At 60.7% G+C, this 166,309-nt stretch carries 149 protein-coding genes, 1 tRNA gene and 1 pseudogene (1 of these 151 running past the window's edge); 83 read left to right on the forward strand and 68 right to left on the reverse strand.

From position 1 onward, the window contains the following. From VES88_16830 to VES88_16855, 6 genes are all read left to right on the forward strand, one after another. Window positions 1-877, forward strand: the 3' portion of a protein-coding gene (locus VES88_16830; protein HYN83146.1) for a pitrilysin family protein. The gene continues 539 nt to the left of window position 1, outside the view; the window shows 877 of its 1,416 coding nt (coding positions 540-1,416); the start codon falls outside the window, past its left edge; the stop codon is at window positions 875-877. Next, window positions 877-2,139 (forward strand): pitrilysin family protein, encoded by a 1,263-nt coding sequence (locus VES88_16835; protein HYN83147.1) that lies wholly within the window; start codon window positions 877-879, stop codon window positions 2,137-2,139. Before VES88_16830 ends, VES88_16835 begins: the two co-directional genes overlap by 1 nt. Before the next feature lie 257 nt (window positions 2,140-2,396). Further along, entirely contained in the window at window positions 2,397-2,927 is a 531-nt protein-coding gene (locus VES88_16840) for a plastocyanin/azurin family copper-binding protein (protein ID HYN83148.1), read from the forward strand. Between the two features lie 186 nt (window positions 2,928-3,113). Beyond that, window positions 3,114-4,817 carry a hypothetical protein gene (locus VES88_16845; protein ID HYN83149.1) on the forward strand — a complete coding sequence of 568 codons (1,704 nt, stop codon included), beginning with the start codon at window positions 3,114-3,116 and terminating at the stop codon, window positions 4,815-4,817. A gap of 8 nt (window positions 4,818-4,825) precedes the next feature. Beyond that, window positions 4,826-5,317: a GAF domain-containing protein gene (locus VES88_16850; protein HYN83150.1), complete on the forward strand. Its 492-nt coding sequence runs from the start codon at window positions 4,826-4,828 to the stop codon at window positions 5,315-5,317. Further along, window positions 5,296-5,922 (forward strand): HD domain-containing protein, encoded by a 627-nt coding sequence (locus VES88_16855; protein ID HYN83151.1) that lies wholly within the window; start codon window positions 5,296-5,298, stop codon window positions 5,920-5,922. The genes VES88_16850 and VES88_16855 overlap by 22 nt, the downstream gene beginning before the upstream one ends. A gap of 11 nt (window positions 5,923-5,933) precedes the next feature. On the opposite strand, the gene ispG is transcribed toward VES88_16855, so the two are convergent. Next, on the reverse strand, window positions 5,934-7,172 hold the full coding sequence (gene ispG / locus VES88_16860; protein ID HYN83152.1) for a flavodoxin-dependent (E)-4-hydroxy-3-methylbut-2-enyl-diphosphate synthase: 1,239 nt from the start codon (window positions 7,170-7,172) through the stop codon (window positions 5,934-5,936). 147 nt (window positions 7,173-7,319) lie between these two features. On the opposite strand from ispG, the gene VES88_16865 reads away from it, so the two are divergent. Both VES88_16865 and VES88_16870 read left to right on the forward strand, forming a co-directional pair. Further along, the gene (locus tag VES88_16865) at window positions 7,320-7,946 is read left to right on the forward strand and encodes a hypothetical protein (protein ID HYN83153.1); all 627 of its coding nucleotides are present in this window, start codon (window positions 7,320-7,322) and stop codon (window positions 7,944-7,946) included. A 183-nt stretch (window positions 7,947-8,129) separates the two neighbouring features. Next, window positions 8,130-8,339 (forward strand): cold shock domain-containing protein, encoded by a 210-nt coding sequence (locus tag VES88_16870; GenBank protein HYN83154.1) that lies wholly within the window; start codon window positions 8,130-8,132, stop codon window positions 8,337-8,339. Between the two features lie 65 nt (window positions 8,340-8,404). Here VES88_16870 and VES88_16875 read toward each other — a convergent pair whose 3' ends face one another. Next, the gene (locus tag VES88_16875; protein HYN83155.1) at window positions 8,405-8,650 is read right to left on the reverse strand and encodes a hypothetical protein; all 246 of its coding nucleotides are present in this window, start codon (window positions 8,648-8,650) and stop codon (window positions 8,405-8,407) included. A gap of 304 nt (window positions 8,651-8,954) precedes the next feature. Here VES88_16875 and VES88_16880 point away from each other — a divergent pair, with 304 nt between their 5' ends. Further along, entirely contained in the window at window positions 8,955-9,494 is a 540-nt protein-coding gene (locus tag VES88_16880) for a hypothetical protein (protein HYN83156.1), read from the forward strand. Window positions 9,495-9,560: 66 nt separating this feature from the next. Here the strand turns inward: VES88_16880 and argH are convergent, their stop codons facing one another. Both argH and VES88_16890 read right to left on the reverse strand, forming a co-directional pair. Next, window positions 9,561-11,012 carry an argininosuccinate lyase gene (gene argH / locus VES88_16885; protein ID HYN83157.1) on the reverse strand — a complete coding sequence of 484 codons (1,452 nt, stop codon included), beginning with the start codon at window positions 11,010-11,012 and terminating at the stop codon, window positions 9,561-9,563. After that, entirely contained in the window at window positions 11,000-12,268 is a 1,269-nt protein-coding gene (locus VES88_16890; GenBank protein HYN83158.1) for an argininosuccinate synthase, read from the reverse strand. Before VES88_16890 ends, argH begins: the two co-directional genes overlap by 13 nt. Before the next feature lie 130 nt (window positions 12,269-12,398). Here VES88_16890 and argR point away from each other — a divergent pair, with 130 nt between their 5' ends. The 8 genes from argR to VES88_16930 all read left to right on the forward strand — a co-directional run bounded on the left by argR (window position 12,399) and on the right by VES88_16930 (window position 18,718). After that, window positions 12,399-12,857: an arginine repressor gene (gene argR / locus VES88_16895; protein ID HYN83159.1), complete on the forward strand. Its 459-nt coding sequence runs from the start codon at window positions 12,399-12,401 to the stop codon at window positions 12,855-12,857. A gap of 89 nt (window positions 12,858-12,946) precedes the next feature. Further along, entirely contained in the window at window positions 12,947-13,909 is a 963-nt protein-coding gene (gene argC / locus VES88_16900) for an N-acetyl-gamma-glutamyl-phosphate reductase (GenBank protein HYN83160.1), read from the forward strand. Beyond that, window positions 13,906-14,670 carry an acetylglutamate kinase gene (gene argB / locus VES88_16905; protein HYN83161.1) on the forward strand — a complete coding sequence of 255 codons (765 nt, stop codon included), beginning with the start codon at window positions 13,906-13,908 and terminating at the stop codon, window positions 14,668-14,670. Before argC ends, argB begins: the two co-directional genes overlap by 4 nt. Continuing rightward, window positions 14,667-15,878 (forward strand): acetylornithine transaminase, encoded by a 1,212-nt coding sequence (locus VES88_16910; GenBank protein HYN83162.1) that lies wholly within the window; start codon window positions 14,667-14,669, stop codon window positions 15,876-15,878. Before argB ends, VES88_16910 begins: the two co-directional genes overlap by 4 nt. Before the next feature lie 82 nt (window positions 15,879-15,960). Further along, entirely contained in the window at window positions 15,961-16,440 is a 480-nt protein-coding gene (locus VES88_16915) for a hypothetical protein (GenBank protein ID HYN83163.1), read from the forward strand. Window positions 16,441-16,468: 28 nt separating this feature from the next. Further along, on the forward strand, window positions 16,469-17,098 hold the full coding sequence (locus VES88_16920; protein HYN83164.1) for a hypothetical protein: 630 nt from the start codon (window positions 16,469-16,471) through the stop codon (window positions 17,096-17,098). A 120-nt stretch (window positions 17,099-17,218) separates the two neighbouring features. Then, window positions 17,219-17,929 (forward strand): Crp/Fnr family transcriptional regulator, encoded by a 711-nt coding sequence (locus tag VES88_16925; GenBank protein HYN83165.1) that lies wholly within the window; start codon window positions 17,219-17,221, stop codon window positions 17,927-17,929. A 3-nt stretch (window positions 17,930-17,932) separates the two neighbouring features. Further along, entirely contained in the window at window positions 17,933-18,718 is a 786-nt protein-coding gene (locus VES88_16930) for an alpha/beta fold hydrolase (GenBank protein HYN83166.1), read from the forward strand. 633 nt (window positions 18,719-19,351) lie between these two features. Here the strand turns inward: VES88_16930 and VES88_16935 are convergent. Together VES88_16935 and VES88_16940 are read right to left on the reverse strand one after the other, a co-directional pair. Continuing rightward, a complete protein-coding gene (locus VES88_16935; GenBank protein ID HYN83167.1) occupies window positions 19,352-20,248 on the reverse strand; it encodes an MBL fold metallo-hydrolase in 897 nt (298 codons plus the stop codon). Window positions 20,249-20,409: 161 nt separating this feature from the next. After that, window positions 20,410-21,555 (reverse strand): aldo/keto reductase, encoded by a 1,146-nt coding sequence (locus tag VES88_16940; protein HYN83168.1) that lies wholly within the window; start codon window positions 21,553-21,555, stop codon window positions 20,410-20,412. Window positions 21,556-21,583: 28 nt separating this feature from the next. Between VES88_16940 and VES88_16945 the strand changes: the two genes are divergently transcribed. The 7 genes from VES88_16945 to VES88_16975 all read left to right on the forward strand — a co-directional run bounded on the left by VES88_16945 (window position 21,584) and on the right by VES88_16975 (window position 26,904). Then, window positions 21,584-22,396, forward strand: coding sequence for a hypothetical protein (locus tag VES88_16945; GenBank protein HYN83169.1), 813 nt, complete (start codon window positions 21,584-21,586; stop codon window positions 22,394-22,396). A 32-nt stretch (window positions 22,397-22,428) separates the two neighbouring features. After that, entirely contained in the window at window positions 22,429-22,566 is a 138-nt protein-coding gene (locus tag VES88_16950) for a hypothetical protein (GenBank protein ID HYN83170.1), read from the forward strand. A 225-nt stretch (window positions 22,567-22,791) separates the two neighbouring features. Beyond that, entirely contained in the window at window positions 22,792-23,541 is a 750-nt protein-coding gene (locus VES88_16955) for a fatty acid desaturase (protein ID HYN83171.1), read from the forward strand. 6 nt (window positions 23,542-23,547) lie between these two features. Beyond that, window positions 23,548-23,826, forward strand: coding sequence for an oxidative damage protection protein (locus tag VES88_16960; protein HYN83172.1), 279 nt, complete (start codon window positions 23,548-23,550; stop codon window positions 23,824-23,826). A gap of 129 nt (window positions 23,827-23,955) precedes the next feature. Then, window positions 23,956-25,680 carry a glycoside hydrolase family 3 protein gene (locus tag VES88_16965; protein HYN83173.1) on the forward strand — a complete coding sequence of 575 codons (1,725 nt, stop codon included), beginning with the start codon at window positions 23,956-23,958 and terminating at the stop codon, window positions 25,678-25,680. A gap of 135 nt (window positions 25,681-25,815) precedes the next feature. After that, complete coding sequence (locus VES88_16970; protein HYN83174.1) at window positions 25,816-26,490, forward strand: NUDIX domain-containing protein; 675 nt, start codon at window positions 25,816-25,818, stop codon at window positions 26,488-26,490. 186 nt (window positions 26,491-26,676) lie between these two features. Further along, window positions 26,677-26,904 (forward strand): hypothetical protein, encoded by a 228-nt coding sequence (locus VES88_16975; protein HYN83175.1) that lies wholly within the window; start codon window positions 26,677-26,679, stop codon window positions 26,902-26,904. Here the strand turns inward: VES88_16975 and VES88_16980 are convergent. From VES88_16980 to VES88_16990, 3 genes are all read right to left on the reverse strand, one after another. Then, window positions 26,901-27,824: a hypothetical protein gene (locus VES88_16980; GenBank protein HYN83176.1), complete on the reverse strand. Its 924-nt coding sequence runs from the start codon at window positions 27,822-27,824 to the stop codon at window positions 26,901-26,903. The genes VES88_16975 and VES88_16980 overlap by 4 nt on opposite strands. Next, complete coding sequence (locus VES88_16985) at window positions 27,821-28,000, reverse strand: hypothetical protein (GenBank protein HYN83177.1); 180 nt, start codon at window positions 27,998-28,000, stop codon at window positions 27,821-27,823. Before VES88_16985 ends, VES88_16980 begins: the two co-directional genes overlap by 4 nt. A gap of 153 nt (window positions 28,001-28,153) precedes the next feature. Next, complete coding sequence (locus tag VES88_16990; protein HYN83178.1) at window positions 28,154-28,363, reverse strand: cold-shock protein; 210 nt, start codon at window positions 28,361-28,363, stop codon at window positions 28,154-28,156. Window positions 28,364-28,820: 457 nt separating this feature from the next. On the opposite strand from VES88_16990, the gene VES88_16995 reads away from it, so the two are divergent. Next, window positions 28,821-29,579 (forward strand): hypothetical protein, encoded by a 759-nt coding sequence (locus tag VES88_16995; protein HYN83179.1) that lies wholly within the window; start codon window positions 28,821-28,823, stop codon window positions 29,577-29,579. Between the two features lie 94 nt (window positions 29,580-29,673). On the opposite strand, the gene VES88_17000 is transcribed toward VES88_16995, so the two are convergent. The 4 genes from VES88_17000 to VES88_17015 all read right to left on the reverse strand — a co-directional run bounded on the left by VES88_17000 (window position 29,674) and on the right by VES88_17015 (window position 33,632). Beyond that, entirely contained in the window at window positions 29,674-29,805 is a 132-nt protein-coding gene (locus VES88_17000) for a hypothetical protein (GenBank protein ID HYN83180.1), read from the reverse strand. Between the two features lie 95 nt (window positions 29,806-29,900). Further along, window positions 29,901-30,947, reverse strand: coding sequence for an SPFH domain-containing protein (locus tag VES88_17005; GenBank protein HYN83181.1), 1,047 nt, complete (start codon window positions 30,945-30,947; stop codon window positions 29,901-29,903). Window positions 30,948-31,043: 96 nt separating this feature from the next. Next, window positions 31,044-32,636 carry a S41 family peptidase gene (locus tag VES88_17010; protein HYN83182.1) on the reverse strand — a complete coding sequence of 531 codons (1,593 nt, stop codon included), beginning with the start codon at window positions 32,634-32,636 and terminating at the stop codon, window positions 31,044-31,046. 144 nt (window positions 32,637-32,780) lie between these two features. Beyond that, window positions 32,781-33,632 carry a replication initiator protein A gene (locus VES88_17015; GenBank protein HYN83183.1) on the reverse strand — a complete coding sequence of 284 codons (852 nt, stop codon included), beginning with the start codon at window positions 33,630-33,632 and terminating at the stop codon, window positions 32,781-32,783. A 100-nt stretch (window positions 33,633-33,732) separates the two neighbouring features. On the opposite strand from VES88_17015, the gene VES88_17020 reads away from it, so the two are divergent. After that, window positions 33,733-35,031, forward strand: a complete 1,299-nt coding sequence (locus VES88_17020; protein ID HYN83184.1) for a phospholipase D-like domain-containing protein — start codon at window positions 33,733-33,735, stop codon at window positions 35,029-35,031. Between the two features lie 20 nt (window positions 35,032-35,051). Continuing rightward, on the forward strand, window positions 35,052-35,732 hold the full coding sequence (locus VES88_17025) for a hypothetical protein (GenBank protein HYN83185.1): 681 nt from the start codon (window positions 35,052-35,054) through the stop codon (window positions 35,730-35,732). 115 nt (window positions 35,733-35,847) lie between these two features. Here the strand turns inward: VES88_17025 and VES88_17030 are convergent, their stop codons facing one another. The 5 genes from VES88_17030 to VES88_17050 form a co-directional block, all read right to left on the reverse strand. Then, the gene (locus VES88_17030; protein ID HYN83186.1) at window positions 35,848-36,393 is read right to left on the reverse strand and encodes a MerR family transcriptional regulator; all 546 of its coding nucleotides are present in this window, start codon (window positions 36,391-36,393) and stop codon (window positions 35,848-35,850) included. After that, entirely contained in the window at window positions 36,300-37,331 is a 1,032-nt protein-coding gene (locus VES88_17035; GenBank protein ID HYN83187.1) for an alpha/beta fold hydrolase, read from the reverse strand. The genes VES88_17030 and VES88_17035 overlap by 94 nt, the downstream gene beginning before the upstream one ends. Before the next feature lie 1,225 nt (window positions 37,332-38,556). Beyond that, a complete protein-coding gene (locus VES88_17040) occupies window positions 38,557-39,402 on the reverse strand; it encodes an MqnA/MqnD/SBP family protein (GenBank protein HYN83188.1) in 846 nt (281 codons plus the stop codon). Further along, entirely contained in the window at window positions 39,399-39,989 is a 591-nt protein-coding gene (locus tag VES88_17045; protein HYN83189.1) for a hypothetical protein, read from the reverse strand. The genes VES88_17040 and VES88_17045 overlap by 4 nt, the downstream gene beginning before the upstream one ends. A gap of 313 nt (window positions 39,990-40,302) precedes the next feature. Further along, window positions 40,303-40,743: a CBS domain-containing protein gene (locus VES88_17050; protein ID HYN83190.1), complete on the reverse strand. Its 441-nt coding sequence runs from the start codon at window positions 40,741-40,743 to the stop codon at window positions 40,303-40,305. Window positions 40,744-41,125: 382 nt separating this feature from the next. Between VES88_17050 and glnA the strand changes: the two genes are divergently transcribed. The 3 genes from glnA (at window position 41,126) to VES88_17065 (ending at window position 44,117) form a co-directional block, all read left to right on the forward strand. After that, window positions 41,126-42,469 carry a type I glutamate--ammonia ligase gene (gene glnA, locus VES88_17055; GenBank protein HYN83191.1) on the forward strand — a complete coding sequence of 448 codons (1,344 nt, stop codon included), beginning with the start codon at window positions 41,126-41,128 and terminating at the stop codon, window positions 42,467-42,469. 110 nt (window positions 42,470-42,579) lie between these two features. After that, on the forward strand, window positions 42,580-43,194 hold the full coding sequence (locus tag VES88_17060; protein HYN83192.1) for a sigma-70 family RNA polymerase sigma factor: 615 nt from the start codon (window positions 42,580-42,582) through the stop codon (window positions 43,192-43,194). Window positions 43,195-43,199: 5 nt separating this feature from the next. After that, complete coding sequence (locus VES88_17065) at window positions 43,200-44,117, forward strand: anti-sigma factor (GenBank protein HYN83193.1); 918 nt, start codon at window positions 43,200-43,202, stop codon at window positions 44,115-44,117. Window positions 44,118-44,203: 86 nt separating this feature from the next. Here VES88_17065 and VES88_17070 read toward each other — a convergent pair whose 3' ends face one another. Then, window positions 44,204-45,148: an iron-containing redox enzyme family protein gene (locus VES88_17070; GenBank protein ID HYN83194.1), complete on the reverse strand. Its 945-nt coding sequence runs from the start codon at window positions 45,146-45,148 to the stop codon at window positions 44,204-44,206. A gap of 300 nt (window positions 45,149-45,448) precedes the next feature. Between VES88_17070 and VES88_17075 the strand changes: the two genes are divergently transcribed. From VES88_17075 to VES88_17085, 3 genes are read left to right on the forward strand one after another with little or no spacing between them, the layout of a single operon-like run. Then, entirely contained in the window at window positions 45,449-46,471 is a 1,023-nt protein-coding gene (locus VES88_17075) for a methyltransferase (GenBank protein ID HYN83195.1), read from the forward strand. Beyond that, entirely contained in the window at window positions 46,468-47,772 is a 1,305-nt protein-coding gene (locus VES88_17080; GenBank protein ID HYN83196.1) for a phosphoribosylglycinamide synthetase C domain-containing protein, read from the forward strand. The genes VES88_17075 and VES88_17080 overlap by 4 nt, the downstream gene beginning before the upstream one ends. Then, the gene (locus tag VES88_17085; protein ID HYN83197.1) at window positions 47,769-48,074 is read left to right on the forward strand and encodes a hypothetical protein; all 306 of its coding nucleotides are present in this window, start codon (window positions 47,769-47,771) and stop codon (window positions 48,072-48,074) included. Before VES88_17080 ends, VES88_17085 begins: the two co-directional genes overlap by 4 nt. Before the next feature lie 14 nt (window positions 48,075-48,088). Here the strand turns inward: VES88_17085 and VES88_17090 are convergent, their stop codons facing one another. From VES88_17090 to VES88_17100, 3 genes are read right to left on the reverse strand one after another with little or no spacing between them, the layout of a single operon-like run. Beyond that, window positions 48,089-48,859: a phosphatase PAP2 family protein gene (locus tag VES88_17090; GenBank protein HYN83198.1), complete on the reverse strand. Its 771-nt coding sequence runs from the start codon at window positions 48,857-48,859 to the stop codon at window positions 48,089-48,091. Further along, window positions 48,856-49,110 carry a hypothetical protein gene (locus VES88_17095; GenBank protein HYN83199.1) on the reverse strand — a complete coding sequence of 85 codons (255 nt, stop codon included), beginning with the start codon at window positions 49,108-49,110 and terminating at the stop codon, window positions 48,856-48,858. Before VES88_17095 ends, VES88_17090 begins: the two co-directional genes overlap by 4 nt. After that, window positions 49,110-49,631, reverse strand: coding sequence for a GNAT family N-acetyltransferase (locus VES88_17100; protein HYN83200.1), 522 nt, complete (start codon window positions 49,629-49,631; stop codon window positions 49,110-49,112). Before VES88_17100 ends, VES88_17095 begins: the two co-directional genes overlap by 1 nt. 163 nt (window positions 49,632-49,794) lie before the next feature. On the opposite strand from VES88_17100, the gene VES88_17105 reads away from it, so the two are divergent. Continuing rightward, window positions 49,795-49,866, forward strand: a tRNA-Cys gene (locus VES88_17105). A 28-nt stretch (window positions 49,867-49,894) separates the two neighbouring features. Here VES88_17105 and VES88_17110 read toward each other — a convergent pair. Continuing rightward, the gene (locus VES88_17110; GenBank protein ID HYN83201.1) at window positions 49,895-50,782 is read right to left on the reverse strand and encodes a hypothetical protein; all 888 of its coding nucleotides are present in this window, start codon (window positions 50,780-50,782) and stop codon (window positions 49,895-49,897) included. A 121-nt stretch (window positions 50,783-50,903) separates the two neighbouring features. After that, on the reverse strand, window positions 50,904-51,299 hold the full coding sequence (gene msrB / locus VES88_17115) for a peptide-methionine (R)-S-oxide reductase MsrB (GenBank protein HYN83202.1): 396 nt from the start codon (window positions 51,297-51,299) through the stop codon (window positions 50,904-50,906). A gap of 116 nt (window positions 51,300-51,415) precedes the next feature. On the opposite strand from msrB, the gene VES88_17120 reads away from it, so the two are divergent. Beyond that, complete coding sequence (locus VES88_17120) at window positions 51,416-52,825, forward strand: retropepsin-like aspartic protease (protein ID HYN83203.1); 1,410 nt, start codon at window positions 51,416-51,418, stop codon at window positions 52,823-52,825. Between the two features lie 15 nt (window positions 52,826-52,840). Here VES88_17120 and VES88_17125 read toward each other — a convergent pair whose 3' ends face one another. Continuing rightward, complete coding sequence (locus VES88_17125; GenBank protein HYN83204.1) at window positions 52,841-54,178, reverse strand: PQQ-dependent sugar dehydrogenase; 1,338 nt, start codon at window positions 54,176-54,178, stop codon at window positions 52,841-52,843. 114 nt (window positions 54,179-54,292) lie between these two features. Between VES88_17125 and VES88_17130 the strand changes: the two genes are divergently transcribed. The 3 genes from VES88_17130 (at window position 54,293) to VES88_17140 (ending at window position 57,680) form a co-directional block, all read left to right on the forward strand. After that, the gene (locus VES88_17130; protein HYN83205.1) at window positions 54,293-55,300 is read left to right on the forward strand and encodes a lipid A deacylase LpxR family protein; all 1,008 of its coding nucleotides are present in this window, start codon (window positions 54,293-54,295) and stop codon (window positions 55,298-55,300) included. Window positions 55,301-55,615: 315 nt separating this feature from the next. Beyond that, the gene (locus VES88_17135; protein HYN83206.1) at window positions 55,616-56,785 is read left to right on the forward strand and encodes a winged helix-turn-helix domain-containing protein; all 1,170 of its coding nucleotides are present in this window, start codon (window positions 55,616-55,618) and stop codon (window positions 56,783-56,785) included. A 79-nt stretch (window positions 56,786-56,864) separates the two neighbouring features. Further along, the gene (locus VES88_17140; GenBank protein ID HYN83207.1) at window positions 56,865-57,680 is read left to right on the forward strand and encodes an SDR family oxidoreductase; all 816 of its coding nucleotides are present in this window, start codon (window positions 56,865-56,867) and stop codon (window positions 57,678-57,680) included. Here VES88_17140 and VES88_17145 read toward each other — a convergent pair. The 3 genes from VES88_17145 to VES88_17155 form a co-directional block, all read right to left on the reverse strand. Next, window positions 57,674-58,558, reverse strand: a complete 885-nt coding sequence (locus VES88_17145) for a DNA-formamidopyrimidine glycosylase family protein (GenBank protein ID HYN83208.1) — start codon at window positions 58,556-58,558, stop codon at window positions 57,674-57,676. The genes VES88_17140 and VES88_17145 overlap by 7 nt on opposite strands. A 6-nt stretch (window positions 58,559-58,564) precedes the next feature. Next, complete coding sequence (locus VES88_17150) at window positions 58,565-60,346, reverse strand: glycoside hydrolase family 9 protein (protein ID HYN83209.1); 1,782 nt, start codon at window positions 60,344-60,346, stop codon at window positions 58,565-58,567. A 77-nt stretch (window positions 60,347-60,423) separates the two neighbouring features. After that, window positions 60,424-61,605, reverse strand: a complete 1,182-nt coding sequence (locus tag VES88_17155; GenBank protein ID HYN83210.1) for a glycosyltransferase — start codon at window positions 61,603-61,605, stop codon at window positions 60,424-60,426. Between the two features lie 111 nt (window positions 61,606-61,716). On the opposite strand from VES88_17155, the gene VES88_17160 reads away from it, so the two are divergent. After that, on the forward strand, window positions 61,717-62,721 hold the full coding sequence (locus tag VES88_17160) for a glycosyltransferase family 9 protein (protein ID HYN83211.1): 1,005 nt from the start codon (window positions 61,717-61,719) through the stop codon (window positions 62,719-62,721). 26 nt (window positions 62,722-62,747) lie between these two features. Here VES88_17160 and VES88_17165 read toward each other — a convergent pair whose 3' ends face one another. Further along, window positions 62,748-63,734, reverse strand: a complete 987-nt coding sequence (locus VES88_17165) for an aldo/keto reductase family protein (protein ID HYN83212.1) — start codon at window positions 63,732-63,734, stop codon at window positions 62,748-62,750. Window positions 63,735-64,096: 362 nt separating this feature from the next. Here VES88_17165 and VES88_17170 point away from each other — a divergent pair. Further along, a pseudogene (locus tag VES88_17170) lies at window positions 64,097-64,318 on the forward strand (hypothetical protein). Here VES88_17170 and VES88_17175 read toward each other — a convergent pair. Continuing rightward, window positions 64,318-65,634 carry a cation:proton antiporter gene (locus VES88_17175; GenBank protein ID HYN83213.1) on the reverse strand — a complete coding sequence of 439 codons (1,317 nt, stop codon included), beginning with the start codon at window positions 65,632-65,634 and terminating at the stop codon, window positions 64,318-64,320. The pseudogene VES88_17170 and the gene VES88_17175 sit on opposite strands and share 1 nt — an antisense overlap. Before the next feature lie 138 nt (window positions 65,635-65,772). Here VES88_17175 and VES88_17180 point away from each other — a divergent pair, with 138 nt between their 5' ends. From VES88_17180 to VES88_17190, 3 genes are all read left to right on the forward strand, one after another. Next, entirely contained in the window at window positions 65,773-66,249 is a 477-nt protein-coding gene (locus VES88_17180; GenBank protein HYN83214.1) for a putative metal-dependent hydrolase, read from the forward strand. Window positions 66,250-66,267: 18 nt separating this feature from the next. After that, entirely contained in the window at window positions 66,268-67,998 is a 1,731-nt protein-coding gene (locus tag VES88_17185; GenBank protein ID HYN83215.1) for a HAMP domain-containing sensor histidine kinase, read from the forward strand. 73 nt (window positions 67,999-68,071) lie between these two features. Continuing rightward, a complete protein-coding gene (locus VES88_17190) occupies window positions 68,072-69,562 on the forward strand; it encodes a M20/M25/M40 family metallo-hydrolase (GenBank protein HYN83216.1) in 1,491 nt (496 codons plus the stop codon). On the opposite strand, the gene VES88_17195 is transcribed toward VES88_17190, so the two are convergent. Together VES88_17195 and VES88_17200 are read right to left on the reverse strand one after the other, a co-directional pair. Continuing rightward, on the reverse strand, window positions 69,486-70,256 hold the full coding sequence (locus tag VES88_17195) for a histidine phosphatase family protein (GenBank protein HYN83217.1): 771 nt from the start codon (window positions 70,254-70,256) through the stop codon (window positions 69,486-69,488). The genes VES88_17190 and VES88_17195 overlap by 77 nt on opposite strands. An 87-nt stretch (window positions 70,257-70,343) precedes the next feature. Then, window positions 70,344-71,885 (reverse strand): hypothetical protein, encoded by a 1,542-nt coding sequence (locus VES88_17200; GenBank protein HYN83218.1) that lies wholly within the window; start codon window positions 71,883-71,885, stop codon window positions 70,344-70,346. Between the two features lie 204 nt (window positions 71,886-72,089). Here VES88_17200 and VES88_17205 point away from each other — a divergent pair, with 204 nt between their 5' ends. The 4 genes from VES88_17205 (at window position 72,090) to VES88_17220 (ending at window position 73,938) form a co-directional block, all read left to right on the forward strand. After that, the gene (locus VES88_17205) at window positions 72,090-72,317 is read left to right on the forward strand and encodes a hypothetical protein (GenBank protein HYN83219.1); all 228 of its coding nucleotides are present in this window, start codon (window positions 72,090-72,092) and stop codon (window positions 72,315-72,317) included. Between the two features lie 72 nt (window positions 72,318-72,389). Further along, window positions 72,390-72,998: a hypothetical protein gene (locus tag VES88_17210; GenBank protein ID HYN83220.1), complete on the forward strand. Its 609-nt coding sequence runs from the start codon at window positions 72,390-72,392 to the stop codon at window positions 72,996-72,998. Window positions 72,999-73,013: 15 nt separating this feature from the next. Next, window positions 73,014-73,514, forward strand: a complete 501-nt coding sequence (locus tag VES88_17215; GenBank protein ID HYN83221.1) for a hypothetical protein — start codon at window positions 73,014-73,016, stop codon at window positions 73,512-73,514. A gap of 1 nt (window position 73,515) precedes the next feature. Beyond that, window positions 73,516-73,938 carry a secondary thiamine-phosphate synthase enzyme YjbQ gene (locus tag VES88_17220; protein ID HYN83222.1) on the forward strand — a complete coding sequence of 141 codons (423 nt, stop codon included), beginning with the start codon at window positions 73,516-73,518 and terminating at the stop codon, window positions 73,936-73,938. Between the two features lie 38 nt (window positions 73,939-73,976). Here VES88_17220 and VES88_17225 read toward each other — a convergent pair whose 3' ends face one another. Then, complete coding sequence (locus VES88_17225) at window positions 73,977-74,441, reverse strand: SufE family protein (protein ID HYN83223.1); 465 nt, start codon at window positions 74,439-74,441, stop codon at window positions 73,977-73,979. Window positions 74,442-74,458: 17 nt separating this feature from the next. Between VES88_17225 and VES88_17230 the strand changes: the two genes are divergently transcribed. The 4 genes from VES88_17230 to VES88_17245 all read left to right on the forward strand — a co-directional run bounded on the left by VES88_17230 (window position 74,459) and on the right by VES88_17245 (window position 77,790). Beyond that, window positions 74,459-75,424 (forward strand): efflux RND transporter periplasmic adaptor subunit, encoded by a 966-nt coding sequence (locus VES88_17230; protein ID HYN83224.1) that lies wholly within the window; start codon window positions 74,459-74,461, stop codon window positions 75,422-75,424. Beyond that, on the forward strand, window positions 75,421-76,167 hold the full coding sequence (locus VES88_17235) for an ABC transporter ATP-binding protein (GenBank protein HYN83225.1): 747 nt from the start codon (window positions 75,421-75,423) through the stop codon (window positions 76,165-76,167). Before VES88_17230 ends, VES88_17235 begins: the two co-directional genes overlap by 4 nt. A 71-nt stretch (window positions 76,168-76,238) precedes the next feature. Further along, on the forward strand, window positions 76,239-77,327 hold the full coding sequence (locus tag VES88_17240) for an ABC transporter permease (GenBank protein ID HYN83226.1): 1,089 nt from the start codon (window positions 76,239-76,241) through the stop codon (window positions 77,325-77,327). A gap of 34 nt (window positions 77,328-77,361) precedes the next feature. Continuing rightward, entirely contained in the window at window positions 77,362-77,790 is a 429-nt protein-coding gene (locus VES88_17245) for an OsmC family peroxiredoxin (protein HYN83227.1), read from the forward strand. On the opposite strand, the gene VES88_17250 is transcribed toward VES88_17245, so the two are convergent. After that, window positions 77,791-79,263 carry an ATP-dependent DNA helicase RecQ gene (locus VES88_17250; GenBank protein ID HYN83228.1) on the reverse strand — a complete coding sequence of 491 codons (1,473 nt, stop codon included), beginning with the start codon at window positions 79,261-79,263 and terminating at the stop codon, window positions 77,791-77,793. It abuts the gene before it with no gap. 255 nt (window positions 79,264-79,518) lie between these two features. Between VES88_17250 and VES88_17255 the strand changes: the two genes are divergently transcribed. From VES88_17255 to VES88_17315, 13 genes are all read left to right on the forward strand, one after another. Further along, complete coding sequence (locus VES88_17255; protein HYN83229.1) at window positions 79,519-80,565, forward strand: hypothetical protein; 1,047 nt, start codon at window positions 79,519-79,521, stop codon at window positions 80,563-80,565. 262 nt (window positions 80,566-80,827) lie between these two features. Further along, entirely contained in the window at window positions 80,828-86,848 is a 6,021-nt protein-coding gene (locus tag VES88_17260) for a HAMP domain-containing protein (GenBank protein ID HYN83230.1), read from the forward strand. Next, entirely contained in the window at window positions 86,833-87,708 is an 876-nt protein-coding gene (locus VES88_17265; protein HYN83231.1) for a protein-glutamate O-methyltransferase CheR, read from the forward strand. Before VES88_17260 ends, VES88_17265 begins: the two co-directional genes overlap by 16 nt. Beyond that, window positions 87,705-88,307, forward strand: a complete 603-nt coding sequence (locus VES88_17270; GenBank protein ID HYN83232.1) for a chemotaxis protein CheB — start codon at window positions 87,705-87,707, stop codon at window positions 88,305-88,307. Before VES88_17265 ends, VES88_17270 begins: the two co-directional genes overlap by 4 nt. Next, window positions 88,304-89,587, forward strand: a complete 1,284-nt coding sequence (locus tag VES88_17275; protein ID HYN83233.1) for a hybrid sensor histidine kinase/response regulator — start codon at window positions 88,304-88,306, stop codon at window positions 89,585-89,587. The genes VES88_17270 and VES88_17275 overlap by 4 nt, the downstream gene beginning before the upstream one ends. 115 nt (window positions 89,588-89,702) lie before the next feature. Continuing rightward, complete coding sequence (locus tag VES88_17280; protein ID HYN83234.1) at window positions 89,703-90,191, forward strand: YMGG-like glycine zipper-containing protein; 489 nt, start codon at window positions 89,703-89,705, stop codon at window positions 90,189-90,191. Window positions 90,192-90,617: 426 nt separating this feature from the next. Further along, a complete protein-coding gene (locus VES88_17285) occupies window positions 90,618-93,416 on the forward strand; it encodes a 2-oxoglutarate dehydrogenase E1 component (protein ID HYN83235.1) in 2,799 nt (932 codons plus the stop codon). Window positions 93,417-93,447: 31 nt separating this feature from the next. Further along, window positions 93,448-95,778 carry a PIG-L family deacetylase gene (locus tag VES88_17290; GenBank protein ID HYN83236.1) on the forward strand — a complete coding sequence of 777 codons (2,331 nt, stop codon included), beginning with the start codon at window positions 93,448-93,450 and terminating at the stop codon, window positions 95,776-95,778. Continuing rightward, window positions 95,775-96,806 (forward strand): extracellular solute-binding protein, encoded by a 1,032-nt coding sequence (locus VES88_17295; protein ID HYN83237.1) that lies wholly within the window; start codon window positions 95,775-95,777, stop codon window positions 96,804-96,806. Before VES88_17290 ends, VES88_17295 begins: the two co-directional genes overlap by 4 nt. Beyond that, window positions 96,755-97,876 carry an ABC transporter ATP-binding protein gene (locus tag VES88_17300; protein HYN83238.1) on the forward strand — a complete coding sequence of 374 codons (1,122 nt, stop codon included), beginning with the start codon at window positions 96,755-96,757 and terminating at the stop codon, window positions 97,874-97,876. Before VES88_17295 ends, VES88_17300 begins: the two co-directional genes overlap by 52 nt. Continuing rightward, window positions 97,876-99,546, forward strand: a complete 1,671-nt coding sequence (locus VES88_17305) for an iron ABC transporter permease (protein ID HYN83239.1) — start codon at window positions 97,876-97,878, stop codon at window positions 99,544-99,546. The genes VES88_17300 and VES88_17305 overlap by 1 nt, the downstream gene beginning before the upstream one ends. Beyond that, window positions 99,543-100,808 carry an NAD(P)/FAD-dependent oxidoreductase gene (locus tag VES88_17310; GenBank protein ID HYN83240.1) on the forward strand — a complete coding sequence of 422 codons (1,266 nt, stop codon included), beginning with the start codon at window positions 99,543-99,545 and terminating at the stop codon, window positions 100,806-100,808. The genes VES88_17305 and VES88_17310 overlap by 4 nt, the downstream gene beginning before the upstream one ends. Before the next feature lie 221 nt (window positions 100,809-101,029). After that, window positions 101,030-101,818 (forward strand): hypothetical protein, encoded by a 789-nt coding sequence (locus VES88_17315; GenBank protein ID HYN83241.1) that lies wholly within the window; start codon window positions 101,030-101,032, stop codon window positions 101,816-101,818. Here VES88_17315 and VES88_17320 read toward each other — a convergent pair. Continuing rightward, window positions 101,815-102,684, reverse strand: coding sequence for a site-specific DNA-methyltransferase (locus VES88_17320; protein ID HYN83242.1), 870 nt, complete (start codon window positions 102,682-102,684; stop codon window positions 101,815-101,817). The two genes, VES88_17315 and VES88_17320, sit on opposite strands and share 4 nt — an antisense overlap. A 292-nt stretch (window positions 102,685-102,976) precedes the next feature. On the opposite strand from VES88_17320, the gene VES88_17325 reads away from it, so the two are divergent. Together VES88_17325 and VES88_17330 are read left to right on the forward strand one after the other, a co-directional pair. Further along, window positions 102,977-103,177, forward strand: a complete 201-nt coding sequence (locus VES88_17325) for a hypothetical protein (GenBank protein ID HYN83243.1) — start codon at window positions 102,977-102,979, stop codon at window positions 103,175-103,177. Between the two features lie 421 nt (window positions 103,178-103,598). Further along, window positions 103,599-103,982 carry a hypothetical protein gene (locus VES88_17330; protein ID HYN83244.1) on the forward strand — a complete coding sequence of 128 codons (384 nt, stop codon included), beginning with the start codon at window positions 103,599-103,601 and terminating at the stop codon, window positions 103,980-103,982. Between the two features lie 180 nt (window positions 103,983-104,162). Here VES88_17330 and VES88_17335 read toward each other — a convergent pair whose 3' ends face one another. From VES88_17335 to VES88_17350, 4 genes are all read right to left on the reverse strand, one after another. After that, a complete protein-coding gene (locus tag VES88_17335; GenBank protein ID HYN83245.1) occupies window positions 104,163-104,918 on the reverse strand; it encodes a hypothetical protein in 756 nt (251 codons plus the stop codon). A 448-nt stretch (window positions 104,919-105,366) separates the two neighbouring features. Then, on the reverse strand, window positions 105,367-105,939 hold the full coding sequence (locus VES88_17340; protein ID HYN83246.1) for a hypothetical protein: 573 nt from the start codon (window positions 105,937-105,939) through the stop codon (window positions 105,367-105,369). A 5-nt stretch (window positions 105,940-105,944) separates the two neighbouring features. Next, the gene (locus VES88_17345) at window positions 105,945-107,066 is read right to left on the reverse strand and encodes a HigA family addiction module antitoxin (GenBank protein HYN83247.1); all 1,122 of its coding nucleotides are present in this window, start codon (window positions 107,064-107,066) and stop codon (window positions 105,945-105,947) included. Continuing rightward, a complete protein-coding gene (locus VES88_17350; GenBank protein ID HYN83248.1) occupies window positions 107,059-107,406 on the reverse strand; it encodes a type II toxin-antitoxin system RelE/ParE family toxin in 348 nt (115 codons plus the stop codon). The genes VES88_17345 and VES88_17350 overlap by 8 nt, the downstream gene beginning before the upstream one ends. Window positions 107,407-107,681: 275 nt before the next feature. Here VES88_17350 and VES88_17355 point away from each other — a divergent pair, with 275 nt between their 5' ends. After that, window positions 107,682-108,848 (forward strand): hypothetical protein, encoded by a 1,167-nt coding sequence (locus tag VES88_17355; protein HYN83249.1) that lies wholly within the window; start codon window positions 107,682-107,684, stop codon window positions 108,846-108,848. A 548-nt stretch (window positions 108,849-109,396) separates the two neighbouring features. Beyond that, entirely contained in the window at window positions 109,397-109,738 is a 342-nt protein-coding gene (locus VES88_17360; GenBank protein ID HYN83250.1) for a hypothetical protein, read from the forward strand. Window positions 109,739-110,125: 387 nt separating this feature from the next. Here VES88_17360 and VES88_17365 read toward each other — a convergent pair whose 3' ends face one another. The 5 genes from VES88_17365 to VES88_17385 are packed head-to-tail and all read right to left on the reverse strand — an operon-like array spanning window position 110,126 to window position 115,908. After that, on the reverse strand, window positions 110,126-111,334 hold the full coding sequence (locus VES88_17365; protein HYN83251.1) for an MFS transporter: 1,209 nt from the start codon (window positions 111,332-111,334) through the stop codon (window positions 110,126-110,128). Window positions 111,335-111,336: 2 nt separating this feature from the next. After that, on the reverse strand, window positions 111,337-112,206 hold the full coding sequence (locus VES88_17370; protein HYN83252.1) for an ABC transporter permease: 870 nt from the start codon (window positions 112,204-112,206) through the stop codon (window positions 111,337-111,339). Next, window positions 112,203-113,267 carry an ABC transporter permease gene (locus VES88_17375; protein HYN83253.1) on the reverse strand — a complete coding sequence of 355 codons (1,065 nt, stop codon included), beginning with the start codon at window positions 113,265-113,267 and terminating at the stop codon, window positions 112,203-112,205. Before VES88_17375 ends, VES88_17370 begins: the two co-directional genes overlap by 4 nt. Further along, window positions 113,264-114,874 (reverse strand): ABC transporter ATP-binding protein, encoded by a 1,611-nt coding sequence (locus tag VES88_17380; protein ID HYN83254.1) that lies wholly within the window; start codon window positions 114,872-114,874, stop codon window positions 113,264-113,266. The genes VES88_17375 and VES88_17380 overlap by 4 nt, the downstream gene beginning before the upstream one ends. Continuing rightward, window positions 114,871-115,908 (reverse strand): BMP family ABC transporter substrate-binding protein, encoded by a 1,038-nt coding sequence (locus tag VES88_17385; GenBank protein HYN83255.1) that lies wholly within the window; start codon window positions 115,906-115,908, stop codon window positions 114,871-114,873. The genes VES88_17380 and VES88_17385 overlap by 4 nt, the downstream gene beginning before the upstream one ends. An 89-nt stretch (window positions 115,909-115,997) precedes the next feature. Here VES88_17385 and VES88_17390 point away from each other — a divergent pair, with 89 nt between their 5' ends. Genes VES88_17390 through nadC form a run of 3 tightly spaced genes read left to right on the forward strand, consistent with a single transcriptional unit; the run spans window position 115,998 to window position 119,472 of the window. Then, on the forward strand, window positions 115,998-117,509 hold the full coding sequence (locus tag VES88_17390) for an L-aspartate oxidase (protein HYN83256.1): 1,512 nt from the start codon (window positions 115,998-116,000) through the stop codon (window positions 117,507-117,509). A 1-nt stretch (window position 117,510) separates the two neighbouring features. Continuing rightward, on the forward strand, window positions 117,511-118,551 hold the full coding sequence (gene nadA, locus VES88_17395) for a quinolinate synthase NadA (protein ID HYN83257.1): 1,041 nt from the start codon (window positions 117,511-117,513) through the stop codon (window positions 118,549-118,551). Window positions 118,552-118,593: 42 nt separating this feature from the next. After that, window positions 118,594-119,472, forward strand: a complete 879-nt coding sequence (nadC, locus tag VES88_17400) for a carboxylating nicotinate-nucleotide diphosphorylase (GenBank protein ID HYN83258.1) — start codon at window positions 118,594-118,596, stop codon at window positions 119,470-119,472. Between the two features lie 120 nt (window positions 119,473-119,592). Here nadC and VES88_17405 read toward each other — a convergent pair whose 3' ends face one another. The 4 genes from VES88_17405 to VES88_17420 form a co-directional block, all read right to left on the reverse strand. Next, on the reverse strand, window positions 119,593-121,392 hold the full coding sequence (locus VES88_17405; GenBank protein ID HYN83259.1) for an acyl-CoA dehydrogenase family protein: 1,800 nt from the start codon (window positions 121,390-121,392) through the stop codon (window positions 119,593-119,595). Continuing rightward, the gene (locus VES88_17410; GenBank protein ID HYN83260.1) at window positions 121,362-121,787 is read right to left on the reverse strand and encodes a hypothetical protein; all 426 of its coding nucleotides are present in this window, start codon (window positions 121,785-121,787) and stop codon (window positions 121,362-121,364) included. The genes VES88_17405 and VES88_17410 overlap by 31 nt, the downstream gene beginning before the upstream one ends. Beyond that, entirely contained in the window at window positions 121,788-123,857 is a 2,070-nt protein-coding gene (locus VES88_17415; protein ID HYN83261.1) for a thioredoxin domain-containing protein, read from the reverse strand. A gap of 87 nt (window positions 123,858-123,944) precedes the next feature. After that, entirely contained in the window at window positions 123,945-124,406 is a 462-nt protein-coding gene (locus tag VES88_17420) for an NUDIX domain-containing protein (GenBank protein HYN83262.1), read from the reverse strand. A gap of 120 nt (window positions 124,407-124,526) precedes the next feature. Between VES88_17420 and VES88_17425 the strand changes: the two genes are divergently transcribed. Further along, window positions 124,527-125,915: a dipeptidase gene (locus VES88_17425; GenBank protein ID HYN83263.1), complete on the forward strand. Its 1,389-nt coding sequence runs from the start codon at window positions 124,527-124,529 to the stop codon at window positions 125,913-125,915. On the opposite strand, the gene VES88_17430 is transcribed toward VES88_17425, so the two are convergent. From VES88_17430 to rho, 4 genes are all read right to left on the reverse strand, one after another. Further along, window positions 125,912-127,399, reverse strand: coding sequence for a DUF4173 domain-containing protein (locus VES88_17430; protein HYN83264.1), 1,488 nt, complete (start codon window positions 127,397-127,399; stop codon window positions 125,912-125,914). The genes VES88_17425 and VES88_17430 overlap by 4 nt on opposite strands. A 118-nt stretch (window positions 127,400-127,517) precedes the next feature. After that, a complete protein-coding gene (locus VES88_17435) occupies window positions 127,518-132,089 on the reverse strand; it encodes a translocation/assembly module TamB domain-containing protein (GenBank protein ID HYN83265.1) in 4,572 nt (1,523 codons plus the stop codon). Beyond that, on the reverse strand, window positions 132,089-134,281 hold the full coding sequence (locus tag VES88_17440; protein HYN83266.1) for a BamA/TamA family outer membrane protein: 2,193 nt from the start codon (window positions 134,279-134,281) through the stop codon (window positions 132,089-132,091). Before VES88_17440 ends, VES88_17435 begins: the two co-directional genes overlap by 1 nt. An 81-nt stretch (window positions 134,282-134,362) precedes the next feature. Continuing rightward, window positions 134,363-135,895, reverse strand: a complete 1,533-nt coding sequence (gene rho / locus VES88_17445; protein ID HYN83267.1) for a transcription termination factor Rho — start codon at window positions 135,893-135,895, stop codon at window positions 134,363-134,365. Window positions 135,896-136,164: 269 nt separating this feature from the next. On the opposite strand from rho, the gene VES88_17450 reads away from it, so the two are divergent. Beyond that, the gene (locus VES88_17450) at window positions 136,165-136,605 is read left to right on the forward strand and encodes a hypothetical protein (GenBank protein HYN83268.1); all 441 of its coding nucleotides are present in this window, start codon (window positions 136,165-136,167) and stop codon (window positions 136,603-136,605) included. A gap of 1 nt (window position 136,606) precedes the next feature. Here VES88_17450 and VES88_17455 read toward each other — a convergent pair whose 3' ends face one another. Then, the gene (locus VES88_17455; protein ID HYN83269.1) at window positions 136,607-137,077 is read right to left on the reverse strand and encodes a hypothetical protein; all 471 of its coding nucleotides are present in this window, start codon (window positions 137,075-137,077) and stop codon (window positions 136,607-136,609) included. Window positions 137,078-137,090: 13 nt separating this feature from the next. Next, complete coding sequence (locus tag VES88_17460) at window positions 137,091-137,825, reverse strand: polysaccharide deacetylase family protein (protein ID HYN83270.1); 735 nt, start codon at window positions 137,823-137,825, stop codon at window positions 137,091-137,093. Between the two features lie 304 nt (window positions 137,826-138,129). On the opposite strand from VES88_17460, the gene VES88_17465 reads away from it, so the two are divergent. After that, window positions 138,130-140,301 carry a PBP1A family penicillin-binding protein gene (locus tag VES88_17465; protein HYN83271.1) on the forward strand — a complete coding sequence of 724 codons (2,172 nt, stop codon included), beginning with the start codon at window positions 138,130-138,132 and terminating at the stop codon, window positions 140,299-140,301. On the opposite strand, the gene VES88_17470 is transcribed toward VES88_17465, so the two are convergent. The 5 genes from VES88_17470 to odhB all read right to left on the reverse strand — a co-directional run bounded on the left by VES88_17470 (window position 140,298) and on the right by odhB (window position 147,162). Beyond that, the gene (locus tag VES88_17470; GenBank protein ID HYN83272.1) at window positions 140,298-141,563 is read right to left on the reverse strand and encodes a DUF1501 domain-containing protein; all 1,266 of its coding nucleotides are present in this window, start codon (window positions 141,561-141,563) and stop codon (window positions 140,298-140,300) included. The two genes, VES88_17465 and VES88_17470, sit on opposite strands and share 4 nt — an antisense overlap. A 14-nt stretch (window positions 141,564-141,577) precedes the next feature. Next, the gene (locus tag VES88_17475; GenBank protein ID HYN83273.1) at window positions 141,578-143,365 is read right to left on the reverse strand and encodes a DUF1800 domain-containing protein; all 1,788 of its coding nucleotides are present in this window, start codon (window positions 143,363-143,365) and stop codon (window positions 141,578-141,580) included. A 99-nt stretch (window positions 143,366-143,464) separates the two neighbouring features. Further along, on the reverse strand, window positions 143,465-144,271 hold the full coding sequence (locus VES88_17480; GenBank protein ID HYN83274.1) for a PPK2 family polyphosphate kinase: 807 nt from the start codon (window positions 144,269-144,271) through the stop codon (window positions 143,465-143,467). Between the two features lie 14 nt (window positions 144,272-144,285). Next, window positions 144,286-145,692, reverse strand: coding sequence for a dihydrolipoyl dehydrogenase (lpdA, locus tag VES88_17485; GenBank protein HYN83275.1), 1,407 nt, complete (start codon window positions 145,690-145,692; stop codon window positions 144,286-144,288). A gap of 66 nt (window positions 145,693-145,758) precedes the next feature. Further along, window positions 145,759-147,162 carry a 2-oxoglutarate dehydrogenase complex dihydrolipoyllysine-residue succinyltransferase gene (gene odhB, locus VES88_17490; protein ID HYN83276.1) on the reverse strand — a complete coding sequence of 468 codons (1,404 nt, stop codon included), beginning with the start codon at window positions 147,160-147,162 and terminating at the stop codon, window positions 145,759-145,761. A gap of 95 nt (window positions 147,163-147,257) precedes the next feature. On the opposite strand from odhB, the gene VES88_17495 reads away from it, so the two are divergent. The 3 genes from VES88_17495 to VES88_17505 all read left to right on the forward strand — a co-directional run bounded on the left by VES88_17495 (window position 147,258) and on the right by VES88_17505 (window position 149,331). After that, the gene (locus tag VES88_17495) at window positions 147,258-148,295 is read left to right on the forward strand and encodes a zinc-binding dehydrogenase (protein ID HYN83277.1); all 1,038 of its coding nucleotides are present in this window, start codon (window positions 147,258-147,260) and stop codon (window positions 148,293-148,295) included. Beyond that, window positions 148,292-148,516, forward strand: a complete 225-nt coding sequence (locus VES88_17500) for a hypothetical protein (protein HYN83278.1) — start codon at window positions 148,292-148,294, stop codon at window positions 148,514-148,516. The genes VES88_17495 and VES88_17500 overlap by 4 nt, the downstream gene beginning before the upstream one ends. Window positions 148,517-148,578: 62 nt before the next feature. Next, entirely contained in the window at window positions 148,579-149,331 is a 753-nt protein-coding gene (locus tag VES88_17505) for a mechanosensitive ion channel (GenBank protein HYN83279.1), read from the forward strand. A gap of 16 nt (window positions 149,332-149,347) precedes the next feature. Here VES88_17505 and VES88_17510 read toward each other — a convergent pair whose 3' ends face one another. Continuing rightward, a complete protein-coding gene (locus VES88_17510) occupies window positions 149,348-149,653 on the reverse strand; it encodes a hypothetical protein (GenBank protein ID HYN83280.1) in 306 nt (101 codons plus the stop codon). A gap of 79 nt (window positions 149,654-149,732) precedes the next feature. Between VES88_17510 and VES88_17515 the strand changes: the two genes are divergently transcribed. After that, the gene (locus VES88_17515; protein HYN83281.1) at window positions 149,733-150,941 is read left to right on the forward strand and encodes an RtcB family protein; all 1,209 of its coding nucleotides are present in this window, start codon (window positions 149,733-149,735) and stop codon (window positions 150,939-150,941) included. Between the two features lie 835 nt (window positions 150,942-151,776). Here the strand turns inward: VES88_17515 and VES88_17520 are convergent. Then, window positions 151,777-152,118 (reverse strand): hypothetical protein, encoded by a 342-nt coding sequence (locus tag VES88_17520; protein HYN83282.1) that lies wholly within the window; start codon window positions 152,116-152,118, stop codon window positions 151,777-151,779. A gap of 499 nt (window positions 152,119-152,617) precedes the next feature. Between VES88_17520 and gyrA the strand changes: the two genes are divergently transcribed. Genes gyrA through VES88_17535 form a run of 3 tightly spaced genes read left to right on the forward strand, consistent with a single transcriptional unit; the run spans window position 152,618 to window position 157,352 of the window. Next, a complete protein-coding gene (gene gyrA / locus VES88_17525) occupies window positions 152,618-155,140 on the forward strand; it encodes a DNA gyrase subunit A (GenBank protein HYN83283.1) in 2,523 nt (840 codons plus the stop codon). A gap of 22 nt (window positions 155,141-155,162) precedes the next feature. Then, complete coding sequence (locus VES88_17530) at window positions 155,163-156,281, forward strand: sensor domain-containing diguanylate cyclase (GenBank protein ID HYN83284.1); 1,119 nt, start codon at window positions 155,163-155,165, stop codon at window positions 156,279-156,281. 30 nt (window positions 156,282-156,311) lie between these two features. Continuing rightward, window positions 156,312-157,352, forward strand: coding sequence for a hypothetical protein (locus VES88_17535; GenBank protein HYN83285.1), 1,041 nt, complete (start codon window positions 156,312-156,314; stop codon window positions 157,350-157,352). 237 nt (window positions 157,353-157,589) lie between these two features. On the opposite strand, the gene VES88_17540 is transcribed toward VES88_17535, so the two are convergent. Then, the gene (locus VES88_17540; protein ID HYN83286.1) at window positions 157,590-158,045 is read right to left on the reverse strand and encodes a CoA-binding protein; all 456 of its coding nucleotides are present in this window, start codon (window positions 158,043-158,045) and stop codon (window positions 157,590-157,592) included. A gap of 103 nt (window positions 158,046-158,148) precedes the next feature. Between VES88_17540 and VES88_17545 the strand changes: the two genes are divergently transcribed. Further along, the gene (locus tag VES88_17545) at window positions 158,149-159,297 is read left to right on the forward strand and encodes a saccharopine dehydrogenase C-terminal domain-containing protein (protein ID HYN83287.1); all 1,149 of its coding nucleotides are present in this window, start codon (window positions 158,149-158,151) and stop codon (window positions 159,295-159,297) included. Window positions 159,298-159,492: 195 nt separating this feature from the next. On the opposite strand, the gene dacB is transcribed toward VES88_17545, so the two are convergent. Then, the gene (gene dacB, locus VES88_17550; protein HYN83288.1) at window positions 159,493-161,070 is read right to left on the reverse strand and encodes a D-alanyl-D-alanine carboxypeptidase/D-alanyl-D-alanine-endopeptidase; all 1,578 of its coding nucleotides are present in this window, start codon (window positions 161,068-161,070) and stop codon (window positions 159,493-159,495) included. Between the two features lie 152 nt (window positions 161,071-161,222). Here dacB and VES88_17555 point away from each other — a divergent pair, with 152 nt between their 5' ends. After that, complete coding sequence (locus VES88_17555; GenBank protein HYN83289.1) at window positions 161,223-161,786, forward strand: hypothetical protein; 564 nt, start codon at window positions 161,223-161,225, stop codon at window positions 161,784-161,786. Between the two features lie 186 nt (window positions 161,787-161,972). Here the strand turns inward: VES88_17555 and VES88_17560 are convergent, their stop codons facing one another. From VES88_17560 to VES88_17580, 5 genes are all read right to left on the reverse strand, one after another. Further along, window positions 161,973-162,815, reverse strand: a complete 843-nt coding sequence (locus tag VES88_17560) for a cytochrome c oxidase assembly protein (GenBank protein ID HYN83290.1) — start codon at window positions 162,813-162,815, stop codon at window positions 161,973-161,975. Window positions 162,816-162,817: 2 nt separating this feature from the next. Further along, window positions 162,818-163,174 carry a cytochrome C oxidase subunit IV family protein gene (locus VES88_17565; GenBank protein ID HYN83291.1) on the reverse strand — a complete coding sequence of 119 codons (357 nt, stop codon included), beginning with the start codon at window positions 163,172-163,174 and terminating at the stop codon, window positions 162,818-162,820. 6 nt (window positions 163,175-163,180) lie between these two features. Beyond that, window positions 163,181-163,834: a cytochrome c oxidase subunit 3 gene (locus tag VES88_17570; GenBank protein ID HYN83292.1), complete on the reverse strand. Its 654-nt coding sequence runs from the start codon at window positions 163,832-163,834 to the stop codon at window positions 163,181-163,183. A gap of 4 nt (window positions 163,835-163,838) precedes the next feature. Then, window positions 163,839-165,695 carry a cytochrome c oxidase subunit I gene (ctaD, locus tag VES88_17575; GenBank protein HYN83293.1) on the reverse strand — a complete coding sequence of 619 codons (1,857 nt, stop codon included), beginning with the start codon at window positions 165,693-165,695 and terminating at the stop codon, window positions 163,839-163,841. An 11-nt stretch (window positions 165,696-165,706) separates the two neighbouring features. Further along, window positions 165,707-166,309 (reverse strand): c-type cytochrome (locus VES88_17580; GenBank protein HYN83294.1); only part of this gene is annotated, 603 nt, incomplete at its 5' end.

Raw genomic sequence — 166,309 nt, forward strand, 5'->3', positions numbered from 1 at the left:
CCGTGAGATGGACCGGCGACTCTATCCCGGAAACTTCAGCCGCAAAAACATCATCGGGGACCGGCAGGTGATTCTGACGACGACACCCGAGAAAATGAGAACGATTCAGCGAAGGTATTACGTTCCGAACAACTCAGTGATGATAATCGCCGGGGACGTCAATCCGGCAACCGTGTTTGCGGCCGCTGAACGGGAGCTTGGGAACTGGCAAAAGGGCGCGGACCCGTTCGTGGTGGATCCGATTCCCCCTATTCCGGCTCTGACGCGAAATGAAGGTGTAGTAGTAGAGGCCGGCGTCGGGGCAGTCACCGTCTTCGTTCAATGGCAGGGACCGAGCGTCGGAAACGACCCGCAGTCGACGTACGCAGCTGACGTCTTCTCCGATGTCCTGAATGACCCCGGATCGAATTTTCAGCAGCGCCTCGTCGACAGTGGACTCTGGAACTCGTTGGGAGTGAATTACTACACACTCAACCACGTAGGCCCGATCTCGATCACCGGCCAGACTTCGCGGGAAAATCTTCGGAAGGCACTTGCCGCCCTGGAGGCCGAGATCCGGAAGTTCGACGACCCGAGCTACTTCGACCCGGTGGAGCTGGAAGCGGTGAAAGCACATCGCGCCGTCACATCTGCCTTCGACCGTGAGCGCTCGTCCGGCTTCGCGCATACGCTCGGCTTCTGGTGGAGCGTTGCCAGTCTCGAATACTACATGGGGTACGTTGACAACATGGCGCAGCAGAAAACGAGCGACCTTCGTGCTTATGCACGCAAGTATATAGTAGCGAAGCCTCACATCACCGGAGTGCTCATCTCGCCGGCTGATCGCGCGGCACTGAACCTCACGCCCGAGGAGCTGGCTCGGGGAGGGCAGAGCTGATGCTGCTCGCCGTAGCTCTCGCGCTCACGACAGTCACCAACAGCTTCGATGTGTCGGGAGTTCGGGTCATTCTCAGACAAAGCAACGCCAACAATGTCGTTGCTGCCAACCTCTACCTGCTCGGCGGCACAAGTCAGGTAACGGCCGCGAATGCAGGCATTGAACCGCTGCTCCTCGAAGTGTCCGATCGCGGGACGAAGAAGTACCCGCGGGCCGTGCTGCGCCGGAAAATGTCGGCGCTGGGGAGCGAAATCGTCACGTCGGCAACCGACGACTGGACGATGTTCGGAATCAAAGTGACGACGGAAGTACTCGACTCGACGTGGGCTATCTTTGCCAGCAGGCTCACGGAGCCTACTCTCGACCCCGCCGACGTCGCGCTGATTCGAACTCAGTTTCTTTCGGGGATCAGGCAACGTCGTGACGACCCTGATGCACTAGCCGAATTTCTCGCGGACAGCATTGCATTCAGCGGACATCCCTATGGAATTCCTGTCACGGGCACGGAAGCATCGATCTCGGCAATCGATGCCGCTGCGCTGAGAGCATATCACAGCAGTCAAATTGTAAAGTCACGGATGCTGCTCGTCGTCGTGGGCAACGTCGATCGGGCACATCTCGAAAAGTTGGTGAAGGGATCACTTGGGCTACTGCCCGCCGGCAATTACAAATGGACTTCGCCGGCTCGGCTGCCTGAGCGGCCGGCAGCTGTGGTAGTGGAATCGCGCCCGCTTCCGACCAACTACATCCTCGGGTATTACAGCGGACCGCTGGCCAACAGCGATGACTATCAGGCTCTGCGAATCGCGACCTCGGTTCTGACAGGCCGGCTGTTTGCGGAGATTCGCACGCGCCAGAACCTGACATACGATGTGCATGCGCCATTCGTTGATCGTGCGGCAAGTGCCGGCGGCCTGTACGTGTCGACTGCATCGCCCGACACGACGCTGAAGCTGATGCGTGCTGCCGTAACCGAACTGCAGGAGGGGCTGCTCGATCGGGAAGGACTCAAACGGCTCGAGCAGCAGTTTCTCACCGAATACTTTCTCGACAATGAGACGAACGGGGCACAGGCCGACTTCCTCGCGAGATCTCAGCTCTATCGTGGAGATTATCGAGAGGCTGACAAATTTGTTCAGGAGCTGAGAAACGTGACTCCCGAGGCAGTGCGACGCGTCGCGCAGAAGTATATGAAGGGCATTCGCTTCGCGTATGTCGGCGACCCGACAAAGCTGAGGCGCGAGCTGATCGCGCGATTCTGATCAGCCGCCGGAGTGTCGATCGGCCTGCTCCCGAGGTCTGAAGGTCTTACTCCGGCGCTTAACCGCCGAGCAGATCGTCGCCGAGCGCGATTTCGAGGCGTAATTGGCACCCTCGCATGAAGATTGCCAATTTCAGGGCCCGAACCAGGTGGGGGCCTTTGATTCCGCGGCCTTTGTGAATAAATTCACAAGACTTCGTGAGGACTCTCACGAACGACTATTCAACCAAAGATGGAACACGTCCGGAGGCTTTTAGAATGCGGTTTTACGGATTGACGCTCGTTGCCAGTGCTGCCTTCCTCGGCGCATGCGCCGGCGGGGACCAGAGCAACACCGATACAGTAGGTGTAGCAACAGATACTGCCGCGGTCGCCGCCGCACCCGCCCCTGCTGCAGCTCCGGCCGGAACTGCACCTGCGGCAAGTACGGGGACCATGGCACCCATCACCGGCACCACGCACGAAGTCAAAATGGTAGGCGACGCGAAGGGCTATCGCTTCGAGCCGGCAAACATCACGGTCAAGTCGGGAGACGGGATCAAGTTCATCACGGTCAGCGGAGGCCCGCACAACGTTGCCTTCGATCCGGCGACCGTCCCGGCTGATGTAAAGGGACAGCTGAACGCCAACCTGGGCCCCGACAAGATGGCTGAGCTCTCGAGTGTAATGAAGATGAACCCCGGAGAGTCGATCACTGTCTCTTTCGGCAACATCAAGGCTGGCACGTACCCGTACAATTGCACCCCGCACCTCGCGATGGGCATGAAGGGAGTGATTACGGTTCAGTAGGAAGCCGTTTGCCGTTGAAGTCCCGAGGGCGGGAGTATCACGTCGATGCTCCCGCTCTTTTTTCTTCATCAGCAAAAGCAGGACGCATGAAAGCAGCGTCGGGTGCCGGCCTTGCATTCGGAGTGCTCCGGTAGACAGTCTTCGCTTGTCATGGGAAGTGGCCGGGCAATCGGGAGAAAGGTGTGAATGGCTAGGAGTACAACGAGCTCGAGCTATCTCTGGATGTCAGCCCGCGCGCTGAATGCCTCGCGGCGGGCGGCAATTATGGGAATAGTGGGAGGTCTCGTATTCGTCAGCGCCCTGATCGCATTCGTTCTGGTGCCGCGTCAGGCATCAAAGGCAGCGATCGAAGTCGCCGCCTCGCTCGAGGAGAAGGTCGATTCGAGCGGAACCGTAAGCATCCGTAACGGCGCGCTGGCTCGGATCGCGGCCGCAGATTCGATGCTGGATGTTGCACGGCGTACCGTAGCTCCGGCGCCCGCACCTGTTGTTGATACCTTTCCGCCGTATCTGGTCGCGCAGCGTGAATCGCTTGCGGTGGTCGTTTCCGGATTGAATCGCTTGATCGAGCGGGCAGACAACGCTCCTCTTCCATCATCCTACCGCGCGCTTGCTTCGTCTCCAGCCATTGCAGCCGACGAGCAGGTGAGAATTCTCCTGGACTCGCTCTCGGAGATCGAGAGTGAGCGCGACGCTTTCGGCGCTGTCGGGGGCGTCGACCCGGTCTACGTTGCCCTCACCGCGAGAGCTACGGCCATCGGGAGACAGATACAGGCAATCGCCGAGGGGAAGCGGTCCATCGCGCGAAGCCAGCTGGCCGCACTTCGACCTTCGACGCCACCGCTGGCGCCACGGGTGCGCGTGGACACGACGAAATTCCTCGCCGACAAACTGCAGGCACAGCGAACTTATGCTGGTGCATCGCAAGCCCTTGCTCAGGCACGCGCAACGAATGAAAGAATCGATCGGCAGTCGGAGAAAGCGCGCGATCTCGCTAACGTAGGAGCGCCGCCGCTGGCGATGCTCGGAGCTGCACTTGTGCTGGCTCTTACAGTCGGGTTCGCCGCATCCCTCACGTTGGAGCTGCGAAGGCCGCACGTTGCCGACCCTCGTGAAGCCGAGCAGGTCACGGGAGCGAGAGTTCTCTCGGTGATCCGGCCGGGTGAAGTAATGGCTGAGAGAAGCCGGCGTCAGGCCGATGAGGAAGCGCCGCCATTGATCGACATCGTTTCCGAGAGCTATCGACGCCTCTATCTCCATCTCGCCGCAACCGAAGCGAATGTTCCGATGGTCACGGTTACCGGCGATGATGCTGCGATTGTCGGAACCGTCGCGTCGAATCTCGCCGCGATGGCAGCCTACGAAGCGAGAAGCACTCTGGTAGTGGATGTGGATCCTGTCACTTGCACGGTTGCCGGTGTACTGCGCGTGCGTCCGAATCCCGGCTTTGCCGGCATCGTCAGCGGCTCGTCTGAGTGGGCGGATTCCATTGTCACGACCACTATCGGCCGCGACCGCCCGCTGGATGTGCTGCCCAGCGGAACCAGACGCGTGGGAATTCCGTCGCCCGAAGTCGCAGAGAGGATTCGGGAGGATCTCGCCAGGATGGAACGGCGCTATGACCTGATCGTCATAGCCGCGCCAACCGAATATGTTCTACATCATTCGACGACAGTCATGCCGAACCCGGATGTGGTGTTGTGTGCGCGGGTCGGCCACACGAGCATTGCCGATCTGAAAAAATCAGTGGACGGGTTCAGGCAGCGTGACCTTCGGGTGCATGGGCTCGTGCTGTGGGATGACGACGTTCCCCAGATCGACTCGCGAGAGGAAGTACTGGAATCAATACAACGCCGCGAAACCGGCAGCTCGGCGCTCGTGAGCACATAGAGCACTGAATGGCCGAAACGATCATGGACCTTCGTGAGCTGCCGCGCCCGGCGGCCTACGCGGAGATCAAAGAGCAGATGCGGCTGGTGCTGGCTGGAATCGACGACCCGATCGCCGGAATGGCTACTCTCGCCGCACTTCTGCATGGGGCGTTCGGGTTCTTGTGGGTCGGCTTTTACCGTGTCGTCAAATCCGATGAGCTTCTGCGAATCGGCCCTTATCAGGGGAGTCTTGGCTGTCTCGAGATTCCGTTCGGTAAGGGGGTGTGCGGGGTTGCAGCGGCGGAGCGTCGAGCCGTGATCGTCGATGACGTGAACCTCTTTCCCGGCCACATCACCTGTGATCCGAGAGCGAGATCCGAGATTGTGGTGCCCGTTTTCGGCCCGTCCGGTGAACTGACGGCAGTGCTCGACGTCGATTCCGACGAGAAAGGCTCCTTTACCGACGATGATCGAGAAGGTCTCGAGGAGATCATCCAATGGTTCCGCTCGGCGGCCTGACGATGCGGCCAGGATATTCGGACAAGATCAATCATGCTTTCGCCTTTGCAGCAAAGCATCACGACCGACAGGTCAGAAAAGGGACGAAGCTTCCCTACCTCACGCACCCCGCCAACGTCGCCGTGATTCTGACTCGCTACGACCGCGACGAAGACAGCATTGTAGCAGGGATTCTACACGACGTTGTAGAAGACTGTGTCCGGGAAGGCTACACGTGGCAGGCCCTCGAACAGAGGATTGGAGAGAAATTCGGCGAATCGGTGCTGCAAATCGTTCTTCAGGTAACTCAAAGGAAGCTCGACGACGATGGCGCGGAGCTCTCGTCAGCCCAAAGGAAAGAGGATTACCTCGAGCGGTTATCGGAAGCCGAGGAATCCGCGCTGTGGATTTGCGCGGCCGATAAGGTCCACAACGCCCGATCAGTTCTTGCCGATCTTCGCCGGACTGTCGAGCCGAATGCTGTCTGGTCGCGGTTCAGTGGTGCGCGTGCAGGGACGGTCAAATGGTACCGCGATGTCTACGAACGACTGAAGTCTCTGGGTTTCGATCAGCCGATCATGGAAGAGCTGAGGCTGACCGTCGAGGCGCTCGAGCAGCAGCCATAGGGCAATCGGCGCTAGGAGACGAGCGCAGCTCCCGGCTCGGCGTAACGCCGCTCGACATAATCGTCGAGGATTCGGAGAAATTCAGGGACGATGTTCTCTCCCTTGAGCGTGACGAGCAGCTTGCCGTCGACATACACCGGAGCCTTCGGCTCCTCGAAGGTTCCGGGCAGTGAGATCCCGATGTTGGCGTGCTTCGACTCTCCCGGTCCGTTGACCACGCAGCCCATCACGGCAACCTTGAGATCGACGACGTCAGGATAACGCTCATGCCACACGGGCATCTGCTCCCGGAGGTAGAGCTCGATGTCCTGCGCCATCTGCTGAAAGAATGTTGAAGTTGTTCGTCCGCACCCGGGACACGCCGTCACCTGTGGATTGAAATGTCGGAGTCCGAGGGACTGCAGAATCTGCTGCGCGACCTGAACCTCCTCCGTCCGATCGCCTCCCGGTTTCGGGGTAAGCGAAACGCGGATCGTATCTCCAATTCCTTCGGAAAGCAGGATTGAAAGTGCGGCGGTGCTCGAGATAATTCCCTTCGAGCCCATGCCTGCTTCGGTCAGACCAAGGTGCAACGGATAATCGCACCGGGCGGCGAGCCGGCGGTAAACCTCGACCAGCTGCTGAACTCCTGAGACTTTGGCGGAGAGGATGATCTGGTCGTGGGCGACGCCTGCATCCTCAGCGAGAGTTGCGGAACGCAGTGCACTTTCGAGCATCGCGTCGATGTAGACCTGTTCGGCATCGCGCGGGTCGTCGAGCGCGCCGTTTGCCTCCATCAGCTGTGTAAGGAGGTCCTGGTCGAGGGAGCCCCAGTTCACACCGATGCGAATGGTTTTTCTGTTGTCGGCGGCGATGCCGGCGATCGTCCGGAAATTCTCGTCCCGCCGCTTGCTTCCGACATTGCCGGGATTGATTCGATACTTCGCGAGGAGCCTGGCGCATTCAGCGTATTTCGCGAGCAGCAGATGACCGTTGTAGTGAAAGTCCCCGATCAGCGGAACGCTCACGCCAAGATCGGCAAGCCGAGAGGCAATCTCGGGGACTGCAGCAGCCGCGTGTTCGTTATTGACTGTAATGCGGACGAGCTGAGAGCCGGCGGCAGCGAGATCTGCGACCTGGGCTGCAGTTGCGGCAGCATCGGCGGTATCGGTATTGGTCATGGACTGCACGACCACCGGATGCCCCGACCCAACGGGGACGTTGCCGACTCGAACTGTTACAGTCTTTCTACGGTTTCCGATTTCCAGCATTGGACCTTGCCCGGTTCAGACGCTAAAGCTAATTCGATAGAGCAGCACACGGGACGATAGCGCGCACCCAGCGGCGCAGGAGATGCCTGCTGAAGCCGTGAGTAATTCCCTGCCCTTTTGCCAGCATTCCAGCAAGGACCGAATCCGATGTCCGATGACGAGAAGCGCGTAACTGACGGCGACCCTGCGGACGACATGCCTCCAAGGCATGATATGTCTCCGGGCGATGATATGTCTCCGGGCGATGACATGCCTCCGGGCGCTGCCGAAGCTCGAGCAGATGAGGAGTCTCGAGCAGATGACAAGTCTCGAGTAGGCGACGAGTCTCAAGACGATAAGCCTCTGGTTGGTAAGAGCTCTGCACCGAGCGCAAAGCCTGATCGGGCAACGGTGCAAACCCACCGCGTGCGTCGTTGGGGGCTGACCATTCTTGTGCTGATCCTTATAGTGCCTGCGGTGATCTTTGGCGCGTGGGCGGGTGTCACGCTCAACTACTCCTATTCGAAGGGAGACAGAGCGGGATATATCCAGAAGCTCTCGCGCAAAGGCTGGCTTTGCAAAACCTGGGAAGGCGAGCTGGCGATGGTGAATCTTCCGGGTGCGATGCCCGAGATCTTTCACTTCAGCGTACGCAATGACTCGATTGCCCGTGTACTGCAGAGGAATATCGGAAAACGCGTTTTGCTCGCTTATGAAGAGCACCGGGGTGTACCGACGTCGTGCTTCGCGGAAACGCCCTACTATATCACAAATATGCGTTTGGCCGGTGAATGAACAATTTTCTATTGTCCCCTATGACAGAGGGTGATATAATTTCCGCCAGCAACCCGCGTCCGTGGGTCTTTTCTGAGAGCTGCGAGCGCGTTTCATTCGGTGGGTCCGCCCTAGTCCGGACTCGCCATCGGCTGTGTCCGGTGTGGAGCAATCTGTGGCGGACATTCATTACCAGGAGCAGGAATGCGTACGACCGGCAAAGTAAAATGGTTCAACGATGCGAAGGGCTTCGGCTTCATCACCCCCGATAACGGGCAGAAGGACTGCTTCGTTCACTACAGCGCAATCACGGGGAACGGCTTCAAATCCCTCGCTGAGGGCGACGCTGTAGAGTTCGACATCGTCGAAGGACAGAAAGGTCCTGCGGCGGAGAACGTCACAAAGAGCAGCTAAGGCGCGGCGTCATTCCCGCATCTTTGCCGGCAATGGGAGCGGAGCGTCCATAGGCGTTCCGCTCCCTATTTGCGTCGAGGCCGGCCACGGCGAGGAATCGGGCTGATCTCAACCGCGCGCTCGAGTCTGACATTCAGGTCGTTGGTGAGAGTCCTGATGTCCGCCTTGATCTCAATCGACAGCGCTCCCGCGAGCGTGATTCCACCTCCTCCCGCGTCAATGAGACGCTGAGCAGTTTCGAGCGCCTGGGGGAGAGGCAAGCCCAGGGCGCGCACAAGTCGCAGCGCAATATCAAGGTTAAGAAGCGCCATCGGTGTCACCCTTCGGGCAATCCCCTGCCTCGCTTGATGGACACCGGGGACCCGATGATGCGACAGCGTGTTGTCAACCCACTTGGAATTGACCCCTAGCGTAACAGCTGTAGTCGCAACGGTATACGCGCGCAGTTAAATAACCTTTTCAAAAAGGATTTTAAAATCTGGGGTCGGAGCACGGCTTGTGCAACCTTAGCGCGAATTCCGAGGTACTTCACGCAGGGCGCACTTCCCGTAAAACCCCGCACACACCTGAGACTCCTCGGCGATACTGAATCAGCACTCAACAGGAGCAGGAATCATGAGAAGGATCTGGATAGGATTAGTGCTCACGGCCGTGAGCTTGACCGGCGGGCAGCTTTCGGCACAATCACCCAAGCCGTTCTCGATCGGACTTGCCGGCGGTGCAGCCATCCCGGTTGGCGATCTGGCCGATTTCTACAACACCGGCTACAACGGTACGGCCTTCCTCGGTCTCTCATCTCTGGGGACGCCGATTGGTATCCGCATCGAGGGGATGTACAACAAGTTTTTCGGCCGCGATGACAACGGGTCATTCAATGAGCCGGATGCGCGAATTGCCGCGGGCACCGCAAACCTCGTTTACGGGTTGCCGGGAGTGGGAATCCGCCCGTATCTCATTGGCGGGGCAGGGTATTACTCGCTAAAACCGGGCGTCCCCAACGTCGAGTCGGAAAACGAGCTCGGCCTGAATGGTGGTATCGGCGCGATGTTTCCGCTCAGTGGCTTCAACACGTTCATCGAAGCGCGACTTCATCACGTGTTCACTGAAGTGAGCTCGACACAGTTCGTCCCGGTGACTTTCGGGATACTGTTCTAAAGGCAGGAGCCATCAAACAGAGGCGCCAGGGCAGCACGCTGGCCCCTTTTGATTGTTCGATTGTAATCAAACTGTCTGAAGGCTGAGCTCGTTTCCTCTGGGGGTATCCCGAACGGGCCGAATGGCTGCCCGTGCTGCCTCCAGCTGTGCCCGCACGGCCTCCGGTCCCGTCCCACCCGGAATATTTCGCCTCGCCACGGAGCTCACCGGGTCGAGCCACCGATATACGTCTTCCCCGAACAGCGAATGCGCAGCGGCGAATGAATCGATGGTCAGATCGTAAAGCTCGCAGGCTTCAGCCTCGGCCTGCCGGACGAGGGAGCCGACAGCCGAGTGAGCTTCCCGGAACGTTACTCCTTTAGTCACGAGGTAATCGGCGAGATCAGTCGCCATCATCGTGCTCGCCAGCGCCTGATGCATGCGGCGTTGATCGAAGGAGATTTCCGCAAGAGTTCCAGCGACGGCCGGCAGCACCAACGCCATGAGATCGACGGCATCGAACAAGGCACGTTTGTCGTCCTGTAAATCCTTGTTGTATCCGCTCGGAAGACCTTTGAGCATTCCGAGCATCGCGACAAGATCGCCGAGGGCGCGAGCGCCCGAGCCTCGAGCGAGCTCGAGAGCGTCGGGATTGCGTTTCTGCGGCATCATGCTCGAGCCTGTCGTAAACGTCTCGCCAAACCTCACAAAACCAAACTCACTCGATCCGTAGAGGATCAGATCTTCGGCCAGCCGCGAGAGATGCGCGGCAGTCAACGCCAGGGCAAAAAGCATCTCCGCGATGAAATCACGGTCCCCGACAGCGTCGATACTGTTCTGGGACAGCGATGTAAAGCCGAGGCTTCCCTGAAGGAGAACGCGCGAAATCGGGTATGCGGAGCCTGCGACCGCTCCTGAGCCGAGGGGAAGCACTGCAGTGCTTCGCGCGACAGCGGCGAGCCGGATGCGGTCCCGCTCCAGCGGCCAGAAGTGTGACAGCATCCAGTGTGCGGTTGAAACAGGCTGTGCCCGCTGAAGGTGCGTGTACGCCGGCATGTAAACCTGCTCGAGGTCCTCAGCGTGGCTGACCATTACCTGTTGGAGCGCACGAATTGACGAATCGAGTCGGGTGCAGGCTTCCATTGTCCACAGTCGCGTGGCGGTCGCCACCTGATCGTTGCGGCTGCGGCCAGTGTGCAGTTTGGATGCAACGTCCCCGACTTCCTCGTGGAGCATCCGGTCGATCATCGTGTGAACATCTTCGTCGGATGAATGAGCCTGCTCGCCGGCGGCAAGCCGGCTTCCGACGACGGCGAGCCCACGCTCGATATGCTTGCTTTCTTCGAGTGTCAGTACGCCCGCTCCCCAGAGAGCCATCGCCCAGGCCTGTGATAAGCGGATGTCTGCCGGCCAAAGGCGGAAATCAACACCGATCGAGCGATTGAGCGCGTTGAGCGCGTCAGCGGTTGGTGCAGAGAAGCGACCGCCCCAGAGCTTATGAGATCGCTCCTCATCCGGCATCAGCTCTAGTCTTGCCACGACGCCGCGAGAACCGGCGTCTCCTCGTGCGTGGAAACGGGAGCGACGGCACGTGCGGCGAGCTCCTGATCGCGCAGCGCGCGGACGCGGCTGGGCAGGGAATAGAGTCGTATGAATCCACCGGCATCGCTCTGTTTGTAGACGTCATCCTCGCCGAAGGTCACGAAGCGCTCATCGTAAAGCGCGTACTCGCTGGCTCGGCTGATGACAGTCACTGTGCCCTTGTACAAGCGGAGTGTGACGCCGCCGGTCACTCGTTCCTGCGTGACGTTCACGAATGCGTCGTAGGCTTCGCGCTCGGTTGTCCACCACCGGCCTTCGTAGACGAGATCGGCGTAGCGTGGAGCGATTGAATCCTTGGCGGAGAGAGTGCGTCGATCGAGGATGAGCTGCTCGAGCTCGCTGTGTGCCACATAGAGAAGTGTGCCCCCCGGCGTTTCATAAACGCCGCGGGATTTCATCCCAACCAGTCTGTCCTCGACGAGATCGATCCGTCCGACCCCGTGTCGTCCGCCAATTTCGTTCAGCGCAGTGAGGATGGCAACAGGGTCGAGGAAGGTTCCGTCGACTGCAACCGGAGTACCTTCACTGAAGCCGATTGTGACATCCTCGGGCTCGTCGGGCGCGAGCTCCGGCGCAGTGGTGAGCATGAAAAGGTCAGGCGGCGGCGGCTGACCCGGATCCTCCAGCACTCCGCCTTCGTGCGAGATGTGCCAGATGTTGCGATCTCGCGAGTATATCTTCTCGCGCGATGCCGTAACCGGGACCTTGTGCTTCTTGGCATACGCGAGTGCGTCCTCGCGGCTGCGGATATCCCACTCGCGCCAGGGGGCAATAACCGGCAGGTCCGGAGCAAAGGCGGCGTACGTGAGCTCGAACCGAACCTGATCGTTGCCCTTGCCGGTGCAGCCATGGGCGAGTGCATCGGCACCGATGCGCCGAGCGACCTCGACCTGGCGTTTCGCGAGCAAAGGACGCCCCATCGATGTACCCAGCAGGTATTTGCGCCCATAGACGGCGCCCGCCCGCAGGGTCGGCCAGATGAATTCCGAGACGAACTCGTGCCGCAGGTCCTCGATGTAGCACTCGTCGGCTCCGGAAGCGATGGCCTTGTCACGAACTCCTTCGAGCTCGTCGCCCTGGCCGATGTCACCGGCGACGCAGATGATCCGCGCGTCGTAATTCTCCCTGAGCCAGGGGACGATGATGGACGTGTCCAGGCCGCCCGAATACGCGAGTACGATTGTCTGAGTCATAGTCTCTAATAACTATTCAAGGATACCGTATATTTAATCAACACGCTCCTGAGCGTCAATGCAGAGCGGTGCGTTGGGCTCGCCGCCGGGCCGCCAGTGTGGTATCGTCCTCTAACGCGGCAAGGGGAGCATGGCGAACAAACGAGAACGACAGTCGGCGATACTCGAGATAGTCAACTCACGATTCGTGAGCAGCCAGGAGGATCTGCGAAAGCTCCTTCTGCACCGCGGCTGGGATGTAACTCAGGCAACTCTATCCCGCGACTTGCGTGAATTGAGGCTGGCTCGCGTTCCGACGCCGGAAGGGGCACGCTACGCGGTGACGGACGGGACAATCGAGGAGAGCCGGGTTGCGCTCGAAACCCTGCTGCCGCAGCTGTTTCTCCGGATCGATGGAGTGAGTGACATGATCGTGCTGCGAACCGTGCCGGGCGGTGCTCAACCGATTGCCGCGGCGCTCGACGGCGAAGGCTGGCCGGACGTGCTCGGTACCATCGGAGGCGACGACACCATTCTGATAGTCTGTCGTTCTGGAGTCGCGCGTGACCGCGTTCTGCGGCGCTTGAAATCCCTGGCCGGCGAGCCCTGAGTAGCAGAGTAGTCTGAAGCCGCGGCGGGATCGATTCCCGCGGACAGTTCCGCATTGACGCCATCGTACTGCAATGTTATGCATTAAAAGTGCATAAATTTCCGGTCGGCGTCCTTGGCGCCAGCGGCTACGCTGGGCGCGAGCTCTGCAGCCTCGTGCTGAATCACCCGCAGCTCGAGCTTGCCTTCGCGTCAGCGAACTCCCAGGCAGGGCAGAAGGCGCACATCGCTGGACGAGAGATCGATTTCATTCACAACGATGAGTCGGTACTGCCCGACGCGGCTCTCGTATTCAGCGCATTGCCGCATGGTGCGTCGTCGGAATGGGTGGATCGCGCCAGCGCGAGCGGAGCGAAGGTAGTCGACCTGTCGTCCGACTTGAGGCCGGGAAACGGCCATGCCAACGGAGTGCCTTACGGGTTGACCGAGCTTGCGAGAGAAACGGTGGGACCCGCGCCGGTCGTGTCCAACCCCGGCTGTTATCCGACAGCGATCCTCCTCGCCTTAGCCCCACTGATCAGGAAGGGGTACACGCTGCCGGGCGCGACGATTTCCGTTTCAGCCGCGAGCGGCGTCACAGGAGCCGGCTACACAGCACGGCCCGAACTGATGTTCGCCGAAGTTGCCGAGGATTTCCGGGCGTACTCGGTGGCAAACGAGCACCGTCACCTCCTGGAGATGCGAGCAGTGCTCGCCCGCCTCGGTGCTGACAATGACCTGCTGTTCGTTCCTCACCTGCTGCCCGTTGCGCGCGGCATCCTTGCCACGATCACGGTTCCGGTGACAGAGCAAATCGATAAGCCTCTCGAGATCTGGCAGGACGCTTATTCGAGCGAGCCATTCATCGAGATAACGCGTGAGACGCCTGCGCTTCGCGATGTAGTTCGGCGGAACGTCGTTCGCATCAGCTGCGCGGTTGCGAAAGGAATTCGACAGCCCACACTCATCGTCATTGCAGCGATCGACAATCTCGTGAAGGGTGCCGCAGGCCAGGCAGTCCAGAATGCGAACATCATGCTTGGCATCGATGAGACAATGGGCTTGCCGGCATGAAGACTGTCATCAAGATCGGAGGCAGGGCGCAGGCGTCGGCCCGCCTTCCCGAGCGAATTTCCGCCGCATGGAGCGAGCATCCGGCGTCGTTCTGTATCGTGCACGGCGGCGGGGACGAGATAAGTGCTTTTCAGCGGCGTGTCGGCTTGAACCCGTCATTCGTGAACGGACGCCGGGTCACAACCAGTGAGGATATGACGGTCGTTCGAATGGTTCTGTCCGGACTCGTCAACAAGAAGCTCGTCTCGCACCTCGTTGTGGCAGGCGCTCCAGCCGTGGGAATTTCCGGTGAGGATGCGGCGATGTTCACCGCGAGCCGCATCGATTCGCTCGGGTACGCTGGTATTCCGGCGGCGGTGAACATCGAGCTGATACAGACTCTGCTCGCCGCGGGCTACCTTCCGGTGATCTCGCCGCTGGCGAGCGAAGAGGGCGGGGAAACGGGCGAAGCGCTCAATGTGAACGGCGACGACGCGGCTGCCGCCATCGCAATCGCGATGGGTGCATCGGAGCTTCTTTTCGTCGCGGATGTCGAAGGTGTCCTGGATGAAAGCGGCCGCCCGATGACGTGTCTCGACAAAAACGGAGCGACGGACCTCGCCGGCAAGGGAGTGATCAACAGTGGAATGCGCGCGAAGCTCGAAGCCGGTTTTGCAGCGCTGGCCGCCGGGGTAGAACGCGTGCGCATTTCCACGATGGATGGACTCAGCGATCCCGGCACAGGCACGCTGCTCTCGCTCGAGCAGAGCGCAGTACGATGACTTCTGTGACGAGCAGAGATTTGTCGAACGGTGTCCCGGCTGTGGGGCCGACCGAGTCGGTTCTGGGAACCTACAAGCGCTCGCCGATGCAGCTCGTGCGCGGGGCCGGCGTCGAGCTGTTCGATTCGAACGGGAAGGCGTATCTCGATTTTGCGAGCGGCATTGCGGTGAACGCGCTGGGTTACGGAGACGAAGCCATCCGGAAGGCGATTATCGCGAGTCTCGATACCGGTCTGGTGCACGTCTCGAATCTCTATCGCACGGAGCCAGGTGAAGAGCTCGCGCGATTCCTCGTGAATGAGTCATTCGCCGAGAAGGTGTTTTTCTGCAACTCAGGCGCGGAGGCAAACGAAGGTGCCTTCAAGTTCGCACGACGCTGGGGCAGAAGTGCGGGCTCGGACGCAAAGACGGGAATAATCGCGTTGCGGGGGAGCTTTCATGGCCGGTTGTTCGGGTCACTCGCCGCAACCGACCGTCCAACGTATCGTGCCCCGTTTCGACCTCTGGCCGGAGGGATCAGCATCTGTGAGCGCGACCTCCGGATCCTCGATTCAGCTCTCGATGGAGAGACTGTAGCAGCCCTGATCCTGGAGCCGGTTCAGGGCGAGGGCGGCGTGCGAGTGCTGGAGATGTCATTTCTGCACGAGCTGCGGCGGCTCACGGCCGACCGTGGGATCGCGCTGATCTTCGACGAGATACAATGCGGACTAGGGCGTCTCGGGACTTTCTTTGCGCACCAGAGCTTCGATGTCGTTCCAGACATGGTGACGCTGGCGAAGCCGCTCGCCGGAGGATTGCCGATGGGGGCGACTCTCGTCTCTGGTGAAATCGCATCGACCATCAAGTCCGGCGATCATGGCACGACATTCGGCGGCGGCCCTCTTGTGTCGAGCGTTGCGTTGGAAGTTGTACGTCGTCTCTCAGACCCGATGCTGCTCGCATCGGTGCGTGACAACGGCGTCTGGCTGGGCGAGACTCTCCGCGCAATCGCTCGACGCACCGGGAAGGTTCGCGCGATCCGTGGAATGGGATTCATGTGGGGCCTCGATGTCGTAGAGCAGGCGAGTGCGGTGATAGAGCGCGGCTGGGATGCAGGGTTGCTCGTCATCAGCGCCGGAGATCACACCATTCGACTGCTTCCGCCGCTCGTCATGACACGCGAAGAGCTGGGCAAGGGAGCCGGCCTGCTGGAACAGATTCTGACCTGACGCCGATCGCGCTCGCAAAACGGTGTTCGCACCACAGGCAGGCAAGCGCTAACATAGAACGTTCACTTACCGGACAGCTCCAATGCTCCGTCGTCTTTGTGTCCTTGTGTCGATCGTCGTCCTGGTTGGGAGCTGCGCGAGTCAGTCGCCGCCGGCAATGACACCCGATGCCCCCGTGTCCTCCGACACGGTCGAAGCCCGGCGCCTGTTCGAGGAAAACATCGACGCTATTCACAAGCGCGACCGGGCCCGCTACCTCGCGACCTATATTCACTCGCCAGCTCTGGCGCGAAACGGATCTGCCGGGTTGGAGCTCGGATACGCGGACTGGAGTGCAACGCGAGACACGACCTGGCCCGACACACTCGTTGCCGAGAGAATGCGGGTCGTGCCGGTGGCGCGTGGGGTTGTCTTCGGTACGTACTGCTATCGCGTTACGCAAAACCGTGTCACGACAAGCGGAGTTTCCGAGCGCGTCTTCATCAAGACGCTTACCGGCTGGAAGATCGCGGTCACGACTGCCTTCGGACTGCCTGTCGGTGCACCGGCGCAATGCAAGTAACATCAGATCAAACCGGGCGAACGTTGTAATGCGACAGAGTCGACCGACTCTCAAGGGGCTGTGGCACGCGTTTGATGAAGCGGCATTCGGACAGGATCGCACTCTCAATCTTCGAGAGTCGCTTCCATCGGGGGCCGATGCCCGTGCACGCGCAGAATCGTGGCTGCGCATGCGGCAGGTGATGAAATCCGGAGAGGTTCTGGTGATCACGGGCCGGGGGAACCAGAGCGCAAACGGGATTGCCGTCGTGAGGGATGCTGTGCTTGCCCTCATGCCTTCGCTTCGCCGCCGGGGAGTCGTGAAGAGCTGGCGTGAGCATACCCAGGGTTCGATCGTAGTTACTCTGGCACCCGTTGCGGACCTGCTTGGCGCACCGAAACGGAACGGCGATCGCGTCACGACGGGCGTTAGTCATCCCGATCAAACCGTCCCCGCGCCGTTGGCCGCGCTCGAGCCGGAAACTCTGGCGCTTCTACATCGCCTGGCGGTCGAGACAATCGAATCGCTTGGAGTCAGACATCAGGAATCCTTCGTCGCAGACGAGATGCAGGCGATTTTCGCGAAGCTTTCGGTGACGCTTCCGGTCAGTGCTGACAGGGAAGGGACGCTCCGGCGCGCGATAAGCCGCGCGATCGAGGATATCGAGGGCTCTCACTGACTCGAGGTTGCCGGGTGATATAAGGGCTCCAATAAATTCCGGCGGTCACGGCGGCCCGGACATTGCGAGACTACCGCTCTGCTCATGTCGATTTCAATGAGAGCGCAAGGTCGCAAGAGATTGCAGAACGGGTCAAGCCTGACGGCCGCTGACCTGGCGGCCCTCGGGGCATACGGGGCGAAAACCTCCTGGCCCGCGAATTTTCAGATCTATCAATGCAACGCGAAGGCCGAGGGCTTCTCGGTGGTTTTGCGCGGGCACGTCATTCTGCGCAACAGAATGCGCTCCGGCCGTGGATTCGTTCCGGCAGTCGTCACTGCGGGAGAGACATTCGGCATCGAAGGTTTGACGCCAAAGATGACATATGTCACGGATGCGCTCGCCGCAGAGGATACCGAGACACTGTTCCTCTCGACGGAGAAATTTCGCGAGTTCGTCCGCGAGAACCCGAGCGAGGCGCTGACCCTCGTCGCCCAGCTGCTTGCCGAGCGTGCCCAGTTTCTCGAGCGGCTGCACGAGATGGCATCGCAAAATGTGGAGCAACGTCTCCTTGCCGCGTTGAATCGACTGTCACGGGATGATTCGTTCCTTGCGCGCGACGGCAGCCTGAAGCTCGAGGTTCGACATCATCGTCTGCTTTGCGAGATGGTTGGTGCAACGCGTGAGTCTATCGCGCTCGCTCTCGGCCGACTCGTCGGCTCTGGTACGGCCACCCGGAACGGTGCGGCTTTTCTCGTACCTTTGTCGGCGCTGGGCGGTCATCTTTCCGACAGTGCCATAAGAGACGGCGCGATCCCCGTTGCGGATGAGCGTTGGAGGCCATCACCATAGGGAATGTCTGAAAGCGGAGATTCCGCCTACAAGATCATCCCTGGTGCCGACGCGATAGACCTTCCGGGGTCAGGATCGCGCGGAGTGCTTCTCCTGCACGGCTTTGGCGATACACCCCAAACGTTCGGACTCATCGCGAAAGACCTTCACGCCGCGGGCTTCGGGGTTCGCGCTCCGCTCCTGCCGGGTCACGGACGCTCGATCGAGGCGTTTGTCGTATCGCGCCGCAGCCAGTGGCTCGAGTTCGCGCGGGCAGAGCTCGCGGCTTTCCGTAAGCGATACGCGGTTGTAAGTGTCGTTGGTCTGTCCATGGGAGCTGCGCTCGCCGCTGTGCTGGCGGCTGAAAATCCTGATCTACGCGCTCTCGTGTTGATTGCCCCGTACTTCGGCATGAGACTGAACTACCGAGCTGCTTCGGTATCACACTGGATCTGGGGGCCAATCGCCGGGACCGTCAAGTCGAAGAGCCCGGGCTCCATCAGGGATCCGGTGGAGCGTGAAAAGAACCTCGGATATGGTGTGTATACCGGGCGGCTATTGTATGAGCTGTGGCGGCTTGCCCGGCTGGCGCGTCTGTCGCTGCCGAAGATTCAGGTACCCACTCTCCTGATTCAGTCCCGGGAGGATCCTCGGGTCGCGCCGTCGATAGCAGAGCGCACTCTTGTCTCTCTGGCAGCAAATGACAAGCGACTCGTGTGGACCGAAGGGGCGGGCCACATAATCACAGTCGATTATGGTCGTGACCGCGTTTTCGAAGAAGTGCGCGCGTGGCTGCGCGTTCACATGTGAAACGAGCGGGCGACCGCGTAACTCCGCGCGGTCGCCAGCCCCGGTCTCAGGTGTGTTCCTGGACGAACTCCTTGGTTGCGTCGACAGCAGATGTAACGCCCTCGCGGGCCTGCTCCACAACGCCGGTTGCAACGCGCTGCACACGCTCGGCGATCGATTTCGCCTGAGTCGTTACGCGTTTCGCTACGCTCTTTTTACGCGTCGCGCGTCGCCGGCGCGTGGTTTTCCGCGCAGTCGCCTTACGTGCTGCTCCAGCGCTCTTCCGTGATGACCGAGAACTCTTGCGCGACGAACCTGCTTTGCGTGCGGTAGTACGTGTGCGTGAGCGAGTCGATCCCTTTGCACTCGAGCTCTTACGCCGCGTGGCTGACCGTTTTCGAGCGCCGCCCCGTCCTGCCGACGACTTCTTGCTGGCACTCTTGCGACCGCTTGTCTTTCGGGCGGAAGTCTTACGCTTCCTGCCACCTTTTGAACCACCGCGCGATGATTTCTTGGCTGCAGCCATGATCCGAGCTCCGAGTTAGAAATGTTTCCATCTCCCAAACGTCAAAGGCTATAGCAACTTCCGCGCACAAAACTTTGGTGTTGGCGGAAACACCGCCTGAGACCGCTGGAATTGACGACTCCTTGGCGCTATGAGAGCGCTAGAGTCTCTCCAGGACTCAGCTGCCGAAGCCGGGAGGTGGGTAATCTGGCCGCCGTCCATGCATGGAGCAGATGTCGGGGCGGCTCGTCGAGGGGCTCATCCGTAAGGCGAAACGTGCCCCAGTGTGAAGGCACGAAGACGCATTCGGCGGAGCCGTCCGTTTCCGAAATCCGAACATAAGCCTCGGTTGCGTCCTCGGGATTCATGTGCACAGGCCGCATAAACCAGCGCGGCTCGTAGGCGCCAATAGGCAGGATCGCCACGTGAAGAGGACCGAAACGACGCGCAATATTGCCGAATTCCGGATGCAAACCCGTATCCCCGGCAAAGAGCACCTGTTTGCCGGCCAGGCCGATGACCCATCCTGCCCAGAGCGTGGAATTGCGGTTCCAGGGGTAGCGTCCTGAAAAATGCTGGGCAGGAGTACAATCGACTGAGATGCGGCCAAGTGTCCTGCTGTGCCACCAGTCCATCTCAGCGACATTGGCCGCGCCACGCTTGCGGAGAAAAGCACCGACCCCAATAGGCGCAATCCACTGCGCGCCCGGATAACGCGCGGTAAGGCGTCGTACGGTCGCGCTATCGAGGTGATCGTAGTGGTCATGTGACAGAAACACAGCGTCGATTGCGGGCAACGCATCGAAGCGCAGCCCCGGTGCCGAATGTCGGCGCGGTCCCGCAAACTGGACCGGAGATGCCCGGTCACTCCAGATTGGATCTGTAAGGACGCTCAATCCGGCCGATTGAATGAGGAAGGTGCTATGACCTATCCAGGTAATGGAGAGCCTGGCGTCTTCGGCGGGTGTCGTTGCGCCGGGTGTCGTTGCGGCGGGTACCGATGAAGGGATGTCATCCGAAGCGGACTGGCGCCGACGAGAGACCATCCATTTCAGGAGGCCTCGTGCGCCCTGCGGCTGCGACTCGGGCCATGGATTGCGAAAGCTACCTTCCGCGTGGTGATGCGATGGTAGTGAAACGCCAGGTAGTTGATCCCAATTCATGATTCAACCCCAACACAGAAACAGCAGCGGAGAATTGCACGAGCTCAGGATACGATGACTTCTTTCGCCGCTCCCAGATTCTCCGACAAATGATCGAGCCTCCGCATACCAACAAGAGCCGCGCAGAGCGGCAACGGCATCGTTCTGACGAAGGCCAGCGCACGCTGGGCGTCCGTTGTCAGGGAGGGAAAAGCCACAGCGAGCTCGGACGGCAATCCGCGTGTCAGCTGTGATTGCATGAGGGACGCGCTGGCCACCACGGATACGCCGAGAGCAGCCGCAGCCTCGAGCAATGACACACGCTGTCCGTCGACGGTTTGAGTCGGGAGTCGAACCGCTTCCGTCATCGCGAGATTGAGCGGCAGCTGGACGACGCGAAAATGGTGATCGTCGCCGCCTGTCTCGCGCGCTACTTCGACGAGCTCCTCGAGATTCAGGTGCCCGGGTGAGGCGGGGTCTAGACGAAAGCCGTGCCACGTCGCGCACCCGTAACACTGAATCGTCCCTCGGCGCACCTGGGATTCGAGCTCGGCGAATGCGCTCGTGATGACACTTCGGAAGCGCGGGCGATCGAGAGCCACGCGTTGCTGCTCGGGGTTGTGGAGATAATAGATGTCAATGGTAGCGAGGCCGAGATTCATGAGACTGCGCTGGATCTGGTTCGCGAGGAATGCGGGGTTGAGCGAATGGCCACCGCTGACGACATCCTCCGCGGTCATGATCCCCTTGTCGAAGTATTCGCTCGCGAGATAAACGTCGTACAGGTGGCGCGATTCAGGCGGTGACCCCTCCAGCGGGATGTATCCACCTTTTGTTGCGACGACGATCTCATCACGCTGCGCGAGACCAACGTCTACAGCTTTTCGAATCGCTTCGCCGACAGCACGCTCGGATCGCTGGCAGCGATAGTTGATGGCGGTGTCCAGGAGATTGAGACCGTGCTCCAGACCGGCTGCCAGGACGGTCACGTATCTTGCATCCTCGACATCGTCACAGTCGCCGAGATATGTACCCATGCCAATCGATGAAACCGACACGTTGCTGCTCAATCCACGGTAGAACTCGGGGGAATAATCGGCAGAAAACCGCTGGACGAATCGCTTCGTTCCAGCGGCGGTGGCGTGTCCGGCAATTGCACTCCCGCGAGCTCTTTGGTGCTTCGATCGCGTTTCAGCCTGGGAGTTCGGCATGTGACCGACACGCTACCGGCAAAGGCTGATGACCGCAAGAGCAGCACTTCTTCTGATCGGTCTCTCGGCGTGCGCGTCCGGCGGGACATCGAACACTGATCCGGTAGCGGTCGCCACCGCGGTCCGCATGGATACTCTCCCGACTGTAGTAATGACGTTCCCGAGAGAAACGCGGAGCCAGGCGACAAATCCGTTCCATCCGCTGTCGGGCCGTGAAGTCCCCGGACCAAACGACACGATGATGCAGCTCTCGCTGCCCGCGCCGCTCAGGCCGAAAGGCGGCACGACGACGATCACGATGGACTTCAGCTTCCGAGTGCCCGAGCATGGCTCGGACAGACTGGGTCGTGACGGTGCACTTTACGAGATAGCCCAATGGTATCCGAGGATGGCGGTTTACGATGACGTGACAGGCTGGAACACCGACCCGTACCTCGGTCAGGGAGAGTTCTATCTGGAGTACGGTGACATCGATTTCGCGATTACCGTGCCCGCGGGCTACACCGTTGCAGCAAGTGGAACCCTGCAGAATCCGCGAGAAGTTCTGATTGCTCTCCAGCGTGAGCGACTCGCCAGAGCAGCGAGCACGCAGGAAGTAGTCGCAATAACTCCACAGGCCGAAGCCAGGGCGCGACCGGCGCTTTTCGACTTCGCCTTCCGCGAGTACATCCGCAGCTGGGCTTTCAAACATCCAACGCCTGGTGATTTCTTCAGGACCATCGAAAACGCTGCCGGTGGTGACCTGTCGTGGTACTGGCGCCAGTTCTGGTACACTACTGAGTTGCTCGACGTCGCCATCGACAGCGTGACTCAGCGACCGCAGGAAGGGAGCATGTCGTAACCGTCGCACTGCGCCGAACGACCGCGGTGCTGTTGCCAGTTCGCATTCGGCTGAAATACGCGAGTGGCAGCACCGGTGACTTCATTCTTCCGGTCAACATCTGGGCGAACGGCGATCGTTTTGACGCGACTCTCACGGCGCCGGCCAGAGTGGTAGGTGCGAGGCTTTAGCCGGATCGATCGGTGCCGGACTGGAACCCTGACAACGACGCTTGGGGAGATGCGCCGCCGAACGAGCCGCAGCGCGCGGTTACGCGACCTTAGCGGCGCGTATCAGCGGGTCTCAAATCAAACTGTACCAGCATTCTGCGGCATGGTTTGGTTGGCAGCCCTCTGAGCGATCCGGTAGATTGCGATTCGAACAAGCTGTCGAACACACATCGGAGCGTGGATAGAATGCCGGATTTTGGAAGCTGGGCAGCAGATTGGTGGAAGCCGATTCTGTTCATTGTCATCGCGGGACACATCACGAACGTTTGCGTCACGATCTTCCTGCACCGCTCGCAAACACACAGAAGCGTCAAGCTGCATTATCTCGCCGCTCTTCCAATGCGCCTGTGGCTCTGGCTGTCGACGGCGATCGTCACGAAGGAATGGGTCGCCTGTCATCGCAAGCACCACGCATTTGCCGACCGGGATGGCGATCCGCACAGCCCGTTGATGGAGGGACTGCGCAACGTCGTCCTCAAGGGCGCCTTCTACTATAGAAAGGCAGTACGCCAGCCGGGGGTTCTCGAGAAGTATGGGAAGGGAACGCCAAACGACTGGCTGGAGCGATATATCCTGTCGCGGCTCAACTGGGTTGGGATTGTCGTCATGCTGCTTGCGGACGTCTATCTCTTCGGCTTCTTCGTGGGCCCACTCGTGTGGGGGATTCAGATGATATGGATCCCGTTCTGGGCAGCCGGCATCATCAACGGCGTTGGTCACGCCGTTGGCTATCGGAACTTCAACGTCAAGGACGCAAGCCGCAACATCTCGCCTATCGCGATCTGGCTTGGCGGCGAAGAGCTTCACAACAACCACCACCACGATCCACATTCGGCAAAGTTCAAGGCAAAGTGGTACGAGCTGGACATCGGGTGGGTGTACCTGCGGCTGCTCTCGTTCTTCGGTCTGGCGAAGATCGAGTACGCCGGCTCATAACTTTTCGTGCCGACCGTTACCTGCGCGCGGTGCGGGCATGCGCGCGAAGGATTCGAAAAGGCCCCCTTTCCGGGCGCTATCGGCGCCCGGATTGTGGCCGAGATCTGCCGGCAGTGCTGGGCAGACTGGGGTAAACAGCAGACGATGCTGATCAATCATTACGGGCTCGACGTGATGGATCCGCAGGCCCGCACGTTTCTGACACGCAACATGTCGGCGTTTCTCTTCAAGACCGGCGAGAACGCCGACATCGACACGAGCAAACAGGGAACGATCTCCCACTGAAGCATGTCGAGCCGTAGCGCCTTAGCGCTGGCTGCCGTACTGGCCTCGGGCTGTGCGCCCGCAACAGCTGGCGGCCCTGGCGGTCCGGCCGGACGGGGTGCTCCAGCTGCGCCGCCTGCGGCACTCAGTGTGACACCCGTCTCTGCAGCCGAGGCGGCCGCATGGGCGGATTCTGTCCTGAGGACCCTCACGCTCCGGGAAAAGGCCGCGCAGATCGTCTGGCCCAGCGTGTATGGCGATTACACTTCCGGCAATTCGCCACAGTGGCAGCGTCTCACGACGTATGTGACCGGCGAAAAGGTTGGGGGCTTCACAATTTCGGTCGGGTCACCCACCGAGGTAGCAGCCAAGCTCAACGCCCTTCAGGCCATGAGCCGAATTCCTCTCCTTTTTGGCGCGGACCTGGAGGCTGGGGCGGGCTTTCGTGCCCGGGGCGGGTACTTCATCCCGAACGCGATCGACCTTGGCGGCGCGGTGGTCGCTCCGCCGGAGATGGCGATTGGGGCGACGGGCGATACGGTCCTGGCGTTCGAGGAAGGGAAGCTGACCGCGCGTGAAGGCCGGGCGCTCGGAATCCACATCGCTTACGCCCCGGTACTGGACGTCAACAACAATCCCGCCAATCCGGTCATCAACACCCGCTCCTACGGTGAGGATCCACAAACGGTGGCCAGGCTCGGGGCTGCCTTCATCCGTGGCCTTCAGGCCAACGGGATGATAGCAACCGCAAAGCATTTCCCCGGTCACGGCGATACGGAAGTGAACTCGCACCTCGCCCTCCCTGTCGTAACGGTGAGTCGAAGTAGGCTTGATAGTGTCGAGTTGATACCATTTAAGGCTGCCGTCCAGATCGGCGTAGGCGCCATAATGACGTTCCATGGCGCAATGCCGGCTCTCGATTCGAGTGGAGTTCCGGGCACACTGTCGGCGAAGGTTCTAACCGGTCTGCTGCGGAACGAGCTGCAGTTTCAGGGGATCATCATTTCAGATGCGATGGACATGCGAGGGGTGCTCGACAAGTACGGTGCCGTGGACGCTGTAAAGCGAGCGATCGAGGCCGGGTGCGACGTCCTGATACAGCCACTCAACATTTCGCAGACGATCGACGCGGTTGTGGCAGGAGTGACAGAAGGGCGGTATACCGAGGCGCGGCTCGACCAGTCGGTCCGGCGAATCCTGATGGCGAAGGCCGGCCTGGGCCTTCACCGGGCGAAGCTGGTGGATCTGAACGCGCTGAGATTCGTCGTTGGCGACAGTGTGCATGTGAACATGGCCAACCGCATAGCGGAAAAATCGATAACCCTCGTCAAGGATTCGGTCGGGCTTGTTCCTCTCAGCCTGCCTCCAACGACTCGCGTTCTCTCGGTAACGGTGGGCAGAAGGGCGGATTTGTCGGCTGGCGTAGCCTTCAACGCCGAGCTGCGAGCCCGCTTCACGGGACTGCGCACGGAGTTTCTGACAGCCGAGAACGTGACTGCCGATTATGCACGAGTTGAACGGGCCGCCGACTCCGCGGATGTAGTGATCGTCAGCTCATACGTCGGACAGGTCTGGGATGCTGTTTCGGCAGCCGCGCCACAAACTTTCACAAACTTCGTAGAGCGACTTGCAAAAGGCCGGCGAAAGCTGATCGTCGTTTCTTTCGGAAACCCGTATCTGCTTCAGCAGATTCCTGTTGCTCCGACGTATGTCGTTGCGTGGGGCGGCTTCCCGGGCTCGCAAACTGCGGCGGCACGCGCACTTCTCGGTCTAGCGCCAATAACGGGAAAGCTGCCGATCTCGATTCCGCTTCCCGGAGGGTTGCGGACTATTCCGCGCGGCGCCGGAATCCAGCGTGCCGCGGCGTCGAGATAATCAATAGTATTCTGTTGACGCTCCGCTCATGCGGCCGTATATAGCGCTGCTCAGCGACCCTTTATTATTGTCAACTAGATAATAATCGCTTCGCCCCTTGACATTAGTCCTATTTAGTGACTAATTCTGGGTACCATGCCCGAGCGTCGCGGCAGGAAGTCCTCCTACACAATCGATCTCGTTCTCTTTACCGCGCTGAAGGATCAGCTCGCGGTCCTCTTGTGGCGAACGCCCGAAGAAAAGGAGAAGTGGTCGCTTCCGTGGGAGATGCCCACCTCGGACGGCACGCTCGAGGACGCCGCCGGAAGGATCGCCGCAAATGCGCTGGGCGTAACGCCGAGCTGGCTGGAGCAGGTCTGCGCCTTCGGAGACGAGAAGCGGCACCCGTCCGAAACTGAAATTTCAGTTGCTTTTGCGGGTCTGGTGCCAGCCGGAACCCCGCCGCCCGTTGGAGGCGCCTACGCATGGTTCCCGATTGGCGAGCTCCCCACGCTCGCCCCCAGGCATCGCGAAATGCTCGACTCGGCTGCTGCCACCATCCGACTTCGAATGGATCACTCCCCGGTCGCATTCAGACTTCTCCCGGCGACCTTTACGCTGGGCGAGCTGCAGCACATGTACGAGCTGCTTCTGGGCAAACGTTTGCACAAGGCCAGTTTTCGCAGGGCGCTTCAGGCTGCCTGGCTGGTTGAGCCTACGGATGAGTGGCGGACCGAAGGGCGCGGCCGTCCGGCACAGCTTTTCCGTTATGCTCCGAGGAAACGACGACCCACTCAGCGGGGTATAAGATTGGACCTGCTCACCTCCTAGAAAAAGGATGAGCCATGCAATGGAAAGACTGGAAGCTATTGCCTTTTGAGTGTATTAGTTGCAATGTGTACCTAAGGGTTAGGTAGCTTTTCCCGGGGCCTATCGATGCTCGCGTATCTGGACAGCCTCTGTGCTGCACTATTAGCGCGAAATACCGAAGAGATCCGACGCCTACTTGCACACCCCATGGCGCAGGACCTCCCTCGGCGCGTACGCGAAGAAGCAGTGGCTATCTCGCGTGCGGGCCGCCGCAGTTTCATGGCCCCGGTGAACGCCCTTCACCTCTATTACAAGCTGACGCACATGGTGGACGAGAACAGCGACTCGACGTCTACCGAACCCGAGAAAACGTCTCCGCCAGCCGCTGACACAGGCCAGATCGAGCTTCCGCTCCGAAAGGTGGGCAGCCGCTAGCTCAACGCCTTGAGGGAGTTGGGCTTTTTCATCGCCGCAGCCCAGACGTCTCCGACTTCGGCGAAGCGCGCCGGCGCTGTCTCGATCGTAAAGTCCCGCGGGTCCAGATCATCCGTCAGCTCGTCCCACGCGAGCGGCGTCGAAACCATAGCGTCGGGGTTTGCGCGCGCCGAATAGGCACCTGCTACAGTCTTGCCGATGATGTTCTGGAGATAGTCGACGTAAACAGTCGTCGCTCCTCTCGCCTTAACCGAGCGTTCGATGGTTGCAACCTTCGAATACGCCTCGGCAACTCTGGTGGCAATTATTTGCGCGACAAGGGTCGCCGCCTCATTCGGAGTTTTGGGAGGCAGAGGTAGATAAACATGAAGCCCCGATGATCCGGAAGTCTTCAGGGCCGCGTGAAGACCAAGCTTGTCGAGCGCCTCCTTCACCCAGCGGGCGACCTGGATAACCCGGCTGAAGGTTGCCCGCGGTCCCGGATCGAGATCGATGATTGCGTAATCCGCGAAGTCGAGCGGCTGGAGACGTGAATGCCACGGGTCGACCGAGACGGCACCGAGCTGCACGGTATAGAGGAGCGTGTACAGGTCGCCGCCAACGATCCGGAGATTGGTGGATCCACCCTGAGTCTCGATGGTCTCGACCCGGACGCCTTCAGGGGTCTCTCCGGCATTCTGCTGGAAGAAAGCCTGTCCGTCGACGCCGTTCGGAAACCGCTTGAGCACGAGCGGCCGGTCTTTCATTACGGGCAGCACGAGCGGGGCGACCGTCGCGTAATAGCGCATCAGGTCACCCTTTGTCAGCTTCCTTTTGGGGAAGAAGACTTTCTTCAGGTTGGTAACAGCCAGGCTCTGCCCCTCGACCTCAACCGTACCACTCCCGGGGCCATCCTCAATTTCCTGTAAGCTCCGGGTCAGTCCCGTGAGCGCGGCCGAGCGAGGCTTTCGGGTGGTCGTCTTGCGGCTGAGCGAGTCGAGAGGTCGTCCTTGTGAAGCATCCGAAAGCTGATGTGATCGGCTCGGACGGAGGTGCGCAGCTCGACCGGGATGTTCACGAGGCCAAATGCGACTGATCCCTTCCAGATTGCGGCCATGCGCGCCCCTCGAAAAAGTTTCTTTGGACGCTGTGAGAGAAAGCAAATCGAATGCCGCTGTGGAAGATCATTTTTGTGACAACGGATCCATCGAATCCGTTCAACAAAAAGCCCCGGCGTTTGCCGGGGCCTTAGAGCGGAGCGGATCATGCGCTACGCGACCTTTGTCACGTCGGCTGCCTGCGGACCTTTCTGACCTTGAACGACCTCGAACTCAACGCGATCGCCCTCGGCGAGAGACTTGAAACCACTGCCTGATATTGCGCTGAAGTGTACGAACACGTCAGGCCCTCCTTCTCGCGAGATGAACCCGAATCCCTTCGCGTCGTTGAACCACTTCACCGTTCCCGTGATGCGTGCCATGACCGATCCCTTTCCCTGATGGGAGAGCTAACTGTACGTGCTCTCCGACAATGCTGAGGAGAGCGGCGGGCCCCGAGGCCGCAATCCGCTTCCTCCGGTGCCCTCGAAAGCGCTTGAACGCGCTCTCGGCTGACTATCGTATCAGCGCGGCAAATTCTGTGCAATTGTTTAAGAAATTCAGCTTACGGGCTGGAGTTGGGTCAGGCAGCGCCGGCAACGTAGCGGGCGGTGCGTCCACAATTACTGCACCGGAGCGTCACGTGGGTCATCGGCCTTGGCGGATGTTGTCCCGGATCGCGCTCGATGGTTCCGGAACACGAGGGACAGCTGAGCGGCGTTCCGGACCGGTCTCTGCTGACCAGATGAAGGACTTGCGCGGGATTGTACGTATTTGGACGCGGCTTACGCATCGGCACTCCGATGACCTGAGCTTCTCTGCCACTATCAGAGGCTCCGGGTGAACAGTTTTTGTGTCGCTGAACCAACTCAGGGGAAGATCGAATCAACCCGGCTTGCAGCCTGGATTGGACTTCTTCTGACTGTTCTATCGGGGTGCGGGCCAAGGGCCAACATCCCGCTGCGACCTGCTGGTTTGCCCGGGCTCCTGTCAGCATCCGATAGTGGCGCGGTGCTGGCGCGAAGCCTGGCACCGGTGTTGTACCTCCAGCGTGATGAAACGTTCCCGCTCGTCCGGTCTGTGGCAGTTATCCATCCCCAGAAGCGGATAATTGCCTATCACCTGCTGTGGCGGGATGACATCAATGGGTCGTGGATACCGCTGACCGTGCCTACCGACCAGGAAATTGTGTGGGTCGGCTATGACTCGACCAATGTGCCCACTGAAGTGTGGACGTACTGGCACGGGACAATTCTGCACACTGTGTGGCTGAGGAGTCAGGTCGCGATCAACGTGCAGTGGGGAAAGCATGGATCGCTGCCGCGAGGCATCGATGAGTCAGATCTGCCGGCATTTCGGACGCTCAACTTCTTCTACGCCTCAACGATGTTCCTTCTGCCCGATATCCTCCTCAGCAATACCATGCGCAAGGGACCGCTGGGCTTCTTTCACAGCTACAAGCGGTATCGGGATTTCAGCAGGCCAATGCTGCTGGCGACCCGGCTCGACGCTGTTGTCCGGACAACCGATCCCGACCGGGTGCTGCGGGCGCTTTTTGGAAAGTATTCGCGGAAGCCAGCCTGGCCGCCGGGTATCTGACAGCACCGCGGACTGCGGTACCACACTACGGGCTGCGGTACGACACTGCGGACTGCGGAATAAACTTCGGACTGCGGAATAACGACATAGGCCGTCAGGCGCTGTAGACTATGTCGCCCTCGGCGTCTATTCCGATCTCGTGGTGCATGCTGCACACTCCGCAGATCTTTGTGACGTGCCACACCTCGCCGAGCGCTTTGTAGTTGCTCTCGGTGGCGGCTTTCACTTTCAGTTTCTTGAAGCTGTATTCACCGCAGTTCTCGCACGGATGAGATCGTGCAATGCGTTCCGCTCGTGCGAGCGAGATTGGCTTCGAGGCCACTACGGTGAATCTTTTCGAGAGCTGTCGGCGTCCGGGCGTGGACCGAGCCGCGCAGGTGCATCGGACGGTGAATTCAGGGACGACGTGGCGGCCCTCGAAACGAGCTCTCTCAAGCCACCGATTGCGCCCATCACTCCTGCGGCTTCAGCCGGAAGGAAGATCGTGGCGTTCTTGCCCTGGGCCAGAGTCGGGAGCGCCTCCAGGTACTTCATTCCCAGGAGATACATCGCCGCCTGACCTTCGGGCAGAGCGGATGCGATTTTCTGAATTGCTTCAGCCTCGGCGTTTGCCATGGCAAGGCGGGCTTCAGCAAGACCCTGGGCTCGGAGAATGGCAGCGTCTTTCTCGCCCTCTGCTCGACGAACCTGTGACTCGCGAACACCCTCAGCCTCGAGGATCGCTGCTCTCTTGCCCGCCTCCGCGTTGGTAACCGCAGCCCGGCGCTCGCGTTCGGCCCGCATCTGCAGCTCCATCGACTGCTGGATGTCCCGCGGGGGCTCGATCGCCTGGAGTTCCACGCGTGTGACGTCGACGCCCCAGCCAATGGATGCCTCCTCGATCACTTCGCGCATCCGCCGGTTGATGACGTCGCGGCTGCCAAGTGTCGAGTCGAGCTCCATCTCGCCGACGATGTTTCGAAGGGTCGTGCGTGTCAGGGTCTCCAGAGCGTAGGGCAGATTCTGAACGGAGTACGTCGCTTTCTGCGGGTCGGCGACCCGGTAGTAGATGACGGCGTCGATGTCGATAGTGACGTTGTCCTTGGTGATCACAGGCTGGCTCGGGAAGTTGAGCACCTGCTCACGGAGGTCGATTCGTGTCGTGTGCCCCGCGGTTACGCGCTTCATTCCGCTGACGTCGGTATCGAAGTAGCGGACGTCGATCGCGCGTGGCACCTCGATGAACGGAAGAAGGATGTTCAACCCTGAGCGGGCAACGCGGTGGAAGCGACCGAGGCGCTCGATGACCATTACCTCGGCCTGACCGACGACCTTGAATGACTTGGTAATGACGAGCAGTCCGAAAACGGCCAGGATCCCAAGAATCACCAGACCTGCCATACGAATCCCCGAATGTAAAGGCGGAGTGAATATGCAAAAAAAAGCGCCGCCGTGGTATTCCACGGCGGCGCTTTTGAATCAATGCTACTCCTGCTTCATCGCCATGCTCTGACGCTGCGCCACGGCGAAGACTTCGCGCTGTGATGGACTCTGCCGCAGGATCTCGAAGGCGCGGCGGAGCTGCGCGTCGTCGCGCACCTCACGGCGCTTCTCGGTGGAATCACCGAATGCAATGCGGGCGATGCTCGAGCCGAGAAGGCGATCGACCTCGGCGCCACCGGCGTCGAACTGGGGCTTGTCGACCTTCACGCCCTGAGCGACGAGTCTGTTGTAGAACTCATCGCGCCACGCCTTTGTGACAACGAAGCCCGGCTGCACCTTGTTCTTGTGCTCGACGGCATAGTTGACGAGCGTGGCCCGGACTACCTGCGCTTTCGGCGCCAGAAGATTGAGAAGCTTCTGCTCCGGAGTTGACAGCGTGTCAGGCTGGACGATGATATCGGGCGTCACGGCGCCGCCGCCGTACACAATGCGTCCGGCGTCGGACTTGTACTTCGGCCGGGACTTGCGGACCGAGTCGGTCTCCATCGAATCAGGAAGGACTTCGACGAATGAACCGTCGGGCAGGAGCTTTCTCTCTTTCTGGATGGACCGACCGCTCGGCGTGAACCATTTGGCAGTCGTCATCTTCAGCGCATAGCCGCCGTCCAGGGGGTAGACCGTCTGGACGAGTCCCTTGCCGAACGATGTCGTACCCAGAATGAGCGCGCGATCGTGATCCTGAAGAGCGCCGGCGACAATCTCCGAAGCCGAGGCAGTGCGTCCGTCGGTTAGAATGATGAGCGGAACATTCGGCACGGCGGGCTGGTCAGTGGCGTAGAAGATCTGCTGATCTCCGCCTCGACCACGGACGCTCGAGATCTCCTGCCCCTTGTTGAGAAAGAGATTGGCGACGCTCGCCGATTGATCCAGATAGCCGCCGCCATTTCCTCGAAGGTCGAGGACGAGGCCTTTCGCACCTTCGCCGATCAAGCGCTTGGACGACGCTTCGAGCTCATCCGTCGCCGTCTCATTGAACTGTTGCAGCGGGATGTAGCCGATGTTGCCATCGAGCATGATGGCATATGGAACCGCTGGAATCCGCACGCTGGCGCGAGTGAAAGTGACCGGAATAGGCTCGGGAACACCGGCGCGGAGGAACTTCACCGACACCTTGGTGCCCGGTGTTCCTTTCAACGCATCGGATGCCTGGGCCGTGGTCCAGCCACGCGCGTTCGCTGTATCGACGGCGATAATGCGGTCGCCTTCCATCACACCTGCCTGTTCTGCCGGGGTGTGCGGGAAAACACGCTGCACGGTGACAAAGCCCTGAACTTCACCGATCTCCATGCCAACACCGCCGTAGCGGCCGCCCGTCTGGGCGTTGAAGGTGGCGAGCTCTTTCGGCGAGAGCAGGATCGAATACGGATCGTTAAGCTCGCGAACGAGTCCACGCGCCGCCTTCTCATAGAGTGTCGCAGCACTGACGCTGTCGACGAACCTTCCGGATACGATCTGAAGCACCTGGTCGAGCAGACGAGCCCCGTCACGAGCTTCCTTCTGCTGTACGACGAATCCACCGGCGAGTACCGGAAGGAGGACGAACCCAATGAGGGCGACTTTTCGTGGAGTGACCATTCTGTGAAGTAGGGAGGTGATTCTTCTCAAGGTAGTAGATACGCTGCTAATTCGTGAGAGTTCCGGATGTGGGCAAAGGTTGTCTCACACTGTGGACGCTCGCAGCAGAGCGGCAATCATGCAAGAGAGATGCAGGTAGCGTGCTTAAACAACCCGGCTGGCGAGAACGTAATCCACTAGCCATTCACGGTTTACCTGTCGCAAGGTCGCGCTGCGCACGAGGCCGGCACCAAGGAGCATCTCGTGAGCCGGCTGGAGAACACGCTGCAGGTGCGACGGATATCGCTGTGCGAGAGGAAGCTGCTGCGCGAGCTGCTCGAGTGTAACACGCCACGTAACAGTTCCGGACTCGCGGGCGACCTCGAGAAGCCGATACAGCCGGCGAGCGACCGGACTGCTCAGTGACTGGTACTGCGGGGAGGAAAGTGCGACGGTGCAACCCGCAGCAATATTCTCTCGTAGAACGGGAGAGACGACAATTCGCGCGTCACCAGGCTCGGAGGCGGTGAGAACCGGGAAAAGGGTGAACTGCTCACGGTCCGCCAGTCTGCGCCGCTCGATCGCCACAGAGCTGAGGATTGTAAAGCGGCCTTCGAGTGTGGTGTTCGCGCGTGCCGCAAAGTAGACTCCACTCGATTCGAGGATGGTTTTCTCCAGGCGGTTGAAAGCCGAGCGGAGCTGCTCGTAGGTTCGGCCATCCACACGGCGGCCGATGGAGCGCAGAAACGCGTGGAGGGTGAAGCTCACCATTCCGTCGGACGGGAATCCTGCTTCGCTGTACCGGCGCAGGATCTCGACGTACACATCCTGATCGAAAGTTCCGGGAAGGCGATCGCCGGGATTCGGAAGGACGCGCCAGCGGCCCCCCGAAGGCGGAGAGTAGCTTATCGCGGATTCGTCGGCCGAGTCGCTGAGACGGAAGACGGGCAGCGCCTCGAGCGACTTGTCCAGAATTATCGCTCGATGAGCCGAGCGGCGGCGGGCCGCGAAAGTCATTGTTCGAGGAAAGTGTTGTAACTCCAGGGGCGCGGCAAGGAGTGCTGATACTCGGCCGCATGGACAGCTGATGCAGGATTCGCACTAGATCCGGGAAAGCATGCGCATCTTCAAATACGCCGCAATTGTGCTGGCAGCAGGACTGGCGCTGGTATTGTTGCTTATCGGTGTCCTGTCGGTGACCCGCCGCTCACCGGTCGAACAGGTGATAGCAGAGGGTGATCGCGGAGGGCCGCCACGCATCGCCGACCCTCTTTTCCCCCGAACCATCGAGCTTTTTACCGGGACGCACATCGAGCCTGGAAACAGCGTGCAGCTTCTTCTCAACGGCGACGGTACATATCCGCCGCTATGGAAGGACATTGCGTCCGCGAAGCGCACTGTGACGGTGCAGCTGTATTACTCACAGCCCGGGGCGGTTGCCGATACGATGGCCCGCTATCTCCAGGAGCGCGCACGCGCACGCGTGCGTGTGCTGGTGCTGCTCGATGCGTTCGGATCGCAGCCATTGTCGAAGGAATGGGTTGCGGGGCTGAAGAGCGCCGGAGTCGAGTTCGCATGGCTGCGCCCGCTCAACTGGTACACGCTTCACAAGGCGGCAGAACGCTCGCATGTCCGATCGATTGTTGTAGACGGACGCGTGGGTTACACGGGAGGATTCGGGCTCGCTGACTACTGGCTTGGCGACGGGCACCACGATGGCCAGTGGCGTGAGACGAATGTCCGTTTCGAGGGGCCAACGGTGGCGGCACTTCAGGCCACGTTTGCGTCGGGCTGGGCAGAGGCAACCGGAGAGCTGATCACGGGAGACATGTTCTTCCCACCGATGGCCTTCGCGGACGGCGGGAACGTCAACGCCGGACTGATGCACAGCCTCCCGACAATCGGCAGCACGCCGGCAGAGCGCTTCCTGGCTCTTTCGATCGCCGGAGCCGCAAAAACGCTTTACATCAGCAACTCGTACTTCGTGCCGAACGACGATTTCTGCGACCTCTTGATCAGAGCCGTGAGGCACGGCGTCGATGTGCGCGTCCTTACGGTAAGCTCGAAGACGGATATCAAGACAACCTGGTACGCGGGGCGCGCGCTGTACGAAAAGCTGCTTCAGGGTGGCGTGCGGATCTATGAATACCAGCCGTCGATGATGCACGCGAAGACGCTCGTCGTGGACGGGCTGTTTTCCGCGATCGGATCGATGAACTTCGACAACCGCTCCCTCACGTTCAATAACGAATCCCAGATACTCGCGCTCGATGCGTCCCTGGGACAGCGGATGGATTCAGTCTTTATGGACGATCTGAAGTACTCGCAGGAGATCAAGCTCGAGACCTTCGGAAAGAGACCCTGGACGGACAAGGTGCTGGAATGGGGGGCGCAGAGAGTGCAGCGCCTGCTGTAGCTCCGTGTATTGCGACGGTCATGCGGCAGCTGTACGGGCTCGCCCGTCCTGCAGTTGGATGGGAGCGCGACTATCTGAGATCGAGAATCCCGGATTATGACCCACTCTGGCTTTCTCAGCTCGCCGCGAGCGGAGCGATGGTATGGATGGCGGAAACCACGGAGAGCGTGACCGGGCAGGGCTCACGATTGCTCTCGCGTGTGCGTTTTTTCGAGCGAGGCACCGGCTCGTTATGGGTCACGCCCGACGACGATGATGACACGATAGCCGCGAGGTTGTCGCGACTCAGCGCCGAGTCGCGGAAGATTCTGGAGTTCATCCAGAAAGAAGGCGCCTCGTTCATCGGCGACATAGAGCAGGGCACGGGCCTGACGGCGCAGGCGGTCAGGCGCGGCTTGCGCGAGCTTGCTTCGGCGAGCTTCGTGACGAACGACACAATCGAAGCGCTGAGGGAAGTCATTCGCTGGCGAGCGTTACCGACTCCCGGTCAAGCTGATCCGACGCGCTGGCTGCCTGCGGACTACAGCCCTTCCCCAAATCGGCGGGTGGTACAGCGCCGGCCGAACCTTCGACGTCTGCCCAAGTGGAAGAGGCCCGATCGTCCGGGCGGGATGACCGGGTCCTGGAGACGATCTCGCGAGGCCGCGCGGGTCGGGCGCGCTAATTGTGACACGGGCCGGAAAAGTTGCACTTTCGGTTGAAGGCCGCGGCCGTCGCATTTCGATCGCCAGCTGGATGCAGCGAGAGGAGATCGACGAGGCGAAGGAGCTGCTCTCGCGGCACCTTCGGGGAGAAAAAGGCGCCCGCTACCTCATGCTACCGGATATCCGCTCGTCCTAACGCTGCGCGAACCGCTTCGCGCATGGCGATCACTGCTTCTTCGCGTGCCGCCGGCAAATCGTCACGAATGTGAAGCTCGATTCCATCGGCAATTGCTGCTCTTCGCCAGCTGTGCGACTCGTCGCCGTCGTGCGCTACTGCGACGTCTGCTCCTGCGTTCAGTGCAGGTTCCAGTGAGCCGGCAATACGACGCTCGAGCGCGTCGCCGGTGAGATCGCGCATCTCGTGCCTGATGGTATCGAGACTCTGTCCTTCACGCTGCCTGATCTTGATGGCAAGCAGCTGAAGCAGGTGGCGATAGTTGTAGGTCGCCGCGGTACCTGTCCCTTCGGGCCGGTCGAGTAATCCGCTCGCAACATAGAAGCGCACTGAGCGTGCGCTCGGTGCTGCGCGTGCAGATGCGTTCGTAGGACGCATCCCGGCGGCGTCTACGAGAGCCGTGACGTGACTGGCGAGGCCGCGGGCGTTCCAGGGAGCGTGTTGAGCGTGTGCGCGGAGGAGAGCGACAGCCGATTCAGCCATGAGGATAGGATAACATTAAAATCATCGGGCCGCTCATCGTGCGGAACGTCACCCGCGGGCGAGACAATGGCCGTTTCGAGGTCGGGCTTCAGTGTTCTGAATCCGCGCGATTCCTCCAGCGCGGGGGTGCTTCCCTCTTCACCCCAGATCAGCAGCGAAGGCTGAGTCAAACGTCGTAGCGCCTGACGCACATCGATGTTCAGATGTCCTGAGAGAAACGCGGCCGGTGCATGACGAGCGCCGCGCTGATGAGAGGTCCAATAGTAGATCTCGACCAGCTCGTCGGTCACGATCGAATCGTCAGCGTACGCTTTCTCGAGAAAATTTCGGATGCTTCGCCGGGATACGAGCGCATTGAACATCGCAGTCCCGACAATCGGCGTATCCACAGCGAGCTGACCCGCTTCTCCTGCAATGCTCGCCGCCCGGTTCAGGCGAACGAGTCCAGCCGGTGCTACGAGAACGACGGCGGGGAAACGCTGCGGATCGCGCGCGCCGAGAACAACGGCGTAGGCGCCGGAGAGAGAAGCCGCTACGAGCACACAAGGATCTCCGATCACCTGGTCGGCGAAATCCGAGATCAACGAGATATAAAGTCGAGCCGAATAACGAATGGCAGGGCGATCAGAGCGTCCAAAGCCGAGAAGATCCAGAGTGTAAACTGTGTTCGTGAGAGCGAGGTGATCCACGTTGTCGTGCCACTCGTACGACCAGGCGGCAGGGTGTATTCCGTGGATCAGAAGAAGCGCAGGACCCTTTCCTCTGCGGGTGAATGAGATTCGGCGGCCACGCCAGTCGAATCCTCCCTCTTCTCCGCCGATGAGATTGGTGAGCTCGTCAACACCTTTTCTGGCGAACGCATTGTACGCAGCGGCGACGCCGAGTATGGCACCGCCCGACATGACGATCCTGCGCCAGCGATTATCGTTTTCGTCCATCGGTCCCCTGAGCGACGCGCTGCAGCGCTGAAATGTGCAGCGCTCCCGCCACAATCATGTGGCGGGAGCGCTACGTCGGCCAGAGGCTGCGAAGTCTTGTTGCCCGGACTTACCGGCGCCGACCCCTCGACGAGCCGCGAGTCGAGCGTGCCCGCGCGCCTCGACCGGCGGAGCCCCTCGTTGCACTTTTCTTTGCGCTCCGTCCCGGGGCGGATTTTCTCGAGGAGCTTCCCGCTTTTCGAGCGCTCGACGCCGCGCCTCGCGCTCCGCTTCGCCCTCCACTTCGTGCTCCCCGAGCGCCAGCTGAGGATGCGGTCTTTTTCCTGGCTCCTTTGCGTGCAGCGCCTGCTCGGGACCCGGCACTCTTCCGCGAGCTTCGTCCTCCGGTCGTTCCACCTGTCCGCTTGGCAGCGCTCTTCCGCGACGACCCGCGAGCTCCCGCGCTTTTCGCGCTCGACTTCCCGGCTGTCGATTTCCCGCTACCACTCCGCGCGGAAGTTTTTCGTGTCGCGGTAGTCGCTCCGCGGGAAGACGCGCCGGCTGTTCTCCCGGCCGGCCGGGCTTCCGAGCCGCGGGACGTGGATGTGCTGCGTTTCCCCGGAGACTCAGCCATGCCGCCGGCGGCTGTGTCGGTGCGAGCGCCGGCACCTGACGTATCGGCGGAAGGCTTGGCGTCCTGGTCCTCGAATAGACTTCTGCCGGTTGCGCCGAAGGCTGATCCGGAATCGCGCGAGGTCGACGCACCCATGAGCGCACGATCGCGATTCGCATTCGTAGAGCCTTTTGGTCTACCGCGTCTGCCACGCGGGGCACCACCACCGAAAAGATCAGCCTCCTCTTCCTCTTCCTCTTCGACATCATCGGTGTCGGCGGTTTCAGCGGTTTCTTCGTCGTCATCATCGACTTCGTCGGCACTGTCCCAAAGGCGATCGCTGTGATCCTCGTTTATCGCCCAGCCGCCGTTTTCTTCATCCTCATCATCCTCGAACGGCCGCTTAGCACGTCCGAAACCTCCGAGATCATCCGAATCATCGTCCTCGGCAAATCTGAAGGGCTCTCTTAACTCCTCACCGCCTGGCATACGTCCCCCTGTTGCGTTTCAATTTACCGAGTCGAAATGCATGATCGTCGGCCCCGCCAAGCTGCACGTCGCGTGCCTTATGTTACTGCTCCAGCAAGTGCGTGGCGCCGGTCTCACTCCGAATACAACGGCGCCCATACGTCGTCAAGTAGGGCGGTCATCGACAAACTCGACCGTGACAGGGTGCGGAATGATCCCTGCCTCCACGCCCCGGGCGAGGAAGAGACGAATAGCTTCCCGCCCGCGGTCTCCATAGTCGAGTGTCCAGTCGTTTACATACATGCCGACGAAGGTGTCAGCGTCCGAGCGTGCCAGGTCTCTGGCATAGCGCATAGCGTGGTCGAGCGCATCAGCGCGGTGGCTGAGCCCGTAAGCAATGCTTTCACGGAGGTGCCTCGAAACCCTTCGCTTGAGGCCTTCATCGAGGTCTTTCCGAATGACGTTCCCGCCGAGCGGCAAGGGGAGACCTGTCTCGTTGAACCACCACTCTCCCATGTCGGCAACCAGGTGAAGGCCCTGCGTGGCGTAAGTGAGCTGCCCTTCGTGAATCAGAAGCCCTGCGTCGATCTCACCGTCGAGCACGGCGTCGTCGATCTTGTCGAACGGCATGAATACCGGCTCGAAGTCAGGCTGGTAGAGACGCAATGCCAGATACGCGCTCGTCAATGGGCCGGGTACCCCGATTCTTCGCCCGCGCAGATCGTCCTTTGTCATTACCGAGCGTGTGACGAGTCGAGGTCCGTACCGATCCCCCATGGATGCGCCGTGGGACAGCAACGCATAGCGCTCCGAGAGGTAGGCGTAGGCATGAATTGAAACGGCGGTGACCTCGAGCTCGCCCTTCAATGCCCGCTGGTTCAAAGTCTCGATATCCTGCAGCTCGTGGACGTACTCGACGCCATCGACATCGATCTTCCCGGTAGCGAGCGCATAAAACATGAACGCGTCGTCCGAATCCGGGCTGTGGGCGAGATGTATTACCTCCGTCATCCCTTGGTTCCAAGCGAGCGGCGTGCATTGGCAACGGCGTTCACGATATCGTCGCGATGCCGATCGTATTCCGGCAGTTTTTTCGATGCCTCGGTCTTCTCTACGGCGAGTATCCTGGATTCGTACCGACGGCGTGCTGCCGTGTCTTCGGACAGCGAAGCAATGCGGGCACCGAGTATGAGTCCGAGAAGGTGGTTTGGATTCTCGAGAAGAATCGTGTCCGCCTGTGCCTTGGCGAGCGGAATGGCACCTGCCACTTCAGCGATGCGCCCCATGTCGTAGCGGTGGTCGAGTGTCATCGGCGTGATGAGCCGGTACGCCTCGATTGCCATGGGCGCGAAAAAAAGAACGCTATCAGTCTTTCCCGCGCTGGCGAGCAGCATCACTCTGTTGAAAAGCCGCTCGGCGCGCTCCTCGGGTGACATCCTGGAAATGTCCGGTCCCCGACTGCCCGGCATCGCTCCCGTGGCGGGGTCGTCCGGAAGGGGGCTCGCTTCGCCGAGTGCTGCCTGAGGTAACGCGTTCAGCGGAGCATCGAGGCTGCTGCCGCGGCTGGCGTTGAAAAACTTTCCGGCAGACATCGCCAACAGAGCTAGAAGAGTTATGGCAGCGATAGCCCAGGGAAGGGAAGACGTGATCCCTCCGCGTACGGCAGGCGGCGATGCGAGTGGCACGGACGAGGGAATCGCGGTGCCCACTGGCTTGCCGCAGCGGTGACAGAAGCGCGCGCCGGGAGACAGGGAAGCCTGGCAGCCCGCGCACGCCGATGCAGAAAGTGTAGCGCCGCATTCGGCGCAAAAGCGGCCATGGCCTGCCGCGCCGCAGGCCGCACAGACGAGTTCTGGAGAAGACGGGGACGTCATGGCCTAGAACCTAAACAGGCCATGACGCCAGCGCTCGTCAATCCGCGTGCTTGCCGTAGGGGCGAGAGATCTGTTCGACCGTCTTTTCCGCTTTCAGACTGTCCCCTGCCTCGAGAACGATGTCCGCCTGGGATACGATGCCGACCAGGTCACCGCGCTCGTCGACGATTGGAATTCGGCGCACCTGTTCTTCGGCCATCAGGCTCATGACGCGATCGATATTTTCGTCGGGCCGACACGTTGAGACGTTATCGGTCATCGCCTCTCTCACCGGACAATCGCTGGTGTGGCCCTCAGCGACGTGACGCATGGCGATGTCACGATCGGTGACCACTCCCACAAGCCGGCGTGAGCCTTCGCTTTCGACGACGGGGAGCATTCCGACGTTGTGGTCCTTCATTATTCTCGCGGCTTCAGTGATTGGCGTGTCCGGCGTCACCGTGCTGGGATCGGCGGACATGATGTCCTGGATCTTCATCGTTGAATGCTCCTGGGTCGGCGGGTTTTTGGGCTCGGCGGCAGCGTGAGTATGGGAATGGGTCGCGCAAGGTTCATGCGAGGTTCATGCGAGGTACCGTTGGTCGAATCACACTCCAGTTTGGTCGGATCGTGCCGGTTTACAGGCTGATGGAGAGGGCACCGAGCAAACCGCGTCGCCCCACCGAAATTACCAACTTGCAGCGACTTGAGTGCATTTATGAGATTTTGGAGCGCAAAACCACGAGAAATCCGCGAAATGGTGCATGTCGTGCACGTTTCGTTTGACACTCCGCACGAATTGCCGTAGCTTCCCGCCTTCCAAAAAAACCTTCCGCTACCGCCACCTAGAGGCAGCCTTGCCACCCAAATCCCGTTCGACCGTGCCGGATACTTCCGGCGCGAGCAAGAAGGATATTCTCGACCTTGCCGCAAAGAACAACGTTCGATTTCTGCGCCTGCAATTCACGGACATCCTCGGCATCAACAAGAACGTCGAGATTCCGCAGACGCAGTTTCAGAAGGCGCTCGAAGGCGACATCATGTTCGACGGCTCTTCGATCGAAGGCTTCGTCCGAATCGAAGAATCCGACATGCTGCTCGCCCCTGACCTCGCGACTTTTCAGGTATTCCCGTGGGGCGATCCGGACAACCGAGTCGGACGACTGATCTGCGACATCACGACGCCGGATGGTGAGCCGTTCGACGGTGACTGTCGAGCTGTGCTGCGCCGCCAGCTGGACAGAGCGCGACAGATGGGATTCAGCACGATGAACGCGGGCATGGAAGCCGAGTTCTTCATGTTCAAGCTTGGCCCGGATGGTGAAGCGACTACGGTGACGCACGACGTTGGAGCTTACTTCGATCTCGCGCCCGTGGACCTTGGTGAAGACGCGCGCCGGGCGGTGGTGGATGTTCTGGAGCAGATGGGATTCGAGGTTGAAGCCGCGCACCACGAGGTCGCGCACGGCCAGCACGAAATCGACTTTCGCTACGCGGATGCGCTGAAGACCGCCGACAACATTGCGACTTTCAGGTTCGTCGTGCGGCATGTGGCGCAGCAGTTCGGCCTCATGGCGTCGTTCATGCCCAAGCCGGTCTACGGGCAGAACGGCAGCGGCATGCACACGCATCAGTCGCTGTTCAAGGGGAAGGAGAACGCATTCTGGGACAAGGATGCGAAATGGCAGCTGTCACAGACCGCGCTGCACTACATCGGCGGGCTTCTCAATCACGCTCGCGGGTTCTGCGCGATCACCAATCCTCTCGTGAACTCATACAAGCGCCTCGTTCCGGGGTTCGAGGCGCCGGTGAACGTCGCATGGTCGATGCGGAACAGAACACCGATGATTCGCATTCCGGACCGCCGGGGACTCGGCACACGGTGCGAGCTGCGAATTCCCGATCCCTCGGCGAATCCCTATCTGGCTCTTGCAGTGCAGCTCGCGGCGGGCCTGGATGGAATCGAAAAGAAGGCTGATGCGCGGGAACCGGTGAACACGAATATCTGGGAGATGTCGCATCGCGAGAAGCGCAGACTGAAGATCGACGACCTCCCTCACAATCTCGAGGAGGCGTGCAATGAGCTCGAGCGAGACCAGGTGATCAAGGACGCCCTCGGTGAGCACATCACATCGAATTTCCTGGAAGCCAAGAGGCTCGAATGGGAGGAATACATCACCCAGGTCTCACAATGGGAGCTCGATAATTATCTGGCGAAGTACTGAGCCGACGGCGGCACCAGGTACACCGTGATTACAAGCCAGCAGCGGATTCAGCGCTGCTGGCTTTTTTGTCACTTGGCGGCTGAAAACGCGCCACTGTAGATTCGCGGCAGATGAATCCATCCGAGCAGGAGCTGCCGTATACTCGTGACATCCGATCAAACGCGGAGGACGTTGCGTTGATCCGGAGAATGTGCGACGCCGATGAAACGGCGCTCGGTGCTCTGTACGATCGCTGGATGCGGTCACTGCATTCTCTTGTGGTTCATCTGCTCAAGGATCCGGATGAAGCTGAAGACGTGGTCGAAGAAACATTCTGGCAGGCATGGCGAAAGGCGTCGTCTTACGAGCCTTCACGTGGAGCTGTTTCCACCTGGCTTCTCACCATTGGGCGTCGCCGGGCGCTCGACAGATTGCGTGCGAAAGCGCGTCGTCGCGAAGATTCACTGACCCGAGAGGGATGGGTGCTGGCCGAGATGCCGTCGAATGCGCCTGATCCATTGCAGACAACAGAAGGTGCCGAGCGCCGAAGGCATGTTCTCGCTGCGCTGCGCGAGCTGCCGGAGGAGCAGCGCGAAGTACTGGAGCTCGGATATTTCAAGGGGCTTACTCAGCCGGAGATCGCCGAGGCGACGGGCCAGCCGCTCGGAACCGTGAAGACGCGGATGCGTTTGGCGATGCAGAAGCTCCGGGAGCCATTGTCGATGTATCGCGAGAGCGCGCCGTGACGGACATGAGCCACGAGGAAGCGTACTCCGAGCTGGCTGCGATTGCTCTCGGCGCAGCGTCGACCGAGGTGAGCGCCGCGGTGCGGGAGCATGCGGCAGCCTGCCCGGAGTGCGGCCCGGAGCTGGTGGCGATGGAAGAAGCTGTCGCCCAGCTCGGGCAGCTGGTACCGTCCGCAGTGGTGAATCGTGGGCGCGCCGCCGGGATTCGCTCACGCCTGGTGATGCGCGCGCGCGGAGAGCGTGAAACGCGGTCTTCGGCAGCTCCAAGGGCGCGTCCGGACCTTGCACGAGGAGTTGCAAGCCTTACGGGATTGGGGCACAAGCTCACGCCTGAGTCTCAGCGAGCAGTCGAAGCAGAAATAAGGAAGGTCGCGCCACAGGAGAAGCGGCGGACGTTCGTGAGCGGGCCTGTTCTCCTGGCTCTTGCGGCCTCCATTGCCTTCGTGGTCGTAGCGGTTCAGCTGGGGCGCGTGATGGCTGAACGTGACGCGTTGCGTGCCGAGGTTGCCTCGGGCGCGGATACCGCCAACGCACCTGGCACCACGGGAGGGCGGCGCGCGGAGAACGAAGCGCTGGTCGCCGCAATGGCGAGCCCCGATGTGAAGATCGTTCCGCTCGCGAGCGGAAATGCGACACGAATGGGTCGTATGTTCTGGAATCCATCGTCGAACGACTGGACGTTCGTGGTTTACACGATGCCTCCACCGAAGCCGGGAATGACGTATCAGATCTGGCTGGTAACCGACAGTACGAAGATCTCAGCAGGCACATTCAACCCGGATCAGCGTGGACACGCGTTCATGCAGGCGAAGTACGCTCTCGACAGAGATGCGTTGAAGGCAGTCGCTGTAACGGAAGAGCCGGCCGGAGGAATGCCTGCTCCGACTGGCCCGATAGTGATCTCGGGGTCAGCGACTCCCTAGGACGATTTGCGTCTCGAGGATTTCCGTCCGGATGATTTTTTTCGCGCTGCCATGAAAGCCCTTCCCAGCGAGATGTGAATAGCGGCTCATGCCGCAAGTGTTCTGGCGTGAGCCAGGCAATAGTCGAAATAGTCGAGACTGGCGTCGGCGCGCACGATCAATCCTTCGGCGATACCGGTGCGCGACCGAGGTATCGAGCGCACCTGCGGCTCGATTACGTGTGAGAGCCAGCCTTCCGCATGGCCGATATCGATGATCGCGTGTGCGCCGTAGTAGACAACGGTCTTCTTGCGAATGCCGACGCGCAACGCGCCGTGGACGAGCCGTGTGCAACGCTGCGGCGCAAGGAGCTCGACTGCGCCGAGCGCACCCTGTGCGCGAAAGGCATTTCGTCGAGCGATGCTGCACCATAGCATGACATTGACGCCGGCAAGAATCTGCCACGGCAGCTCCGAGGCCCGCGGTGCTTCCAGGGCAAGGTCCGTAATGAGCCTGTGGAATAAGTGCGTGTGCACAGCGTGACTCCGGCCGCGACCCATCTCATCCCAGTAGTTCGAAGCCATCTCTATCTTCACTTCACCGCGTGTCCCTACCTGCGCCAGGGCAACGAGGTCGTCGAAGGCAGCCTCTCCCGCACACTCCATCCGGAAGAACCACTCGAGTTGGCGCCTGTCGGCTTCGCACGCCACAAAGGTGTAGAGGTCGTGCTCGTACAGCGGATGCGCAAACGCCGCATTGCGATACCATGCAGCAAAATCCTCGGGCGCAGCGGGCAAGCCGTCCGGAGAAAGGTCATACACGGAGTGAGCGCGGCGGAGCATGTCACGCTCCCAGGGCGCTTCGAGCTCGAGCATCAGCCTGCAGGACAGCGGGTGAAACTGATAATCAGCTGCGTTCTCCTGTGGCAGCTTCATGTGCTGCTGGTAAATCAAGAGAAGCGCACGATGCAGCTCGTCGCGTGCAGAATGATCTATCCAGCCCGCGCTCTGTCGGTCCGTCGTGCGGTCTTCCGGATACGCTTTTTGGGCCAATCGTCCAGCTTCTGACACGATTTCTGACTCGAACGCTGGATTGCGTTTCAGAAACTCGTCAAGCGACAGCTCGGTCAGGATCCTGTTCAGGCGCTGCGAAAAACTCTCTTTGCGGTGACGTGACAACTCGCTCTTCGGAAGCAGTAGAACTTCCGGGAGCTCAATGGTTTCCAACATCGAACCAACTGTTCATGCGGAGTCCGGCATCTATAGACGGTGCGTTGCTTGCATCCAGCGAGTAACCACCGTCCTCTTTTGCAAGAGGCGAGCCTTTTACCGCATCCGACATACAGGTAGCCAGTGCCATATCGGTACGGACGGCCAACGCCATCTTCGTCCGCGCTGCTATCACTGCTCAGTGAAGCGGGCCGCCTCCGCGCGTTCGTTCCCCCGTTCCGGTTCACGTCCTTCTTTTCACCGGAGGACACTCTGCTGTGCATGATTGCAGCCGAAGCTTCACTCTCTCATGCGCGACAGCCGGGAATGTCTATGCCGGGTCGAGAGCCGTTGCGCATCGCCGAGCTGACATCGGGAAGTGGGCTGATTGGATTGCATCTTCTGAGGATCGAGCGCAACAGCACGCTGCTGGGCCTCGATCTGGATCCATCCGCTGCAGCAGTAGCGGCTGACAATGCAGAAATGCTTGCCCTTACTCGTCGAACCCGATTCACGCGAGCAGACCTTGGGTCGCGAAATACGGAGAATCTGCTGGTCCGGCAGAAAGCACAGCTGATCGTATGCAATCCTCCATATGTGCCCGAGCCTTCGAGCGGCAATCTGCCGGTCGAGGCGGGCGCCGGCCCGGATGGCACAGCTCACCTGATGCGGGCCCTCGAGCTTGCACGGATTGTAAGGCCGCGTGCGCTTGCGCTCTCATGGTGCAGCCTGTCCGATCCCGAGCAGGTGGTCAAGGAAGCCGAAAAGAGCGGCTATCGGCTCAATTCACTCTTTGTCGCACTGATTGCCGATGGAGAATACTCCGGCGCTGTGGGCGGGTACCTGCGCTCTCTCCGCACGGCGTTTCTCAATGATTCGCCGGAGACACTCGGGGCTATCGCCCCCGACGGCTCGGCGTCTTTTGGGTACCTGTTGATGTCGGGGGAGTTTTCGCGCGCGTCTTCCGGCCCGCAGCGCCGGGAAGCAACAGCCAGCGAGCAGATACGTACGATTTGCTCGCGCTTCGCGCGTCGCGGACTCGCGTCACTCGATTCGCTGCAGACGTCGTTCCCCTCGAGAGTCTGGCTGATGGATCGGTGGGACGAGGTCAGGCTGCGTGCGTTTCTACACGGCGATGTGCCGCGGATGTCGGTTGCCCCTGCGTGAGATTTCTGGGCGTAGGTGAAACGAACGACCTCGGCGACATGTACCTTCGACTGCTCGCGCGCGGGCACGCAGTGCGTGTCTACATGTCGGACGCGGCGTCGCAGGGCGTAATGGAGGGGATGCTTTCCTTCACGAGCGACTGGCGCGGCGAGCTGGACTGGATCCGCACCGCCGGTGACGACGGGGTAATCCTCTTCGAAAACGTGTCGGAGGGAGAAACCCAGGACGAGCTTCGAGCTGCCGGCTACAATGTGATCGGCGGCAGCGCGCTGGGCGACCGTCTGGAGACGGATCGCGCTTACGGCCAGGAGGTTCTGCGCCAGGCGCATGTCGGGACCATCCCGACGCACGAGTTCAGCGACTTCGACTCCGCTTCGAGATTCGTGCGCGAGGCCCCTCGAAAATACGTGCTGAAGCTCAACGGTACCGGATGGCAGTCGAACACCACATACCTGGGCGAGATGGAGAGCGGTGCGGACATGCTCGCAGTGCTCGAAGTAACGAGGAAGCGCTGGCCTCGTGATCACGATGTCAGCTTTGTCCTGATGGACCGTGTGTCGGGCGTCGAAGTTGGAGTTGGAAGCTTCTTCAACGGCAGGGAGTTTCTCAAGCCGGCAAATCTCGACTGGGAGCACAAGCGATTTTTTCCCGGCGACATCGGCGAGCTGACGGGTGAGATGGGAACCGTTGTCACCTACCGCCGAGCGGAAAAGATCTTCGACTCAACGCTTGGACGGCTGGAAGCACTGCTGAGGTCGTCCGGATACTGCGGATACATCAACCTGAACACAATCGTCAACGACCAGGGCATCTGGCCGCTCGAGTTCACGTGCCGCTTCGGCTATCCCGGATTTTCGATACTCGATGCACTTCACGCCAATGGCTGGGACGAGATATTCTCGCGCATGATCTCTCGAACCGAATCGAGCTTCCGGACCCATGATGGCTACTCGGTCGGCGTAGTAATGACCGTTCCACCATTCCCGTATGCCGAGGGTTACGAGAAGCTCGGCAAGAACATGCCGATAAACTTCAGGGACGGGCTCACGAGCGAGGATCTCGATGGAATTCATTTCGGCGAAGTCGCGATGCACGACGGCCAGCTCGTAACCGCGGGAATGATCGGCTACATCGCGGTTGTCACCGGTCGGGGAGCTACCGTCGAGGGCGCCCGCGAAAATGCCTATCGCGTTGTGAACAAGATCGTCATTCCCAGCGCGCGATATCGCAACGATATCGGCGAGCGAGTGATGTCCGAGAGTCTCGAGGAGCTCGAAAGACTGGGCTGGCTGGCCGAATGAGGCGGCGAGCCGGACAGGAATCGGAAGCGGTGAAGCGTCTCGTGCATGGACTCGATGACGACGCGGTCAGAGACATTCTCGTTCATTGTCTCGAAGGCAGCATCTCTTCCTCAGTCGCGCTGATGCAGCTGCTCGTCGAGACCGGGGATCCAGCAGTGGTGCGTGCCGCGGTGGATGATGTGACACGTCGTGCGGCAACGCTGTCACGATCCGGTGACAGCCTTCTGCGCGATCGGGTTGATGATCTGACTCAGCTCGTGGTGGCGAAGCTCCCTGCGAATCACGGAGATGCCTCGGTCTGAAGATTGGAGGGCGGTCAGCTCTTTTCTGGTGATGGTGCCGGTATCTCGTCCTTCTTGATCTCCGGAGCCTGACGCTGCCCGAATCGCTGAATAGCCTCGAGCGTGGCCATGCAGAACGCGGCCCATGAAAGGCCTACGATCGTGCCCGCGAGGATGTCCGACGGGTAATGCACGCCGAGATACATCCGGCTAATCGATATCAGGGCAATGATCACCGCGGCGAGGAACAGTGTTGCCCAGCGTGCCCATCGACGCTTCTGAAGCCTCGCGGCAAGATAAGCGACTGTGCTGTAAACGATCGCGGCACTCATCGCGTGTCCTGACGGAAACGAGGACGTTGCCACCTCCGTTCCCCAGGTGAAGACATTCGGACGCGGTCTGTCGAACCGCAGCTTGAGCACGTTGTTGAGGAGTATTCCTCCGACGGTAGCAACGACCAGCAGGAGTGCCGAGTATTTGTGGCGGGTAAGCGTCAGAAACAGTCCCGAGATGCACACGATCGTGATCACTACTACGCCGGTGCCGAGCGCAGTGATCTCGAGCATCGCTTCATTCAGAACGGGGCTGTGATATCTCTCGATCCACTTGAGCGTCGCTTCGTCGAATGCCTGGGTGCCTCCAGCCATGACGTGGCTTGCGAGCTCGGAGAATATGAAGGTGCCCGCCGCTGCGACGACCAATCCACCGACCAGGAAAAAGCCAAGCGCCCCGAGGAGAGACCCGGCTCGCTTGACCAGAGCCCGGAGCGTGTCGAACAGCGGGTGCGCAGGCAGCTTGAGGCTCACCGGTGCCGCCGATCTCCCAGCCTGCGATCATTCTGCCGTCTGTCGCCCTTCCCTCGCGTTCGAATCCACCTCCACGTGGCAAGCATTATCAGCGCACCGATAATCCAGTACAGCGGAATCATCACGTCGTGCAGCGCGGGCATGGACCTCTCGATCCAATAGAGTAGCCCTGCGACAATGAGCGCGAGCACCCACGCCGCGATCAGTGGAGCAAACCGACGGCGAAAAAATGGCTGTGTGGAGCTGGCCATCACACGCGGCCAGCCAGTCGCCGCAACGGCTCACCCATCAAACGGTACGTCCGCCAGTCATCGAGTGGCATCGCGCCGAGTCGGAGATAGAAATCGATCGCGAGCTGGTTCCAGGCCAGCACCGACCATTCCAACCGGCCGCAATCCCGGGACAGCGCGATTTCCGCGAGTGCTGAGAGCAGTGCGTAGCCGGCCCCCTGCCCACGCGCCTCGGGAATGACAAAGAGATCCTCGAGGTAGAGACCACGTGCCGCCAGGAACGTCGAGTAGTTATGGAAGAAGAGTGCGAAGCCTACGGGCTTTTCGCCCGAGAATGCCAGGAGAACCTCAGCATCCGGCTTCTCCCCGAAAAGTGAGCGTCGGAGACGACCCTCCGTCGCGACGCACGAGTCGGCAAGCCGCTCGTACTCGGCAAGACCCTGAATGAACGAAAGGATCAGAGGTGTGTCCTGTTCCGTTGCCGGCAAGACTCGAATCGCAGCGGAATCCAGGTTCACGGCGGGAGCATCGATCTGGCGCACAACACTGTCAATGACATCTTCGTTCCTCCGTGCAGAGTATCGTTCGACGAGAACAGCCGCGCGTCGGGATCGACGCTGTCGAGTACCGGAGGTAGCAATGGGCGTGGGGCCCGGCTAAGATAAATCAAGTGCCCGTGCGTACCACGCACAGGCATTTTCTTTCGGCGCCGTGGCCAAGTGGTAAGGCGGCAGACTGCAAATCTGCTATTCGTCGGTTCGATTCCGACCGGCGCCTTTTTCGTTTCAGACTGAGACCGTGCGAATCAGGTGATCTTGAGCGCCTGAACCATGCCGTGGACGAAGTGCGGCTGCTGATCCTTGGCATCCGGGAAGAAGCAGACGAGAACATAGTCGCCAGCATCGAGATTCGCGGTGAAGAACGCATGCTGTCCCTTCACAAGGCCGACGACACCGCCCGACGGCATTCCCGGTGGGTTGTGGTCCTTGTCCGAGACGGGCAGCCACTTCTGGAAGTCTGCCATCGTCTTGCCCGGAGCGAGCTTGAAAAGGACGACCTCGTGCGGCTGGCCGGCTGCGTTCTCAACACGGATCACATTTTCGCCGCTCTTCAATGGCGTCGAGAACTCGAACTTGTAGTCGGATAGCGTCAGTGTCGTAGTCGGTGCCGGCTCCGGAGCGGGAGTCGTGGTTGCAGCGGTGACGACGAGGCCACGCGTCATTCCCTTCATTGCGTGAGGAACGCCATCTGTCGAAGGGATGAAGCAGACGAGCGCATAATTACCGGGGTCGAGCGTCGAAGTCGCCGCGGCTGTTCCACCAGGAGGCGCCGCGTTCGGGCCGCCTGCGAGTACCACCCAGGACGGAGGGGGGGCACCCGGTTTCGACGCCTTCATGGCCGCAGTGAAATCATCGAAAGTCTTTCCTTCGGTAAGCCTGATGATCTGCACCTGATGGACCTCTTTTCCCTCATTCATGAGGTGCATTGTCGTCAATCCCGCCGGAATCTGAGCGGGGGCCTCGAACGAGAAGTCCTTACCGACAACGTGAACGACGTTCGCGCCTGCTGCGGGGGTCGCGGTAACAGCTGCTGTATCAGTCGCCGCGCTGTCCGGCGCTTCCTTCACCGTGCACGACACAAGAGCCACTACAGCCAAAATCGGGGCTGCGCCGAAGATCCTGGGGTGATGCATCACTCCTCCATACTGCGGGGCAAGTTCTGCTGGGAAAGCGGAAATTTCAGCCTCCTGACGTGATCGTCAAGCGACCTGGCTCTCTACTGAGCGGATCGGCCGGGCTCACGCGAATAACGTGTTACTTCCCTGTCTTTTCAAGGGACGCCGAGTTGATGCAATAGCGGAGACCTGTCGGGTCAGGCCCGTCATCAAAGACGTGGCCGAGGTGGGCGTCACACTTGCTGCACATCACTTCAGTGCGGGTCATGAAGAGGCTTCTGTCTGTCTCGGTGGAAACGCTGTCGGCGGCGGCGGGCTCATAAAAACTCGGCCAACCCGTTCCTGAATCGAACTTCGCCTCGGAATCAAAGAGAACATTTCCGCAGCAGATGCACCTGTAGACTCCGGGCTCCTTCGACGAATTGTACTTGCCGGTGAAAGCCGGCTCAGTGCCTTTCTGTCGCGTGACGCGAAATTGCTCGGGTGTCAGCTGCTGCCGCCACTCGTCATCGGTTTTGTGAATTTTGTCGGCCACTACGGGGACTCCTGTTCAGGGCGCCAAGTCCGTGGCGCAGCGCGGTTCTTACCTCGCTTGTACGTTCGCCGCACTTCGGCGGATGCACGAGCAAACAGCTTGCAGTATCCGTCCTCGTGCACAGTGACATATTAGTCCCTTCTCCCGAAGATCAGGAGCCAGCAATAGGAATTCTCGCGAGTGGCTCGATCAAGAGAGCAGTCGCCGGTGCACTGGTCGCGGTGAGTGCTGCCTGCGCTTCCGGCCCGATTCAGGTGGAAACGGCCGCGATCGTCATGCCCGACACAGCGAGCAGGCCCGTGCTGCGCATGCGAAAGCCTGCGCCGGCGAGGAATTTCTGGACGGCGATGGTCAACCTCGATCCGGACTACCCAAAGGCCCATCCGACAACCGTAGACGAACGCCGTTTCGCGGATGCCCTGAGGATGGCGATGGCGGGGGACGCCGACAATGCGGAACTGCTGCTCGACAGTCTCCAACGACAGACCACCGACGCGCTCGTGCAGTCGTCGTCGCGCATTCTATTGACCGCGATGCTGCAATATCAGAACAAGTGGAAAGATCTGGGTGAGCTCGCAATCGCGAGAACGACTCAACTGGATTCGCTGGACGGGGACCGGGCCGGTGTGGAGTTCTGGGCCTCGGCGTTCAAGGGTGTTCCAGATCGTCAGATCGTATTTCCGGCTGAGCCTGTAGTTCTACGTTTGACGCTCTCGGCAGCCGCGACGCCGGTAATTCCGATTCAAATCAACGGCAAGCCAAAGCTGTTCTGGCTCGATACAGGCTCGAGCATGTCGATCATAGCCTCCGACGTCGCTCTGGAATGCGGCGTGGAGCCCCTGGTCAGGGATACGCTCGAGGTGGCGACGACCACGGGGCGAGTGCCGGCGCGCCCGGCAGCGATAAAGCGCCTCGATCTGGGCGGAATCTCGATCACGAACTCGACTGCGATGATCGTCTCGAGCGAGCTGATGCAAGTAGGTATCGCCGACCCCGGGAACCCTGCCGCAACGAAAAAGATCGATGGCGTCGTAGGATTCGACATCATCAGCCGGCTCAACGTACAGATCGATTATGTCAACGGGACCGTCAGGCTGACCAAGTCGGTAAGGAAGTCGGCCGACGCATCGCGCAGAAATCTTTTCTGGGTGGGAACGCCGATCGTGCGACTCATCGGACCGGGCGGGATACCGGTTCATCTCGGTCTGGATACCGGGGCGCAGGAGACGTACGCAACCGAGCGCATGCTCGGAAAATTCCGCGTGAGAACGTTTCTTGGCGAGCGACAGCAGGTTGGAGGCTTAGCCGGAACGAAGACATTTCGCGGGCGCTTCGTTCGCAACCTCCGGCTCGCGCTTGGAGACCGGAACTTCCTGTTTCAGAAGCTGCTCATATTCGCACCCGCGGCTGCTTCGGTCGTGAACCTCGATGGCGTGCTGGGCAGCGACATCGGGCGAACCGAAATTGTGCAGATAGATGCGACGAACGGAATCTTCAGTGTCGAGGCACCGGCGCAGCGCCGGTGAGTGCGCGCGACCGGATCACCCACCGGTCCACGTCACGCGCCAGATTCTGCCTCCAGCGTCGTCACTGATGTAAAGCGATCCATCAGGGCCTTGCGCCAGCCCCACCGGCCGATGAGCCGCGCCGTTCGGTGGCGGATTCTCCACTGAAAACCCGTCGGCAAATACTTCGAAGTTTGATACCGCCGCGTTGTCTGCGATCGGAAGGAAGACGACCTTGAAGCCGGCCTGCGGAAGCGGCGCGCGATTCCATGATCCGTGAAACGCGACGAAAATACCGTTGCGATACTTCGGCGGAAATCCGGATCCCGAATAAAACAGTGCGCCGTTCGGCGCCCAGTGCGCGGGGAATGGGTAAATCGGCGTCTTCACCCGCTCGCAGCGACCAACCGTCGTCCTGTTTCCGCCGTACTCGGGTGCGAGCCGATACTGGCGAGCGCTTCCATCGTAATAGCAGAACGGCCAGCCGAAGTCGTCGCCACCATTCACCTCGACGAACATTTCCGCCGGCAGCTCGGCGTTCTGCTCCGGTGTGACGAGAGCCGGCCAGTTCTGCGACAGCTGATCGCGACCATGAGGTATGGTGAAGAGTCGCTCGCCCGCGGGATCCAGCGTCAACGCAACCGCGTTGCGAATTCCGGTTGCGTGACGCAACGACGTTGATGGTGTTTGTCCTGAACCTTTCGCGTCGAATTTCCAGATGCCAGCGCGCGTGAGGAGCTCAGGGCAATCCGGCACTCCGAGCGAGCCCGCGACGCGATCACGCTCCTGACACGCGTTGGTCGCCGATCCAAAGTTGACGTACAGCGCTCCATCTGAGGCAATAACGAAGTTGCGAGCGTCGTGTCCGGGCTGGCCCGGCATATTCGATACGACAATCTGCGGTGCACCACTGGGCTTGAGCTGTCCCGCCGAAAGTGGATACCGGACTATCGAAGTACCGTGGTCGGCGTAGAGAAAGCCATTGTAGAGACCGATGCCGGTCCCGCCGGCGGTGCCGAACCTCTCGACGACGTCCGCTCGACCGTCGCCGTTGGTGTCTCGAAGTCCAACCTGACCGGCCGCGATTGAAGCCACGCGTCCTCGTCGCGCGGACCTCAGGTTGACGAAGACATCACCGTTCGGCGCCACAACAAGGTGCCTTGCGGCCCCAATGCTGTCGGCGAAGATCGTCGCGCAGAATCCAGCGGGCAGCCGAAGGCCTCCCTGGCCCTGACTGCATGCCACGCCGGTGCGCGCCTGGGACGTTGCGCCGTCACTGCCCGGGCTCGGGCTCGCGCAGGCAGCCATCACGAAGCCGCATAGAGTAGCGGTCAGGGCAACGACAAACGATCGATATCGCACGCGCAGATTCATGATGTCATCTCGTATCAGGGTGTTGGCGGGACCAGGAGATGCCGCAAACCCGCATTCCATATGCCGCAGGCTTCAGCTTGCCCGCTTGCCCACGCGGTGCTAGCGTAGCCGGCAATGAAGCCGAGCCGGGCAGGAGTGCACGCCACAGGACTGTGCCGTATCACATTGCTGGCGGTCTTTTTCGCCATGGCAACGCCGACAAGCGCGCAAACTCTGTCCGGCGTGACCTTTCAGGTCGACAACGACTATTTCGATTTCTGGATGCCGGGAAACGAGCGGCCCGACGACAACTACACGCACGGCCAGCTTCTGCGAACGGTGTTCAACGTGGCACCCGCGTGGATGCGCCGAGGTGTTCCGAGCTGTGGCGAATCACTCGCTTCACCCACATCCCCGAACCGCTGCGCACAGAGTTTTCTGACGATTTCGCAGGAGATATTCACGCCGACCCATGATACGCCGATGCCGGTGGTGGGCGAGCGACCGTATGCGGGCCTCCTTTACGTTGACTTTGGAAGATCCATAGTCGACAGAAGACAGTCACGATCTCTTGCCATTCGTCTCGGAACTACCGGGCATCCATCCGGCGCAGAAGCAGCCCAGACGCTGTTTCATAGGCTGCTCGATCAACGGCATCCCAAGGGATGGGATTACCAGATAGGCGCAGAGCCCGTGATCGGCATTACCTATGGGCGGCAGTATCTGATGACGCCGGATCTTGCCACAAGGCGGGGCGCGTTACAGGTGATTGGCGCGGGACGCACTACGGCGTCACACGTCCAGGCGAACCTGAGCGCGGGTGTGGAGGTGAAAGCCGGCTACAGAGTTCCTCATCCGTGGACTCCGGCTGCCGAAACTGACCGTCGCGGGGTCAGATTCTTCGTGCTCCTTGGCGGCTCCGAGAAATGGGTTGCGCGCGACCTGCTGCTCGAAGGAAATACGAAATGGACAAACGAGCTCGTGACTAAGCGGCCGTTCGTTTTCGAATTGATCTGGGGCCTTGGAGCCGGCATCGGCAGCTACGCCGTCGAATACCGCGCCGTGAGCCGCAGCCGTGATTACCTGACGGGCCCAAGCTGGCATCGCTGGGGGAGCATCTCTCTCATCCACGGGAATCTTTAACGTACATCATCGCCCACAACGCGTCGTCAATCATGGGCGGAGGCGAGATATGGCTTGCGCGCCTCCTCGCTGGCCTCGAGCGACGCGGCCATCGCGTGCTTCTATTGTGTCGGAACGCTACGGTCGCAACGGAGGCAGGCGAATACGGCATCCCCACGCGAGTTCACGTCCTCGGCGGCGATCTGATACTTCCTCACGCATCGGCGCGTGAATGAGGCTTTCAGCTTCGACCGGATGCTCGATGATTGGGAGGCACTCTGCCGTGGAACCGGTGACACCTTGCCGAACTTGCGTTAGACTGTTATCTAACCTACCATGGCTCGAGCAGTTACAATCCGGTCGCGGCTGAGTATTTCCGTCACTCCACGCTTCGAGCTTTTCTACGCTCTCCGAGCCCTCGACGCGGGTGCTACAGCAACTGCCGGCTGGAGGCAGCGCAGCCGCCGATTCCTGCCCGAAGATTTCAGCGCAACAGTAGCCAGAATTGCTCCGCATCCGTTGATGTGGCCGCTCCTCGCTGATGCGCTCCGAGATGCGAAGCCGGACCCAGACTTCTCTGAAATTGTCGGGACAATCCAGTCGGCGGACGATCGCGTGTTTCAGGAGTCAGTGCTGGGCGGAATTTTTCGCGACAGGGAAGCTGTCGCGGAGCTGATCGCAGGAGCCCGCTCGCTCGAGCATGCAGTACGTGTTGAAGCAGAAGCAGACCGCTCGCTTGTGGCGCTCCTGGGACTTCACCCGTTCGATGGATCGAATGCGGTCGCGATTGCACTGGGGAGAGTCACCGACGATCCCGTAGGATACCGCGCTGATCTGGCCGCTGCGCTCGATACGTTCTGGACGCTCGTTTTCCACGAGACGTGGAGAGATCTCGGCCCGGCGATGGACCAGGCGAAAAAGACATTGCAGTCCTCCCTCGCTGGCGGCTCCCCATCCGAATTCGCGCGAGACGTTGGGCTTCCCGTCGCGTTGGATGACCGAAACAGGGTTGTGGCGAGTCTTCGTGGACGCACGCTCTATCCTTATGCCTCCGTCCGTGAGATTCACGTGATTCCATCGGCGTTCAATGACGCTCGGCTCTGGGCTGCGTATGCTGATGGCGCGGGCTCAGTCCGGCTGTTCTTCCCCGTGTACCGTCCGGAGCTATTGCGCGAAGATGTCAGAAGCGTCGACCCCGCCACGGCTTTCCGCGCGCTGGGGGATACAACCCGGTACGCAATTGCTTCTGTGCTTGCCCACGAGCCTCAGACTTCGGTGGAGCTCGCAAAGGCATTCGGGGTGTCAAAAGCGACGATATCACATCACGTTCAGCTCATGCGCGCAGCAGGTCTCCTCGAGGAGAGCCCTGCCGACAATGGAGTAATGCTTGCCCTCAATCGAGAAACTGTCGAAGGAATCTCAGCTGCTGCAGTGCGCGAATTGTATGGCGGAGGCAACGATCCGGTGATCAGGCGAAGTCGGCGTCAACGCACGCCACACCCGTAACGCGCACCGCGCTCATACGCACGCGCTCACAACGCACACACCCTCATAAACGCACACGCGCTCAACGCGACGAGGTCGCATGGCATCCGTATTTCAACCAGGGCAGCTCAGGGACAAAGTCGCGCTGGTCACCGGCGGTGGAAGCGGGATCAACCTCGCAATCGCGGAGCGTTTCGCCGAGCATGGGGCGAAGCTGGCGCTGATCGGCCGGACGCAGGCGAAGCTCGACGCTGCGGCTGCGGGCATTGCGGAGACTGGAGGAACGGCCGCTGGATTCGCGGCTGACGTGCGAGACTATGCTGCGCTCGCAGCGGCAATCGGCGCCGCCCGCCAGCAGCTCGGGAAGATCGATATCGTGGTGTGTGGAGCCGCCGGAAACTTTCCGGCTCCGGCACTTGGAATGTCGGCGAATGGATTCAAGTCAGTTGTCGACATAGACCTTCTCGGGACGTTCAATACCTGCCGGGCGATCTTCGAGCACCTCGAGCGTCCTGGTGCGTCGATTGTCAACATATCGGCGACGCAGGCATTCACTCCGATGCCGATGCAGGCTCATGTCTGTGCTGCAAAGGCCGGAGTGGATATGCTGACTCGAACGCTGTCACTGGAATGGGGACGGGAAGGCGTGAGAGTGAACTCCATCGCCCCGGGCGCGGTGGAGGATACGGAGGGTATGCGGCGCCTCGCTCCGACCAAACAGGCGCATGACTATCTCACTCGCATGATCCCCCTGGGGCGATTTGCGAAGAAAACCGAAATAGCAGACCTGGCGCTCTTTCTCTGCTCGGATGCGGCGCAATTCATCACCGGCACCGTGATGGTGTGTGACGGTGGACAATCGCTGGTCACTCTGCGCTTCGAGCTTCCCGGCGCGAACCCGGCGAAAGCTCAGTAGAGCTCGTCTATCGACCGGGGCCAGTCCTTCTTTAGAAGACGGGACAGCGCACGGTCGGCAAGCAGTCTTCCTTCCGTCTGACAGCGCGGACAATAGTTCGTCTCGTTGCTCGCATAGCGGATCCGTTGAACCGAACTCGAGCAAACAGGACATGGTTGTCCGTAGCGTCCGTGAACGGCCATCCCCTCACGAAAAGCAGTAACCTTTCCTGGAAAGCCGTCCCCCGTGCTCTCACGGAGACGGGCGATCCACTCGAGGAGCGTTTGACGAGTTGCGTGAAAAAGTGTCGACACCTCGTCATTAGTCAATCGGCTCGTCAACCGCAGCGGAGAAAGGCGAGCGCGGTGAAGGATTTCGTCGGAATACGCATTTCCGATTCCACTGAACAGGGTCGGATCGGTGAGCGCGCGCTTGAGAGTGTGGTTCTCGCTCAGCAGACGCGACGAGAAGTCGTCCAGCGAGCATTCGAGGGGCTCCAATCCGCCACGATCGATCTCGCGGAGATTTTCCTCACCTCTGACTACGTAGAGTGATGCGCGCCGTGTAGTCCCGGCCTCAGTGAGAATCAGTGAGCCGTTGTCGAAGTCGAAGGCCGCCAGGCCGACCTTCCCCGGGATCTTTGCTCCGGCCGCGAGCCACTTGAAGCGTCCAGCGATCATCAGATGAATCACAATCCAGAGATCTGTTTCGAACCCCATCGCGATGCGCTTCCCGATTCGCTGAACACCCGTGACTCGCTTGCCTTCCGTTTCCACGATCGATGGCTCGACTGACCGAACGAGGAACAGGTTGGCGATCCGCACGCGCTCGAGAACGTGGCCAACCAAGTGTCGCTCGAGTGCTTCGATGTAAACGGTTATGTCCGGCAGCTCGGGCACGTGAGCCTATGGGCGGGTCATTGCCGCGAACAGGTACGTGAGGTTCGCAGTACCGTCCATTATCGGCTCATTCGTGGAGTAATCGCCGACATCGTCGTGGTAGACGATGAAGCCGGTGTTGAATTGTGCATACTCGTCGGGCTCGTGAAGCCTGATGCCGAGGAGATTCTGGTAGATCGAGCGGTAAACCGGTCCGTCGAGCAAACCGCCCGTGAGCTGCACCTTCAGGTCCTTGGCAATCACCGAATGGGGATCACGGGCGAAGTTCCCGGATTGCGGGAGCCCGATGATCATCGACACTCCCCACGGATTAGCGCCGAGCAGCCAGTCCAACGCGGCGGCCTCGTATTCGCGAAAGCGGTTGTCACCGGTCATTCGCCGGTAGAGGTAAGCCTGGGTGGCGAAGCTTGCGATCAGGTTGTTGGAGCACCAGATGAAGGGAACTCCCATTCGGAATCCATTGTTCGCACGGCCGGTTACAGCCGCCAGGCCGCGCCTGTAAAAGCTCGCCAACTGCGCGCGCTCGCCGGCAGACCCATGTCGCCAGCTCTCGTAGTGACCGTTGTTGTGCCAGGGATACCACTGGTAGTGTCGGGCGGTATCCTTGCCCATCCAGGCCGTGACGGGCTCCTGCCGTGCGTACACGAGTGCGTCGCCGAGGAAGTGCAGCTCTCTCGTTGCATCGACGAGCGAAGCAGCGCCGAGCTCCATGTCGTCGCGCCAGTCGTCTTCCTCGTAAAAGTAAGGCGACCTGCCGGGCGCAGTCTGACACGCACCCTCGTGAAGTCGTCCAAGGCGATACGCCGCGCGTGCTCTCTGTCGCAGCCTCTCGGCGAACGCGTGATCGCGCTTCCTGAAGACAGCGGCGCCCAGTGCGAACGCAGCCGTGTATTTGCCCGCGGTGGAAGCGTACCCGGTGGACCTGTTCTTCGCCTTTATCAATCCCTGCGGCTTTCCGGTGCACGGGTACACCGGCCTCTCCTTTCCGCGGCCCCAGCCGTAATCGGAAGAGTCGGTCCATGGGAGGTCCCAGAAGCTGTGGTCGCGATCGTCGCCGAGCTGGTTGAACATGTCATCACCGCCGGGATACATCCGGAGAAGCCAGTCCAGTCCATGTCGCGCTTCGTCCAGGATATCCGCAACACCATTCGATCCGGGAAGGCCGTTGGCGGCAAATCTGTCGGCAAACGCGCGAGGGTTATCGCGGTACGCCATGAGCATCACGAACGTCGCGTTGGCTGATGTCGTCACGTACTGCAGATAGTCCGACGCATCCGCCCACCCGCCCGAAACGTTGATGAACTGGCCGTTGCGAACAGGGTGATCGACGATGATGCCGTCGCGCTTGTGAACCGAATCCCTGACGATCGGATTGAAACCCGACCGTTGCTGTCTCATGTAGTAGAGCAGCGTGTCGGCGGCACCGGTATACACGTTCGCGTCGATGCGAACGGGTGGAGAGACGGCCCCGCCCGCCACGACCTGGTATCGGCCGCGCACCCGGAGAGCCGAGAAATCGAGCCGATGCGTCGAAGCGCAGGGACCAAAACCGCCGCTGCTCTTTGTTGCCCGGGGGCCGAGAACGATGCGTCCGGACAGATCCTGCACCGAAAAGGATCGTATCGAGACGGAATCGAGCGAGCAGGCGACCGCGACCTTCGGCGCTGACAGCAAATACCCAAGCTGATTGATGCGGATGAACGTGCGCTGTGGTGCACTCTGAGCATGTCCGATCGATGCCACAGTCCCGATTGCCAGCAGCATCCACCATCGCCGGGACCGCCTCATGGATTCACTGTCTGGCATGTCTGGCTCGCGTGGGTATCGAATCGCATCGCGAGTGAAAGTTATGCGGCCGAACCGGCTCAAGCCCCGTTTGCCGTCACTTTCTGGTAGACCAGTGCAGTTCGCGTCGCAGTTCGCTCGACGGAAAATGCAGCGGCCCGCGCGCGGCCCGCAGACGCAAAGCGCGTGCGAAGCGCGCTGTCGCCAATCAGACGTGCGATTGCGGCGCCGAGCGCCGCTGAATTACCAGGAGGCGACAGAAGCCCGGACCGCTCATGCTGCACGATCTCAGGAATTCCTCCGGCGCTCGTAGCCGCAACAGCTTTGCCCATCCACAATGCATCGATGAGAACAGTGCCAAGTCCCTCGTTTGCCGAGCTCAGCGCAACCACATCGGCCGCGGCCATCAGAGATTCCGCGTCACGGCGATAGCCCGCAAGGTGGACATTGCTCTCGAGGCCGAGGCGTTTTATAGCACTCTCCACCGTGTGTCGCAGCGGCCCGTCACCAATGAGCAGTGCATGCGTGGCCGGCGCCCTCTCGAGCACATTTCTCATAGCGAGCACAAACGTGAGTGGATCCTTGTGACGGGCGAGGGCAGCAACCATGACTACCAGTGGCGCGCCTTCTGGAATTCCCAGCAGGTGCAGGGAGTGACTGTCGGACCGCGTGATGCAGCGGCTCAGGTCCACGCCACTCGGGATTATCTGGATCTGCGCCCGGTCTATGCCGCTTGCTACGAGCGATTCGGCGACAGCCCCTGATATCGCGATAATTGCCGTTGCGCGCCGGTATTTCAGCCTCGAGATCCAGTGGCGATGTACTCGAAAATCGACGCGACGGGTAATGACGACCTTCGCATCACGCGCGCAGAGCAGTGCAATCGAGGCCGCGTGTGCCGTATGCGCGTGGACGATCTCGATTTGCTCGCGCCGGATGAATCGCGCGAGAGCAATAGCTGCAACCGGGTCGAATTCCCAGCGTGGTGCGCAGGGCAGAACTCTCAGCCCACACGCCAGAGCGCGCTGTGCCAGAGGCTCGCCCGGGCGCGCCGCGATGACGCACCGATTTCCCGACCTGACCAGTGAGTCCGCGAGCCAGAGCACCTGACGCTCGCCGCCACGCCAGCCGCGCTCCGTGTCGATGTGCACGACCGACACTGGTCGTAGCGGAACAGCGTGCGCCGGCGCAGGCGCAAACCTCTTCGTCAGCGCTGGCTCGGCGATGGCCGATATCTGGTCAGGTGATACGGCGGTGTGCACTGCTCTCGTCGGGTGGTTCCCGCAGGGGTAAGTTCCGGGCTGCGCGACCCTGGACGACCGAGCCGTGCTGGAGCTCGACGCAGGCACACGTCGGCGGAGGAAGAAAGTACGGTGGCAGAGGAAGCCGGGCAACGACGAAAACCGGAGCGCATCCTGGTGGTCAGCCTGGACAATCTCGGCGACCTCGTCTTCGCCTCCGCACTGGTGCCGCCAATTCGAGAGCGGTTCCCGTCGGCACACATTGCGGTGTGGTGCAAGGAATACACGGCGGGGCTCGGCCCCCTGCTGCCGGCGGTTGATTCAGTCTACCATGCTGACCCGTTCTGGGACCGCGCCCCGGGCTCCGGTAAAGGGTCGTTTCGCCAGTTCCTCGAGGTCGCTGCTTCGTTGCGTCGTGCACGGTTCGACACCGCGGTCCTCTGCTTTGCACCCTGGCGGACCGCAGCGGCGGTTGCGGCGGTCGGCATACCTGTACGGATCGGGCTGGAACGACGGCGAAACCGAAGGTGGCTCACACACGCCCTTGCTTTCGAGGACCGCAGCAAGCGCGTGCTGGTGGAGGCGGCGCGATTGCTCGGTCCACTTGGCATCAAGGCCAGCGAGCTCAAATACAGGCTCGATTCGCGCCACTCGGACGTCGAGCTGAATGAGGTGCGGGCATCGCTTGGCGAGGGGGATTACGTCGCGCTCCACGCGTTCGCCGGAAGTGACGCGCGGTGTGTTGCGTTGAATCAATGGGTGGAGATTGCCGGGGAGCTCTCGCGACGCGGGATGTCTGTACTGTGGATAGGCACCACCGTCGAGCTCGAGCGCATTCGACAGATGGGTCCACCGGGAGTCAACTGGCGCTTCTCCGACGATTTGCCCGGAGCGTCACTGACGAAAACGGCCCTCGCGCTCTCCCTCTCGAAACTCTTCATCGGCCATGATTCCGGCCCGCTTCACATTGCCTCCGCGTTCGGAGTTCCGGCGATCGGCGTGTTTGCACCAGGGCAGCCGCAACGCACGTGTCCGCAGGGAACCGGACGCTCCCGAATTATTGGGCGTCGATCACCGCGCGACATAAGCGCCTCGGACATCCTTGCCGAAGTCGGGGCACTCGGCGTGATACAGTAAGACGCGTGAAGCCTGTGCTACGAGCGTCAGCGCTTGATCGCGTACATCTCCTGAGTTCCCCGAAACGTGCCCAGCAGGGGAAGCGTGACGCGGTCGATCGCATCGAGCGTCTCCTGACTCAGCCTCACTCCGGAAGTGGCAAGATTCTCATCTACCTGACTCGGCTTGCTCGCGCCGGTGATCACCGATGAAACGCGCGAGTCCCGCAGAACCCACGCGAGCGAGAGCTGAGGGAGTGTGAGGCCCGCCTCTTCGGCAATTGGCCGCAGCTGCTGAACCACCTCGAGAGTGCGATCGCTCCTCAAATCGGTTCCGAAAGAGGTGTTCATGTGCTCGCTTACTGCGCGTGAATCAGCCGGTGGCGGCTTACCCGGCAGGTATTTTCCACTTAGTACTCCCTGCGCCATCGGCGACCAGACGATCTGACCGATCTCGTTCGCAGCGCAAAGCGGGAATACTTCGTCTTCAGGTAACCGCCAGAGGATGGAGTACTCGGGCTGGCTGGAAACGAACTTCTCGACGTCGGGCATTGCGAGCGCCTCCGCAATCTGCTCCGCGGTCCATTCGCTGAACCCGATGTAACGCGCTTTTCCCTGTCGGACTACTTCACTCAGCGCGTGCATCGTCTCTTCGAGCGGCGTTTTAGTGTCGTAGCGGTGACACTGATAGAGATCGACATAGTCAGTCCGAAGCCGGGTAAGCGACGCGTCGATCTGCTTGCGCACCTGCGCCGCGGAAAGGCCTCGATCCGTTTTGGACATTGGAAAGAACAGCTTCGTCGCGAGGATGTACGACGACCTGTCGCGCCGGCTCAGTGCCTTGCCAAGAAAGGACTCGGCCGCTCCGTACCCGTAGATGTTGGCGGTATCGATGAAGTTGACGCCGAGGTCGAATGCCCGTTCGATACAAGCGAGCGCGTTGGCGTCGTCTACACCGACGCCGTAAGTGAGCCAGGAGCCGAGGGAGAGATCAGATACGTGAAGGTCGCTGCTTCCAAGGCGGCGATACTGCATTCAGGAATCCGGGTGAGCGCGGTGGGCATGAATCTCGAACGAGAGCGCATGACGCACAAGCCGAGCTAGACCAACCAGCCAGGGGTTCGGAGCTTTTGGGCCGCGCTGAAACTCTGACATCCGGCGGCGTCCGCAGCAACGGCAAGCCACTGATCTTCATGCCCTCGCAGGCATTCTATCACTTCAACGATTCCGACCTTGGCGCGATCATCGCGTATTTGAAGAGCGTGCCGCCGGTTGATCAGGTGACTCCACCGCCGAGCATCGGACCGATTGCACGGACGCTTTCGGTGATGACGCCGTTTCCGCTCGCGCCGGGGCGGATGATCAACCGTAATGCGCCGCGGCCGGCCCCGGTCCCGATGGGAGTAACGAAGGAGTACGGCGCTTATCTGCTGAAGACCGGTGGATGCACGGGCTGCCACAATCCGAATCTTTCAGGGGGTTCAGCCATCCAGGGGGTCAAGGTGCCGAACCTTACACGAGCCGGCATCGGTAGCTGGAGCGAAGCCGATTTCACCAAGGCCCTTCGCACTGGCGTTCGTCCGGATGGGAGAATTCTCAGCGCGGTGATGCCGTGGCCCTACACCAGATACCTCACGGACGACGAAATCAAGGCGATGTGGATGTACCTGCAGACCGTGCCAGGCACGTCCGACGGGAGAATAGCCCTCGTTTCCGCAGTTCCGGCGACGAGATCGTCGATACCGCCCAGGCCGGGCCGGTCACGGTCGTCCGGCGTGTAGGGTTCCGAGCGTATCATGTACGCAAGTAGCGGAGGGGTGAGAAGCGTCGTGGCCAGCACCATCATCGTGATGGCGCTGAAGAGCTCGGACGTCAGCACACCTGTAGCGAGGCCCATCTTGGCGAAGATCAGTCCGACCTCGCCCCGCGGTATCATCGCTACGCCAATGAGAAGTTTTCGCGCTTTGACCCAGAATGGAGCGTAGCCGGCAGCAACCTTGCCGACGAGTGCCACGACGAGAAGCGCTGACCCTACCGCCAGAACACTCAAATCCGCGAAGGCTCCGAGTGCTACTTCTGCTCCCACTGCGGCGAAGAAAATCGGGACGAAGAACAGGCCAAGCGTCGTAGTGGAACTCTCGATGCGAGTGCGCTGAGGAGTGTTATGCAGGACGAGTCCAGCCGCAAATGCGCCGATTATCGTCGCTGAGCCGGCGAGCGATGCGAGCCAGGCGAGAAGAAAAGCAAACGCAAGTCCTGCCACGCCCAGTGTCCCCGACGCTTCGAGGCGGTCGATGAAACGGAACACCGGAGGGACAACCAGACTTCCGAGAATCAAAGCAGCGGCGATGAATCCAACCGCGATCGAAGTCGTTCCCGCGATTCCCCAGAAACTCAACGTTACACCACCGACAATCCCGCCAACCACGGAGAGAATTACGAGCCCAATGACATCGTCTATCACAGCGGCGCCGAGCACTATCTGACCTTCGGCGCTTCGGAGCTGCCCGAGGTCGGAAAGCGTCCGCGCCGAAATGCCGATCGAGGTTGCGGTCAGCGCTGCTCCGGCGACTATCGAAGGAAGCGTCGGCAATCCGAGCAAGGCGCAGACGCCGTATCCGAGCGCAAATGGAAGGACGACTCCCACGACTGCGACCGCCATCGCTTCGCCGCCAACCTTGAGCAGCGAGCGGATGTCGGTGTGAAGCCCGATCTCGAAAAGCAGCACGACCACACCCAGCTCGGCGAGCGTATGAATGACCGGGTCCGCCGGATCGAGAATTCCGAGGAGCGATCTGCCGAGAACGATCCCCGCAACGAGCTCTCCGACGACGGACGGCTGGCCAAACCGCTGCGCCACGAGACCGAGCACTTTCGTGGCCGCCAGAAGCGCGACGAGAACGGCGAGAAGGTGTGGCACGTCGTGCTGGCTCATAAACTCTGGTATGATGGTTCCGCTCGTCGGACAAGCTGCATTACTCTATTGAGTAACGATTTCGACGAGTAGTTTTCGAGACTCGTCTATTGCTGCGATCGAATCACAGATGCAAGTGGGACCTCCGGGCCTTCCTCAATGTTCAATCGCGAAGAACGGAACAGCAAGATTGCCGAAATCCGGGATGTCCCGCTAATCGTAAGAGCCGCCGTGCAGGGACTGAAAGACGAACAGCTCGATACCCCCTATCGCGACGGCGGCTGGACGGTGAGGCAGGTAGTGCACCACCTTGCCGATTCGCACGCGAATGCGTACCTGCGCTTCAGATGGCTCGCAACCGAAGATCATCCGACGATCAAGACGTACGACCAGGATGTATGGGCGGCGCTGCCCGATTCCCGGCTGGCGGTGGACTCCTCGCTCAAGCTGCTGGAGGGACTTCACGAGCGATGGGTCGCGTTTCTCGAGCTGCTGCCGGACGACGCCTGGTCACGCCGGGGATTTCATCCCGAGCGCGGAGAAGTCAGTATCGACGATCTGCTGGAGATCTACGCCGATCACGGCGCGCATCACGCGGGACAGATCACCGATCTGAGGGCCAGAAAAGGCTGGTGAGGTAAGCGTTGCATGCCGGTGTCTGAGCCTATTGCCGAAGAGTGGCACCGCTTCACGGGGTTCTTCGAACAGCTGCCGCGCTTCGCCGGCGCAACAACGATTATCATCGGTGCGGCAATGCTTGCGGCGTGGTGGCTTGGAATGCCCGCACTCCGCGGTTTCGATCCCGCGCCGCCGATGCCGCCCCTCACTGCGCTGACTTTCGTTCTGGCGGGCGCATCGCTGTTTCTCTCCTACCCGAAGTATGCGTCGCGATGGCAAGCCGAAGCCTCGCGGGCGCTCGCCATTCTGGTGATTGTAATCGCGCTCATTGCGGGAGCTGAGCGCATCCTCGGTCGCAGTCTCGGGATCGATCTGTCGGTGATCGATTCTGCCGTCAGGGGGTCGAACGCCGCCGCGCCAGGACGCATGGCGATCAGCAGCGTGGTTGCCTTTCTCCTCACCGGAATCGGGATTCTTCTGCTCCGCCGCGACCGCCGAACCAACGGCTTCACCTCGCAAATCGCCGCCTTGGAAGTTTTTCTCGTGGCATTCATCCCACTGGTCGGATATGCGTTCGGCGTTCGCGATTTCTACTTGATGCAGCCGTTCATCGGGATGGCGCTCATCACCGCGGTGACGTTTGTCATCCTTGGCCTGGGTCTGCTCTTCTCGCAACTTCATCGTGGAATACCAGGCCTCGTAGTTGACGCCGGTGCCGCAGGCGTGGTCTCGCGGCGTCTACTTCCAGGCGCCATTCTGCTGCCTTTCATATTCGGCATGATTCGCCTTGCCGGCGAGCAGGCGGGTTTGTTCAGCAGCCAGGTGGCGACATCGCTCTTTGCCGTCGCGGACATCCTGACGTTCCTGCTGCTCGTGGCGTGGAGTGCGAGGGTGCTTCGAGTCACGGACCGAAAGCGGGCTGAGCTCTTCGTGGGTGAGCGCGAGGCGCGGATGAGCTCGGAAAAAGCGCGCAGCGATGCCGAGGCGGCAAAGGCGGAGGCCGAGGCAGCTCGCGCCGAGGCAGAAAGCGCGAACGGAGCAAAGAGCGATTTTCTCGCGGTGATGTCGCACGAGCTTCGGACTCCGCTGTCCGCGATAATGGGATATCAGGAGCTGCTTGCCGACGGCATAAGCGGCCCCATAACCGAGCAGCAATCGCAACAACTCGGAAGAATCAAGGCCAGCGCGCGTCACCTGCTGTCGCTGATCGATGAGATACTGACGTTCACGCGAATCGACGCGGGTCGGGAGAAAGTGGACCTGGAGCGCGCATCCCTGACGACTATTCTCGAGCCCGCCGCGGAGCTGGTCGAGCCCCTCGCTCGCGCCCGCGGCCTTCACATCGAAGTGATGCTACCGCCGAATGAAGTAATTGTCGAGACGGACGCGGTGAAGGTGCGCCAGATGATCGTCAATCTGTTGAGCAACGCCGTGAAATTCACCGACAGCGGCCGCATCATCCTTTCCGGCGACCAGAAGGGAGACCAGCTGATTGTATCAGTCGAGGATACCGGAATCGGAATAAGCCCGGAACATTTCGAGCGGGTCTTCGAGCCCTTCTGGCAAGTGGAGCAGAAAGCGACGCGCCGCGCGGGCGGGACGGGGCTCGGCCTCACCGTCACCCGGCGGCTCGCGTTGCTTCTCGGCGGCGACGTGACGGTGAAGAGTGAGCCGGGTACCGGAACGACATTCACGATCTGTCTTCCCGTACGGCCAAGCGAATCGAGTCCGATGATAGCGCGCGCAGCCTCCATGCACCCGGACTAGATTCTCGCGCCAGGCATTTTGCCGAGCCTGTTCCAGCCCAGCTCGCTGTACTCCCTACGAATCAGGAGCAAGCATGAAGCTTCGCGTGTCGGTCATCCGAAGTCTCTTCTGTGCTTTCGTGCTGACAGCCAGCCACAATGTATTCGCTCAGCAGACCGTGTCGGCACCTCCGATTGCTGACCGCTACCGGGCGAATGCGACACGATTGATTGCTGCGGCGCTCGCTGACAGTGTCGCCTACAACCGGCTTGCGCGTCTGACGGACACATTCGGCCACAGGTTCAGCGGCTCGGCGAGTCTCGAGGCTGCAATCGACTGGATTCTCGCCGAAATGAAGCGTGACGGCCTCCAGAATGTGCGCGGCGAAAAAGTAATGGTCCCGCGCTGGGTTCGCGGCAACGAATCGGCAATGCTGGTGAGCCCGAGACGCTACCGGCTGCACATGCTGGGGCTCGGCCGAAGTGTGGGAACGCCCCCGGCAGGAATTACCGTCCCAGTGCTCGTGGTCGGCAGCTTCGATGAATTCGCCAGACGACAAGCCGAAGCGAAAGGAAAGATCGTTCTGTTCGACGCTCCGTTCGTCAGCTACGGCGAGACAGTGAGATACCGTGGGCGTGCGGCGTCGACGGCTGCGCGAGCGGGCGCTGTCGCGGCGCTCATCCGAAGCATCGCATCGAACTCGATTCAGAATCCGCACACGGGGGCGATGTCCTATGACACCACCGTCGCGCGAATTCCGGCGGCTGCGCTCAGCGTGGAGGACGCCATGATGCTCCACCGCATGAGCGACCGCGGCGAAAAAATCGTCGTCACGCTCAAGATGGAAGCAAAGACATTACCCGATGCTCCGTCACGAAACGTTATTGCTGAAATTGTCGGATCCGAGAAGCCGGACGAAGTTGTGGTGATTGGCGGCCACATCGACTCCTGGGATGTTGGACAAGGCGCAATGGACGACGGCGGCGGGAGCGTCGCGGCGTGGGAAGTGGTGAGGCTGATCAAGGACCTCGGCCTGAGGCCGCGGCGGACGATACGCGTAGTTCTGTGGACGAACGAAGAGAACGGCTCGCGAGGTGCGCTCGCTTATCGCGATACACACGCGCACGAGCTCGACAAGCACGTGCTCGCGATGGAATCGGATGCCGGGGTGTTCAAGCCCCTCGGCTACCGCGTCACAGGCCCCGACTCCGCCGTTGCCATCGTGCGCGACATCGCCTCTCTGCTCGCCGGCATCGGTGCAACGAGCGCCGAGGCGGGAGGTCCGGACGTTGATGTCGGGCCGCTTGCGGAAAGAGGGGTTCCTGCAGCGAGCCCGATCGTGGACGGGACGCGCTACTTCTGGTATCACCATAGCGACGGCGACACGATCGACAAGCTCAATCCGCGCGAGATGTCGGAATGTGTCGCAGTGAATGGCGGTGCTGGCCTACATCGTCGCGGACATGCCTGGCACTCTCGGGCGGGTGGCTCCGACGCCAGGTGGCTAGCTATTTCGCCGCGACGGGTCCGTCAGGCTTTGACGTCACCGGCGCCCCGGCCGTTTCCAACGGGGCCACGAAGTTGAACAGGTCAAGCTTCATCATGCCGCGGGGACGCGCAGCAGCGTCGTAGCGATACGACGTTACCGAGCAGTTCGCGATCTCCTCTGTGCGATCGATGGCGAGGATCTGTTCCTCCGTCATGTGCTCGAGCAGATACCGCATACAAAGAACGACGACGGAGTGGCAGACGAGCAGGACGCGTTCCGCGCAGTATTCACGCGATATCATCTCGATCGCGCTTCGCAGGCGCAGAATGACGTCGCACCAGCTCTCGCCGCCGGGTGGGCGGTGGTAAAACTTGCCGAGTAGTCGCCGGAATTCCGCCTGTTCCGGGTGATAAGCTTCAATGCCGACTTTCGTCAGGCGGTCGAGAATGCCGAACTCCTTCTCACGCAATCGTTCATCTACGACGAGAGAATACGCGTCATCGGCGAGGCCGGCGGCGTGGGCCACGATCGCCGCGGTATTCCGCGCTCGCAGATACGGAGATGTGAGGATGACGTTCGGCTTGGCGTCCCCGGGCATTGCGGCAAACCAGCGGCCGAGGGCGGTCGCCTGCTGCTCCCCAAGCGGCGAAAGAGGAACGTCGACATCGCGGACGTCGAGGTCGATCACATGGTCGCCGGCGAGAAGCGCCGCTTCGCGCGCCACGTTGCCGGCGGACTCTCCGTGTCGAACCAGCCAGAGTGCGTCGGGCCAGATCTGAGCGTGCGTCACGTTCCGTATGCGCAGTCAAAGACCGTACCACATAAAAGGGGTGCACCGCTTAGCGATGCACCCCTCATACAATGCATGTGGTGATCTCTACACGACCGGCTTGTACCGGAAGGCGGCGACACCGCCCTTCGCGGACTTGATCGTGAACTCCTTGCTGCCCTTGGCGGGCACCGGGCCAACGGAAACAGTTTCGGTGAAGAGCACCTTTCCGGCCTTGTCGAGGAAGTCCACAGTGAGTGGATAGGTTTTCGCCGCGCTCGAGCGATTCTCTATCGTACCCGAAAGCTTCGTCGCGTCTGTGCCCTTTGAGAACTCGAAGAAGCTCACCTTGACTGCAAGCTTGTCTGCCTTCCCCGTGTAGTAAACCAGCGAGTCTGTGTACTGCTTGTTGAGCTTTGCGGCCTTGGTTGCCTTCACGAGTCCCGCATAGGCGAAGGCATTCAGCATGTAGTTTTCGGGATTGCTCGGATCCAGATCGTTCAACCGCGTCACGAGCGGGAACACTTTGTCAAACTGGTTGAGGAAGATGTAGCTCGCCGCGAGGTTGTTGAGCGCGTCACGCTGGTAGGGATTGCGCTCCAGGACTACGAAGAAGATGCGCCCGGCGTCTTCCGGGCGCTTGAACTGTGCGGCCATGACGCCTGCCTGCATAAGCGCATTCTCGCCGTAACGCGCAGGATTCGCGAGAAGAGGCGCATAGATCTTACCAATCGAGAGGCTGTCACCAGCAGTGATGTAGAGCTTCGCAAGGTTCTGGAGAGCGAAAGTCTGCTGGATGTCGTCGGTCGATCTGGCGAACACTGCATTCCAGGCGTTGATGGCTTCGCGCGCAAGAGCTTTCTTTCCGGCCGGTGGTGCGGCGTCCACGCGAATGGTCGCGGTACCCGCCATTTCGACCAGAGTCCGGTCCCGGACGTCGTCGAATGTGGTGTCCGTTCCGGCCGCCTCCAGGGTCTTCTTCCAGTACTCGGCGGCTGTCGTGTAGTCCTTCTTGTTCTTGGCCACGCTTGCGAGAACGGAATAAGCGTACGGCGCGGTCCGATCCAGTACCAACGCCCGCTTTGCGTAGATCTCAGCCGAATCGAACTTGTTGGCGTTCACGGCATTGATCGCTGCGTTTGTAACGGCCAGCCACGGCTTCTGCCGTCTCCACTGCCTGCCGACTTCGGTGCAACCGGGGGAGGTGGCTTCGACTAGGGTCCACATCGAATCGGCAGCGGCGAAGAGATCTATCAGCCCCTTCGGATCGGTGGTGAGCCCGATTGCAGAGCGGGTGGAGATCGGTGAAACGCCAGGCTGATCGAGGAGAAGAACGTACGCCTGACCGAGGAGATAGGCGCGGGCAACCGGGTTTTCGTTTTTCGCGGCGGGAGCATTCAGCGCTGCGACGACATCGCGAAGATCCTTTGTGGCGGTTCCCGTTCTCAGCCCGGCTTGAGCGCGTGTCATGGAGAAAGTGGCCCGCGCAACCGACTGCGGCTTGGATTCGTCGATCTCGCAGGTAAGACCCGCGGGAGCGGCTGGGGCGGCGGGCGGATTCTGCGCGGTCAGCGGGGCCGCGAATACTACTATAGTAGTGGCGGCAGCGGCTACTGCCCGCTCGAAGGCGTTCGAGTAGAAAAATCTCATTGAGCAAACTCCGACTTGTGAGCGCAGTTCGCCCTCCGGCAAGCAAGGCAGGTGGGGCGGTGGTGGTAACTTGAGGCGGAAGTCTAGTAATATACCCGCGCCGGACGATCGTTCCAGAATGCCAGCAATAGCGAGCAGGAGTCAAGCGGATTGCGCTGCAGCAGGACTTTTTCCAAGTGTTCGATAACGAGCTGCATCATCGCGATGGCAGGTGCACTTCTGCTGTCATCCTGCGCGCCCGAGCCGACTGACCCCGCGACCACGGATATCAGCGGAGTCTGGACGTCGGATGCACACATCTTCGCGCTGTCGCAGATCAAGCTGGAGCTCCTGGGTGCCGGGAAGTTCGAAGGCATGCTCATCGAGCCAAATCGCCTGCGTGGCATTCTGGCCGTTGGAACCGGATACGAAGCCATCACCTTCGTCAAATAGCGAGGCGTTCTGGCGCGCTCATCATCCATTTACCGCAAGGCAATAGCACATCTGCAGCGTGTCGATCCGGTGATGGCAGAGGTCATCGATGAGGTCGGTCCGTGCACCCTGGAGCTGCGCACTGCCGGGACCCACTTCGATGCGCTCATCCGGTCGATCGTCTACCAGCAGCTATCGGGCAAGGCGGCCGCGACGATCCACGGAAGGGTGCGCGCGATGTTCGATTCCGAGACACCTCTTCCTCAGCAGATTACTGCAGCCCAGCACGACGCGCTGCGAAAAGCGGGTCTGTCCAACCAGAAGGCGGGATATCTCAGGAATCTCGCGGAGCACTCGCTCAACGGGTCGCTTCCGGTTGAATCGCTGCATGAGCTGGGCGACCAGGATATCATCGACGCTCTCACGCAGGTGAAGGGGATAGGCAGGTGGAGCGCGCAGATGTTCCTGATGTTCCGCCTCGGCAGGCCGGATGTGCTGCCGGATCTCGATCTCGGCGTGCAGAAGGGGATCCAGCGGGCATACCGAATGCGGAGGCTTCCTCCAGCGAAGAAGGTGCTGGAAATAGGATCGAAATGGGCGCCGTATCGAACAATCGGCTCATGGTACATGTGGCGGGTACTCGAGCTTCCCTCGGACGCACTCAGAGGACCTCGGCCCCGTGCGGCGCGAAGCCCCAAATGAACCTAGATTGATCGTATGCTGACGTCGTTTGACGATCTTCCGGATGGCTCCCGTGTGTGGGTTTACGGTGTTGATCAGCAGCTGGAGCCGGCTGCCGAATCCGTGCTCTTGCGTGAGGTAGATAACTATCTAACCGATTGGACCGCTCACGGCGTACCACTCGCCGCCGCGCGACACTGGAGAGACAACAGGTTCCTGACGGTAGCCGTGGATCAGAGCCGGGCGGGTGCGTCGGGATGCTCCATTGACGGCCTTTACAGAACCCTCAAGTCCCTCGAGGGGAGGATCGGCGCCGCAGTGGTTACCAGCGGCCTCGTCTTCTTTCGAGGAAAGGATGGGACAATCCGCTCGGTGACGCGCGACGTGTTCACCGACCTGGGCGCGGCGGGAGAGGTGGACGGCGAAACGGAAGTGTTCGACCCCTCCGTAACCAGTCTCGGCGAATGGCGCGCAAGATTCTCATCGCATGCGTCCGATTCGTGGCATGGATCGCTGCTGCAAACACGTGCCGGGTGACGTGAAGACCCACACCTCCTACCTCACTTTCAACACGAAAAAGCGGCAGGAGATCATCGACATCACGGACGAGGTCGAGGCATGTCGCGCGGCGGCGGGCATAAGTGAAGGCTTCGTGCTCGTCTCAGCGATGCACATCTCCGCTTCGGTATTCGTGAACGATCACGAGCCGGGGTTGTGGAAGGACATTCTCGACTGGCTCGAGACGAGGATCGCCCCGTGGTCGCCCGACGACTATCGCCACAACAGCGGAACCGGTGAGGACAATGCCGCAGCGCACCTGAGGTCTCTCACTGTCGGCCACGAGGTCATTATTCCAGTCACGAAGGGACGACTCGACTTCGGGCCGTGGCAGCGAGTGTTCTACGGTGAGTGGGACGGCCAGCGGTCCAAGCGCGTCGTGATCAAGGCGTTGGGAGTGTAGCGCGAAGACAGGGAGCTCGATCTCAGGCGGCTACGTCCTCATGTCCCTGCTGCAGCGATGGCCGACTGAGCTTCGAGCGCGTGGCGCTTGAGTCGCGTGATCATTGCATTCAACCCCGGCTCACGTGCACCGAGGCCGATGCTTTCCATCAGCGTTCGCACGAAATCCGAGGGGATCCGAAGCGTTACCTCCGGCGGCTGATCGTTCACCGCGCCGAAAACAATCGCGAGCACCGCAGCAATTGTCGGCGATTGCCGGACATCGGGATCAGCGTAAAAGTGAAGCTTTCCATCTTTGAGCTCGGGCACGATGTTGACTCGCGTCTGACACTCCGGAATGTTGAACTTCGCGCGGTCGATGTAGCTGAGCCTCTCCGGAAACGGCTCGAGCTTCTTGGAATATTGCACGAGCGCCTGCATCTTCTCCTCGCGCCCCATAGAGCGGAAAAGGCGGAGAACGCGGTCAATCGACGGAGGGATCGGTGAGGTGGTCGCTTCCTGCATTTCTTGAAAGGTAATTCATGAGGCGCGCCCTCTGGCTCGCCGCGCTGCTGGCGACGAGCTGCAGTCGCGAGGACCGTAATTCGGTAACCGCGACCGGGACTCTCGAGGTCATCGAGATAGATGTAGCGCCGATGACGACGGGTCGCGTGCTCCGAATGCTGGTGAATGATGGCGACATCGTTCGCGCCGGAGACACACTGGCGATCCTGTCCCAGCCAACGGCGCAACCTGAGATCGAGCAACGGGAGGCGCAGGTGGAAGCATCCCGCGCCGGTCTGAGCGAGGCCGAACGAGGCTCGCGAACGGCCGAAATAAATCGCGCTGCCGCGGAGCTCCGAGCGGCCGAAACCGAAGCAACGCGCACCGCTGCAGACGCAAATCGGGCGCGCGCGCTGCAGCGTGCCGGCGCGATCTCGCTTCAGCAGCGTCAGGCGGCGGAGGCGGCGGCGAGACAAGCCGCAGCACATCGCGAGGCGTTGCGGCAGAGCCTCTTGCTCCTCAGGCAGGGTACACGCCCCGAGCGAATCGCTGGCGCCCGGGCACAAGTGGCGGTTGCCCAGGCAGGACTCTCAGCAACGAAAGCGATTGTCGGCGATCTCACGCTCACTGCACCGGTTCCGGGCGTTGTGCTGAGCCGAAATGCGGAACCCGGAGAGATAGTGACCGCCGGCCAATCGGCTGTCACGCTTGGCGAGGTTCGCCGACCATGGGTCAGGGTTTACGTGAATGCTCGCGAGATTCCGAGCATCAAAGTCGGCAGTGCAGCGAAGGCGACGCTCGACGGACTACCAGGGCGCACATTCAACGGTCGCGTCGTCGCGGTGAATACGAAGGCGGAATTCACGCCTCGCGTGGCGCTGACCGAAGACGAGCGAGCGGACATGACCTTCGGCGTGAAGATCGAATTCAACGACACCTCCGGAGCGCTCAAGCCGGGCCTGCCGGTCACCGTAACGATCCCGAAGAAAGCGCCCAGCGCGTGACCCCCGCCGTCCATACGGAGAATCTGACAAAGACGTTCGGGTCTATCCGGGCAGTCGACGGAGTGACGCTCGACATCGAGCGGGGAGAAGTCTTCGGCGTCCTCGGACCGAACGGATCGGGAAAGACGACAACGATACGGATGCTGTGCGGGCTGCTCACGCCGACATCGGGCACGGCGACAGTCGCTGGGTTCGACGTGAGAACGCAATCCGAGGATATCCGGCGAAACATCGGTTACATGTCACAGCGCTTCGGCATGTACCACGACATGACCGTTGCCGAGAATCTCGATTTCTACGCGTCGCTTTATGGATTGGCCGGCACGCAGAAGAAACAACGAATGGACGAGCTGTTCGCCGAGCTCGGGCTCGCGCCGCGGGCGAATCAGCTAGTCGGCACGCTGAGCGGCGGCTGGAAGCAGCGAGTCTCTCTCGCGTGCGCAATCGCACACAGACCCGTGATCCTCTTCCTCGACGAGCCGACTGCGGGGGTCGATCCCGCGGCGCGCCGCCAGTTCTGGGACATGATCTACACGCTCGCGAAGCAGGGAACGACTATCGTCGTCACCACGCACTACATGGATGAGGCAGCGCGCTGTCAGCGAATTGCGTTTCTGTCTCGCGGACATTTGATCGCCCTTGGAACGGCTGAGGAGATCACCGCGCAGTTCGGCCAGCCCACGATTGAAGACGTGTTCATCGAGCTTCAGCGTCGCGATGAAGCGGAGACAGTCAAAACGTGACAGGATCAGCAGCGACGACCGTCAAGAGCCCGATTACGACTCGGAGGAGTTTCCGGAGTCTCCTCGTGCCGATGCTCAAGAAGGAGTTCATCCAGATGCGAAGGGATCGGCTCACCTTTGCACTGATGGTCGGAATCCCGGTGATTCAGCTGGTTCTCTTTGGCTACGCTATTCGGACGGAGGTCCGGCACTTGCCGACGGTGGTGCTCGACGAATCACGCAGCTCCGAGAGCAGAAGTCTCGTGTCGGTGATGGAACAGACACAGAACTTCAGGATCGCGGGCCAGGCTTCCTCGCGGGCCCAGGTGAGAGACTGGATCGAGTCAGGGCGGGCCAAGGCCGCGATAATCATTCCGCCAGATTTTCACACCGACCTGAAACGCCAGCGCACTGCACAGGCACAGGTGATCGTGGACGCGGCCGATCCGCTCGCGTCCGCTGCGGCAATTGGAGGTGCGGCTCTCGCCGCGTCGGTGCGCGCGACAGCAATCGCCGATCGTGGGGCGAGTCGTCCACCCCCGCTCGAGGTGCGCGTACGCCCGTGGTACAACCCTGCGCTGCGAAGCTCCATCTACATCGTGCCCGGGATCATCGGGGTGCTTCTCAGCCTGACCCTTCTCGCGATAACGAGCATTGCCATCGTGCGGGAGCGGGAGCACGGAACGTTCGAGCAGCTCGTCGTCACGCCGGTCAGCAAGAGCGCGATCATGCTCGGCAAGCTGCTTCCGTTCGTCCTGGTTGGATATGTCCAGATGACGTCGATCCTCATCCTCGGACGCATCCTCTTCGGCGTTCCGATACGAGGAAGCATCGTACTGCTCTATGTGTTGTCGCTCGGATTCATAGTTGCCAATCTGGGTATCGGCCTTCTCGTGTCCACTCTTGTGAAGACGCAGATCCAGGCGATCCAGCTGAGCATCCTGCTCCTGATGCCGAATATCCTGCTCTCGGGCTTCATGTTTCCCCTCGAGGCGATGCCTGTCGTGGCGCAGTGGATCGCCCTCGCGCTTCCGCTGACCTACTATCTCACGATACTCCGGGGAATTCTTCTCAAGGGGGTAGGCATCAATTATTTATGGCACGAAACTCTCATCCTGGCGGGGTTTGCAGCGGTGCTGATCCTGATCAGCGTCAGGAGATTTTCGAAGACCGTCGGCTAAAGAGGGAACGCCTCGCAATCAACAGGAGCTCGAGATGCCCACGAGAAAGGCCAGTGCAGTATGGGAAGGCGGACTGAAGACCGGGACAGGCAACTACAGTGTCGAGAGTGGCTCCGCGACGGGAGAGTACAGCTTTGCGCGGTTCGCAGAAGGTGGTGCCGCGTCCAATCCTGAAGAGCTACTTGCCGCCGCAGAAGCGTCGTGCTTCAGCATGGCGTTCAGTGGCGCGCTGGAGAGAAATGGAACTCCGCCCACGAGAATCGCTACCGACGCTGCCTGTACGGTCGAAAAAGTCGGCGAGGGATTTCAGATCACGACGATGAAGCTGGATGTGCGCGCGTCGGTGCCGAATATAGATGACGCGAAGTTTCAGGAGCTAGCGCAGGCTACTCTAGCGGGCTGCCCGGTGTCGAAGGCACTCAAGGACAATATGAAAATGGAGCTGAACGCCCGGCTCGAATAGCTACGCCGGCCTTGCCCACTCCAGTCTGGCGTCGCACGCATCGCAATTGCCGCAGCACCACGTCCGGTCGACTTCCTCGCCGAAGTGCTCGAGAATGAACTTTGTGCGACAATCGGTCGTCTGACAGAACTGGATCATCGTTCCCAGTTTCTTCTGGTCGGCCGCGCGACGCTCCTCGTAGTCGAGCAGATCGCGACTCAGGTCGACTGACGTGAGGTTTCCCTGCAGCCGCTGCCAGCGGCCGCCTCGATGCTCGCGAACGAGGCCGTGGCGCTTGAGCAAGGCGAAGACAATCTTTGCCTTTCGCTGCGGGACCTCGGTGATATCGGAGATGTCGCTGAGCGCTACCGGCTGGTCGACCGGATATTTCTCAAGCGCGAGCGCGACGCGCGCCGCTTCCTCCACTTCCGGATACCGCCCGCCAAGGAAATAAGTCTGAATCCGACGGTCCTCGACGCGGTATAGCATCGTGCAAAGCGCGGGCAGTCCGTCGCGACCCGCGCGTCCCGCCTCCTGGTAATAGGACTCGATCGATCCGGGGAAGTGGTAGTGAATCACGAATCGAATGTCCTGCTTGTCGATGCCGAGGCCAAAGGCGTTGGTGGCGATGATCGCCTTGGTCTCTCCACTCATGAACGACTCCTGCACCGCTTTTCGCTCTGCTGCCGGCCGCTTGCCATGATAGAGCCCGACACTGTGGCGGTCGGAAAGCATCTCATAGAGTCGCTCCGCCTCCTTGACGGTCGCGACGTACAGCACGCCGGACCCGGGGCTCTCTCTCAGAAGCTGCTCGACGACCGAGTCCTTGATACTGTCGTTGACGGTGCGTCTCACCTCGAAACGCAGATTCGGCCGCGCGAATCCCGTAATCGTGATGTGAGGATTCCGCATTCCGAGCTGGTGGACGATATCGTCCTGAACTTCCTGAGTCGCGGTCGCCGTCAGCGCCAATATCGGTGGGCGACCGAGGCGCTTGGCAATCGAGCCGAGCGAGAGGTAATCCGGCCGGAAGTCGTGTCCCCACTGACTGACGCAATGGGCTTCATCGATCACGAAGAGACTGACTTTGCGGCTGAGCAGGTGCTCGAAGAACCCTCGGTCCTTGAACCTTTCAGGCGTGAGGTAGAGAAGCTCGCCCTCGCCCGCCTGAATCTGCCGGTGCGCCTCGCGGGTCTCGAGTGTCGAGAGATGCGAATGCATCGCTACCGCATCAACACCCTGAGCCGTCATCTTGTCCTGTTGATCCTTCATCAGCGCGATCAGCGGGCTGACTACGACCGTGAGGCCCGGAAGGAGGAGCGCCGGAAGCTGGTAGATCACAGACTTCCCGCTTCCGGTCGGCATCACTACGAGAGCGTCACGACCTTCGAGAAGCGCTTTGATCGGTTCCCACTGGCCACGCCTGAAATTGGCATGACCGAACCGGTCCGTCAGCATGGAGCGGGCGGACTCCTTTGTAATTGGCTGCTGCATACGCATTTCCTACAGGCACGAACTATTCCCGCGCGACGGCGCCCGGTGAAGGCGTATATTCAGCGCTAACTGCGTCGCGCGAAGCGCACCCTGGAAAAATAACCTCTCAGGTTTGAACGGGATGACTCTCTGAGCCGAGCGGGAACAAAGGATTCAATCCGCGTTTTCGTCATTTCGGCGCCCGGACTCGAGCAGATTCTTGCCTCGGAGATCCGGAAACTCGGCTTCCCCGCCGCCGAAACGGTCGAGGCCGGCGTGGGGCTCACGGCATCGCTCGAGCAGGTGTACGAGCTCAATCTCCATCTCAGAACGGCGAGCAGGGTCATAGTCCGAGTGGCTGAGTTCCACGCCAGCACCTTTCATGAGCTGGAGCGGCGCGCTCGGCGAGTCATGTGGAGTGAGTATCTCCATCCAGGGTCTCGTGCCCGCTTTCGGGTGACCTGCAGAAAGTCGCGGCTCTTCCACTCGGATGCCGTAGCCCAGCGATTCGCTGAATCCGTGGTGAAGCAGGTTCCCGGAGTCGTAGTCGCCTCGGCGCATCGAGACCCAGCCGATATCGCCGATAGTGACGAGTCGGATACGGGGCCCGAGCAGCTGTTCATCGTGCGTCTCACTCACGACAACTGCGTCGTCAGTGCCGACAGCTCCGGCCAGCTGCTTCATCGCCGGGGATACCGGCAGGCAACAGGAAAGGCGCCGCTGAGGGAGACGCTTGCTGCCGCGATGCTGATTGGAAGCGGCTGGGACGGAGGCGCCGTGATGATCGATCCGTTATGCGGCTCGGGGACGATAACGATCGAGGCTGCTCTCATTGCCCGGCAAATCGCGCCCGGAATCAACCGCGCATTCGCCTTTCAGGAATGGCCGAGCTACGAGAGCACCAAATGGGAGTCGCTCGTGGCGGAAGCGCGTGAGCGGGAACGACCGGCAGGGAGCCCGATCATGGGTTCCGACCGTGATGCGGGGGCGGTTCAATCCGCACGGGCAAATGCAGAGCGCGCCGGAGTCTCGGAAAGCGTTCTGCTCGAGGTGCGAGCGATTTCAGCTGTCGATTTCCCGCTTCCTCCCGGCTGGATCGTGACGAATCCGCCCTATGGCATTCGTGTCGGTGAGCGACGCCCGCTAAGAAATCTCTACGCGCAGCTTGGCAAGACAATTCGGTCGCGTGCTCGCGGTTATAGATTTGCTCTGCTATCCGCAGATACGATGCTCGACTCGGCCCTCGAGATTCCGCTAACGGAGGTTTTCCGGGCGAGGAATGGAGGCATACCGGTTCGGTTTCTGAGGGGCCCGTCGGAATGAACGGCACCGAGGAGCGAGGAGGGCACGATGAGCGTCGGTGATCCGGTCGGTCTGCTGTCGGCTAACCTCTAATAGCGACAGCGCTTTAGCCGCAAGCCGTAGAAGCCTCCTCCTCAAATCGGGCCGTCCCCCTCTAGGAAGCGGTCTCACTTTTGAATACAGTAAATCCGATTAGGCCCTTGCGTCACTTGTCCCGCCTGCGGCCGCCCCCACTTCTCCGATTGAAGTGAGCGGACAGAAGACATTCACATCAGGAGATGCCGTGGAAATCGGCGATACAATCGACACCGAGCCAGAAACCGCGCCTGCGCAGCGGAAACGGCCAGGCCGTGGTGCCCTCTCCGACGGGGAGTCGGTGGAACGGAAACCAACCCGGCGCCGAAACGGATCGCGCGGAGTCACGCGGCGAAGTAATAACGGAGGCTCCGACGGCTCAGCGTCGAGCGCCGAGCTTCAGACCCTGCTTGCCGGGTTGCGTGACCTGCGCGACGGAGAGTTCGGAATCCGTCTGCCCAAGAGCACCGACCCGCTGATGTCCGCCATCGCCGATGCGTTCAACGGCATCGCCGAACGGAATGAGCGGCTCTCATCCGAGGTGATTCGCGTCGCAACGACGATTGGACGCGAGGGACAGATGCATGAGCGCGCATCGATCGGGCGTGCTACGGGCGGATGGGCGACGATGACGAGCTCGCTCAACTCGCTCATTGGCGATCTGGCGTCGCCAACAACAGAAGTCGCGCGAGTGCTCACCGCGGTAGCGGAAGGCGACCTGTCCCAGAAGATGGTTCTCGAGATCGACGGAAAAACCGTGCAGGGCGAGTTCCTGAGAATCGGAACCACGGTGAACAAGATGGTCGACCAACTCAGCGCGTTTGTATCGGAAGTGACGCGTGTCGCAAAGGAAGTGGGAACGGAAGGCAAGCTGGGCGGTCAGGCCCACGTCCCCGGTGTTGCCGGCACATGGAAGGATCTTACCGACAACGTAAATACGCTCGCCGGAAACCTCACGAGCCAGGTGCGCAACATCGCCGACGTTACGACGGCGGTCGCGAAGGGTGACCTGTCACGGAAGATCACCGTTGAAGCTCGCGGCGAGACCCTCGAGCTGAAGAACACCATCAACACGATGGTGGACCAGCTCAGCTCGTTTGCTTCAGAAGTAACGCGTGTGGCCCGCGAAGTGGGAACGGAAGGCCGGCTTGGTGGACAGGCTCAGGTGCCGGGTGTAGGCGGAACGTGGAAGGACCTCACCGACAACGTGAACACTCTGGCGGGTAACCTCACGAGCCAGGTGCGAAATATCGCGGACGTCACGACAGCCGTCGCCAAGGGCGACCTCAGTCGCAAAATCACAGTCGAAGTGCAGGGCGAAGTTCTCGAGCTCAAGAACACAATCAACACGATGGTGGACCAGCTCGGCGCGTTCGCCTCGGAAGTGACGCGTGTGGCGAAGGAAGTAGGCACGGAAGGGAAGCTCGGCGGTCAGGCGGAGGTGCCCGGAGTCGGCGGGACATGGAAGGACCTCACTGACAACGTGAACGCAATGGCGTCGAACCTCACCGGTCAGATCCGTAACATCGCGGACGTCACGACAGCGGTCGCCAAGGGCGACCTGTCACGCAAGATCACAGTCGACGTACAAGGCGAGATCCTGGAGCTCAAGAACACCATCAACGCGATGGTGGACTCGCTTCGAATCTTTGCCGGCGAAGTGACACGCGTGGCCAAGGAAGTAGGAACGGAAGGGAAGCTCGGTGGTCAGGCCGATGTGCCCGACGTCGCCGGCACGTGGAAGGATCTCACCGACAACGTGAACTTCATGGCATCGAACCTCACCGGCCAGGTGAGAAACATCGCCGACGTGACGACCGCGGTCGCGCGCGGCGATCTCAGCAGAAAGATCACGGCCGACGCGAAGGGCGAGATCCTCGAGCTGAAGAACACGATCAACATCATGGTCGACCAGCTGAGTGCCTTCGCCGCTGAAGTGACGCGTGTCGCGCGTGAGGTGGGAACGGAAGGAAAGCTGGGCGGTCAGGCGAACGTGCCGGGCGTTGCGGGCACGTGGAAGGATCTCACGGACAACGTGAACACGCTGGCCGGAAACCTCACGAGCCAGGTGCGTAACATCGCCGACGTTACGACGGCTGTCGCGAAGGGAGACCTGTCGCGGAAGATCACCGTCGAGGCGAGGGGCGAAACCCTCGAGCTCAAGAGCACCATCAATACGATGGTGGATCAGCTCAGCGCGTTCGCCGACGAAGTGACTCGTGTGGCAAAGGAAGTAGGAACGGAAGGAAAACTCGGCGGCCAGGCGAACGTGCCAGGGGTCGCGGGAACGTGGAAGGCACTGACGGACAACGTGAACGCCATGGCGTCGAACCTCACGAGTCAGATTCGAAACATCGCCGACGTAACAACCGCGGTGGCGAAGGGTGACCTGTCGCGAAAGATCACCGTCGACGTGCAGGGCGAGATTCTCGAGCTGAAGCAGACGATCAATACCATGGTCGACAGCCTTGGCGTGTTTGCGGGTGAGGTGACGCGCGTGGCGCGTGAAGTGGGAACTGAAGGACGTCTGGGCGGACAGGCGCAAGTGCCCGGAGTTGCAGGCACGTGGAAGGACCTCACCGACAACGTGAACTTCATGGCGTCGAACCTGACGGGTCAGGTGAGAAACATCGCCGACGTCACGACCGCGGTTGCGCGGGGCGATCTCTCGCGGAAGATGACGGTCGACGTGAAGGGCGAGATACTCGAGCTCAAGAACACCATCAACATCATGGTGGATCAGCTGAGCGGCTTCTCTTCCGAGGTTACGCGTGTCGCACGCGAAGTGGGAACTGAGGGTAAGCTCGGCGGCCAGGCCAACGTTCCGGGTGTAGCCGGCACCTGGAAGGATCTCACCGACAATGTGAACACTCTCGCCGGCAACCTCACCGGGCAGATTCGAAACATCGCTCTCGTAACGACAGCGGTTGCCCAGGGAGACTTGTCGCAGAAGATCACTGTCGAGGTGCGCGGCGAGATCCTCGAGCTCAAGAACACGATCAACGCGATGGTGGACTCACTTCGAGTCTTCGCGGACGAGGTAACACGCGTCGCGAAGGAAGTGGGAACCGAAGGCAAGCTGGGAGGGCAGGCCGAGGTTCCGGGAGCTGCCGGAACGTGGCGCGCTCTCACGGACAACGTGAATGCGATGGCCAACAGCCTCACTCTTCAGGTGCGAGCCATTGCCGATGTCGCCACGGCCGTCACGCGTGGCGATCTCTCGCGGCAGATCACGGTGGAGGCGCAGGGCGAGCTGGATCAGCTCAAGAACAACCTCAACCAGATGATCGCGAACCTCAAGGACACCACCGAGAAAAACACCGAGCAGGACTGGCTCAAGACCAACCTCGCGAAATTCTCGCGGATGATGCAGGGGCAGAAGGACCTCGAGTCAGTGTCGAAGCTCATCATGTCCGAGCTCACGCCTCTGGTATCCGCGCACCACGGCGCGTTCTACATCATGGATCGCGAGGACAACGCGCCGGTGCTGAAGCTCATCGCGAGCTACGCGTACAAGGAGCGGAAGCACGTTGGCAACCGCTTCCTCCTTGGCGAAGGGCTGGTCGGGCAGGCGGCGCTCGAGAAGAAGCCGATTCTGCTCACGAACATTCCGCCGGATTACATCTACATCACGTCCGGGCTAGGGGAAGCGGCGCCGCGCAACATTCTTGTGATGCCCGTTCTGTTCGAAGGCGAGGTCAAGGCGGTGATCGAGCTTGCGTCGTTCCTTCCCTTCAGCCAGATCCACCAGCTCTTCCTCGACCAGCTCGGCGAGAGCGTTGGCGTCGTGCTCAACATGATCGCCGCGAGCATGCGGACGAGTGAGCTGCTCGAGCAGTCGCAGAGCCTGACACAGGAGCTGCAGAGCCAGTCGCAGGAGCTGCAGCAGCAGCAGAGCGAGCTCAGGCGGTCCAACTCGGAGCTGGAAGCGCAGACGAAGTCGTTACGCGCATCCGAAGAGCTGCTCCGCGACCAGCAGGTCGAGCTGCAGCAGGTGAACGAAGAGCTCGAGGAAAAGGCGTCGCTGCTGGCCGAGCAGAACCGGAAGGTCGAGCAGAAAAACGACGAGGTGGAATCGGCGCGGGTTGCGCTCGAGGAGAAAGCCGAGCAGCTGGCAGTCAGCTCAAAGTACAAATCCGAGTTCCTCGCGAACATGTCGCACGAGCTTCGAACTCCGCTGAACAGCCTGTTGATCCTCTCAAAGCTTCTGACCGACAACAAAGATGGAAATCTCACGCCCAAGCAGGTGGAGTACGCTCAGACGATTCACTCGTCGGGCAGTGACCTGCTGTCGCTGATCAACGACGTTCTCGATCTGTCCAAGGTCGAGGCCGGAAAGATGGACGTGAATATCGTCGATGTCTCGATACTGGAGTTGAAGGACTCGCTCCATCGGGAGTTCGGCGCGATGGCGGATGAGAAGAAGCTTTCGTTCAGCATCGACGTCGGGTCCGACGTGCCGGCCGCGATTCATACAGACAGACAGCGTCTAGAACAGGTATTGAGAAACCTGTTGTCGAACGCATTCAAGTTCACCAACGAAGGTGGCGTGTCAGTTCAAATAAGGCGTGCGGACAAGGCCCGCCGGTTCGCGAACCCCGTGCTCGACAACAGTCCGGTCGTCGTCGCTTTTGCGGTGACGGACACCGGCCTCGGAATCCCGAAGGACAAGCAGCGACTGATTTTCGAGGCATTCCAGCAAGCCGACGGCACCACCAGCCGCCGGTTCGGCGGAACCGGCCTCGGACTATCGATCAGCCGGGAGATTGCGCGGCTGATCGGGGGCGAGATTCGCGTCGAGAGCGTACTGAACAAAGGCAGCACGTTCACACTTTTCCTGCCGGTGTCCTACACGGATCCAAATCCGAATCGCGCGCGCTCGACGGAATCGAGCGCACCCGACACAAGGTTCACGGACGCTTCTCCCGGGTCTCGAGCCCGTGCGAATCCAACGTGGCGGCCGACACCTCCACGAGGCATTCCTCCCGCACAGCCCGATCGCCGGGCGCGACAATATGTCGTAGAAGACGATCACGAGACGATCGAGGCGGGCGACCGGACCGTGCTCATCGTCGAGAACGACGTGAGCTTCGCGAAAATCCTGCTCGGAATGGCTCGTGAGAAAGACTTCAAGGGAATCGTTGCCCTCGATGGCGACAGCGGTCTGGCGGCGGCGCAGGAGTACCGTCCCGACGCGATCACCCTAGACATCGACATGCCCGGAATGGATGGACTCAAGGTTCTGGAGCGCCTGAAGCGGAATCCTCATACACGCCACATCCCCGTCCACATCATCAGTGGAATCGAGCGCAGGCAGCAGGGACTCAAGGCCGGCGCCATGGCGTACCTCGCAAAGCCGGTCAGCAAAGAAGCGCTCGAGCAAGCGTTCGCGCGAATCTCGCATTTCATCGCGGATATCCCGAAGCATCTGCTGGTCGTAGAGGACGATCCGAACCAGCGGCAGGCGATAGTCGAGCTCATCGACCACGAGGACGTCGAGATCACTGCCGTCGATTCAGCCGAGGCGGCGCTCGAGCAGCTGTCGTCGGAGAAGCATTTCGACTGCGTCGTGCTGGATCTCGGGCTGCGTGACATGAGCGGCTTCGATTTCCTGGAAAAGGTGAAATCCGACCCCACGAAGACCGACCTGCCGATCATCGTCTACACGGGGAAACAGCTGACGGGTGCGGAGGAGACCCGGGTCAAGAAGTATGCGGAAACGATAATCGTGAAGGACGTCAGGTCTCCTGAGCGGCTGCTCGACGAGACCGCGCTGTTCCTGCACCGCGTGGAGGCAAAGCTCCCGGAGAAAAAGCGCAGGATGCTCGAGCAGCTCCATGACTCCGACGCTGTCGTGGCGGGAAAGAAGGTCCTGATCGTGGACGACGATGTGCGCAATATTTTTTCACTGACCAGTGTGCTCGAAGACCACGGTATGGATGTCCGGTTCGCCGAGAACGGAAAGGATGCGATCGCCGCACTCGAGGAAGATCCGAACGTTGACGTCGTGCTGATGGATGTGATGATGCCGGAGATGGACGGCTACGAGACCATGAGGGCGATCAGAGAGAAGCCCGAGTTCAAATCGCTTCCGATCATCGCGCTAACCGCCAAGGCGATGAAGGGCGATCGCGAGAAATGCATCGCTGCCGGTGCTTCCGACTACATCATGAAGCCGGTGGACACCGATCAGCTCATCTCATTGTTACGGGTGTGGCTGTACAAGTAGACGACCGGCTACCGGGAGCCACAGGAACACCGGCGCAGTACGATCCGGATCTGGAGCAGCTCGAGGTGGAGCTCCTCCTCGCCGGCGTTTTCAAGCAGTATGGCTTCGATTTCAGGTCCTACGCCTACGCATCGATCAGGCGGCGGTTGTGGAAGAGAATCGAGGCCGAGGGACTGACGACGATCAGCGGGCTTCAGGAACGCGTGCTGCACGAACCGGCGATGATGGAGCGATTGCTGCTCGACCTCTCCATCAACGTTACGGCGATGTTCCGGGATCCCGGATTCTATAAGGTGTTTCGTGAGCAGGTTGTGCCAGCGCTGCGGACGTATCCCTTCATCCGCTTGTGGCACGCCGGGTGCGCGACGGGCGAGGAAGTCTATTCCATGACGATGCTGCTCGGGGAGGAGGGACTCTACGAGAGGTCACGGATCTACGCCACGGACATCAACGAGGTGGTGCTGCAGAAAGCGAAGGCGGGAATCTTTCCGATCGAACGAATGCAGGAGTACACGGAGAACTACATTGCCGCCGGCGGAAAGCGGGCTTTCTCGGACTACTACATCGCGAAATACGGAGGGGCGCTTTTTTCTCCAGCTCTCACGCGCAATGTCGTCTTCTCCCAGCACAACCTCGTTACGGACAGCTCCTTCAGTGAATTCAACGTGATTCTGTGCCGTAATGTGCTCATCTACTTCGACAAGTCGCTTCAGGCGCGGGTGCACGAGCTCTTCTACAACAGCCTCGCAATGTTCGGAGTTCTCGCGCTCGGCAGCAGGGAATCGCTACGTTTCTCGCCGTATGAGGACTCCTACGAGCAGATCAATGGGCCGGAAAAGATTTATCGGAAGGTGCAATGATCAGGGAGGGAACGCCGATCGTGGTCGTTGGTGCGTCATGGGGCGGACTGGCTGCGTTGAACTGTCTCATTGGCGGGCTGCCGGCCGATTTCGGAGCGCCCTTAACGATCGTGCAGCACCGTAGCCGTCACGCGGACAATCTCCTCGCGTCGCTGCTGCAGGATGTGACCCCCCTTCCAGTCGTGGAGATCGAGGACAAGGAGCCGCTTGTTCCGGGCAGTATCTACATCGCGCCCGCCAACTATCACGTGCTCTTTGAAGATGGCCACCTCTCACTGACGACGGACCCCCTCGTTCGCTTCAGTCGCCCGTCCATCGACGTGACGTTCGTCTCCGCGGCCGACACGTATCTGAGTTCGGCCATCGGCGTTGTCCTCACCGGCGCGAACGACGACGGCGCCAGAGGGCTGCGGCATATCGTCGATCGCGGCGGCCGCGCAGTGGTGCAGGACCCTGCAACGGCCGAAAGCCCGGTCATGCCTAACGCGGCGCAAAGAGCCGTTCCCGAAGCCGACGTGGTTCCACTGGAGAAGCTGGCTGAGCATCTCGTCCGGATCGTCAGTCGCAAAGGTGCGCGACCGAGGAAAGCTGCGCTATGACGTCCGACCAGCGCGTCAAGATTCTCCTCGTCGACGACCGCCCCGAGAATCTTCTCGCTCTCGAGGCTATCCTGGAGCCCCTCGGACAGATCCTCGTCTGCGCACACTCGGGCGAGGAAGCATTGAAATGCGTGCTCCAGCATGACTTCGCCGCCATCCTGCTCGATGTGCAGATGCCCGAAATGAACGGGTTCGATGCAGCGCAGATCATAAAATCGCGCGAGAAGTCACGCTTCATCCCGATCATCTTCCTGAGCGCAATCAGCAAGGAGGACGCGTACGTCTTCAAGGGATACTCGATGGGCGCTGTCGATTACGTGTTCAAGCCCTTCAACCCCGACGTTTTGAGGTCGAAGGTCGCAGTGTTCGTGGACCTTTACCTGAAGCAGGAACAGATCAAGGAGCAGGCGGAGCTGCTGGCGGAGAGCGAGCGCCGCGAGCTCGAGCTTCAGCATCGAGCGGAGCTGCTGGAATCCGAGGCGAGGTCAGCAGCTCAGCTCGCGGAGCTGAACAATCAGCTGCACAACAGACAGCTCGAGCTCGAGCAGGCAATGGGAGTGCGGAACCGTTTTTACGCGTCGATGAGTCACGAGCTGCGCACTCCAATCAACGCGGTCATCGGGTACAGCACACTGCTGATCGACAACATCTACGGGCCCTTGAATGAGAAGCAGCGCGAGGGTCTGCAGCGGACGCTGAAGGCCGCCCGGCACCTCCTCGAGCTGGTCAATGACGTTCTCGACTTGTCGAAGATCGAGGCCGGGAAAATCGAGCTGGCGCTTCAGCCAGTAAACGTGTCGACACTGATCGAGGACCTTTTCATCACTGTTCGTCCGCTCGCCGACGAGTACGGGTCGCAGCTCTCGTTCGAGGCGCCGCCCGAGCCGCTCACAGTGACAACGGATCCCCGCCGCGTGAGACAGATACTGCTGAATCTTCTTTCGAACGCAATCAAGTTCGGCAAGAAGCAGCCAATCAAGGTCAGCTGCGCACGTACCGACGCCGGTGGGGTAACAATCAGTGTGATCGACAAGGGCGAGGGCATCTCTGAAGAAGACAGGGCCCGCGTCTTCGAGGAGTTCGTCCAGGTGTCACCTACTCAGCAGCCTGGTACCGGACTGGGACTCCCGATTTCCCGGAGATTGGCAATCCTGCTGGACGGCGCTCTCGAGATGGAGTCGATTCTTGGAGAAGGAAGCGTCTTCACGCTCACACTGCCCGCAGAAGCGACGCCCCGGAGCATCGACGTAGACGAGTTTTCGACGGCTACAGCGGCCTGAAACAGGGCCTCCCGGCGACCCCTAAAAAGAGGCCTTTACGACGGCCCGGCTGGCACGGTCCCTGCCCTATACCGTAGTCTGGGCGCGTTGAGCGGCCAACAATTCAGGAGGAATAATGAGATTTAATCGAATGCTTATCCTGGTTCCGGCGGCCATATTGGCGGCCGCCTGCGGCCGTGATGATAGCAACAAGCGCGTGGATGAAGCGTTGAACTCCGATCTGTCGCTGGCGGCACAGGCCCGCCCGTACACGGCGTTGGACAGCATCTCCATGGCTGAGCGTGCAGCAATTGCTTCGGGCATCGCGCCCGTAGGGTACATCGGCGGACAGCCGGTCTACTCGACTCCTCGTACGACGGTGCAGACGAGCGCTCCGGTAAGACGTACGAGCACAAGGCGGTCTTCGGGAACCGTTTATTCGGCTCCTCGGCCGACGAGGATCATCAAGCACACCAAGCGTGATGCCGCGATTGGTGCAGCTGCGGGTGCCGCGATCGGTGCCGTTACCAGCCGCGACAAACTCAAGGGCGCGGTTATCGGCGGTCTCGCCGGCGCAGTGCTCGGTGGAGTCATTGGAAACAACGTCGACGTGCAGAGGCGCTAACTCTGCCGACGGCTGATCAAAGCGCCCCGCATCTCTCTGAGATGCGGGGCGTTTTTGTTTGCCGATATGGCAACCAAATCGCTTGGAAGACGCTCACGTTCCGCTTCCTAAAACAGCCCTTGAGTGTCTATTCTCGGCGTCCTCTGGGCAGGACATTCGGCCTCTTTCGCCTGAAATATTTGTGAGCTTGCCACAGAATCACAGAACCACAGAAAAAGCCAGTCTGCCTAGCGGGCGCCATTCTCAACTCATTCGAAAATGACGTCCTGCTTCTTTGGGGAACTGCAACTGCAAACAGTTCGCGGAATCGAGTGCTGTTCCAAAGTCCCTGCAGTCTTCTGTGTTTCTGTGTTTCTGTGGCAAGCTCACAGATCCCGGTCTGAACAGAGGATACGGGGCACGCGCGAGTCGCGTTAAATTAGGCGCATGTCAGCGGACCCGATCACCAGCGTCTTCAATGATGGCTACATAGCCGAGGTGTACGAGGCGTACCGGCGCGATCCTGCCTCTGTAGAGGAATCGTGGCGCCAGTTCTTTCGGTTCGCGGAGTCACTTGGCGCCATCGCGGCCCCAGGGCCCACCGCTGTCCCGGCCGGCCCGACCTCGCGGGCGGTGGACTCCGATCTCCTCAGAAAAGTCGCCGGCGCCGCGGAGCTCGTTGACTCGATTCGCGCATACGGACATCTCGCCGCCGAGATAGATCCGCTCGGCACGCGGCCGCCCGGCACTCCGGAGCTGACGCCGGAGTTCCACGGGATAACCGAGGCCGATCTCGCACTTATTCCAGGCAGCGCCCTCGGTACCTCGGAGTCGACCGCCGCGGAAACAGTCGCGCGGCTGCGGCACCTCTATTCATCCAATGTCGGATTCGAATTCGACCACCTCGGCGCGGCCACTGAGCGTGAATGGATACGCCATGAGATCGAGAGCGGACGAATCCAGCAACCGCTGAGCGGCGAGGAAAAGAAGGCGATTCTCCGCCGGCTCACGCAGGTTGACGCGCTCGAGCGCTTCCTTGGACGCGTATACCAGGGCCACAAGCGATTCTCGGTCGAAGGCACCGACATGCTCGTGCCGATGCTCGACGTGTCGATCGACATGGCGGCCGCCTACGGCGCGAAGGAAGTCAGCATCGCAATGGCGCATCGCGGCCGCATCAATGTGCTGGCGCACATTCTCGGAAAGGCCTACAGGACTATCTTCGGGGAATTCGAAGGGAAACACGCACTCGACAACGCCGAAAGCGAGACGGGTGACGTCAAGTACCATCTGGGCGCAAAGGGGCGACGCCAGGTTCTGGGTGGACGCGAGATACTCGTGTCGCTGCTGCCAAATCCCAGTCACCTCGAATTCGTGAATCCGGTTCTGCAGGGCGCGACACGCGCACGGCAGGATCTGCTCGCGACCGGAAGCGAGCGCGACGAATCATCAGTCGTTCCAATCGCCATTCACGGGGACGCGGCGTTTCCGGGTGAAGGCGTAGTCGCCGAGACTCTCAACCTGTCGCGCCTTCGCGGGTACCGTGTCGGTGGAACCCTTCACATCATTACCAACAATCAGGTCGGGTTCACCACTGATCCGTCAGATGGACGCTCGACGCGCTATGCGAGCGATCTGGCGAAGGGCTTTGAAGTTCCCATCGTGCACGTCAACGCCGAGCACGCGGACGCATGTGTGCGCGTCGCGCGCCTCGCCGTCGAGTATCGCGCGAAATTCGCCAAGGATTTCCTCATCGATCTCGTCGGGTACCGGAGGCACGGACACAACGAGACCGACGAGCCATCCTTCACACAGCCTGCGCTGTACAACCAGATACGCGCGCACCCGTCGACCCGCGAGGTGTGGGGCAGCCGGCTGGTTGCGGAAGGGGTGATGACCGAGGAAGAGGTCGCTGCGCTCGACGCCGATATCACCGGAAAATTCGAAATGATTCAGAGCTCGGCGACGCCGGCTGACGGAGAGAGTGAGGATCAGGACGTAATTCCTGAAGATGAGCTGGATGAAGCAGGATCCATTAGGACCAGACAAGCACCGCGCGCCGATCAGCTCATTGCCCTCAACGAGCAGCTGCTCGCGTGGCCGCAGACGATCAAGCCGAATGCAAAGCTCGCGAAGACGCTGCAGCGCCGGCGTGAAGCGATGGGCGAAGCAGGCGGAATTGACTGGGGCCACGCCGAGACGCTGGCTTTCGCGTCGCTCGTTGCCGAAGGGGCCACCGTGCGCATCACCGGTCAGGACGTCGAGCGCGGGACGTTCTCACATCGCCAGTCGGTGCTGCACGATGTGGAGACTGGCGAGGTGTACACACCGCTCAGTCATCTCCCCGAGGCCTCCGGGAAGTTCGAGGTCTGCAACAGTCCGCTGTCAGAGACTGCGGCGCTCGGATTCGAGTATGGCTTCAGCGTGGTGAGACCGGATGCCCTGGTATTGTGGGAAGCGCAGTTTGGGGATTTCGTGAACGTTGCCCAGCCGATCATCGATCAATTCATCGCATCCGATCGTGCAAAATGGGGTCAAGACTCGTCTGTGGTCATGCTCCTCCCGCATGGATATGAAGGGCAGGGCCCTGAGCACTCGAGTGCCCGCCTCGAGCGGTTCCTGCAGCTTTGCGCCGACGGCAACATGCGTGTCGCATATCCGTCGACGCCCGCCCAGTATTTTCACATTCTCCGCCGGCAGGCAGGAGTAGCGCAAAGACGCCCGCTGGTTCTGATGCAGCCGAAGAGTCTGCTGCGACTGCCTGAGGCAGCGTCGAAGCTTCACGAACTTACGGACGGTCGCTTTCAGACGGTAATCGACGACGTGGTTGCGGGCGAAGCACGCGAGGCGGTGACGCGGCTCGTTTTCTGTACCGGAAAGATCTATTACGATCTCATCTCACAACGGAAGCCTCATGTCGCGGTGGTTCGCGTCGAGGAGATCTACCCGTGGCCGCACGATGAAGTAGCGCGAATCGTGGATCTCTATCCCGCGGCTGCTGAAGTCGTCTGGGCACAGGAAGAGCCGAAGAACATGGGAGCGTGGAGCTATGTCTCGCCGCGCTTGCGTGTATCGACTGGCAACGCGATGATCGTGCGCTACATCGGCCGCCCGGAGCGCGCGAGTCCGGCCGAAGGCTACGCATCGGCGCACAAAGCAGAGCAGGAGCGGATAATCGCGGAAGTGACTGCTGAGCGTCCTGAGCCTGCAGGCGCGAAAAGACGCGGCGCCGCGGTCACCTCATAGCAGCTCCGGTCTCGTCCAACCGATTGAATTGATGAAGCGAGTTCTGTTCGCCGTTGTGGCTGCAATGTCGGCTGTCGCGCCGTGCAGCGTCGCTGCGCAGCAGCGCGGAGCGAATGCTCCAGCCTCGGCGCGCAATACCGCGCCGACCGAGCGATTACGGGTTCTCTGGGTTGCAGCGCATCCGGACGATGAGGACACACAGCTTCTGACGTGGCTGTCCCGGAGCGGCCGGGCCGAGGCTGCATACCTGTCGCTGACGCGTGGCGACGGCGGTCAGAATCTCATCGGCAACGAGCTCGGCGAGCAGCTCGGAATCATCCGCACCGAAGAGCTGCTGGCGGCGCGGCGGGTTGACGGGGCTCGCCAGTACTTCACTCGAGCGTACGATTTCGGATTCTCGAAAACGGCAGCCGAGACCTACAACCACTGGCCGAAGGATTCGGTACTCGGGGATGTCGTGACGGTCGTGCGCGCCTTCAGGCCGCACATAATCATGACGACGTTTTCGGGCACTCCAACAGATGGCCACGGGCAGCACCAGGTATCGGCGTTTCTGGCAAAGGAGGCATACAATTCCGCAGCCGCTGACACTGTACGGTTTCCAGCTCGCACATTCGGTGCGCCATGGACGCCGCTAAAATTCTATCGTTTCGCCCGCTTTTCCCCGGAAGGCACGACAATTCGCGTGAACGTCGGGGAGTACAACGCCAGGCTCGGCAAGTCGTACGCGGAAATCGCCGCCGAGAGCCGCTCGCAGCACAAATCGCAGGGATTCGGAACGCTGGTGCGGAAGGGAGTGGTCTGGGATCTATTGCGCCGCGACGCCACACGGGTAAACGCGAACACAGCGCCGAAGGACGAGCGATCGATATTCGATGGTTTGGAGAGCGTCGCGCGCACTACAGCCGCAACCGTCGATGAGCGACTGGCGGAGCCGAACGTGACGGTCGAGGCGGTATCAGACCGGCGGGTAGTTGCAACCGGCGACAGCGCCCGCGTCACCGTGTCAGTCTTCAACCGCAGTCCGGTGCGGATCACGGCGCGTCCCGGATGGCCCGGCGCGGCCGCAGGCTCGGTGGTCGCCATCCTGCCCGACAGCAGCTACAAATGGACGATGTACGTGCGAGGAAGCCAGATCACGCAGCCGTGGTGGCTGGCGACGCCGCGAAATGGTGATCTCTTTTCTCCCGAGATAGGCCCTCTTTCGGAAGACGAGCGCCAGAAGCAGAGCTGGCTCAGCGTGGCTGTGTGCGCGAGCGATGCGAGCTGCGTCACTCACCGGACAGCAGTCGTCTATCATTTCGTCGATCTCGTGCAGGGCGACATTCAGCGCCCAATTGCTGTTGTTCCGCCAATCAGCATCACGCTGGAGCATCCCCTCGAGCTCGCACGAGCTGGTATTCCGTTCGATCGGTTTCTGACTGTCACCGTGAGATCGGCGCTGACTTCTCGAAAATCTGTGGTGGTGTCGCTCTCACTGCCCAGCGGACTCACTGCCGATTCGGCGCAACGGACGATTACGGTTGACTCGGCCGGGACGCGTGCCGTGACGTTTCGCGTCCGCGGCAGACTTCCGGCAGGAACGCACACGATCGCAGCGAGTGCCGCCACGGATGGAATTACAAGCCGCATCGGATACATACCGATCGACTATGAGCATATCACGCCCGAGCGTCAGTATCGCGACGCCACGCTTGCGATCAGGACAGTCGACGTCGCAGTGCCTCCCGGTCTTCGTGTGGCCTATATCGCGGGTGTAGGTGACAATGTTGCTCCCGCGCTGAGGCAGCTCGGAATTCCGGTCACGATGGTTTTGCCCTCGGAGATTCCGGCTACGGATCTGTCGTCGTTCACGACAGTTGTTGTCGGGCCGCGTGCGTATCAAGCCATGAGAGAGCTGATCGACAACAACGAGTACCTGCTGTCGTACGCGAGAAACGGCGGCACATTGGTGGTTCAATACGGTCAATACGAGATGACGCGGCCGGGTGTGATGCCCTATCCGATCACGATTTCACGTCCTCACGACCGTGTAGCTGAGGAGAATGCGGCAGTGACGGTGCTCGAGCCTTCTTCGCGTGCATTCAGCTCACCCAATCGAATCACGAGCGCGGATTACGAGGGCTGGGTACAGGAGCGCGCGCTATACATGCCGCGCACGTTCGATCCGGCGTATCGCCCGCTCCTCTCGATGAGCGATTCGGGTGAGCAGCCGAATCGTGGTGCCATCCTCGTCACGCCGTATGGAAAAGGAATGTACGTGTACACGACGCTCGCGTTCTTCCGCCAGCTTCCGGCCGGTGTCAGCGGCGCCACACGCCTGTTCGTGAATCTCCTCTCGCTCAAGGGCGACGGCAGATGAGACTCGGGCCGGCAGTTGCGCTTGGTCTGCTGTCGGCGCTCGCATGTTCCAGCGATAACCGGACGGTCCTCATTGTCTACTCCCCTCACGGGAAGGAGCTGCTGCAGTATTCCGAGAAGGAGTTCGAGAAAGCACATCCGGAGATCGACGTACAGTGGGTGGACATGGGCTCGCAGGAGGTCCTCGACCGGGTCCGCGCTGAGAAGGACAATCCACAGGGAGACGTATGGTTTGGCGCGCCGGCGGAGGCATTCGACAGGGCGACGCGTGAGAACCTGCTCGAGCCCTACGTCCCGAGCTGGTCGAATGCGATCAGCGTAGAGGGCCGGGAAAATGGCGATCACTGGTACGGGACGTATTTGACGCCCGAAGTCATTGCCTACAACACCGAGGCTGTCTCTGCGGCAGAGGCACCGAAGGATTGGGACGAAGTTCTCGATCCGAAGTGGAAGGGCAAGATTCTAATCCGTGATCCGATTGCGTCTGGCACGATGCGCGCGATTTTTGGAGCGATCGTCGCGCGCTCAGTCGCGAGGACCGGCAGCCCGGAAGCAGGATACGAATGGCTGCGTAAGCTCGACGCCAGTACCCGCGAGTACGTGCTCAACCCGACGATTCTCTATCAGAAGCTCGGCCGACAGGAAGGTATTATCACGTTGTGGGACATGCCGGATATCGCAACGCTGAAGCAGCGGACCGGGATTCCGGTCGACTACGTGATTCCGTCCAGCGGCACGCCCGTTCTCGTGGACGGAATTGCCATCGTGAAGGGAACGAAGCATCCAAAGGAAGCTCGGCTCTACTACGAGTTCGTGACGACGCCCGAGGCGCTGAAGGCCGCAGCCGAGCAGTTCCTCAGGATCCCCGCACGTACGGACATTCCCGTATCCTCGCTGCCGAAATGGATTCAGGAAGCGAAGGCGGAGATCAAGCCGATGGCTGTGGATCGGCGGGTGATGGCCGAGCATCTTGACGAGTGGATGAAGTACTGGGACACGAACATCAGGAATCGCGGGCGCAGGCAGTGACCGCCGGCGCGCTAGCGCTGAAAGGCGTCACGCGGCGCTTCGGAGACCACACGGCCGTTGACGACGTTTCGCTGGATATCGCAGCCGGCGAGCTGCTGGCGCTGATCGGTGCCTCGGGGTCGGGGAAGACCACCACTCTGAGAATTGTCGCCGGCTATGAAGTACCAGATGCCGGAAGGGTTATGCTCGACGGCCGCGACATCACCGCGCTCCCCCCGCAGAAACGCGGCTTCGGCATGGTGTTTCAGCACTACGCGCTGTTCCCCCACATGCCGGTGGAAGACAATGTCGCGTTCGGCCTGGAAGCGCGCGGCATCCCAAAGGCAAAGCGCCTCGACCGCGCTCGTAATGCACTCGAGTCGGTCGGCCTCGGCAGCGCCGGCAAGCGTGGAATCCAGTCGTTATCGGGAGGTGAGCAGCAGCGTGTAGCGCTCGCTCGCGCGCTGGTGATCGAGCCCCAGGTACTCCTGCTCGACGAGCCCCTTTCGAATCTGGATCCGACGCTCCGCCAGACGACGCGCGATGATCTGCGCGCGATGCTACACCGCGTCGGTGTGTCGGCGTTGTTCGTGACGCACGACCAGGAGGATGCGTTCGCAATCGCCGATCGCATTGCGGTGATCAGGCGGGGGAAGCTTCTCCAGGTGGGAACTCCGGAAGACCTCTATGACAGGCCGGCATCGCTCGGCGTCGCGAGATTCATCGGGCGGTCGACGATTCTGCCGGCGGAGCCGCTGGGTTCCAGCGAGGACAGAGCTGCGGTGACCATCGGAGGAGTGAAGCGGGAGTTCTCGGTGACGCGACCGCCGAACGCAAAATCAATGAGTCGCGAGCTGCGCGTGGTGCTGCGCCCGGATGCTCTGGATCTCCTTCCACCCGACGCTGACGGCGCGTGGACCGGCGAGGTTGCAACGCGCCGATTCGCGGGCGGAAACGCGGTTTATCGCGTGAAGATGGCCGACAACATCGTGATGGAAGTGGAATCACGCGTAATGAGCGTTCGTGAGGGTGAAAGGGTTGGCGTCGGTGTTTCGCGCGAGCCGTTGCCGGTGGTCGAGGCAGAGGCGTAGTGAACCGCGGCGCGCGCGTCATTCCCAGACCACAGAAGAGCTGGCTGCTCTCGCTGCCGGTTCTGGCGATTCTGCTATGGACCGTCGTCTACCCCAACGCTGCGGTGATCGCGGGAAGCTTCGAGAACGGACTGGGCCACTGGCGTGAATTTGCCGCGAGCCGGTCGGAGCGAGAGGCACTGACGACCACGTTGATCATCTCATTCGCGTCGGTGGTGGCGTCATTGCTGATCGGCGTGCCGCTGGCGTTTCTGCTCGGGCGATTCGAGTTCCCGGGGCGCAGAATCCTGCGTGCCGTGGCAACGCTTCCCGCCGCGCTTCCGCCGCTCGTTGGCGTGATCGCGTTTCTGTTTCTCTATGGTGAGAGCGGGCTCGTAACGCGCGGAATCCAGCGGACACTGGGTTTGTTGGAGGCACCGTGGCGGCTCACGGGCGTCTGGGCGATAATCTTCGTGCACGCGTACACGATGTACGTGTACGTCTTTCTGTTCGTCTCCGCCGGTCTCGAGCGCTTCGACACGACCCTCGAGGAAGCAGCCGCCGGACTTGGCGCGAGCTCGTGGCAGAGGCTGCGGCGAGTGACTCTCCCGCTGCTGATGCCGGCTATCGCCGGCTCGATGCTGCTCGTGTTCATGACAGCGCTCGGCTCATTCTCGGCGCCTTACGTGTTTGGTGGAGGCATCCGCGTGCTGTCGACGCAGATCGTCGCGTCCAAAATCAACGGAGAGCTTGGGCTAGCCTATGTCGAGACGACGGTGCTGGCTATCAGTGCCGTCGCGGGACTGGCGTTGTTCCGGTGGCTCGAGCGAAAGCGGAAGTACACGTCCGCCGGCAAGGGCTCGGCCACCCGTCGCGTAATTCAGTCACGCCGCGCGAAAGTCGTGGCACTGACTCTGGCAGTGATCACCGTGCTCATTCTGGTGCTGCCACATCTGATGGTGGTGCTCGTGTCGTTCGCGCGCGACGGAACATGGACGACGCAGGTCATTCCTCCGGAGTACACGCTGGAGAATTATCGGCGGCTGTTCTCGGAACCGCAGCTCTGGCGCCCGATCGCGAACAGCGTTTCGATGGCGCTCATCGCGACGGCGGCGAACGTTGTCGTGTGCTTCGTCGCGGCGTATCTGATCGTTCTGAGAGAGTTCAGCGGTCGCCGTCTGCTCGAAATATTAGTTGCGCTCCCGTGGGCTATTCCCGCGACGGCAATTGCGCTAGGGCTGGCGGCGACGTTCAACCAGAACGACCTGGCGACAGCCAGATTGCTGATAGTTGGGACGTTCTGGATTCTTCCGCTCGCCTACTTCATTCGAGACATACCTCTGGTTGCGACGGCGGTGGAGGGCTCGCTCAGGCAGATGGACCCGTCGCTCGAGGATGCGGCCCGCGGGCTCGGTGCTTCGTGGTGGCTGACGATGCGTCGCGTGGTGCTCCCTGCGGCGCGGCCTGGGCTGGTTGCTGGTGCATTGTTAGCGGCCGTGACTGCTGTCGGCGAGTTCGTGGCGAGCGTTGTCCTCTATACGCATGCCAACCGGCCCATCTCCATCGAGATCCTGGCGCAGCTGAGAGCGCTCGCCTTCGGAACCGCCGCAGCCTACAGCGTGCTGCTGATTGTGCTCGTCCTGTTGATGACCCTCACCGCGCGCACGCTCGAGGAGAGAATCGCAAGTTGAAGAGGCACATCATCATCATTGGCGGAGGTTTTGGAGGACTCACTGCAGCGCGGACGCTGCGCAACGTGTACGCCGACATCACGGTCATCGACCGGACGAATCATCACCTCTTTCAGCCGCTGCTCTATCAGGTTGCGACGGCTTCACTCGCTCCGAGCGATATTGCGGCCCCGATCCGGTGGATACTGCGCCGGCAGCAGAACACCTCGGTAATCCTCGGGGAGGTGAAGACCGTGGATGCCGCGCGAAAGGTCGTCGGCCTCGACGACGGCCGCGAGATCGCTTACGACTATCTCATCCTGGCCGCCGGGTCGCGACATGCCTATTTCGGGCACGACGAGTGGGAGCCGCTGGCGCCGGGACTGAAGGCTATCGAAGATGCCTCGGAGATGCGACGGCGGTTCCTGCTGGCGTTCGAGCGCGCGGAGACATCGACAAGAGATGCCGAGAGGGATGCATTGCTGACTTTCGTAATCGTGGGAGGCGGACCGACGGGCGTCGAGCTGTCCGGCGCACTGCCGACCATCGCGCGGAAGGCACTGTACAGGGAATACCGTCACATCGACACGCGCACGACACGGGTGATCCTCCTCGAAGGCGGTCCCAGGATTCTTCCGTCCTTTCCTGAATCGCTGGCGAGAACGGCGCACCGAAACCTTGGCGAACTGGGTGTCGAAGTGCGCACACACTCGGTGGTGACCCGCATCGAGCCCGAAGCAGTGTACGTCGGAGATGAGCGGATACCCACTTGCACCGTGTTCTGGGCAGCGGGGAATGCGGCATCGCCGCTAGGAAAAACTCTGGGCGTTCCAATGGACGGAGCGGGCCGGATCAGAGTCGAGGCGGACCTCTCAGTTCCCGGCCACTGTGAAGTCTTCGTCGCCGGCGACATGGCGCTGGTAGAGCGCGGTGAGAAGCCACCGGTGCCGGGCGTCGCTCCCGCAGCGAACCAGGAGGGCCGGACTGCCGCACAAAACGTCATGCGCCTGATGCGCGGAGAGCCCACAAAGCCATTCCGCTACAGCAACAAGGGCGACCTCGCGGTGATCGGGCGATCACGCGCGATTGCCGATCTCGGAAGGATTCACTTCACCGGCCGTCCGGCGTGGCTCTTCTGGTTGACGTTACACATCATGTATCTGGTGGGCTTCCGAAACCGGTTGAGTGTCCTGCTTCAGTGGGTATATGGCTACTTCACCTACCAGCGCGGGGTGCGGGTAATCACCAACCGCGAGCGAGACCCGCCCGCTAGGCCTGCGTAGTGAGTAGCTTGGCGCAGTGATACGTCTTGGAGAGTCGGCAAAGTTTGCAGCGTGCCTGCGACTTTTCGTGATGCGCCGCAGGATATTCAGGCGACCTAGTCTGTAGTTAGGCTGACACAAACCTTTGCTGAATGGCATACATTCGAGAGAATCTCCGGCTCCAAGAACTGGTCGCAATTGTACGGGAGAACGAGGCATTCTATCGCGAGTTCGTGGGATTCGTGAAGGCCGAAGGCTACCCTGATGTCCACGCGTTCGTTCGTGAGTCATCAGATACACGTGCGGAAGCAATAATCGCGAAGTACCTGAACTCAGCTGGAAAGGCCAAGCTCTTTGACGGCTTGCTCAGGCCCTATTCAGACCCCAAGGCAAGGTGGTACTTCCTTGCTTGGATGCTTCGGGACGCTCCTGCCCAGCGCTTAGGGCCACTGCTCAGCGGGCTTCCCGGGAAGTCGCTGACGTCGCGAAAGGCCTATCTTCTGAACCAGATCCGCAAGTTTGTAGAGCCGCTCTTCCCCAATCCTGATAGCTGGGATTGGCCGGCAATTTCTGAAGTAATGCTCGCGCGTCTGGAGGGAAGCCGGAGAGCGCTAAAGGGAACTCTTTTCGAAGAAATCATCCGACGGAATCTCCGCGCACTCTTCGAGGCGCATGGCATCGCGCTCTCAATTAGCGACGGCGAGATTCGGATTCATGATGAAACCTATGACGTTCGGATTTCCGGCCCGCAGGGGAGTATTCTGATGCCGGTTAAGACTCGCGAAACGATGGGAGGTGGACACGCTCTTCTTTTCACGCGCGACATTCATAAGTCCATCACCGTCGCTGAGGACAACGGCTATCGTTGCGTTCCGATCGTTATCGCAGAATCGTGGGGAGGCGACCTCTCAAGCCTACGCTGCGAGAAGCATATCTACATCCAAGCGAATCCCAACCAAATTGCGGCAATCGAACCACAACTCGTCAGCCAACTGACTCTCTTGCTGCCGTATTTCTCAGCCCTGCTCTAACCCTCCACCGCGAGGGTCAATTGGCTGGCAAGACGTTGTTCGGACATTCGACAATAGTCTTCATTGGAGTCGATTCCTACGTAATTGCGGCTGAGCCGTTGAGCTACAACGGCCGTAGTTCCGCTACCAAGGAATGGGTCCAACACTATCCCGTTCTTGGGGCAACCGGCCTTCAGACAAACCTCCACGAGGTCTTCTGGAAAAACCGCAAAATGCGCGTCCGGGAATTTCGACAGCGGTATTCTCCAAACGGTACGGCGGTTTCTACCATTTGGATGAAAGGCTTGATCCCACCGCGCGTTGTGCAAATTCGAGTTCCCCCCATTCTTGCCCGCTTCGGGTGTTCCACCGCGCTTGCCAAAGTGCCCTCGTCCTCCCCGCATTTTGGTTTCGGGTGAAAACGTAATGTGCGGCTCGCGGACGGCGTCTGCGTCGTAGAAATAGTCTTTGGCTCTCGAAAAAAAGAAGACGTACTCGTGATCGGTGGTTGGTCTGGTTCGTACGGAGGATGGCATGGCATTGGCCTTGTGCCAAATGATGTCGGAACGCAGGAGCCATCCCGAGGATTGGAGTGCGAGAGCAACCCGCCAAGGCATTCCGAGCAACTGTCCGTCGAAATATTTGTCCCCGAGATTGAGCCAGAACGTGCCGTTGGTCTTGAGAATGCGACGGCACTCTTCGAAAACACTGACCAATGCACCGACGTACTCTTCGGGAGATGATTCACAACCAATCTGGCTTGGCCCTCCGTAGTCTCTCTGGAGATAATAGGGTGGGCTGGTGACAACACAGTCGACGGAGTTGTCGGGGAACGACTTCAGCACCTCGCGCGCGTCACCACGGACGACAGAGTTTGTACTAAACACGGACACTCCTTCTCTTCGAACGGGGGGCTGTCTGCGTGGCTGGCGCGTGCGCCGACGGGAGTGCGGCCTGAAGTACATCAACGACGTAGTCTTGAATAGTGCGCTCATGAACGGCGGCGGCGATCTTGATCCGCCGATGCAAGTCCGTTTCAAGCTTGATGTGCAGCTGCTTATAGTCCATGCGAGTGGGTATAGTTATACCAAATATACCCTGACTGAGCTGGCGCGCAATCTCGTACCCTCAGCCTAATTGTGGTTAGCCGCGCCAACAACCGTTCAATATACTGAAGGCATGACAAAGATCGAGAAACTCGAGCACGAGGTTACGGCTCTTGATCCTGACGAGCTCTCGGAATTCCGGCGGTGGTTTGCAGGCTTTGATGCCGAGGCGTGGGATCAGCAACTTGAAGCTGACGCTGAATCGGGTGCCTTGGACGCATTCGTCGCCGACGAGGTCGATGCGCATCGTGCAGGACGTTCACGGCCACTTTGAAGTATCATGCGTCGCCACGATTTTGGCGGTGCTACGACTCCTTACCAGCGGCGGTCCGCGGACTCGCCGACAAGAACCTTGGCTTGCTCAAGGCTGACCCTCGGCACCCATCGTTGCATGTAAAGCGGGTCGGCCGGTTCTGGTCGGTGCGCGTCGGCCTCCACTATCGTGCGCTCGGTGTCGACGTCGATGATGGCATCTTGTTGGTCTGGATCGGAACACATGCGAGTACGATACCCAGGTCGGCTAACACTCGCTGAGGCTCACGGCGACAAGACGGAATTCTCTTAGCTGACGGCGAGCATGTTGCTTGGGAAGAATTGAGGCCACGACTGACAGCCTTGAATGAAAAGTGTGGGTTCAACCTCCTCGTTGTGATAGCAGTGTGCAGGGGTGGGGGCTAAGCCGGCTACTACTTCCGATGGAGCCTAGTCCAGTCTGGGGTATTGTCGGTCCCACGCTGGACGTTTGGAATAGCGATTTGCGCGACGCCATGGAGGCGTTCTACCGCGAGCTTCTTACCACATTCGACATTCGCAAGGCGTTAGAAGCGGCGAATGAAAGCAAGCCCTATCAAGAGTGGGAATACATCTTGGAAGGTGCTGAAATCATGTATTGCAGAGTGTTCAATCACTATCTTAGCGAGCTCTGCGCTCCAAAGCACCTTGCAGCCCGTGAAAACGAAATCGTGGCCGAAATGGTTCGACGTAGGAACCACAGAATCGAGGTAGCGTTTGACGCGCGTGATCGTGCCCGACGCATGCTATCAAAATCACCGCGAATTCTTCGACTTCTACCGGGATAATTCTTTCATGCTGGACAAGTTGCCAGGCAATTTGAGCCGCTTCAAGTTGACGTACGATGATTGCGCCGCTGGCTACGGCTCTCCAGGGTAACGACATTGTTGTAACGCTTGAGGCATCAGATGCGACCGATTAGACATCGCCTATTCCTGATCAAATATTTGCTGTTCGATCATCATAGCTCAGGGCATTTCTGAGAACAAATCAATCGCGATTGACTGTGGCGATCGCACAGCATGTTGCGCTACCCGGGCTAGGATCTCGGGAAGCGCGTTTCCTATTGTCTTGCGCAGTCTGCCGCCTGAGGCCTTCACGCTCCGACCGCACCCTTTGCACTTGTGCTCCATCACAGGCGTGAAAGCGAGTTCTCCAGTGCTGAAAACTCTCTCGTTGCAATACCGACACTGGATTGCCCTAACGCGCCCGCTTAAATACGGAAGGGTGTTTTGGGCCATAAGGATGCGGACCATTGAAGGATCGATCTTGACGCCATCGATGATGACTTCAGAAAAAGTCTCATCTATTTCCTCCTCATCTTCGTCGTTCCGAAATGCGTGCACGTGAATGCCTTCCTCCTCGGCTGAAGGCCCGGTCCAAATAAGTGCGGGACTCGAACCCCAGATTTGAATCCCTCCTCGGAAGTCGCGTTGGCGAATGTTGAGCGATCTGTTGGCGCTACGGGGCGAATCGGGTTTCATACCGAAGGTTTCGCGCAGCCCGCAGATCGGATTGCCAACTCCCTTTATCGCGACCTTGAACGTCTTGCCACATGACTCGCATAAATGGCGGCTGTGCGGGTGAACACTGAACCAGTCACGATCGAGATGTGGTTCGCCACAATGTGCACAGAGCACCTGCGTCATCTCAAATCCGAAGATTGAGCTAACCAAGTAGTAAATGGCGTCGATAGCTCTCATCTCCACGCCGCCGGCTGGCATGCCAGTTCCGACAATTCGGACAGCCGAAAAGGTATCGTCTATCTCCTTTTCGCCATTCGCCGTCCGTCTTGCGTGGACGTGTATACCCTTCTCCAGAGGTCGCCGCGTCGTATCGTAAACTGGAGGCACTGCACCCCACAGTGCGATTCCACCTTCGTACAAGTCAATATCTATCTCGAGGATCGACTTGTCCGGCTCCCGGTGAGCAGCGCGGCATGAATCGGAACGTTGACCGTACTTCGCCGTGGCGTCGGCTTTGTGTCGCATGCACCAATAACGGGTCCCGCCGTCTCTCCGCTTGGCGACAGCAACAATGTCACACGTTGTAGTCTGCGCGGACACAAACCGCGGCTGGGACTTGGCGCGCGAGCGTTTGCTTTGATTAGGTGTGTTCGATCGCATTGGTATTCTTCTGGTTGTGAGCCTGTTTACACGCTAAATGCGGTAATCAGCCTGGACGATTGGCGATGGCCGAAAGCCATTGTCTGAGTTGACCAATCTGGTCTTCCGTTAGTCGGCTACCCCACCTGCCGACTACTTCTATCGGTGAGGCGCCCTTCTTATGGAGAACGTCGCGCAGAACTTCTAACGTCTGCTTTCGCCCTAGCGCGATTTCATCGGGCGTTCGAAGTGCAATAAGATTCCGGCCAACGACATAGTCCCTTATTCGCTCCTCGAAAGAGTTGTGATTGTCGAGCTCGTGCTGCGCGCCATCTGCGTCGATGATGATATTCCCGGTGAGCTGGCCGTCTTCCCGTTTCCGAAGGCGCTGTTTAGGGAATTGCTCGTACGCCTCACGTGCATTGATTTTGGACGCGATCTCAAATCCGGCCATCACGAATTGGTCGATTCCATACACCTTGCCAGAGATCACGAAGATGTGATCTCCGCTCCTGAGCAGCTTACGAATGTCGGGGCGGCATGCGCCAAGAGTTGGAACAGGACCAAGGTACGGGTCGTGTACGTGCCTGCCACGTTCAGGATCGTATCCGGAGCTAGTGATAAAAATCTTGCCGATCATGGTTCTCAATCCTCTCCTGTTGATTTCCAAGCAAGTTTCTGCTTCAGTGTGTTCCCCTGATGCGGCTCCAAGACGCCATCATGTTGCAGGCGGCCAACAACGATACCCGGCCCAATACCTTCGCTTTCCGCGAATTCATGAATGGATTCATTGGTGAATGTTTCACCACGTATGAACTCAGATAGGGCTCGTGCCGGAATAAGTGTATCTGCTGCGAAGCGATTTGCCTCCGCCTCATACTGCTGCATTTCAGGATCCACGATGCGGTCGGTGAGATCCTCGGCTGCATTATCAATCACAAATGAGCGTTTGTTCTTATGTAGTAGGACGTGTCCTAACTCATGAAACAGGGTGAACCACATTTGGTCATCCGTCTTATAGCGAAGTGTTAGGGCAACAAGAACTCTCGTATCCGAGACCCATCGTGTGCATCCGCTTATTCCCGTATTCGGCAGTTCCGGTACCCAAACAACGGCGACGCCCGCGGCTGAACAAAGCTCTTGTACCGGATCAATGGTCGCAGCAACTCTGTTTCTAGTGAGCTTTCGTAACTCTGGCAACGATGAACGCAGTCGCCGTTCGTCGAATTCTACAAAATCGAATTCTCTCGCGATCAGCTCCGCCTCCCGCACCCATGCTGCAACCGACTCTTCCTTCGTTTTGAATCTTCTCGTTTGACGGTACGCAACTCCAGAAGCTTTCCAAACAGAGTTCCAGCTTTCTGGAGATGAAACACCAAAGAAGTTCAGGAGCACGTCTGTATTTGAACGGCCGGGCGGCAGCGTGTAATCCAGGCGTTTCATTTCCTTTAGAGGAAACCGATGTTGCCAGTCCTCCCAATCTGCAAGAAGGGAGAGCTCGTAACGACGTGCTACCGCTTCATCAAACTTCCGCTGGAGTCCGAGCCAAAAATGCGCGGGCCTCTCAAGGACCTTTTCAAACGCGAGGGCCGTCGGCGGGCTTATTGGCGCTTTGCCATTGCAGATTTCACTGATCGTCTTAGGTGTAAGACCGGCCCGACGCGCTAAATCCCTTTGGGACCAGCCGTAGAACTCCAGGTATTCCAGCACCTGCTCGCCAGGGTGCCGAACGCCTTCCAATTCAACCGGTTTTTGTTGGCTAGCCATGGGTATCCTCGATCCCAAGCAACTCTATACTCCTAATTGTTTTCCAGCGCTCCTTTTCATCGGAGCGGTCGGCCGGACCCTGTTCTTCAATCGGTTTCAAGAGCAGCCGATACGGTTGCTTCACGTCCATAGAAAAAATTCCAGATCTATTGCCTTTCAGCTCATGGCACCGTTCTGGCCCCGATTTGGGCGGCCAAAAATCAGCCAGAGAATCGGCCGCGTTCAGTGCCTCGATTCTTAGCCTGATTTTCTTGCACACGTTAGTGCCGTAGTGACGTCGACACGCCGCCTCGCTCTTAAGCGCATCTCGCAGGCCTTTTTCTTTGGAGAATAACTCCACTCGTTCCCCTACAGGTAACTTGTCACGGGCCTTGAATGTTACCTACAAGGTAACTATGTTTCCCAAACTGGACAAGGTTGAGGCCTATTTGGCGCCGCGTTGCGATTTCCCGGCCGGTGGGAGGCAAGCGTTGCGGCGCACGAAGAGAGGTGCCACGGAAACCCTCAAAATCCTAGTCGATGAAGCTCGCTTCGCTCGCTGTCTCATTAGAACCGCATGCAGCCCAGCCAGGGGCGTGAGGCGGATTCACGAACTGAATGCCGTGCAGAGGACCTATGGAAGACCAAGCCGAAAAGACCGAGAGGGCGCCTCAAGCCGTGAGGAAGACACCGGCGAGAAAGGGTGCGAAGAAAGCCGCGAAGAAGCGCGCCAAGAAGAACCCAACAATTGGATCTGGCACTCCAGGTGGCTCTCGGAGGCCCTTCCCAAGTGTGACTCTGCTGAAGGCGCTGCCTGTAGCTCAAAAGATTAAGGAACTCAACGGCGGAAACCCGTGGTCGCCGGAGAACATTGCTACGGCCATCGAGGTGGGCGCGAAATCGGCAAAGTTCTATTACATCACGGCGGCAGCAAGAGATTTTGGTCTTACGACTGGCACGCGGGACTCTGCCACAATTGCGCTCACCGACCTTGGGCGGTCGATCGTATACGCTCCTGACCCAGAGGCCGAACACGCGAAGAAGGTTGAAGCATTTCTAAGCATTGATCTCTTCAAACGTGTGCTTGAGCACTACAATGGCAGTGAACTCCCGGAGATGAAGTATCTCGGGAATACGCTTGAACATGACTTCAAGCTTGCTCCGGCATTTCACGACGAGTTCTCCAGACTGTTCCGGGAGAACTGCCAAGATCTCGGGATCACCTCCGGCACTGCTGGCGGTGGCGTCGATCAGGGCACAGGCGGAGCGCAGCCTTCCACCCTCGTAGTTGGGGTTCCGAAGGGTGGAGACCTTAGAAACAAACCGAAGGCGTTTATCATTATGCCGTTCGTGGAAAAGGGTGATGCGCGCCCCAGTGGCTTCTTCAAAGAGGTTCTTCGAAGCCTCTTAACCCCTGCAGGAGTGGCTTCCGGATTTGTAGTAGAAACCGCGACTCGGCAGGGAAGCGATGTTATTCAGTCCACCATTGTTAACGATCTTCTCGAAGCTGACTTGGTGATTGCAGACTTAACGGATCACAATCCAAATGTGTTGTTCGAGCTGGGAGTCCGAATTGCTGAGGACAAGCCTGTGGTGCTTGTTAAGGCATCCGGGACGGGACGCATTTTTGATGTAGACAACATGATGCGAGTGTACGAATACAGTGCCAACCTGTGGCAATCCACCGTCGAAAAGGACCTCGCAGAGATCACGGAGCACATCAAAGGAGCGTGGGACAAGCGGGGCGGCGACCAGTCATACATGAAGATCCTCAGGCGTGGTAGCGCGCCCAAGACCGGCTAGTGGATGTTGGAACTGACGAGCCCCCGTCGGATGGTGGCTGCCGGCTTCAGTCACTGCCACCTTGTAGTGATTTGGTCGTAGCTCCACTTTGGCGTTGTGCGGTGAAGCCTCGAGGGTGACGCGCCGAAGTTTCGCAATGGATGAGCGCCTCCGCCGAAGCCGTTTGTCTTTCCGGATGCAGCCTCGTCGCAATCGTTGTAACGTGCTTCCAGCTAAACTTAGGCGTTTAGATATACGGATACTTGGGCAGGTACGCGGCAAACAAACACCGTGCACATAACCACGGAGGAACAGTGAAACGTTCGAGACTGCTTACGGCCGTCCTCTTTGTGGCAGGGGCAGGCTCCCTGAGTTCGTCCGTATTCGCGCAACCGGCCGCTGCCTTAAAAACTGAGAACGCGCGACTCCGAAAGCAAGTTGACTCGCTCACCGCGCTAATCGCCGCATTGCGAAAGCCGCCCTCGACGCAGACCTCGCTCAAAAACGATAACGATGAGGCTGTACTATTCCGATCCGGCAAGTGGAGCGTCGTGCGGAGAATCGACAAGATGACCGACGCGCCGACATGCACCGGCATTTACAGCGACGAATGGCTCGCACAACTCTCGAAAAGGGCATTTTATGTGTCATATCGCGGCCGCGGCGGCGTGAAAGGTGTCACATTGCGCTTCGGTGACGAGCCTGCCCTTCCCCTCCGACTCCCGACGCGCGCGGAAAAGTCGGTGTCAGCAGTAATCCTAGAGGACGATGACTTTCTCAAAGTATTAGCGTCAGCGAGGTTGCGACTTCAGGTAGTGACCGTGCTAGACAACGTGCTTACTGACGACATCGCCCTGACAGGTCTCCGCGCTGCGCACGACTTCATCGCCACGAATGCGGCGTGCCAATGAAGGAGGGGTGAACCTCGCCGAAAGAACTTCGGCGTTGTACAGCATCGAAGCACCAACAGGAATTGAACGATGGCTCACCCTCGAAAAGGTTCCGAGGTACGAATTCTCTCGGGTCGGGTTTCGGGTTAACGTGATCAAGCTACTCGGGCGCAGGGATCGCTTTCGAATTGTCACGTCAGAAGGAACCTTTGATGTCAAGGCCGTCTTCGATCGTGATTCATCGCGTCGCCGCGGAGGTCGCGTGGGACAATAGGCGCGTGCTCAGTGGCGAAGGGGCCCATTCATCGAACGCGCGCTCGCCGCGCTCCGGGCCGGGATCACCGCTCGCGACTTCACCGCTTGGTGTTCTGACCGTTCGTGCGCCATCGGCGACCCGGGGATGGTGATCTAGACCGCCGCTTCTCCGGCAACATCCGGTGGCGCCCTGACCTTTCTGCCGTCGTCGACGCCCAGGCCGATGAAGAGAGTCCCGAGGACGAGGATCGCGGAAGTGATGAACGGTACGTCCTTGCCGAATTGGTCGTAGGAAAATCCCGCCCACAGCGGTATGACGACTCTCGCTATGCCACCATATGCCTGCTGGACGCCCATGTATAGACCGCGCTCCGTCGCCGGAATTACCCGCGAGAGCAACGACGTTACGCAGGGAAACGTGAACGCCGTTCCAACGGGAATGCAGGCGATGACGAGCGCGAGCAGTGCGTAGTTGTCCACAAAGGGAAAGGCGAGCAAACCCGTGGAAAGCAATACGAGGCCGATTCGGGAAAGCTGCGCTTCGCCAAACCGCTCTACCGCCCATCCGAGCACACCCGCTCGTGTAACTACCGAAATCGTTCCGATGTAGGTGAAGAAAATCCAGATCCGGCGCTCCGTGATGCCGAAGCGGTCCATCAGGAACAACGCGAGAATCGCCGACATTCCCGAGAACGCACCCATCGCGATTGCGTAAATCCAGATCAAACGTGGACCGGGCTCGCGTGCGTGTGTCACTACGTACGCAATCGCTGCGCGCGACGCACCCTTTGCCTTCTGCAGATGCGTTCCCGCGTGCACCTCGCGCGACTCGCGAAGATACTTCCACGCGAACACCATGTTGATGATGCAAAGCGCTGCGGCCGCGAGCCCGGGACCCGAACGGCCCGCAAGGAGCGCGAGCGAACCAAGCGGCGGGCCGAGCGCGACTCCCACATTCGTTGCGGCCGAGAGCCACCCGAGTGCTTTCGCGCGCGACTTGGGCTCGGTTGCATCGGCAACGTAAGCCTGAATTACGCCAACGGTCCCGCCACCGGCCCCCTGCACCACCCGCGAGAGCAGAAGCAGCCAGAGGGAATTCGCGAACGCAAACACGACATATGCAACAGCCGCGGCGCCGAGTCCGATGAGCAGCGCAGGGCGTCGGCCGTAACGGTCCGAAAACCGTCCCCACATCGGCGCGCTCACGAGCTGAGCGGCCGTAAACGATATGATCAGCAGCGTCACCATCAGCGCGCTCGCACCCAGCGTCCGCGCGTAGAAGGGCATCAGTGGGAGGATCATCAGGAGCCCCACCATGTCCACGAATGCCGTGATGATGAGGATCAGGAGCTTCTTGAACACTGCTACTGCCCCGTTTTGCCCAGCGCCGCAGGAGGCACTGCCCGTCCGACTACTCCGGCCAGTGCGATGATCGTGAGGAGGTAGGGGATCATTTCGATGAACTGCGACGCGATGATCTGATTTCCCTGAAGCTGGATCTGAAGAGTCTCCGCGGCGGCAAAGAGCAGACACGCGAGCGCCGCGCGCACCGGGTCCCAACGCCCGAAGATTACGGCGGCAACCGCGATGAAGCCTCGCCCTGCGGTCATCTGATCGGTGAACTGATGCTGGTCGAGCGCGAGGTAAACACCGCCGAGACCTGCCAGTATGCCCGAGAGAGCAACGGCTGCATACCGGACGGCCTTCACACGGATCCCGACGCTCTCGGCAGCCTCGGGATGTTCGCCTACCGCGCGCACCCTGAGTCCGAATCGCGTGCGGTAGAGCAGGAACGCGAGCACCGGTGCAGTGAGCAGGCCCATCCAGAGGAGCGGATTATCGAACCCAAAAGCGCCTTGACGCGCCGTGAATCCACTGATGCGAGGAGAATTCGACGAGCTGTCGAAGGCCAATTTGAGAAAGAAGCGCGTAACTCCGATCGCAAGAAGATTTATCGCGATTCCAACCACGACTTGATCGGCTCGGAAGCGAATTGTCGCAACGGCATGGATCAACCCGATGGCGAGCCCGCCGAGAATCCCGCACAGCACTCCAATCCACACACTGCCGGTGTAGTACGCGCCCAGCGTTGCCGTGAACGCACCGGTGAGCATGAACCCCTCGAGCGCGAGGCTGATTATTCCCGCGCGCTCTGCGATCACGCCCCCGCTCGCCGCAAACAGGTACGGTATCGCGATGCGAAGCATCTGCGTCAGGAACGTGAACGGGTTCATGCGCGCGCTGGTTTTCGAGCCTGCTGAAGTGCACGCCGCACTTCAGGGACAGACATCGCGACGGCGAGAATCACGACACCCTGAAGCACTTCCACCATCTGCTTCGGGACAACGGCGTGGATTGCCAGCCCGCCCTGGGAGAGTGTCGCAAAGAATAGAGCGGCGAGAATCACACCGAGCGGGTGGTTTCTTCCGACGAGTGCGACCGCGATGCCAAGGAACCCGGAGCCGCCCGCGAATCCATCCTCGTAGTAGTGCTTGTAGCCGAGGACGTAATTGATTCCACCCAATCCTGCGATCGCTCCGGAGAGCGTGAGCGCGCGGAACCACACGCCGCCGACATTCACTCCGCCGTATTCAGCCGCGTCGGGCTGAAGGCCCACTGCGCGGAGCTCATACCCGTGGCGCGTACGAAACAGGAAAAACGAGACGACCACCGCGGCGAGAATCGCCACGATTATCGTGAGATTCGCGGCCGAGCCGTGGAATGCCGAAATGAGCTCGTCGAGCCGCGGAATGGATCCGGCATGGATTTCGGGGGTGTGCAGCGTTTCCGGAACGTGCAGGCGAGTCGCCACGATCCAGTTGAGAAGCGCGAGGATCACGAAGTTGAGCATGATTGTCACGATCACTTCGTGCGCCCCGAATCTCACGCGGAGAAAACCGGGAATGGCTCCGACGATGCCGCCGCCCAAGGCAGCAGCGAGCATGCACAGGGGTATGGCGATGGCTCCCGGAATCACGGGCGACAGAATCAGCCCTGCGATAGCAGCAAGGAACCCGCCGGCAGCAAGCTGACTCTCTGCACCGACATTGAACAGGCCAGCACGGATTCCCAGCGACACCGCGAGACCGGTAAAAGTCAGCGTGGTGGTCTTGTAGATCACCTGACCGAAGCCGTAAGCGTTGCCCCAGGTTCCCTCGAGAAGCAGCCCGTAGACGTGGGCGGGCGACTGGCCGTAGCTCATGATCAGGATGTCGCCGCAGATGAGCGCGACGAAGAGCGCGACTACAGGAGGGAAAAGAGCTTCTTCGAGCTGCTCTCGAAAACGCGATGTCATGCCGCTGATTCGGTTCTCGTCCCGATCATGTATTCGCCGAGGACTTCCTCCGATGCCTGCGCAGCAGGTACGACTGTCGCGAAGCGTCCCCGGTACATCACCGCAACGCGGTCGGCGAGAGCAAGGACTTCATTGAGCTCCGCCGATACGAGGAGAACTGCCTTGTTTTCGGCGCGTGCCTGACGCAATCGCTCATGGATGAACTCGATTGCACCCACGTCCACGCCACGCGTCGGCTGTGACGCGAGCAATACGGTGAACGCATGACCCATCTCGCGCGCGATCACGACCTTCTGCTGGTTTCCGCCTGACAGCGCCCGAGCAGGGAGCTCGCCCGCCGGAGGGCGAATGTCGAACGACTCTATCTGAGCCTTGGAGTTCTGCTCGATGCGCTCGACGTCGAGTCTTCCCTTCGACGCGAACTTGTCCTGCAGTCCAAGCAGAAGATTGTCCGCGATGGAGTAATCGAGAATCAAGCCGCGGCGATGGCGATCTTCGGGAATGTGCGAGAGGCCGGCTGTTCGTCGCTCGGCGACATCTGCCTTCGTCACATCATGGCCGGCGATCCGAATCTGGCCGGATTCAGGTTTCCGCAGACCGGCAATCGCTTCGATCAGCTCGGTCTGGCCGTTTCCTTCCACGCCGGCAATGCCGAAGATCTCGCCTGGCTGCACCGCGAACGTGATCCCATCGATAGCGCGCGTCTCGCGGGGACCAATTACTACGAGGTCCTTCACTTCGAGAGCGGCGCTGTAGCCGGCGGTTGCATGAGCTTCGGCAGCCGTGGCCGCTTCGGGATGTGATGCGACGGTAAGGGCGTCATTCTGCCGCGACATCAGGGAAACTTCGCGGCCCACCATCGCCCGGGCGATCTCAGCGGGACTGGTTGCCGAAGTCTGAAGTCGAGCGATTGTCCCGCCCGCTCGCATCACGGTGATCGTATCCGAGAGATCCATCACCTCGTCGAGACGATGTGTGATGAGAACGATCGTGCCGCCGCCGTCACGAAGCCGCCGGAGCACCGCCCATAGCTCCTTGACCTCGGGCGGGGAAAGAACCGCTGTAGGCTCATCGAGTACGAGTATCTTGGCGCCGCGAAAAAGCGTCTTGACGATCTCGACTCGCTGAGCTTCACCGACTGAGAGCTCGGAAACTTTCCGGTCAGCAGAGACGGCGAGCCCCGTTTCCCTGCTCAACGACTCGACCTCCGCCACGGCACGGGCGTAGTCGAACATTCCGTTTTTCACGGGCTCTTCGCCGAGCACGATATTCTCGGCGACAGTGAGCGTTGGCACGAGCATGAAGTGCTGGTGCACGACACCGATTCCGGCGGCAATCGCATCGTTGGTCGACCAGCCGGTGACGTCGCGTCCGTTCACCTCGAGCGTCCCCGCATCGGGCTTCATCAAGCCACCGAGGATGCGCATCAATGTCGACTTGCCGGCGCCGTTCTCCCCGACGAGCGCGTGTATCTCGCCCGGCATGACTTCGAGAGTCGCGCCGCGATTCGCACGTACGGGTCCAAAGAACTTGTCTATCCCCGCCATCCGAATGGCGGGTTGCGTTCGCTCCGCCTGTTCGGCTTCGCTGCCGGGACTCGCCGTCATCTCGTGCTCGGAACCTTGATACGGCCGGCGATGATCTCCTGCTTCAGCTGCTCCACACGTGTGTGCGCGCTGTCGGGGATGAGGGGCTTGTTGCGATCGTCGTAGACGTAGCCAACGCCTCCTTCCTTCAGACCGAAGGAGTAGATGCCGCCCTCGAAGGTTCCGGACTGCACGCGCTGAATGGCGTCGAAGACGGCCGCGTTGACTCCCTTGACCATCGAGGTAAGGACATGACCCGGCGCTTCGTCGTTCTGGTCGGCGTCCACGCCGATGGCGAGCTTGTTCGTCACGCGGGCAGCCTCGAAGACGCCATGCCCGGTGGATCCCGAGGCGTGGAAGATGACGTTCACGCCCGACTGGTACTGGCTCAGCGCGAGCTCCTTGCCTTTACCGGGGTTCTTGAATGCTTCGGGAGTGACTCCGGCGTATTGAGCGATGACCTCGCAATCCGGGCAGACGTGCCTGACGCCTGCGCGATACCCCGCCTCAAACTTGTGGATGAGGGGAATGTCCATTCCGCCCACGAAGCCGACCTTTTTCGACTTGCCTACGAGCGCGGCAAGGGCGCCAACGAGGAACGAGCCTTCTTCCTCACGAAACTTGAGCGCGGCGAGATTGGCAGGAGGAGGAATGACATTGCCCGCTTTGTCCACAGCCAGCGCGTAGTCCACACAGGCGAATTGAACGGCGGGATACTCCTTTGCGAGAATCGTGATGTCGTCGGAGAAGATGAAACCGACCCCGATGACGAGGTCCATCCCCTCAGCGGCGAGGAGCCGTAGGCCTGCCTCGCGGTCGGAGCCTTCACCCGGCTCGATGAACCGGATGTTGGTGCCGATAGTTTTCGAGGCGCTGTCGGCGCCGGCGTAGGCGCCGTCGTTGAAGGACTTGTCGCCCCGGCCACCGACGTCGAGCACGATTCCAACGTCGGCGCCACCCGCTCTGGTCGCGCTCACAGCGCCGCCGCGGCCGGCAAACAGCAGTGCGATATGCACCGCGAGTAACGCCGCGGCGACGATGATGAGTTTCCGCATTCGAGAGGGAAGAATCGTACACAACCCGCTGTCCGGCAAGGCAGCGGCGCCCCTTTCTATCGCTACTGGTTCCCCATTGATTTCACTCTATGCCAGACCGCATCCGTACACGCTTTCTCGTTGTTGGAAGCGGCGTTGCGGGCCTGCATACGGCGCTTCGCGCATCGTCCGAAGCCGAGGTGCTGGTGCTCACCAAGCGGTCGCTCTTCGACAGCGCGACAGCCTACGCTCAGGGCGGAATCGCTGCAGCGCTCGGTGCAGGAGATTCGCCGGAGCTCCACAGGCGCGACACGCTGGCTGCCGGCGCAGCGTTATGCGACGCGGAGGCGGTAGAGATACTCGTCGAGGAAGGCCCGGCACGCGTGCGTGAGCTGCAGACGGCCGGTGCGCGCTTCGATCTCGAGCCTGGCGGAGATTTCAAGCTAGGCCGCGAGGCAGCGCATTCACGGCGGCGGATCGTGCACGCTCAGGGAGACCAGACCGGCGCAGAAGTAGCGCGCACATTGATCGACCGGGTGAGCCACAGCAAGCGCATAGAAGTTCTGGAACGAACGCGCGTGCTCGATCTCATCGTCGCGAACGGCCGGTGTCACGGAGTACGCGCAACCGTAGCCGGAGAACCGGCTGACATCATCGCGGATGCCACAGTCCTCGCCACCGGCGGGTGTGGCCAGGTGTATCGCTACACGACAAATCCGCAGGTGGCAACGGGAGACGGCTATGCGATCGCGCAGCGGGGAGGCGCGACTCTGGCCGACATGGAATTCGTGCAGTTTCATCCGACGGCGCTCGAGACGCCGGAGAATCCTCTCGCTTTGATCTCCGAAGCAGTGCGCGGTGAAGGAGCGGTGCTGCTGAACGACGAGGGAATGCGGTTCATGCTGAAGCGGCACAGGTTGGCCGAGCTCGCACCACGCGACGTGGTGGCGCGGGAGATTTTCCGGGAGCGCGCGAGGGGAAGCCGGGTCTGGCTGGATGCACGGAAGCTCGGCGCGTCATTCAGAAAGCGGTTCCCCGGAATCTTTGCACTTTGTCGCGCGCGCGGAATCAATCCGGCGAAGGACCTGATTCCCGTCATCCCTGCGGCTCACTACATGATGGGCGGCATTGTCACCGACCTGAGCGGACGCTCAAGTCTCGAGCGGCTCTACGCCTGCGGCGAGGTCTCGCGTACCGGAGTACACGGCGCCAACCGGCTGGCATCGAACTCGCTGCTCGAGGGTCTGGTGTTCGCGGAACGGGTCGCGCGTGACATGATTACCCGGCCCGCTCTTAAGGGCGCCCCCAGATCAAAGAAATGGGAGGCTCCGCCGCTCGTCGACCGCGGAGCCGCGCAGGTCGCCGCTGACGATATCCGGAGCGTGATGTGGGAGCACGCGGGCATCGCCCGTACTGCCGTAGGACTTCGCGAGTGCCTGTCGCTGCTCGATGCCATAGAGCAGCGGCTTCCGACGGGCGCCACGGAAGAGGCCAACATGGTGCAGACCGCGCGATTGATTGCAGACGCAGCGCTTCTCCGTAAGGAGTCGCGCGGCGGACATTACCGCAGCGACTTCCCCCGGTCGAAGCGCAAATGGCGCGGCCGTCACATAGAATGGTGATATGACCACAACAGCGACGGACGGCAAAAGCGCGGGCGCAGCGAGAGACTTCACCGAGCTTCAGGCGGAGATCAAGCATCGCGCGCGCGAGCGGAGCGCCGTAATTCTCGCTCACAACTACGAGCGCCCCGAAGTCCAGGACGTTGCTGACTTCGTTGGAGACTCGCTCGGGCTGAGTCGGGAGGCGGCGAAGACCGACGCCGAGATCATCGTCTTCTGTGGCGTGCATTTCATGGCTGAGACGGCCGCGATTCTGTCACCTCAGAAGATGGTGCTGCTCCCGGACCTCGCAGCAGGATGCTCGCTGGCCGCCACGATTGACGGCGACCAGCTCCGGGAGTGGAAAGCCGAGCATCCGGGAGCTGTGGTTGTGTCTTACGTCAACACGACGGCCGACGTCAAAGCGGAAAGCGACTACTGCTGCACGTCGGGGAATGCGGTGGAGATCGTGAACTCCATACCACTGGAAACGGAGATACTGTTTCTACCGGACATGTTCCTGGGCGCACACGTGCGACGTGTAACGGGCCGGAAGAACATGCATGTCTGGATGGGCGAGTGTCATGTGCACGCCGGGATAGATCCCGAGCACATCAATCAGCGCCGCGCGCAGCATCCAGGTGCAGAATTTCTGATTCACCCGGAGTGTGGGTGTGCGACGAGCGCAGTAGAAGCGGTGTCTGCGGGCGACGTGGATCCTGAGGGTGTACAGATCCTTTCCACCGAGGGGATGATCAATCGACCCCGCATATCGGATGCGGAAGAATTCATCGTCGCGACGGAGGTGGGGATTCTGCACCGCCTGCGACGGGAGAATCCGACGAAGCGATTCTTCCCCGCGAACGATCTGGCAGTATGCGCTTTCATGAAGGTGACGACGCTTCCAAAGGTGCTGCGCTCGATCGAGCGACTCGAGCATCATATCACGGTCGAGCCGGAGACTGCCGCGCGGGCGCGGCGGGCGATCGAGCGGATGATCGCCATCGGTGGAAACAGGCCCCTCTCGCCGAAACCGGAAACGACCGACGATCCGGGTGAATAACTGCAAATGCCCGCAATAAGGCGACCCCGGCGGATTGCGGCATTGGCTGAGCGCGGATTCGCGCCGGTGAGGGGGCTTCGATTCCCTTACGCCAGATTAATGACCACCACTCTGGTTCGGGACGCGCTCGAAGAAGACGGCGCCGCGAACGACCTGACGAGTATCGCGACTATTGTCTCCGACCGACGGCAGCGATGCGTCATAGTGGCGCGCGAAGCCGGAGTCATCACTGGGATTCCTCTGGCGCGCGAGGCGTTCCGGCAGCGCGACCCCAAGGCATCGGTGCGCGCGGCGGTGCGCGATGGACAGCGCGTCAACGCTGCGACGCCCGTAATCTTCGTCACCGGACACGCCCGCGGGCTTCTCTCGGCGGAGCGGGTGGCGCTCAATTTCATGCAGCGGCTGTCGGGAGTCGCGTCGCTCACCCGGAAGTATGTCGATGCAGTGAAGGGAACCGGCGTGAAAATCCTCGATACACGGAAGACGACACCGGGTTGGCGACGGCTCGAGAAATACGCGGTGCGGGCGGGAGGGGGCATGAATCACCGAATCGATCTCTCCTCGGCCGTGCTCATCAAGGACAACCATCTGGCGGCTGTGGACGGAGACATCGAGCTGGCCGTACGCCGAAGCCGCGAGCTGGCGCCCGTGGGAACGCCGGTCGAGGTGGAGTGCGACGATCTGGACCAGGTTCGATCAGCGCTCGTTGCCGAAGCCGAGGTCATCATGCTCGACAACATGAATGAGCCGATGATGCGTGAAGCAGTGCAACTCATCAACGGTCGAGCGGTGACGGAGGCATCTGGAGGAGTAACCCTGGAGAGCGCGAGGGCAATTGCCGAGACGGGTGTAGACTGGATCTCTGTTGGCGCGCTGACGCACTCGGCTAAAGCGATGGATCTGTCACTCGATTTCGAGTGAACGCCGAGCCTGAAGTGTGTGATGTGTGTGGCTCCGCCGACATCGTCGAGATCAAGTGCAAGCTGATGTGCCGGAATTGCGGGACGATTCTTCGCAGCTGCTCGGACATCTGAGCGCTCGTCAGATGTCCAGGATCGCGTCCTTCACGAAGTAACGTTTCTCGTCTCTTATTATTGCCGCCACGCCGCGGCGGGTTGCGTCCACGTCCTCTTCGCGACCCTCGAGTGCAATGCGATTGGCTCTGAAGCGGTGACCTGATTCCACGCAGAAGAGATCGCATAGCTGAATCTCCCGCTCGGACGCTTCGGGCCCGTGCTCCTCTATGAGACTCTGCGTCCGCGAGATTACGCACGCCGTGGCGACCAGCTCGATTGCCATGTTTGCCAGCCGCTCGAGGACGAACTGTCTCTCGACGATTGCCGTGCGGTGCCTGAAAATCACCCGATCGGTGGCACCCTTCAGCTCCGCAACGTGCTTCTCGAAGTACGACTTGTGCCCGGCGAGCCGGGGATGAATGCGTGCATCGAGTGTCGCACTCGCGCCGAGCATGCTCCGAATGCGTGATCTGGCAAAGCCGCTAAGCAATCCGAGGTTACGCAGCGGTTGTCGGAGCGCCGTGCCCACCTCCTTCAGCGATTCGGCCGGTCCCTGCACGCCGTTCAACGCGATGAACAGTCGCAGCACTTCGTTGGCGCCCTCGAAGATCCGATTGATCCTCGAGTCACGCAGCATTCGCTCATACGGAAACGGCTTGACGTATCCCCGGCCGCCGGCCACCTGCACCATCTCGTCGCAAGCACTCCAGATCAAATCGCTGGCGAAAACCTTCGTGCACGCCGCCTCGAGTGCAAAGTCTGCCGCCGGCGAATCAGCGAGCGACGCAAGCACACCAAGCATCGCGTCGCACGCGTAAACTTTCGCGGCAAGCTGAGAGAGCTTTCGCTGGGTTATCTCGAAGTGCGCGAGCGGATGGCCAAACTGGACTCGCTGCTCGGCGTACGTCGCCATCTCACCCAGAACCCGCTTCGATCCTCCGGTGCAGCCTGCAGCGAGAGTGAGCCGCCCGGCATTCAGAACGTGGACGGCGACGGCAAACCCTTTTCCCACGGTCCCAAGAACATTCTCGGCGGGAACCTCGAGATTCTCGTATAGGAGCTCCGCCTGCGTCGACCCGCGAACGCCAAGCTTGCGCACCGTTCCGAGAACTCGAAATCCCGGCATGTCAGGAGTAATAATGAATGCGGTAAGACGAGCGACTGTTTCGCCCCGTCTCTCCACCGGAGTCTGCGCGAACGTCGCTATCACGCCGGCGCGATGCGCATTGCCGATCCAGATCTTGTGGCCGTTCAGTACCCAGCGTCTTCCGTCGGAGCTGAGCTCGGCCCGTGTCTGGATGTTCTGTGCATCCGAACCGGTCTCCGGCTCAGTGAGTGCGTATGCCGCCAGCGTCTCGCCGCTGGCAAGCACCGGCAGATAGCGCTGTTTCTGCTCCTCGGTGCCATAGAGCACGATTGCCTTTGAGCCGAGACCGCAGTGGACGCCGATCAGCACACCGAGCGATGCGTCGATCGACGAAAGGTGCTCGAAGATGCGAGCGTAGCCCGTAGCGGAGAGCTCCAGGCCGCCGTAGCGTCGAGGCACGGTGAGTCCCAGCATTCCGACGCGCCCGAACTCCGCCAGGAGATCATCACTTATGGTCTCCTCTTCATCCATCCGTGCCGAGTCAATGAGCCCGCTCCGCTGCATGCGGTCGAGCTCACCAGCCAGTCGGCGCACAAGGGAGGCCTCGTCGGGATTGCGACGGTCGAGCGGCTCGGGGTAGGGGAACAACAGCTCATCGTGCACGACGCCGGCGAATATGCCGCGTGTGAACGATGGCCTTACCTCGTTCAGGCTGTCTGGTCTTCCCGCCGCAGCCATCGCCAGTGCATGAAAAATAGGCCCGATGCGATGATGATCAGCAGCGTGCTCGTGACAAGAGTTCTCATTGCCCGGAACCGCACATTGCCGATTTGCTCGAGCCGTTCGTCCTCGTACATCTGTCGAATCTCGGCATCGGTCGGCACTGCGCCGGAATCGCGGGCAGCGACACCGGCGCGCGCCCGCTCCGGGGCGTTGACTCGCTGCAGCTGCTCTCGCTTGTACGCTGTGTACGACGTGAGCGGGCCGCCTCGTCCATACCCTTCAGCGCGAAGCGGACTAACGAGATTGAAGGCAGCGTTGACGATCTGCGTGACGGAGATCAGGACAGCAATGATCGCCACGAGACAGACTGCATAACCGTAGATCTGAGCAATCCGATTCGTCCGTTCCATTCATCCCTCCGGGGTGCTTATTCGTCTGGCGCTGCCCGCTGCCTCGAGCTGCTCCCCGAGTCGAGCAGTGTCGGTAGCCGGCTCGTCACAAGTGTACGCGCGGCAGACGTACGCCGTAGGAATCCCGCCGCGCGGCATCCGTCCCGCGAGCAGGTCGATCCGCTCGCTGCCATCGGCGCCGCCACCCGCCAGCACGAGCGAGGGAACGTAGTGCGATGCGACCTCGCGTTCCAGCCGATTGACTCCCTCGCTCGCACTATCGCCAACGATTGCGACTTCAACCGCACCGTGTACTGCCATGTCGGCCACTCCCAGCAGATGGCCAAAGCCCGTAGGAAACTTCGTGAGAAGCTCAGCCGCTCCATCGAGAACCGACATAGCCCGTTCACGCATGGCGCTGTCGTTTGTGAGATCTGCGAGATGGAGCAGCAGGTCGGCAGCCATTGACGTTCCCGAAGGCATTGCGTTGTCCGTGATATCCCGCGGTCGTGTAATCAGCGGCTCCGCGTCACTGGCTGTGTCGAAGAAAGCGCCAGCCGAATCGTCCCAGAACCAGCGGACCATCGATTCGGTGATCGACATCGCGCGCTCGACCCACACATCATCGAAAGTCGCCTCGTATAACGCGATGAACCCGAGTCCAAGCGCGGCGTAATCCTCAAGAAAACCCGGTATGCGTGTTTCGCCGCTCTTGTGCGAGCGCATCACCCGTCCGTCACGAGCCATCTCGCGATGCAGAAACTCACCGTTCGTGAGAGCGAGTCGCAAAAGCTCCGGATCTCCAAAAGCTCTGGCGGCGGTGGCAACTCCCCGGAGCATGAGTCCGTTCCACGAAGCGAGGATCTTTTCATCGCGTCCGGGCCAGACACGCTTTGCCCGCTCGGCGTAAAGGGTCGCCTTCGCGGTTTCGATGCGTCTGCTCAGCTCCTCGGTGCCAAGGCCGCTGCGCGTTGCGGTTACGCCGGGATCGACCGCGACATTCGGAATAATCTTCCCCTCGAAATTCCCACGGGAGGTGACTCCGAAGTAATTCTTCACAAGCGGCGAGTCCTCGCCTAGGAGCGAATCGATCTCCTCCTCGGTCCAGACATAGAATTTGCCTTCGTGTCCTTCGCTGTCGGCGTCGAGTGAAGAGTAAAAGCCGCCTTCGGGCGAAGTCATCTCGCGTCTCAACCACGTAAGCGTCTCATTGACGACGCGCCGCACCTCCGAGTCCTTCGTGGCCTGCCACAGGTGTGCTCCCAGTCGGACGAGCAGCGCGTTGTCGTACAGCATTTTCTCGAAATGCGGGACGATCCAGATCCCATCAACGGTATACCGGTGAAAACCGCCGCCTATCTGATCGTACAGCCCGCCGCGCGACATCCTGCGGAATGTTTCGGTGACCATCTCCAGTGCGTAAGTGGTGCCCGTTCGCTTCCAGTAGCGCAGGAGGAAATCGAGCGACATCGTGGGCGGAAACTTGGGTGCGCCGCCGAACCCGCCGTGCCGGATGTCGTATCGCTGAGCGTGCGACCGGTATGCAAGCTCGAGCGTGTGCGCGTTCAGTGCTCCTTCGGTCCTTGTAAGAGCATCCGCGTCGTAGATCTGCCGAAGCTGTTCGGATGTGCTGGTGATTGCGTCTCTGCGATTTGTGTATGCGTCAGCCACTGACTGCATGACACGCCTGAACGACGGCATTCCCTGGCGATCTGCCGGCGGATAGTAGGTGCCGCCGAAGAAGGGCACCCCCTCGGGCGTCAGGAACATCGTCATTGGCCAGCCCCCCTGACCGGTGAGCGCCTGCACGGCCTGCATATAGATGCTGTCGAGATCCGGCCGCTCCTCGCGGTCGACCTTGATGTTGACGAAGAGCTGATTCATCAGCTCAGCAGTCTCTTCATTCTCGAACGACTCGTGGGCCATGACGTGGCACCAGTGACACGCCGCATAGCCGATGCTGAGAAGAATGGGCCGGTCTTCGCTTCTCGCGCGGGACAGCGCTTCCTCTCCCCACGGATACCAATCGACCGGGTTGTCCCGGTGCTGGAGAAGGTACGGGCTGGTCTCGTTGGCGAGTCTGTTCGGCATGGTCAGGCGCCGATCGACTGATTGACCGATCGGCCGATTGACCGATCGACGGTTAGCAGGATCGGACGCGAGTGCGCGTCTGGTTCGCTATGCATCCCGCAATATGTAGGTCGCTGCCTGCTCGAGCACCGCTCGCTCGCTCTTGAATGCGATGGTCCCGGTTGCCTGGGCGACTTCCAGCCATCGCGCCTCGTTCACCTCATGGTCATGATCAGCGACGTCGCCCGACACGTATCTCATGAGGAAGAAGTGAACGAACTTGTGGTACCTGACGCGCCTTCCATCCACGGTCGCCTGATACCAGTACTCGACGAGCTTCAGCTTCTCGACGATCTCAGCTTCGAGGCCGGCCTCCTCGCGAACTTCGCGCACTGCGGCTGTTTCCGGCGTCTCTCCCGCATCCACCAGCCCCTTTGGCAGCTGCCAGCGCGGTGGCTCGCCCACTGAGATGAGAGCAATCTCGAAGCCCTGCCGCGCGAGCGGACGGAAGACTATTCCTCCCGCCGAAATCTGTGTCTCCGTGGTAATCGGGGCGCGAGCTTTGGTCATGTATGGCTCAGCACGTTAGTTTCCTGCCGCGAGTGAACGCAGGTGCGGCATCGCTACTGCAGATTGGGGACCCGCATCGGAGTCCCACGGAGCAGTCGCCGACAATAACGGAACCCATTCATGAAATCAGCCGGATCATCGGACCTCAATAGCTATCTGGAGAAGCACGACGCGCGAATCCAGGAGGAATTGTTCGAGTTCCTGCGAATTCCGAGTGTAAGTGCCAGGTCGGAGCACAGCGGAGATGTCGCGCGCGCAGCTAAGTGGCTGAAGGAGTGCATAGAAAAAAGCGGCATGACCGCGCGCATCTATCCGACCGCCGGTCATCCCGTGGTGGTGGCTGAGTGGCGCCACGCGCCGGGCGCGCCGACGGCGCTCGTCTACGGTCACTACGACGTCCAGCCCGCCGAGCCGATCGATCTGTGGACGTCGCCGCCATTCGAGCCGACGGTGCGCGACGGGAAGATCTTTGCGCGCGGATCCGTTGACGATAAGGGCCAGCTCTTCCTTCACGTCAAGGCAATCGAGGCTCACCTTGCCACTCGGTCAAAGCTGCCGCTCAACATCGTGCTGATTGCGGAGGGCGAGGAGGAGATCGGCAGCCCGAGCCTCGAGAAGTTCGTGAGCGAGAACCAGGAGCTGCTCAAGTCCGACGTGGCGGTGATTTCCGACTCAGCGATGTTCGCGCCCGGCCAGCCGTCCATTCTCAGCTCACTGAGAGGGCTGGCGTACTTCCAGATCGACGTTCAGGGCCCGATGTGCGATCTCCATTCCGGAAGTTATGGAGGCGCCGTGGTGAATCCGGCGATAGCTCTGGCGCGAATCCTGGCGACCATGCACGACGACAACGGGCACATCGCGATCGACGGGTTTTACGACAGGGTCCGCGACTGGGAGCCCCGCGTTCTCGAGCAGATGAAGAAGCTTCCGTTCGACGAGGAAGAGTTCCGCAAGGAAGCCGGCGCTCCCGCCCTTGGCGGGGAGAAGGGTTACACGGTTCTCGAGCGATTATGGGCGCGTCCCACCTGCGAAGTGAACGGCCTTCTCAGCGGCTACACCGGCGAGGGAGCGAAGACGGTTCTTCCTGCGAAGGCAATGGCGAAGGTCAGCTGCCGGCTAGTACCCGATCAGGAACCCGCCGAAATCGAGAAGCTGATGGATGCACACGTACGTCGCATCGCGCCGAAGGGTGTGACGGTTAACGTGAAACATCTCCACGGCGGACGGCCGTGGAGGGCTGAGCTCGACGGGCCGATATTCGACGCGGCTCGGCGAGCACTCAAGTCCGCGTTCGAGAAAGATCCGGTGATTGTCGGCGAGGGTGGATCGATCCCGGTAGTCGGCGATTTCGAGAGGATCCTCGGCACCCCCGTACTTCTCGTGGGATTCGGACTGCCCGGAGAAAACGCGCATGCTCCCGACGAGTGGATAAGCGTCGAGAATTTCAGAAAGGGCATGAGCGCAATGGCTGTCCTCTGGGACGAGTACGGCCGGAACGGAAAACCCTAGGATGTACGGGGCAGACCTATTCGCCGGAGCGCTTCGCGCGCCCGCTGGCGGCGGAGATTCCACTCGAACCAGCTGTCGGGAGACAGGCGACGAGGGTTGCCGTAACGCGCCACCAGCTCAGCGTGGAGCTGGCCCCGCACCGGCTCGGGAAGGGAAGCCAGTCGTGTAACGATCACCGGAATTGCGTCAGATGAGAGATCACGCGCGATGTATCTGGCGTCGAGTTTTCCTGTCGTCGCAACCCGGTCCATATTCGCGGACGCGATCCACGCCTCGTGGTTCCAGAACACGAGAACCAGGAAAGCGGCAACGGCGACAGTGAAGACGCGACGAAAAAGCGCCCCGATGTCGAGCGTGCCGAGGATGCCGGCCGCCAGCGCAATCAAGGCCACGGCAAGAACCAGCATGTAGACCTGCGCATACAGTCGCGAGACCGTGTATCCGTAAGCGGCCTCGTACAACGACACGCGGTGAAACGCCGATGCGAGCATGATCAGGACGGCGACCAGGATGGCCAGCGTGAGGATCTTGATGCGTCCCGCGTGACCGTCCGCGCGGCCAAATCGCTCGCTCACCAGGATGAGAATCACGGAGCAGGTGGCGACTATCGTGAGCTCGCCAAACCCGCGCCGGGCGTATTCGGCGAAAGTGATTCCGGAGCCGGGTACGCTCGGTGCGTTGCCGAAGAGGTAGCTGAGCTGTACACCGATGAAGAGCCAGAAAAGCGCAGCGACGCCGGAAACGAGGATCAGCCGTTCCGTCGCTCCGAGCCAGCGTCCAACTCCGTCGCTGCCGGACACTGGTGAGAGTGACGAGCTCTGTCTGATGGGCTGGAGAGCCGCAAAGCTGTAGGCGCCGAGGGTCACTACCAGCAGAACGAAGAAGAAGATCGTTCGCGGAATGAACTCCCAGGTGGCGATGATTCGAGCGATCTCGTCCCGCCAGCTGCCGAACACAGGGTCGGCGCTCGCAAGGAGAAGGGCGAAAAAGAGGACGACTGGAATCGTGATGACTGCTCCGCGCACGGCTTCTCGCGACCGCGTCGAGCGAAAAACGTTGGACAGATCCGCAAACCGCCTGAACGATTCGGCTAGTGCATTGCCGGCAGCGACGAAGGGAGCGCTGATGACGAATGGCGCCGTCAGGCGCTCGAGGCCGGGACCGACGGCGAATAGCATTGCAAGCGCGAGGAAGAGCACCACGCTGACGAAACTCAGTGCGTTGATAAACTCGGCCGCGGTGATCGAGGCTCCAGAGGCCAGGACGGTCGCGGTGGCGAGCATGAGAAGGGAGGAGCTGTTGAGCGTGCTGCGCGCCCTCATCACGACACCCAGTCCAAGCGAGGCGAAGGCGGTCCAGATTCCCCAGTTCACACCGGGGAGGGCGTCAAACATGATGTAAGCGCCAATCGCGGCAACGGCGATCGCCGCGAACCATGCGAGCCCGGTGCCAAGTGCCGCCGGACGTTCCCCCGTACCAGTCAAGCGTCTCTCCGTTTGATCATCCGACGGGATAATCTAGCCGGCGAATCTATTTTGACAAGTACTTTGTCCCACAAAGTAGACGCCACGGTGAAATCATCACAGCAAACTTGTTAACGCGTTAGAAGCGCCATTCGCGGATGAGGAACAAGCCCAGGACGCTCGTCGTCGAAGGCTCCTGCGGCGCGAGACTCGGCTCGCGAAGAATGAACCGCGGCTCGAAGCTCGTCTCGAGACGGTAGCCTTTGAGTCCACCGAAGCGGTGCTGAAGGTAGAGGCCGGGACGCTTCAACGCCTCCGGATCGGGCCGGATCTGGACCCCGACAAACGTATGCGACTTGATGTACTTGCCGAACTCGACCTCCGTGCCTCGCAGGAAGCCGCCCACGTCGGTCTGCACGTCGGCGGGCGTGATGGTGAACACGTCAGCCCCGAGGGACTGTGCTGCCTCTCCTGCAGCCTCATCGGCGATGACGCCGAGGGCCACGCTCGCGAGCTGCTGGGCGGCAAGGGCGGCCCCCGCTCCGATGAGATTGTTGCTGCTCCCCACACCCGACGCCTCGAGCTGCAGCAGCGACGATGACGACCGCCCGAACGCGAGGTAGCTCAGAATATCGCTCTGCGGAATTGGCGGCTGGGCATCGCTCTCCAGCGAGATGCGCGGATTGAGAAGCGTGCCGCCGATGAGAATCTCGATGTTGATCGCCTCACGCGAGGGCAGCCGCACCTCGTAGGCGCCGGTCACCTGCAGCGTGGGGTTCAGCTCGTCGATGTTGATGAACGTTGCCGATCCACGCTTGATCTCGAACCGCTTGGTGAGGAAGCGATACTCGCCTCGCTCGCTCAGCAACACGCCGTCGAATATCAGCGATTGCCTGGCCCTGTTGACATGAATCGCGAGATCGCCATCGCTGTACACCTCGATGTTCGCATCGCGGGACCTCACGAAGACATCTCGATCCACGCGGAGGTTCACGTCCATCCGCAGATTCGCCAGAAGCGGTGACTGCGTCGGGAAAATCTCCTTGTTGCTCGACACTGCCGTATCCAGGACACTGAACAAGGCAGGGTCATTGAGGGCGATCAGCTTCTTGCCTTCCGACTCGGGGATCTGGAGGACGCCGTCCAGAATCCGCAGTCCCCCGCTGACGTATGCCTCGTTGAAGGGTCCCAGGATCGAAAGGTCGGCACTCGCCAGGAGCCTGCCATTGTCGTTGTCGAGAACGAGCGCACGGTTCGCGTGCCCCTTCAGATCGAAGCTCGGATTTCTGAACGAGCCAATGCCGAGTCCGCCGGTAATCGCAATGCGACCCTCGCTGTACGCCACGAGGGAGTCAACGACGATGGTATCGCGCAGCATCCGGATCGAGCCGTTAATCCGCGAGAGATTGACACCGGCGGGAACGACGCGTGCTTCCGCGTCGTCGAACACGACCTGGCCGGTCATCTCGGGCCGGCGCAGCGTTCCGCCGACCTTGACGTTGGCCACTGCGTGGCCGCGCACGTTGGTGACGATGGTGTTCAGCTGCGGTACCATGTCGAGCGGCAGGCTGTCGGCTCTTATCGCGAGGTCCATCTGGCGATCTGTCGGGAAGCGCGAGCCCGTGACTCCGGTGAACGCGAGGTTTATCGGAATCGTTCCCGACGCCACAAGGAATGTCCCCTGACCCGGCCGCATCGCCTCTGCCCGGCCGGATAGGTTTTGATTTGCATACTGCAGGGTCCCGTGCAGCTCGGGCACAGCCGTTCCGTTGTAGATGAAGTTCTGCGTGCCAAACGCGCCATTAAAGGTTGGATTCGCCGCTGTGCCGGCGGCGCGCATGTCGAACGACACGAGCCCGCGCGCATCGATGTCACTTTGAGCGAGCGAAACAAGGTCCTCGACCGCGAAATTGTCGACGGCGATCTCGAAGTTCGCTGCGCCTTCCTTCGGAAGCAGGCCATTCACGAAGATCCGGCCGTTGCGAGTGTTGCGCAGCTCCAGTCGCTCGACGTCTATGCCTCGGGGGCCCCAGTGGATTCCCGCGGGTTGGGTGCTGGCCCAGACCGTCGTATCGAATCTCAGCCTGAGATCATTCAGCCGCAGCTCGTTGCGATCCTTGTTCAGGACGAAATTGGCGTTCGCGGCATAGTCGTTCTGCGTATCCTGATGGACCTCCAGTGCGAGCGTACCCAGCGGTTTCTGGTAATTCACCTTTACCTGCACGCTGTCGAGATTGAAGCCCGCCGTAGTGAGCTCATTCGCATTCGCGTTGATAATGACCCGCGATTGCGGTGTCAGTGCGTTGGTCCACGAATAGTCGGCGCGAAAAGCCTGCACGGTGTTCCCCAATGCGACGATGTTCGCGCCGCTCGCCGTTCCGGTTGCACCGAAGTCGTGGATGTTGCCGGTGGCCGCACCATCCGCCCGGAACGAGCCCGAAAGCTTTCCCCGCTGGACGACTCCCGGCGTATCGACCGCTGCACGCGCAGCCGGCGCCCTTCCGGTCACTGCACGCTCGACTTCGGTTGCCTCCGCCAGTCGCGCGGAGTCGGCCTGCGCGCGGGAGATCCGCTTCCTGAGAATCCCCGGACGCGGCGGCACCTCACCCTGTTGCGCCGGGAGAAAGCCCGCGATCTGCTGAAGCGAATCGATCGCGATGTGATAGCGAAGCTCGCCGCTCGTCCCTCGCTTGAGCCCGAAGGTCCCTGTGGCGCTGGCGAACCCCTCGGGGACGCCAAGTGCCAGCGTGTCTATCCGCGCCAGGCCATTCGCCATCGAGACTCTGACTTTGGCCGAGTTGATCGCCAGCGTGTCGTACGATGACGCCTGAATGTCCGCGACAATCCGCGCATTCATCGTGGCCGGATCGAAACCGCGTCCGACAGCTGTTGCCGTCGCGGTAACGGACGTGCGCGGTGCCTTGGCGACTATCGTATTGGCGTTGAACAGATCCGTCCTGAGCGACACGTCGTACCCCTTCTGCACACTCGCGAGGTCGAGCCGCCCCGTGATGGCTGCGGTTCCGCCGTCAGGGAATGCCAGGTCGGTGCGAACCGACAGGCCTCGCATCATCCCGGTCATCCTGATTGGACCGGTCGCCGACCCTCGCAGGCCAATCGTCGGAGCGAACCTTCCGACCGTCACGAGGGACAACGGGTGAAGCCGGGCATCAACGTCCATCCAGGTATTGGCGAACGTGATGCCGCGCCCCGTTCTGAACGCGCCCGTTCCAGTTACGCGCGATAGCGCGCCGCGATCCAAATGTGTGATGTCGCCGCGCGCGACCATCCGCGACGTAGTCGATCCATTCAGTGTCGCGGTCCCGGTCAGCGTTCCCGCCATGGGAAGGGTGGGCGCGAATTCCTTGGCGAGATCGACCTGCAGCGGGCGCAGCGTCAGCCGGAGATTTGTCGCGTTGAATGTCCCTGGCCCGAACCCGACTCTGCCGAGGGCCACGACGCGGCTCCGTCCGGACCGTCGCTCGTCGAACGTGATGTCGCCGTTCACGTCGAGCGCATGCTGTCCGCCTGCCAGCTCCGCGTGCCCGTTCACTATTCCATGTCGCGGCGGCTTGAACGACGGAAAGATCCGCTGGACGAGCCGCGTGTCGAGATTGGCGACCCGGAGGTTGGTGTCGTGCAGCGCAAACGTGTCATTCATGATCAGGCCGAGGTCGCCGCGAAGGCGCGCGCGCTCGAGTCGCACGTCGGCTCTGCGCGCCAAGTACCTGCTTTCCCTGCCAATCCAGTCAAGCCCAAAATCGAGCGAGCCCGATCCATCCTCGGGAATGCCTGGATCGACCCACCGAAGATCCGCGGTAGCGACGGGCGCAGCGCGAAGCCGCAGATGAAGATTGTTCGGGTCGATGTGGTAAAGCCCTGCTCCCGCAATGCGACTGTTCGGCAGCGCTGCTCTCGCGTTGGCCCACCACACGGAGTCGGAGGTGAACTCGAATTTCCCGTGCAGGGTCTTGACCTCGATGGTCGGCGGCTTGAAAGGCTCTGCCATCATGCTCAGCACTGCGACATCGGCAAAGCGTGTTTTGTAGGCGGGATCCTCCAGCCTGAGAAGCGGCATATATGCGAGGATCCTGTGAAATGACGAGATTTTCTGATAACCGCCGGGAACTTTCACGATGCGCAGTCGGCCCTGTTCGCTCAGCGATTTCTTGAAAGCTGCCGCTGCGGCTGCGCCCTTGAGCGTGTTGTCCACTTCCCAGGGAGATTTGACCGTCAGATCACCGTCACGGATGATCAGCTCGGTGAAGCGGACCCACGTGCCCCAGCCCGTTGGTCGCGGGCCCTGCCGGGTCATCGTGTCGCGGGGGTAAATCCGGTCATAGTTCCACTTGCCGCCTGGCTGCCGATCGAGCACGACGACCGGATGGAAGAGCGTCAGGTTGTCGAACTCGACGTGTTTCCGGCGCAGGGTGTTGAGACCGTAGTTCGTCGTCAGCGAGTCGACGTCTATGAACGGTGCGCCGGCGCTGTCGGTTATGGTCAGGTCGTGGACCGTGAATCCCTCCAGAAGGTTTCCGGAGATTCGGCCGATTCGCAGGATGCCGTGCGTGTTGTTCTGAAGCGCCGGCTGCAGCCGCCGCCGCACCTGCTCGTGTCCCCATTCCGTCCTCGTTATGGCGTAGACGGCAATTAGGGCAACCAGCGCGACAACCGCGATCACTGCAATGGAGCGGATGAAATGCTTCCGCATCAGAATGCTTCGCCGATGGACAAGTGTAGGGTGATTCGGTCGAGAACGCCGTTGAAGCCGGATCTCACTGGCCGATAGCGGCGGCTCTGCTCGAGCAGCACCAGGCGCTTCTCGCCATTTATGACGCTCTCCGTCACGACCGGAAGCGTCTCCTCCAGTCCGGGATTGATACCAAAGTCCACGCGAATCGGTCCGACAGGAGAGATATATCGCGCGCCAAATCCGGGCGTCACGGCAGCCCTGCTCTTAGGAAGAGCGGGATTCACCTTCTGGGCGAGGTAGCCGACATCAACGAATGCCGCGCCGATCACGTTGTCCCCAAGGAGCGGAAATCGCAGCTCCCCGCTTGCCTCGAGAACGACATTGCCGCCAAGCGGGCGCGGCTCGAAATCGCGATCCTTGAGCGACGCCGTGTTGGGATTGCAGGCCGTGATGGGAGTCGTCTCGGGGCACGCCTCGGTTCCGCTCCGAAGTTTGCTCGGTGGAACCGTGAGAATTCTCGGGCCCAGCTGATTCTCTCCATACCCGCGCACCGACCGTGAGCCGCCGAGATAAAAGCGCTTGCGGGGGTGCAGGACTGCCTCGCTCTCTATCCCAATGCCCACCGGTTCCCCGATGCCCACCGCTTCCGACGTGCTCGCAAGCGCATCGACCCAGCCGAGTCGCAGGTGGCCGCCAAGTGTACCTCGCTTGCGGAACGGCCGGAACACTGCGGCATCAATGGATGACCGATTGTAGCGGAAATCGGAGGAGGTGAAGGTCGACGCATGCTCGAGGTCCACTTTCCCGCGGAAACCATGCGTTGGCTCGAACGGATCGTTCGTCCTGTCGACCGAAGAAGTCAGCGTGAATGGCGAAAGCCGCTGCTGCTGTCGCAGCGCCGAGAGAGTCGGCTGGTCGCACACTCCGTAATTGACGCAGAAGTACACGTCTCCGGCGTCAAGCCTTGTGAGCTCGAAAATATAGTTCGCGCTCGCAGGCGCCCGGTCGGTGACCACGCGGGTAAACGTCGCGCTGGTGCCATATCCACGGTCCACATAGATGCCGGGTGCAGTGCGGCGATGGCCGAAGAATCCCAACGAGAGCTCGTTGGCGTGCGAGATGAACCACGGCTTACGGAGATTGGCGCTCAGGTTGTAGGTCGGCGCGAAGTATCGCGCTCGATCGCTGCCCACATTGTCGGTGAGATCACGGAAAATGAATTTTCCGTTCAGTGAGCTCGCCAGGAGATTTCCCGCTACGGCCTGCAGCTCGAGTCGCTTGGCTCCGCCCCGGAAATTGTAGTGGGTGAACCGGCCCTCCACCTGGAAGAAGTCCACTGTGTTGAATCCGGCGCTCAAGCGGGACTCTCGCAGTGGCGCCTCCTGCACGGTAACCACTATGATCTTGCTCGAGTCACCCTGCTTCGGGACCTCGATCGCAGCGCGCCGGAACAGGTTCGATTCATACAGCGCGCGCTGGCTCCTCAGCACCTCGGCTCGCCTGAAAATCTCCCCGGGCGTCATCGTGAGCGCCTTCCGGAGAGTCCTCTCACTGACGTTGTTCTCACCCTCTATCAGTATCTCCCCGATGGTCGCTTTCCATTTCGGGTCCACGTCGATGCGAATAGCACCCGCACGAGCCATTGAATCGAGGGTGATCGTGGTGTCGACGACGGCGTCCGCGTAGCCCTTGTCCCACAGGCTTTGCTGAAGGAGGGCGACCGTGGTATCCAGCCGCAGGAGGTTGAGGGGGGTGCCCTTGCTAAGTACCACACGTCGGGTGAGCTCCCGCTCGTTCAATACCGGCTGAGTCTGCACGACGTCCAGGGCGGATACGAGCGTCGGCGGGCCTTCGACGATGTTGAACGTTACCGCGACTTTGTCGGTTCCGCGGTCAGCGACGAGTGTGTCCACCTGGGCTTCGCGGAACCCGCGCTTCCAGTAAAACACCTTTATGCGCACCACGTCGCGCTTGAGCTCCGCGTGGTTGAGATACTTCCGCTTGTAGAAGTACTTGGACTTGCTGATCCAGCAGATTGGGACGAGGACGAAGCTGTTGCAGCTCGACTCGTCGGTCGAGATGTTCATTCGCAGGTCTTCCCGCTTGACCGAGCGGACGCCGTTCAGCGTGAGTTGAACGACCTCCGGATTGACTGGCGGCGCCTTGTTATTGGCAATTGGCTGTGACGCGAGCACGGCCGGGATTGCCACTAGAAACGCGGACAGCCCAAGCAGTCGCCGTAGACCGGACCCCATAGTATCCCCCAAAAGAGCAAGGGGCGGGCCGGTTGGCTAGAGGCCTTCCAGAAGCGCGTCGTTGCTGGGTGTTGCGGCGATCCGCTTGATAAGCCACTCCATCGCCGACGAGGAGGGCATCTGCTGCAGTCCGCGGCGGAGGGTGTAGACGTGCTCCAGCTGGTTTGGCTTGAACAGCTTGTCTTCGCGCCGCGTACCGCTGGTGGACACGTCGATCGCCGGAAAAATGCGCTTTTCGGAGAGGGACCGGTCGAGCTTTATCTCGGAGTTGCCAGTCCCCTTGAACTCCTCGAAGATCACGTCGTCCATCCGCGATCCTGTCTCGACGAGCGCGGTGGCGATGATCGTCAGCGAGCCGCCCCCGTGCTCCGGAGCAACCGAGCGGGCGGAGCCGAAGAATGCCTTCGGCTTGGCCATCGCTGTGGCATCCAGTCCACCGCTCAGTGTGCGTCCCGTGCCGCGCTCCACTGTGTTATACGCGCGCGCCATTCGTGTGATCGAGTCGAGCACGATGACGACGTCCTTGCCGAGCTCCACGAGTCTGCGGGCGCGCTCGAGAACCATCTCCGTCACATCGGTGTGACGAACGGCCGGCATGTCGAAGCTCGAAGCAACCACCTCGCCATAGCCCCAGGTGATCATCTCGCTGACTTCTTCCGGACGCTCGTCCACGAGAAGAACGAGAAGCGTCGCCTGCGGATGATTGATCGCAACTCCTTCGACTATCGCCTGGAGAAGCATCGTCTTTCCGGCGCGTGCCGGGGCTACGATGAGTGCGCGTTGTCCGTAGCCTATGGGCGCGATGAGATCGATTGCGCGGCGGGTTAGCTCGGGCCCGCCCTTCGCGGGCCGCCCCGTCTCGAGCGTGAGCTTTCGCTCGGGATACGATGCCGTGAGCGAGCCGAAATCCGGCCGGCGCTCGGCGAGCGCCGGATCGTCGCCGTTGACCTGTGTAATCTCCGCGACAACTATGCGCCCACGATGGTCACGACCAGTGGTCGCGAATATCGCGTCCCCCCGGCGTAGGCCGTACTGGCGGGCGAGATTGGGTGGGACGTATGCGTCGCCGGGATCAGTCAGATAGCTGTTCGCGGCTCGTCGAATGAAGCCACCGTCACGCTGTGGATCGTACCAGCCTGTTGTTTCGCCGTCGGGAACGATCGGGGCTATCGGCTGGCGCGGTGCCTGGTCACGCTGCTGCTGTTGCTGCTGAGGCCGGTTGCGGCCGCGGCCTCGCGGATTCCTCTGATTGCGTCTGCCGTTGTTGCGGGTATCGCGGTCGTTGTGTGGACGCCCACCCTGTCCGCCGGCGAAAGGCGGCTGCCGCTGGTTTTGAGGCTGGGTCGACTGGGTCGGCTGGCCTGGCTGGTTTGGCTGGTTTGGCTGCGTCGACTGTCCCGGCTGGTTGCCGTACTGTGGTGCCGACGTTGGCTCGGCGGTTTCCGAGGGCGCGGGGCCCGAGTCTACAGGGGCGCCGAAGTTGGAGGAATCGTCGGAGGTTGCGCCATTCGCATCGGTGCGAGGCGCTGGAACATCGAAGTTGTCGGTACCCGGCACGGGTGGTTCCATAGGTTCTCGGTACGGATCTGCATCACCGTACGGTTCGTTGGCGCGTGGGCCGAGCGGGCGTGGCCCTCGGCCGCGACGAAAAGGACGTCGGCGTTCGTTCATTAAGTTGTGGTGTGGCAGGGAATCAAGTAGCGAGACTGGCTGTCGCGGCTGGCGCGGGCAGAACTCACGCGAGGTGCCGCAACCTCATTCTTTCGGGGGCGCGCCTCAACGGGCTGCGCTCGTGAACAGAATGGTACACCTGAGTTGCGAAATTGTCCAGCAAGACGATGACCGATAGCTCTCATTCGATAACAGACCTCGAGCGCGCAGCGGCTGACAGGCCGCACGATGCGCAGGCTTTGGTGGCACTTGCCAATGCGTACTGGCTCTCGGGACACGGTCCCGATGTCGTGGCCGATCTCGCTTCACGCGCCATTGCAGCCAATCCTGAGAACCGGGGCGGCTGGCATCTCTGGGCCCTGTCGGAGTCCGATCCGCGGGCGCGTGTCACACGGTGGCAGCAGGTGTCGGCGAGATTCCCATCTGATGATCTTGCTCGCGCAAATGTGGCTGATAACGCAGCCGCGCTCGCGGGCGCCGAACATGATTACGACGCGCTCGACCTGGCAATCGCAACTTACGAGCGGTTATTGAGCACCGCCGAGCGTCCCGAGCAGCGTGATGCCCTCGATACGGCAATACGCAACCTGAAGGGATGGAGATTCTGACTCAGCGAGTCAGATTCACCTGTCCCGCAGTTACGCGAGAGACAACTCTGCTCAGCGCTACTTCGTCGGTGATGTAGTACGTACCTGCAGAGCCCGATGGGCCGAGCACCTCCGCGCCTGTCACGGTCTGTGTGTATGACACGGATGCGCCGCCGGCGAGTTTGACTGTCGTGATGGGGAGCGTACAAACGATGGCTCGCGAGTTCGAGTCCCACACGACCGTCCCGGTTCGCGCCGCAGTCGAGTAGACGAGCACGCGCGGATGATTGCAGGTGGAGACTTCGAACTCGATCTCGTCAGTCGTCGGATTCCTGATCGTCACCGTCGTCTGAAACCGCATCGGACTGGTCGACGTGACCTGACTCGTGGCCGAATAAGTGAACAGCTCCGGTCCGACGATGTTCAGACCGCCACCGGAGCACGCGGCAATTGACGCGGTTAGACAGAGAATTCCAAGCTTGTGTCTTTTCACTTCGACAACTCCTCTATTTCGCGGGCGGTTTGGCGACAGTCGCCGGATCGCCGTCGGAGACGTACCTGTTGCCGCTCTTGTCGAACTGGTCGAGCGTCCTCACCGGATCGTCACCCACCGCCTGCAGGCGGTTCATGCTGAGCGGGTTGAACTGTGGATCGTACGGACTTCGTGTCGGACCGCCAGCGACTTCGAGTATCGCCTCGTTTTCATATCGCACGACTCTTCCGGTTTTCGGATCGGTCCACGATCCCTTATGCGCGAGCGCGCGATTCTTCGGCCACATGCCAAGCGGGAGCGCGAAGGACCGAACCTTGTACCCCGGTACTGCGGAATCGATCGCCATATTCCCGCGTGCTATCTGTTCCTGCACGACAGCGTCGGAATACTTGTTCAGTTGGGCATGCCAGAGCGTGTGATTGCACAGCTCGAAACCCTGCTCGTGGAGATACCTGATCTTCGGGAATCGCCACTCCGTTTTCTGGTCTTCGATTCCCTTGTTGCCGAAGAATGAGCGGCCCGCCTCGGCTCCGGACAGCAGACAGAAGACGGCCTGGTTGGGCCAGTCGGGGCGGGTTTTCCTGAAATCGAGCCAGATTCCGAGACCGCTTTGCGGGTCGATTTCCAGCTTGCCGTTGCGCTCGATGTAGCTGAACTGGCTGGGTGAGGCGTCGTCGAAAACGAAGACGATTGGTGACAGGCCCTTCGGCAAGTCGATCTTACGGTCCAGAATCTGCGAAATCGTCACCGGCCGGTACCCACGTGCGTATATCTCCTCAAGATCACGCCGGAAATGACCACGTTCGCGGGAGTACAAACCATCCTTATCGGTAATCAAATGGTATTCGGCGAGTGCTATCCGTCCGAGCTCGTTTGGAACGCGGGCGGAGTCGGCAGGGGTTAGCCGAAAGGCGGTTGAGCCGCCGGCCGGGGAATCGCTGGACGTCCGCGGTGTATCAGTAGAGGCTGTACCGGCATCGGCGCCAGGACTGGCGTTGGCGGGCTGGGAAGCTCCGTCGCTTTTGCTCGTGCAGGCATAGAGGGAACAGGACGTGAGAATCAGCGCAGTGGCGGCGCGGGCAAACATGGGTCGACTAGGCATGTGGAAAGAGATCAAGAAGCGGCGTGAATTGATTTTTAAGGGGTCTCTGGCGGCGGCGATCGTATTCGTCCTCGTCCTCGACTTCTGGCTCGGCACCTGTGGGTTCGAGCGCTGCCCGAGTGCACGCGAAATTCAGGCCTACCACCCGGACGAGGGTGGTCGGGTTTACGACCGCAACGGCCGGTTGATGGGCCGCGTCGTGATCGTCCGCCGCTTGAATGTACCTATCTCGCAGGTGCCTCTCCATGTCCGGCAGGCATTCATTGCCGCGGAAGATCGCCGGTTCTACAAGCACAACGGCGTGGACTGGCGCGGCTTCGTCCGCGCCTCCGTTCGAAACATCAAGTCCCTCGGGGTGCGTGAGGGATTCAGCACCATCACGATGCAGGCGGCGCGCAACACGTTCGTCGTCGATCAGTACAAGAGTCGCTCATTGCCGAAAAAGCTCATCGAGCTTCGCGTAGCGAACCTGATGGAGAAATCGCTGAGCAAGGACCAGATACTTCAGCTCTACCTTAACGCCATCTACATGGGCAACGGCGTGTACGGTATCGAGGCGGCGAGCCGCGACCTGTTCGGAAAGACTGTCAAGAACATCACGATTACGGAAGGTGCGATGCTGGCGGCGCTGCCCAGGGCGCCATCGGCGTATACGCCGCGGCGCAATCCCCGCAAAGCGCTCACGCGGCGCAACCTCGTTCTCTCGCTGATGGTCCAGGAAGGCTACATCGCGCGAGACAAGTTCTCGGCGCTCGCGGCAACACGTCTCCGAATCGCGAGCGAGCAGTGGCGTCCCGACACCTCCGACGATTCCTACGCGCTCGACGCCGTGCGGGCGCTCACCGACTCGATACTCGACGAGACCGAGGAGGACGCGGCCGACCTCACAGTGTACACGACCCTCGACAGGTCGGCACAGCTGGCCGCAAACCGCTCGGTGCGGCGGCATACGTCAGCGATTCAGCGGGAATCCAGCGGATGGTGGAAGGGCAAGCAGCATTTCGTTCAGGGCGCGATGGTCGCGATCGATCCGCGAACGGGCGACGTGCGGGCGCTCGTCGGCGGCCGACGCTACGAGCGCGGAAACTTCAACCGCGCGCTGAACGCGCACCGGCAACCGGGCTCGGCGTTCAAGCCATTCGTCTACGCAGCGGCGCTTTCGGCGGGATACACACCCGCCTCCGACGTTCGTGACGACCCTGTGGAAGTGATTCAGGGACGAACAGTGTGGACGCCCGCGAACTACAACGACGACTACGCCGGTCTGATCACGTTTCGCAGAGCTCTCATTCGTTCGGCAAACTCGGCGACGGTTCGCGTCAGTCAGCTCGTGGGCATTCCGCGTGTAATCGAGGCAGCGCGCCGCAACGGAATCGAAAGCGACATTCCCAACTATCCCGCGATCGCGCTCGGTGCGATCGAAGTCACGCCGATAGAGCTCGTCCGTGCATACGCACCATTTGCCAACGGCGGATACAGAGTGAAGCCGCGGCTCGTGAGGCGCATCGAGACTCGCGACGGAAAGGTGTTGTGGAGCAGCGAGATCGCCGCGCCGGTTCCCGTGATGGACCCGCGCGACGCCTACCAGATGACGTCGATGCTACGCGGCGTGGTCGATTACGGCACAGGACGCCCCATTCGCGACTACGGTGTGAAAGGTCTGGTTGCGGGGAAGACGGGGACCACGAACGATGGCGCCGACGTATGGTTCGTCGGCTACACGCCGAATCTCGTCGCCGCCTTCTGGTTCGGGTACGACGAGCGGCACATGGTGGCGTACGATGCGTCTGGAGGCCGGCTCGCGGCGCCGGCGTGGGCGGAGTTCTACAAGGAGGGCTGGACCGAGCCGGTCCCCCCGAACTCATGGATGCCACCGCCGGGAATGGTGGGCGCGACGATCGATCCGACTACGGGGTGGCTGGCCAATGAATGGTGTCCCGCGCGGAAGGTGGAGTACTTCAAGCCCGGCACCGAGCCGCACACCGAGTGCATCGAGCACGGGGCGCCGGAGTACGACACGGAGTGGCCGGATCAGACCGACTGGCCGCGGGAAGCGGGCAGGGGCGTCGAGAATCTCGGCAAGAAGCTCGGCAAGGCTCTGGGGAAAATCTTCCGCTTCTAGACGATCCCGAGCCACCCCTCGCTCTTCGACGTAAATCCAGGAAAGATCTTGTCGATCTCGGCCGCGCCCATGTGCCGCGACGTGATCTCGCTGAACACCGATCTGAAATCCGTGGTGAGTGCGAGATCACGACCCTCGTACAGCTGCTCCTGGTCGAGTCCCGGCCACTTGCCGTAGACCTTCCCGCCTTTCACGTCACCGCCGATTACGAACAGCGCTCCGGCGTGGCCATGGTCCGTGCCGCGGTTTCCGTTTTCGCGGGCCATGCGGCCGAACTCGGACATCGTAAGAATCACGACGTCGCCCATCTTGTCCCCTAAATCCGTGACAAGCGCATTGATGGATTGACCGAAGTCGTTCAGACGCTGCGCGAGCTGTCCCGTTGCGCCGCCCTGATTGACATGTGTGTCCCACCCGCCGATGTCGGCGAAAGCAATCTCGAGTCCCACATTCGCCTTGATGAGCTGCGCAATCTGCAGCAGCCGCTGCCCGAACTGCGACCGCGGATACTGCGCGCCGTTCTGAGCCGCGTATTTCTGGGGATTCGCCTCTCGCAAGAGCTTCACGGCATCGAACATCTCGCTGCCGGCGCCATGGACGAGGTCGGCAGAGCCGGTGCGATACAACGCTTCGAGTCGCGCAGCCTGCGAGCCGGTGGTGCGCACGGTGAACTCGCCCAGACTGTTCATCGCGACCGTCTCGGCGCCACCCTCGAGAATCCGAGGGGTTTGCTGGGTCAGCGAGACAGCGCGAAACGGAGTCGACGCACATTCGGCGCATGTGCCCTGCGCGGCCAGATAACGATTCAGCCAGCCGTCGGTAGTGCCTTTGATGTCGGGTGTTCCGGTCTCCATGTAATCCTGCGCGTCGAAGTGCGAGCGCGTCGCACTCGGACTTCCAACCGCGTGTACGGGAGCCAGGAGCCCGCGATCATACAAAGGCTTCAGTGGTGCAAGCGACGGGTGCAACCCGAAGAATCCATCGAGATCGATGGCGCTCTCTCCCGATCCCAGCTGGCGCCCCAGTCCAACGGGGCGTGGGATAGCGATGCTTGGCCGCATCGCGTAGTACGCCTTCTCGCCGTGTGGCACGATAACGTTGAGTGCGTCCGCTGCACCGCGCTGAAAGAGACAGATGAGGGTCTTGCCCCTCGGCGCGGACAGCAGCTCCATGCCAAACGCCGTGCGGCGGAGGAAGCTTGGACTCAGGCCCATTGTCACGAGGGCGAGTCCACCGGCTTTCACGAATACCCTTCGATCCATACGATCCCCTTGCGTTATCTGCGCTGGAATTCGGGAGAACCGAGCGCCAGGCCTACGATTTGTGCGACACCCGTGAGCTGCGGGACAGGACCTAGCGCCAGTGCGCGCGGATTTGCGCGGCGCGGACGGTCGATTGTCGACGTCATTTCGTTCTGGCTCGACTCAGCCGAAGCCATTTCAGCTGGATTGGCAGCCGCGTTGCTCGTAATCGGGTTCTCGCCTTTTATCAACACGGCCCGCGTGTCGGGTGAGGCGGATCCAGAGAGCAGCACTGAAATCACCGCGTCAACCTGCTGCTGGCGTGGAGCGTTGCGGAGCGAATCGATTGCCGGCAGTGCAGTGAAGTCGAGCCCCGGAATGCGATTGGCTGCGACAGCCATTCCGAAGTTGATCCGATTCAGAATTGCGCCGGTGTTCATCCAGGCATCACCGGTTTCGGGATATCCGTTTGGCGCCTGATGCCCGTAAATCGGCTGGCCGAGGAACGCAATGGCCTGCGCGGTTTGCGGGGTGGGATCGGGTTGCGCGTTCAGCCCGCGCATCGCGCTCACCACGACCTCGAACGGCGATTTCACCTTGCTGCGGAATGCACGCTGTGAGTACAGCTCGTTCGATGTAACGATCGTCCGGACAACCTCACGGATGTCACCGTTCGTCTTGAGGAAGACGGCCGCTGCGTCGTCCACGAGTGACCGCGGCGGATCGTCAGCGACGAATCGCCGCACGAGCTTGGTCGCGATGTAACGCGCGGTTGCCGGGCTGCGGCTCAGTATGTCGAGCACGTCTTCGCCGTCCTCGATTCCCCTGCCGGCGGAAAGCTTTTGGCCGAGCACGATCTTCTCGCCGGCATCGTGCATCGCGGGGCGGAAAATAAAGCCGCCTCCAGTCATTGGCGGATTGATTGTCCAGCCGGTAAGTGCACGTGCGACGTTGATCACGTCCTGCTGCGTGTAGCCGCCGTCAGCTCCGAGCGTGTGAAGCTCGAGGAGCTCCCGCCCGTAGTTCTCATTGAGTCCGGTGTTTCGGGCCTGGCCCGGCCGCCGCTCGAATCGTCCGGCGCGTCCCGCATTCGTAAGACGCGGGCGCGAGCTGTCGGCCATGCTCCGCGCGTTGTCGAGGTAGAACAGCATCGCCGGGCTTTTGGCTACTGCCCCGAGCAGGTCGCGGAATTTCCCGAGCGCATTCGGTCTGATGACGTCCCGCTCGTACTCGACCAGGTAGTACGGCTGCGGCGGACCTTTGCCCAAAAAGACGCTGAAGTGATTGAGCCAGAAATCAGTCATCACTTCCTCGAGCTGGCGATTGCTCGCAACCGCGCGGGCCACGCGTGCGGACTGGAGCTGGCCGACGATCTGTCGGCGTCCGAGTCCCGCCTGCTGCATGGCCATTCGATCTTCACGTGACATCTGCGCTGAGTCTGCCCTGTCACGCCTGACCATCCTGCGCTCGCGCTGCGCCTCGGCAAATTGTCTGAGGAGGTCGTTCTGATCCTGCTTCAGGTTGTCATAACGTGAAGCAAACTGCTCGAAGCCAGTGTTGTCGATTCGTTCGGGATGGAGCTGGAGGTCGATCCACCGGTCGAGTCCCATTGCCCGGACTTTCTGAGCATCTCCTGGCCGGGGACCGAACGTCAGCCTGTTGAGCGCCTGAATTATCTGCTGGTCGGCGGCGAGCTCACGGTGGTCGAGGCGGGCTGTTGACGCCGCTTGCCGCTGAGCAGGGCTGGTCGTTTGTGCCGCAATTGATGATGCAAGCGCACCTGAGAGCAGGGCGGCGGATATGAGAGATTTCGTCAGGCGCATGGCTGTAGTTCCGGCTCCGTTGTCCTGGCTGGTAGACGCCACAGATCCGGGCGCGTTAACCCCATTCCTACTGCACTCGAGGAGCGCGATCGGAGCGGCCTACTCAAGGACCTCGAGGTACTTGTTTAGATCGGCCGTGGCAGTCGGGTACTCGAGCCCGAGGCCGTCGAGCGTCGCGACGATCCGCTTTGCAATCAGATAGTTCCTTGCCTTGTTCTTGTCCGCGGGAACGAAGTACCACGGAGCCCACGGCGTGCTGCACTTGCGCACCGCGTCCCTGTAGGCCGCGTTGTACTTGTCCCACAGCTTTCGCTCATCGAGATCACCGGCCTTGAACTTCCAGTTCTTTTTCGGATCCTCGATGCGCTCTCTGAGACGTTTGGTCTGCTCCTGGCGTGAGATGTGGAGAAAGAACTTCAGAATCACCACACCGTTTTCCGTGAGAGTCTTCTCGAACTGGTTGATCTGATCGTAGCGTTGCGACCACACAGCTTTCGAAACGAGCTCGTGCACGCGCACCACCAGCACATCCTCGTAATGCGAGCGGTTGAATATCCCGATGGTTCCGCGCTCGGGGACCACGTTGTGCACCCGCCACAGAAAATCGTGCGCCAGCTCCGTTGCGCTAGGTGCCTTGAACGAGTTGACTCGCACTCCCTGCGGGTTGCAGGCGTCGAATACGGTGCGGACGACGCCGTCCTTGCCGGACGCGTCGCGGCCCTGAAGAACAACGAGAACCGCATGTCGGCCGTCGGCATACAACACCTGCTGCAGCTCGCCCAGCCGCTCGGTCGCCTTCGCCAGCTTCTTCTCGATCTCATCGCCTTTCGGGAGATCGGAGGGGGGATCAGCGGCTTCATCGCTCAGTGAGAGCGGACGTCGTGGCGCGACCGGTTCGAGGATCACGAGCGGGCTCCTTTCTATATATGGATTGATCGGCCGAGTACGCCAAGTGCGGCTTCCTTCACAGCTTCCGACAACGTCGGGTGCGAATGCACCGTGATGCCAATGTCCTCCGACGACCCGCGGTACTCGAACGCGAGCACCACTTCCTGGATTACCTCGGACACGTTTGCGCCGATCATGTGGCAGCCAATCAGCTCGTCAGTCTTCGCGTCGGCGATGAACTTCACGAACCCTGTCGTTTCGCCCATCGAGCGTGCGCGGCCGTTGGCGGAGAACGGAAACTTGCCGACGCGGTATTCACGTCCTGATTCCTTCACCTCGTGCTCGGCGAGCCCGACGGTGGCGATCTCGGGCCAGGTGTAAACGACAGACGGCATCGACTTGTGATCCATGTGCACCTTGTGTCCCGCAATCACCTCAGCGGCGACGACGCCTTCCTCCTCGGCTTTGTGAGCGAGAAGCTTGCCGCCCACGGCGTCACCGATGGCGTAGACGTTCGGAAGATTCGTTCGCATCTGATTGTCGACGACGATCTCGCCGCGCTTGCCGACGGCCAGGCCAAGTGCCTGAGCGTCGATCCCGGTGAGCACAGGTTTGCGGCCAACTGAAACGAGCACGTAATCCGCTTCGAGGGATTCAGCCCCGCCGTCGTTTTCGATGTCGATCGTGACGCGCTCACCCTCGCGCTTTCCACCGGTGACCTTCGTGCCCGCGCGGATCTCCATACCCTGCTTCCGGAAAACCTTGTCGGCTTCCTTGATGATCTCGGCATCGTTGCCCGCGAGGATCGTTGTAAGAAGCTCGATGACAGTTACTTTGGCGCCGAGGCGGCGCCAGACCGAGCCAAGCTCGAGTCCGATGACGCCGCCGCCGATGACGATGAGATGCTTCGGCACTTCGGGGATTTTCAGTGCCCCGATATTGGACAGGATGCGCTCTTCATCGAACTCGAGGAACGGGAGTTCAATTGGGAGTGAGCCCGTAGCGATGATGACGTTTTTTGCCGCGTAGGACGTCACGCCGCCGTCGGCGGCTGTCACGTCAACAACATTTCCCGCGCGCAGCGTTCCGCGACCTTTCGCCCACGTGATCTTGTGCTTCCTGAATAGGAACTCGATTCCCCTGGTGTTCTGCGCGACGACTTCATCCTTCCGCTTGAGCATCGTGGCAAGGTCGAGCGACACTCCCTCGATTTTCACGCCATGCGCCGCGGCGTGCAGTCGCGCGAACTCGTAGTGCTCGGTGGAGCTCAGAAGCGCTTTTGATGGAATGCACCCGACGTTGACGCACGTTCCGCCAAGCGTCTTGTGCATCTCGACGCAAACGGTGGAAAGTCCGAGCTGTGCTGCGCGGATGGCCGCGACGTAACCTCCCGGACCTCCGCCGATGACTACGACGTCGGCCGCTGCAGGCTCAGCCATCAGTGCGGAGAGCAAGACGCTCCCAGACAGCGGGAGCGTTGTTGTTTCGCATCGTTTCGGCCGGTTTCATGAGATGAGCATCGCGGCGGGATCCTCGATCAGCTCCTTGATCCTGACGAGGAACAGAACTGCGTGCTGGCCTTCGACGATTCGATGGTCGTATGAGAGCGCGACGTACATCATGGGCCGGATCTCCACTTTTCCGGCGATTGCTACAGGCCTGTCCTGCGTCTTGTGAAGCCCGAGTATCCCCGACTGTGGGTAGTTGATGATTGGCGTCGAGACGAGCGAGCCGAACACGCCGCCATTGGTGATGGTGAACGTTCCGCCGGTGAGGTCGTCCATCGTCAGCTTCCCGTCGCGGGCGCGCTTTGCGACCTCTGAGATCTCGCGTCCAACCTCGATGATCCCCTTGGCGTGAGCGTCCTTGACATTGGGGACGACGAGCCCTGCATCGGACGCGACGGCGATTCCCATGTTGACGTAGTGCTTGTAGATGATCGAGTCGCCGTCGACCTGCGCGTTGACGACCGGATAGCTTTCGAGCGCCATGCACGCCGCTTTCACGAAGAAAGGCATGAAAGTGAGCTTGACTCCGTGCTCCTTCTCGACGCGCTCGCGCATTCTCTCGCGCAAAGAGTTGACGGCGGACATGTCGATCTCGTTGAACGTCGTGAGGTGCGCGGTGTTGTGCTGCGACTGCAGGAGATTCTCGGCGATTCTCTTGCGGCGCGTTGTCATCTTTTCGCGCGTCTCGCGCTCGCCTGGAGAAGACGGAGCTCCGGCGCGCGGGGGTTTCGGCGATGGCGGCTGAGGAGCCGCCGCCGGTGGCGGTGCCGGTGACGTCGGTGCAGCCGCCGGTGCCCCGGCAGGAGCGGGAGCAGGCGCGGACGCAGCGCGCTCCAGAACATCAGGCTTGCTGATCACGCCACCACGTCCAGTGCCGGTCACTCCCGCGACATCAATCCCCGAAGCCGCGGCAACCCGGCGCGCTGCGGGCGACGATTTGACGTCACCGTCTCCAGATGGAGCTCCAGTGCTGGGCGGAACCGGTCCCGCAGCCGGAGTTGCAGCTGCAGCGACGGTTCGGGAGGAAGCAGGAGGTGCCGATGCGCCTGCCTGCCCAGCCCCGGAGAGACCGCCGGTGGCTCCCGCGGCCTCCGAGGCTTGGCGAGCATCAGCGGGCGTAGCAGTAGCGCTTGCTGACGACTGCGCTTCAGCACTGGCGCCGACCGTCGTCTCGTCGACCTCGCCAAGCAGATCGCCAACCTTCACAACGGTCCCTTCGGCAACGGCACGACTGGCAAGCGACCCCGCGCGTGGAGCCGGAACCTCCACCGTGATCTTGTCCGTTTCCAGCTCGACGAGCGTCTCTCCGCTCGCCACCGCGTCGCCCTCGTTCTTCAGCCAGCGGAGAACCGTCGCTTCCACGATCGATTCACCCAGCGGTGGGACCTTTATCGGTAGCATTCAGGTGAGAGCGGAATGAGGGCAAACCCGATATCTTCCGGCGCATCGCGCACACTTTAGCGCTCGGGTTCTGAATATAACCCCCGAGGTTTTCGTTGCGAGCAATTACCATCTCCGCACACGGGGAACTCGAACAGCTCGAGTATCGTACGGATCTGCCGATCCCTGAAGTCTCCCCCGGGGAAGTCCGTGTGCGCGTCACGGCTGCATCGCTCAATCACCTCGATTTGTTCATGCTTCAGGGCTTGCCGGGGATCACGCTGCGACCACCCTGGATAATGGGTGCCGATGCGACCGGCATCGTCGACGCAGTGGGCGTAAACGCGAAGCGAACCGCCAACATCGGCGATTCGGTCATCATCAATCCCGGAATCAGCGACGGCACCTGCGAGTATTGCCGCGCCGGCGAACAGTCACTCTGCGTGCGATTTGGGCTGCTCGGCGAGCATCATCCGGGAACCCTGGCAGAGTACGTGGTGGTGCCCTCGGGTAACGTGCGGCGAATTCCTTCCGATATCCCCCGCGAGACTGCGGCAGCGTTCACGCTTGCGGCGCTGACGGCGTGCCGAATGGTCGTCACCCGCGCCAAGGTCGAGGCGAGCGACGAAGTTCTCATCTGGGGGATCGGGGGCGGTGTGGCGCTCGCCGCGCTCAAGCTCGTGAAACAGATCGGAGCGCGCGCGTGGGTAACCTCCAGCAGCGACGAAAAGCTGGCCCGCGCCCGCCGGCTCGGCGCCGACGAAACCCTCAACCACGCAAAGGTGGATGTCGGGACCGAGATTCGTGCGCGCACGGGCAAGCGTGGCGTGACCGTGGTGCTCGACAACGTCGGTCAGGCAACCTGGAAGCAGTCGCTCGCGGCGTTGGGCAAGCAGGGACGGCTGGTGACGTGCGGTGGAACATCGGGCCCGATGGTAGAGACCGATGTCCGGCGACTGTTCTGGAATCAATGGACGATCATGGGCTCGACGATGGGGAACGACGCGGAGTTCGACGCTGTTGCCAACGAATTGCGAGCCGGGCGGCTTTTGCCGGAGATCGATTCGGTCCACGAGCTCGAGAATGGACGGGAAGCATTCGCTCGACTCGCCAGTGGTGAGCAGTTCGGAAAGATCGTGGTGCGCGTTGCATGACGGAGAGTGCTCAATATTCGCCTGACGAGCTGACGCGAATTCGTGAGGCCTACGCGTCGAGCAATGCCGCGGATTGTCCGAGGTGTCATGTGGCGATGACGCAGCGCCCAATCGGCGGCGGATCGTTCGGCCTGGGCTACGCCCGCAGGAGGGAGTGGCTGATCTGCCCGCGATGTCACCGGAGCGCGCTTTTCGACGTAAGGCGTGGAACGAGGAATTAGCCGAGTTCTCCCGGCGCTGCTATTCTTAAGGCGTCCTCACGCACTTCATTAGAGAGTCATACGTGGATACCACGACCGTAGGCTTTTCCGAACGCCTTCAGGAGAGTTTCGCACAATTGTACAGATACGTGCCCGCTCTCTTCGGAGCGATGGTCATCCTCTTCGCGGGCTATCTGCTGGCCCGGCTGTTCGAGAAGGGAGCGGAGAAAGTTCTCCGGAAGATCAAGTTCAACCAGCTGCTCGAGCGCGGCGGGGTGATGGACGCCGTCGAGCGTGCCGGCTCGCATCTCAATCCGACGCGGATTGCAGCGAGCATCATCTTCTGGTTCGTGATGTTCACGGTGATGCTGGTTGCCGCGAACGCACTTGGCCTGCAGTCGCTCGCCAACGTCTTCTCGGAGCTGGTGAGCTACATCCCGAGCGTCATTGCCGCGATTGTGATCATCATCGTCGGCATCGTCCTCGGAGGATTCGTCGGCGGGCTGATCATGGCATCGGCGGGCGGCCTGCACGGCGGCCCAACGCTGTCTCGCGTGGGGAAGGGCGGTGTGATCGTCCTTGCCGTGTTCATGGCGCTTCAGGAGCTCGGTGTCGCAAACGAGATTGTGACGACCGCGTTTGCAATTCTATTCGGAGCTGTAGCGCTCGCGCTGGCTCTTGCGTTCGGACTCGGCAACCGCGACCTGGCGGCCCAGGTGACACGCGAGTGGTATCAGCGCTACCGCGCCGAGAGGGATGCCATCGATCGGGCGGACGCCCAGCTCGATCTGGATGATGAAGCGGAGGCGACGAGCTACAAGGGCCCGGCGCACTAGCTCACGGAGCTAGCGCCTACTCTTTCTCGGCTTCGCGCGCCTGAGCTTCCCGAATCGCCGCTTCGATCAGCTCGGCCTCCGTTCTCGACAGACCGTTGATCTGAATCGGCTGCGACCCGCCTGAGGTCTCGATCGTAAGGTTCGACCAGATCATTCCGTGCGTCGCCCGCACCGATGACACGTGCTGGCAATTGATCGCCTCTTCGGTCGATCCGAACCAGCGGCTCTTGTGGTACCTGATCTGATTGCCATCCACGGTGATGCTCGCCGGGAAGATACGGTTGCCGGAGGTGAGGCGGCTGGCGTTATATACGGAAGCCATGCCGGATAATGTCGGCACCGGGCTCGCTTTGCAACGCGAGCCGATCGGGAAGGCTGGTGTTTTGCAGCGTTAGACAGAAATGTCGATCACCGCGGTATTCGGACACCACGATGAGAAAACGCTGACGCAGCTCAATGATGTTGCGTCACGAGCGGCGTATGCCGCGCTAATGGCTGACGGCCACTCCGGCTACATCATGCCGATCGGCGGAGTGGCTGCTTACCGAAATCAGGTCTCTGTTCCCGGGGTTGGCTACGATATCGCCTGCGGCAACGCGGCCATCAGAACCGACCGCAATATCTCCGAGTTTTCCCGTGAAGATCTTACTGAGATCGCCGACGAGATCGCTTCCACCGTTTCGTTCGGAATCGGCCGCACGAACAAGGACGACGCGGCGCCAATCGATCATCCGCTTTTTGAATCTGACGCGTGGTCCCTCCTTCCGAGCGAAGCCAACGCGCACGAGCTCAAGGAGAAGGCGCGCTCGCAGCTCGGCACCGTCGGCAGCGGAAATCACTACGTCGACGTTTTTGCCGACAGAGCCGACGGCACGATCTGGGTTGGCGTCCACTTCGGCTCGCGCGGGCTCGGCCACACAATCGCGTCGGGATTTCTCTCGCTCGCCGCGAACAAGAAGTGGGGAATGCGCGCGAAGGAGAACGAAGCCCTCCTCGATCTCGAGGCGCCAATCGGTCAGGACTACTGGTCACTCATGAACCTCGCGGGCGACTACGCCTACGCGGGACGGGAGTGGGTGGCACGCCGCGTCGTTTATCTGATGGGCGGCGATGAGATGGAGCTTGTCCACAACCATCACAATTTCTCCTGGAAGGAGAATCACTTCGGCGAGCCGCTGGTCGTTGTTCGCAAGGGAGCGACCCCTGCCTTCCCTGGTCAGAAGGGTTTTATCGGCGGCTCGATGGGAGATGATGCTGTAATTGTTCATGGCGCGAACGAAAGCTCGGAGCAGGAAAACGCGATGTTCTCGACCGTCCACGGCGCCGGCCGTGTGATGTCGCGCACTCAGGCTCGCGGAAAGACCAAGGGCTGGGGACCGAGGGCGAGGATTGTAGCGCCGGGCCTGGTGTCGCAGGAAATGCTCGACGAGTGGATCAAGTCGCGCGGCATAATCCTGCGCGGAGGTGGTCTGGACGAAGCGCCGCAGGCGTATCGCCGGCTGCCGGATGTGCTCGCAAAGCAGGGCGATACGATCGAGGTTCTTCATACGCTGGCGCCACTGATCGTCGTCATGGCGGGCGCCGGCGACTTCGACCCGTACAGGGATTAGACAAAGTCCGCCCTTTGCATCGCCAGGGGCGAGCAAGCCGCTGCGGTGTACTCGAAAGCCTTTGACGTCGAATCCGACTGGGCTAGCGCCTTCCTTGCACCTTAGCTCTGATGTTTGCTGCACGCGCTTCTAGCCGTTGTCTGAGGTCATGAGGGACATAAAAGGCAAACGCTCGTCCCACCTTCCTTTGGTTGAGAATCTCCAGGTTTGCGAGTCGCAAGAGATCGCTCCGGGCTGTCTCGTAGCTGACTCCATGGGAACGCTGGTGTGATTCGACAGTGTACCGGGCATCTGGATTTTTGAGCGCATGATTGACGAGTGCCAACTGCCGGGGGTTTAATTGGTCACGAAGCAGACGAGTCCGTGCGAGTACCTCTTCGGTGTCTCTAAGCTCTGCCCGCTTTCGCGCGAGATGCTGCTGGAGTTCTGCGATTGCCTGAAGCAGCACGCGAGATTGATATAGAAGGAAATAAGTGACGTCGTTTTCGTCGCTCTCAGTATAGAGATACGCTCGAGCGTACGCACCGCGCGCTTTCTTGAGTATCCGAGAGATCGAGACGTATTCGCAGAGCCAATACCCCTGGCGAGCCATCGCCCAGTAGAATAACGCGCGTGCGGTACGGCCATTACCGTCGACAAAAGAGTGATCATACGCGAACCAGAAATGGAGAAGAATTGCTCGTACAACCGGTGGCATGAATTCGGTTGTGCCGTAGCCATTTGCAAAATCACACATCGCCTTGAGTCGAGCTGGCAGTTCATCGGCCCTAGGGGGCGTATGTAGTCGTCGTCCCGTTTCGTCTTCGATTACAATTTCTTCGTCGTCTCGCCGAAATCATCCGGCCGCGTCGGGATCATCAAGAGTACGTTCAGTCACGATGCGTTGAAGATCAAAAACGATGTCGGGTGTCAGTTCATGCTCAACAAGCTCGTGAACACGCAGCATCGCCTGGTAATTATTCAAAATCATGCGCTCGCCGAGCGTTCTTGGCTCACGCCCCTCTTGTATCATGGCCTTCGCAACCTTGCGGGTAGTTGCCGCACCCTCGAGCTGACTCGATGTAATTGCCTCTTCCACGAGCGACTTGAACAGGTACGTATTCCTTGTGGACGGATTAGCAACTTGTTCGCTTCCATCGATATTTCCTGACGCGTCTCTGTCGATCTTGTGAAGCATTTCAAGGAGCGGCGACGGGAGCGCGTACTGGAAAGGGTGTCCGGTCGTATCCAGTAAGGGGAGCTGCCGGTAATGGGATTGACGCGCCGTTTTAACGCCAAACCACGTCTCCTCTGCGGTAAGGCCCTCTGGCGGAGTGATTTGGCGAAAAGTATCCCAGTGGCGCCACTGACAGCACTGCGGCCAAGGTTATCGCCTGTCCGGGCGCGCGCAATGTCGCTTTCATATCATCGAAGTGCACCTTTTATTCGACCACCGCGTAAAGGCAACGCCGGAAGGTCGAACTGCCGAACGAAGAATCGGTGGTGGTAATGGCCGTGTGGCGTCCCTAAACCGCTGGTTGCGAACGCGCCGGGCCATCCCATCTAAGTCATTATCGCTCAATCACATACCAAGACTGCCAGTTATTGATTTCGGTTCTTTTTTGGGCTATATTCGAGGATTGCGAACCCGGGCCCTCCGGCACCCCTTCGCCCGACCTGAACGCCTCAAATAATTCATGACCGCTCCCAATAACCGAGAGCGAATTCTTCCCCGGCTGATCCACGACGAAGTCAGGGAATCGTTCCTCAATTACTCGATGAGTGTCATCGTCTCGCGCGCACTTCCCGATGTGCGAGACGGCCTCAAGCCTGTTCACCGCCGCGTGCTCTACTCCATGAACGAGCTCGGTCTCGTTCCCGGCAGACCCTACAAGAAATCGGCAACGGTCGTCGGCGACGTCCTCGGCAAATACCACCCGCACGGCGACTCGTCGGTTTACGACGCCATCGTGCGAATGGTCCAGGACTTCTCGCTCCGTTATCCGCTCGTCGACGGCCAGGGAAATTTCGGAAGCGTGGATGGAGATTCGGCCGCAGCCTATCGGTATACCGAGGCTCGGCTCACGCGTGTCGCGATGGAGATGCTGGCCGACATCGACAAGAACACCGTCGATTTCGCGCCCAACTTCGACGACCGGCTTCAGGAGCCCACGGTTCTCCCCTCGGCCGTTCCGAATCTTCTCATCAACGGCTCGTCGGGCATCGCGGTCGGAATGGCCACGAACATCCCGCCACACAACGTCAGCGAAGTCATAAACGCGACAGTAGCGCTCATCGACGATCCGGAAATCGATATTGCGGCGCTCAGAAAAATCGTGAAGGGTCCCGATTTCCCGACCGGCGGATACATCTACGGCCGGGCCGGGATCAAGGATTACCAGGAGACGGGACGCGGCCGCATCGTCATGCGCGCCCGCGCGGTGATCGAAGAAAAAGAGTCGTCAAACAAGTCGCAGATCGTCATCAACGAGCTCCCGTACCAGGTGAACAAGGCGAAGCTCGTCAGCGACATCGCCGAGCTCGTGCGGGACAAGAAGCTCGAGGGCATCTCCGATCTGCGCGACGAGTCCGACAAGGACGGAATGCGCATCGTCGTCGAGCTCAAGCGCGACGCAATTCCGCGCGTCGTCCTCAACGGGCTCTACAAGCACACGACGATGCAGTCCACTTTCGGCGTGATCATGCTGGCGCTCGTCCCGGACTCGCACACCGGCCGACTCGTGCCGAAGATCATGCCGCTCAAGGAAGTGCTGGTGCATTACATCGATCACCGGCACACGGTGATCGTTCGCCGCACGCAGTTCGAGCTCGACAAGGCGCTCGAGCGCGAGCACATCCTCGAGGGTCTCAAGATCGCCGTCGACAATATCGATGCGGTGATCAAGCTGATTCGCGCCGCCGCCGATACTCCGACCGCCAGCGGCCAGCTGCAGAAGCGGTTCAAGCTGAGCGAGCGGCAGGCCGAGGCGATTCTGAACATGAGGCTCGCGAAGCTGACGGGTCTGGAGATCGACAAGCTCGAGGCCGAGCTCAAGGAAGTTCGCGCGTTCGTGAAGGAGCTGCGTGAGATTCTCGCGTCGCGCCCGCGGCGGATGAAGATCATGCGCGAAGAGCTACAGGAGGTCGCCAAGCGGTTCGGCGACGAGCGGCGCTCCGAGATCACGAGCGACGAGGGCGAGTTCACAATCGAGGACCTGATTGCCGAAGAGGACATGGTCATCACCATCTCCCATTCGGGCTACATCAAGCGCACGTCGGTCTCCACCTATCGAAAGCAGCGCCGAGGTGGTCGCGGGCTGAGCGGTCAGGGGCTCAAGGACGAGGATTTCATCGAGCGGTTGTTCATCGGCTCGACGCACGACTACATCCTCTGCTTCACCGACGATGGCCGGTGCTTCTGGCTCAAGGTTCACGAGATTCCGCAGGCGGGGCGCGCGGCAAAGGGTAAGCCGATCGTCAACCTCATCAACGTGAATCCCGATACGCGAATCGAGTCGATGGTGCCGGTCCGCGAGTTCAGTGACGCTCAGTTCCTTCTTTTCTGCACGAGAAACGGAACGGTGAAGAAGAGCGCGCTCTCGCAGTACTCGAACGTCCGCAACACGGGCATCAAGGCGATCAAGATCGAGCCGGGTGATGCTCTGATCGACGTTCAGGTAACAAGCGGAACCAACGACATCGTCCTTGCGACGAAGCACGGCCTTTCCGTGCGATTCCATGAGCAGGACGTGCGCGAGATGGGTCGCGACACGACGGGAGTGAAGGGAATCGAGCTCCGGGAAGGCGATTCGCTCGTCGGAATGGTCGTCATCAAGCGCGACGCGACGATCCTCGTGGTCACCGAGAAAGGACTCGGCAAATGCTCGCACATCGACGACTATCGTGTGCAGAGGCGCGGCGGGAAGGGAATCATCACCGTCAACCGCACCGAGAAGACCGGTGACGTGGTGGGAGTGATGGAAGTGCTTCCGGAAGACGAGATCATGCTGATCACCAGGAACGGCGTAATCATCCGTTCCTCAGTGGCGCAGATCCGTGTCACGGGTCGTATCGCGCAGGGGGTCAGACTCGTCCATCTCGATGAAGGAGATGTACTGACCGCGGTGGCTCGAGTGGTACCGGAGGACGAGGTCGAATCGAACGGGGACGATTCGGTAGTTCCAGCGGGCGAAATCGAGGTCAGCGCCGACGAAGAGTAGGATCCACCCGAGGCACGCCCGTTTGGAAAAAGACGCAATTGACGAAATTCAATCCCTGAGAGCTGCACTACGCAACGCGGAAGCCGAGCTTCAGCGTGTGCGCGACGAAGGCGAGTCCAGGCGAGATCTCGTCGACATTCTGCACGAAGTAATGGGAGATTTGCCGACGGACGAGATCTTCCATTTTCTCGTCCGTCGTCTTGCACGTGCCCTCCGTCTCTCACATGCGTCAGTCATCAAGGCCAATCGCGACGCGAAAACCGGCGTCGTCGCCACGGCATTCGAGCAGCCACACTTACATGATCTCGAGATCGAGCTCGATCGCTATCCGGAAGTCGTCGCTGCGTTGAACGGACGCATTCCGGTATTGATTCCCGATCTTCAGGCGTCGCCCCTTTACTCGTCTCTCCGCGAAGGATGGCAGCGCGACGGAACGCACGTGAGCGTGCGGTCGGTGATGGCGCTGCCATTCCCGATAGACAGCGAGAACATGGGGGTCTTTCTGTTGAGGCGCACGACCGACGAGCCAAAGTTCGACGCGGCAGACGTCGAGTTTGCTTCAACGGTTGTGCGGAGCGGAGTCACGGCGATTCAGCGCGCGCACGCGATCGAGATGGCGCGCGCGGATAACCACCGGCTCGAAGCGCTGGCGCATACCGATCATCTGACACAGCTGGTGAATCGCCGGGCTCTCACGATCCGGCTCGTGACCGAGATGGAGAGAGTGCGGCGCTACAACGCGCCGCTGTCGATGCTGCTCATCGACCTCGATCATTTCAAGCTGGTCAACGACACTTACGGACACATTGCCGGCGACAGTGTGCTCGCCGCAGTCGCGGGCCTCCTCCAGCGCGCTGTGCGGGCGGTCGATATGGTGGCTCGGTACGGGGGTGAGGAGTTCGTGGTGGTGCTTCCCGAAACGGGCCGGCAGGGCGCGATCGCGTTCGCCGAGCGAATTCGCGAGAGAATTGCGTTGAACGGCTTTTCCATCGGCGAGCCAGGCCTGATCCACGTCACCGCCAGCATCGGCGTTGCGACCTATCCGTCCCCTCGTCTGGATTCGGTCGAGGATCTCTTCCGCGCAGCGGATGTCGCGCTCTATCGCGCCAAGGGCAACGGGCGTAACCTAGTCTGCTGCTGAAGAACCGCGGCACCTAACGATGTCAGAAAAATGAAAGTGCACAAACTCCGCCTCCTTTTGCTCGGCGCTGTCGGCGCGACGGCGTGCGTGGAGGTATCGAACAAATCCCCCGCCACCGACACCACGATTTCCCGCGCCACCCCAGCGGTCAGCGCGACGAGCGTGAACCAGGGCACGTACGGGATGCGCTCGCGAATCCGCTGGATTCTCTCGCCCGACAGCTCGGCCATCCTCGTCATGGTCGATCCCGTGTCGATCGAAAACGATCCACTGCCGAATGCTTTCTTTTTCGGGAGCGAGACACGGAACTTCCAGACGCGGATGGACAACGTATGGGACGTGGCGCCGGCGCCGGACTGGCAGTCTCTCGCATTTTCGCGGGCGTATGTAGTGCGCTCACCGAACGACGATTTGATACCCGCAGCAGATTGGATCGCGCTTGCACGCACGACGGGAATGGATACAGCGACGGTAATCCAGGGCTCATTCAACGCGAGCGGGATGACGACAATGCGCGCAATCGCGCAGCCGGGAATCATCAGGGTTCCCGCCGACATTCGCGCCCCGGGCGCAACAGATGCCGCAGCGCCGAGGATGTTTCCGATTGCCCGCGGCTGGCGCGTGAGGTGGACGGTGGACGGCACGACCATCGCGCTTGGGAACAATCCCGCGAGAGTCGAGGACGACGAGGGCTCGGAATCGTGGGCGGCACTGGATCCGAAAACCAATGCACTTCACGGAACACTGCCCGCGGGCGCACGGCTGGCCGTTCCGCGGTGGAAGGACGGACCCGTGCTCGAGTCGGGAACCGCGATGGATCTGGAAGGCGGCAATCCAGTCGACGTAACCGCCGGTAAGCGGAGTTTCTCGATAGAAAGTCAGAGGGGAGTGATCACGGCGCGCGAAACAACGCCGGGCGTGAGCTCCGACGCGACGCCATTTACGATCGGATCCGGACGCGCTCTCGTTTCAACCCGTGGAGGGCGGTACATCGTGGCCCTGGCGCCGCGCCGCAACGCCGTGGCAAATGAAATTCCGTTTGAGGCTGTGGTCTACACTGTCGCCTGGTGAAACGCTCCTGAAGTAGGCATCTATGACGGAGGTTTCAAAGGGATTCGACGGATTCAGCGGATTCGACGGCAGGTTGTACTCGCGTACAGCTAGCGTCACCTAAACGGCCACGGGTTTCTTTTTGTTGTCAACAACAAAAATCCGGCATGCTGAATGACGTTTCGCCTGCTTAGCATCAGCTCGGAGACAATCCGCGCAATCCGTCGAATCTTTGAAACCTCCGTCATAGATGCTGGTTTACCTCCCGATTCGTCGCATTTCCACCATGAGGCAGCGGTCCTGAACTACCTGTATTCCCGCTTTCGCGAATTGCTCGGCAGCGACGTCGTTGCGAATGCCTGACTGAAACCACACAGCCTTGGGTTTTTTCGCGATGATGTCATCCACATGCGGGGGAATGTCGTTCGATCGACGAAAGACGTTGACGATATCCACCTCGCCAGGAACGTCAGCAACTCTCCGATAAACCGGTTCTCCCATCAGCTCTTTCAGCTCGGGATAGTAGACCGGAACCGGGATTATCTCGTACCCGGCCATTTGCGCGTACTCCGGGACGAAATACGCCGGACGGTCGTACTCGCGCTTGATACCCAGGACCGCAATTCGCCTGGCGTTCTCCAGCATCCGGCGAATGCCTTCGCCACTCGTGATCAGATTGTCGCGCCACGTTTCGCGCTCTTCGGCGATCGGCATGTGCGCGAATACTGCAACGAGTGAGCCGGGGTAACGGCTGGATGCGCTCCCCGATTAGCTTTCGGCCTCGCAATACGCTCGAACCACGGAGACGCTCAACCTGATGAAGATGCTTGTCCTCGGCGCCGGGCTTCAGGGCTCGGCGTGCGCTTACGATCTGCTGCAGAACGAGGAGGTGACGGAGGTGCGGCTTGCCGACCTTCACACCGGGCATTTGCCGCACTTCCTCGCGCCGTATTCGGGAAGGCGACTCATTCCCACGCCCCTGGACGTCCGCGATCACGAAGCAGTCAGCGCCTTGATGCGCGAAAGCGACGCCGTGATGAGCGCGATCCCGTACTACTTCAACGTCGGTCTGGCGAAGCATGCAGTCGCGGCGGGCGTCCATTTCTGCGATCTCGGCGGGAACACCGAGATCGTATTCGAGCAGCAAACACTGGATGCCGAAGCGAAGCAAAAAGGGATCACGATCATTCCCGACTGCGGCCTTGCCCCCGGAATGGTCAACATCCTCGCCGGGTACGGCATCAGCCAGCTCGACGCCGTGGATGAAGTGAAGATTTTCGTGGGCGGCCTTCCGCAGAACCCCGAGCCGCCGCTCAACTATCAGATCGTGTATTCACTCGAGGGTGTTTTCGATTACTACACGACGCTGTCGTGGATCGTCCGCGACGGCATTCGGACGCAGGTGAAAGCCCTGTCCGAGCGTGAGTCGGTGGTGTTCGAGCGTCCCGTCGGCGAGCTCGAGGCATTTCACACGGCCGGCGGTCTCTCGACAATGGCCTTCCGATACGAGGGCAAGATCCCGTCGATGGAGTACAAGACCCTGCGGTATCCGGGGCATGCCGCGATCATGGAAGCCATTCGCGATCTCGGCCTCCTGGACGAGAATCCAATCGACGTTGAAGGAGGACGTGTTGCACCGCGGGATGTCGCGATCGCTGCGATGAGCCCGCATCTCACCAAGCCCGGTGGGCGCGACCTCGTGGCGATGCGAGTAACGGTGCGTGGGACAAAAGACGGCAAGCCGAGTCAGGTCGGCTGGGAGCTGGTGGATTTCTATGACGAAGAGCACGGCATCAGTGCCATGATGCGCGCGACAGGCTACTCGCTCTCGATTACCGGCCAGATGCAGGCGCGCGGCGACATCACGCTGAAGGGAGTCCACACGCCAGACGAATGCGTGCCTGCTCCGAAGTACATCGCCGAGCTGGCCCGCCGGGGAGTTAACATCAGAGCACTCGGCTGGTAGAGATCTGCGCACTGGCCACAGAATCACAGAAACACAGATGCCTTCAGTGGGAACAGCTCGTGCCAGCGAGGCTTCGATCGCCAAGAGAAGTTCATCCTAAGAAAACAGAACGCCGCATCGACACTGATGAGGCGTTCCGATTTTCTGTGTTCCTGTGATTCTGTGGCCAGCGCACAGATCAAAACGAAAAGAGGGTCAGCGGGCGAAGTTAGCCAGCGTCTCTCCCATGACGTCGATCATCGCCTTGGCCGTCCAGCGATCGGTGCCGTTGTAGATGAACGAGAACGCAATGACTTCACCGTCCGCGGCAGTGACGTAGCCGCCCAGCCCGACGACGTCGTTTGTCGTCCCCGTCTTCGCGTGCAGGTTTCCCTGCGCCGGGCTGCCCTTCATTCGGCGGCGCATCAGCTCCGATTCACCCGCAACGGGGAGCGATGCGTGAAACCACGGGCCCCACTCCGCGCGGTGCGCGTACCCCAGCATCTGCACCATTCCACGCGAAGTGATTCGGTCCAGAGTCGAGAGACCGCTCCCGTCGAACACCTGCAGCGTCGACGAATCGGCGCGCACCTTTTCGGCGAAGAACTCCCGGAGCAGCGACCGGCTGGCCGCGATTGTCCCCTGCTTGTTTCTCTCAGGGCCGCGTGCCGCATTTCTCAGCACGAGCTCCGCGAAATGATTGATGCTCTCGCGGTTCATTGCCGAAATCATGCGGTCGAGCGTCGGCGACTGGATGCTCGCGATCTTCACAGCGCTCGATGGAGTAGCGCCGAGCCTGATGCCGCCGTCGACTGTGACGCCCTTGCCTATGAGCGCGGCACGTAGAGCCCCCGTCGTAAAGCGCGGGGGATCTTCAACGACATAGACGTAGCGGCGCGGCGGTGAGCGCGAGCCGATCGTTCCCGAGACCTGGATCGAGCCGTCGCCGAAGCGCCGGACGGAGAGCCTTGCGCCTCCTCCGCCGACGGTCCTCACGTTGCTCACGAGTGGTATCGCGGACGTCGCCGGCTCGAGTCGCACACCGTTCGGCGCGATCGTCACCCACACGAGATTCTCATTGAGCGAGAGCGCCGATACCCGCGCCGCGTAACCCGATTGCAGATACCGGGTGAGCCACCCCTCCGGGATCGCCTTGTCGTCGAATGCCGTGTGATCGCCGATCACTTCACCGGTGATGTGCCTGATGCCCCTTGCGGCGAGCTGATCAGCCAGAAAGTTCATCGGTGCCGCTGGCCCGCCCTGGAGATATCTGCCTGACAGCGACGGGTCGCCGTCGCCCCTCAGGTAGACGTTGCCGCGCAGAGTACCGTCGGACTCGAGAGTTCCGTCGTGAAGGACGTCCGTGCTGAACTGATATCTCGGGCCGAGACGCTCGAGAGCGACTGCCGTCGTCAGCATCTTCATGAGCGATGCGGGCACCAGCGGCGTGCCGGCGTTGTAGTCGAACAGTGTGTCACCGCGCGTCAGCGACACTGCCATGAGCCCGAGCTGCCCGCTCCGGATTCTGGATGCCATCATGCGCAGGTCAGCCCTGAGGGATTCAACGGAGCGCGGCGCGGTGTAGCGGATTGGCGGAGGAGCCGGCGGGGCAGGTCTCCGCGCCGTCGTCCTCCCTTTCTTCTTTGTCGTTTTCTTTTTTGTCTTCGACTGCGACGCCGTAGTTTTGGCTTTCTTCTTCTTCTTGCTCGTCTGGCCGTCGATTGACGTTGCGGCAAGCGCCGCCAGAACAAGTACCGCCATCAGGCGCAGCCTGCGATACAGCATGATTGTCATCGAATACGGATAGTCAAACCGGAAATGCTGAGCCGCCAACGCGAATTTCGCACCACACTTTCGTTCCTTCGCCGCACGCCCCTTGCATCTCTCCTTGCTCCGCTAGGAAAACGGTAACGGTTTGCATAACTTCACGCCTGGAGGAGAACTTCATGGCGTACGGCGCAGACGAGGCCGAGCTCCGGCCGATATCAACAAAGGCGATCCCGCGATCGTTGTCGGAGTCGCACAGCTCTGCCCGCGAGGGTATCATCGCGGGCTTCCTTGGAGCGACTGCGATTGCTGTCTGGTTCCTGATCGTCGACATCGTCTCCGGTCGTGCGCTCTATACTCCCGATCTCCTCGGCCGCGGGCTCATCAGCATACTCGGCAAGCCGCCTGCAATGCCGGATACGGTGCTGACCCACGTAATTGCATATACACTCTTTCACTACGCGGCGTTCGCCCTGGTGGGGGTGATCGTGGCTTACGTTGTACACAAATCGGCCCAGACCCCGGCAATTCTCGCCGGATTTCTAATCCTGTTCGTCGTGATCCAGATCGGAGCTTATGGATTAGCCGGCCTGTTCACGGAATCGGAATTCGGCAGCCTGGCGTGGTATCAGATCTTCATCGCCAATCTGATTGCAACGGTGGTCATGGGATGGTTCATGTGGACGAGGCACCCCGGCCTCAAGCACGACATCGACGTGGCGCTGACTGGTACTGACGCTTAGCTGATTACTCTGTTGCGAGTTTCGGTGTCGGCCGGGCGGGCGGGGGTGTCCGGTTCTCGGCGCCGCAAATGGGGAGCGTTCGAGCCGCATCTCATAATTTATTCCGGCCCGCGCGGTCTGCCGTGAACCGGATACCACCGTCCCCACATGCGCACGGAAGCGAGCTAACAACTGGCGAGCTGACAACTATGCGGCGCGCGGCTTCCAGTCCACCTGTGCGCCGGCAGTGCTGTCGTCGCCGCGCGCTACCCACCTGAAGAACACAACGGTCATGATCACCGCGAAAATCAGCCCGCCGGGGACCCACATTATCAGCCCTCCCAGCATCTGATCGTCCATCGGTGACAGCGGCGACACGCGCGGGGCGGCCGAGTAAGCGGGATACAGCACGCGGTCGGCCATAGTGATGTAGACGGCGATGATCGACATCGGAATGCTCATCAGGAAGCAGTACAGCATCTGACCCGGATACGAGAGCCGCGGCAGCTCCGGCAGCGGGCTCATCAGCGGCCACCACATAAGCACAGCCGCCGACATGAACATGAGATGCTCGACGATGTGGATATTGTGGCTGGCCATCGCGGAGTTGTAGAAAACAGGGATGTGCCAGGCGGCAATGACGACGTTGAAGATCGTGTAGCAGACGATAGGCTTCGTCACCTTCCGCGCAATGCCGGCGAGTGCGGGGTTCTTCAGAAGCGGCCGCAGCATCCACCCTGGAATTCCCGCCATCAGGAGCGGCGGCATCGCGAGCGTCAGCAGGAGATGCTGCACCATGTGTGCGCTGAACAGATAATCGTCGCTCAAATCATGCAGCGGCCCGTTCAGCGAAGCGAAAATCACGAATAGCCCCGCGAAAAACGAAATCTTCCTCGGCCCGCCGAGACGTTCGCCCGGAGGCGCATGACTCGCCCGCCAGAGATAGAGCCCCCCAAGGGCGGCGAGGCCCGCCACAGTGCTCGGATGAATCGACCACTCCAGCCACCCGAACTGCGTGAACGGGTGGAGCATCGCGAGCACCGGCATCATGGCTAGTGGCCCAGCTTTGCCACCAGCTGTCCGAAGAGGAACAGCAGCGAAATCAGCGTCAGCGCGGCGATGAAGAGGGGTCCTGTGAACAGCGCTCGGAACAGCTTGTGGTCGTACTTGAGGTGCATGTAGAACATCACGACGATCCCGAATTTGAGTGCCGAGAGCACGAGCAAGAGCGGAACGAAAGCGCGCGACGCTACAACGGCCGGTATGTAGTACATCCAGACTTCGCCGATCGTGATGACCGTGAGGATGGTCGCCACCTTCCAGTAAGTCGACCACCCCGGATGGTGATGCTCGGCGTGCGCCTCAGCCGGATGCGCAGTGGGATCGGTGTGCGGCGTATCGTGTTCCATCGGATCCTACTTGATCAGGTAGACGAGAGTGAAGATCACAATCCAGACGACGTCGACGAAGTGCCAGTACAATGCCGCGATATCCACGATGAGTGCGTCGGCGGGCCCCAGGCCGCGGCGGTAATCGATCGACAACAGCGTCAGCAGCCAGACAACACCGGCCGTCACGTGCGCGCCGTGGAATCCCGTGAGCGTGAAGAACGACGATCCGAACAGATTCGTTTTGATAGTCAACCCTTCGTGCACGAACGACGTGAACTCGAAGGCCTGAAAGCCGAGGAAGGTTGTGCCGGCGATTGCCGTCGCCCACAGCCAGAGCTTCGAGGAGCCGAGTATTCGGTCTCCCCTCGTATGCTTGGGGGCGTTCTTGTTCTGCACTGCGGCCAGCGCGAGCACCATGAAGAGCGACGACATGAGGAGCGTGAACGTCGACGCCGACGTGACCGGAATGTTGAGGATCGCACCGAACTGTTGCCCGCTGGTTGGATCGACCCACGTCTCGTGCGGGAAGGGACCTACTCTGCTCCGCCCCTTGTAGATGAGGTAGGTGGAGATGAGCGAAGTGAACAGCATGCACTCCGAGCCGATGAAGGCCCAGATCGCAATTTTCCGGCTGTCGAGTCCCGTTGACGTGTAGTGGTGCGCAGCTGGTGCGGTCATGAGTCTAGTGGTGCTCCGGCTCGAGCGGGCTCAGAAGCCAGGTATAGAGACTCCCGACGAGAATTCCGGCGCCGATGAATATCAGTGCCTTTGTCGTCATCAGCCCGCAGAACATGACGATCAGACCGAATGCCACCATCAGAGGCCAGATGGTCGGATAGGGAAGAATGATTCCCATCTCCTCGGCGCTCTTCCCTTCCTGCGAATTTATGCGCGCGCTCTCGAGATCCTGTTCATTGCCCTCCCAGAGCGGATAGCGGGAGCTGACTATCGGGATCTTCGCGAAGTTGTACTCGGGTGGCGGCGATGGAATGCTCCACTCGAGCGTTCCGGCGTGCCATGGGTTCGGGCCGGAGATAGCGCCGCGCTTTCTGCTCACGAAGAAATTGTAGATGAAGATCACCGTAGCTACGGCCAGCAGGTACGCTCCAATGCTCGAAATCAGGTTGTAGCTGTCCCAGCCCTGGCCGGCGTCGTACGTGTAAATCCGGCGCGGCATGCCGAGCATTCCCGAGAAGTGCATCGGGAAGAAAGTCAGGTTCATCGCGATGAAGTTGAGCCAGAAATGCCACTGGCCGAGTCGCTCGTTCATCAGGCGGCCGGTGATCTTCGGGAAGTAGTGGTAGATGCCCGCGAAGATTCCCATGATCGAGCCGCCGAACAGCACATAATGGAAGTGCGCGACGATGAAGTACGTGTCGGTCTGCTGGAGGTCAGCCGGCGGCGAGGCGTGCATGATGCCGGAGATGCCACCGATCGTGAACAGCGCAACGAGCCCGATCCCGAAATTCATCGCGGTCGTGAAGCGGATGGACCCCTGGGCCATCGTCGCCATCCAGTTGAATATCTTCACGCCCGTCGGAATACCGATGAGCAGAGTCGAGAGTGCGAACACACTGTCCGCGATCGGCCCCATTCCCACAGCGAACATGTGGTGCGCCCAGACACCGAATCCGAGCACGCCGATGATGATCCCCGAGTACACCATCACCGGATAGCCGAACAGCGGCTTGCCGGAATACGTCGGCAGGACCTCCGACACGAGCCCGAATGCCGGGAGAATGAGGATGTAGACCTCGGGGTGGCCGAAGATCCAGAACAGGTGCTGCCACAGCAGTGGATCGGCGCCCGCGGTGATCGAGTAGAAGTTCGTGTCGAAGAAGCGATCGAAAAGCAGAAAGACGAGCGCGATCGTGATGACCGGGAACGCGAGGATGAGCAGGAACATCACCACGAACGACATCCACGTGAACATCGGCATGCGCATCAGAGTCATGCCGGGCGCGCGGAGATTTATGATCGTCGTTATGAAGTTGAACGCGGCGGCCAGCGAAGAGATACCCAGTATCTGAAGGCCGATCACCCAGAAGTCGATGTTGACTCCCTGCGAGAAATCCCTCGTCGTCAGCGGTACGTATCCGAACCAGCCACCGTCGGGCGCGGCCTGGAAGAAAATCGGCACCGTGATGAAAATTCCGGCGAACAGAAACACCCAGTAGCTGAAAGCATTGAGACGCGGGAAGGCGACGTCACGCGCGCCAATCTGGAGCGGAATGAGGAAGTTGAAGAACGCCGCCGACAACGGCATGATCGCCAGGAAGATCATCGTCGTGCCGTGCATCGTGAACAGCTGGTTGTACAACTCCGCCGAGACGAACTGCTTGTTGGGCCCCTGGAGCTGAATGCGAAGCAGCTCCGCCTCGAGGCCGCCGATGAGGAAGAACGCTAGTGCGGTATAGAAATAGAGCAGCCCTATCCGCTTGTGATCCACCGTTGTGAGCCAGCTCCAGACTCCGCCTTTTTCCTGATAGGGAGCGGCGGTGTACGGAGGGGCCTGGGTGGGAACCGCAGTCGATGCCATCCGATATTCCTCTACTTCAGTGCCCAAAGATATGCAACGATGTCAGCAATCTGCTGATCGTCGAGTCCGCCCTGCGCCTTGGTGACGCGCGCCTTGAGAACCGGATCATATTCGTTCATCCCGAGCGTCGGCATCAGGACTCCGGGCTTCATCAGACGAGAATTCTTGAGCCAGAGCGCGAGATACGCCGGCGTATTTGGAAAGCTTCCCGCACCGATCGTCGCGCGCGATCCGAAGTGCGTGAGGTTCGGTCCGATGTTGCCAATCGCCGCTGGATTTCCGGCAATTGTGTGACATCCTATACAGGCGCTGGAAGAAAACACCTGCTGACCGCGATGCGCATTGCCGGTCAGGCCGCGCGTAAAGGTCAGGCCCCCGGGAATTGGTGTACGGGGTCTTGCGTACTCGAACTCGGGCTGGTTTCTCGGGAACGGATAGCTCGCCGGTGTGACCGCAGCGGCCTGACCCGGCGGACCCATCGCAACCGCGCCAAACACAGCCGGCGCGCGTTGAGCGGCAACCCAGCTCGCAAACTGCTCGGGACTCACAGTGAAAGCGCGGAACCGCATCTTCGCGTGCGACGTCCCGCAGTACTCGGTACAGAACCCGTTCCA

The organism is Gemmatimonadaceae bacterium, assembly GCA_035633115.1.
In the GTDB taxonomy this organism is placed as follows: Bacteria; Gemmatimonadota; Gemmatimonadetes; order Gemmatimonadales; family Gemmatimonadaceae; genus UBA4720.

What these genes read in the sequence shown, in the direction of transcription:
- VES88_17415 (HYN83261.1), bottom strand. Translation starts at nt 123,857, where the DNA reads ATGCCGAACAGACTCGCCAACGAGACCAGCCCGTACCTTCTCCAGCAC.
- VES88_17545 (HYN83287.1), top strand. Translation starts at nt 158,149, where the DNA reads ATGAAGATGCTTGTCCTCGGCGCCGGGCTTCAGGGCTCGGCGTGCGCT.
- VES88_16840 (HYN83148.1), top strand. Translation starts at nt 2,397, where the DNA reads ATGCGGTTTTACGGATTGACGCTCGTTGCCAGTGCTGCCTTCCTCGGC.
- VES88_17385 (HYN83255.1), bottom strand. Translation starts at nt 115,908, where the DNA reads ATGCGGAAACTCATCATCGTCGCCGCGGCGTTACTCGCGGTGCATATC.
- VES88_17205 (HYN83219.1), top strand. Translation starts at nt 72,090, where the DNA reads ATGGCAGGTGCACTTCTGCTGTCATCCTGCGCGCCCGAGCCGACTGAC.
- VES88_17340 (HYN83246.1), bottom strand. Translation starts at nt 105,939, where the DNA reads ATGATCGGCAAGATTTTTATCACTAGCTCCGGATACGATCCTGAACGT.
- VES88_17015 (HYN83183.1), bottom strand. Translation starts at nt 33,632, where the DNA reads ATGACTTTCGCGGCCCGCCGCCGCTCGGCTCATCGAGCGATAATTCTG.
- VES88_17515 (HYN83281.1), top strand. Translation starts at nt 149,733, where the DNA reads ATGTCGATCACCGCGGTATTCGGACACCACGATGAGAAAACGCTGACG.
- VES88_17405 (HYN83259.1), bottom strand. Translation starts at nt 121,392, where the DNA reads ATGGCTGCGGCGGGAAGACCAGACAGCCTGAACGAGGTAAGGCCATCG.
- VES88_16915 (HYN83163.1), top strand. Translation starts at nt 15,961, where the DNA reads ATGCTCCGTCGTCTTTGTGTCCTTGTGTCGATCGTCGTCCTGGTTGGG.
- gyrA (HYN83283.1), top strand. Translation starts at nt 152,618, where the DNA reads ATGACCGCTCCCAATAACCGAGAGCGAATTCTTCCCCGGCTGATCCAC.
- VES88_17095 (HYN83199.1), bottom strand. Translation starts at nt 49,110, where the DNA reads ATGGCCAGCTCCACACAGCCATTTTTTCGCCGTCGGTTTGCTCCACTG.
- VES88_17010 (HYN83182.1), bottom strand. Translation starts at nt 32,636, where the DNA reads ATGGTCACTCCACGAAAAGTCGCCCTCATTGGGTTCGTCCTCCTTCCG.
- VES88_17065 (HYN83193.1), top strand. Translation starts at nt 43,200, where the DNA reads ATGAGCCACGAGGAAGCGTACTCCGAGCTGGCTGCGATTGCTCTCGGC.
- VES88_17325 (HYN83243.1), top strand. Translation starts at nt 102,977, where the DNA reads ATGACAAAGATCGAGAAACTCGAGCACGAGGTTACGGCTCTTGATCCT.
- VES88_16835 (HYN83147.1), top strand. Translation starts at nt 877, where the DNA reads ATGCTGCTCGCCGTAGCTCTCGCGCTCACGACAGTCACCAACAGCTTC.
- VES88_17570 (HYN83292.1), bottom strand. Translation starts at nt 163,834, where the DNA reads ATGACCGCACCAGCTGCGCACCACTACACGTCAACGGGACTCGACAGC.
- VES88_16845 (HYN83149.1), top strand. Translation starts at nt 3,114, where the DNA reads ATGGCTAGGAGTACAACGAGCTCGAGCTATCTCTGGATGTCAGCCCGC.
- VES88_16870 (HYN83154.1), top strand. Translation starts at nt 8,130, where the DNA reads ATGCGTACGACCGGCAAAGTAAAATGGTTCAACGATGCGAAGGGCTTC.
- VES88_17225 (HYN83223.1), bottom strand. Translation starts at nt 74,441, where the DNA reads ATGCAGGAAGCGACCACCTCACCGATCCCTCCGTCGATTGACCGCGTT.
- VES88_16955 (HYN83171.1), top strand. Translation starts at nt 22,792, where the DNA reads ATGCCGGATTTTGGAAGCTGGGCAGCAGATTGGTGGAAGCCGATTCTG.
- VES88_17410 (HYN83260.1), bottom strand. Translation starts at nt 121,787, where the DNA reads ATGGAACGGACGAATCGGATTGCTCAGATCTACGGTTATGCAGTCTGT.
- VES88_16850 (HYN83150.1), top strand. Translation starts at nt 4,826, where the DNA reads ATGGCCGAAACGATCATGGACCTTCGTGAGCTGCCGCGCCCGGCGGCC.
- argB (HYN83161.1), top strand. Translation starts at nt 13,906, where the DNA reads ATGAAGACTGTCATCAAGATCGGAGGCAGGGCGCAGGCGTCGGCCCGC.
- VES88_16890 (HYN83158.1), bottom strand. Translation starts at nt 12,268, where the DNA reads ATGACTCAGACAATCGTACTCGCGTATTCGGGCGGCCTGGACACGTCC.
- VES88_17270 (HYN83232.1), top strand. Translation starts at nt 87,705, where the DNA reads ATGATCAGGGAGGGAACGCCGATCGTGGTCGTTGGTGCGTCATGGGGC.
- VES88_17435 (HYN83265.1), bottom strand. Translation starts at nt 132,089, where the DNA reads ATGCGGAAGCATTTCATCCGCTCCATTGCAGTGATCGCGGTTGTCGCG.
- VES88_17370 (HYN83252.1), bottom strand. Translation starts at nt 112,206, where the DNA reads ATGAACCCGTTCACGTTCCTGACGCAGATGCTTCGCATCGCGATACCG.
- VES88_17150 (HYN83209.1), bottom strand. Translation starts at nt 60,346, where the DNA reads ATGAGGCGGTCCCGGCGATGGTGGATGCTGCTGGCAATCGGGACTGTG.
- VES88_17025 (HYN83185.1), top strand. Translation starts at nt 35,052, where the DNA reads ATGCGGCAGCTGTACGGGCTCGCCCGTCCTGCAGTTGGATGGGAGCGC.
- VES88_17135 (HYN83206.1), top strand. Translation starts at nt 55,616, where the DNA reads ATGGCTCGAGCAGTTACAATCCGGTCGCGGCTGAGTATTTCCGTCACT.
- lpdA (HYN83275.1), bottom strand. Translation starts at nt 145,692, where the DNA reads ATGGCTGAGCCTGCAGCGGCCGACGTCGTAGTCATCGGCGGAGGTCCG.
- VES88_17510 (HYN83280.1), bottom strand. Translation starts at nt 149,653, where the DNA reads ATGGCTTCCGTATATAACGCCAGCCGCCTCACCTCCGGCAACCGTATC.
- VES88_16910 (HYN83162.1), top strand. Translation starts at nt 14,667, where the DNA reads ATGACTTCTGTGACGAGCAGAGATTTGTCGAACGGTGTCCCGGCTGTG.
- VES88_16930 (HYN83166.1), top strand. Translation starts at nt 17,933, where the DNA reads ATGTCTGAAAGCGGAGATTCCGCCTACAAGATCATCCCTGGTGCCGAC.
- VES88_17165 (HYN83212.1), bottom strand. Translation starts at nt 63,734, where the DNA reads ATGCAGTATCGCCGCCTTGGAAGCAGCGACCTTCACGTATCTGATCTC.
- VES88_17290 (HYN83236.1), top strand. Translation starts at nt 93,448, where the DNA reads ATGAAGCGAGTTCTGTTCGCCGTTGTGGCTGCAATGTCGGCTGTCGCG.
- VES88_17020 (HYN83184.1), top strand. Translation starts at nt 33,733, where the DNA reads ATGCGCATCTTCAAATACGCCGCAATTGTGCTGGCAGCAGGACTGGCG.
- rho (HYN83267.1), bottom strand. Translation starts at nt 135,895, where the DNA reads ATGGAACCACCCGTGCCGGGTACCGACAACTTCGATGTTCCAGCGCCT.
- ispG (HYN83152.1), bottom strand. Translation starts at nt 7,172, where the DNA reads ATGCTGGAAATCGGAAACCGTAGAAAGACTGTAACAGTTCGAGTCGGC.
- VES88_16865 (HYN83153.1), top strand. Translation starts at nt 7,320, where the DNA reads ATGTCCGATGACGAGAAGCGCGTAACTGACGGCGACCCTGCGGACGAC.
- odhB (HYN83276.1), bottom strand. Translation starts at nt 147,162, where the DNA reads ATGCTACCGATAAAGGTCCCACCGCTGGGTGAATCGATCGTGGAAGCG.
- VES88_16855 (HYN83151.1), top strand. Translation starts at nt 5,296, where the DNA reads ATGGTTCCGCTCGGCGGCCTGACGATGCGGCCAGGATATTCGGACAAG.
- VES88_17535 (HYN83285.1), top strand. Translation starts at nt 156,312, where the DNA reads ATGAAAGTGCACAAACTCCGCCTCCTTTTGCTCGGCGCTGTCGGCGCG.
- VES88_17540 (HYN83286.1), bottom strand. Translation starts at nt 158,045, where the DNA reads ATGCCGATCGCCGAAGAGCGCGAAACGTGGCGCGACAATCTGATCACG.
- VES88_16935 (HYN83167.1), bottom strand. Translation starts at nt 20,248, where the DNA reads ATGGTCTCTCGTCGGCGCCAGTCCGCTTCGGATGACATCCCTTCATCG.
- VES88_16985 (HYN83177.1), bottom strand. Translation starts at nt 28,000, where the DNA reads ATGGCCGCAATCTGGAAGGGATCAGTCGCATTTGGCCTCGTGAACATC.
- VES88_17030 (HYN83186.1), bottom strand. Translation starts at nt 36,393, where the DNA reads ATGGCTGAATCGGCTGTCGCTCTCCTCCGCGCACACGCTCAACACGCT.
- VES88_17345 (HYN83247.1), bottom strand. Translation starts at nt 107,066, where the DNA reads ATGGCTAGCCAACAAAAACCGGTTGAATTGGAAGGCGTTCGGCACCCT.
- VES88_17470 (HYN83272.1), bottom strand. Translation starts at nt 141,563, where the DNA reads ATGGATCGAAGGGTATTCGTGAAAGCCGGTGGACTCGCCCTCGTGACA.
- VES88_17375 (HYN83253.1), bottom strand. Translation starts at nt 113,267, where the DNA reads ATGACATCGCGTTTTCGAGAGCAGCTCGAAGAAGCTCTTTTCCCTCCT.
- VES88_17285 (HYN83235.1), top strand. Translation starts at nt 90,618, where the DNA reads ATGTCAGCGGACCCGATCACCAGCGTCTTCAATGATGGCTACATAGCC.
- argR (HYN83159.1), top strand. Translation starts at nt 12,399, where the DNA reads ATGGCGAACAAACGAGAACGACAGTCGGCGATACTCGAGATAGTCAAC.
- VES88_17215 (HYN83221.1), top strand. Translation starts at nt 73,014, where the DNA reads ATGCTGACGTCGTTTGACGATCTTCCGGATGGCTCCCGTGTGTGGGTT.
- VES88_17330 (HYN83244.1), top strand. Translation starts at nt 103,599, where the DNA reads ATGGAGCCTAGTCCAGTCTGGGGTATTGTCGGTCCCACGCTGGACGTT.
- VES88_17425 (HYN83263.1), top strand. Translation starts at nt 124,527, where the DNA reads ATGAAATCAGCCGGATCATCGGACCTCAATAGCTATCTGGAGAAGCAC.
- VES88_17230 (HYN83224.1), top strand. Translation starts at nt 74,459, where the DNA reads ATGAGGCGCGCCCTCTGGCTCGCCGCGCTGCTGGCGACGAGCTGCAGT.
- VES88_17355 (HYN83249.1), top strand. Translation starts at nt 107,682, where the DNA reads ATGGAAGACCAAGCCGAAAAGACCGAGAGGGCGCCTCAAGCCGTGAGG.
- VES88_17565 (HYN83291.1), bottom strand. Translation starts at nt 163,174, where the DNA reads ATGGAACACGATACGCCGCACACCGATCCCACTGCGCATCCGGCTGAG.
- VES88_16875 (HYN83155.1), bottom strand. Translation starts at nt 8,650, where the DNA reads ATGGCGCTTCTTAACCTTGATATTGCGCTGCGACTTGTGCGCGCCCTG.
- VES88_16970 (HYN83174.1), top strand. Translation starts at nt 25,816, where the DNA reads ATGCCCGAGCGTCGCGGCAGGAAGTCCTCCTACACAATCGATCTCGTT.
- VES88_17035 (HYN83187.1), bottom strand. Translation starts at nt 37,331, where the DNA reads ATGGACGAAAACGATAATCGCTGGCGCAGGATCGTCATGTCGGGCGGT.
- nadA (HYN83257.1), top strand. Translation starts at nt 117,511, where the DNA reads ATGACCACAACAGCGACGGACGGCAAAAGCGCGGGCGCAGCGAGAGAC.
- VES88_17060 (HYN83192.1), top strand. Translation starts at nt 42,580, where the DNA reads ATGAATCCATCCGAGCAGGAGCTGCCGTATACTCGTGACATCCGATCA.
- VES88_16975 (HYN83175.1), top strand. Translation starts at nt 26,677, where the DNA reads ATGGCGCAGGACCTCCCTCGGCGCGTACGCGAAGAAGCAGTGGCTATC.
- VES88_16940 (HYN83168.1), bottom strand. Translation starts at nt 21,555, where the DNA reads ATGCCGAACTCCCAGGCTGAAACGCGATCGAAGCACCAAAGAGCTCGC.
- VES88_17420 (HYN83262.1), bottom strand. Translation starts at nt 124,406, where the DNA reads ATGACCAAAGCTCGCGCCCCGATTACCACGGAGACACAGATTTCGGCG.
- dacB (HYN83288.1), bottom strand. Translation starts at nt 161,070, where the DNA reads ATGACAATCATGCTGTATCGCAGGCTGCGCCTGATGGCGGTACTTGTT.
- VES88_17380 (HYN83254.1), bottom strand. Translation starts at nt 114,874, where the DNA reads ATGACGGCGAGTCCCGGCAGCGAAGCCGAACAGGCGGAGCGAACGCAA.
- VES88_17295 (HYN83237.1), top strand. Translation starts at nt 95,775, where the DNA reads ATGAGACTCGGGCCGGCAGTTGCGCTTGGTCTGCTGTCGGCGCTCGCA.
- VES88_17475 (HYN83273.1), bottom strand. Translation starts at nt 143,365, where the DNA reads ATGCGCCTGACGAAATCTCTCATATCCGCCGCCCTGCTCTCAGGTGCG.
- VES88_17240 (HYN83226.1), top strand. Translation starts at nt 76,239, where the DNA reads ATGCTCAAGAAGGAGTTCATCCAGATGCGAAGGGATCGGCTCACCTTT.
- VES88_17275 (HYN83233.1), top strand. Translation starts at nt 88,304, where the DNA reads ATGACGTCCGACCAGCGCGTCAAGATTCTCCTCGTCGACGACCGCCCC.
- VES88_17050 (HYN83190.1), bottom strand. Translation starts at nt 40,743, where the DNA reads ATGAAGATCCAGGACATCATGTCCGCCGATCCCAGCACGGTGACGCCG.
- VES88_17140 (HYN83207.1), top strand. Translation starts at nt 56,865, where the DNA reads ATGGCATCCGTATTTCAACCAGGGCAGCTCAGGGACAAAGTCGCGCTG.
- VES88_17040 (HYN83188.1), bottom strand. Translation starts at nt 39,402, where the DNA reads ATGACGGAGGTAATACATCTCGCCCACAGCCCGGATTCGGACGACGCG.
- VES88_17085 (HYN83197.1), top strand. Translation starts at nt 47,769, where the DNA reads ATGAGGCGGCGAGCCGGACAGGAATCGGAAGCGGTGAAGCGTCTCGTG.
- VES88_16920 (HYN83164.1), top strand. Translation starts at nt 16,469, where the DNA reads ATGCGACAGAGTCGACCGACTCTCAAGGGGCTGTGGCACGCGTTTGAT.
- VES88_17560 (HYN83290.1), bottom strand. Translation starts at nt 162,815, where the DNA reads ATGATGCCGGTGCTCGCGATGCTCCACCCGTTCACGCAGTTCGGGTGG.
- VES88_17175 (HYN83213.1), bottom strand. Translation starts at nt 65,634, where the DNA reads ATGAGCCAGCACGACGTGCCACACCTTCTCGCCGTTCTCGTCGCGCTT.
- VES88_17555 (HYN83289.1), top strand. Translation starts at nt 161,223, where the DNA reads ATGGCGTACGGCGCAGACGAGGCCGAGCTCCGGCCGATATCAACAAAG.
- VES88_17280 (HYN83234.1), top strand. Translation starts at nt 89,703, where the DNA reads ATGAGATTTAATCGAATGCTTATCCTGGTTCCGGCGGCCATATTGGCG.
- VES88_17520 (HYN83282.1), bottom strand. Translation starts at nt 152,118, where the DNA reads ATGCTTCACAAGATCGACAGAGACGCGTCAGGAAATATCGATGGAAGC.
- VES88_17500 (HYN83278.1), top strand. Translation starts at nt 148,292, where the DNA reads ATGACGGAGAGTGCTCAATATTCGCCTGACGAGCTGACGCGAATTCGT.
- VES88_17125 (HYN83204.1), bottom strand. Translation starts at nt 54,178, where the DNA reads ATGAATCTGCGCGTGCGATATCGATCGTTTGTCGTTGCCCTGACCGCT.
- VES88_17110 (HYN83201.1), bottom strand. Translation starts at nt 50,782, where the DNA reads ATGCATCACCCCAGGATCTTCGGCGCAGCCCCGATTTTGGCTGTAGTG.
- VES88_16945 (HYN83169.1), top strand. Translation starts at nt 21,584, where the DNA reads ATGACCGCAAGAGCAGCACTTCTTCTGATCGGTCTCTCGGCGTGCGCG.
- VES88_17390 (HYN83256.1), top strand. Translation starts at nt 115,998, where the DNA reads ATGCCAGACCGCATCCGTACACGCTTTCTCGTTGTTGGAAGCGGCGTT.
- VES88_17335 (HYN83245.1), bottom strand. Translation starts at nt 104,918, where the DNA reads ATGCCAGCCGGCGGCGTGGAGATGAGAGCTATCGACGCCATTTACTAC.
- VES88_17200 (HYN83218.1), bottom strand. Translation starts at nt 71,885, where the DNA reads ATGAGATTTTTCTACTCGAACGCCTTCGAGCGGGCAGTAGCCGCTGCC.
- VES88_16990 (HYN83178.1), bottom strand. Translation starts at nt 28,363, where the DNA reads ATGGCACGCATCACGGGAACGGTGAAGTGGTTCAACGACGCGAAGGGA.
- VES88_17130 (HYN83205.1), top strand. Translation starts at nt 54,293, where the DNA reads ATGAAGCCGAGCCGGGCAGGAGTGCACGCCACAGGACTGTGCCGTATC.
- VES88_17360 (HYN83250.1), top strand. Translation starts at nt 109,397, where the DNA reads ATGACCGACGCGCCGACATGCACCGGCATTTACAGCGACGAATGGCTC.
- VES88_17245 (HYN83227.1), top strand. Translation starts at nt 77,362, where the DNA reads ATGCCCACGAGAAAGGCCAGTGCAGTATGGGAAGGCGGACTGAAGACC.
- VES88_17210 (HYN83220.1), top strand. Translation starts at nt 72,390, where the DNA reads ATGGCAGAGGTCATCGATGAGGTCGGTCCGTGCACCCTGGAGCTGCGC.
- ctaD (HYN83293.1), bottom strand. Translation starts at nt 165,695, where the DNA reads ATGGCATCGACTGCGGTTCCCACCCAGGCCCCTCCGTACACCGCCGCT.
- VES88_16880 (HYN83156.1), top strand. Translation starts at nt 8,955, where the DNA reads ATGAGAAGGATCTGGATAGGATTAGTGCTCACGGCCGTGAGCTTGACC.
- VES88_17450 (HYN83268.1), top strand. Translation starts at nt 136,165, where the DNA reads ATGACCGATAGCTCTCATTCGATAACAGACCTCGAGCGCGCAGCGGCT.
- VES88_17190 (HYN83216.1), top strand. Translation starts at nt 68,072, where the DNA reads ATGAAGCTTCGCGTGTCGGTCATCCGAAGTCTCTTCTGTGCTTTCGTG.
- VES88_17250 (HYN83228.1), bottom strand. Translation starts at nt 79,263, where the DNA reads ATGCAGCAGCCAATTACAAAGGAGTCCGCCCGCTCCATGCTGACGGAC.
- VES88_17180 (HYN83214.1), top strand. Translation starts at nt 65,773, where the DNA reads ATGTTCAATCGCGAAGAACGGAACAGCAAGATTGCCGAAATCCGGGAT.